The organism is Streptomyces sp. NPDC020731, from assembly GCF_044334705.1.
In the GTDB taxonomy this organism is placed as follows: Bacteria; Actinomycetota; Actinomycetes; order Streptomycetales; family Streptomycetaceae; genus Streptomyces.
In genome coordinates, this window is record NZ_JBIRTN010000001.1 from 390,294 (window position 1) to 592,483 (window position 202,190).

Consider the following 202,190-nt stretch of genomic DNA (forward strand, 5'->3'; position numbering starts at 1 on the left):
AGTCGGCCTTCGGCCGTGAGTGTGGCGGTGGAGGGGTTGTGGTCTTCGTTCACGGGTCCGGTGGGGGAGGCGAGTCGGTCTTCGGCTGTGAGTGCGATGGTGGAGGGGGTGTGGTCTTCGGTCGTGGGTGCGGTGGTGGCGAGTCGGCCGGTGGTCATGAGCGCGGCGGCGGAAGGGGTGCGGTCTTCGGCCATGGGCCCGGCGGGGAACGCGAGTCGGCCTTCGGTCATGGGTGCGGCGGCGGACGGCATCCGGCCTCCGGCCATGGGCCCCGCGGCGGTGGAGAGCCGGCCGTCAGGTACGAGGCCGGGCGTGGGCCCGGGTTCCGGTCCGGGCCCGGCGGACACCGGACGGCCCGGAGCCTCCGGAAGGCTCACCACCGGACGGACGTCCAACCCCTCCCGCCGCCGCTCCTGCCCGGGCGCCCTCAGCCCGGCGACACCGCACGGCACCGCCCCGGTGGTGTACGGCAGCCGCAGCACCCCGTCCGCGGTCCACAGCCCCGAGCCGGCCAGCCACCCCGCCGGCGCCGGAAAGTGGTGCACCTGCCGCTCCGCCGGCCGCCACATCCCGACCCAGCTGCCGAACGCGCCGTCGACGCGCAGCGCCACCGCGCAGGCCTCCGGCGTCAGCATCTGCCCCGGCTGGATCGCGAACGGCGTGACCGTGCAGTCCGCCAGCCGCAGGCACTCCGGGAAACGCACCGGCAGCGTGCTGCCCAGCACTCCCCAGCCCAGCCGGTCCCGCCCGGGTGACGGCGCGTCCGAGCGGATCAGCAGCAGCCCGCTGTCCGGGTCGGCGAGCAGCACCCGGTCGTCGCTCCCGTCGGCGATCTGCAGCAGCGGGGACATCTCGCCGCCGCGCTCCAGGTCCACCACGACCGCCTTGGTGCGCCCGCCGGTCTCCCGGTCCAGCGCCAGCATCCGCCCCTCGCGGTCCAGCCACACCCCGCCCGAGCAGCGCCCGGGAACCTCCGCGAGCTGCTCGGGCCCGAACGCGCCGCCCGCCACCAGCCACACCACCGTCGACCGCCGGCCCACGGCGAGGGCGTACGCCCGCTCCCCGCCCGGCGCGGGCGGCAGCAGCCGCAGCCGGATGCCCTCGTCCGGGCACTCGACCGTGCCCAGCGGCAGCTCACCGGTGCCGGGGCCGGTCGGGTACAGCAGGGAGAAGGCGTGCCGTCCGCCCGCCAGCCGGTGGATGAGGACCCGCCCGTCGCTCAGGGGCTGCACCTCGGTACCGGGTTCCTCGGGCTGGTTGCCGGGCAGCGGCACCGCGTAGGGCTCGGGACCGTCCAGGGTCCAGCGCTCCGGGAAGAAGGAGTCGCCGGCGAGGGCGAGGCGTGCGGCGTAGGAGCCGTCGGCGGTGATGGTGCAGCCCGCTCGCCCGGCTCCGTCCTTGTGTCCCGCCGCAGGTTCGATGGCACAGACCGTCATCGTTCGGTCACCTCCGGTGACGAAAGTAGGTCGCGCATGCACAGACGGCGAACCGGTGGGCCCGCACTTCACACGTAAGGGTGCTCCAGGAACGATTCGCCTGAGGAAGGGAAGGGGTGTGTGCTCCAGGACGCCGGTACTGCCGTACGAAACAGCCAGGTAGCCTTTCAGGTGTGCCCCGTCTGTCTGAAGTCATCGCCGCGCTGGAGAACCTGTGGCCCGCCGAGCGGGCCGAGTCCTGGGACGCGGTCGGCACGGTCGTGGGCGAGCCCGACCAGGAGGTCACGCGGGTCCTGTTCGCCGTCGACCCGGTCCGGGAGGTCGTCGACGAGGCGGTGAAGCTGGACGCCGACCTGCTGGTCACCCACCACCCGCTCTATCTGCGCGGCACGACCACGGTCGCGGCCTCCACCTTCAAGGGCCGCGTGGTGCACACGCTCATCAAGAACGACATCGCGCTGCACGTCGCCCACACCAACGCCGACACCGCCGACCCGGGAGTCTCGGACGCCCTCGCCGGCGCCCTGGACCTCAGGGTCGTACGACCCCTGGTGCCGGACCCGACCGACCCCGAGGGCCGCCGGGGACTCGGCCGCGTCTGCGAGCTGGACCACCCGCTGACCGTCCGCGACCTCGCCGCCCGCGCCGCCGAACGGCTCCCCGCCACCGCGCAGGGCATCCGTGTCGCCGGCGACCCCGACGCGCCGGTGCGCACGGTCGCCGTCAGCGGCGGCTCCGGCGACAGCCTCTTCGACCACGTCCGGGCCGCCGGCGTGGACGCCTTCCTCACCGCGGACCTGCGCCACCACCCGGCGTCCGAGTTCGTCGCGGACCGCGCCCACGGTCCCCTCGCGCTGCTCGACGCGGCGCACTGGGCCACGGAATGGCCCTGGTGCGAGCTGGCCGCAGCCCAGCTCGACGAGATCTCCGACCGTCACGGATGGGGCCTGCGGGTCCACGTCTCGAAGACGGTCACCGACCCCTGGACCGCCCACGCGGCGTCCACCACCACCGACACATCTGGAGCCCCCAACTGAACGCCGCGCCCGCCGACCAGATCCGACTCCTCGACGTCCAGGACCTCGACGTCCGCCTCCAGCAGCTCGCGCACAAGCGGAAGTCGCTGCCCGAGCACGCCGAGATCGAGTCGCTGAACCGGGACCTCACCCAGCTGCGCGACCTGCTCGTCGCCGCGCAGACCGAGGAGAGCGACTGCGCCCGCGAGCAGACCAAGGCCGAGCAGGACGTCGACCAGGTGCGCCAGCGTGCCACCCGTGACCAGAAGCGCCTCGACTCCGGTGCCGTCTCCTCGCCCAAGGACCTGGAGAACCTCCAGCGCGAGATCACCTCCCTCGCCAAGCGGCAGGGCGACCTCGAGGACGTCGTCCTGGAGGTCATGGAGCGCCGCGAGTCCGCGCAGGAGCGGGTCGCCGAGCTGACCGAGCGGGTCGGCTCCGTACAGGGGAAGATCGACGACGCCACCGCGCGCCGGGACGCGGCCGTCGAGGAGATCGACGGCGAGGCGGCCTCGGTGACGAAGGAGCGCGAGGTCGTCGCGGGTTCCGTGCCCGCCCCGCTGCTGAGCCTGTACGAGAAGCTGCGCGGGCAGCAGGGCGGCGTCGGCGCGGCGAAGCTGTACGCCCGTACCTGCCAGGGCTGCCGCCAGGAGCTCGCGATCACCGAGCTGAGCGAGATCCGGTCCGCGGCGCCCGACACGGTGGTGCGCTGCGAGAACTGCCGGCGCATCCTGGTGCGTACGTCGGAGTCGGGGCTGTAAGGGTTCTTGGCGATGCGGGAGTTCATCGTCGAGGCGGACGGCGGGTCGCGGGGCAACCCGGGGCCCGCGGGCTACGGGGCCGTGGTGGGTGACGCGGCGACGGGGGAGACCCTGGTGGAGGCGGCCGAGTACCTCGGCGTCGCCACGAACAACGTCGCCGAGTACCGGGGCCTGCTGGCCGGCCTGCGCGCCGCCCACGAGCTGGATCCTCAGGCACGGGTCCATGTCCGGATGGACTCCAAGCTCGTCATCGAGCAGATGACGGGCCGCTGGAAGATCAAGCACCCGGCGATGAAACCGCTCGCGGCTCAGGCGGCGCGGGTCTTCCCGCCGGAGCGGGTCACCTACGAGTGGATCCCCCGCGCCCAGAACAAACACGCCGACCGTCTGGCGAACGAGGCGATGGACGCGGGCAAACGGGGTGAGGCGTGGTCGGCGGCGACCTCCCGGGCCGCCCTGGACACCCCGCCGGCCCGTCCCACGGCACCCGACCCCGCGGGCCCGTCCGGCGATGCGACAGCGGGCGCGGCCCGTGTCCGGGCGGCGTCGGCCTCGGCGGCCGGGCGTTCTTCCACCGCCGAGACCGATACCGGGCACGCGCGGGCGGCAGGGGCGGACGCCGACCGTGCGAAGGCCGACGCGGATGTGCGGGCGGCAGGGGCGGACGCCGCGTCCGACGACGTCACCGGTTCTCCCCGCCCGGGCGCCGAGGACCCCACGACCGGTGACTCCACCGCTGCTCCCGGGACCGCCGATGCGCGGGCGGTCGGAACCGGTGTCGCGTCCGGGAACGCCACCGTTGCCGAGGCCGCCGACAGCGGCACCGGAGCCGACCGCACCGACGTCCGTGCCGCGCGGGCCGTCACCACGCCCGGTGCCGGGTGGGCGCCCGCCGATCTGGGACCGCCCGCGACCTTCGTGCTGCTGCGGCACGGTGAGACCCCGCTGACCCCGCAGAAGCGTTTCTCGGGCAGTGGCGGCAGTGACCCCTCCCTCTCCGCCGTCGGCCGGGAACAGGCCGAGAGGGCCGCCGGGTTCCTCGCCCGGCGCGGCACCGTCCAGGCGGTCGTCGCCTCACCCCTCGCCCGTACCCGCGAGACCGCCGGCATCGTCGCCGCCCGTCTCGGTCTCGACGTGAGCGTGGATGACGGGCTGCGCGAGACGGACTTCGGCGCCTGGGAGGGCCTCACCTTCGGCGAGGTCCGGGAACGCCACCCCGACGACCTGAACGCCTGGCTGTCCTCCCCGGACGCCGAACCCACCGGCGGCGGCGAGAGCTTCGCGGCCACCGCCATCCGGGTCGCCGCCACCCGCGACCGGCTGACCGCCGCGTACGCCGGCCGCACGGTCCTGCTCGTCACCCACGTGACACCGATCAAGACCCTCGTACGCCTCGCCCTGGGCGCCCCGCCCGAGGCCCTGTTCCGTATGGAGCTGTCGGCGGCCTCACTCTCCGCCGTGGCGTACTACGCCGACGGCAACGCGAGCGTCCGTCTGTTCAACGACACCTCGCACCTGCGCTGAGCCCCGCCGCCGCACGGGCCAGCGCCTCGACCCGGCCCCAGTCCCGGTCCGCCACCGCGTCCGCCGGGAGCATCCAGCTCCCGCCCACACACCCCACGTTGGGCAGCGCGAGATAGTCCGGAGCGGAATCGGGGCCGATGCCCCCGGTCGGGCAGAAGCGGGCCTGCGGAAGCGGGCCGGCGAGCGACTTCAGGTACGCCGTACCGCCCGCCGCCCGCGCCGGGAAGAACTTCATCTCCCGCACCCCGCGCTCAAGGAGTGCCACCACTTCGGAAGCAGTGGACACCCCCGGCAGGAACGGCACCCCGGACGCCCGCATGGCATCGAGGAGCACGTCCGTCCACCCCGGGCTGACCAGGAACCGCGCCCCGGCCGTCACCGCCGCGTCCACCTGTTCCGGCGTGATCACCGTCCCGGCGCCGACCACGGCCTCCGGGACCTCACCGGCGACCGCCCGGATCGCGTCGAGCGCGGCGGGCGTCCGCAGGGTCACCTCGATCGCGGGCAGGCCCCCGGCCACCAGCGCACGCGCCAGCGGTACGGAGTCGGCGACGTCCTCGATGACGACGACGGGCACGACGGGGGCGAGGTCCAGCACGGAGGAGGGCAGGGGAGAGCGCATGACGTCATCCTGCCCACACCGATGCGCACCGCGCAAAGGTCGTTGCGCATCATGCAATACGCGCTCAGTGCACCTCGTCCACCAGCACATCCAGCGCCCACGCCGACCCCGCCCTGGCCGGCGCCGCCGCCTCCACCTCGTGTCCGAGGTCCCGCAGCGCCTCCACCAGCCCGGCGGGGTCCTCCGGCACGGTCCCGGCCGTCAGCAGGCTCCGTACGATCCGCCCCTTGGTCGCCTTGTTGAAGTGGCTGACCACCTTCCGGGTCGGCGCGTGCAGCACGCGTACGGTCGCCGTCCGCCCGGCGACCTCGCCCTTCGGTTTCCAGGCCGCCGCGTACGCCGCCGACCGCAGGTCCAGCACCAGCCCGTCCCCGGCCGCCTCGGGCAGCACCTGGGCCATCGGCGCACGCCAGTGCCCGCTCAACGCGCCGAGGCCGGGCAGCTTCACGCCCATCGAGAGGCGGTAGGAGGGGATCCTGTCGGTGACCCGGACCGCGCCCCACAATCCGGAGAACACCAGCAGGGACGCCGCCGCCCGCCGCTTCGCCGCCGCGTCCAGGGACGCCAGGTCCAGGGCGTCGTACAGCACCCCGGTGTAGATCTCCCCGGCGGGCCACGCCCCGGCGGTCCACAGCTGCGCGTTCTTCGCGACCTCGCCCCGCAGCCCCTCGCTCAGCCCGAGCACCTCGCGCGCCTTGTCCTCGTCGCCGGCGCACAGGTCCACCAGCTCGGCGAGGGCGGCCTCCCGCGCGGCGGCCAGCCCCGGCAGCGACAGCGACTCGGGCTTCAGCGGGACACCGCGGCCGGAAGCGGCCTTGCCTTCGGACGGCGGCAGCAGGACAAGCACACGTACTCCTTCGATCGAGCTCGACGCCAGCGTACGGCGCGTGCCGGACGGCCCGGTCCGGCGCCGTGGAGGACGGCCGGGCCGAAGCCCCTCCCGGTGAAGCGCCCCGCCGGTTCCGGGGAGAGCGCGCCGTACGGCCGGGTCCGGAAGGACAGCGCGCGTCAGCCGTCCGGTCGGGCGCCGTCACCGGGGAGAGGGGTCGCGGCGAGCGCGCGTACGAGCCCGTCGGAGTCGTCCGCGTGGAAGCGGACCACGCGGACGTCGTGGCGGCGGCCGAGGAAGGTGACGTGGGTGACCGGCTCGGTGAGCTCGATTGTGACGGTCGTCTGCGACCCGACGGCGAGATCGAGCTCGCCGTCGGCCGGCTCGTGCGTCATCCGCAGCTCACGCCGGACCGAGGCGATCCGCTCGACCGGTATCCGCAGATCGACGTGGACGGCCCGGCGGACCCGCAGGACCCCGGCGTCCACCACGTGCGGGCGCACGACGGACGCGGCGTGCAGGGCGACGACGAAGACGACGGTGTACACGTCCAGGAAGAGCACCACCGCGTGCACCGTCGGCCAGTCGCCCAGCAGCACGGACAGCGCCACCGTCTCGACCACGCACACGAACGTGAACCCGTACATCAGGGCCGCCTGCCCGCGCGCGTACCCGAACGCCGTACCGCCGCCGACACCGTGTCTGCGCCGGGCCACCCACAGCCAGAGGCTCATCATCAGCCGCAGCTCGTGCCGGGCCAGCGCCCGGGCCACGCGAACGCCCCTCATGACCGTTCCTCCGTGACGATCCGCAGCATGCGGCGGATCACCTCCGCCTGGGCCGGTGCGAAGTCGGCGTAGAAGGCCCGCAGGAAGCCGTCGTCCGCACCGGCGCCGGTCCCCTCCGGGACCAGCTCGTCCGGTACGGACGCGGCGAGCACCCGGGCCGCCTCCTCCACCCGCGGATCGTCCGGATCGGCGTCGGCGAGCGCGTCGAGCATCTCGTACAGCGCATGCGCCCGCTCGGCCCCGCCCAGCGCGTCCACCACCCCGCCGATCAGCCCGATCAGCCGTTCCCGCTCCTCCGGCGACGCCGTGGTCTCGATGAGCGCGAGTATCTCGCGGTCCTTGACGGCCATGGGGGAGTCGGACAGACGGGCCGTGTCCCGGAACAGCGCGACCAGCTCGGGGGAGACCGGTCCCTCGGCCGTCAGCCCGTCCCCCGTCTCCAGCAGGCCCCGCAGCCGTGCCCGCCGCTCCCGGATCGCGGCCTCCTGCCGCGCCAGGTCCTCGTCCAGCTCCGTCAGCACCTCGACGAGATCCTTCCCCGCGTCGTCCGCGAGCACGTCCCGCACCTCGGCCAGCCCCAGCCCCAGCTCGGTCAGCCGCCTGATCCGCGCCAGCACGACGGCATGCCGCAGGCCGTAGTCCCGGTACCCGTTGCCCAGCCGCTCCGGCTCCGGCAACAGCCCCGACTGGTGGTAATGCCGCACCGCCCGCGTGGTGACCCCGACGGCGGCGGCGAGTTCTCCGATCCGCATGGCCCCAGTAGAAACGTTGCCGCTGCGGCAGGGTCAAGGCAGTGCTGTGTCGCCTGACGGCGGTCCTGATCCTGTGCCACGATCGAGGGAACGGTTCCCGATCTCACGGACAGGTGATCAGCCGATGTCCCAGTCTGGCGGGCGACAGAAGGAGGGGCGTGACATGACTGCCATGGCTTATGAGCCGCTCTCGCAGGCGGACGTCCTGCTGGAGGGCTTTCTCGCCCTGGAGACCCCGGAGGGTTTCCGGGCCGAGCTGATCGAGGGGGAGATCGTTGTGACGCCGCCGCCGGACGGGGATCATGAGGACTACATCAATCTGGTCATGAAGCAGGTGATCAGGCGGTCCCGTACCGACATGGACTTCTCCGGGAACAAAGGCCTCAAGCTGAAGAGCGGCGGAGCCTGCCCGAAGAACCACGCCATCCCGGACGGCACCTTCGCCCCCACGGCTCTGCGCCTCTATCGGGGAGCCGACTCCTGGATGCCCTGCGACGGCGTCGCCATGGTGGTGGAAGTGACATCCAGCAAGCCTCAGGCGGACCGAGAGGCCAAGCGCCGCTGCTACGCCCGCGGAGGCATCCCCCTCTACCTCCTCGTCGACCGCGAAGCCTCCGCGATCACGCTGTTCGGCGACCCGGAGAAGGACGAGTACCGCGAGCGGTGCACCCGCCCCTTCGGCAAACCGGTCACCCTCCCCGCCCCCTTCGGATTCGACCTGGACACCGCCGACTTCCTCTGATCCCCTGTGGGCGGGGGGTGCGCGGTGGCGGACGTACGGGAACAGGCCCGCTGGACCAGGGCGCGGCTCGGGCGGTGCGGCCCGCCGCTCGACCTGCTCACCGCCCGCTTCAGCCGGCACGAGTACGCCCCCCACGCCCACGAGGAGTTCACGGTCGGCGTCACCGTCGGCGGCCTGGAGGCCATCGCCTACCGGGGCGGACGCATCGTGTCGGGACCGGGCTCGATCGTCGTCCTCGAACCCGGCGAGATGCACACCGGCGGCCCCGCCGCCTCCGACGGCTACTCCTACCGCGCCCTCTACGCCGCCCCCGCCCTCCTCACCGACGGCACCCTCGGCGGCAGCGGCCTCCCGCACTTCCGCGAGCCCGTCCTGGACGACCCCGAGCTGGCCACCGCCCTGCGCCGCGCCCACACGGACGTGAGCTCCCGCCCGGACCCCCTGGAGGCGGAGTCCCGCATCCCCTGGCTGCTCACCGCCCTCGCCCGCCGCCACTCCACGGCCCGCGCGGACGACACGGCGGTCCCCGGCGCCGGCACCGTCGCCCTCGCCGTCCGCGACCGCCTCGCCGACGAACTCCTCGCCCCGCCCTCCCTCGCCGCCCTTGCCGCCGATTTCGGCCTCTCCCGCTACCAGCTCCTCCGCGCCTTCCGTACGGAGATGGGGATGCCCCCGTACGCCTGGCTCGCCCAGTACCGGGTGACCAGGGCCCGCGCCCTCCTGGACGCCGGAGCGCGCCCCGCCGAGGTGGCCGGCCTCGTCGGCTTCGCCGACCAGGCGCACCTGACCCGCTGGTTCCGCCGCGTCCTGGGGGTGACCCCGGCGGCGTACCGCAACAGCGTTCAAGACGGCGCCCGTTGACCCGGCCGACAATCACCGCATGACTGCACGCGGCTGGGCTCTGTTCTCCCTGATGGGAGTGGTCTGGGGCATTCCCTATCTGATGATCAAAGTGGCGGTGGACGAGATGTCCCCGTCGGCGGTGGTGTTCACGCGCTGCGCGATCGGTGCCGTCCTCCTGCTCCCCTTCGCCCTGCGCCAACCCGGCCTGGCCCGGAACGTACGGACCCATTGGAAGCCGATGCTGGCCTTCGCGGTCATCGAGATCGTCGGCCCCTGGTACACCCTGACCGACGCCGAACGCCACCTGTCCAGCTCCACGGCGGGCCTGCTGATAGCGGGCGTACCGATCGTCGGTGTCCTGCTGGCCCGCTTCTTCGGCGCGGCGGAGTCGCTGGGCGTCCGCCGGATCACGGGCCTGGCGCTCGGTCTCGGCGGCGTCGGCGTCCTCACCGTCCCCCACCTGACCGGTGGCGACGCCCTCTCCCTGGCGGAGGTCCTGGTGACGGTCGTCGGCTATGCCACGGCCCCCCTGATCGCCGACCGCCACCTCAAGGACGTCCCGACGCTGCACCTCATCACGCCCTGCCTGGCCCTGGCCGCCCTGGTCTACGCCCCCGCGGCCGTCGCGACCCGCCCGCCGGCCCTGCCCTCGGCCGAGAGCATCGCCGCCCTGTCCGCCCTCGGCGTCGTCTGCACGGCGATCGCCTTCGTCGCCTTCCTGGAGCTGATCAAGGAGGCCGGCCCCCTCCGCGCGTCCGTGATCACGTACGTCAATCCGGCGATCGCGGTGGCCGCCGGCGCGCTCTTCCTGGACGAGCCCCTGACCGCTCCCGTCCTGGCCGCCTTCGCCCTGATCCTCACCGGCTCGGTCCTGGCGACGGCCGCCGCGCCGAAGCCCCGCCCGCGCCCGGTACCATGGTCGGCACGGCAGACGAGCCGGGCGGGCGGCCGCGTGGAGTCCCTTACGGGGCTTCCCGAGGAACGTCCGGGCTCCACAGGGCAGGGTGATGGCTAACGGCCACCCGGGGTGACCCGCGGGACAGTGCCACAGAAAGCAGACCGCCGGGACTGCGCTCTTCTCGAAGAGGGCGGTTCCCGGTAAGGGTGAAACGGTGGTGTAAGAGACCACCAGTGCCCAGGGCGACCTGGGCAGCTAGGTAAACCCCACCCGGAGCAAGGTCAAGAGGAGCGCCGTGAAAAGCGCTCTGCGCGGACGTTCGAGGGCTGCCCGCCCGAGTCCGCGGGTAGACCGCACGAGGCCGGCGGCAACGCCGGCCCTAGATGGATGGCCGTCGCCCGGGGCTCCGCGAGGAACCCCGGGAACAGAACCCGGCGTACAGCCCGACTCGTCTGCCGCCACCTGCGGTTTTACCTGGGAAAGGGCCTCTGATCCGGAACGGAGGCCGCGCGTGGTCCTCTGGGCCGGGCGTTTGCGACAGCCGCCGGAGCGCGTGCCGAAGCCGCAGGATTCGGGGTGGCGGTTGAGACGGTGGGATCACGCGGCCTGGGCGTCGGCCGCCGTGTCGGTCCGCGCGGCCCGTTCGAGCGGGCGGTGGCAAGCCGGGGTGCGTCGCGCGAAGTTCGGTCTGTACGGTCACCGGTGTCGGTTGCAGATCTTGGATAGAGTGCTGAGCGCTCCGAACGCCGGAGCCGTACTGCGCCGCTGCAGGCGGAGCCGAGCCTTGTGACCACGCCCGACGGTGTGCCGCCGCATGCACCGGTCCCCCGCAAGCGCACCAGTTGCGGCCGTGGCCGCGATCCGAACGGGGTGGGGAATGTCCAGACACCGGTTGTCCAGAAGAGGCCGCTACATCGCGTGGTCGACGGCAGGCGTCGTTGTCGTCGCCGGTGCCGGGATCGCGGCGCAGACTTCGACGGCGGCATCAGCCTGGCCGGCGGAGAAGACGTACACGGGGCGGGCGTTCGACACCTGCACAGCGCCTTCCCTCGCGGCGATGAGGGCGTGGAAGACCGGCTTCTACGGTGCCGCCGCGGTCTACATCGGTGGCAAGAACCGCGGTTGCGCACAGCCCAACCTCACCGCGTCCTGGGTGAAGTCGGTCAACTCCTCCGGCTGGAAGCTCATCCCGCTGTATGTCGGTGCCCAGCCGCCCTGTCAGACGAGCAAGAACCCGGAGAAGTTCACGGCCGCCACGGCTGCCTCTCTGGGGGCGAGCAACGCCAAGGACGCCGTCGCCAAGGCCTCGGCGCTCGGTATGAAGGCCGGCAGCGCCATCTACCTCGACATGGAGCCGTACGACGTCGCGGACAAGGCGTGTAATGACGCGGTCCTGACCTACGTGCGCTCCTTCAGCAGGACCCTGCGCGCGAAGACCTACCGCGCCGGCTACTACGGCTTCAGCAGTTCCAGCGCCAAGGCCGTCGCAACAGCCACCGACAGGACCGACCTGCCGGGCAATCTCTGGTACGCGCTGTGGGACAAGAAGAACACCACCACCGCGGACTGGCCCTGGGACCCCAAGCTCTTCACCAATCACAGCCGCGGTCACCAGTACATGGTCAACAGCAAGGAGACACGCGGCGGTTACACCATCACCGTCGACCGCAATGCCTGGGACGCTCCCGTCGCCATCATCGGATAGGACGCGCTGCTCCTCCGACCGGCCCAGCGCCGTGGAGAGGCCGTCCTCATACGGCCGCCCTGCGGCAGGCTCGGGGCCGGAGCCGAGCTCGCGCCGCATCGTGCGTCTCTGCCGTTTCCTTGCCTCAGTGATCGTCGGTGTGACGCACTGGTTCTGTTGACGGAACTCACCGGCGAGCGTCGTGTCCATCGGCCGCACCGCGAGGCGGGACAGGCCGATGGACAGCATCGGCGGCGGAGGCCTTTTCCGGGCTTTCGGGAGCTCGCCGCGGCAGACGGCGGAAAGGCGCTGGACGATGGCATGGGGCGAGGAGCGGGCCATGCCCGGGACACGGCACAGCAGGCCACCGGGCAGACGGCCTTCTCCGCAGCGCTGAACCGGTAGGCCTCACTCACCGGTTGCTTGCGACGCGCAAGGAACCCCCGCCCGTGTGGGGACCACGCTCGCCCGGCTCGGGTGCACGCCCTCCCGCTCGATGCGTATACCGGATGATCGGCCTCGGCCGGTGTGAGAGCTCCGTGGACGGCTGCATCGCCCAGGTACCCTCCGGCGGCGAGATGACCGGGCGTTCTCCGGCCGACCGGGTGGAGCCGGGGTCCACGGCCGAGAGATCCGGGGGTGTCCGGGCCCGTTTGACCCGTCCGGTTCGCGGGCTTCGGGCGCGGCTCAGTGATCCGGATCGCGATTCCGGGCGGTCCGCCGAATGTTCTGTGGTGGAAGTCACCTGAATTAATGAATGTTTGGACTTGAAGTTGACCAATTTCTGCAACTTTAAAGCGATCTGACACCCAGTAAGTTTCGCATCAGTTGCAGTCACGATCACGTGGCGTCGATTCACGTATTCAGAGACCGAGGATTTAATGGGAAATCACATGTTCGGGCCACGAAGACCCGGACGTTGCGTCGCCGGCTGTGTGTCCCTGGCACTGTCCGTCACCCTCCTCAACGGGGCCGGCTCCGCATTCGCGGCCGAGACCAGGGCCCCCGAGTCCGCGCCGAAGGAGTACGCGACCCAGGCGGCGGACATCCCGTCGGCACGGGTCGCCGCGAGGCTTTCGGGCAAGCGGGTCGAGGCGCTGTCCGAGCGGACCGAGACCTCGACCACCTGGGTCAACAAGGACGGTTCGCTCACCAGCGAGATCACCGCCGGTCCGGTCCGATTCAAGGACGAGCAGAGTGGCGAATGGCGCCCCGTCGACCTGGATCTGATCACCGACGACTCGGGCGCGGTCGTGCCCAAGGCCCACCCACGCGGTCTGCGGATCTCCGGCAAGTCCGGCACCCGCGCGACCTCGCTCAGGGCGAGCCAGGGCGCCAAGGCTGTCGACCTGGTCACCCTCGGCGACGGCGACAACGGGATCACCCTGCAGTGGAAGGGCGGCCTGCCCAAGCCCAAACTTGACGGCACCCGGGCCGAATACACAGAGGCGGTGCCGGGAGCCGACGTCGTCGTCGAGGCGACCCGTATCGGCTTCGAGCAGTTCGTGGAGATCAAGAAGAAGCCGGCCGAGAGCGGCTTCTCCTACACACTTCCGCTCAAGGCCAAGGGCCTGAAGGCCGAACTGCAGCGCGACGGCAGCGTGCTGTTCACCGGCAAGAAGAACAAGAAGACCGCAGTGATGCCAGCCCCGGTGATGTGGGACTCCACCGTGGACCGCGTCTCCGGCGAGCACATCCGCCAGGTCGAGGTCGGTATGAAGGTGGTCCGCAAGGGCGGCTCGATCGACCTGGTCATCACCCCGGACGCGAAGTTCCTGGCCGACCCGGACACCAAGTACCCCGTGACGGTGGACCCGTCGACGTCCGCGCTGTCCAACGTGTTCGACACGTACGTACAGCAGGGCGAGACGGTGGACTGGTCCTCCGACGTCGAGCTGGACCTCGGCAACCCCGGCACCAAGAACGCGGACGGAACCTTCCGCACCGCGCGTTCCTTCGTCTCGTGGAACACCACGCCGATCTCGGACGCCCTGATCAACAGCGCGACCCTGTCATTGTGGAACTTCCATTCCGGCAACACCGACTGCAGCGCCTACCCGTGGGAGGTGTGGTCCGCCGGAGCCGCATCGACCTCCTCGCGCTGGACCTCGCAGCCGGCCTGGACGGCGAAGAAGACCACCTCCACCGAGACCAAGGGCAATCCGGCCTGCACCTCGGCCCCCGACGGCTGGGTGAACGCGAATGTCGCCACCCTGGTACAGGAGTGGGCCTCCGCCAAGACCACCCGCGGTCATATGGGCCTGCGCGCCACCGACGAGGCGGTCAGCGCGCCGTGGAAGCGGTTCAACTCCGGCAACGCCGCGTCGAACCCGCCAAAGCTCACGGTCAACTACAACTACCGTCCGCGTACCGGCACCGACCAGCAGGCCGGCCCGCCGTTCTTCAAGGACACCGGCGGCACCTGGTTCGTCAACACCACGACGCCGACCCTGCAGGACACCTTCGTCGACCCCAACAACGACAAGGTCGACGGAACCTTCCAGATCTTCGACAGCGCCACCAACACGCAGGTCGGGGACGTGCTGGTCTCGCCCTTCGTGGCCTCGGGGCAGCCGACCTCGGTGAAGGTGCCCTCAGGTCTGCTGAGCAACGGCAAGACCTACAAGTTCCGCACGTCGCCGTACGACGGACAGCACTACAACACCGGCTGGTCCGCCTACGCGTCCTTCACGGTCGACACCAGCGCCCCCTCCGCGCCGGGTTCGGTGACCTCCACCGACTACCCGACGAACGCCTGGGTCAAGGGCGTCGGCCAGAACGGCGACTTCACCGTCACCCCGCCGTCCGGTGACCAGAACGGCATCGAGTGGTCGCTGGACGGTGCGGTCTGGGAGAAGGTCCCGACCAGCGGTACCACCCCCGTGAAGATCACCATCGCGCCCGAGAAGGCCGGGACCAACGTCCTTCAGGTCCGGGCCACGGACAAGGCGGAAAACAAGTCCGACCCGGTCTCGTACACCTTCCATGTCGGCCCCGGCGGCGTGACGCTGCCCGACGACGGAACCCGCACCGCGGCCCGTGTGCCGCTGGCCGCGGAGGCCGAGTCCCCGAAGTTCGACGCCGTGACCTTCCAGTGGCGGCGCGGTGACGCCGACGACTGGACGGACATCCCGGTCGGCGACGTGACGTCCGGCGGCGACCCGGTGGCCTCCTGGCCGCTGGCGCTCTCCTCCGGCAAGACCCCGCAGCTCACCTGGAACGCCACCAGGACCGTCGACCCCGACGGCGTCGTTCAGCTCCGTGCGGAACTCACCGGTTCCGGAGGGGCGACCGGCGCGTCCGACCCGGTCGGCGTCGTGGTGGACCGCAACGCCGACGGCTCGGCCGGCGAGAGCATCGGTCCCGGTGAGGTCAACCTGATCACCGGCGACTACACGCTCTCCGGCGGTGACGCATCGTTCTTCGGCATGAGCCTGACCCGCAGCGCCTCCTCTCGTTCCCCCGAGGCCGGGGCCGCCAACGCACAAGCCCCGATCTTCGGCAAGGAGTGGCTGTACAGCGCCGCGGCCGACCAGGTCACGACCCCGTTCGCCTACCTGCACAAGACCTCGGCGACCTCGCTGAGTGTCGGCCTCGCCGGTGACGACACGCAGATCCACTTCACCGCCAACGCGGCCGGCACCGGCTGGATCGCCGAGCCGGGGTCCGAGGAGTACATCCTCGACGGAGACTTCGACAGCGACTTCACGCTGAAGAGCACCGAGGGCGGTACCAGCAGGTTCGTCCCTGTCGAGGCGGGCGGCGACACCTGGCGGGCGAGCACGTCCTGGATCGAGGGCGTGGACAACTCCACCACCACCACGGTCTCGGAGACGTTCACGGTCGGTGAGACCAGGACCGCCCGGCCCAAGAAGATCGTCGCCGCCACCTCGGCCGCGACCAACTCGGCCTGCGCCTCCGACTCGACAGTCAAGGGCTGCCGCGTTCTGGAGTTCGTCTACGCGACCTCCACCACCGCCACGCCCGCGGACTTCGGCGACGTGAAGGACCAGGTGTCGTCGGTCAAGCTGTGGGCGACCGCCCCCGGCGCCTCGGCGTCCACCGCGACCACGGTCGCGCGCTACGTCTACGACGCCGACGGCCGACTTCGCGAGACCTGGGACCCCCGGATCTCCCCGGCGCTGAAGACCGCGTACGGCTACGACTCGGCCGGGCGGGTGACCTCGCTCAAGCCCGCAGGTCAGCTTCCGTGGTCGTTCACCTACGGCCAGGTGGACTCCAGTCCGGCGTCCGGCTCCGGAATGCTGCTCAAGGTCTCCCGGGCCACGCTCGCTCCGGGCAGCGCGGACCAGACCAACGGCACCGCCGCCACCAGTGTGGTCTACGGAGTGCCGCTGACCGGCTCCGCGGCCCCGGAGAACCTGGGCGCCGCCGCCACCGCGTCGTGGGGTCAGTCGGACACGCCGACCGACGCCACGGCGGTCTTCCCCGCCGACCAGATGCCGGCATCGCACGACGGGTCCTCCCTGTCCGCGGGCGACTACGGGCGGGCCGACATCCACTATCTGAACGCCAGTGGCCGCGCGGTCAATGAGGCCGAACCGGGCCACCGCCTGTCGGCCACCGAGTACGACCGTTTCGGCAACGTGGTGCGCAGCCTGTCCGCGGCCAACCGCGAACTCGCACTCGGCACCACGGACGCGCTCAAGGACAAACTGACGGACCTGGGCATCAGGTCCCTGGCGTCCGCCGAGCGTGCCCAACTGCTGTCCTCGGCATCGGTGTACGACGCGGACGGTGTGCGGGAGACCGACACCTACGAGCCGCTGCACCGTGTCACCCTGTCGGCGAAGCTGACCAGCGGCTCCACCACGCTGGCGGCCGCCGGTACCCAGCTGATGGCACGTGCCCACACGGTCCGGGAGTTCGACTCGGGGCGTCCCAGCGACGGCACCGCCGTCGTCCGTGACCAGGTCACCAAGGTCACGGTGGGCGCGCAGCCGCGCTCCTGGCCCATGCTGACGGCGGACCCGCGGGTCACCGCGACCGCCTACGACTGGGTCAAGGGCCAGCCGAAGGCCACCACCGTCGACCCGGGCGGTCTGGCGATCACCACCACCACCGGATACGACGCCCAGGGCCGGGTGAACAGCAAGTCGCAGCCCGCGTCATCCGGTTCCGACGCCGGCACGACGATCACCACCTACTACACCGCGGACGGCACCGGCACCTGTGGTGGCAGGCCGGAGTGGGCGGACCAGGTCTGCCGTATCGCCCCGGCCGCAGACGTCACCGGCGGTGGATCCAACCCCGCGCAGCTACCGACGAAGGTCCTTGAGTACGGGCTGTTCGGCCAGGCCACCAAGATCATTGAGACCGCCACCGGGGTCACCCGCACCACCACGACCGGTTACGACCCGGCCGGCCGGGCAACGACCGTGAGCGTCTCCGGAGGAGTCGGCACCGCCGTGCCCTCCGGCACCACGGCATTCGACGACGCCACCGGCCTCCCGGTCAGCCACACCTCGCCGACCGGCGGCACCGTCACCAAGAGCTATGACCGGCTCGGGCGTCAGATGACGTACACCGACGCGGACGGGGGCATTACCACCACCAGGTACGACGCGCTCGACCGGCCGACGACCGTCACTGACAACGTGCCGTCGACCACCACCTACACCTACGACACAGCCGTCGACCCGCGCGGTCTGCTCACCTCGGTGACGGACTCCGTGGCCGGCACGTTCACCGCCCGGTACGACGAGGACGGCGAACTCGTCACCCAGGGGCTGCCCGGCGGTTACACCACGAAGGACACCGTCGACCCCGCGGGCACGACCACGAGCCGCACGGTCACCCGCGTCAGCGACGGCTCCGTGGTGATCGCCGACAGCATCACCGAGACGGTGCACGGCCAGCAGGCCACCCACGCCGGAACCCCGGGTGTCACCGCCTCCCAGGCGTACGCCTACGACACGGCCGGCCGGCTGACCCAGGTACAGGACACCGCCACCGACGCGATCTGCACCACCCGCGCATACACCTTCGACAAGAACTCCAACCGCAAGACGTTGGCCACGGCCACCGCGGCGGTGAACGCCGACTGCACCACCTCAGGCGCCACCACCACGTCGTACACCTACGACACCGGTGACCGGCAGATCGCCACCGGCTACGTCTACGACGCGTTCGGTCGCACTACCGCCAAGCCGGGCACCACGCTGGAGTACCACGTCAACGACCTGGTGCGGCGACAGACGGCGGGCACCAAACGGCAGACGTGGACGCTGGACTCCGTCCTGCGCTTCCGGTCCTGGACCACGGAGTCCAACAGCTCCGGAACCTGGACCCAGACCGGATCCCGGCTCAACCACTACGACTCCGACGGGGACAGCCCCCGCTGGATCGTGGAGAGCACGAGCAGTGGCGCGGTGACCCGCAATGTGCTCGGCCCGAACAGCAGGCTGGCGGCGACCACCACCAAGACCGGCGGTACCGTGCTTCAACTGGCCAACCTGCACGGTGACATCGCCCTGCAGCTGCCGATCGACACCGCGGTCGCCCCGACGGTCCTGGACACCGACGAGTTCGGCAACGCCCGGGCCGGCCAGCAGGCCACCCGGTACAACTGGCTCGGCGCGCACCAGCGCTCGTCGGAGACGGTCACCGGGCTGTCGCTCATGGGCGCCCGCCTGTACGACCCGACCACCGGCCGTTTCCTGTCCGCCGACCCCGTCCAGGGCGGCAGCGCCAACGCATACGATTACGCCAATGCCGATCCGGTCAACCAATTCGACCTGGACGGGCGTTCTTCGAAGAAGAAGCGTGTGGAGGCCAGGGCATGCTGGAGCCTGGGATACAGCGGGTGCGTCTTCGCGTCATACCTGTCGGGCATCCTGTTGTGGAACATCGGCACCAGCAAGTCACGCAACAACGCCGTCCGTCACTTCATCTGGCAGGCAGCACTGACCTTCTACTTCGGCGCGGCTGCCGCCAAGCGGCTCGGCGACGCCCATGAGTACGGAGACCGCAGTCGCGACTCCCGCAAGGACCAGTACAACAACCGGCAGGCGCGCGCCTTCGTCGGCAGCAGCTGGAACCGCAGGCAGATGGTCTACTACAACAACCGTGGCCGCCTGTTGCAGTACTTGTACAGCGTCGGGAACTGGCTCTACAACCGGGGATACCTGGCGAGGTGATGCCACAGTGGCCATGCGACCCTTGCGGTCCCTGACCCACTGACCTGGCCAACGGGTGCCGGAGCACGCCCCTTCGGGAGCGTGCTCCGGCACCCGCGCACTACCTCCGGCGTCCACCGCCCCCCCCAGCGCCGTCCGGCCCGAGATCGTCTCGATCTCCCTCGGGACCGGCTGCCCCACCCCCGCACCAGCCCTTCGAGCCCGCGCCCATGCCCTTCCGGGAGAGCCTCATGCCGCTGCCGCCGCGTTCGCCGATGCGCCCAGCCCGTTCGACCGTACTGCCCACCGCACTGCTGCTGGCCACCGCCCTCATGGCCGTCGGCCTGACCGGCTGTTCCTCTCTGTCCCCGTTCAACACCTGCGAGGGGACCAAGGCACGGGTGAAGGAACTGGGCGCGCAGCCCATACTGACTTCCGTCCCTCCCGGCGCGACCATCCCGAAGGACTTCGCCTCGGTGGAGGCGGAATGCCTCGACGACAGCGGTGACGCCTGGTTGTACGCCGAGCGCACCTACGCCTTCCCCGGCTCCCGGCAGGAGGTCGTCGACTTCTACCGCACCACCGCCAAGGCGGGTGGCTGGCACCTGCAGTCCGACCCCACGGACCCGGACGTCGCCGACACGGAAGCCGGACTGTGCTTCACCAAGGGCGGGGACGGCGATGCCCTGACGCTGACCGTGCAGTTCACGACCGCCCGCCAACTCAAGATCGAGTACGACTACGACGCCGGGCCGGAGTTCGACTCGGGCTCCGGATTCCACATCGAGGTCGGCTCCGAGACGGACGGGGCGAAGACCGGTTGCTGGAACTGAGGTTCTCCGGGAACCGGGATGCAGGAGCGGGTCGCGTTCCTGCGGGCCGGTCGGGCGCGGCTGAGCGGCGACACGAGCACGAGGGGCACCAAAGGGCGGTCGGATCTCGCCTGAAGAGTGCGAGGTGCCCATACAGGGCGTACGAGCCCGACCCGTCTGCCGCTCCTCGCGGGCCGCTGTCACGGAACCTCCACGATCAGCGGCATTCCCACACCCCGGCAACCCGGCCGTCACGAGGGCCGGAGCGTGAACCGGGTTCGGGGTGCGCATAGTTGGCTGAAATTCGACAGCTCGTGCGGATGAGGGAGTCGGTGCGCCCCAGGCGGCCGGGGTGGTGTGGCGGCGCGTCAGAGCGGTTCCTGCCCGCGTCTCCGGCCCGGTCCGCCCGGCGTCGTCCCGGATACCACAGCGGGACGCGCGAGCGATGGGTTCACGACGAACTCGGATTGCTGACGGACCGTGCAACAAGCGGAGCCTTCTCGCACGTCAGGGTGATTAGCATGAGCCGTACGCGGCCGGAAGATCACCCTCCTGTTGGCTGACCTCTTTCCCGGCCCGCGGCTGCCGTCGTGCCGCCGCCCCGATTCCCCTGCTCTCACGGACCGAGGGACCGCCCCATGCCAGTGCCTGCTTCGCCCAGCCAGCACCGACCGGTGGGGGCGCCGCGCACCTCGTTCGCCGCACGGACGGCCGTGCTGGTGACGAGCGCCGCCGCCGGCGGCGCGGCGGTCGCCCTGGCGCCGCCCGACGCCTCCACGTGGGCCCTGGCCGTGGTGGCGGCCGGCTGGGTGTGCGTGGCCGTCACCGTCCTCGTCGACCACCGGCTCGTCCACCGGGCCCGCCGCGCGGCCGCCGAGCGGGAGTCGGAGAACAGCCGTCTCAAGGCGGAAGCGGCACGGTTGTCGGCCGAGATCTCGCACCTGGCCGGTGTGACGCTGCCCGCCGTGGCCGGGCGGCTGCGGGAGGGCACGGGCGCGGCCGACGTGCTGGGCAGCGTGCCCCCGCCGTCCGACCCGCAACTGCAGCGGCTCGCGCACACCTTCGCCGCCACCGTCGAGGAGGACGTGCGGCGGGCGGCCGCCCTGGACGGCGAATACCGCACGCTGCGGAACGAACTGGAGCAGGCGGCGGCCGAGCACGAGCGCCTCGTGAAGGAGACGCTGCCCGCCGCGGTCGCCCGGCTGCGCGAGGGCCGGTCCGCCGACACCGTGCTCGCCGGGGCCGACCTGCCCCGGCTGCCCGCGTTGCGTGCCCCGGCCGAATCGTTCATCCGCGAGCTCGCCCACAGCGAGCGGCGCGCCGCCGCGGCACAGGCCGCCTCCGCCAAGGCGCTCAGCCGCGTCCAGGCCAAGGCCGTACGGATGCTCGCCGACCTGCGGGAGATGCAGGAGCGGCACGGCGAGGAGGTCTTCGGCGACCTGCTGAAGCTGGACCACAGCACCTCCCAGCTCGGCCTGATGACCGACCGGCTGGCGCTGCTCATGGGCGGCAGGTCCAGCCGCGCCTGGAACAAGCCGATCGTGATGGAGAGCATCCTGCGCGGTGCCGTCGGCCGCATCGCCGCCTACCAGCGGGTGCGCCTGCACTGCTCCACCCGCGCCGCGGTCTCCGGCTTCGCCGCCGAGGGTGTGATGCACCTGCTCGCCGAGCTGATGGACAACGCCGCGAACTTCTCCCCGCCCATCGACGAGGTGCACGTCTACGTCGAGGACCGCAGCGCCGGCATCGTCGTCACCATCGAGGACAGCGGCCTGAAGATGGCCGACGCGGCGATGCGCCGCGCCGAGGAGGCCGTGACCGGCCGCGTCACCGACCTCGCCTCGCTGCAGGGCACCCGGCTCGGCCTGGCCGTGGTGGGCCGGCTCGCGGCGAAGTACGGCATCAGCGTCAACTACCGCCCCTCCTCCCGCGGTGGCACCGGCGTCGTCGTCCTGCTGCCCCTGGACCTGCTGGCCCAGCAGCGCGACGCGGTCCCGCACGAGACGGCTCCCCGACCCGACGCGATGCCCGCCGCGCTCACGCCCGCCCCGTCGCCCGACGCCACCGTCCGCCCCGCGGCACTGCCCCCGGCCACCGGGCACACCGCACGGCCCGAACTGCCCGACGCCACCGTCCGCCCCGCGGCCGCGGCACTGCCCCCGGTCACCGGACACACCGCCGCACGGCCCGAACTGCCCGACCAGGGACGGCACCGGCGGCCCGACGGCACCACGCCGAACGGTCTGCCGGTCCGGCCCCCCGGCCGCACCATGGCCGAGGCGGAGCGCGAACGCGAGCAACGCCAGTCGGCGTCCGAGCAGGCCGGCGACACGGCGTCGATGCGGCGCCCGGCCCGCGACGCGGGCTCGCGGTTCGGCGCCTTCCACCGCGCCCGGCAGTCCGGGAACGGCACCGCCGGCCCGGACGCCCGGCCCGGCTCAAAGCCGCCTGCCGCTCCGTAGTCCCACCCCTTCCCGTACGGCACCCGGGGCGACGGCGCCCCTTCCCGCCCGAGCTCGTGAGATAGGAGGAACGGGCCGGTGACCGGTCAGCCGGACGCCACCGTCCCATCACCCACCATGCAGACCACCGACAACAGCCTCACCTGGCTCCTGCAGGGCCTCTTGGAACAGACCCCCGGCACACGTCACGCCCTGGTCCTGTCCCGGGACGGTCTGAAACTCTGCTGGAGCGAGCACCTGACGCTCGACCGGGCCGACCAGCTGTCGGCGATCTGCTCCGGCATCCAGGCCCTCGCCCAAGGTGCCTCCATGGAGTTCGGCGACGGCACCGGCGGCGTCCGGCAGTCGATGACCGAGTTCCACGGCGGCCTGCTGTTCATCGTGGAGGCCGGTGAGGGGGCGCACCTCGCCGTCGTCGCCAGGGAGGACGCCGATCCCGGAGTGATCGGCCACCAGATGACGGAGCTGGTCGAGCAGCTCGGCGAGCACCTGCGGGCCGAGCCGCGGGACCAGGCCAGGGGGAGCGGCACGTCGTGATGCGCAAACCCGTCGACACGGGTGATCCGGACCGGCTCTACACCGTCACCGGTGGACGGAGCCGCGCCGACGAGTCCTTCGACCTGGTCACCCTCATCGTCAGCGAGAGCGGGCCGGTGCCGGGGATGCAGTCGGAGCACGCCCGGATCCTGGAACTGTGCCGGCACCCCATCGCCGTCGTCGAGATCGCCGCGGAGCTCGGGCTGCCGGTCATGGTGGTGCGGATCCTGCTCGGCGACCTGCTGGACACGGGCCGCATCACCGCCCGCCATCCGCGCGCGGCGCCGTCCGTCGCCTCCCTGCCTGATTCCGCCCTACTCCAAGAGGTCCTCCATGGGCTCCGCAACCTCTGAGCTGCCCTCCCACCGCACACCGCTGAACGACACCGCGGAGACCGGTCTGAAGATCGTCGTCGTGGGCGGGTTCGGCGTCGGCAAGACGACCCTGGTCCGCTCCGTGAGCGAGATCCGGCCGCTCAACACCGAGGAGGTGATGACCCAGGCCGGCGTGGGCGTCGACGAGACCGGCGCGGTGACGTCGAAGACCACCACGACGGTCGCGTTCGACTTCGGGCGGATCAGCCTCAACGACCGCATGGTGCTGTACTTGTTCGGAGCTCCCGGCCAGGAGCGCTTCTGGTTCCTGTGGGACAGGCTGTTCTCGGGAACACTGGGAGCCGTGGTCCTCGTGGACACGCGCCGGATGGACGACTCCTGGTACGCGATCGACAGGCTGGAGCACCACCGCACACCCTTCGTGGTGGCCGTGAACCGGTTCGACGAGGACACCGACCGGTACTCCCTGGACGAGATCCGTCAGGCGCTCGCGCTGCCCGCCCACGTGCCGATGGTCGACTGCGACGCACGGGTCCGGCACTCCGGCAAGGACGTGCTGATCACCCTCGTGAACCACCTCCACGACATGGCCATCGCCGAGGAGACGACACTGTGACCGACCCAGGCGGCCCCTACGCGCACCCGGCGCCCCCGGGGTGTCCCGCCCACTCCGGCGCGGTGCGCCTGACGGGCCTCGAGTACCAGCAGACGCCGGCGCAGCTCTACCGCGCGCTGCGCCGGGAGCACGGTCCTGTCGCGCCCGTGGTGCTCGACGGCGACGTCCCGGCCTGGCTGGTGCTGGGCTACTCCGAGGTCACGTACGTGACCAGCCACGACGAGCTGTTCGCACGTGACTCGCGGCGCTGGAACCAGTGGGAGAACATCCCGCAGGACTGGCCGCTGCTGCCCTTCGTCGGGTACCAGCCGTCGGTGCTGTTCGCCGAGGGCGAGGAGCACCGGCGGCGGGCCGGGGTGATCACCGAGGCACTGGAGGGGATCGACCAGTTCGAGCTGTCCCGCGACTGCCTGCTGATCGCCGACGAACTCATCGCCCGGTTCGCCGGCAGCGGCCAGGCGGAGCTGATGGCCGACTACGCGCACGCCCTGCCGATGCGCACCGTGGTGCAGCTGTGCGGGATGCCGACCTCGGGTGAGGACACCCGCCGGCTCGTCGACGACCTGCGGATCTCCCTGGACGCGGGGGAGGGTGACGACCCGGTGGCGGCGTACGGGCGTGTCGGTGAGCGGCTGTGGCAGCTGGTGAAGGACAAGCGGGCCGCCCCCGGCCCGGACGTCACCTCGCGCATGCTGACGCACCCGGCGGGCCTGACGGACGAGGAGGTCGTCCAGGACCTGATCTCCGTGATCGCGGCGGCGCAGCAGCCGACGGCGAACTGGATCTGCAACACGCTGCGCCTGTTGCTGACGGACGAGCGGTTCGCCGTGAACGTGTCGGGCGGCCGGCTCAGCGTGGGCGAGGCGCTCAACGAGGTGCTGTGGCTGGACACGCCGACGCAGAACTTCATCGGGCGGTGGGCGGTGCGGGACGTCCAGCTGGGCGGCCGGCAGATCCGGGCCGGCGACTGCCTGGTACTGGGGCTGGCCGCGGCCAACACCGACCCGCAGATCTGGCCGGAGGGGCACGTGGGCGCGGAGAACGCCGCGCACCTGTCGTTCAGCAACGGCGAGCACCGCTGCCCCTACCCGGCTCCCCTGCTGGCGGACGTGATGGCGCGGACGGCGGTCGAGACGCTGCTGGAGCGGCTGCCCGACCTGGTGCTGGCGACGCACCCGGAGGAACTGACATGGCGGCCGTCGATCTGGATGCGGGGGCTGTCGGCACTCCCCGTGCGGTTCACGCCGGTGGTGCGGTAGCGCGGGTTCCCGGGCCCGTGGAAAGGGCCCGGAATCCGGCGCGGACCGGCGGGTGGGGCCGGCAGACGGAGCCGGCCGGTACGGGTCAGCCGCTCACGGGGTGAACCGCACCGGGAGGCTCTGCGGTCCGCGGGTGAAAACGCCCTGCTCGGCCGGTTCGAAGCCGTCGGCGAGGCGCACGTCCGGCATGGCGTCGAGGAGCTGGCCGACGCCGATCTCCACCTCGGCCTTGGCCAGCAGCGCGCCGACGCAGAAGTGCCGGCCGAGCGCGAAGGCGAGATGGTCGGCGGCGGCGGAGAAGGCGGTCGTGGTGGTGAGGTCGTCGCGGAAGATGTCGAAGCGGTCGGGATCGCGGTAGCGGCTCTCGTCGCGGTTGGCCGCACCTATCAGACAGGTGACGGTGGCGCCCGCGGGTACGGTGCCGCCGCTGAGCGTCACCTCCGTCGCCGACTGCCGCATGATCATGTGAACGGGCGGGGTGAACCGCAGGGTCTCGGCGAGGGCGCGCGGGATCAGCGAGCGGTCCGCGCGGACGGCGGCGAGCTGGTCGGGGTGGAGCAGCAGGTTCGCGAAGATGCCGGCGATGGCCTTGTCGGTGGTCTCGCCGCCCGCGGCGAGCAGCAGGCTGCAGAACGCCTTGATGTCCTCGTCGCTCATCCGCACCCCGTCGACCTCGGCGGCGCACAGCGCGGACAGCAGGTCGTCGCCCGGGTTCTCGCGGCGTTCCCGGATGATCGGCAGCATGTACTCGGCGAACTCCAGCCGGGTCCGCTCGCCCGCCGCCGTCACCTCGGGGTCGCCCGAGAGGTTCCCGAGGAAGGCGATGACGGCCGTGTACCAGCGGTGGAAGCGCGTGTGGTCGGCCTTGTCCAGGCCCAGCATGTCGGCGATGACGTTGACCGGGAAGCGGGTGGCGTAGTCGGTGACCAGGTCGGCGGAGCCGGTGTGCCGGAAGGCGTCGATCAGCTCGCGGGAGTTGCGCTCGATGACGGGCAGGAACTTCTGCTCCAGGTCGCTGCCGCGGAAGGCGGGGGCGACGAGGGCCCGGCGCACGGCGTGCTCCCGCCCGCTGAGCTGCAGGATCGTCTTGCCGTGCACGGGCTCGAGCTGCCAGGCGTAGTTGTCGGTGGTGAACTCGCCGGCCTTGTCCTTGAAGACGCGCTCGACGTCCTCGTAGCGCGAGACGATGTAGCTCTTCGTCGCCTCGTGCCAGATGAGGGGCGCGGTGTCCCGCATCACCCGGTAGGCGGGGTAGGGGTCCGCCGCGAACTCGGGCGAGAGGATGTCGGGCACCTGCTGGGCGGTGGACATGGAGCTCCCTGCGATCGTGACTTCGTGTACCGCACAAGGTTATTGATCAGCCATCAGTTGCGACAGGGCACCCGGTGGCCGACCGGTCCGGGAGGGGCATCGGCCGAAAACCGCCCCTCCCCGGTACCGGCCGTGAGGGGAGACGTCACCCCGGCCCGCCACCGCCGGGACCACACAGCCCGTCGGTCCGGCCCCTGGCGCCCGCCTGCTCGCCGTAGGGTCCGGTTCACGCCATCACGTGCCGCGCGGTGCGGAACCGGGCCGTCGTCCCGAGGCGGATCCCGCCGCCCTCCCCGGGGCCTTTGGGACCGGTCTCCGTCGAGCACGGAGTGATGTCCGGCAGGCGTCTTCGGCGGGCGGTCCCGGAACGTCGGTCAACCGTCGTGGGGGGTGGTTCCCGGTGTACGGCTCGACTCGTCCGCCGGCCCGCGTCGGGCGTCGGCGAGGCAGACGGTTTTGATTCGACTTGGTAGACACTTCCGAGCCGTCGACACTACGCTACGCTTCCGAACCATAACTGGCGGCAATCCCTTCGAGTCTGGATCTCAGGTTGGCGTGTTGGCGGACTTCTTCTTGCTCGTCGCCGAAAATCGATCACCGGATCGAGCAGAGGATTTCGAGTATGTCGCGACGACTGTCCGGAGTGTGCTCACCGTGTGATGACGGGCCGCTGCCTTCACCGTCCTCGTGGCTTACGCCGACGGGCCCCTGGCGACGTATTCCCATGGAGGCGGACGGTGCGGACGAAGGCGGCTGTTCTGACGGGACCCCGTCAGGATTGGGATGTTGTCGATCTGGAGCTGGACGGGCCCGGGGAAGGTGAGGTCCTCCTTCGGCTGGAGGCCGCCGGCCTGTGCCACTCCGACGAGCACCTCAAGTACAGCGAGGACGCACGCTTTCCCGTGGTGGGCGGCCACGAGGGCGCCGGGGTCGTCGAGAAGGCGGGACCGGGGGTGTCCCACGTGCGCCCGGGCGATCACGTGGTGTGTTCGTTCATCCCGGTCTGCGGTCACTGCCGGTGGTGTTCGACCGGGCGCACCTTTCTCTGTGACCAGTCCCCGGATCTGGTGGGGGCGATGCGGGACGGCTCCTTCCGGTTCCACGGTGACGGGCTCGACTTCGGTGCGATGGACAGCCTGGGAACGTTCTCCCGGCACGCGGTGGTCTCCGCCAACGGCTGTGTACCCGTCGACAAGGAGGTGCCGTTCGGCGTCGCGGCCCTGCTCGGCTGCTGTGTGCCGACGGGCTGGGGAGCGGCGGTCCGGGTCGCGGAGGTGCGTCCGGGCGATCTCGTCGTCGTCTTCGGATGCGGGGGAGTGGGCAGCAACGCCGTGCAGGGCGCCGTCGGCGCGGGGGCGGGTCAGGTGGTGGTGATCGACCCGGTGCGGGCCAAGCGGGACTTCGCGTCGCGCATGGGAGCGACCGCCGTCCACGCCGACGTGGAGTCGGCGGCGGACGACATCGCCACGAGCACCCGCGGAGTCGGAGCCGACGTCGCGATCGTCACGGCGGGCGTGGTCGACGCCCGGATCGTCAGTTCGGCGTTCGGCGTCACCCGGAAAGGGGGCACGATCGTCCTGATCGGCGCCCACGACCGGTCGGACGAACTGACGGTGAAACTGCCGGGAACCCTGCTCACGGTCGAAAGCAAACGAGTCGTCGGCTCGCTCTACGGTGGCTGCAATCCTCGAAGTGACATCCCCTTGCTGGTCCGTATGTACAAGGAAGGGAAAATCCTGCTGGATGAACTCATATCGGCCGAGTACCGGCTTGACGACATTCGTCAAGGATATGCCGACATGCATGCGGGGAAGAATATACGTGGTGTCATAGTGCACAGCGGTTAGCGCTGTCCGCCGGAAAGGTTCCGGCAGGGAATCGGATTTCCTCCCGGTCTGCCTTTCCGGCGATTTCTGCGTCAAATGATCGATTTCGGAGTGTGTTGTATGGCGTCGCGTGATCTGCTTCTCGTCTCCCTGGGGCTCGGTGCTGTGACCGAATTCGTCGGAGGTGACCCGGCGGGCAAGAGGCTGGCCTTCGTGCCCGACGCGGGTGTCCCGTACGAGGACCGCTCATTTGTCGACCGGGACCGGTCACTTCTGAGCGGAATGGGGTTCGACCTGCTGGAAGTGACCCTCGAGGGGAGGACGGCAGAGGAACTGCGCACCGAACTGGCGGACGTGGACGTGGTGTTCGTCGCCGGAGGGAATTCCTTCTACCTGCTGGAGAAGGCCCTGGCGAGCGGCTTCGGGGAGGTGCTCGGCGAGTTGCTCGACCACGGTGTCAAGTACATCGGGGCCAGCGCCGGCGCCATCATGGTCGGCCCCGACCTGCGGCCCGTGTCCACCCTCGACGACCCCGCGGAGGCACCGGGCCTCGAGAGCCTGCGCGGACTCGGTCTCGTCGACTTCGTGGTCCTGCCGCACTACGGGAACGAGAAGTACCTGCCGGAGTACGAGGCCATCATGCGCCGGTACGAGGGCGAGCTGACCCTCCTGCCGCTGCGGAACGACCAGGCGGTGTGGGTGCGGGGGGACAAGTACGAGGTCACCGGTTCCGCGGAATAACCCCTCTTCACGGCGGCGGGCCCCCGGCCGCGGTCGCGGATGGTGCGGTCGAAGGAGTGCGCAGGTGCCGGATGCCGGTGAGGCAGTGACAGTTCCCGTCCAGTCCGACATGCAGTCCCACCTCCCCCTGCGGCGCTACCGCAGTCTGGTGGGACGGGAGGACGTGGTCCGGCATGTGGTCGACCTCCTGGTCGAGGAGGCCCCCGCCGAGAACGTCCTGATCTACGGTCCGGCCGGCTCGGGCAAGACGTCCGTCGCCATCGAAGCCGTCCACCGCATCGCCGCCGCGGAGCCGCGGGACCGGTTCCTGCACTTCGACGCGCTGGTCTGGCTCTCGGCCCGGCCGGCGATCCTGACCGTGGACGGCGTGCTGCGCTCCCCGCTGGTCTGCGGGACGCTGAGCGACTTCATCACCAATATCTGCGCGGTCCTCGGGCGGACCGATGTGATGCGGGCGTTGCCCGACGAGCAGCCCGCGTTGCTGCGTGCCGCGCTGTCCCGAAAGCCGGTCCTGATCGTCGCCGACGACCTCGACGAGGTCGAGGACGAGCGGGTGCTCTCCTTCCTGGGCTCGCTTCCCGGTTTCTGCCGTGTGCTCGCGACCGCCAGGTCGCAGCTCGACTTCGGGAGGTCCGTCCGGCTCGGCCCGCTCTCGTTCCCGGAGGTCCAGGACCTGCTGCGGCAGATCCAGGAGAGGGAGGACGTCCGGCTGTCGCACGCCGAGGCGATACGGCTGCACACACTCTGCGGTGGCATACCCCTGGCGATCGTCTGGGCCGTGAACCTGGTGCGGCTGGGCTACGAGGTCTCGCACATACTCGACAACTTCGGCGAGACGACCGGCGATCTCCTCGAGTTCTGTTTCTTCAAGGCGTGGGATTCCGTTCAGGGCACCCCGGTCGGCGAACTCCTGGTCGCCATCGCCCTGTTCTCGGACGGAGCCTCGCACGAGCTCGCCCGCCGGACGTCCGGCCTGACCGAGCGGCAATGGGACTTCGAACGTGCTCTGGTGAGACTACGGCGACTCGGAGTGCTGGAGGCCACTACCGCACGACTGAACCTTCTCCCTATGACAAGGACGTACATCATGGGAAGCATCCTGCCCCAGCCGTCCGGCTCCGACGAGGACGATGTCCGAACCCGCTGGGTGGACGCGCTTGCCCATCACATCGCGCGAAGCCTCGCCCAGCCGCGATGGCAGGATTGTTTCGACCTGCTCGAGGCCGAACGCGCCAACATCGAGAGCCTGTTCGAGTGGGCACGGACGCGCCAGAACGAGACGGTGTACGCACGGGCCTCGGTGCTCTACTCGGACATCAGCTACTTCCTCTTCTGCCGCGGTTACTGGAGCCGGCTGGTGGACCACGGGAGTTGGGCGCTTCCCGCGCTCCGCGCGCAGGGCCTGGGCGAGGAGTACGTGACCGTACTGCTGACATGGGTATCCCGGGTCCACCTGCTGCGGGGGGACGAGGCGAAGCTGCGGGCCTGTTTCGACGAGGCGACGGACTTCCTCGCGGCGGCACCGCCGGACGCCCGGCCGCTTTATGAGGCCATCATCGACTACAACCGGGTGACCCACCTCGACCCGCGGGCCGTCGAGCACGACGGGGCCTCGAGTGTGCGGATGCTCCGCAGGATCGCCGGCGTCTTCAGTGAACTCGGCCGGGACGAGTGGTTCGCGCGCGTCGTCAACCGTCTTGGCAACATGCTCTCCGCATCCCAGGACCCCGACGCCGCCATCGAGGCGTTCGCCCAGGTCATCGAGGCCTCCCAGCCACATCTGGCCACGGCCTGGGGGAAGGACATGACCGGCATCGGCAAGGGGAACCTCGGGATTCTCGCCAATCGGCAGGGCCGGTACGAGGAGGCGATTCCCCTTCTGCGTGAATCGCGGGACCTCGTGGCCCAGGCCATGGACGGCGCCGTCGCACTCATGGAACTGGCGATCGCGCACTATCACCTCGGGCACCGTGCGCAGGCCCTCGACCTGGCCCTCCAGGCGCGCTCCGCGGCCGCGGCCCTCGACCTGGCCGTCAGTATCGCGGAGTCCGACACCTCCTGGGAGAAGGAGGTGCTCCCGCGGCTGCTCGCGGAACCGGCCACCGCACCCGTCGGCGGCAACGCGGTCGCCGTCGACCCGGAAACGGCCGAACAGATCGAGTCGCTGCTCCGGCAGGCCACCGAGGGCGGCGTGGCGGACCTGAGCGCTGCGGACCTCGAAGAGCGACTGGGAACCCAGCTGGGAGAACTCGTGCTGGAAACCGCCGCGACGGCGGCACCGCTCCCCCCGTGGGCCGGCGGTGACTACGGGCCGCTCAGCCTGGGCCGGCGCTTCATCGAGTACCACAGGGAATCCATCCGGTCCCAGCTGTGCCTGCCCGGCTGCCAAGGGCTCAAGCCGGAGTACGCCCAGTCGCTGTCGTTCCGCAACGGCGAGACGGGCGGTCTCCTGCCGCTCGTGGTGAGCCTCCTCGCCACCCTGAACTCGATCGAACCGGTCGTGGCGGTCCCGGTGGTGGCGGTGTTCGTCGCCCTGTGGCTGGCCCGCGTGGATCTCGACAGGTTCTGCCGGCAGTCGTGACGGAGCGGGGGGCCCTGGTGACCGCAGATGGCTGACTATCTCGTCGAACCCGCGCGCATCGCCGCACCGGCGGTGGCCGAGCTGGCACAACGGGCACGTCTGCTGCGCCTTGTCCCCGGCACCGCCGGCACCCTGGGGTTCGCCCGCTCGCAGGCCCGCGAGAAACTCGTCGAGTTCGGCCGGACGGCCTTCCGGGTGCTGTCGGAGAGCGCCGGGGGCGAACTGCCCGAGCGCGGTCGCTTCGCCGCCCCCCTGCTGCCGGCCGCACTGCTTCCCCAGGACCGGTTGTGGCTTCCCGCGGACGGCCCCGCGAGCCAGGTGCCGTGGGAAGCCGCTCGCGACGACGAGGGCAACTGGTTGGGCCAGGACCCCGCGGTGTCGCTCGTCCACCGCACCCGTTGGGGTGCGCACACGCACACTGAGCGCGTGGCGCCCGCCCGCCCGTCGGTGCTGGTCGCCACGGCGATGCCCCGAGGCCTGCCCAGCGCGAACGTCGAACTGCAGCGGCAGCGGCTCACGGCACTGGCCACCCGGTTCGAGTCCGCGGAGGGCATGTTCCACTGGTCGGAGAACCGGGATCTCGCCCTCATACGGCAGGAGATGGCGGAACGCCGCTGCGACGTCCTGCACGTGGTCGCACACGGCAGACCGGGCAAGATCCTCTGGGAGGACCGGCACCACGCTGTCCTCCCGTACGAGGCCGAGGAGTTCTGCGACCGGTTGGCCGGCCTGAGACCGAGCCTGGTGGTACTGAGCGTGTGCGACTCGGCCAGTCCGCCACCGCGCGGACGCTCACTGGCGGCGGTGATCACGGACCGGCTCGCCCACGCCGCCGTCGGCATGCGGGCGACCCTCGACGAATCGGCGGCGGCGCTGTTCGCGGGTGCCTTGTACGAGGGCCTGCTCGCGTCCCCCGGCACGAGCCTCGACCAGATGGTCCACCGCGGCCGCCAGGTCCTGTACCGGGCGTCGGCGGAGGGAAGGACCGACGCGATCCAATGGGTTCTGCCCACAGTGGTGTGCCGCGACGGGGCACTGAGGTTCGGCGCCGGCAGAACACGGCGGACGCAGCCGGCGCCTCCCCGCCCGGCAGTGCCCCGCGGCGCCGCCGAACTGCGCCTGCCGGACGGATCCCGGATACCGCTGGTCCTGCCCCGGACGATGATCGGCCGCAGCAACAGGGCGGACATCACGTTCCCGTCCCCCTCGCTCAGACCGTTCCACGCGGTGGTCAGGGCCACCCCGAGCGGATACGAACTATGGGATCTCAGCTTCGGCAGTTCATCGGTCAACGGGATCCGGGCCGACCGGATCGTCCTGTCGAACGACGACTCACTCGCCTTCGGCCCGTTGCTCTGCCGGTTCGTCATGAAGGAGAGCGATGACTGAACGCGGTGGCGGTCTCCTCCACGGGGACTGGTCCGGCACCTGGCCCGTCGCGCGGAGCGGCGAGGGCGTGTACCTGTACGACCGTGACGGACGGCGGTTCCTCGACGCGGTGGGGGGCGCGCACGTCGTCACGATCGGACACGGCGTGGGCGAGATCGCCGACGCCATGGCCGAGCAGGCACGAAAACTGGCTTACGCCAGTTCACGGACCTGGGTGAACGACCCGCAGGTGGAACTCGCGGAACTGATCAGGTCACGCACCCCTCCGGGTCTGGGGTGGGTCTACTTCACCAGCAGCGGCTCGGAAGCGGCGGAGATGGCGATGCAGCTGGCCCGCCAGTACCACCTGGAGCGGAACGAGCCGGAGCGCCACAAGGTCATCGGCCGGTGGCACAGCTACCACGGCGGCACCCTCGGGGCGGTCGGCATGGGCGGCCACGCCGTCCACCGGGAGCGCCTCGGTCCGTACCTGCCGCCCGTCCGGCATGTGGTGCCGCCGCAGTGCGCCCACTGCCCGCTCGGTCTGAGCCGCCCCTCGTGCGAAACCAGGTGCGCGACCGATCTGGCCGACACGATCGAGCAGGCGGGCCCGGAGACGGTGGCCGCGTTCATCGCCGAACCGATCGGTGGCACGACGAGCGGCGCCGTCGAACCGCCCCCCGGTTACTACGAGACGGTCCGGTCGATCTGCGACGCGTACGGAATCCTGTTCATCGCGGACGAGGTCGTCACCGGGTTCGGGCGAACGGGGAAGGACTTCGCGATCCAGCACTGGGACGCGACACCGGACCTGATCCTGTGCTCCAAGGGGCTGACGAGCGGATACGCCCCTCTGGGCGCCGTCGTGGTGCACGAGCGCGTCGCCGACGCCATCAGGACCGGCACCGGAAACGTTTCCCTGCGGATGACGTACTCCGGGCATCCGGTCAGCTGCGCGGCCGGCCTCGCGGTGCAGCGCCACATAGCGGACCACGGCCTCGTCGACCGGTGCGCGTCGATGGGCGAACGCCTCAAGGAGCGCCTGACCGCGATGGGTGAGACGTCCGCGTTCGTCTCCGAGGTCCGGGGCCGCGGACTCCTGCTGGCCGTGGAGCTGGCCGCCGAGCCGGGCAGGGGCGTGGCCTTCCCCAGGACCGAACGGGTCCAGGAACGTGTCGTCGCGGAGGCGTTCCGCCGCGGCATGCTGCTGATGGGCGGCAGCGGCACGGCCGATTCGCCGGACGGCGACCACCTGCTGGTCTCGCCGCCGTTCGTCCTCACCGAGGCGGAGGCCGATCTCCTGGTGGAACTGCTCCGGCAGAGCATCGCGGCGGTCCTGGCCGGGTGAGTCCGACGGCCGGGAACCGTCTTCCCGGAGCCGGGAGGACGGGCACGTGTCCAAGGGGAGGGTGGGGGATGAACTACACGGTGGCGGGCCTCGCGATCGGCCACGACTGCGGCTGTGCCCTGATGCGCGACGGCCGGCCGGTGGTCGCGATATCCGAGGAACGACTCGACCGGCACCGGCATTCCGGCCTGTGGGCCGCTTCGCTCACCTACTGTCTCCAATACGCGGGCATCGAACTCCGGGACGTCGACCTGTTCGTCTTCAGCAGCGGCGGCCCCGACCTCCCCGCGGGATTCGACGGGGGACTGGCGTCACTCGGGGTCGACAAGAGCCGCATCGTGACAGTGGACCACCATCTGTCCCACGCGTTCGGGGCCTTCTGCCTGTCCGGCTTCGAGGACGCCGCGGTGCTCGTTCTCGACGCGGTGGGAAACTCGGAGGACACGGAGAGCGCCTACACGGCCTCCCGGCACGGCGTGGACCGCATCTCCGGCCGCGACCCGGCGCGCCCGCGGTACAAAGGCGTCGGTTCGACCTACGAGGCGTTCACCAACTTCCTCGGCTTCAACGACGAGGAGTCCGGCAAGACGATGGCGCTGGCCGCCTACGGCGATCCCGAACGCTTCGACGTGCCGCTGTTCGACTTCACCGGCGGCAGGATCATGGGGCGGCTCGACCGGACCCACCACTGGGGGGTCATGGAGTTCGCCCGGAAGAGCGGACTCGCGTTCGGCGAACCGTTCGATGCCGGCCGGTCGCAGGACAGCCGTGACGTGGCGGCGTACGTGCAGCGGGAGACCGAGAGGGCGTTGCTCGAGCTGATCGGCGACCTGCTGGGGCGCACCGGGGCGAGTCGCCTCTGCCTCTCCGGCGGCGTGGCGCTCAACTGCGTCGCCAACGAGCGGGTCCGCCGTGCGTTCCCGCAGGTCGACCTGTTCGTGCCGCCTCCGGCCTCCGACACGGGGCAGCCGCTCGGCAACGCGCTCTACGGCCACTGGTACGGCTCGGGGGAGATGCCGGCCGTGCACCGGACGTCGGCCTCGTTCGGCCGGGAGTACGGTGAACGGAGCATCCGGCGCGCACTCGCCAAATTCCCGGACACGCTCACCTACGGCCGCCTCTACCGCCACCAGTTCGAGTACACGACGGAATCCGACCCGGCTCGCGCCGCGGCCCAACTCCTCGCGGACGGGGCGGTCATCGGCTGGTTCCAGGGCGGCAGCGAGATCGGGCCCCGTGCGCTGGGCCACCGCAGCATTCTGGCGGATCCGCGGGATGCCGGGATGCGCACCCATGTGAACTCCGCCATCAAGCACCGGGAGTGGTTCCGGCCGTTCGCGCCCAGCATCCTCGCGGAGGAGAGCCACCGCTACACAGGGGATGACGTCAGCCGTCCGTTCATGCTGGAGAGCCCGGTGATCCTGGAGTCCGCCCGGGCGGACATCGCGGGGGCGATCCACGTGGACGGCACCGCACGCGTGCAGTGCGTGATGCCCGAACAGCGGCGCTTCCACCGGCTCATCAGCGAATTCGCAGAGAGGACCGGGGTCCCCGCGCTGCTCAACACCTCGTTCAACGTGCGGGAACCCATCGTCGAGACCCCGGGGCAGGCCCTGGGGACCTTCCTGTCCAGTGAGCTGGACTACCTGGTGATGGAGAACTTCGTGGTGTCCAAGAAGGGTCGGCCGATGAGGGGTCGGGGCGGTGGCGATGGCGCTTGACAGGTCTCTGTCGTTGTGGCGGGGATTCCCGGACGAGTCCGCCGAGCGGGTGAGGGGTCAGGCCGTCCGCGTGCTGGCCGAGGCGGCGCGGGACGGCCGGAACACCGGACCGGACGGCGGTGTCTCCCTCCACGGGCTCCGGTCCGACACGCAGGGGCGCGGCACCTGGCTGTACCTCCCGCCCGGTCCTCGGCGCGCGCTCACCGACGCCGTCGCCCGGCTGCGCACGGGGCGGGGGTGTCCGTACGGGATCCTCGAGGACGCGGGGTACTCGTCATCGGTTCGGCCGGGGCCCGCGCGGACGGGGTCGTCCTGTCGGGCGGTTCGCACTGCGACGTCCTGCTCCGGACGCACGGGAAGAGCTCCGTGATCACCAAGGCCGTCTCCAAGAGCGGGACGTCGAGCGGCACCGACGGATTGCACCGCCATCGCAACGAGGCCGAGTGGCTCGCCCTGGTGGGGAGGGAGAGCGACCTGTTCCCGAGGGCACGTGTCGTGGAGGACAGCGCCGAGTCGTACGCGTTCGAGACGGATTTCTTTCCCGGGTACTCGGCTGCCGAACTGGTCTTCCAGCGAAGGATGTCCGGGGAACGGCTCGCGGGGATCCTGGTGCGGATCTACGAAGAACTCCGTTCCGGTTTCTACTGCCGGCCGCCGGTGCTGACCGGCCGGCCGGATCCGGACGCGGACTACGTGGCGAAGATCCGGCGGCGCTGCCGGCTGACACGTGCCGCGCTGAAGGAAGCCGGCTCGCCGCTCGGTGCCGTCCTCGGAGCCGGCCGGGTCCGGGTGAACGGCAGACCGTGTCCCTCGCTTCCCGACCTGCTGTCGAGGATCGAGACGGACCCCTTCTGGCAGCCGGTCGTCCGGCCCAGGGGGGTTCACGCCTGTCATGGGGACCTCATCCTCGAGGACATCCTCGTGGGCCGGGGGCCGGCGCACGAGGTCATGCTCATCGACCCGAACCCGTACAACCGGCACGGTCTCCTGGACCTGGCGAAGACGATGCTCTCGCTGTGGGTCGGATACGAGTTCGTCTACTTCGACTTCTTCGAGGTCACCGTCGGGACCGGGGAGTCCGAAGGCTGTGTCTCGGTCGACGTCGTAGTCGACGCGGACGAGTTCCGGAAGGAGTACGCCGAGGCCGCGGAGCGGTTCATGGACTACGCGAGAAGCGAACTGCCCGGAGTTCTGGGGCTGCCCCGGAAGGAGTTCGACAGGATGGTGCGCATGGCGGCGGCCCTGACCGCTCTCGCCCTGCCCGCGTTCCACCTCATACGGCACAACCGGCCGGACCGTGCGCTGGCGTTCGCGGCCCTGGGAATCCTGCACGCCTCGTACGCCCTGGCCGACGAGACGCCGCGGTGACCGCCCTCGACGGGTTCACCCCCGCGCGAGGAGGTCGGGCAGGAGACGCATGTCGTCGAACATCTCCGCTCCGGATCCGGCGAGCCAGGACGCGGGCGTGACGCCGCCCACGTATCCGAACACCGTCATCCCCGCGGATCGTGCCGCCCGCACCCCCGAGGGGCTGTCCTCCACGACGGCGCAGTCGGCGGGGGCGACCCCGAGGCGCCGGGCGGCGTGCAGGAACAGGTCGGGGGCCGGCTTCCCGCGCGAAACCTCCGTGGAGCTGAAGACGCGTCCCTCGAACAGGTGGTACAGGCCCGACATGCCGAGCGTCCGGCGCAGTCGTTCGTGGGTGCTGCTGGACGCCACGCACGTCGGCGTCCCGATCCGGTCCAGGGCTTGTTCGACGCCGTCCACCGCCGTCAGACTCGCCTCGAACGCCCGGTCGATCGCGGCGTGGTACTCGTCCTCCCAGCCGGCGGGCAGCGGCCGTCCGAGATGGCTCTCGATCTCGTGCACCATGTGCGCGTGCGAGCGGCCGAGGAAGCGCTCGAGGATGTCCGACTCGGTGAGATGCCAGCCCACTTCGGCCAGCATGGCCCGATCCACCTGGATCGAGATCCGCTCACTGTCGACCAGGACACCGTCGCAGTCGAAGATCACGAGCTTGAACCGGGTCATGTCCGTAACGGTACCCGTACGGCGGACGAACGCCGTCGGCGTGCGTCATCGGGTGGCATCCCCGGGGCCCGGGAGCTGGACACGACTCCCGGGCTCCGCCACGTCCAGGTGAGTGGTGTCGTTCCAGATGCCGGAACGGCGCTGGAAGTCCGGCTGGAGGTCGATCAGCCTGCGCTTCAGCCGCTGGAGGACGAGGTCGATCGTGGGGTTGCGGGGGGCGACGGCGACGCGTGACGGATCGCACGTGCGCCGGTGCGTCCGCCGTGTGCGTCGCGAACGCCTGGGGCGGGGCAGGTGTCGCGCCGTACGCTGCCTGCGGGGGACGGTACGTCGTCAGTGCCGGTGCGAGCCGTACGGGGGTGCGTTGTGCAATGGACGGACACGACGGAGGCGCTCGCCGCGGTGGTCGCGAGTACGGCCGCGGTCGTGGGTCTCGCCGCGGTGATCGTGCAACTGCGGCACCTCGCGGAGGGGATCAGGTCGTCGGCCCGTCGCGCGACCTACGACATCGGGGTCCAGATCAAACTGGTCCTCATCGAGCACCCGCACCTGCGGCCCTTCTTCTTCGACGACGTCCCGGTTCCGCCCGATCACCCGGACACCAACAGGATCGCCTCACTCGCCGAGCTCTACTGCATCTACTTCCAGGAGTTCGTGGAGCAGTCCCACAACCTGAGTCCGGGCAACCAGGCCGCGTGGGGGTCGCTGGTGCGGTCCATGTACCGATCGAGCCCTCCCATCCGCAGACAGTTGGACCTCCACTTGTCCTGGTATTCGGAGGAGGTCCAGGACATCGTCCGGACTCTCCGGAGTGAGTGAGTGAGCCGGGTCCGGGCTGAGCCGCCGGTGGCCACCGAGGAGCAGGCACGTACTCGATCTGGCGAACCGTGGTCGTCCACCGGTTCCTCCGCGCGGCGAGTCCTAGCGTTGACGCCGGGTGATGGGCCGACCGGGTGCGTTGTACGCGTTCCGGCGGCGTGTGTACGCGGGGCGGGCCGTGTCCTCCGGCGAGGCGGGGGAGTTGGGCGGACCGGTCGGTAGGTGGCGGAGGTGCGCGGGCGATGAGCGAGACGGTGCGGGAGCCGGGGGAGACGACGGCGGCCGGGCAGGAGGAGCCGGAGGCGGCTTCACCGGAGCCGGGGGCGGGGATCCTGCGGGTGTTCGGGCGGCAGATGAAGCTGTGCCGGATCCGGGCGGGGCTGGAGCGTCCGGAGGTCGGTACGCGGACGGGGTACTCGCCGTCCACCATCGCGGCCTACGAGCAGGGGCGGCGGATTCCTCCGCCGAGGTTCATCGACGTGGTGGACGAACTGCTCGACGCAGGCGGGTTGTTGAAGGAGATGAAGGAGGAGGTCGCGCGGGCGCAGTATCCGGCGTTCTTCCGGGATGCGGCTCGGTTGGAGGCGGAGGCGGTTGAGCTGTGGGTCTACGGGACCCACGCGGTGCCTGGACTGCTGCAGACCGAGGAATACATGCGGGCTGTGTTCGAGATGTGGCGCCCCTTGCTGGACGAGGAGACCGTCCAGCAACGCATTGCGGCGCGACTTGCTCGGCAGGAGGTCTTCGCTCGAAGGCCTGCTCCGCTGGTGAGCTTCGTCATCGACGAGGCGGTTCTGCGGCGACCGTTGGGAGGGCGCCCCGTCATGCGTGGGCAGTTGGAGCAACTTCTGCTCGTCGGTGCGTACCGCAGTGTGGAGATCCAGATCATGCCGCTTGACCGGGAGGACAACGCGGGCGTGGACGGGCCCTTCACCGTGTTGCACAGAGACGGTGCTGATCAAGTGGCCTATCTGGAGGCGCAGGGACGGAGCACAATCGTGTCGGAGCGAGCAGAGGTCCGCGGCATCGTGTCGCGTTATGGGATCATCCGAGCGCAAGCTCTCACTCCGCGTGAGTCCTTGGCCTTCATCGAGAAGTCGCTGGGAGAAGCATGAGCGTCGAAGAGACCGTCCAGCTCGACTGGTTCAAGAGCAGTTACAGCGGCGGAGCCGGTGGTGAGTGCGTAGAGGTGGCCACCTGCCCGCACACCGTGCACGTGCGGGACTCGAAGGACATCAACCGCCCCATGGTGGTGATCGGTTCGGAGGCGTGGGCCGCGTTCGTCGGGTTCACCGCCGACCGGATCGGCTGAGTCGCCGCTTTGCTGCTGTGCCCTGTGGCTCCGAGGGGAGACACAGGGCACAGGTGTGTCCGGGGTGGTGCGGTGGCCAGGCGTCCACGGTCACCGGCTCGGGCGACGTCCAACGGCCTGCGGTGATCTCGGCGTCCAGTCGCGCCTGGAAGTGCGCGTGCGCAGCCCGCATCTCGGCCTCCGCCCGGTTCCTCGCCTCGTCCTCGCGCTGCTTTTAGGTGTTCAGCAGCCCCGCCTTGAGGTCCTTGGGCAGCACCTCGGCGAGGTAGTGCGCCGAGAAGTAGTCTCCGCGGTTGACCAGGGAGTCGTACGTCATGTCCCGTCTCTTCTCAGGGCTTCTCAGGGCGGGGGGGCGTCCGGGACCGTCTTGGGGAAGAGCCGGGAGCGGCGGGAGTCCGACGGCCCGCACCGGACGAGCCCGTGGTCGTCCGGTGCGGTACCGGTCTGCTGGACGGTCACCCCGCTGCCTCCCCTGCCCGTCGTGCGTGCTGTCACCGCCGTTGTTCCGCCGACGCTGTTGTACCGCTCCACTGCGCCCTACGTGCGGCAAACCGCGTGAACCACCTTCACCGGGACAGATGTACAGGTCAAGCAGTGGCGGTGGTCGCGAGGCGGTGCCCCGGGGCACCGTGGTCCGCCGCCGGGGGCGTACCGGGACACACGCTCAGCCCCCGGACCGGGCCGCGACGGCCCGCGGGGCGCGGCGATAAAAGGGAGTGCGGGCGTTCGAGCAGGCGGGATATGTTCCTGCCTGTTCGAAGGGGGGCCCGACATGGCGAAGCTGAACCAGATCATCGCTGTCGAGAAGGGTGTCAAGAGCAAGTCGCTCCAGGACGTCAACGCCGCGCACACCAAGGTGCAGAAGCCGGCGCTGCTGGCCGGTATCTCGCGTACGTACCAGCCGAAGGACGAGGAGGGCGAGCAGTTGCCGCCCGAGTCGACGCGGGTGCAGGTGCAGGCCGAGGACGTGCTGCGGGAGATGTCCGCGTCGCTGACGCGGCTGTTCGACGTGACCGCGACGAAGGACTGGGCGAACTGCGCGGCCCGCGCGGACGTCACCGTCGACGGACGGACGATCGTCGCCGATGTTCCGGTCAGCTACCTGCTCTTCCTGGAGAAGCAGCTTGCCGACCTGCACACCTTCGTGAAGAAGCTGCCCACCCTCGACGCCGCCGAGTCCTGGTCCCACGACCCGTCCACGGACTGGTGGAAGACCGACCCGGTGCGGACCATCCGTACGAAGAAGGTTCCGCGCAACCACGTCAAGGCGGAGGCGACCGAGAAGCACCCGGCGCAGGTCGAGGTGTACTACGAGGACGTGCCCATCGGATACTGGACCACCGTGAAGTTCTCCGGCGCCCTTCCGGCGCGGCGGGTGAACGAGCTGGTGGAGCGGGTCGAGAAGCTTCAGCAGGCCGTGAAGTTCGCCCGTGAGGAGGCCAACGGCGCCGAGGTCACCGACCAGCGGGTCGGCGAAGCGGTGTTCGGCTACCTGTTCGGCTGACGCCGACCACGATCGCCCCCGCGTGCGAGCGCGGGGGTGCGCGACAGCGCGGGCCGGAATTGAGGTCCGGTCCGCGTGAGGAGCGCAAGCTGACACTGAAGTTCAGCCTGAAGAAGCGGTCTGCCGAACCGGCGGCCGCCGTCAATCTCAGACTCTCGCTCCAGTCTCAGCATCGCCGCCGATCGCCGGACCGACCGGGGACGGACGAACGCCGTCGGATGCGAGTTCGACTCTCGCCTGCGCCTCTTGCCTGGCGCGGTAGTTCAAAGGAAGAACACGACGGCATGATGACTGATCCGTCCTCTTAAACGCGCCGGCGTGCGCAATTGGGTGGCATCCCCAGGGGCCCGGGAGCTGGATACGACTCCCGGGCTCCGCCACGTCCGGCGACGACGGCGTATCCGGACGTGATCGCGGACGTCATCACTCGAGTTCTACGGGTGGACCGTTGAAGGACTCCCATCGACTGATCGAATACGCGTACGTCGGCCCACCGGAACCGAGAGAAGGACGGTTCGGTGCGACCGGGTTCCCCGTCGACGAGGTGCGCGATGAGGACGGGGTCCGGCGGTTCAGTGAATCGGCGCCCAGTGCTCCAGGGCATCGTCCAGGAGGGGATTTCCGGGGTCGTCCCAGATCAGGCAGCCCCATACGAGGCCGGGTACATCGGGGCCCGTCAGGTCCGCCGGGCCTTCGGTCACCGTCCGGTGGACGGTTTCGAGATAGGCGGCGATCGACGGATACGAGGGTTTCCCCGGCAACCGGTCCGGGAGCGACCAGCTTCCGACGCCGCCGGTGCCGACCCAGTGACCCGACTCGGGCCCGGCCTCGTCCCCCGTGAGCCACGGAACCACCTGGGCGCCACCCCAGTAGTCGCTCTCGCCGGTCCGGGGAAGCCGGGGCCACAGTGCCCGGGCCGGGGAGAGGATCACTCCGCCCGGCAGGAAGGCCCCGGAACCGATTTCTCCCTCCTCCTCGTTCTCCTCGATGTACTGATGCTCCACACCGCCGCACAGCCGCCACAGGGCGGCCAGCTCGACGGGTAGCCCGTACCCGAGACACCGCGTCAGCTCGGAGTCGGCGGCGGTGATCTCCGCCTCCGTCGCGGGCGGCAGGAGGGAGGCGTGGGAGACGGGGGCGTGCTCGGCGAGCCAGCCGGTCAGGGCCGTCCAGGCCGTTGTGAGCCGTTCGGTTTCACGCTGCGCTTGAACAGGCATCGGGCCACGGTACTCGTACGGCTGTGCCCTGTGGCTCCTCGCCGGACCCGGCCGGACCCGCGAGACACAGCCGGCGCCCGGCCACTCGCTGCGACCCGACGAAGGTCGTCACCCCTGGGCGGGCAGGTCCGGGACGGCCTCCGTCAGGCAGGCCGCCGGGTCGTTCTCCTCCGTCACACAGGCGATGAAGGGCTCGACCAGTTCGAGGAGCGCACTGCTGGGGACTTCCTCCAGGAAGTCGAGCCGGTCCAGCAGCAGGGGTGCCTGATCGAGCAGCCCGAGGAAGCACTCGCCGATGTCTTCGGGTGCCTGCGCTTCGGGGCAGAGCGTGCTGCCGAGCAGTTGTGGATCCTGTGTCAGGACACGGTCCAGGACTTCCTGGACGGCCTGCTCGTTGGCCTTCATCGCAGCAGGGTCCGGAATGGCCAACTCGGCGCCGGGGAAGATCCAGTGGCCGATGTCGCTGCCGTCGCGCCCGTGGTCCCGGGCGGTCTTCCCGATCGTCTTGGCGTTGGCCCCGAAGAGGACCCACCATTTCGTTCCGTCGCCGTAATGGTCGTCGGCGATCTCCCACAGGGTGTTTCCCCGCGCCACGGTGTGGGTCTCGTGACGCGCCTGATCCTTCGAGTGCCCGGCCGACGGCCGGTGCGGCCGGTCTCGGTCCTCCGTGGCCGCTGCCTGACCCGTGGCCAACAGCATCGAGCCGGCCGTCAAGCCGCTGATGACGGTCAGAGTCAGACCGCGGCGGCGTATGTGCCGCATATCTCGCCTCCCGAGGTGAACGCGTACTGTGACGAAGCCTCACGCTAAGTCGCGGGGGGTGGCGCGGCGCGACCACTGGGCCGATCAGCCGATGGACCGCACCGTCAGGATCTGCCGGGCCCGGCCCACCGGGCCGTCCACGTCGTGGAGGACCGTGCTGGTGAGGCCCTGGCCGGAGGGGGCGAAGGCTGTGACGCCGGCTGCGCCGGGGTTCCGGGTCCGGGGGTGAAGGCGCGGCGCACGGTTTCGGCGGGGGCGCGGCATCGGGTTTCGTGTTCGCTCTCGGGGTCCTCGGGGGTGGCGGTGTGCATCAGGCCGGCCGGTGACCAGGTCGGCGCCATCGCTGCCACGATCGAGAGGACGTCGGCCGGCTAAGCGCCGAGCGAGCGGCGCGTGACCCGTTCCAGGTGGCCGGTGAAGACCTCGCGGGCGTCGGGGGTGAGGGTGCGCAGGGCCACCAGCGCCGTGACGGCGACGTCGCACAGTTCCGACCGGACGTCGTCCCAGGTGTGCGTGGTGCCCTTGCGCGGGTTCTGGCCGGTGGCGCCGATCACCGCCTCGGCGACCTCACCCACCTCCTCGGACAGTTTGATGATCCGCAGCAGCAGGCCCTCCCGGCCGTCGGCCGGACGGTTCGCGTCCAGCCAGCCGCACAGGTCGTCGATGGAGTCCCACAGGTCGGCGGCCGGGGGAGGGGGCGGAGGCAGGTGGTCGCTCATGAACGCCGAGCCTGGCACACGGCACTGACAGGTACAGGTACAGGTACAGGCACAGGTACAGGTACAGGCACCGGCGCAGGCGCAGGCACCGGCGCAGGTTCCGAGTGGCGGCTTGCCTTCGCGCGCACTCCAACTCCTAGCGTTCCCGGGCATGGAGACCACACGGACACTGGGACGCAGCGGTATCGAGGTCAGCGCCGTCGGGTTCGGCTGCTGGGCGATCGGCGGTGAGTGGCAGGACCCGGGCGGGCAGCCCCTGGGGTGGGGCAAGGTCGACGACGAGGAGTCGACACGGGCGATCCGGCGCGCACTCGACCTGGGCGTCACCTTCTTCGACACGGCCGACGTCTACGGGACCGGACACAGCGAGTACGTCCTCGGGCGGGCCCTCGGACGACGCCGGGACGAGGTCGTCGTCGCCACCAAGTGGGGCAACGTCTTCGACCCGGAGTCCCGCACCCTCACCGGCGGCGACGACTCCCCGGAGCACCTCCGCCGTGCCCTGACCGCCTCGTTGCGCCGTCTCGGCACCGACCGCGTCGACCTGTACCAGCTCCATCTCGCCGACGCGGACCCCGACCGGGCGGCCCGACTGCGGGACGCCTGCGAGGAACTGGTGGTGCAGGGGCTGATCCGGGCCTACGCCTGGAGCACCGACGACCCGGCCCGCGCCGCCGTGTTCGCGAAGGGGCCGCACTGCACCGCCGTACAGCACGCGCTCAACGTACTCACGGACGCGCCCGAGATGCTGCGGCTGTGCGAGGAGGCGGAGCTCGCCTCCGTCAACCGCAGTCCGCTCGCCATGGGCCTGCTCACCGGCAAGCACGCCGGACGGCAACCGCTTCAGGAGGGGGACATCCGCAGCAGGCCGCCCGCCTGGCTGCGGGGTTTCGGTGCCGGGTCCGGCGCCGACCCGGAGTGGCTCGCGCGCGTCGACGCGCTGCGGGACGTACTCACCGGCGACGGCCGCACGCTCGCCCAGGGCGCCCTCGCCTGGCTGTGGGCCCGGAGCCCGCGCACCGTGCCGATCCCCGGTTTCCGGTCGGTCGCCCAGGCGGAGGAGAACGCGGGGGCGCTCGAGAAGGGGGCGCTGAACGGCGAGCAGATGGCCGAGGTCGAGCGAATCCTCGGCCGTTAGGGGGCGGTTGCCGGCCGGTTCACGCGACAGCCGTTCCACCCACCGGTGTGTACCCGCGGTCCCGCGCGGGGCCACCCCCAACCCGGTGGTGTGGAACGGCTGCCGCCTCCCCCCTGGACATGGCCTGCGGAAGCCCCTTGCTCCAAGTGTGAAGCTTTGGTGTAGAAGAGTTGAGCATAAGTCCGCCACCGGCCGCAATGGTGCGGACGTTGAAAATCCGTTTGTGCAGGGTCCGTTCACCGGAAGCCCCCGGCCCCGGCCCCGCCCCCGGCCCACGTACGGCATCGTCGTCGCCGGTACGGTCGCGAACCGCATGTTCGCCTCCAGCGGCAGCTCCGCCGTGTGCCGCGCCGTACGGGTCACGTCCGCGACGTCCATCACGGTTCCGGGCGGCTCCCCGTTCGCCCGGAGGGCGCCGGTCCGCGGGACGGGCCGGGGCCCGGGCGGTCCGCCCGGGCCCCGGCTGCCGGGCGGGTGTCGCTCAGCGGGTCTCGCCGGGGTAGCGGACGCCGACGCGGTCCCGGATCGTGTCGAGCGTCCGCATCACGGCGAGGGTGCCGTCGAGCGGGACCAGCGGCGACTCGGTCTCGCCCGCCCGCAGGGCCCGCATCACCTCGGCGGCCTCGTGCTTGAGGCTGTTGCGGGGGCCGTCGGCCGGGTCGGCCGTGAACTCCTCGGCGTCCCGGCCGTCCCGGTGCAGCACGAACTGCTCCGGGAAGAAGAAGCCGTGCGGAATGTCGATGCGGCCCCGCGAACCGGTGATCGAGGCGGAGGTCGCCGTACCGCCCACGATGGAGCAGTGCACCGAAGCGAGAGCGCCGCTCTCCCAGGAGAGCAGTGCCCCCGTCTGGAGATCGACGCCCTCCTCCGAGAGCATCGCTCGCGCCACGATGTCCGACGGCTCCCCGAGCAGCAGCTGCGTGAACGACACCGGGTACACCCCCAGGTCCAGCAGCGCGCCCCCGCCCAGCGCCGGGTCCCGCAGCCGGTGCGACGCCGGGAACGGCCCCGCGAGACCGAAGTCCGCCTGCACATGGCGCACCTCACCGATCGCACCGTCGTCGACCAGCGCCTTCAGTCGCCGCACCATCGGATGGCAGTACGTCCACATGGCCTCCATCAGGAAGCGCCCGTTGTCCCGCGCGAGCGCGATCAGCTCCTTCGCCTCCCGCGCGTTCAGCGTGAACGGCTTCTCGCACAGCACGTTCCGCCCGGACTCCAGCATCAGCCCGGCCGCCGCGCGGTGCGCCGAGTGCGGCGTGGCGACGTAGACGACGTCGACCTCCTCGTCGTGCGCCAGCGACGCCCAGTCGCCGTACGCCCGCGGTATCCCGAACCGCTCGGCGAACGCCTTCGCCGGCTCCGCCGACCGCGACGCCACCGCCACGACCTCCGCATCCGGCATGTCCACGAGATCCGCCGTGAACGTCGCGGACATTCCCCCGGTCGCCAGAATGCCCCAGCGCACCTTCTGCTCTGTCATGCGTCCCACCCTGCTCGTGTCGTTCGTCACATCGTGAATGGATATCGGTGGAAGCGCTCCCATGACATCGCCGTTGACGCCGAGCACTCCGTACGAGCTGAGAGCATAGGGAGCCGATGGCATGGAAAGGGAGGGGCCACATGCCCGAGGGTGGGGCGTCCATATCGAACTCGACAGCGGATCCGACGGAAAACAGGGCACCGGACACGGCGCGGCGGGCGGCCGTCCCGGACCTGACGGCGGCGGAGGCGGCGCTCCGCGCGACCACCGGCCGCCGTACCAGCCTGCTGGTCACGCTCATCCTCGGCGGCCTGACCGCCACGCCACCGCTGGCGATGGACATGTACCTCCCCTCCCTGCCGGCGGTCACCCAGTCCCTGCACGCGCCCGCCGCCACCGTCCAGCTCACGCTCACCGCCTGCCTGGCCGGCATGGCGTTCGGGCAGCTGGTGGTCGGTCCGATGAGCGACCGGTGGGGCCGCCGCCGGCCGCTGCTCGTCGGCCTCGCGGTCTACGTCGTCGCCACCGCGCTGTGCGCCTTCGCGCCGACCGTCGAACTCCTCGTCACCTTCCGGCTGGCGCAGGGCCTCGCGGGCGCGGCCGGGATCGTCATCGCGCGGGCGGTCGCCCGTGACCTGTACGACGGCCTGGCCATGGCCCGCTTCTTCTCGACCCTCATGCTGATCTCCGGGGTCGCGCCGATCGTGGCGCCGCTCATCGGCGGGCAGATCCTGCGGGTGACGGACTGGCGGGGCGTGTTCGCCGTCCTCACCGTCGTCGGGGTGCTGCTGACGGCCGTCGTCTGGGCGAAGCTGCCGGAGACACTGGCGCCCGCCGACCGGCACGACGGAGGCGTCGGCGAGGCGCTCGGCTCGATGCGCCGGCTGCTCACCGACCGCGCGTTCACCGGCTACACGCTCACCGGCGGCTTCGCCTTCGCGTCCCTCTTCGCCTACGTCGCCGCCTCCCCGTTCGTCATCCAGGAGATCTACGGCGCCTCCCCGCAGACGTTCAGCCTGCTGTTCGGGCTCAACTCGATCGGCCTGGTGATCATGGGGCAGATCAACGGCAAGGTGCTGGTCGGCCGGGTCCGCCTCGACAGGGTGCTCGGCATCGGACTGGCCGTGGTGGTCGTCGCGGCGGTCGTGCTGCTGCTGATGTCGCTGGGCACGTTCGGCGAGGTCGGGCTGGTGCCCGTGGCCGCCGCGCTGTTCGTGCTGATGTCCGCGATGGGCATCACCCTGCCGAACACGCAGACGCTCGCCCTGATGCGCACCAGGCACGCCGCCGGCTCCGCGTCGGCGCTGCTCGGCACGACGTCCTTCCTCATCGGCGCGATCGCCTCCCCGCTGGTCGGGATCGCCGGGGAGGACACCGCCGTCCCGATGGCCGTCGTCCAGCTGGTCGCCGCCCTGGTGGCACTGGGCTGCTTCCTGGGGATGTGCCGCCCGTGGGGCGGGCGGACGAGCGCGAAGGGCGGGGGCGTCTGAGCGCGCCGCGACTGCGCCACGGCACACCGGAACGGGCCGGACTCGACGCCGGGGAACTCCGGCACCTGGTCCGGGAGGTCCACGCCCGGACCGGCGGCGAGCGGCCCTGGGCGGCGGGCGCCGTCGTGGTCGTCGGGCGCGGCCCGGTGCTCGCCGTGCAGGAGGCGGCGGGCTGGGCCGTGCGCTACGCGGCGTACGACGAGGAGGGGGACACCCCGGTCGAACTGCCGTCGGCCGAACGCGTCCCGATGACCGTGGACACCCCCTTCGACCTGGCGTCCCTGACCAAACTGTTCACCTCGGTGGCCGTGGTGCAGCAGATCGAACGGCGCACGCTGGGCATCGACGCGCGCGTGGGCGCGTACCTGCCGGACTTCACGGCGGCCGTACGGCACGGCGTCACCGTGCGCCAGCTGCTCACCCACACCTCGGGTCTGCGCCCCGAACTCCCGCTGTACGACTGCGCCGACGACGCGGAACGCCTGGCGCTGCTGCGCGCGGAGCGACCCGTCGGCGTGCCTGGCACGTACTGCTACTCCGACCTGAACATGCTGCTGCTCCAGCACCTCCTGGAGCGCATCACCGGCCGCACGCTCGACGTCCTCGTGCGCGACGGCATCACCCGGCCGCTCGGCATGACCGCGACCGGCTTCGGACCGTGCCCGGGCGCGGCGGCGACGGAGGACCAGCGACGGCCGTGGGCCAAGGCGGACCGGGGGATGCTGCGGGGCGAGGTGCACGACGAGAACGCCTGGGCGCTGGGCGGGGTGGCCGGCCACGCGGGACTGTTCTCCACGGGGCGGGACCTGGCGGTCTTCTGCCGCACCCTGCTGGCCGGGGGGTCGTACGGTCCCGCCCGCATCCTCGGCCCCGGCTTCGTGGACCTGCTGTTCACCCCGCCGGGCCTGGGCTTCGCCCTGGACCAGCCGTGGTTCATGGGGGAACTGGCGGGCCGGGGCGCCGCGGGGCACACCGGATTCACGGGTACGTCCCTGGTCCTGGACCGTGCCACGGACACGTACGTGATCCTCCTGGCGAACACGGTCCACCCCCGGCGTCCGGTCCCGCCGGACAGCACACCGAGGGCGGGGGCGGCGACGCGGGTGGCGCGGGCGGTGCGGGGGATGTGAGGGGGCCTCTTCCGGGGCCGGGCACCCGAGGCGTGCGCTGTTCGAACGCCTCGGTGATCGCATGGGTGTGCGTCCTGCCGGACGGGTGGGCGCCGCCGTCGAGGAGGCACTCACCGCCCACGCCCGCCCCGTAGAATCGCCGGGTGAACGCCCCCGCCTCGCTGCCCACCGCCGAGACCCTCCGCTCCGCTCTCGCCGGGCTGCTCGACGGGATTCCGGCGCGGCAGGCCGCGCAGGCCGTCGAGCGGCTGATCGCCACCTACCGGGGCGCCACCCCGACCGAGGCGCCGATCCTGCGGGACCGGGCCGACGTGGCCGCGTACGCCGCCTACCGGATGCCCGCGACGTTCGAGGCGGTGCGCTCCGCCCTGGAGGCGTTCGCGGACGCCGTGCCCGGGTGGGCGCCCGGCGACCACGTGGACGTCGGCGGCGGCACCGGCGCGGCCGCCTGGGCGGTGAGCGCGACCTGGGACGGGCGGCGCCCCGTGACCGTCCTCGACTGGGCCGAGCCCGCCCTCGCCCTCGGCAGGGAACTCGCCGCCGCCAACCCCGCCCTGCGCGACGCCCGCTGGCACCGCTCCCGCATCGGAACGGCGCTCACCATCGAGAGCACCGATCTCGTCACCGTCTCCTACGTCCTCAACGAGCTCACCGCCCCCGACCGCGCCGCCCTCGTCGACGCCACCGCCCGGGCCGCGCGGGCCGTCGTGATCGTCGAACCCGGCACCCCCGACGGCTACGCCCGCGTCATCGAGGCCCGCGACCGCCTGATCTCCGCCGGCTTCCACGTCGCCGCGCCCTGCCCGCACAGCGCCGCCTGCCCCATCGCCCCCGGCACGGACTGGTGCCACTTCGCGGCACGGGTCAGCCGTTCCTCCCTGCACCGCCAGGTCAAGGGCGGCTCCCTCGCCTACGAGGACGAGAAGTTCAGCTACGTCGCCGCCACCCGCCTCCCGGTCGCCCCGGCCCCCGCCCGCGTCGTCCGCAAGCCGCAGATCCGCAAGGGCCAGGTCCTCCTCGACCTCTGCGAGACGGACCCCTCCCTGCGCCGCACCACCGTCACCAAGCGCCACGGCGACCTCTACCGGGCGGCCCGGGACACCGACTGGGGCGACCCCTGGCCGCCGCGCGTCGACGCCTGACCGGGCGACGTTCCCTTCCCGCCGTCCCCCTCCCGCCGCTTCTCCTGCAGCGTGCGCAGCAGCTCCCGCTTCTGCGCCCGGGGGTCGACACCGCCGCCGCCGATCCGGCCTCCGCGTCCGCCCCCGCGCAGGGCCTTGCGGCCCAGGTGCTGTCGGGTGCCGCCGACTCCCAGCATGTTTCCGGCTCCGCCTCGGGCCATGGTGATCTCCTCTCACAAGACTCCTCGATACGAGACGTATCGTCTCGCTGTTGACGCTCACCACTGTCCGGCGAGACGCACCGTCTTGTCAACTGGTAGGTTCGGTCCCATGGCCGCACACCACCAGTCCGCCCCCGACGCCACCCGCCGCAGCGAGCGCTCCCGGCGGGCCATCTACGACGCAGCCCTCGCCCTGGTCGTCGAGGTCGGCTATCCGAGGACCACCATCGAGGGCATCGCCTCCCGTGCCGGCGTCGGCAAGCAGACGATCTACCGATGGTGGTCGTCGAAGGCGGACGTACTCCTGGAGGCGTTCCTCGACATGGGCGAGCAGGCGGCAGCGGCCGCCGGCCAGGTCCCGTACGCCCTCCCGGACACCGGCGACCTCGCCGCCGACCTCAAGCACGTCCTGCGCGCCACGGTCGACGAACTGCACGACCCCGCCTTCGAGGCCCCCTCCCGCGCCCTGGCCGCCGAGGGCGTCGTCGACGAGGAACTCGGCCGCAGGTTCGTCGCCAAACTGCTGGAACCCCAGCTCCAGCTGTACGTGGACCGCCTGCGCGCCGCCCAGGAGGCCGGGGACGTCCGCCCCGACATCGACCCGCGCATCGCCCTGGAACTCTTCGTCTCCCCCCTCGCCCAGCGCTGGCTCCAGTACACGGGCCCGATCACCTACGACTACACCGACACCCTCGTCGACTACGCCCTCAACGGCCTCGCACCCCGTTGACCGGACCGGGCGGCCGGCCACCTCACCGCCCCAGCGCCGCGCTCACCCTCCCCGGCACCCGCGCCGGATGCCGGGCCAGGCGCCCCGGCGCGTCCGTGATGACGCCGTCGCAGCCCAGGGCCAGGGCGCGGTCGCGCTGGGCGGGGGTGACGACCGTGTGGGCCCACACGCGGGGGATGCCGGAGCGCACCGCGCGTCCCAGGTCGGCGTCCCGCGCCTTGATGTCGACGTCGAGCAGGTCGACGTAGGAGCGCCAGCGCTCGGGGCGGTCGGTGCGCAGCTGGCGGGCCGAGCGCCACAGCTGGGCCGGCAGGCCCAGCCGGTGGACACGGCGGGCGACCCCGGGGTCGTTGGTGTTCACGAACACCGAGCGGGTCAGGCCGCGGGCCCGGATCAGCGCCGCCAGCCGGTCGAGGCCGCGCGGATCCTTCACCTCCAGCATCAGCACGATCCGCCCGCCGAACCGGTCCAGCACCTCGGCGACCGTCGGCGGCCGTTCCGAGCGCCAGCTCCCCGGCAGCCGGTCGCGCGGACGCAGCCGTACGCCCCGCCACTCCCCGGCGTCGAGGCCGCGCACCTCGCCGCCCAGAAAGGTCGTACGGTTCAGGGTCGCGTCATGGAAGACCACCGGCGTGCCGTCCCGCAGCACCCGCGTGTCGAAGTCCAGCACCTGCGCCGTACCGCGCCGGTACGCCGCCATCAGCCCCGACATGCTGTTCTCCGGCACTTCGCGCGCCCCGCCCCGATGGGCGACGTACGGAACCCGGGGCAGCGAGTCCACCGTCAGCGGCCCGGCACCCCACTCCAGCGGGCGGTCGCCGCCGTGCCCCGTGAGCGTCAGCGAGACCACGGAAGCCACGGCCGCCAAACCCGTCAACGCGACACCTGTGACCATGGCGACCACGGTAGGTCCGCGGATCACCGCAGGCCGCCCCACGGCACCCGAACCGGTGCACGCGCCCTCACCGCGCGCGTCCCCTTCGTCACCTCTCGTCCCGTCGGGGCCACCTCGTCCCACCTGCGCCGATTGTGTGCTCCAGCCCCCCGACGCGCACGATCGTGGGACCATAGGGCATGCTGTGTGGCACGACGGCGAGGCGAGGGGATAGATGAGCGCGGAGTTCGGCGGCCGGACCGGCCGACAGGGCAGGCTCTCCCAGTGGCTGCGCGGACGCCGCCCGAAGCAGGCCGCCGACGAGGGCGGCCGTGAGACTCTGCTGCTCGCCGCCGCCGAAGCGGGACTGCCGCTCGCGCCCGCCGCCCACCCCGCCGCCGGATACGGCTGCTCCTGCGACCGCGTGGGCTGTCCCACCCCCGCCCGGCACCCGGTGTCGTTCGCCTGGCAGACGCAGTCCACCACCGACCGCGCCCAGATCGAGCGCTGGGCCCGCCACCAGCCGGAGGCCAACTTCATCACCGCCACCGGCATGGTGCACGACGTCCTCGACGTCCCCCTGGACGCCGGACGGGAGGCGCTCACCCGCCTCCTCGACGCCGGCATCGAGGTCGGCCCCGTCGCCGAGAGCGACGACGACCGCATGCTGTTCTTCACCCTCACCCGCGGCACCCCCGAGGACGAGGACGAGTGGTGGCCGTGCGAGCTGGACTGCCATCCGGAGACCATGGACGAGCACCCCGGCCTGCGCTGGCACTGCCGCGGTTCCTACGTCCTCGTACCGCCCGCCCGTCTCCCCGGTGACGACGGCCGGTCGGTGCACTGGGTACGCGGCCTCGAGCATCCGCTGCCGGACCCGCTGAGCCTGCTGGAGGTCCTCACCGACTCCTGCGCCCGCCACATCGGCGAACAGTCCGGCCAGCCGGGCACGGCCTGGCCCCTGCGCCACTGAGCCGGGCCGGGGACCTACTCGCCCTGCGCCGACGTCAGGCCCTGGATCCGCCCCAGGACCTCCACCTCACCGTCGGCCGGGTCCAGCGCCACCTCGTTGGAGACGAACTCCATCGTCAGCGACTGCCGTATCTCCCCGGTCGTCAGCGCCAGCACGTCCTTGTTCGGCGTCGGTACCGAGGCCCCGGCCGCGGCGGTCTGCTTCTCGAAGTGACGGGTGGTGAAGAACACCAGCGCCCCGCCGTCCTTCGTGCGCAGCGCCAGCGGCGCGTAGTCGCCGTTCGTCATCGGCTCGTCGATGTACTGCGTGGCCAGCCCCGGCCGCGACGACTTCTTCTCGCGCTGGGCCCGCCACCCGCTGGTGTGCGGGCCGTCCGAGAAGACGCCCCCGCCGCCCTTGAGGAACGACGCGTACTCCTTGCTCAGTTCGCCCGGCGGCACCGTCACATCGGACGAGTTCGCGGGCACGGCCTCGGCCCAGCCGTCCTTGCCGGTCCTGAACTCCGGTATGTCGTCCGGGGCGACGAGCGTCAGGTACGCCGCTTCCCAGCTCTCGTCCAGCCCGTCACGGGTGAACACCAGCAGCCAGCGCGACCCGCCGCCCTTGTTGCCGGCCGCGTCGGCGAGGAACCAGCGCGGCCAGCCGGCCTTCTCGGGGATGGTGAACTTCGCGTCCGTCAGCTTCAGCGGCGCGTGCCCGGCATTGCCCTCCGGGCTGTTGGCCCGCCCGGCCTTCAGCCGCGCCTCGTCGATGTCGGCGAGGGCACCGGTGGTGTGGTCGGCGTCCAGGGAACTGTCGTACGCCTTGTCGGCCTTGTTGTACGCGGCCGTGAACTCCTCCAGCGCCTTCGCGGCTTCGGCGCGGGTGGCGGCCGGGAGCACCTCGCGCTCACCGTGCACCACCACACAGCCGCTCGCCGTCACCGACAGGGCGACCACGAGCACGCACGTGTCAAGCCTGCGGCGCCCGCGGAGCCTTCGAAGGCCGAGATCCCTGCTCATCCGGTTCCTTCACCTTCCCCTTCCCGGAGGCGAACCCTACCGGGGCGAGGAACAGCGCGAGCGTCGGGACCAGGTACAGCAGCCACACCGTGACCTGGAGGACGGTCGGGTCGGGCTGGAAGTTGAACACGCCCTTCAGCAGCGTGCCGTACCAGCTGTCCGGCGGGACGGTGCCGCTGACGTCGAAGGCCAGGTCCGTCAGACCCGGCAGCCAGTCGGCCTCCTGCAGGTCGTGGAAGCCGTACGCCAGCACGCCCGCCGCCACGACGACCAGCAGGGCGCCGGTCCAGGTGAAGAACTTGGCGAGATCGATCCTCAGCGCGCCCCGGTAGAACAGCCAGCCGAGCAGTACCGCCGTCGCCAGCCCCAGCGCCACCCCGATCAGCGGGCGCGGGCTGCCGTCCCCGGCCGCGTGCACGGAAGCCCACACGAACAGGGCCGTCTCCAGCCCCTCGCGGCCCACCGCGAGGAACGCGGTGACGACCAGTGCGCCCGTGCCCATCGCCAGCGCGGCGTCCAGCCTGCCGTGCAGCTCCGCCTTCAGATGCCGGGCGGTGCGCCGCATCCAGAACACCATCCACGTCACCAGGCACACCGCGAGAACCGACAGCGAACCGCCGAGCGCCTCCTGCGCCTCGAACGTCAGCTCCTGCGAGCCGAATTCGAGCGCGCAGCCGAAACCGAGCGCGACGGTGATAGCGACCCCGATGCCGGCCCACACCGGCTTCAGCGCGTCCCGCCGCCCGGTCTTCACCAGATAGGCGATCAGGATGCAGACGACGAGGCTGGCCTCCAGTCCCTCGCGCAGACCGATCAGATAGTTGGAGAACACGGCTCACGCCTCCTCGGAGAACAGCGCCCGGCCCCACCAGTCGTCCAGGTCGCGGACGCCCGGCGGAACGGCGAAGAGCGCCGAACCCACGTGCTGGATGTACTCGTTGAGCGCGTCCTGGGCCAGGTTGCGCTGGACGCGGATGAACCCGGTGCGCGGATCGCGCTGGTAGGCGAGGAAGAACAGCCCCGCGTCCAGGCGCCCCAGACCGTCGGTGCCGTCGGTGAAGGAGTAGCCCCGGCGCAGGAGCGTCGCCCCCGCGTTGGCCTCGGGATGCGCCAGCCGCACATGGGCGTCGGGCTTCATCGCCTTCAGGAACGGCTCGTCCCGCTCCTTCGCCCTGCCGACCGGAGCTCCCTCGCCCTTGTCACGGCCGAAGATGTCCTCCTGCTCCTGCAGCGAGGTCCGGTCCCAGGTCTCGATGTGCATCCGGATCCGCCGGGCGACGAGATACGAACCACCCGCCATCCACTCGGGCCCGTCCTTCTCGCCGACCCAGACGAACTTCTCGAGGCGGTCCTGCTCGGTGCCCGAGATGTTGCGGGTGCCGTCCTTGAAGCCGAACAGGTTGCGCGGGGTCTGCGCGTCGGGCGTCGTGGACGACGTCTTGCCGAAGCCGAGCTGCGACCAGCGCACCACGACCCGGCCGAACCCGATGCGGGCGAGGTTGCGGATCGCGTGCACGGCGACCTGCGGATCGTCCGCGCACGCCTGTACGCACAGGTCCCCGCCGCTGCGGTGGCGGTCCAGGTTGTCCCCGGCGAACTTCGGCAGTTCGACCAGCGCCTCGGGACGCCGCCCGGCCAGGTCGAACTTCGCGAACAGGGACGGCCCGAAGCCGATCGTCAGCGTCAGCCGGGACGGCTTGAGGCCCAGCGCCTCACCGGTGTCGTCCGGCGGCGCCTCGGCGAGGCCGCCGTACGCGCCCTCACCGACCGCACGGCCGGCGGTCAGCCGGCGCGCGGCATCGGTCCACTCCTTCAGCAGTCCGACGAACTCGGCGCGGTCGTCGGTCGTCACGTCGAACGCGGCGAAGTGCAGCCGGTCCTGCACGGGAGTGGCGATGCCCGCCTGATGTGCCCCGTGGAACTCCACCGCGGCACCGGCGCCCACGCCCGGGTCGGGCTCGTCGCCGGTACGGGCCACCGCCACCGCCCCGCCGGCCGCGGCGGCACCGAGCGCGAGCCCGGCACCGCCCCAGCCGAGCAGCGAACGCCGCGACGGCGCCTGCGGGTTGCTGTCCGTGTCTGTCATCCCCCGGCCCTACTTCACGACGGCCGCGGCGAGCTGCGACAGCGGCTCGGCGAGCGCGTTGACCGCGTCCGACAGCTCCTTGCGGTCGGCCCTGCCGACCTTGTCGTACGGGGTGAAGTCGTACGACGCCGCGTCGGGCCGGTACTTGTCGAGCAGCGTGTCCAGCGCGGCGAACTGCTTGTCGAGGTCCTTCACCAGCGCCGGGTCGTTCTCCTGGGCGACCGCCTTGAGCAGCGCGTACGACGTCTCGGCGCCCTCGACGTTGGCCTTGAAGTCGACCAGGTCGGTGTGCGAGTAGCGCTCCTCCTCGCCGGTGACCTTGCCGGTGGCGACCTCGTCGAGGAGTTCCTTGGCGCCGTTGGCCATGGAGGTCGGGGTGATCTCGGCCGTGCCGACCCGCTTCTGCCAGTCCTTCAGGTCGGTGATCAGCCGGCCGGCGAGCTCCTTCTCCCGGTCGCCGATCTTCCCGTCCTGCCAGAGGGCCTTCTCCAGGCGGTGCCAGCCGGTCCAGTCGGTCGCCGGGTCCTGGCCGTCCTCCAGACCGTCCTCACGGACGTCGACCTTGGGGTCGATGTCACCGAAGGACTCGGCGACCGGCTCGGTGCGCTCCCAGCCGATGCGGGAGGGCGCGTACGCCTTCTTCGCGGCCTCGATGTCGCCGTCCTCGACGGCCCTCGCGAACTCCTCCGCCTTGGGCAGCGTCTCGTCGGCCTGCGCCTGCACGTACGCGCGGTAGGCGGCCACCGCCTTGTCCAGACGGGGGTCGCGCTCGACGGCCTTCCCGCCGGTGGCCTTGACGTCCTGGCGTATGCCCTTGCCGCGCATGCCCGGCTTGCAGGCGATCCGGTAGTCGCCCGGCTTCACCTCGGCGGTGACGCGCTGCTTGGTGCCGGGGCCGATGTTCTCCCGCTCGGTGACCACCCGGTCGTCGGGGAAGAGGAGGTAGACCTCGGTGACCTTGGAGCCCTTGTTCTCGATGGCGAGCTCGACGTGCCCGGCCGGGAACTCCTTCTTCGACACCTCGCACGCGTCGTCCGTGGCCGTCACGCCGACGACCTGGTCGCCGTCCGCGCCGCCGCCCTTCTCGGTGCAGCCGGTGACGGCGGCGAGGGCCGCCGCGGTGGCGACGGCGGTGACGAACGAGAGTCTGGCGGGTCGCATGAAGGCTCCCAGGGTGGCCGAAATGATGCGTGATCAGCCCCACATAAGGAAGGTGAGGCTGACCTAACGTACCTAAGGATTTCCCGAGTGGTACCTGCGTGTTCGGTGATCCGGCTCTCATGGACGGCGTAGGAACACGACCCGATCACGGTGGCTCAAAACACCTGCCATGGCCAGGTCAAGATCGGGTCAGGCCGGGTCAAGCGGAGGTCAATCCGTCCCGCGCGGGCTGACCGTCGCAGGGCCGGCGCCCTCCGGCGGCTGGAAGCGCCCGGCGACCACACCGCCTCACCGCTGACAGGCGCGGCGCCGCGGCCACGCCGCCTCCGCAGGCGTGATGTTCGGTTCGGCCAACCTGACTTCGGCCACTTCCCGGATGCGTCCCGGGAGATGGTGAGGGTCAGGCCGGTCCGGCCCTGACCGCAGAAACAGCTGCCGCGCCACTCACCGACAAGGGGCGACGGATCCTCTGTCGCCTGCTCGGTCGCGGTGTCCGGCCCCGGATCGGGCGAGTGGCTCGTTTCCTGTCCGGTCGGACGTGCCGATGTCGTACCGGGCCCGGCTCCGGAGGACGAGGACGTCGGAGTGTCCCCGGTATTGGACGCGATGACCACTGCCGTGACCGCTGCGACACCGGCGATGGCGACCCACAGCACAGGCTTGGCACTCGCGCCGCGGGGTGACGACGACCTCGCCGCCCGCGCGATGCTTGAATGCCCTCCGTGACTGACTACGACGTGCTGCGCGTCTTCTGTGGACCTCGCGGCGGGTACGGCAATGAACTCGGTGTCGTGCGCGAGGGTTCGGTGATGCCCGAGCGGGAGGACCGGCAGGCGTTCGCCGAGAAGCTCGGGTTCAGTGAGACCGTGTTCGTCGACGACCCCGAGCGCGGGGTGATCGACATCTACACCCCCACCCTGCGCCTGCCCTTCGCCGGCCACCCCTGTGTCGGTACGGGCTGGCTGCTCGACGTACCCGAGCTGGTCGTCCCCGCCGGGGTGGTGGGTGCCCGGCAGGACGGGGAGTTCTGCTGGATCGAGGCGCGGGCGGAGTGGGTGCCGCCGCGCACCCTGCGCCAGTACGCGAACGCCGCCGAGGTCGACGACCTGCCCGTGCCGCCGAAGGGGGAGTGGATCTACGCCTGGGCCTGGCTGGACGAGCCGGCGGGCCGCATCCGCGCCCGTGCCTTCCCCGGCCGCGACGACGGCATCGACGAGGACGAGGCGACGGGCGCCGCGGCCCTCCTCCTCACCGACCGGCTGGGCCGCGCCCTGAACATCACCCAGGGCACGGGCTCCCAGATCCTCACGGCCCCCCAGCCGGAAGGGTGGACGGAGATCGGCGGCCGCGTCTACCTGGAACGCTGACCGCTCCACTGCGCGACGAGGACGCCTCCTCTCTCGGGCATGAACAACCTCGGAGGGGGATCTGCCGAGAGTGCTCGGCGGATCTTCCCTTCAGTGGTTGACCTCGATTCGTCAGCGGGGTTCGGTCGTTGATCGGGGAGGTGACCGGCGCCCCGGAGCCCGCGGCGGTCTCTTCCGCCAAAAAATCACCGACGCAGACCGAATCCTGGCAACCGTTCTCTCGCAACGCGGCCTGTGCGACCAGCAGACCTGTTCGGCGTCAGCCGCGGCACCATCCGCAACACCATCGACGACGCCCGTCCACTCCTCGACCAGGACCAAAGCGTCGTGACACCTGCAGGACGGCGCTTCACCGCAGCCACCGAGGTACTCAAGTTCGTCACGGCAGAAGGTGAAACACCAGCTTGATTCTTTACAGCTTCACTACGTGCGCAACGTCTTCGCCGTGATCCCGAAAGGCTCGACAGAGAGGGACGTGGCCACGATCCGCACCGTTTTCGCCCAGCCCACCGCGGACGCGGTCCACGCCCGGCTCGACACCGTCGCCGACATGCTCGGCCGCCAGTTCCCCAAGGTCCAAGAGATGCTGCTGGAGGCCAAGGAGGACCTGACCGCGTTCATGGACGCCCTCTACCTCGATGCCCCGACCGTCCTACCCGCCACGTCGGACGACTGATCGCCTACACCACGACGAGGGACATGACCGACCAGCCGTCGTATCCTCACCCGGACCACGACCTGTCGGCCGTCGACCGGCACATCCTGCACCGTCCGGCCGTGATACCCGTGGACCCTCCCCGTCACCACCCCGCGCACCGGACGGGGAACGGGAACATCCCGGGGCCGAGCCGAAACCCGGACTGTCTCACCGCCGTCCGCCACATCCTCGATGACCAACGCCGACAACCCCGAAAGCACCGTTCCCACAAGCGTGTTCGCATCACGCACGCTCAATGATCACAGGCGAGCACTCACCGTCACAGTCCCGCACCGCCGCACTGTGTGGGGCCGGTCAGGCGGCCGGCACGGTGCCGGGCTGGTCATGCACGTTTGCTACCGCGTTGATCTGATCTGTGCCCGCCTGGGTGAGGAAGACCCACGTCCCGTAGACGCCCCACATGAGGCCGAGCAGCGAACTCGCGGCGTAGAAGCCCATTCCGTTGGTGGAGCCGACGGTGGCGAACAGTCCGGCGGCGGCGATACCTGCCGCGAACACGACGAGCGCGACGACGAGGACGGGCCGCGCATGCTGGGACGTGCCACGGCGGGCTGCGTGGTCGAGCACCGAGAGCAGACTTGCGCTTGCTGCTGCGGCGACCAACAGTTCGACCCCGAGCGCCCAGGTCGGCTGGGGCAGGGTGACCAGCGATGCGGTGACCGTGGTTGTCAGGAACAGGGAGACGGTTTGCGCGGCGCGGTTGCGGTATTCCTGGGAGGTGGCGACGACGTCGAAGCGGAAGGCGACAACGATGAAGGTGAGGCCGGTGAGGCCGGCGGCGCTTCCGCCGACGGTTGCAGCGAACGTGGTCCACATGGCGGTTGCTCCTGTGCGATCCGTGCTGGGGTGGAAGGTCGCGGTGCGATGAAGTGCGGTGGCGGCGGCCGTCGCGCCGCCGCCCACCGCGCGGAACTACCTCGTTTCGACCTGGGCCATCGGGTCTTCACCGTTCTCCAGGGCGTTCACCGCGTTCTTCCAGGACGGGTCGGCCGAGTAGAGCTGGCTGCGCAAGTAGGCCCACACGAGAGCCCGCAGAGTCGCCACGCGCTCGGGATTTTCGTCGTCCGTCTCTGCCGCGTCGTATCCGGATATGCCACCGAAGATGTGACCAGCGCCGTACATGGTCACCATGGTTTTGTTGCCGCCGGGGCTGGCCGAGTAAGCGTCAGCACGGTAGCTGAGCCGATTGGAGAAGTTGGGGTTGAGGTCCTGATCGCCCACGATGATCAGGCCGGTGCCTGTCATCTGCTCGAAGTCGGTGTAATACAGCACCGGGTAGTTCGTCTTGGCCCACTCGGCGAAGTGCTCGTCGTTGCCGATGCCTGGAGCTCCGATGAGCACTCCCGCCTTGACACGGGAGTCGGAGAGGTCCTTCGGCCGGTCGTCGTCCGGGTCCAGCATCTGGGCTCCGAGGAGGAGTGAGACGGTGTTGCCGCCCAGGGAGTGTCCTACGGCACCGACACGGTCCCTGTCGATCCGCCGTTCGGCAAGACCGGGGACGGCGGCCTCGATGTCGTCGAGGCGGTCGAGGATGTTGTGCATGTCGGTGGCGCGGTCACGCCAGAACAGGGGCGCGTCCTTGAGGTCGGTGTCGCGCAGACCGAGAGCCGTCGAGTCCAGGTGGGTCGGCTGGATGACCGCGAACCCGTGGGCGGCGAAGAAGTTCGCCAGCGGACCGTAGCCGTTGTAGGAGGACAGAAAGTTCGCCGGCCCGTGCCCGTGGGACAGGAGGATGAGCGGCAGGTCGGTGCCGGTCGCGGGGATCGACACCTTGACCTCCAGCGGCACGGGCCGGCCGGGAACGTCGAGGGTGACCGGGTGGTAGGTGAGGACGGGTTGCGACGCGTTGACCGGGATGTCGGCGGCGTCGCTGTACGGCTTGCTCATCGGAGCCCTTTCGAGATCGGTGTCGACATAGCGCCTGTCGGAACTGGCGGTAGGCATGGAAACGACGGTCGTGGCCGCGAGCCTGATGGGTCGGGGACGGCCGCCCGGCACCTGGGTCGGTGTGGACGGTGATCTCCGCAGTGGTGCACAGATCTCGGCGGGTGTTCGTCCCGCGGTCTGACGGCGGGGGGAGAGAGGGCGACTGGCCCAACCATCGACTGTCGTGCCTCCCTGGCCCGACGGATGCACTTGTCTTGCCGAGAACTGTAAGATCAATCGGACAAGCCGAACTAGGGCGAAAGTGACATGACTGAGTCCGCAATCGATGGGCATCGCAGAAGAGCACGGTTCGGAGTCGAGAGCCTGGTTCTGCGCGTTGCCGATGGTGACTTCCCGACCGTTGTGAACAGCGGGTACACTGTCAAGATCACGCATGGCGGCTCTGCGCCCCCTTTTCAGTACCTCGGGCGAACCCAGGGTCCCCCTGTTCCTGGCGCGGTGACGGTGATCGAGCCCCATGAGGTCGTGAGCTGCCTCGATCAGGACAAAGCCGCCGCTGACGGCCAGGCCCTAGTGCAACTGATGTTCATTGACGCCGATCTCATGTCAGCCGGCACAGGCCGGCCGCGCTTTCATGAGGTGACCTATTCGGACCGCAGCCTCTTCAACGGCATTGCTGCGCTGCACAGGGGTCTGGCGGACGGCGAGGACGAGTTGGATCTCGAGTCGTCGCTGATCCGCTTGCTGAACGTCCTGCTCACCAGGCATGCGGATGCTCCCGGCGCAGCGAGTCCAGCACTGCGTCCTCGAGCGCTTCGTCAGGTACGGGAGATGCTCCACAGCCAACTGGACTCCAACATCAAGCTCGACGACCTCGCGACAGTCGCCGGTTGCAGCAAACGCCATTTGATCAGGAGTTTCCGGCAGGCTTACGGGGTTCCACCGCACCATTACCGGACCCTGTTGCGCTTGGCCGGCGCCAAGTCCATGCTGGCAGCGGGACGATCCGTGGCAGAGACCGCCGCCGAGCTTGGTTACTGTGACCAGAGCCAGCTCAACCGGCACTTTCGGCGGGAGTTCGGCATGAGCGCAGGTGGCTATGCCAGGACCGTGCGGTAGGCCTGCGATGTCTTGGCTCTGAACCGCCCCGGACTCGGTGGTGTTCCTGGATGCGGTGACCCGGTTCGGTGACGGTCATCCGCCCCGGCGGCTGAGCCGGGCGCGGAAGGTGGCGGAGAGCGGCGAGCGCGGGACGTTCGTCACCCCCCTCGAAGTGCGGAAGTACCCGGAGGTCAAAGAGTCAGGACAGGTGAGTCGGGGGCGCGCCGGCCTTGAGCCATGACGGCAGCGCACGACTACGAGCACCTGCACCACCTGGTTGACCGGTTGAGCCCGACCCAGGTGCGGCGCTTGCGGCTGGTCATCACTGAGGACGAGGAACTCTCCCAGGTCGACCAGCAGGTCCCGGACGCGGCCGGAGAGGGCGATGACGGTGACCTCCTGCCCGCCGGCTTCCTCGTACTGTCCGGCAGCATCGAAGCACCAGCCGACTACGCCGAACGACACGACGACTACATCCGTGAGCGCGCGGAACGCGAGCGGAGCGCCGGCGAGTGATCACCACGGTCCTCGACACCGGCCCGCTGGTGGCGTTCTTCAACGCCAAGGACAAGCAGCACGAGAACTGCGTCGCCTTCTTCTCCCGGCTACGAGGCCGCAAGCTGCTCCCCGCCACAGTGCTGGCCGAGGTGAGCCGGCAGTTGGAACGCCGGCCGCGTATTGAAGCCGCCTTCGTCGAGCATGTTGCTCTGGGCTTCTTCGAACTCGTCAACCTCACCTCGGACGACCTGCTGCGAGTCAGCAAGCTGATCGCCAAATACGCCGACCTCCCCCTCGGCGCGGTCGACGCCTCCGTCATCGCCGTCGCGGAACGGTACGAGGTCGACCGGATCGCCACCCTCGACCACCGCCATTTCCGAGCCGTCAAACCACACCATGTGTCCGCCCTGGCCTTGCTGCCGTATCCGCCCTGGCCTTGCTGCCGTAGGGGTAGGACCACCGGCCCGTTCGTCAAGGGCAGCACTCTCCTCGTCCTCGCCCAGCGCCCGGAACACGTCCGTGTTCAGCGCGAACGCCCGCTTGCACTCCGCCACGACGCGCTGCTTCCCCAGGTCGTCCGCCGGGACCGCGTCCAGTCCGCCTCCGTGTGCTGCTCGTGGGAGGCGGTGCGTATGAGGGCCGAGAAGGAGTCCATGGGCCCAGATCTTTTACGGTTAGGTTTACCCAAGTCAATGGTTTGCCGACGGGCTGTCGGCAACTCCAAACCCTGCCACGGCATGAGAAAGCCCGCCCTCCGGAAGAGGGCGGGCCAAGGGGCGGGGGAGCGCTACGGGAGCGTCAGGATGTCCGCGCCCGTGTCCGTCACGACCAGCGTGTGCTCGAACTGGGCCGTACGCCTGCGGTCCTTCGTGACCACCGTCCAGCCGTCGTCCCACATGTCGTACTCGTGGGTCCCCAGCGTCAGCATCGGCTCGATGGTGAACGTCATCCCCGGCTGCATCACCGTCGTCGCGTGCGGACTGTCGTAGTGCGGGACGATCAGACCCGAGTGGAAGGACGAGTTGATGCCGTGGCCGGTGAAGTCACGGACCACGCCGTAGCCGAAGCGCTTCGCGTACGACTCGATCACCCGGCCGATGATGTTGATCTGCCGGCCCGGCCTGACCGCCTTGATCGCGCGGGCGAGGGACTCGCGGGTGCGTTCCACCAGCAGCCGGCTCTCCTCGTCCACGTCACCGACCAGGTACGTGGCGTTGTTGTCGCCGTGCACCCCGCCGATGTACGCCGTCACGTCCAGGTTGACGATGTCGCCGTCGCGCAGCACCGTCGTGTCCGGGATGCCGTGACAGATGACCTCGTTGATGGACGTGCACAGCGACTTGGGGAAGCCGCGGTAGCCGAGCGTCGACGGGTAGGCGCCGTGGTCGCACATGTACTCGTGCGCCACCCGGTCCAGTTCGTCCGTCGTGACACCGGGCGCGATCAGCTTCGCGGCCTCCTCCATCGCCCGCGCGGCGATCCGGCCGGCGGTCCGCATCGCCTCGACCGTCTCGGGCGTCTGCACCTCCGGACCGGTGTACGGGGTGGGGGCGGGCTTGCCGACGTACTCGGGACGACGGATGTTCCCGGGCACGGAACGGGTGGGGGACAGCTCCCCAGGGACGAGCAGCGACTGGCCAGACATGCCGGCGAGTCTAATTCAGCGGCGACGGGGGACCATCTTCCTGGTGGAATGACGAGACGGCGAGACGGTGAGAGGAGCCGGTCATGCCCCTGTTCAAGAAGCGGACGGTCGGAAAGCCGGGCGAGTGGTACTACTGCCTGCAGCACAAGAAGGTCGAGGAGGGCCCCGACTGCCCCGCCAAGGACCGCTTCGGCCCGTACGCGAGCCGCGCCGAGGCCGAGCACGCCATGGAGACGGCCCGTGAGCGCGACCTCCAGTGGGAGAACGACCCCAAGTGGCACGACGCCCCGGCGGGCGAGCGGGACGAGGGCTGACCGCGTCGGGGACGGTCCGCTACCAGCGCGTGGGCGGCGGAGCCGTCAGCAGGTCGGCCAGCCGCGACAGCCGGTCCCGGAAACGGCGGGGGCCCCGGCGGGCCGGCAGCGCGTTCTCGCCGGCCGCCGCGCTGACCAGGTGCTGCACGGTGTCCAGGTCCAGCTCGGAACCGTCGGGCACGGGCAGGACCTCGTGGGCCATCGCCGGGAGCTCCCCCTCACCGGGGCCGAGGGACAGCACCGTCGCCCCGGCCCGGCGGGCGTCGCACACCCGGTCGAGCAGCGGGGCGGCCGTCACCCCGGGTGCCACCACCAGCAGCGTCTCACCCCGCCGCGCCGCCTCCAGGCGCCCCAGGCCCACCGCCAGGTGCGCGGGGTCCGAGGGGCGCGCGTCGTGCCGTACGAGCGTGGGGGCCAGCTCGGGCGTGCCCGACCAGGCGGCCTCGTCCGCCAGATGCGCCGCCAGATGCCACGGCTCGTACTCCGGTGTGCCCACCAGCAGCAGTCCGCCCCCGTGCGAGACCACCGACCCGCGCAGCGTCCCCGCGAAGTGCCGGGTGGCCCCCAGCCATTCCGTCCCGGCGAGGACTTCCCGCAGCAGCGCGACCCGTACCGCATCCATACGGCCGCACCCTGCCCCAACCGCACGCCCGAGTCCCGGTGTTCGGCCCGGATTCGCCCGATCCAGGGACACGGCGGTCGCTCGGCGACAGGGCTCACGCCCGCCGGACGCGGTGCCGTCACGGACGTAAAGTCGGTCCATGACCTCCAGTGACAGTGACAGTGACAGCGCACAGAAGCCCGCGAAGGCCCCCGCCAAGGACCCCTGGGACCTGCCCGACGTCTCCGGGCTCGTCGTCGGCGTCCTCGGCGGCACCGGTCCCCAGGGCAAGGGCCTCGCGTACCGGCTCGCCAAGGCCGGCCAGAAGGTGATCATCGGCTCCCGTGCCGCCGAGCGGGCGCGGGCCGCCGCCGAGGAGCTCGGGTACGGCGTCGAGGGCGCCGACAACGCCGAGACCGCCCGGCGCAGCGACCTCGTGATCGTCGCCGTGCCCTGGGACGGCCACGGCAAGACCCTGGAGTCCCTGCGCGAGGAACTGGCCGGCAAGCTCGTCGTGGACTGCGTCAACCCGCTCGGCTTCGACAAGCAGGGCGCCTACGCGCTGAAGCCGGAAGAGGGCAGCGCCGCCCAGCAGGCCGCCGCACTGCTCCCGGACTCCCGGGTCACCGCCGCCTTCCACCACCTGTCGGCCGTACTGCTCCAGGACCCGGAGATCGACGAGATCGACACCGATGTGATGGTGCTCGGCGAGGTCCGCGCCGACGTGGAGATCGTGCAGGCGCTGGCCGGGCGCATCCCCGGTATGCGGGGTGTCTTCGCCGGGCGGCTGCGCAACGCCCACCAGGTGGAGTCCCTGGTCGCCAACCTGATCTCCGTCAACCGCCGCTACAAGGCACACGCCGGGCTCCGCGTCACGGACGTATGAGGCGATGGGGGACACTGGAGGCCGTAGCAGTGCCCCAGCAGTGTCCCCCGACAGGAGCCCCCAGCCATGCCCCGCCTCGCCCTCTACGTCCTCGCCGTCTGCCTCCTCGCCGTCGCCGCGGCCGTCGTCTCCTTCGTGCGGGGCAGCGTGCTCATCGGCGTCGTCTGGGTGCTGCTGGCGGGCCTGTCGTCCAACATGACCTGGTACTACGTGCGGCGCGGGCGGGCGGCGCGGGACGGCTCCGTCACGGGCTGACCGAGCAGTACCCGCTCGTCTCCCGCCAGAAGCGGAACAGGTCGTAGCCGCAGTACGTGTCGAACTCGTCGATCCCCAGCGTCCCCAGCAGCGAGTCGATCACGTCGAAGAACGCGCCGTTCACCGACGGCACCCACAGCAGCGCGAACACGAACAGCAGACCGAACGGGGCGAACGGCTCCACCTGCCGCCGGACGCCGTACGACAGCCAGGGCTCGATCACGCCGTAGCCGTCGAGACCCGGCACCGGCAGGAAGTTCAGGATCGCGGCCGTCACCTGGAGCAGCGCCAGGAACGCCAGCGCGAAGCGGAACTCGGCCGGTACGCCGTCCAGCGCGCCCAGCCAGAACGGCGCCGTGCACACGATCGCGAACAGCACGTTCGTCAGCGGGCCCGCCGCCGAGATCAGGCTGTGCCGCCACCGTCCCCGGATCCGCCCGCGCTCGATGAACACGGCGCCGCCCGGCAGACCGATCCCGCCCATGATCACGAAGACGACCGGGAGCACGATGCTCAGCAGCGCGTGCGTGTACTTCATCGGGTTCAGCGTGAGATAGCCCTTCGCGCCGACCGATATGTCACCGCTGTGCAGGGCGGTGCGCGCGTGCGCGTACTCGTGCAGGCACAGGGAGACGATCCAGGCGGCCGTCACGAACAGGAACACGGCGATCCCGGGCTGCTCCGCGAACCCGGTCCAGGTGGCCCATCCGGTGACCGCCGTCACGGCCAGGATGCCCAGGAAGACCGGACTGATCCTCCGGTCGCTGTGACGGGTGGCGGCGGTGGTCATGCGGCTCCTCGGACGGTCGGACACACGCGGCGACGCGCGGGGGACTGCCCGACGGTACCGGGCGCACCGGGAAAACGTCTCGCGTGCCCGCCCGGTTCCACGCAGGGTGGGGGACGACAACGCCCTCCTCCCGGACCCGGTGACCGCCCCGGCCGTCACCGGAGAGAATGGACCCCGTGCGCTATCGCATCCTCGGCACCACCCAGGCACTCCGTCCCGACGGCACCGTCGTCCCGGTCGGCGGGGCGCGGCTGCGTGCCCTGCTGACCGTGCTCGCCCTGCGGCCCGGGCGCACCGTGCCCGTGGGCCTGCTGGTCGACGAGGTCTGGGGGGACGGTGATCCGCCGGCCGACGCGACCGGGGCGCTCCAGGCGCTGGTGGGGCGGCTGCGCCGGACGCTCGGCGCGGACCGGATCGCCTCCGTCGACGGCGGCTACCGGCTGACCGCCGCGCCCGACGACATCGACCTGCACCGTTTCGAGCGGCTGGCCGGCGACGGCCTGCGCGCCCTCGCCGACGGCGACCCGGCGAAGGCGGCCGCCGTCCTCGACGACGCCCTCGCCCTGTGGCGCGGCCCCGCCCTCACCGGCCTGCCCGACCGCACCGCGGAGGCGGCCCGCCTGGCGACCCGGCACCTGGACGTGCTGCGCGCCCGGCACACCGCCGCCCTCGCCCTCGGCGACGCCGAGCAGTCCCTGCCCGAGCTGACCGCGCTGTGCGACGGCCACCCCCTCGACGAACCCCTCCAGGCGCTGCGGCTGCGCGCCCTGCGCGACACGGGCCGCACCGCCGAGGCCCTGGCCGCCTTCGAGGACGTACGACGCCTGCTCGCGGACCGCCTCGGCTCCGACCCCGGCGCCGAACTGCGGGCACTGCACGCCGAGTTGCTGGAACCCGGACCGGCGCCCGCAACCCGGGCCGGCGCTCCGCCCGGCAACCTGCGGGCCCGGCTGACCTCGTTCGTCGGCAGGGAGGCCGACATCGAGACCATCCGCGCCGACCTCACCGCCGCCCGGCTTGTGACCCTGCTCGGACCGGGCGGGGCGGGCAAGACCCGGCTGTCGCAGGAGGCCGCCGAGACCGTACGGCAGACCCTCCCCGACGGCGTGTGGCTCGCCGAACTCGCCCCGGTCGACGACCCCGACGCCGTACCCGAGGCCGTACTCACCGCCGTCGGCGCCCGCGAGACCGTGCTCTACGGCGCCGGCGCCGAGAGCATGCGGGCCGTCACCGACCGGCACGACGACCCCGTGGAACGCCTCGCCGAGCACTGCGGCCCACGCCGCATGCTGCTGATCCTGGACAACTGCGAGCACGTCGTCGAGGCCGCCGCCCACCTCGTCGAGACGCTGCTGGAACGCTGCCCCCGGCTCACCGTCCTCGCCACCAGCCGCGAACCGCTCGGTGTGCGCGGTGAGTTGCTGCGGCCGGTGGAACCGCTGCCCGAGCCGGTCGCCCTGCGCCTGCTCGCCGACCGGGGGGCCGCCGCCCGCCCCGGCTTCCGCACCGACGCCGACGACGACACCGCGGCGGCCTGCGCGGAGATCTGCCGCCGCCTCGACGGACTGCCCCTCGCCATCGAACTCGCCGCCGCCCGGCTGCGGATGCTCGCCCCGCGCCAGATCGCCGACCGGCTCGACGACCGCTTCCGGCTGCTCACCTCCGGCAGCCGCACCGTCCTCCCCAGACAGCAGACCCTGCGGGCCGTCGTCGACTGGTCCTGGGACCTGCTCGACGGCGACGAACGCGACGTACTGGGCCGGCTGTCGGTCTTCGCGGGCGGCTGCGACCTCGCCGCCGCCGAGGCCGTGTGCGGACCGGCCGCGCTCGACGCGCTCGGCTCCCTCGTCGACAAGTCCCTGGTGGTGGCCGCCCCTTCGGGCGACGGCGAGATGCGCTACCGGCTCCTGGAGACCGTCGCCGAGTACGCCGGCGAACGCCTCGACGCCTCCGGCCGGCGCCCGGAGGCGGAGCGGGCGCACCTGACGTACTTCCGTGAACTCGCCCGCACCACCGAGCCGATGCTGCGCGGCCCGTACCAGCAGGCCGCCATCGCACTGCTGGAGCGGGAGTACGAGAACGTGCGCACGGCCCTGCGTCACGCCCTCGCCCTGCGCGACGAGCAGGAGGCGCTCTGCATCACCCTGTCACTCACCTGGTACTGGCAGATGCGCGATCTGCGCATCGAGGCCCGCAACTGGTGCACCGAGGTCATGGCCCTCGCCCCCGACCCGTTCACCGAGCCGGTGCGGCCCGCCGCCCCGCTGTGGCAGCGCTGCACCGACGCCCCGCCGCCCATGACCGGTGAGGTCCTCGCCGAGGCCCGGCGCGGGGTGCACCTGACCCATCTGGCCCACATGGACACCGAACTGGACGACTGGCAGACCCCGCAGGCACAGCACAAGCTGCGCCTCGTCGGCGCGACGTACGAGCCGGGCATGCCGCAGGTCTGCCGGCCGCCCGGCCTGCTCTGGGTGTTCGCCGTGATGCTGACCGGTGACATGGAGCGGCTGCGCCACGTGGTCGACGCGGCGATCCGCACCTGCCGGGAGAACCCCGGGTTCGAATGGGAGCTGGCCTCCAACCTCCAGCTGCGCGCCAACTTCCTGGCCAACCGCAGTGACTGGGCCGGTGACGCCCGCCGTGCCGCCGACGAGGCCCTGGAGATCCACCGCCGGCTGGGCGACACCTGGGGCATCGCCGAGGCCCTCTCCGCGCGCGGCGAGGCCCGTGAGCGCGCCGGCGCGTACGAGGACGCCGCCGCCGACTTCGAGGCGGCGATCGAGTACGCCGACCGCCTGGGAGCCCGTGCCCATACGGCGGTGCTCACCGCCCGGCTGGGCAGCGCGCTGCTGGAGGGGGGCCACCCGGAGCGTGGTGAGCGACTGCTGCGCGAAGTCATCGACGACACGAGAGGCCGGCACACCGAGGCCCTGCCCGCCGCCCGGCTCTTCCTGACCGGCTGGCTCTGCACGACCGGGCGTACGGCGGAGGCGCGGGAGCATCTGCGGGCCCTGCGCGAGGAGTTCCGCATCGCGCACTACGTCGTCTTCGACGCGTTCATCCTCGGTGCCGAGGGCTGGCTGGAGGTGGCCGAGGGCAACGACGAGCGGGGCCTGGCCGTCATCCGCGAGGCGATCCGGCAGGCGGGCGATCCGCTGTCCGCCGCCATGGCACCCCATATGCGCGCCGCCTACCTCACCCTCGGCGCCGTCGCACTCACCGGACTCGACGGCGGACGGCGCGCCCGGGACGCGGCCCGCTGCATCGGCGCCGCCGACTCCTGGCTGCCGCCCGGACACCACGCCGGGCTCGTGGAACGTGAGGTGCGCGAACGGGCCGAGGCGCGCGCCCGGGCGGCACTCGGCAGCGCGGCGTACGACACCGCGTACGCCGAGGGCGACGGTCTCCCCCCGGAGGAGGCCGTCGCCCTGCTCGAACCGGCGTGATCAGCTCTTCGTGCGGAACTTGTGGATCGCGACCGGCGCCATCACCGCCGTGATCCCCACCGACCAGGCCAGTGTCATCCACAGGTCGTGGGCGACCGGGCCGCCCACCATCAGCCCGCGTGCGGCGTCCGCCAGCGCGGACAGCGGGTTGACCTGGGTGAAGGACTCCAGCCAGCCCGGCATCGACTGGGTCGGCGCGAAGATCGACGAGCCGAACTGCAGCGGCATCAGCACGAGGAAGCCCATCGCCTGCACCGACTGCGCGTTCTTCATCACCACACCCAGCGTGAGGAAGATCCACATCAGGGCCGAGCCGAACACCGCGGACAGTCCCACGGCGGCGAACAGCCCCGGCCAGTTGGTGATGTCGAAGCCGACCAGCACACCGACGACCATGAGGATGGCGGTGGCGATCAGCATCCGCATCATCTCGACCGAGATCTTGGCGAACAGCACCGAGCCACGCCCGATCGGCAGCGACCGGAAGCGGTCCATGACCCCGGTGTTGAAGTCCTGGTTGAACCCGGTGCCCACTCCCTGGGCCATGTTCATTCCCATCATGGCCATCAGTCCGGGCACGATGTACTGCACGTACGCCTCCTGCCCGCCGCCCAGCGACTGCCCGATCGAGCCGCCGAAGACGTACACGAACAGCAGGGTGAAGACGATCGGGAACAGCACGGCGTCGAACATCGACTCCGGGTCCTGCCGTATCCACAGCAGATTGCGGCGCACCAGCGCACCGGTGTGGCGCAGATGCCCGCGCAGCGGGATACGCGCGTCCGCGCGGAGGCCGGTGGCGGTGGCGGTGGTGGCGGTGGTGGCGCTCATACGGCGACGGCCTCCTCGTGGGTCTCGGCGGGCGCGGCGTCCTGCGGGGCACTGGCGCGGTGGCCGGTGAGGGACAGGAACACCTCGTCCAGGCTGGGCAGTTCGGTGGTGATGGAGCTGAGTGTGATGCCGCGCGCGGTGACCGCGCCGACCACGGCGGTCAACTGCTCGTCACTCAGCACCGGGACGAGCACGGCACCCCGCTCGGTGTCCACGGTGGTCGTGGCGAGCCCGGTGATGCCCAGCGTGTCGAGGGCGTCCGCCAGCGGGCGCAACTGCAGCGGATCGGCCGGGCGGACCCGCAGCGTACGGCCGCCGACCTTGGCCTTCAGTTCCTCGATGCCGCCGCTCGCGATGACCTTGCCCCGGTCCACGACGGTCAGCTCGCCGGCGAGCTGCTCGGCCTCCTCCATGTACTGGGTGGTCAGCAGCACCGTCACCCCGTCCCCGACGAGCCGCTTGACCTCGTCCCACACCTCGTTGCGGGTACGGGGGTCCAGTCCCGTGGTCGGCTCGTCCAGGTACAGCACGGCCGGCCGGCCGATCATCGAGGCGGCCAGGTCCAGGCGCCGCCGCATACCGCCGGAGTAGGTGGCCGCCGGCCGGCGGGCCGCGTCGGTGAGCGAGAACCGCTCCAGCAGCTCGTCGGCGCGGGACCGGGCCTCCTTGCGGGACAGGTCGAGCAGCCGTCCGATCAGGTACAGGTTCTCCCACCCCGGAAGCTTCTCGTCCACGGAGGCGTACTGCCCGGTCAGCCCGATCACCCGGCGCAGCTGCCTCGGCTGGCGGACCACGTCGTACCCGGCGACGGTGGCGTGCCCGGCGGTCGGCGTGAGAAGGGTGGACAGGATCCGTACGAGGGTGGTCTTCCCGGCCCCGTTCGGCCCGAGCACCCCCATCACGGTGCCCTCCCGCACATCCAGATCGACCCCGTCCAGCGCTTTGGTCTCCCCGTAGTGCTTGACCAGCCCCCGCACGGTGACGGCGCTCCCCGCGCCTCCCAGGTCATTGTCGTTTCGCTTCATGCCGAGAACTGTGCCGACCCCCACCGACAAACCCCCGACATCCCACCGACAGCCCGGCCGACGGCACCGACAACTCCCGCATGGCCGCCGCAACCATCGACTGAGGCACCACGACGGCGCGCACCGCATCCGCGAGAGCGGCGCCGTTTCAGGCCGCAAAAAGGTGCCGGCCCCGCCGACGGGGGGAGATCAGCGGGGCCGACAGGTGGTGCGGCAGTGGCTCAGTGGACGGAGTGCGCCTCCTCCGGGAACGTCCCGCCGACCACGTCCTCGGCGAACGCCTTGGCCGCCCCGCTCATGACCTCACGCAGATCGGCGTACTGCTTGACGAACTTGGGCACACGCCCGCCCGTCAGCCCCAGCATGTCGGTCCACACCAACACCTGCGCATCCGTGTCCGGACCGGCCCCGATCCCGACGGTGGGAATCTGCAGCACCCGCGTCACCTCACCCGCCAGCTCCGCCGGCACCAGCTCCAGCACCACCGCGAACGCCCCCGCGTCCTGCACGGCCTTGGCGTCCCGCAGCAGCTGCTGCGCCGCCTCCTCGCCACGCCCCTGCACCCGGTAGCCCATCGCGTTCACCGACTGCGGCGTCAGCCCGATGTGCGCCATGACCGGGATCCCGGACTCCACCAGCAGCTCGATCTGCCGGTGCGACCGCTCGCCGCCCTCCAGCTTCACCGCGCCGACACCCGCCTCCTTCACCAGCCGGGTCGCCGAGCGCAGCGCCTGCACCGGGCCCTCCTGGTAGGAACCGAAGGGCAGGTCGCCCACGATCAGGGCGCGCGAGGTACCGCGCACCACCGCGGCCGACAGCATGGTCATCTCGTCGAGGGTGACGGGCACGGTGGTCTCGTACCCGAGGTGGCAGTTGCCCGCGGAGTCGCCGACGAGCATCACCGGGATACCGGCCTCGTCGAACACGGACGCGGTCATCGCGTCGTACGCGGTGAGCATGGGCCACTTCTCGCCGCGCTCCTTGGCGGCGGCGATGTCGCGGACCGTGATACGGCGGGTTCCCTTGCCCCCGTACAGCGTCTTGCCGCCGCCGGAGGGACCGGACGCACCGGTCTGGGCAGCCGAAAGCTGCGTCATGGAAGTCTCCCAACACGTCATCTCGAGGCGCCCTGACGGCGTCCCCGGACCACGTCCATGGTGGCACTTCACCCGGAGGAGGGCCAGAGGCCCCCCTGTGAGTTCCGCCGTGCAATATCCCGGCAAGGTCTGGGCAAAACCCTTACGATACGAGACGGTCTCGTATCGTAATTAACTACTCTGGGCCGCATGACTTCTCCTGCCGCCCCTGCCCGCCGGGTCCCGGAAGCCGTGCACCGGCGCCGTTGGGCGATCCTCGGCGTGCTGATGCTGAGCCTGCTGATCGTCGTACTGGACAACTCGATCCTGAACGTCGCCATCAAGACGATCTCCACCCCCGCCCCCACCGGCCTGGGCGCCACACAGAGCGAGCTGGAGTGGGCGATCAACGCCTACACGCTCGTCTTCGCCGGGCTGCTCTTCAGCGCGGGGCTGCTGGGCGACCGGCTCGGCCGCAAGAAGGTGCTGATCGGCGGTCTCGTCGCGTTCGGCGCCGGCTCGGCGCTCGCCGCGTTCTCCGGCTCACCGGCCGAGCTGATCGGCTTCCGCGCGGTGATGGGTCTGGGCGCCGCGTTCGTCATGCCGGCCACCCTGGCCGTCCTGATGAACGTCTTCGAACGCGACGAGCAGGCCAAGGCCATCGGCATCTGGGCGGGCGGTGTGGGCCTCGCCATCGCCATCGGCCCGATCACCGGCGGAGTCCTCCTGGACCACTTCTGGTGGGGCTCGGTCTTCCTCATCAACGTGCCGATCGTCGTCCTCGCCGTCGTCCTGATGCTGTGGCTGGTCCCCGACTCCCGCGACCCGAACCCGGGCCGGATCGACCCCGTCGGTGTCGTCCTGTCCGTGGCCGGACTGGTCCTGCTGGTCTACGGCATCATCAAGGGCGGCCAACTCGCCGACTTCACCGACGTCACGGTGGTGTCGACCATCGGCGCCGGTCTCGCCGTGCTCGCCGCGTTCGTGGTGTTCGAGAAGCGCAGCGACCACCCGTCCATCGACGTCACCTACTTCAAGAACAAGGTGTTCTCCGCCTCGATCGTCGCGATCGCGCTGGTCTTCTTCGCACTGATGGGCGTGACGTTCTTCGCGGTGTTCTACACCCAGAGCGTGCGCGGCTACTCGCCGCTGGAGACCGGGCTGCTGCTGCTGCCGCTGGCCGCCACACAGATGATCTTCGCGCCCCGGGCCCGCCTCCTGGTGGACCGCTTCGGCAACAAGGCCACCACGACCGCCGGCCTGGTGGTGCTCGCGGGAACACTGGCCGCGTTCGCCATCCTGGACGAGGACACGCCGATCTGGATCCTGGAGGTCATCTTCTTCCTCATGGGCGCCGGCATGGCCCACGTCATGACACCGGTCAGCGTCGTCATCATGCAGGCCCTGCCCCGCGAGAAGGCCGGCTCCGCCTCCGCGCTCAGCAACACCTTCCGCCAGGTCGGCGGCGCCCTCGGCATCGCCGTCCTCGGCTCGGTGCTGTCCGCCGCCTACCGCAACGGCATCGAGGGCGAGCTCGGCCTGCTGCCGCCCGGCGCACGGCACGCCGCCGGCGAGTCCATCGAGGCCACCCTGGCCGTGGCGGACCGGCTGGGCGCGCGCGGCGAGCTCCTGATCGGCGCGGCCGACGACGCGTTCCTGCACGCCATGCACGTCACCGCGCTGTGGGGAGCGGGTGTCGCGGTGCTGGGCGCGATCGTCGTCGCCGTGTTCCTGCCCGGCCGTACGCCGACGTCCGAAGGGGGCGACGAGAAGCAGGAGTTGGTGTCCGCGGAGGACTGAAGACCCCTGGGCGGTGGACCGTTCCCACCGCCCACCGGGGAGAATCGTCCCAGCCCGCCTCCGACGTAAGGACCCGACGACGTGAGCCCGGTCGACACCGACCCCCGGCAGGACGGTCCCGCACGGGGCCGTCCCCGCAGCGAGGCGGTCGAACGCGCCATCATCGAAGGAGTGATGAAGCTCCTGGAGGACGGCGTGCCCCTCGCGGAGCTCTCCATCGAGCGCATCGCCCGCACCGCCGGCGTCGGCAAGGCCACCATCTACCGCCGCTGGAGCGGCAAGGAGCAACTCCTCGTCGACGTCCTGCGCGCCGCCGAGCCCCCGGACCCCGAACTCCCCGGCACCTCCATGCGCGACGACCTCGTCGTCCTGCTGGAGTCCCTGCGCCTGCGCGGCCTGGCCGGCCGGACCTCGGCGATCCTGCACAACGTGCGCGCCCAGATGAAGAGCAGCCCCAACCTCTGGGCCGCCTACCACGACACCGTCATCCTGCCGCGCCGCAGACTCGGCCTGGAGGTGCTGCGCCGGGGCCGGGACAACGGCGAACTGCGCGCCGACGTCGACATGGAGATCCTCAACGACATCGTCGTGGGCCCCATCCTCGTCCGCACCGTCCTGCGCCCCGACGCCGACCTCCCGGACGACCTCGCCGAACAGGTCGTCGACACCCTCCTCCAGGGCCTGCGCCCCGTCAGCGGCTAGCAGCGATGTGCGCGTTTCGTCACAGAGGGCGCTTTCCCCACCCCCGCCCGGAACTCCCCGAGCGCCCCCGGACGTCCTCGCCCCCGTACGGCCGTCGAGGGGCGGCAGGAACGGAACCGATCATCCCCTAGGGTCTTACGGACACAGGGGCGATGGTGTGCACGGCAGGTTGTGAGGCGACGGTATGGCGCAGCAGGCGTACATGACGGAGACGGACAACGGTGGTTCGGGGTCCGAGCCGCAGCCCACCCGGCTCCGGCGCCTGCGCGAGCGCCTCACCAGAGGCTGGCGCGGCGACCGCGGCATCTGGCGCCGCGGCCTCGTCCTGGCCGCCTGCTCGGTCCTGACGGCCCTGGTCATGCTGGCCCACGGCCACATCCCGAACGCGATCGGCAACCTGGGCAGTCTGGTGGACACCTTCCTCCCCTGGGTGGGCCTGCTGATCCCCGTGCTGCTCGTCCTCGGTCTCATCCGCAAGTCGGCGACGGCACTGATCGTGACGATCCTGCCGACGGCCGTCTGGCTGAACCTCTTCGGCGGCCTGCTCACCGACAAGACCGCCACGGGCGGCGACCTCATGGTGGCCACGCACAACGTCAACGCCGACAACCCGGACCCGTCCGCCACCGCCCGCGGTGTGGCCGCCTCGGGCGCGGACGTACTGGCCCTCGAGGAGCTGAAGGCGTCGGAGGTCCCGACGTACGAGCGGGCGCTGGAGTCGACGTACAAGTACCACGAGGTGGTCGGCACCGTCGGCCTGTGGAGCAAGTACCCCCTGAGCGACGCGAAGGCGGTCGACATCCGCCTCGGCTGGAAGCGCGCGATGCGCGCCACGGTGGCCGCCCCCGCTGGCCAGGTCGCCGTCTACGTCGCCCACCTCCCCTCGGTCCGCGTGAAACTGGAGGCCGGCTTCACGGCCCGCCAGCGCGACAAGAGCGCCGACGCCCTGGGCGAGGCCATCGCCGATGAACCGCTGCCGAACATCGTCCTGCTCGGCGACCTGAACGGCACGATGAACGACCGCGCCCTGAACGCCGTCACCTCCCAGATGCGCTCCACCCAGGGCGCCGCGGGCAGCGGCTTCGGCTTCAGCTGGCCGGCGTCGTTCCCGATGGCGCGGATCGACCAGATCCTGGTCAAGGGGGCCGAACCGGAGAGCTCCTGGACCCTCCCGGCCACGGCGAGCGACCACCTCCCCATCGCGGCCCGGGTGAAGGTCACCGCACAGGACGACTGAGAACCACAGGGTGACGCCGGGGCGGTGACCTTGTTGCCCGCAGGGGCGGAGGCACGCGGATCGCAGGAGGGCGGGAACGGAGGCCGTGGCAGCGGGTAGCCGCGTACGGCGGGAAGGGGACGGGGCGGGGGTGGCCGCCCGCAGTGGCCGGCGCGTCCGCGCCCCGCACCCCCTCCGGGAGACGTGATCCGCGCCGGTCCGAGGACGGGCACCCCCGACACGGCCCCGACCCACCCACCGACCATGGGCGCCACGCCCACCCCCTCGAAGGCGCACCGGCGCCGCAGGCACGAGACGCACCCCCCTGAAGCCGCACCGGCGCCGCACGTGTCGTCGGGTCAGGCCGTGGGAGGTGTGCCCTCGCGCCAACCGTTCGTGATCGGCAGCCGGCGGTCCTTGCCGAAGCCCTTCGGGGAGATCTTCGTACCCGGCGGATACTGCCGCCGCTTGTACTCCGCCCGGTCCACCATCCGCAGCGTCTTCGCCACCAGCTCCGCGTCGAACCCGGCCGCGACGATCTCGTCCGCCCCCCGGTCCCGGTCCACGTACAGCGCCAGGATCGCGTCCAGCACCGGATAGTCCGGCAGCGAGTCCGTGTCCACCTGCCCCGGCCGCAACTCGGCGCTCGGCGGCTTGGAGATCGAGTTCTCCGGAATCGGCGGCGTCTGCCCCCGCTCCACCGCCGCCCGGTTGCGCCACTGGGCCAACCGGAACACCGAGGTCTTGTACACGTCCTTGATCGGCCCGTACGCCCCCACGGAGTCCCCGTACAGCGTCGAGTACCCCACCGCCAGCTCCGACTTGTTCCCCGGCGCCAGCACGATGTGCCCCTCCTGATTGGAGATCGCCATCAGCAGCGTCCCCCGCAGCCGCGACTGCAGGTTCTCCTCCGCCAGCCCCGTCAGCCCCAGCGCCCCCATATACGCATCGAACATCGGCTCGATCGCCACCGTCCGGTAGTTCAGCCCCGTCCGCCGGGCCAGCTCCGCCGCGTCGTCCTTCGAGTGCTCGGACGAGTACTTCGACGGCATCGACACGCCGTAGACGTTCTCCGCCCCCACCGCGTCACAGGCGATCGCGGCGACCAACGCCGAGTCGATCCCCCCGGACAACCCGATCAGCACCGACCGGAACCCGTTCTTCGCGGCATACGCCCGCAACCCGACGACCAGCGCGGAGTACACCTCCTCGTCATCGTCGAGCCGCTCGGCGTACCCCCCGGACAACGAGGCCTCGTACGCGGGCACGGGCGCCTCCGACAGCACGACCCGGTCGATCCGCAGCCCGTCGTCGACGATCCCCGTCGGCGCGTCGGCCTCCGCGGCGGGCAGTTCGAGATCGACCACCACACACGCCTCGGCGAACTGCGGCGCACGCGCCACGACGCCACCGTCACGGTCCACCACGATCGAGTCCCCGTCGAAGACCAGCTCGTCCTGCCCGCCCATCATCGCGAGGTACGCGGTCGTACAGCCGGCCTCCTGCGCCCGCTTGCGCACCAGCTCCAGCCGGGTGTCGTCCTTGTCCCGCTCGTACGGCGAGGCGTTGACCGACAGGAGCAGCCCGGCCTTCGCCGAGCGCGCCGCCGGCACCCGCCCCCCGTCCTGCCACAGGTCCTCACAGATGGCGAGGGCGACATCGACACCGCGCACCCGCACCACCGGCATGGTGTCGCCGGGCACGAAGTACCGGAACTCGTCGAAGACGCCGTAGTTCGGCAGGTGGTGCTTGGCGAAGCTCAGCACCACCTCACCCCCGTACAGCACGGCGCCCGCGTTCTGCGGCGCACCGGCCGGCTGTCCGTACTTCGGCTGGGCGGCGGCGCTGCGGTCGAGGTACCCGACGATCACCGGAAGGTCCCCGAGCCCCTCCTCGGCGAGCCGTGAGGCGAGGGAGCGCAGGCCGGCGCGCGAAGCCTCCACGAAGGACGACCGGAGGGCGAGGTCCTCGACGGGATACCCGGTCAGCGCCATCTCGGGGAACGCCACGAGGTGCGCTCCCTGCTCGGCGGAGTGCCGGGTCCAGCGGACCATCGTTTCGGCGTTGCCGGCGAGGTCACCGACGCTCGAGTCGATCTGATTCAGGGCGAGACGTAGTTGAGGCACGGGCCCAGTGTAATCGTCAGAGCGACGCGATGTCCTGGAGCCCCGTCCGCTACGGCCGGGCCGCCGCCCCCCGCTCCTCCAGCATCCCCGCCATCAGCGCGATCTCCGACTCCTGCCCCTCCACCATCCCCCGCGCGAGCCGTTTCTCGACCCCCACCTCGCACGCGCGGACGCACGCCTGGGCCATGTGGACCCCGCCTTGGTGATGGTCCGTCATGAGCTGCAGATAGAAAACCTCCGCCCGCTCCCCGCTCAGCGTCCCCAGCCGCTTCATCTCGGCATTGGTCGCCATCCCCGGCATCAGCGCCCCGTCCTTGCCGGAGGCCGTGTCCCCCATGCCCATCCAGGTCATCGGCGGATCCGCGGACACCTTGGGCAGCTCCCACAGGTCGAGCCACCCCAGCAGCATGCCCCGCTGGTTGGCCTGCGTCTGGGCGATGTCGTAGGCGAGCCGCCGGACCTCCTCGTCGTCCGTGCGGTCCCGCACGACGTACGACATCTCGACGGCCTGCTGATGATGCACGGCCATGTCCCGGGCGAAGCCGGCGTCCGCGGAACCGGCCGAAGGGACCGCGTCCGACGACCCCTCGTCCCCGGCCACCGCGTAGGTGATCGCCCCGGCCGCGACCAGTGCCGTGGCCGCGGCCCCCGCGATCAGCCCCGCCTGCCTCACTCGGACAGCCCGTTGGTACAGGCGGCCCCCGGCTCGGGTGTCTGCTTCCCCTGGACGAACTTCTCGAAGAACGTGTCCAGGTTCGGGTCGTCCGCGCCGGTCACCGTGCGCTGGTGCCCCCAGGCGGACAGCATGATCGGGTCCTTCTGGCCGTCCACCGGACTCATCAGCGTGTACGGCGTCTTCTTCACCTTCGCCGCGAGCGCGTCGACGTCCGCCTTCTCGGCCGAGGCGTTGTACGTCACCCACACGGCACCGTGCTCCAGCGAGTGCACGGCGTTGGTGTTGTTGATCTCGTCGGTGTAGACGTCCCCGTTGCAGTTCATCCACACCGGGTTGTGGTCGCCGCCCACCGGGGGCGAGGCGGGATAGTCCACCGCCTTGGTCACGTGGTTGCGACCCAGTTCGCCCTCCCACTTGCGCACACCGTCGTCGCCCGCGACGAACTTGCCCGAGCTCTTCGAGTCGGCGGCCGTGCCGCCGTCGTCGTCCGACTGCGACTGGACGAGCACCACACTGCCGGCGACGAGCCCGGCGACGACCACCACACTGGCGGCGATGACGAGGATCCGGGTGCGGCGCTCGCGGGCCTTCTCGGCGCGCCGCATCTCCTCTATGCGCGCCGAACGTGACGCGCTGCTCTTCTTGGCGGAGCCCATGGAGGTGCCCTTCGGGGGGAGTGTGACGAACGGGTCAGCTGATCGTAATAGGGGAGAGGGGGTGAGCCGTAGGGTGCACGGGCAACGGGACCGGACAGGACCGCGCGGGAGCGCACCGCGGAAAACTTGAACCCGAGATGCGTATTACCTACGCTCTCTGCCATGCGGCTCCTCCGCTCCACAGACCTGGCCCTCCGCGTCCTCATGCGCCTCGCCGTGGCCGGTGACTCCAACCCGACGACGCGCGACGTCTCGGAAGCCATGGACGTGCCGTACACCCACGCCGCGAAGGTCGTCGCCGAGCTCCAGCACATGGGCCTGCTGACGGCCCGCCGCGGCCGGGGCGGCGGTCTGGGCCTCACGGAGGAGGGCCGTGCCGCCTCGGTGGGCGCGGTGGTCCGGGCCTTCGAGGGCGAGGGGGACGTCGTCGACTGCGAGGGCACCCCCACCTCGTCCCCCTGCCCGCTGAGCTCTGCCTGCCGACTGCGCGGCGCCCTGCGCGGGGCCCAGGAGGCGTTCTTCGCCTCGTTGGACCCGGTCACGGTGGCGGACATCGTCGCGGCCCCCACGGGCCCCCTCCTGCTGGGCATCTCCCCGAGGCCGTGAGCCGCCCGTTACGGATGTCGGTCCGAACGGGCAAGATGGGCCCTGGAGCGGTACACCTGTCATGTGCGAGGCGTTCAAGCCGCGGCAAGCCGGTCGATCAAGGTCGGCAACGCGTATGAAACGCTGGTGTGGTGGGATGCTCGCAATGCCCGACCGCCTCCCGGGGGCGTGGGAGCGGACAGGCGGCCTGACCGGCAAGGATGGGGAAGCGGAAGATGGACAAGCAGCAGGAGTTCGTGCTCCGGACGTTGGAGGAGCGCGACATCCGGTTCGTGCGCCTGTGGTTCACCGACGTGCTGGGCTTCCTCAAGTCCGTGGCCGTCGCCCCCGCCGAGCTCGAACAGGCGTTCGATGAGGGGATCGGCTTCGACGGCTCCGCCATCGAGGGCTTCGCCCGGGTGTACGAGTCCGACATGATCGCCAAGCCGGACCCGTCGACCTTCCAGATCCTCCCCTGGCGCGCCGAGGCCCCCGGTACGGCCCGCATGTTCTGCGACATCCTCATGCCGGACGGCTCCCCGTCCTTCGCGGACCCGCGCTACGTCCTCAAGCGCGCCCTGGCCCGCACCTCCGACCTGGGCTTCACCTTCTACACCCACCCGGAGATCGAGTTCTTCCTGCTGAAGGACAAGCCGCTGGACGGCAGCCGCCCGACCCCGGCCGACAACTCCGGCTACTTCGACCACACCCCGCAGAACGTCGGCATGGACTTCCGCCGCCAGGCGATCACCATGCTGGAGTCGATGGGCATCTCGGTGGAGTTCTCCCACCACGAGGGCGCCCCCGGCCAGCAGGAGATCGACCTCCGTTACGCGGACGCGCTCTCCACGGCGGACAACATCATGACGTTCCGCCTGGTCATGAAGCAGGTGGCGCTGGAGCAGGGCGTCCAGGCGACCTTCATGCCGAAACCCTTCTCCGAGCACCCCGGCTCCGGCATGCACACGCACCTCTCCCTCTTCGAGGGCGACCGCAACGCGTTCTACGAGTCCGGTGCCGAGTTCCAGCTCTCCAAGGTCGGCCGCTCCTTCATCGCGGGCCTGCTGCGGCACGCGGCGGAGGTCTCGGCGGTCACCAACCAGTGGGTCAACTCCTACAAGCGCATCTGGGGCGGCACGGAGCGCACGGCGGGCGCCGGCGGCGAGGCCCCGTCGTACATCTGCTGGGGCCACAACAACCGCTCGGCCCTGGTCCGCGTGCCCATGTACAAGCCCGGCAAGACCGGCTCGGCACGCGTGGAGGTCCGCTCCATCGACTCCGGCGCCAACCCGTACCTGACCTACGCCGTCCTGCTGGCCGCCGGACTGAAGGGCATCGAGGAGGGCTACGAGCTCCCGCCGGGCGCCGAGGACGACGTGTGGGCCCTCTCCGACGCGGAGCGCCGCGCGCTCGGCATCGAGCCCCTGCCGCAGAACCTGGGCGAGGCCCTTACCCTGATGGAACGCAGCGACCTGGTGGCCGAGACCCTCGGCGAGCACGTCTTCGACTTCTTCCTGCGCAACAAGAAGCAGGAGTGGGAGGAGTACCGCTCCGAGGTCACGGCCTTCGAGCTGCGCAAGAACCTGCCGGTGCTGTAGCCGCGGACCGGAGCGGGTGTCCGGCAGGGTGCCCGGCTGACGAGCGTATGGGGCCGATGGCCGATGGCTGTGGGTCCCGGCCCCATGAACGTTCACCGCCGCCTCCGGCCCCGCCCCTCCCCGGCGGAAGACGACGCGGCAATGGCGACGGTGCCGTCAGCCCATGCTCTTGGCGCCGTCCAAGGACTCACGGATGATGTCGGCGTGGCCGGCGTGCTGAGCGGTCTCGGCGATGATGTGCATCAGCACCCTGCGGACCGACCACTCCGTGCCGGACTCGAACCACGGGGCCTTCGGCAGCGGCCACCTGGCCTCCAGGTCGGGCAGGGCGACGACCAGGTCGTCGGTCCGGCGGGCCACATCGGCGTACTCGGCCAGCACGCCGGCCAGCGTCTCACCGGGCAGCATCCGGAACTCGTCGGCCCGCCGGGCCCAGTCGGCCTCGGTCATGGCGGTGAAGTCCCCCATCGTCGAGGGGCCGTTCAGGATGAAGTCCACCCAGTTCCGCTCGACCGAGGTGACGTGCTTGACCAGGCCGCCCAGGCAGAGCTCGCTGCTCGTGGTCCGCAGCCCGGCCTGTTCGTCGGTGAGGTCGCGGGTGGTGAAGCGCAGGAAGTGCCGGTGCTTGGCGAGCATCTCCAGCAGGTCGGCGCGCTCGCCGGTGACGGCCGGGGTTCCGCTCGGGTCGTCGGTGGTCAGCTCGTTCACGGTCATGGTCATCCGCCTTCCGTTGTTCTGCTCCGTCGGACAAGGACCACGTTAGAAGTCATCGAGGCCAGATCCTGTCCTAGATCGGGGAGCGACAGGGAGGAGGCCGCGGCGCCGCGGCAAGTGGAAGCTTCCCCTCCGTAACTGCGCGGAGTCTTGCCAGCCCCTCGAGCGTGGCCCTACTGTCACGGCAGACCAGAAGAAAGCGCTTTCTCATCGATGGGTCCGGCCCACCCCGCCCCCTCTCATCGATGTCACTGTCATGCCCATGACACGAACCTGACCGGCGCCGACACCGGCACCGACACCGGCACCGGCCCCCGACTCAGAGGACGAAAGGCGAGACGAGAATGAGACGATCAGTCGCCGTGCGGCTCTCCGCCGTACTGGCCACGGGAGCCCTCGCGGCAGCGACCGGCCTGACCCTGTCCACGTCCACGGCATCCGCCGCAACCGGCGGTGTCACCGGCTACGCGACCCAGAACGGCGGGACCACCGGCGGTGCGGGCGGCCAGACGGTCCGCGCCACCACCGGCACCGCGATCCACCAGGCCCTGTGCGGCCGGGCCAGCAGCTCCACCCCGATCACCATCCAGGTCGAGGGCACCATCAACCACGGCAACACGGCCAAGGTGTCCGGCAACAGCTGCAGCACCGCCGCCGGTGTCATCGAGCTCAAGCAGATCAGCAACGTCACGATCGTCGGTGTCGGCAACGGCGCCGTCTTCGACCAGCTGGGCATCCACATCCGGGACTCCAGCAACATCATCATCCAGAACGTGACGGTCAGGAACGTCAAGAAGTCCGGCTCGCCCACGTCGAACGGCGGAGACGCCATCGGCATGGAAAGCGATGTCCGCAACGTCTGGGTCGACCACACCACGCTGGAGGCGTCCGGCGGCGAGTCGGAGGGCTACGACGGCCTCTTCGACATGAAGGACAACACCCAGTACGTGACGCTGTCCTACAGCACCCTGCGCAACTCCGGCCGCGGCGGCCTCATCGGCTCCAGCGAGAGCGACACCTCGAACGGGTACGTCACGTTCCACCACAACCTGTACGAGAACATCGACTCCCGTACGCCCCTGCTGCGCGGCGGCATCTCGCACATCTACAACAACCACTACAAGAACCTGAACGAGTCCGGGATCAACTCCCGTGCCGGCGCCCGCGCCAAGGTGGACAACAACTACTTCGAGGACTCCAAGGACGTCCTCGGCACGTTCTACACCGACGCGGCCGGCTACTGGCAGGTCAGCGGCAACATCTTCGACAACGTGACCTGGTCCTCGCGCAGCGGCGACAACAACCCGGCCGGTCCGAACCCGACGTCGAACACCTCGGTCAGCATTCCGTACGCGTACACCCTCGACGCGGCCAACTGCGTGCCGAGCGTGGTGAGCCAGACGGCCGGCGCCAACAAGGGCCTGAAGGTCTCCGACGGCAGCTGCACCCCGCAGAACCCGGACCCGACCGACCCCGACCCCACGGACCCTGACCCCACCGACCCGGACCCGGACCCCACCGACCCTGACCCCACCGACCCGCCCACCGGCACCAACCTCAGCCTCGGCGCGGGCGCCGACGGGTCCTCCAAGGCCTCCGGGACGAGCTACGGCAACGTCATCGACGGCAGCACGAGCACGTACTGGGCGCCCTCCGGCTCGACCGGTTCCGTCTCGGTCAAGTGGGGCTCCGCCACCACCGTCTCCAAGATCAACATCAGGCAGGCGTCGGGCTCGGGCACCATCGGCTCCTACCGCGTCGTCAACCACGACACGGGAGCCGTCCTGGCCTCCGGCAGCGGAGCGGGCGTCATCAGCTTCTCCGCCACCTCCCTGAAGAAGATCACCTTCGAGATCACCGGCGCCTCGGGCACCCCGAGGATCGCCGAGTTCGAAACGTACGCGAGCTGACCCGCACCGGGGGCCGTCCTCGCGGCGGCCCCCGGCTTCAGCCGGCGCCAGGCGTCACCGGTGTGGTGGCGGCCGTGGCTCCGATCCTGATCCTCGCCTGACCGTTCACCGGGGCGAGAGGAAGCCCTGTCCCGGCCCGAGCGGGCCGGGACAGGGCTTCCTCCGTCCGCCGGTGCCCGGCCTCACGTGGGGCCGGAGCGCTTGCGGGTCTCGTCCTTGAGGATGCGGCCGGAGTCCTTGGCCTGGTCGGTGACCTGGCCGGCCCGGTCACGGGCCTCGTCCTGGGTGGTGCGGGCCGCCTGCTGCGCGGTGTCCTTCACCTCCGCGGCCGCGCTCTGCGCGGCCTCCTTCGCGTCCTCCTTCAGGTGCTGCGCGGACTCGGTGGCGGCCTGCTTCACCGGCTCCAGCGCCTCGGCGCCGCGTTCCATCAGCTCGGACGCCTTCTGCTGCTCCTTCTCGGAGGCGGGAATCATCGAGGCGGCCAGCAGGCCGACGCCGAAGGCGACCAGGCCGGCGGCGATCGGGTTGCCCTGTGTCTGGCGGCGGGCCATCTCGGGCGTCTGCTGGATGGCCTCTCCCGCCTGGCCGGCGGCCTCGCGTGCCGAGTCGGCCGCGCGTTCGGTGCCTTCCTGCACCGAGCCGGCCGCCGAACCCGCCGCCGACTGCACCGAGTCGGCCGCCGTCCGGGCGGTGTCGGCCACGCCGTGCGCCGTGTAGGACGCGGTGCCCATGACGCGGTCACGGACGCCCGACACCGTGCGGCGCATCCGCGCCTTGCGGCGGCGGGCCATACGGCGCGGGCTGGCCCGGTCGGCGAGCCGGTCCACGTCCGCGGACAGCTGGTTGCGGGTGGCCGCTATCTCGGCCCTCATTTGGTCGGGTGACGTGCCCATTCCGCGTCCTCCTTCAGCGTCTGGACGGTGTGCTCGGGCTTCGGCGAGACGGTGCGCATCTTCGCGCGGCCCTTCTGGTACAGCACGGCCGCGGCGACGGCCCACAGCGCGGCGATGATCAGCGCGGCCCAGCCCTCGTCCATCACACTGGCCAGACCGAACATGGCCGCCAGCGACAGGAACAGCAGGACCATGTAGCCGGCGAAGCCGGCACCGCCGAACATCCCGGCCGCCTTGCCCGCCTTGGTGCCCTCCTCCTTGATCTCCGCCTTGGCCAGGTCCACCTCCTGACGGAAGAGGACCTGGAGGTCGGAGGTCACCTGGGACAGCAGCTCACCCGCGGACCGCTCCCCTTCATAAGGCTCGGACGAGCGGGCCCGGGACAGCGGTGACATCGTGGCCATCTCACGCCTCCGGGAACGGGCGGCCCGGCGTGCCGGCCGGCGGCGCGCCGAGGGTCGGCGGAGTGGACGGTGCGGGCGGTGCGGTCCCCGGCGGGGGAGCGACCGGCAGGGCCTCGGAGACCGGGGCCGCGGTGACCCGCCGCTGCCCGTTCCCGTCGGCCTGAGAGGCCGTCTGCGCCACCTTCGCCAGACGCCCGACTGCCAGTCCGGCCAGCAGCGCGCCGCCCAGGAAGACGCCGGGGCGGCGCCGGGCGAAGCCCTGGAGGTCGGCGACGAGGCCTTCGACCCCCTGCCGCTCCAGATAGTCGGCCGCCCGCTGCCCCTTGTCGCCGGCCCGGACCGCCAGGCTGCGGGCGGGCGAGTCGCTCTCCGCGTGCGCGGCCAGGCCGGAGAAGTCGTTCGCCCACTGCCGCAGTGTGCCGGCCGCCCGCCTGGTCTGCCCGTCCGCCTCGTCCACCGCGCGGCTGCGCAGGTCCTCGATGACCGTGCCGGCCTGCTGCCGCGCCTCGTCCACGACGGTCCGGGCCTGCTCCGCCGCGGTCCCCGCGACCTGCCCGGCGGCCTGCTTGGCCTGGCCGGCCGTCGCGGAGGTCTCTGCCTTGGCCTTCTCTCCGGTGCTCCCGGATCCGGTTCGTACGGACTCACTCATCGGCGGCTTCCCCTCATCGGATGTGTGCGTACGGCCCGTGCCCGGTGACCCGGTGTGGGCCGGAGCTCGTACTCCTGGCTGCACACGTGGCCGTCCGTCTCAGCCCGAGTGGCCATTTGTCATGGTTTGACACGCCACGCCGACGACATGTGTCACGCGATCGGGAGGCAGTCCGCACTCCCTGCGGCACATGCCGGTTCCCGAGGTGCACCAGGTGGCCACCAGCCGTGCCGGGCGTGGGGCGGCTGACGGAATCCTTCGCTCCCTCACCGGGCGTGTCCGGCAGATGCGGCTGGTCCTCGCCCCGCCGGCACCGGAGATCATGGATGCCGCGCTGGCCGTCCGGGCCCGGTACGCGTCCCTGGACCTGGTGGACGCTGTCGATGTCGCTCTCGCCGCCGGACACGGCACGGACGCCATCCTCACCGGAGACCTCCGGGACTTCCGGGTGCTACGTCCGGTGGGTGGCGACTTCTCCTGCTTCCGCGTCCTTCCCGACGATCTCTGACCGACGACGGCGGACCTACCCCTCCGCGAGATCCCCCAGCACCTTGTGCAGCGGCTCCTCCGCCCGCCGCCGGTACTCCTGCACCGCCCAGCCGTTGCCGTCCGGGTCGGTGAAGTACATGAAGGTGGCGCCGTCGGACTCGGCGTACCGGACCGGTTCGGAGACGTCCAGGCCCCGCTCGACCAGTTCCGCGTGGGCCGCCTTGATGTCGGCGACGCAGAGCTGGAGCCCCTGGTAGGAGCCGGGGGCCGGGGTGGGGCCGGGGGTCGATTCCCAGAGGGAGTCGCTGAGGGCGATCGAGCAGCCGGAGCCGGGCGGGGTCAGCTGGACGATGCGCAGGCCCGGCATGACCTCCTGGTCGATGTCGACGTGGAAGCCCACCCTGTCCCGGTAGAAGTCCCTGGCGCGGTCGACGTCGCTCACGGGGAGGGGGATCACTTCGAGGGTCATGTCCATGGAACAGAGACTCCTTCGTCGACGGTCGGCCCGGTGTCAGGCGAACCGCCACCTGGTCTGGCTGAACGGCTCCCCCTTACCGAAGCCGAATACGGTCCGCGGCGCCACCGAAAACACGACAGCGTGTCCCGGACCGTGATGGAAATACCCGTCACGGACCTCGAAGTGCCAGAAATCGCCGTACTTCGCCTCCCACACCGCCGCCAGCACGCGCAGCCGCGCGTCGTCGGCGACCCGTACCGCCTCGCCCTCCACCACCACGTCGTAGCCCTCGTTCCAGGTGTTGGTGCCGGTCGTCAGCACGACGTGCGGGTTCTCCGCCAGGTTGCGGGCCTTGCGTTCGTCCGGACCGGTGCAGAAGTGCAGGGCGCCGGCCGACCAGACGGCCGGGAGCGGGGTGACGTGGGGGCGGCCGTCGGGGCGGACCGTGGAGATCCAGAACAGTTCCGCGCCGGCGAGCAGCCGCTCCGTCTCCGGCCAGGGCGGCGCGCCGGCCTCCGGGTCGCTGTAGCGCGGGTCGAGACGGGTCTCGGGGGTGTCGCTCATGGGACCTCCATCGCCGGTCGGCCGTACCTGCCGTCCTCCATCAGACCCCGCCCGCCGCCGGAACTCATCGCGGGCCGTCCCAGGGCCGTAGGCCCGTACTCCGGATAGGCTCATGGCCGTACGACCCTGATCCGAGGCATGTGCACCAGGCACAGGCGTGAGGCACGAGGGAGGCCGGGGATGACGTCGGCGCCGGGGCGCAGGAGCAGTACCTTCACGCGACTGCTGCGGCACGGCTTCACCGATCCGTCCGCCGCCGAGCGGCTGCTCGACAGCGCCGGACTCGTACTCGTGCGCGACGACCCCGTACTGCTGGACGCCCTCGGCGCCACCGCCGACCCCGATCTCGCGCTGCAGGGACTCGTACGGCTGCTGGAGGCGCAGGACGGGGCCACCGCCCGCCAGGAGCTGCTGGACACCCTGATAGCCGCCAAGCCGCTGCGGGACCGGCTGCTCGGGGTGCTCGGCGCGTCCGCCGCGCTCGCCGACCATCTGGCCCGGCACCCGAGCGACTGGCAGACCCTCGTCACCTACGAGCCGCGCGACCTGCACCCCGGCGTCGAGGAGTTCGAGCGGGGCCTCGCCGACGCCACCGACCCGGTCTCGCTCCGCGTCGCCTACCGGCGCTGTCTGCTGTCCATCGCAGCCCGTGACGTCTGCGGCACGATCGAGATCGCCCAGACCGCCGCCGAGCTCGCCGACCTCGCCACCGCCACCCTGCGCGCCGCCCTCGCCCTCGCCCACGCCGACGCGCCCGAGGACGCCGCGCTGTGCCGGGTCGCGGTGATAGCGATGGGCAAGTGCGGGGGACACGAGCTCAACTACGTCTCCGACGTCGACGTCATCTTCGTGGGCGAGGCGGCCGACGGGGCCGACGAGGACAAGGCGCTGCGCGCCGCCGGCCGACTCGCCTCGCACATGATGCGGATCTGCTCCGAGACCACCGTCGAGGGCTCCATCTGGCCCGTCGACGCCAACCTGCGCCCCGAGGGCCGCAACGGGCCACTCGTGCGCACCCTCGCCTCCCACCTCGCCTACTACCAGCGCTGGGCCAAGACCTGGGAGTTCCAGGCGCTGCTCAAGGCCCGCCCGGTCGCCGGCGACCTCGCGCTCGGCGAGGAGTACGTCGCCGCGCTCCAGCCGCTGGTGTGGGGGGCCGCCGAGCGGGAGAACTTCGTCGCCGACGTGCAGAAGATGCGCCGCCGGGTGGTGGAGAACATCCCCGCCGCCGAGATCGACCGGCAGCTGAAGCTGGGTCCGGGGGGCCTGCGGGACGTCGAGTTCGCGGTGCAGCTGCTCCAGCTGGTGCACGGCCGCTCCGACGCCTCGCTGCGCAGCGGCACCACCCTCGACGCGCTGAAGGCCCTGGCCGCCGGAGGCTATGTCGGCCGCGCGGACGCCGCCCAGCTCGACGACGCCTACCGCTTCCTGCGCTCCATGGAGCACCGCATCCAGCTCCACCGGCTGCGCCGCACCCATCTCGTCCCGCAGGACGAGGCCGACCTGCGCCGCCTGGGCCGCTCCCTCGACCTGCGCACCGACCCGGTCGCCACCCTGACCCGGGAGTGGAAGCGGCACGCCTCCGTCGTACGGCGGCTGCACGAGAAGCTGTTCTACCGGCCGCTGCTCGACGCCGTCGCCGCGCTCGCCCCCGGCGAGGCCCGGCTCAGCGCGGAGGCGGCGCGCGAGCGCATGGTCGCCCTCGGGTACGCCGACCCGGCCGCCGCGCTGCGGCACCTGGAGGCGCTGGCGTCCGGCGTCACCCGCAAGGCCGCGATCCAGCGCACCCTGCTGCCCGTGCTGCTCGGCTGGTTCGCGGACTCCGCCGACCCGGACGCCGGTCTGCTCACCTTCCGCAAGGTCTCCGACGCGCTCGGCAAGACGCCCTGGTACCTGCGGCTGCTGCGCGACGAGGGTGCCGCCGCCGAGAACCTGGCCCGCGTGCTGTCCGCCGGCCGGCTCGCCCCCGACCTGCTGATGCGCGCCCCCGAGGCGGTGGCGCTGCTCGGCGACGGCGGCGGGGGACTCGAGCCGCGCCCGCGCGCCCACCTGGAGCAGGAGATGCTCGCCGCCGTCCGCCGCGCCGACAACGCCGTCCAGGGCGTCACGGCCGCCCGCGGGGTGCGCCGCCGCGAGCTGTTCCGTACGTCCGCCGCCGACATCGTCGGCTCCTACGGCACCGAGTCGCAGCCCGCCGAGGCCGACCAGGGAGCCCTGGTGGACCTGGTGGGCGGCGCGGTGTCCGACCTGACGGCCGCCACCCTCGCCGGCACGCTCCGCGCGGTGGTCCGCGAGGGATGGGGGGACACGCTCCCCACCCGGTTCGCCATCATCGGCATGGGCCGCTTCGGCGGGCACGAGCTGGGCTACGGCTCCGACGCGGACGTCCTGTTCGTACACGAACCGCGCGACGGCGTGGACGAACGGGAGGCCGCCGAGGCGGCCAACAAGGTGGTCGCCGAGATGCGCCGCCTGCTGCAGGTACCCAGCGCCGACCCACCCCTGCTCATCGACGCCGACCTGCGCCCGGAGGGCAAGTCGGGCCCGATGGTGCGCACGCTCAAGTCGTACGAGGCGTACTACCGCCGCTGGTCACTGGTGTGGGAGCGGCACGCGCTGCTGCGCGCCGAGTACGTCGCCGGGGACGAGGACCTGGGGCGCCGCTTCACCGAGCTGATCGACCCGCTGCGCTACCCGGCCGCCGGGCTCGACGAGGAGGCCGTCCGCGAGATCCGGCGGCTGAAGGCCCGGATGGAGTCCGAGCGGCTGCCGCGCGGCGCCGACCCCAAGCTGCACACCAAGCTCGGGCCGGGCGGGCTGTCCGACGTGGAGTGGACCGTGCAGCTGCTCCAGCTGCGGCACGGCGCCGAGGAACCGGACCTGCGCACGACCCGCACGCGGCAGGCGCTGACCGCCGCCCACGCGGCCGGGCTGATCTCCGAGGAGGACGCCGGCACCCTCGACGAGGCCTGGGTGCTCGCCACCCGCGTGCGCAACGCGGTGATGCTGGTCAGGGGCCGCGCCGGGGACACCTTCCCCACCACGCCCCGCGAACTGGGCGCCGTCGGCCGTTACCTGGGCTACGGCCCCGGTCACGCCGGTGACATGCTCGACGCGTACCGGCGTACGGCACGACGGGCCCGGGGTGTGGTGGAGGAGCTGTTCTACGGAGGGGCGTGACGCCCCCTAGCCCTGTTTCGGCAGCGGGATCGGGCCGGTCTCCGGTTCTCTCCGCTCGGGCACCAGCCTGGGCAGGGCGTACGGCCGGCGTCCGTACCAGAGCAGTGCGATGCCGTAGCCGAAGGCCAGGCAGAGGACGCCGCCCACCGCGTCCAGCCAGAAGTGGTTGGCGGTGGCGACGATGACCACCAGCGTGGCCACCGGGTACACCAGGCCCAGTACCCGCACCCACGGGACGCCGGCCAGCGCGAAGACCGTCAGACCGGACCAGACCGACCAGCCGATGTGCATCGACGGCATCGCGGCGTACTGGTTCGACATGTTCTTCAGATCGCCGGAGGCCATCGACCCCCATGTCTGGTGGACCATGACGGTGTCGACGAAGTCCTGGCCGTTCATCAGCCGGGGCGGGGCGAGCGGATACAGGTAGTAGCCGACGAGGGCGATGCCCGTGGTGGTGAAGAGGACCAGACGGGCCGCCGCGTACCGGCCGGGATGACCACGGTAGAGCCACACCAGGACACCCAGCGTCACCACGAAGTGCAGGGTGGCGTAGTAATAGTTCATGCCGACGATGAGCCAAGTCACCGAGTTCACGGCGTGGTTGACGGACTCCTCGACGGCGAGGCCCAGTTGGTGCTCGAGCCGCCAGATCCAGTCGGCGTTGCGCAGCGCCTCGGACCGCTGTTCCGGCACGGCGTTGCGGACGAGTGAGTACGTCCAGTAACTCACCGCGATCAGCAGGATCTCGAACCACAGCCGGGGGCGGCGGGGGACGCGCAGACGGCGCAGGCGGCGTGGCCCCGTCCGCTCAGCGACGGGGTGTGCTGCGGCCTCTTCACGGCCTTCCAGCGTTGTCACCGTCGTGTCACCCATGGGCCAGAGTCTGCCAGAAAAGACCCTCCTGTCAGATCATCTCCCGGTCGGGTCCGACCCGCATGTTCCTCCTCCGGGGGAAGGCCCGCTCTTTCCTCCTGTGGCAGTGCGTCTGAGGCCCTGTTCTCCGTCCTAGGGACGATTCCGGTCCCCGGGGGCCGAAGCGGTCGAACCGCGCACCACCAGTTCCGGCATGAAGACGAACTCGCTGTGGGGTGCGGGCGTCCCGCCGATCTCCTCCAGGAGCGTGCGCACCGCGGCCTGGCCCATCGCCGGGACCGGCTTGCGGACCGTGGTGAGCGGCGGGTCGGTGAAGGCGATCAGCGGCGAGTCGTCGAAGCCGACCACCGAGATGTCCTTCGGCACGTCCAGACCGCGCTGCCGGGCCGCCCGTATCGCGCCCAGCGCCATCATGTCGCTCGCGCACACCACCGCCGTGCAGTCGCGGTCCATCAGCGCGGTGGCGGCGGCCTGGCCGCCCTCCAGGGTGTACAGCGAGTGCTGGACCAGCTCGGTCTCGACCGTCTCGGCGCTCAGACCCAGCTGCTCCTGCACGGTGCGCACGAAGCCCTCGATCTTGCGCTGCACCGGCACGAACCGCTTCGGCCCGAGCGCGAGCCCGATGCGGGTGTGGCCGAGGGAGGCGAGGTGGGTGACGGCGAGCGCCATCGCGGCCCGGTCGTCGGGGGAGATGAACGGCGCCTGCACCTTCGGCGAGAAACCGTCCACGAGCACGAACGGCACGCCCTGCGCCCGCAGCCGCTCGTAGCGCTGCGTGTCGGCGGTGGTGTCGGCGTGCAGTCCGGAGACGTAGATGATGCCGGCCACGCCGCGGTCCACGAGCATCTCCGTCAGCTCGTCCTCCGTCGACCCGCCCGGGGTCTGGGTGGCGAGCACCGGCGTGTAGCCCTGGCGGGTCAGCGCCTGCCCGATGACCTGGGCCAGCGCCGGGAAGATCGGGTTCTCCAGCTCCGGGGTGATCAGGCCGACCAGGCCCTCGCTGCGCTGCCGCAGCCGCACCGGCCGCTCGTAGCCGAGGACGTCGAGGGCGGCGAGCACGGACTGGCGGGTGGTGGCGGCGACGCCCGGCTTGCCGTTGAGGACGCGGCTGACGGTCGCCTCGCTCACCCCCGCCTGAGCAGCGATATCGGCAAGGCGTGTGGTCACAGGACTGGACTGTAGCTGCCGCTTCTCGCCTTGCACACCGATCGGACGCCTGGTGCGCGCCGTCGAACGGCCCGCTGCGGGCTGCTGGGTCATCGCGATCCCTCAAGTCGTGGTGGCGTCCGGTCCGCAAGGGATGATTCTCCCGGCGACAACGGATGGCAAGTGCTTGCAGAGTCTTGCACAACAGTGCGAACCCTTGCCGTACGGGCGGAAACCCGGGTTGCCGGGCGGTCGAGAACAGGTCACGGCGGAGTAACTCTCGGCGTCGCTTGCAAAACTTTTCTGCAAGGTCTTTCGAAACGGTTCCATCGCTGTTACGTTCACGTCGCCCGGCGGCGGCAACGGCGCGGTCGGCAGGTTCGCAGGACGGCAGACGGGGCCGCACCTGCACTCACGGGCTTAACCCTCAAGGAGAAACTCATGCGGCGTGGCATAGCGGCCACCGCGCTGGTGGCGTCCCTCGCCCTCGCGGCGACGGCCTGCGGCGGAGACAGCGACAGCGGCGACAAGGCCGACGGCCCGGTCACCATCACCTGGTGGGACACCTCCAACGCGACCAACGAGGCGCCGACGTACCAGGCCCTGGTCAAGGAGTTCGAGGCCGCCAACAAGGACATCAAGGTCAAGTACGTCAACGTCCCCTTCGACCAGGCGCAGAACAAGTTCGACACCGCCGCCGGCTCCAGCGGCGCCCCCGACGTGCTGCGCGCCGAGGTCGGCTGGACCCCCGCCTTCGCCAAGAAGAGTTTCCTCCTGCCGCTGGACGGCACCGAGGCCCTCGCCGAGCAGGACAAGTTCAAGTCCAACCTGATCGAGCAGGCCAAGTACGAGGGCAAGACCTACGGCGTCCCGCTGGTCACCGACACCCTCGCCTTCGTCTACAACAAGGAACTGTTCGAGAAGGCCGGCGTCGAGGCCCCCAAGACCTGGGACGACCTGAAGAAGGCCGCCGCCACCGTCAAGGACAGGACCGGCGTCGACGGCTACTGGGGCTCCACCGCCGGCTACTACGCCCAGCCGTTCCTCTACGGCGAGGGCACCGACACGGTCGACGCCGACGCCAAGAAGGTCACCGTCAAGTCGGCCGCGGCCGAGAAGGCGTACGGCACCTGGCTGGACCTCTTCGACGGCAAGGGCCTGCACAAGGCCGACGTCACCGCCGACGCCTACGCCCACATCCAGGACGCGTTCGTCAACGGCAAGGTCGCCTCGATCATCCAGGGCCCGTGGGAGATCACCAACTTCTACAAGGGCTCCGCCTTCAAGGACAAGAACAACCTCGGCATCGTCACCGTCCCGGCCGGCTCCGCCGGCGAGGCGGGCGCCCCGACCGGCGGCCACAACCTCTCGGTCTACGCCGGCTCCACCGAGGCCAAGCAGCAGGCCGCGCTGAAGTTCGTCAACTTCATGACCTCGGCCAAGGCGCAGGAGACCATCGCGCTGAAGAACTCCACGCTGCCCACGCGTGACGACGCCTACACCGACAAGGTCAAGGCCGACCCGGGCATCGCCGGCTACCAGACGGTCCTCGCCGCCGCCCAGCCGCGCCCGGCCCTGCCCGAGTACAGCTCGCTGTGGGGTCCGCTGGACGACGAACTGCCGCAGATCGCGAGCGGCAAGGAGTCCCTGGACAAGGGTCTGGGCGACGCGGAGACCGCGATCGCCAAGCTGGTGCCGGACTTCAGCAAGTAACGCCCGCGTGGCCGCCGGATCCGCTTCCAGGAGGGGAGGGTCCGGCGGCCGCCGGCCTGTGTGCCGTACTCCTTGATCATCCAGAAGGTGCCGAACCATGACAGTCGCCATCGACCGCGCGACCGGCAAGCGCCGCGGTGACCGCGCGCCCCGCCCCGGCCCGCTCCACCGCCTGAAGCGCGGATACCAGAAGCACTGGTACGCCTACGCCATGATCGCGCCGGTGGCCCTCGTGCTCGGTGTTATCGTGCTGTACCCCCTGGCGTACGGCTTCTATCTCACCCTCACCGACGCGGACAGCCTGAACTCGGCCCGCACCATCGGCGCCAACGAGATCGAGGCCACCTACAAGTTCATCGGCATCGACAACTACGCCGACATCCTGTGGGGCGAGACCGCCTACGACCGCTTCTGGTCGCACTTCATCTGGACGATCGTGTGGACGGCCGCCTGTGTCGCCCTGCACTACGGCATCGGCCTGGGCCTGGCCCTGCTGCTCAACCAGAAGCTGCGCGGCCGCACCCTCTACCGGCTGGTCCTCATCCTGCCGTGGGCCGTGCCGACCTTCGTCACCGTCTTCGGCTGGCGCTTCATGCTCGCCGACGCCGGCATCATCAACACCGCCCTGGACTCCGTCGGTCTGCCGTCGCCGGCGTGGCTGGAGGACTCCTTCTGGCAGCGCGCCGCCGCCATCATGGTCAACACCTGGTGCGGTGTGCCGTTCATGATGATCTCCCTGCTCGGCGGACTGCAGTCCATCGACGCCAGCCTGTACGAGGCGTCCGAGATGGACGGCGCGAACGCCTGGCAGCGGTTCCGTCACGTCACCCTGCCCGGGCTGCGCTCGGTCAGCTCCACCGTGGTCCTGCTCGGCGTCATCTGGACCTTCAACCAGTTCGCCGTCATCTTCCTGCTCTTCGGCAACACCGCCCCGGAGGCACAGATCCTCGTGACCTGGGCCTACCAGCTCGGCTTCGGACAGCAGCCACGCGAGTTCGCCGAGTCCGCGGCCTACGGCATGCTGCTGCTGGCCATCCTGGTCGTCTTCACCTCCTTCTACCGCCGCTGGCTGAACCGCAATGAGCAGCAGCTCGCGATCTGAGGCAGGAGTCCCCATGAGCACCACCACCGTCACCCCCACTGCTCCGGCGGACCGGCCCGCCCACGACTCGCTCCCGCCCCGCAAGGTGCGCCGGCGCGGCGAGGGCAGCCCCCTGGCCCGCCTCACCACGCACGGCGTGCTGACCGTGGCCAGCCTGATCGCGCTGTTCCCGGTCGCCTGGCTGGTCTTCCTGTCCCTCGGTCCCGACAAGGGCGACTATCTGCGCCCCGGCGGCATCTGGGGCAAGATGACGCTCGACAACTACTCGTTCGTCCTGCAGAACACGAACTTCTTCGACTGGCTGAAGAGCTCGCTGATCGTCTCGCTCGGCACCACGGTCATCGGCGTCCTGGTCGCCGCCACCACCGGCTACGCGGTCTCCCGCATGCGCTTCCCGGGTTACAGGAAGTTCATGTGGGTGCTGCTGCTCACCCAGATGTTCCCGGTCGCCGTCCTGATGGTCCCGATGTACCAGATCCTCTCGGATCTGCGGCTCGTCGACAGTTACCTCGGACTCATCCTCGTCTACTGCTCGACGGCGGTGCCGTACTGCGCCTGGCTGATGAAGGGCTACTTCGACACCATCCCGTTCGAGATCGACGAGGCGGGACGCGTCGACGGGCTGACCCCCATCGGCACGTTCGCGCGGCTGATCCTGCCGCTCGCCAAGCCAGGGCTGGCGGTCGCCGCGTTCTACAGCTTCATCACCGCGTTCGGCGAGGTCGCCTTCGCCACGACGTTCATGCTCGACGACGAGAAGTACACCCTCGCCGTCGGTCTGCAGAGCTTCGTCAGCGAGCACGACGCACAGCGCAACCTCATGGCCGCCACCGCGGTCCTGATCGCGATACCGGTCTCCGCGTTCTTCTACCTCGTGCAGAAGAACCTGGTCACCGGCCTCACCGCCGGCGGCACGAAGGGGTAATAGCCGCCAGGGGGGTGAACTGCCGTCGTTCGGCTGCCGCGCCGTCGTGGCCTGCCGCGCCCGCGCGGCGGAGCCGCACATCGACGCGGACCGCGCCCCTGTACGGCGTTGCCCTCCCCGGGCCCGAGACGGCCGCGGTGGCCATCCGACCCCGCTGTCACCGCGGCCGCCTCGTCTCCTCGCCGTCCCGCCTCCACTCGCTTCCATGCCCGAACTCGTATCAAGGACGACATGAGCCAGCAGCACTCCGCCGCCCCGGCCCCGACCTCCACGACCGACGCGGCCGTCGCCACCGTCGCCCGGCGCCGCGACTGGTGGCGGGACGCGGTGATCTACCAGGTGTACCCGCGCAGCTTCGCCGACAGCAACGGCGACGGCATGGGCGACCTGGAAGGCATCCGCTCCCGCCTGCCGTACCTGCGCGACCTCGGCGTGGACGCCGTGTGGCTCAGCCCCTTCTACGCCTCCCCACAGGCCGACGCCGGCTACGACGTCGCCGACTACCGTGCCGTCGATCCCATGTTCGGCACCCTGCTCGACGCGGACGCGCTGATCCGCGACGCCCGCGGCCTTGGCCTGCGGATCATCGTCGACCTGGTCCCGAACCACTCCTCCGACCAGCACGAATGGTTCAAGCGCGCCCTCGCCGAGGGCCCCGGCTCGCCCTCGCGCGACCGCTACCACTTCCGCCCCGGCAAGGGCGCGAACGGCGAGCTGCCGCCCAACGACTGGGAGTCGATCTTCGGCGGCCCGGCCTGGACCCGCGTCACCGAGCCCGACGGCACGCCCGGCGAGTGGTACCTGCACCTGTTCGCACCCGAGCAGCCCGACTTCAACTGGGAGCACCCGGCCGTCGGCGACGAGTTCCGCTCCATCCTCCGCTTCTGGCTCGACATGGGCGTGGACGGCTTCCGCATCGACGTCGCCCACGGCATGGTGAAGGCCGAGGGCCTGCCGGACCTGGGAAACCACGAGCAGCTGAAGCTGCTGGGCAACGATGTCATGCCGTTCTTCGACCAGGACGGCGTCCACGACATCTACCGCCAGTGGCGCCTCATCCTCGACGAGTACAGCGGCGAGCGCATCTTCGTGGCGGAAGCCTGGACCCCGACCGTCGAGCGCACCGCGAACTACGTCCGCCCCGACGAACTGCACCAGGCGTTCAACTTCCAGTACCTGGGCACCCACTGGGACGCCGAGGAACTGCGCACGGTCATCGACCGCACCCTGGACGCCATGCGTCCGGTCGGCGCCCCCGCCACCTGGGTGCTGTCCAACCACGACGTCACCCGGCACGCCACCCGCTTCGCCAACCCGGCCGGTCTCGGCACCCAGATCCGTCTGGCCGGCGACCGGGAGCTCGGTCTGCGCCGGGCGCGTGCGGCGACGCTGCTGATGCTGGCGCTGCCCGGTTCGGCGTACGTCTACCAGGGCGAGGAGCTCGGGCTGCCGGACGTCGTGGACCTGCCGGACGAGGTGCGCCAGGACCCGGCCTACTTCCGGGGCGCCGGACAGGACGGCTTCCGCGACGGCTGCCGGGTGCCGATCCCGTGGACCCGGGAGGGCTCCTCGTACGGCTTCGGCGACGGCGGCAGCTGGCTGCCGCAGCCGGCGGGCTGGGGCGAGCTGAGCATCGAGGCGCAGACCGGCGACCCCGACTCGACCCTGGAGCTGTACCGGTCCGCGCTCGCCGTGCGCCGGGACCAGGCCGACCTCGGCGCCGGCGACGCGGTGGAGTGGCTGAGGGCCCCCGAGGGCGTCCTCGCCTTCCGGCGCGGCGAGTTCGTGTGCGTCGCCAACACCACGGGGGAGTCGGTGACCACCCCGTCGTACGGTCGTGTCCTGCTCGCCAGCGGTGAGGTGGAGGAGACGGCCGGCGAGGCCAAGGTCCCGGCGGACACGACCGTGTGGTGGACCAGGGGCTGAGGTTCGGCTCGCAACTTTTTTCGTTCAAGTTGGTACGGCCCGCTGCCCTTTCGGGTGGCGGGCCTCTAACATCTGCGTTGCCGCAAGGTTGCCGAAGTTTTCTGCAAGAAGCTTCAAGCGGTCTCCCCACGCCCTTCGATGAAGAAGGAAACCCCACATGGCACGCAGAACCCTCTCCGGGGTGGTCGCCCTCGCCGCCGCCTCGGTTGTCATGGCTCCGACCGGTGCGGAGGCGTCCCCGCCCGGCGGCAAGGACGTCACCGCCGTCCTGTTCGAGTGGAACTTCGCCTCGGTCGCCCGTGAGTGCACCACCACCCTCGGTCCCGCCGGATACGGATACGTCCAGGTCTCCCCGCCCGCCGAACACATACAGGGCTCGCAGTGGTGGACGTCGTACCAGCCGGTGAGCTACAGGATCGCCGGGCGGCTCGGTGACCGCGCCGCGTTCAAGAACATGGTCGACACGTGTCACGCGGCCGGCGTCAAGGTCGTCGCCGACACGGTCATCAACCACATGTCCGCGGGCAACGGCACCGGCACCGGCGGATCGTCGTACACGAAGTACAACTACCCCGGTCTGTACTCCTCGTACGACTTCGACAACTGCACCTCGCAGATCAGCAACTACGGTGACCGCGGGAACGTCCAGAACTGCGAACTGGTCGGCCTCGCCGATCTGGACACGGGGGAGGAGTACGTCCGCAAGACCATCGCCGGGTACATGAACGACCTGCTGTCGCTGGGCGTGGACGGTTTCCGCATCGACGCCGCCAAGCACATGCCGGCCGCCGACCTCGCCAACATCAAGTCCCGGCTGAGCAACCCGGGCGTGTACTGGAAGCAGGAGGCCATCCACGGCGCCGGTGAGGCCGTCCAGCCCACCGAGTACACGGGCAACGGCGACGTCCAGGAGTTCCGGTACGCGTACGACCTCAAGCGGGTCTTCAACAACGAGAACCTCGCCTACCTGAAGAACTACGGCGAGGGCTGGGGCTACATGAACAGCTCCGTCTCCGGTGTCTTCGTCGACAACCACGACACCGAGCGCAACGGCAGCACGCTGTCCTACAAGGACGGCGCCAAGTACACCCTGGCCAACGTCTTCATGCTGGCCTGGCCCTACGGCGCCCCGGACATCAACTCCGGCTACGAGTTCTCCGACCACGACGCCGGACCGCCGAACGGGGGCCGGGTCGACGCCTGCTGGCAGAGCGGCTGGAAGTGCCAGCACAACTGGCCGGAGATCAGGTCCATGGTCGCCTTCCGCAACGCCACCCGTGGTCAGGCCGTCACCAACTGGTGGGACAACGGCGGAGACGCCATCGCCTTCGGCCGGGGCAGCAAGGGCTTCGTGGCCGTCAACCACGAATCGGGCTCCCTGACCCGCACCTACCAGACCTCCCTGGCCGCGGGGACGTACTGCAACGTCCAGAACAACACCACGGTCACCGTGAACGGCTCAGGACAGCTCACCGCCACCCTGGGCTCCGACACGGCCCTCGCGGTGTACGCCGGCAAGTCGTCCTGCTGAACGCGCGCGGGCCGCGTCGCCGTTCACGGGGCGGCGGCGCGGCCCGCGTCCGCATGCAAGTCCTTACCGTTACTTTCACAACCCTTGCTGTAAAGCTTTCAACGGGGATACGGTCACGCCGACGCTCCGGTGACGTGGCCGAAACAGGCCGTGCCGCGGCGTACGGGGTCGGACCCGAATCGAGCCGTAAGCGCAAGGAGTTATCGCCTTGATACCCAGATGGCCCGCGCCCCCCGGGCGCCGCACCGCGCGGGGCGGACGCGTCGCCGCCGTCACCGTGGCCGCGCTCGCCGCAGCGCTCGTGCAGCCGGTCGCCGCCCGCGCGGACACACCGCCGGCACCGCCCTCGGACGCGAAGCTCGCCAAGTCGCCCGCGCGGCACGATCTGACCCGCGAGCAGTTCTACTTCGTCCTGCCGGACCGTTTCGCCAACGGCGACACCAAGAACGACCGCGGCGGACTCACCGGTTCGCGCCTCAGCACCGGGTACGACCCCACCGACAAGGGGTTCTACCAGGGCGGCGACCTCAAGGGCCTGACGAAGAACCTCGACTACATCAAGGGGCTCGGCACCACCGCCATCTGGATGGCGCCCATCTTCAGGAACCAGCCCGTGCAGGGGACGGGGGAGAACGCCTCCGCCGGTTACCACGGTTACTGGATCACCGACTTCACCCAGGTCGACCCGCACTTCGGCACCAACGACGACCTCGAGAAGCTCATCGACAAGGCCCACGACAAGGGCATGAAGGTCTTCTTCGACGTCATCACCAACCACACCGCCGACGTCGTCGACTACGAGGAGAAGTCCTACGACTACCTCTCCAAGGGCGCCTTCCCGTACCTGACCAAGGACGGCGAGCCCTTCGACGACGCCGACTACGCCGACGGCTCGCGCAGGTTCCCGCGCGTCGACGACGGCTCCTTCCCGCGCACGCCGGTCGTGCCCGACGCGAAGGAGGACCTCAAGGTCCCGTCCTGGCTCAACGACCCGGACATGTACCACAACCGGGGCGACTCCACCTTCGCCGGCGAGTCCGCCGAGTACGGCGACTTCTCCGGGCTCGACGACCTGTGGACCGAGCGTCCCGAGGTCGTCGACGGCATGGCGAAGATCTACCAGCGGTGGGTCAGGGACTTCGACATCGACGGCTTCCGGATCGACACCGTGAAGCACGTCAACATGGAGTTCTGGACCCAGTGGGCCACGGCCCTGGACGCCTACGCGGCCAAGAAGGGCCGGGACGACTTCTTCATGTTCGGCGAGGTGTACTCCGCCGACACGGACATCACCGCCCCGTACGTCACCCGGGGCCGCCTCGACGCCACGCTCGACTTCCCGTTCCAGGAGGCGGCGCGGCAGTACGCCTCGCAGGGCGGCAGCGCGAAGAAGCTGGCCTCCGTCTTCGGCGACGACCACAAGTACGCCACCGACAAGGCCAACGCCTACGAGCAGGTGACCTTCCTCGGCAACCACGACATGGGCCGCTTCGGAACGTTCCTGACGCAGGACGACCCGGAGGCGACCGACGCCGAGCTGCTGAAGAAGGACATGCTCGCCAACGAGCTGATGTTCCTCAGCCGCGGCAACCCGGTCGTCTACTACGGCGACGAGCAGGGCTTCACCGGCGCCGGCGGCGACAAGGACGCCCGCCAGACCCTGTTCGCCTCCCGTGCGGCCGACTACCTCGACGACGACCTGATCGGCACCGACCGCACCCACGCCGAGGACACCTACGACACGCGAGCACCGCTCTACCGGCAGATCAGTGCTCTCGCGAAGCTGCGCAAGGCCCACCCGGCCCTCACCGACGGCATCCAGCAGGAGCGGTACGCGGCCGACGGCGCGGGCGTCTACGCCTTCTCCCGCACCGGCACGGGGAAGGACACCACCGAGTACGTCGTCGCCTTCAACAACTCCGGCGAGGCCGAGCAGGCCACCTTCGCGACCGGCTCCGCGCGGATGACGTTCAGGGGCCTCCACGGCACCGACGCCTCCGTCACCAGCGACGCCGACAAGAAGATCACCGTCACCGTGCCGGCGGGCTCGGCGATCGTCCTCAAGGCGTCCGGCCCGCTCGCCGAGCCGGCCGCGAAGCCCACGGTCACCCTCAAGGCGCCCGAGACCGGAGCCACCGGCACCGTCGAACTCACCGCGGACGTCGAGGGCGGACAGCTCAACCGGGTCGTCTTCGCCGCCCAGACCGGCAATGGGAAGTGGCGGACCCTCGGCTCCGCCGACCACGCCCCCCACAAGGTCACCCACACCATCGGCGAGGACGTCCCCGCCGGCACCGCCCTGCGCTACAAGGCCGTCGTGATCGACTCGGCCGGCCGCACCGCGAGCGCCCTGGCCGCCTCCACCACGGGCACCCCGCCCGTCGAGGAGCCGCCCACCGCCGCCTCCCGCGACTACGCGATCGTCCACTACAAGCGCACGGACGGCGACTACGACGACTGGGGCCTGTACGCCTGGGGCGACCTGGCGGACGGCGAGGCCACCGAGTGGCCGGACAGCCACCCCTTCACCGGCCGCGACGCCTACGGAGCCTTCGCGTACGTCAAGCTCAAGCCGGGCGCGTCCGACGTCGGCTTCCTCGTCATCGACAAGGACGGTGACAAGGACGTCTCCACCGACCGCACGATCGACCTCACCAGGACCGGTGAGATCTGGATCGAGCAGGGCAAGGAACCCGTCACCACCGAACGGCCCGACTACCCGGCCCAGGACACCACCAAGGCCGTGCTGCACTACCACCGCGCGGACGGGAAGTACGACGGCTGGGGCCTGCACACCTGGACCGGTGCGGCGAACCCCACCGACTGGTCGAACCCCCTGGAGCCGGTGAGGACTGATGCCTATGGCGCGGTCTTCGAGGTGCCGCTCGCCGAGGGTGCCACCAGCCTCAGCTACATCCTCCACAAGGGCGACGAGAAGGACCTCCCCACCGACCGGTCGCTCGACCTCAAGGCCAGCGGCCACGAGGTGTGGCTGGTGAACGGCCAGGAGAAGTACCTTCTGCCGCAGCCGGCCGGCTCGGCGGCGGCCCTCGACCCGGCCACCTCCAAGGCGGTCTGGATCGACCGGGACACCGTCGTCTGGGACGGCTCCGAGGCCGCCGCCTCCACCCAGCTGCTCGCCTCCCGCACCGGTTCCATCAAGGTGCAGGACGGCGCGCTCACCAGCGAGGACGCGCGCTGGCTGCGGCTGACGAGTGCGACGCTCACCGACGCCCAGAAGGCGAGGTTCCCGCACCTGAAGGACGGCACCGCCTGGTCCGTCGACCCGCGCGACCGGGACCGCGTGCGCGAGGCCCTGCGCGGCCAGGTCGTCGCCTCCCAGCACGCGGCCAACGGCGCCGTGCTCGCGGCGACCGGCGTGCAGATCGCGGGCGTACTCGACGACCTCTACGCGGACGGCGCCACGAAGGCGGAGCTCGGCCCGGTGTTCCGCCACGGCCGGCCCACCCTCTCCGTCTGGGCGCCGACCGCGCGGAACGTCTCCCTGGAGATCGGCGACCGCACCGTCCGGATGCGCCGCGACGACGCCACCGGCGTCTGGTCCGTCACCGGCCCGCGCTCCTGGAAGGGTGAGGAGTACCGGTACGCGGTCGAGGTGTGGGTGCCCGGCACCCGCGAGATCGTCACCAACAAGGTCACCGACCCCTACTCGGTCGCCCTGACCACCGACTCCGAGCGCAGCCTCGTCGTCGACCTGGCCGACCGGTCCCTGAAGCCGCGTGCGTGGTCGACGTACGACAAGCCGAAGGCCGTGCCGCTGAAGGACGCCCAGATCCAGGAACTGCACATCCGCGACTTCTCCGTGGCGGACCGCACGGCGAAGAACCCCGGCACCTACCTCGCCTTCACCGACAAGGACAGCGACGGCAGCAGGCACCTGCGTGAGCTGGCGGAGGCCGGCACCTCGTACGTGCACCTGCTGCCCGCGTTCGACATCGCCACCATCCCCGAGAAGAAGTCCGACCGGACGACCGTCGACTGCGACCTCGCCTCCTACCCGGCCGACTCCGACAAGCAGCAGGAGTGCGTGGCGAAGGCCGCCGCCAAGGACGCCTACAACTGGGGTTACGACCCGTACCACTACACGGTCCCCGAAGGCTCCTACGCCACCGACCCGGACGGCACCGAGCGCACCGTCGAGTTCCGCGAGATGGTCAAGGCGCTCAACGAGGACGGCCTGCGCGTCGTGATGGACGTGGTCTACAACCACACCGCCGCGAGCGGCCAGGCCGAGACCTCCGTCCTGGACCGGATCGTGCCCGGCTACTACCAGCGGCTCCTCGCCGACGGCTCGGTCGCCAACAGCACCTGCTGCGCCAACACGGCCACCGAGAACGCCATGATGGGCAAGCTGGTCGTCGACTCGATCGTCACCTGGGCCAAGGAGTACAAGGTCGACGGCTTCCGCTTCGACCTCATGGGCCACCACCCGAAGGCCAACATCCTCGCCGTCCGCGAGGCCCTCGACGCACTGACCCCGAAGAAGGACGGCGTCGACGGCAAGAAGATCATCCTGTACGGCGAGGGCTGGAACTTCGGCGAGATCGCCGACGACGCCCGCTTCGAACAGGCCACGCAGAAGAACATGGCCGGCACCGGCATCGCCACCTTCTCCGACCGGGCCCGTGACGCCGTGCGCGGCGGCGGCCCCTTCGACGAGGACCCCGGCGTGCAGGGCTTCGCCTCCGGTCTCTACACCGACCCCAACTCCTCGAAGGACAACGGCACCGAGGCCGAGCAGAAGGCCCGCCTCCTGCACTACCAGGACCTGATCAAGGTGGGCCTGAGCGGCAACCTCGCCGACTACACCTTCACCGACACCGGCGGCAAGGAGGTCAAGGGCTCCCAGGTCGACTACAACGGCGCCCCCGCCGGATACGCGGCCGCGCCCGGCGACGCCCTCGCCTACGCGGACGCGCACGACAACGAGTCGCTGTTCGACGCGCTCGCCTTCAAGCTGCCCAAGGACACGTCCGCCGACGACCGGGCCCGCATGCAGGTCCTCGCCATGGCGACCGCCACCCTCTCGCAGGGCCCGGCCCTCTCCCAGGCGGGCACCGACCTGCTGCGCTCCAAGTCCCTGGACCGCAACTCCTACGACAGCGGCGACTGGTTCAACGCCATCCACTGGGACTGCGCGGACGGCAACGGCTTCGGCCGCGGTCTGCCGCCGGCCGCCGACAACGAGGCCAAGTGGCCGTACGCCAAGCCCCTGCTCGGCGCGGTGAAGGTCGGCTGCCCGCAGATCGAGGGCACCACGGCCGCCTACCAGGACCTGCTGGAGATCCGTACGAGGGAGAAGGCCTTCTCCCTCGACACGGCCGCCCAGGTGCAGTCCCGGCTCTCCTTCCCGCTGTCGGGGGAGGACGAGACACCCGGCGTGATCACGATGACCCTCGGTGACCTGGCCGTGGTCTTCAACGCCACGCCCGAGCGGCAGGAGCAGCGCGTCGCCGCGCTCGCCGGGACGGGCTACCGGCTGCACCCGGTGCAGGCGGCGGGCGGGGACGCGGTCGTGAAGACCTCGGCGTACGCGAAGGGGTCCGGCACGTTCACCGTTCCGGCGCGCACGGTCGCGGTGTTCACCACCGCCGGCTGACCCCGTAAGGAGCTGCGGCTAGTGTGAGCCCTCCCGACCCGGATCAGGAGGGCTCATGCCGCAGATCACCGTCGACTACTCCGAGCGACTGGCGGACGGCTTCGACCGGCCCGCCTTCGCGCGGGACCTGCACACCGCCGTGGTGGAGATCGCGGCCGCCAGGCAGCCGGCGTGCAAGACCCGGTTCCGGCGGACCGAGGACGTCGTGGTCGGCCCCGACACCGACGGGCACGCCCTCGTGCACGTCCACATCGCCATGCTGCCCGGCCGCAGTGACGGGACCAAGGCCCGCCTCACCGAGACCGTCCTGGAACTGCTGCGCCAGTACGTGAAGCCGGCCGAGGGGCAGACGCTGCACGCCTCCGCCGAGGTCCGCGACCTGGACGCCTCGTACCGGAAGTTCGAGGGCGAGTAGGCCCGCACCGGCCGCAGCGGACGGGGTCACGCCAGGCCGGTGCGGCCCAGCCAGGCTGGCCGCACCGGGATTCCGTCCTCGTCCACCTCGTCCGGATCGAAGGCCGGCTCCGCCGGCTCGTCCGCAGGAGCGTCCGGGGCGGGCGGCGGGGCGGGTCCCCCGGCCTCCGGTTCCGGGGCGGGGGGTGCGTCGGAGTCGGCCAGCAGTTCTCCCACGGTGAACCGGCTGGCGAACGTCTGCCACGACCCCTCGACGACGAGCAGGAACCCGTCACCGGTCCGCAGCAGCCGACGGCGTCCGGGACTCGCCGGGTGCTCCGGTACGTAGCCGCGCGCCTGCCGCTCCAGCTCCGTGAGCGCCGCCTCCCGGGACCCGTCGATCTGCGCGAGCACCCGGGCCACCGTGTGCTTGCGCTGCCCGATCCCCTGGGTCGTCTCGACGACCAGAGCCCACGTCGTCCCCGTACTCACGGGCCCGCCAGCGTGATGAGCCGGGTGGCGAGGTCGGTGAACGGCCCGTCGCCCGGCTCGTTCTCGAGCAGGCCGCGCAGCAACGCGGCCAGTTCCTCGTCGCGGGCGGCGGCCACGGCGGCGAGCGCGGCGAAGTCCTGCACCAGCTGCGCCTCCAGCTCGGCGCGCGGGATGCGCCTGCCGTCCAGCCAGATCAGCGCCGTCGACTCGACGAGCGAGATCCAGGACCGTACGACCAGTTCCAGCCGCACCGGCGCCGGACCCACCACGCCCATGTGCGACAACATCTGGTCGTACGCGGCCTGCCGTACGGAGTCGATCAGCGCGTTGGTGGCGGAGGAGCCGACCGCCGGGCCGCCGCGCATCAGGGCGGCGAAACCGGGCCCGTGCTCGTCGACGAAGTCGAAGAAGCGGGCCATCACCCGCCGTAGCCGCGACCCCAGCGGACCCTCGTACGGCTCCACGAACCGGGACGCCAGATCCTCCGCCGCACGCCTCAACGCGGCCTCGTACAGGCTGAGTTTGCCGGGGAAGTAGTGGTAGACCAGCGGGCGGGAGATGCCCGCCCGTGACGCTATCTCGTCGATGGAGACCTCGTCGGGGGAGCGCCGGCTGAACAGCTCGAGGGCCACGCCGATCAACTGCTGCCGCCGCTCCTCGACTCCCATTCTGCGCCGTACCCCGGTAGTCATGCGAACACCTTACCGATCGATTCCGGCCTCGAACGGTCCGGACCGGACGGCTGTGTTCATCCGGCTACCGCAGTCCGCTGATCGACCGCCCGGTCCTCAGTGTGCCCTTGAGCTCCGCCCGGGCGCCTTTCTCCGCGCGGACGGTCAGCAGATTGCCCTGCGTCGAACCCTCGACGCCGCCCGTCGCCGTGACGGACGTCGTGTCCCGGCTGCCGGCGGCCAGCAGGTACCAGTCGCCCGTTCCGGACTTCCACAGCACCCCGGCGAGCACCCGCGGTTCGCGCTCCCCGCAGGCCGGCGCGGACTCGGCCTTCGCCGCCACCGCCCCGAACCGCGCGCCCGGCGTGTGGAACTGCGCCAGCACCCGCGCCCCGCCGCCCCGCCAGGTCTCCGCCCGCGTGCACACCCACGCCGCCGTGCTGCCCGCCCCGGGCAGCGGCTGCTCGGCGAACGCCCAGGCGTTCACGCTCCGTACGCCCGCCGAGCGCATCGCGCTCAGCGAGCAGGCGTACGGCGCCCAGGTGCGCAGCGCCTTCGCACCGGAGGCCTCACGTACCCCGCCGGGACGCCCGGCGGTCAGGTGGGCCGGGACCAGCTCGCCGAGGTCGGTCACCAGCCGGGTGCCGGTGCCGTCGGTCAGTTGCAGCACGTTCCAGGAGGCGCACGGCCCCGACTGAAGGGCGGTGCCGGCCAGCGGAGAGGTCACGCCGTCGGTGAAGGTGAGGGCCGTCGCCTCCGAGCCGGGCTCGCGCAGGTCCCGCTGGTCCGCCTCACGCACCCAGGGTGCCAGCAGGTAACGGACGTTGCCGTCGACGCGGCTCAGCACCACCGCGCCCGACCCGGCCCGGCCGGCGCCGTCGACGCGGGCGAAGTCGAGCGCGGCGCCCTGCGTGCCGTCCTTCGGCTCGGCGTACCTGGCGAGACGCAGACCGTCGTACAGGACCACCACGCGCGCGGTGTCGACCGTCCCCGCGTACAGCAGCCGGGGCGGTCCGGCGGGGCCGCCGGACGGGGTGCCCGGGGTCGCCGACACCCGGACGTTCTTCCCGGGCCGGGCCCAGACGGCGAGGGCGCGGCGCAGCAGGGCCTTGTCGTCGGTGCGGTCGCCGCGGGCCGGCCACACGGAGAAGTCGGTGCGCGCGGACGTCCGCCACGCGGTGGGGGAGACCCGGGTCAGCTTCCCCGGGTCCAGCGCCGCCCGCGCGGCCGGGTTCTGCGCGTACGGGGGCGCGGCGGCGCCGTCGGGGCCCCAGCCGTCGCCCGGCAGCCCGAGCAGCGTCCCGCAGACCGCCAGCGCGGCCCCGGCGACCAGCGCGGCCTTCAGCCGGCGGCGGCGGCGCAGCAGATCGGTCGGCCGGACCTGCAGCGCGCAGGGATCGAACTCGGGGGAGTCGAGCAGCCGGTACGGATCGGGGATCCGGTCGGCCTCCTCCAGCGCGGCGTCCACGTCGGCGACGCCCGCGGCCCTGAGCACCTCGCGCACGTCCCCGTCCGGGAGCCGCTCCAGGCCGCGCAGGGCGTGGGCGGCGCGGGCCGGACCGGACAGCGCGGACAGCCGCTGGTCCAGCGCGAGTTCGTCGACCCCGCCCGAGCGCGGGAACAGCTTCAGCCCCCACACCTGCGGCAGCGGCGGCGGCAGCCGCGCCCCGCGCTTCAGCGCCGTACGCAGTACCTGGAGGCGGATCAACGCGTACCCGGGGTCGCCGTCACGGCCGGCCTGCTGGGCGGGGATCAACGGCGCGGGGGTGCGGCCCCGGGGCAGTGCCCGCTGGACCAGGGAGTGCGCGGTGAGCACCCGCCTGCTCCGGCCCCTGCCGGACGGCAGCACCAGGTAGGCGAGCCGGACGAGCCGCGGGTAGTGCTCGACGAGCGCGGCCTCGGCCTGCTCGACGCCCACGACCGGACCGGCCGCGGAGGAGCCCGGGGAGGGCGGGACGACATCCTGTGACTGCACGTTCAGCAGAACGAGCGGACCGGCGGATGGTCACCTGACCCGCGTGGTCGTTGAGCGCAGGCGGCGTCCCGGCCGTATCGATGGTCGAGGGCCCCGGGACGGGGCTCCGTGCGGCGTGTCGCCGTCACGATGTCGCCGTCAAGGACCGGAGGAACACATGAGGGTGACCCGACCGATGCTCGCGCTGACCGGCGCGGTGGCGGCCCTGGCGCTGGCGGGCTGCGGAACCGGCGGCGACGGCGAGGACCAGGTGCCGCCCACCGCGACCGGCAGCCTGGAGCATCTGGCCGCCGAGGCGGAGTGCGAGCCGAACATGCAGACCGACGCCGACACCATCCGCCAGGCCCTGTGCAAGAAGGGCGGGGAGAAGTACGTCCTCGCCACCTTCGCCACCGACCGCGGTCAGCGCGAGTGGCTCAACACCGCCAAGGACTACGGCGGTTACTACCTCGTGGGCCGCAAGTGGGTGGCCGTCGGCGAGGAGAGGACCGTGACGGCCCTGCGGGGCACGCTCGGCGGAACCATGGAGGAAGGGTCCGAGCACATGAACCCCGGTGGCAGCCACAACCAGGGCGGCCACCACGGCTGACCCGCGGCTTCGGGCGGACGGAAGGGGCCGGCGGTGGGGTCTCCCACCGCCGGCCCCTTCCCGCTGCGGGACTACTGGCAGTCCTGGCCGCTGTTGATGCAGTCGACCATCTCGTTCATCAGGTCCTCGTCGAAGAAGTTGATGAAGTCGTTGTGGTCGGTGAGCGGCTTGTGCAGCTGCTCGGGGAAGGAGTCCAGCGCGAACGGGTTCACGACCTGCCCGTTGTCGATCTGCGGGGCCGGGATGTTGCCGTAGACCAGGCGGACCTGGAGCTGGGGGATGGCCTGGAAGCCGTTCGAGCAGGTGCCGTCCGCCTCGACGAAGTCCATGTGCGTGCGGTGGTTGGCACTGTCGGTGTTCTGGCCGTCCCAGCAGCTCTGGAAGTTGGTCGTCCTGACCACGCTGCTGCCCTCGGGGCAGATCGGGTACTTGTCCGTCACCTGCCGGTCCTCGAAGCCGGTGCAGCTCCAGGCGGTGTTGGCGTTGTTCGGCCCGTTGGTGAAGGACTTGGCGTCACCGGTGATGATGCGCAGGGCCCTCGGCATCGCGACGACCTCGCTCGTCCGGTTGCCGACGAACTTCAGCTGCGCCTCGGTGGGCGCGACGATCTTGCCGACGTTGCCGTCCTGACCGCCGCCCGGCTGGTCCTGGTCGATGTCCTGCGTACCGTCCTGGATCCGCAGGACCGGCCAGAAGTACGTCGACCTGTCGCCCTGGTTCTGGCAGGTCGTCTCGCCGTTGGCCAGGTCCTCGTCGCTCGCGAAGGCGGTGTTGGCCTGGTTGCCGACGTAGTCGTGCTGGTGCTGGGCACCGTTGCTGACGCCGGGAGCGGCGATCACGTTGTCCGAGTTGCGGAGCGCGTTCTCGTTGGTGCCGCACTCGGTGGTGAAGGTGCCCGTCGAACCGCCGTCGCCGTTCGCGGCCAGGCCGTTGGGCAGGTTGCGGGAGTTCGGCTGGACGTCCTCGATGTTGATGAAGTCGTCCGCCACGGGGCCGTTCTCGGCCTGACCGCCGTTGCCCTGGTCCTGGCCGTTGTCCTGGCCGCCGTCACCCTGGTCCTGGCCACCGTCGTTCTGGCCGCCGTCGCCCTGGTCCTGGCCGTTGCCGCCGTTGTTCCCCGGCTGTTCGACGGGAACGCCCTGACACCGGGCGAACCGGCCGAGGTCGCGCGGCGCCTCGCCGCCCGCCCGGTTGATGTTGATGCCGATACGGTCCAGGGTGGCCGTCCGCTTGGACTTCAGCGGTCCGAGGATGGCGTTGTCGACGTAACCTCCGTCGCCCGCCTGGGCCTGGCGCGTCTCCGCGAGACGCGTGTAGGCATCCGTGATCTGCCGGTCCAGCAGGGCCAGTTCCTTCGCCACGCCCCGGCGCGCCTTCCTCGGCACCTTCGTCAGTTTCTGGCCGACGTCGGGGCAGTTGATGGTGGCGACCTGCGTCCCCCTCGACTTCGTCCGGTTGTGGCCTCCGTCCTCGTGTGCCGAGGCGTAGAAGTTAGCCCAGACCAGCCCGCCCCCACCGAGCGCCAGGGTCGCCGCCCCGGCTATCACCTTGGTGGCCAGCGGCATACGGCGTTTTCTTGTGTTGCGAGTCATGGAACTCCTCTGACTTCCTTGCGGGGCATCGCATTGCGGGGCTTCGAGGCGCCCGACAGGAGTGAAGCGGCCCCCTTGAGTACGGGGACCGCCCCACGGGTGTTCACCCGTATCGGAAATCGATGAGAAGTCAGTACGGCCACACTGGTTTCAACAACCGCCGCAACACCGGGAGTTGTTGATCGCCCACCCGGGGTGAAGGGGTGCGTCCGGTTTCACCGGCCGTGGTCGAGATACGCGAGTACCGCCAGCACGCGCCGGTTGTCGTCGTCCGAGACCTCCAGTCCCAGTTTGGCGAAGATGTTCGCGGTGTGCTTCGCGATCGCCCGTTCCGTCACCACCAGTTTGGCCGCGATCGCCGCGTTGGTCCGCCCCTGCGCCATCAGCTCCAGCACCTCCAGCTCCCGGGGCGTCAGCCGCGCCAGCGGCCGGTCGTCGCCCGACTGCCGCGCCAGCAGCTGCTGGATCACCTGCGGATCCATCACCGTACCTCCCTGCGCCACCCGTCGTACGGCGTCCACGAACTGCTCCGCGTCGAACACCCGGTCCTTCAGCAGATAGCCCACCCCGCCGCTGCCGTCCGCCAGCAACTCCCGTGCGTACAGCTGCTCCACGTGCTGCGAGAGCACCAGCACCGGCAGCCCCGGCCGCCGGCGGCGGGCCTCCAGCGCGCACTGCAGTCCCTCGTCGGTGTGCGTCGGCGGCAGCCGTACGTCGACCACGGCGACGTCGGGCTCCAGCCCGGCCAGCGCCCGGGTCAGCTCGGGCCCGGACTCCACGGCCGCCGCGATCTCGAAGTCGTGCGCCTCGAGGAGCCGGACGAGTCCGTCGCGCAGCAGGAACAGGTCTTCGGCTAGGACAACGCGCAAGGCATCTCCATGGTGACCAGGGTGGGGCCGCCGACGGGGCTGCTGACGGCCAGGACGCCGTCGAATGTACCCAGTCGCCGCTCCACTCCGGTCAGTCCCGAACCGGCTCCGATCACCGCGCCGCCCTTGCCGTTGTCGGTGATGCCCACCCGCAGATGGCCGTCGGCGTGGTGCAGGTCGATCCAGATCCGGTCGGCGCCGGAGTGCTTGACCGTGTTGGTGAGCACCTCGCTCACCGCGAAGTACGCGGCCGACTCCACCGGGGCCTCGGCCCGCCCGGACAGCTCCACGGTCACCTCCGTGGCCACCGGCAGCCGCAGCGCCAGCGCCCGCACCGCGTCACCGAGCCCGCGCTCGGCCAGCACCGGCGGATGGATGCCGCGCACCAGCTCCCGCAGTTCGGTCAGCGCCTCGGCGGAGGACCGCCGGGCGTGCGCCAGCAGTTCACGCGCCTTCGCCGGGTCCTTCTCGATCAGCGCCTCGATCGTCCCCAGGTCCATGCCCATGGCGACCAGCCGCGCCTGCGCCCCGTCGTGCAGATCCCGCTCGATGCGCCGCAGTTCGGCGGCGGAGGTGTCCACGGCGTCCCGCCGGGTCTCCGACAGCACCCGCACCCGCTCGGTCAGCTCACTCCGGTTCGAGCCGAGGACGGCCCGGGTGAGCAGGAAGTGCCCGTGCAGCAGACGGGGGGTGAGGAAGTGCGCGAGGAACAGCAGGACGAGGGCGAGCGCACCGGCGCCCAGCGCCGATGTCTGGTCGGAGACCGGCACGAAGCCGTACCAGTACCCGTCGGGCAGGACCCGCCACAGGGCGATGGCGATGAGGATCCCCTCCAGCGGGTAGAGCAGCAGCGCGGCCGGCAGTACCGCGGTGGTGAAGCCTGCCGTCATGTCGGCCAGCAGCCACCGCAGATCCCGCCAGGTCGCCGGGTCGCCCAGCATCCCGAACGTCCGCCCCCACGGGTTGGCGTCCTTCGGTACCGGCCGGTACGACGGCGTGATCCGCACCCCGCCCCACTCGGCCGCCAGCGCCCGCCGCCAGTTCGCGTACGTCCGCACGGCGGTGAGCATGTACGGGGTGGTGACGATGCCGATCCCGATCGGGATCAGCGAGATGGACACCGCGGACAGCACGAAGCACAGCACCGAGGCGGGCAGCGACACCAGCGCCAGCCCCAGGGTCCGTGCCGCCCCCTTCGCCATGCCCTTCAAACGCTGCTCCCGCTGCCCGCCGCGGTTCTTCGTGTCGATGGTCATGGGGAAGATTCTGGTCGAGCGGGGCGCGCAGGTCACTGGGCCGATCCCCCCGGTCGCGGGGTGGTGCTACCTACACCCCCGGGGTGTTCGCGAGCACCTTCGCCTCCACCTCCGGATCGAGCCCCTTGCCGGTCCGGTCCGGGCGCTGGGGCGCGGTGCCGCCGATCTCCCCCAGCCAGGCCCAGGTGTCGGCCACCGTCTCGGCGACCGGACGGCAGCGCAGTCCCGTCGCGACCGCCCGGGAGACGTCCGCCGCGTGCAGCGCGTCGTGCAGGTCGCTGCCCGGCGGCACCCACACCGGCAGCTGCGTCCACGGCTCGATCCCCGCCTCGAGGATCACCTCCGGCGCGGTCCACCGCAGCTCGGCCGCGCCCCCGGTCACCCCGGCGCACGCCTCCAGCAGCTCGCCCATCGTGGTGTGCCCCTGCGGCGACATCAGGTTGTACGGCCCGCTCAGCCCCCGTTCCGCCGCCCCGAGGATCCACTCCGCGAGGTCGCGGACGTCGACGTACTGCAGCGGCAGGTCACGCGGCCCCGGCGCGAGGACCGGTCCGCCGCGCGCCATCCGGTTCAGCCACCAGGGCAGCCGGCCCACGTTCTCGTACGGCCCCAGGAGCAGCCCGGCCCGCACCAGCAGCGACCGGTCCGCGCCGAAGGCGTCCACGGCGGCCAGCTCACCGCCCCTCTTGTCCCGCGCGTAGTCCGTGGGACCGGCGTCGGCGGAGGCGCCCTCCACCACGGGCGCCTGCTCGGTGTACCCGGCGGGCGGGGCCCAGTCGTACACCGAGCAGCTCGACACGTACACGTACCGTCCGGCGCGGCCCCGCAGCAGCCGCGCCGCGTCCCGCACCGCGCGCGGGGCGGCCGACCAGGAGTCGACGACGACGTCCCACTCCCCGGGGCCCTCGTCGAGCGCGGCCAGACCGTCGGGCGCGGTGCGGTCGCCCAGCAGCGTCCGCGCGCCCTTCGGGGCCTCGTGCCGTCCCCGGTGGAAGACGGTCACCTCCCAGCCCCGCCCGAGGGCCGCCTCGACGACGGCCCGGCCCGCGAACTCCGTACCACCCAGCATCAGAAGTCTCATACCGGTGACTCTGCCCGGCCGGGCGGCCGGGGGGAACGGGAATCTGCTGTCGGCAGACCGGCCGTGGGCGGTTCAGCGCCCGGCCGGCGGAACGTACTTGTAGCCGACCCGGCGTACGGTGCGGATCGTGTCCCGGTGTCCGGCGCCCAGTTTGCGGCGCAGCCGGGCGATGTGGACGTCGACGGTGCGGCCGTCGCCGACATGGCCGTAACCCCACACCGTGCCGACCAGGTGGTCCCGGGTGTGCACCCGGCCCGGGTGCGCCACGAGATGGGCGAGCAGCTCGAACTCCAGGTAGGTGAGGTCGAGTTGACGTCCGTCGACGTGGGCGGTGCGCTGCACGGTGTCGACCCGGATCAGCGGGTCGTCGTCGCTCCCGGGGCCGGGGGAGCCGGCCGGGTCCGGTACCGCGGCCGGGAACGGCGGCTGCTGGTCGGCGGGGACCAGTACCAGGTAGCCGACCATCGGGGGACGGCCGGGCAGGACGGGCAGGGCGTGCTGCGGCGCGGGCAGCCAGGTGGCACCCGGCGGCAGCAGATCCGCGACGGTCACCACCTCGTCCCGGTCGACGGCGCGCAGCCGGGGGTGAGCGGGGAGGGCGGGGGAGACGGAGGACAGGGAACGGGTGGTCGCCATGAGTCGTCAGCTCTTTCGCGCGAAGGGGTTCGTCGAGGACGTACGCGGTTCGCGCCGGCCGAAGGCCGCCGGGGGTCCGGGACCTGCCGGATGCCCGGGCTTCAGAGGGCCGGCGCGTTCGTCGCGCGACAACACGCCCGGTCGAAGTCGTGGTGCTGACGGGAAGGCCAGAACGGCTCGAGGTCACCGCGACCCGTCGCGTCGTACTTCCGGAAACCGGCCATGCGTCCATTGAAGCAGACACCCGCGCCCGGCAGGAGCCCCCTCTCACCGCTCGGACAAGGCGAAGGGGCGTCCACCCCGACGGTGGACGCCCCTCGCGTCGTCTGCGGTACGGCCGGGGTACGGATCAGACCTGGCCGGCCTTCTCCAGCGCGGTGCAGCACGTGTCGACCAGCAGACGGGTCACCACGTACGGGTCGACGTTGGCGTTCGGACGGCGGTCCTCGATGTAGCCCTTGCCGTCCTTCTCGACCTGCCACGGGATGCGGACCGAGGCGCCGCGGTCCGAGACGCCGTAGGAGTACTCGTTCCACGGGGCGGTCTCGTGCAGACCGGTGAGACGGTCGTCGATGCCGGCACCGTAGTTCTTCACGTGGTCCAGCGGCTTGGAGCCCTCACCGAGCGACTCGCACGCGGTGATGATCGCGTCGTAACCCTCGCGCATCGCCTTGGTGGAGAAGTTGGTGTGCGCGCCCGCGCCGTTCCAGTCGCCCTTGACCGGCTTGGGGTCGAGGGTGGCGGAGACCTCGAAGTCCTCGGCCGTGCGGTAGAGCAGCCAGCGGGCCACCCACAGCTGGTCGGAGACCACCAGCGGGGCCAGCGGGCCGACCTGGAACTCCCACTGGCCGGGCATGACCTCGGCGTTGATGCCGGAGATGCCCAGGCCCGCCTTCAGGCAGTTCTCCAGGTGCGCCTCGACGACGTCCCGGCCGAAGATCTCGTCCGAGCCGACACCGCAGTAGTAGCCGCCCTGCGCGGCCGGGAAGCCGCCCTCGGGGAAGCCGAGCGGGCGGGCGCCCTTGAAGAAGGTGTACTCCTGCTCGATGCCGAAGATCGGCTCCTGCGCGGTGAACTTCCCGGCGACCTCGGCCAGCGCGGCACGGGTGTTGGTCTCGTGCGGCGTCATGTCCGTGTTCAGGACCTCGCACAGCACCAGGACGTCGTCGCCGCCGCGGAGGGGGTCCGGGCAGACGAAGACCGGCTTGAGGACGCAGTCGGAGGCGTGGCCCTTGGCCTGGTTGGTGGAGGAGCCGTCAAAGCCCCAGATCGGCAGCTCCGCGCCCTTGGCGTCGTCGTCCAGGATCTTCGTCTTGGAACGCAGCTTGGCGGTCGGCTCGGTGCCGTCGATCCAGATGTACTCGGCCTTGAAGCTCACGGTCCACATCCTTCGGGGTGGGGCTGGGCGCTTGCGCGGGTGCTGCGGCGCTGCGGCACTGGGGCGCCGCCGTCGATGCCACGCAGCCTGTCAACAGGCGATTTCCCGGCCATTGCCCGAATGTGAACCCCGTGTTACCTGACCCCGCTGTGTCCCACCTCACCGTGTGAGCACGCGGGAGGAGGGACGGCCCGGGTGGGAGGGGCGCGGGCGGGCCCGCCGCCCCGGTGGAGGGGAGCGGCGGGCCCCGGGAATCCGCGACGAACCCCGGTGTCAGCCCACCTTCTCGATCACCGCCCGGCGGATCAGGAACTTGCCGGCCTCGCGGACCTGCTCGAAGGCCGCGTTGTTGAGCAGTACGCAGCTGCCGGAGACGGAGGTGACCTCCACCGTCGTGGACTTGTTGTTGTCCAGGTTGGTGACCTTCAGCTTCGTACCGGCCGGGAACTGGTTGCTGGACGCGGCCGGGGCGCCGTCCTCGCCGGAGAGGGTGACGGTCGACCCGTTGCACACCTGCTCACCGGAGGCCTGCGCGCCCTCCTCCTCCGCGACCGGCTGCGAGGGAGCCGGCTGCGAGGGGGCGGGCTGCTCCGGCTGCGCGGCCTGGGAGTCCTGAGCCGACTCCCCCACCGTGCACCCGGACGCCTCCTGCTGGAGCCGGATCTGGTCGATGACCGCCTCGCGGTTGGCGATCCGCGCCTCGGACTGCGCGTCGGGGGCGGCCCGCTGGCCCTCGATGAACTTCTGGTTGTTGCCGAGCGCGGTGGCGAGACCCCGACAGACGGTCGAGTCCGCCGCCGACCTGGTGGTCGGCGGCGGCGCGGCGTTCGACGTGTTCGCCATGACGAAGGCCCCGCCTCCCGCCACCGTCGCGGCGCTCAGCAACAGCGCGAGCTTCTTCTTCGGGCCGAGACTTCTCCTGCGCGACATGCGCGCCTCCTGAAGAGGTAGGGGGAGCGTACGGCGCTATGTACGAGATACCGAACGGAGTTGCTCAGCGGTCGCGTCAACTCGGCGAAGTGGCCTGCGTCACACGGCTGTCAGCGGGAGAGGGCGTCCCGTACGGCCCCCTCCGTGCGGCCCACGACCGCCGTGCCGTCGTCCGCCGTGATGATCGGTCGCTGGATCAGCTTGGGATGCGAGGCGAGCGCCGCGATCCAGCGGTCCCGCGTACCGGCGTCCCGCGCCCACTCCTCGATCCCCAGCTCCGTCGCGACGGCCTCCCGGGTCCGGGTGATGTCCCACGGCTCCAGCCCGAGCCGCTCCAGCACCGCCCGGATCTCGTCCTCGCCCGGCACGTCCTCCAGATACCGCCGCACGGTGTACTCGGCCCCCTCGGCATCGAGCAGGCTGATGGCGCTACGGCACTTGGAACAGGCGGGATTGATCCAGATCTCCATGCCGCCCACGGTACGCCGCCACTCTGGTTGTTCGAATTCTTTGGCCCTCACGCGTGTCCCGCGGGACCGATGTGACGCAGCGGCAAAACCCGTGCTCACCAGCGGATTTATTGGCTCCTGCAGGTCTGCTGATTGTCAGTGTCGGGTAGTAAACTGTAAGCAGTGTTCGAGGGAGTCGCCGGGGTCGTCGTGGACCTCGGCGAGCCGCCCCGACCGCGACAGGAGGATGCCCGTGCCCGCTGCCGCACTGAAGCCGAAGCCCCTGCCCACCCAGTCCACCGCGAAGCGTCCCGTGCTGCTCGAACTGCCCTGTGCCCCGGTGGAGAAGCACGCCCTGCCGGCGGGCCGCCCGCGCGAGTGGTACGTCACCCACAACCGTCGGCTCAAGGCGATGCGCCTCGCCATCGCCCTGCTCGACTCCGGCGTCTACCTGCCCAACCAGGCCCGTAACGAGAGGATCCGCACCACGGCGGCACTGATCGGCGTCCACCCGCCGTCGGACACCACGTGCCACATGGTGCGCGCGTTCATGCGTTACAACCGTTGAGTTCCGGACCGGTGCCGGGCGGCCTCCACGCGTGAGGCGCCCGGCACCGCCGTGCCGCACGCCGGCCGCGCGCTGAGGCAAGATGGGCGGGTGAGGGCACCGTCCTCACCCCGAAATCCCTGCGGTCCGGCGGCACTTGTGCCGGCAGGCCACGCGTCGGCGCCCCTGCCGGAGGAGAAAGGTACGACGGTTGACTGAGGAGAGGGCGGTCCCGGTCCCGTCGTCCTGGATGACGCTGTCCGGCCGGTACGGACGCGCCGTCGCCCGGGCCTGCGACATCGGTATCGCGCTGGTGGTCCTGGTGGCCGCGGATTATTACGGCGGCGAGTACGACCTGCTCCTGGGCGGGTTGATGGCACTGAGCCTGCTGGCCCGCAGACGGTTCCCCGCCACGGTGATGGCGGTCGTCCTGGCGCTGGGCGTCGTCCAGTTCGTCCTGTACGACCTGCCCGACCTCCCGCTGGCGTCGGCGCCCGCCTCGTACGACGTGGCCGTGCTGTTCGCCATGATGTCGGTCGTCCACCATTCCCGGACCACCCGGATGCCGTATCTCGCGGGCGCCGCGGTGCTGCTGGCCGTGGCGGCCGGGACGGTGGGGATGCCGGCCCTCGGCATCGAGCCGTTCGTCGATCTCGAATCGCTCCTGGTCTTCTGGGGGCTGACGCTGATGGTCTGGCTGACGGCCTTCGCCCTGCACACGCGGCGCCTCTACGCCGAGAGCCAGGCGGCCCGCGCCTGGCACGTCGAGCGGGAACAGGAGCAGCGCGTCCGGCTGGCCGCGGCCCGGGAGCGGGCCGAGATCGCCCGTGAACTGCACGACGTGGTGGCGCACAGCCTGGCCGTGATGATCCTCCAGGCCGACGGCGCCGAGTCCGTGCTGCGGAAGTCGCCGGACATGGCTCAGTCCGCGCTGAAGACGATCGCCGCCACGGGCCGGGACGCGATCGACGACATGCACCGCATCGTCCGGGTGCTGCGCGAGGGAAACCCGGACCCCGCCGACAGCGATCCGCCACGGCGCCTGGTCACTCTTGACGAGATCGAGGTCGTCGCCGAACGTGCACGGACCGCCGGGCTGACCGTGGACGTGTCCGTTGAGGTCGGCGAAGGACGGCTGTCGCCGGCGGAGGAGATGACGGCCTTCCGTATCGTCCAGGAGTGCCTCACGAACGTGCTCCGCCACGCCGGAGCCGGGGCCGGGGTCGACATCCGGCTCAGTGAGGAGCCGGGCACACTGCTGATCAGTGTGGTCGACGACGGAGCGGGCACCCTCGCCGGCCGTGGCGTCGGCGGTCGCTCCGGAGGAAATGGACTCGTGGGGATGCGGGAACGGGCGGAGCTCGCCGGCGGCAGCTTCGAGGCCGGCCCCCGGCTCGGCAGCGGATGGCACGTACGTGCCTCGATTCCGACAAGGACGAAGTGATGACGCAGGCAGACAGGCCGATCCGGGTGGCCGTGGTGGACGACCAGCCGCTGATCCGGGCCGGTTTCTCCATGGTGCTGGCCGGTCAGGACGACATCGAGGTCGTCGGTGAGGCGGAGAACGGGGCGGACGCCCTCGACCTGCTGCGGAAGGTCGAGGCGGACGTCGTCATCATGGACATCCGCATGCCCGTCATGGACGGCATCCAGGCCACGGAGCAGCTCATGCGGCTGGACGATCCGCCCGGCGTGCTGGTGCTGACCACCTTCGACAACGACGAGGACGCGTTCGCGGCGCTGCGCGCCGGAGCCGGCGGCTTCCTGCTGAAGAACGCTCCCGCCACGGAGGTCGTGAACGCCATCCGGGTCCTGGCCGCGGGGGAGTCGGTGGTGGCGCCGCGTATTACCCGGCTGCTCCTCGACCGGGTCTCGGACCGGCTGGCACCGGCGAACGGACAGGCCGAACGGCTGGACGTCCTCACCGCGCGCGAGCGGGACGTGCTCGCCCTGGTCGCCCGGGGACTGTCCAACGCCGAGATCGCGGCGGAGCTGTACGTCGCGGGGGCCACGGTGAAGACGCACCTGGGCAACCTCATGGCGAAACTGCATCTGCGGGACCGTGCCCAGGCCGTCGCGTTCGCCTACGAGTCCGGACTGGTCCGTCCCTCCCCCTGAGGGTGCAGAGGCGCCGCCGGGTTCTGCCCCCGGGGGTGCAGGAACCACCCCGGCCGGCGTGCCAGATCCGCCGCGTCCGATCTCGGATTCGTGGCCGATGTCCGGCAGGCCGCCGGACTCCAGACTTCTCACTGTCGCCGAACGCGGCCGAGAAGACACTGGAGGATTCGATGAACACCACGCCCACCACGCAGAACCGCAGGCGGAACCGTCTCGTCATCGGTGCGGCCACGGCCGTGATCGTCGCGGCCCTGGCCGCCGGGGCGGGGTACTGGTGGCAGGACCGCAACGAGCTCAGCCAGGCGTCCGCCGAGGACTGCCGGCTGGCGCAGCGCATCGTCACCGAGGCCGAGGAGGTCTCCACCGGCCCCGTGCCGGACGCGGAGAAGTGGTGGAAGGAAACCGGTGACGAGCGTCGCGCGCAGATGAAGGACGGCTACCTCGGAGCCAAGATCTCCCGGTACGAGGGATGGGCGGTCGAGACCGCCAAGAAGTCCCCCGAAGCGCCGTCCGCGAAGGACGTGAAGAACCTCCAGGAGGACGCGCGGGGACACTGCTCGGACTCCGGCGTCACCCTGTCCATGCCGCCGCTCGGCTCCTGACCCGGATCGCGGGAACCGTCCCCATGGCTGTCCATACCGCCGTCCGCGGCCACACACCGGACGACGTCATCACCGCCACCGCCCTGGTGAAGACCTACCGTCAGGGCACCGCCGAGGTACGGGCCCTCGACGAGGTGTCCGTCGGCATCCGGCGCGCCCGGTTCACCGCCGTCGTCGGCCCCTCCGGGTCGGGGAAGTCGACCCTGATGCACTGCGCCGCCGGACTCGACACCGTCACCTCCGGCAGCATCGTCCTGGACGGAACGGAGATCACCGGACTGTCCGACCGGCAGCTGACCCGGGTGCGCCGGGAGCGGATCGGGTTCGTCTTCCAGTCGTTCAACCTGCTGCCGCAACTGACGGCCTACGAGAACATCGTGCTGCCCGTCACCATGTCCGGCGGGCGTCCCGACCGTGCCCTGGTGGACCACCTCTGCGAAGTCCTCGGCATCACCCACCGGGTGTCGCACCGCCCCGCCGAGCTGTCCGGCGGCCAGCAGCAGCGGGTCGCCGTGGCCCGGGCGCTGGTGGCCCGGCCGGCCGTGGTCTTCGCCGACGAACCCACCGGCAACCTCGACTCCCGGGCCGGCGCCGAAGTACTCACCATGCTGCGCCGGTCCGTCGACGACCTCGGCCAGTCGGTCGTGATGGTCACCCACGACCCCGCGGCCGCGCGGTACGCGGACCGGGTGCTGACCCTCGCGGACGGACGCGTCGTGCAGGACGAGCACGCCGCCCCCGCCGGGCGGACCGCCGCACTCGCCACCGACGTCATGGGGAGGCGGCGATGAGGAACCCGTGGCGTGCGACCGTCCTGGGCTCCCAGGTGGCGGAGCTCCTGCGGCGGCCCGGACGGTTCGCGGCGACCGGACTGTCGCTGCTGATCGCGGCATTCGTCGTCTTCGGGGCCGTCATGGCCCAGCAGATCATCACCGCGACCGTCGTCGAGAAGTTCCGCGGAACACCCGAAGCGGTGTCGCTGGTGGTCACGCCCGGCGACGACGGGGAGGACATCGGCGAGGCCCGCCTCCGCGAGATCCGCGAGACGCCCGGAGTCACCGAGGCCGTCGGCCGGATGGAGGGCGGCACACCGCTGGACGGCAGCGCCGTCGAACGCTACCTCGCTCTGTCCGCGGACCCGGGCACCGGCGCCCTGGCGGAAGTCCGGCTGCTCGACGGCGCGTATCCCTCCGGCCCGGGCCGGCTCGCCGTCAACACGCAGGCCGCGCGGGAATACGATCTCGCTCCGGGATCGTCGCTCACCCTGCTGCAGCCCGAAGCCGACGGCGACGGCACCCGACGGGTGACGGTCGAGGTCAGCGGCATCGTCCGCAGCACCGCCACGGACGACACGGAGCCCACCGGGTACGCCCCCGGCCCTCGACTCGGGGAGTTGCTCGGCGTGTCGGGCTATTCCCGCATCGACATCCGTACCGACACCGCGTCCTCCGCGTCCGGTTCCCTCTCCGCGGAGCCGGCGGAGCGGATCCGGCAGGCGGTGCCCGGAGCGCAGGTGCGGTCCGGGGACGAGGTGCGGGACCAGGAGGCCCGCGAGGCGGTCGCGGAGGCGAAGGACACCCTGGAACTGGTCACCGTCTTCCTCGCCGTCGCCGTCGGCGCGGCCGTTCTCGTCGCGACCTCCACCTTCCGCATCGTCTTCGCACGGCGCGTACGCCAGCTGGCGCTGCTGCGCGCCATCGGGGCGACCCCGCGACGGCTCGCCGCCGCGCTCGTCGTCGAAGGGGCGGTGGTCGGCCTGCTGGCCGGCACGACCGGTGTGCTGGCGGCCTGGGGCTGCGGGCAGCTCGTCCCCCCGGTCGCCGGGCGGTTCGGGCACGACCTGTCCGTCCCCTCCCAGGTTCCTCCGACGGAGGCCGTTCTCACCGTTCTCGGCACCGGCCTGCTGGCGGTCCTGGCGGTCCTGGCCCCGTCCCTGTCCGCCTCACGGGTCTCCCCGCTGCAAGCACTGCGGAGCGCGGCGTCCGGGGAGGGCGCGGCGAGCGGCATCGGCCGGACCCTGCTGGGCCTGCTGTGCGCGGCGGGCGCCGCGCTGCTCGCCTGGCGGCAGTACGGCGGACTGCCCCAGCCGGGCGACACGGAGTACGACCGGTTCGCGGCGCTGACCGTCGTGGTGCTCTCGGGCGGGCTGGCCTTCCTGGCCCTGATCGCCCTCGGTCCCCGTCTGGTCCGGCCGGTGCTGTCGGCCGTCGCCGTGCCACTGCGCCGCACCGGTGCGGCCGGCCGGCTCGCGGTCGCGGGCGTCGGGGGCGCGCCGGGCAGGGCGGCCTCGGTCTCGGTCGTCGTGGCCCTCGGCGTCTGCCTGGTCGGCTCGACCCTGACCTGCCTCGCCTCCCTGAACGCCTACGAGCGGTACCGGCAGGCGGTGGAGGCACCCGCCGACTTCTCCCTGTACGCGAGAGACAGCGAGTCGCTGGACCGGTCGCTGGCCGCCGACCTGACCTCTCACCCCGAACTGGCCGACGTGACCGCGTTCCGCACGGCGGAGGTCATCGAGGGCACCCGCAGCGCGACGGTCTCCGACCTCGACCTCGGCACCGTCCGCTCCGGCGTGGGCCTGACCGCCCGTACCGGCTCCCTCGACGACCTCGGCCCCGCCCACGTCGTCGTGGACGCCGACCACGCCCACCAGCTCGGCGTCCGGGCGGGCGACCGCGTGACGTTGAGGTTCGAGGGCCGCCCCGTCCACCTCACCGTGGCGGCGACGCTGCCCGGAGCCGGCCCCTACGGAGGGAACTTCTTCGTCCCCGCCGCGGATCTCACCCGTATGGGAGTGGGCGCGGCGCCCACCACGGTCACCGCCAACGCCTCGGAGGACGGCGCTCGGGGGCGGATACGCGCGCAGCGGGCCATCACCGGCACGCTGACCGGTCCGGAGCGCGGCGACGGCCGCGTCATCGCCGAGACCTCGGCCGGACAGGCCGGCGAGTCGGACGACCTGCGGACGATGGCCACGACAGTGATCATGGTCCTGGGACTGACCGTCCTCGTGGCGGTCGCCGGAGTCGCGACCACGGCGAGCCTCACCGTCGTCGAACGCAAGCGTGAGTTCGGGCTGCTGCGGGCCCTGGGACTCAGTGGAGCGGCCGTGCACCGCATGGTCACGGTGGAATGCGCGCTCTACGGCGTACTGGGGGGAGTGCTCGGTCTGGCGCTCGGCCTGCCGTACTCCTGGCTGGTGGTCCGCGTCGCCGAGACGAGCGCCCCGTTCAGCGTCCCCGCAGGGCAACTCGCGGGGGCCCTCACCGCCCTCGTCCTGGTGACCGCCGCCGCGGGAATGGTGCCCGCCCTCCGCGCCTCCCGGACCTCACCGACGGTCGCCGTCGCCCAGACCGAGTAGCCGGTGCACGGGCGGGCGGGTACGCGCACCAGAGGTCCGGTGGATACCGCGTCGGCGGGATCAGTACGGGCGGAAGTCGATGTAGCCGAGCAGCACGATCACCGCCACGACGCAGCCGAGCACCACGGCCGTCGAGACCCACGACGAGCGGCCGGACGATCCCCGGTACTCCGGTTCGCCGCGGAACGGGACGGGTCCGGGCGGGTTGTCCTTCCAGCGGGCGGCGAGCATCCGGGCCCGGGCCGACGGCTCCTTGTGCGCGGCACCGTCCGCCCACTTGATGTCGAACTCCCGCTCCGTGTCGTCCCGTTCGGACATCCCCGTGACTTTCTCTCGAACAACGGTGTCAGACCAAGGATCCCTCTCCGGGCGCGGAGAGGGAAGCTTTCCGGACACACGACGGCGCCCCCGCCCTGGAGGAACCAGAGGCGGGGGCGCCGTGGCCCGGTCACACGTCGAAGTAGAGCTCGAACTCGTGCGGGTGCGGGCGGAGCTGCAGCGGGGCGATCTCGTTGGTGCGCTTGAAGTCGATCCACGTCTCGATCAGGTCCGGCGTGAAGACGTCGCCCTGGAGGAGGAACTCGTGGTCGGCCTCGAGGCGGTCGAGGACGGCACCGAGGGAGGTCGGGACCTGGGCCACATTGGCGTGCTCCTCGGGAGCCAGCTCGTAGAGGTCCTTGTCGATCGGCTCGGCCGGCTCGATCTTGTTCTTGATGCCGTCCAGACCTGCCAGCAGCAGCGCCGAGAAGGCCAGGTAGGGGTTGCCGGAGGCGTCCGGGGCGCGGAACTCGACGCGCTTGGCCTTCGGGTTCGACCCGGTGATCGGGATGCGCATCGCGGCGGAGCGGTTGCGCTGCGAGTACACCAGGTTCACCGGCGCCTCGAAGCCCGGCACCAGACGGTGGTACGAGTTCACCGTCGGGTTGGTGAAGGCCAGCAGCGACGGCGCGTGCTTGAGGATGCCGCCGATGTAGTAGCGGGCCATGTCCGACAGGCCGGCGTAGCCCTGCTCGTCGTAGAAGAGCGGGTCGCCGCCCGCCCACAGCGACTGGTGGACGTGCATGCCGGAGCCGTTGTCACCGAAGATCGGCTTGGGCATGAAGGTCGCGGTCTTGCCGTTGCGCCAGGCGACGTTCTTCACGATGTACTTGAAGAGCTGCAGGTCGTCGGCGGCCGCGAGCAGCGTGTTGAACTTGTAGTTGATCTCGGCCTGGCCGGCGGTGCCCACCTCGTGGTGCTGGCGCTCGACCTGCAGCCCGGACTTGGCCAGCTCCAGGGAGATCTCGGCGCGCAGGTCGGCGAAGTGGTCGACCGGCGGGACCGGGAAGTAGCCGCCCTTGTAGCGGACCTTGTAACCGCGGTTGTCCTCCAGCGCACCGGTGTTCCAGGCGCCCGCCTCGGAGTCGATGTGGTAGAAGGACTCGTTCTCGGACGTCTTGAAGCGCACGCTGTCGAAGACGTAGAACTCGGCCTCGGGACCGAAGAACGCGGTGTCCGCGATACCGGTGGAGGCGAGGTAGGCCTCGGCCTTCTTGGCCACGTTGCGCGGGTCGCGGGAGTACTGCTCGCCCGTGATCGGGTCGTGGATGAAGAAGTTGACGTTCAGCGTCTTGTCGCGGCGGAACGGGTCGACACGGGCGGTGGACAGGTCCGCGCGCAGCGCCATGTCGGACTCGTGGATGGCCTGGAAGCCACGGATCGACGATCCGTCGAACGCCAGCTCCTCGTCCGGGTCGAACGCCTCGGCAGGGATCGTGAAGTGCTGCATCACACCCGGGAGGTCGCAGAACCGGACGTCGATGAACTTGACGTCCTCGTCCGCGAGGTACTTCTTGGCGTCGTCGGCGTTCTGGAACATCCAGCTCCTCCTACTCCCGACCGTCCCGCCGGGGTGGTAGATCGTTCGTGTGGCCGGTGCGGGTGGCACACGCTGCACTCGACCCTAGGGACGGGTCATTTCTCGGGCGTGACCCATTTGTTTCGCACAAGTTAACCGGCTCCTCTCCCACGGTAGTCCCGGCGCACCCCGCCGTCCTGTGGTCATATCCGGGCGCAGTACCGTGGACGGGTGGACAACAGGCAAGCAATCGGATCATGGCTCTCCGGGCCCCGCGCGGCCCTGGAGGACGCCGGTGCCGAGTTCGGCTACCGGGGGGAGCAGCTGGGGCTGCCGGAGGACGGACCGGGCTCGATCGCACGCCCCGGCCGCAGGCTCGGCGCCCTCGCCGTGGACTGGGGTCTGTGCGTCCTGATCGCATACGGCCTGATCACCGACGGCTACGACGGACAGGCGACCGGCAACTGGGCGCTGCTGGTGTTCCTCGTGCTGAGCGTCCTCACCGTCGGCACGGTCGGCTTCACGCCCGGCAAGCGTCTGTTCGGGCTGCGGGTGGTCGCCCTCGGGACCGGCCGGGTCCAGCCGCTGCGCGGCCTGGTGCGCTCCGCGCTGCTGTGCCTCGCCGTCCCCGCGCTCGTCTGGGACCGCGACGGCCGCGGCCTGCACGACCGGCTGGCCCGCACGGTCGAGGTGCGGATCTGACACCCACTCCCGACGGATACGACGGGATACCGCGACGGGGGCGCCGGAAGTGATTCCGGCGCCCCCGTCGTCGTAGAGGAAGTCGTGGAGGAAAGGGTGGGTCAGCGGCCCCTCGGCCCGCCGCCCTTCGGCAGTTTCATGCCCTTGGGCATCGGGCCCTTCGGCAGCGGCATGTTGCTCATCAGGTCACCCAGGGCGCGCAGCCGGTCGTTGGTCGCGGTGACCTGCGGGCCGGTGAGCACGCGGGGCAGCTTGAGCATGGTCGTACGGACCTTCTTCAGCTCGACCTGGCCCTCGCCGGTGCCCACGATCAGGTCGTGCACCGGGACGTCCGCGACGATGCGGTTCATCTTCTTCTTCTCGGCGGCCAGCAGGCTCTTCACCCGGTTCGGGTTGCCCTCGGCGACCAGCACGATGCCGGCCTTGCCGACCGCGCGGTGCACCACGTCCTGGCTGCGGTTCATCGCCACCGCGGGGGTCGTCGTCCAGCCCCGGCCGATGTTGTCGAGCACGGCCGCGGCGGCGCCCGGCTGTCCCTCCATCTGCCCGAAGGCGGCCCGCTCGGCCCTGCGTCCGAAGACGATCGCCGTCGCGAGGAAGGCGAACAGGAGGCCCAGGATGCCGAGATAGATGGGGTATCCGAGCAAGAAACCGATCGCGAGGAAGACACCGAAGGTGACGATTCCGACAGCCGCGAGTACAAGACCGATCTTTTTGTCGGCCCTGCGGGTCATCTTGTAGGTCAGGGCAATCTGTTTCAGTCGCCCGGGGTTCGCAGCGTCCGCTGCGGTTTCCTTCCTCGCCATGTCATGAAGTCTACGTGGCCCCGCCGGGGGCGGTGGGTCAGGGGCGGGTCGTCAGGGACGGAGCGCCCAGGGCCGGGGTGCCCGGGCTCTGGTCGAGGACGCGCTGTGCCTCGACCCGGTCCTTGGCGCGACGGCGGTCCTCCAGCACCGAGGTCCAGGCGTTGCGGCGGGCGGTGCGCTGGCCGCCGCTCATCAGCAGCGACTCGACGGCGCGCAGTGCGGTGGTGAAGGACGGGACGGCGGTGGCGCGGACGGGCGCGGCCTGCATGGTGGAGGTCTCCCTCGGTGCGGGCGGGTAGGGGTCTACGTGCTGTGATTCCAGGCTCACTGACTGGTGTTACCAGGGCGTGACCGGCCGGTCAAACAGGCATGAAGCCTCGGTGGCCGGGTCCGGAACGCCGACGCGGTCCCGACCTGTGCCCTCATCTGCGAGGACTGTCGGGACCGCGTCGTCTCGGCCATTACCGGCGGGTAGCGCCTTGTGTGTGAATTCACACCCTGTCGGTGGCGGAGCGCCGGACCGCTCCGGGAGTGCGTCAGACGGCCTGGGAGGCCGCGTACGCGCCCCCCCGCTGCGGAGCAGCTGACTGACGCAGCTCGACCGCCATCCGGTACAGGCGGCCGGCGCGGTACGAGGAGCGGACCAGCGGGCCGGACATCACACCGGAGAAGCCGATCTGCTCGGCCTCCTCCTTCAGTTCCACGAACTCGTGCGGCTTCACCCAGCGCTCGACGGGGTGGTGGCGCACGGAGGGCCGCAGGTACTGCGTGATGGTGACCAGCTCGCAGCCGGCGTCGTGCAGCTGCTTCAGCGCCTCGCTGACCTCCTCGCGGGTCTCGCCCATGCCGAGGATCAGGTTCGACTTGGTGACCAGACCGTAGTCACGGGCGTCGGTGATGACCTTCAGGGAGCGGTCGTAGCGGAAGCCGGGACGGATCCGCTTGAAGATCCGGGGCACCGTCTCGACGTTGTGCGCGAAGACCTCGGGGCGGGAGGAGAAGACCTCCGCCAGCTGCTCGGGGACGGCGTTGAAGTCGGGGGCGAGCAGCTCGACCTTGGTGCGGCCGTCCGCGCGGTCCGCCGTCTGCGCGTGGATCTGGCGCACGGTCTCGGCGTACAGCCAGGCGCCGCCGTCCTCCAGGTCGTCGCGGGCGACGCCGGTGATGGTGGCGTAGTTCAGGTCCATGGTGACCACGGACTCGCCCACGCGGCGCGGCTCGTCACGGTCGAGCGCCTCGGGCCTGCCGGTGTCGATCTGGCAGAAGTCGCAGCGCCGGGTGCACTGGTCGCCGCCGATGAGGAAGGTCGCCTCGCGGTCCTCCCAGCACTCGTAGATGTTCGGACAGCCGGCTTCCTGGCAGACCGTGTGCAGGCCTTCGCTCTTGACGAGGTTCTGCATCTTGGAGTACTCGGGGCCCATTTTCGCCCGGGTCTTGATCCACTCGGGCTTGCGCTCGATGGGGGTCTGGCTGTTGCGGACCTCCAGGCGCAGCATCTTGCGTCCGTCGGGTGCGACTGCGGACACGACCGGCTCCCTAGCGTTTGATTCTTCGGCGTCCTCAAGGGTACGCCCGTTGATTTGAAACCCGGCGTGGGTGTTGGACCGCTGGGCACTGCCGCCCCCGGCCCCCGCTCCGGCCCTGAACGGGCCTTGTCCTCAAACGCCGGTCAGGCTGTTCCGTGCCGGTGTCTTCTCGATCGCCCGGGGCTTCGGTTCCGCGTTCCCCAGGATCTCCCGGAGGTGGCGCTCCGCGACGGGGAGCACCTCGGCGATCGTGATGTCGCGGCCCAGCTCGTTCGCCAGGGAGGCGACGCCCGCGTCGCGGATGCCGCACGGGATGATCTTGTCGAACCACTTGTTGTCGGGGTTCACGTTCAGCGCGAAACCGTGCATCGTGACGCCCTTGGCCACACGGATGCCGATCGCGGCGATCTTGCGGTCCTCGCGGCGCTGGCCGGCGTTGGAGGGCGCGTACTCCGGGCCGTTGAGGCGGGGGTCGAACTCGTCGTCGGTGAGCCGGGGGTCGAAGTCCAGGGAGAGTCCGCCGAGCGCGGGGCGCTGCTCCACCGGGTCGCCCAGCACCCACACCCCGCTGCGGCCCTCGACCCGGGTGGTCTCCAGGCCGAACTCCGCGCAGGTGCGGATCAGGGCCTCCTCCAGGCGGCGGACGTGCGCGACCACGTCCACCGGGCGGGGCAGCTTCTGGATCGGGTAGCCCACCAGCTGGCCGGGGCCGTGCCAGGTGATCTTGCCGCCGCGGTCCACGTCGATGACCGGGGTGCCGTCGAGAGGGCGCTCGCTCGCCTCGGTGCGGCGGCCGGCCGTGTAGACCGGGGGGTGCTCCAGGAGGATCACGGTGTCGGGCACCTCGTCGGCGAACCGTGCCGCGTGCACCCGGCGCTGCTCGTCCCAGGCCAGCCGGTAGTCCACGGCCTCGGCCCCGAAGCCCATTCGCACGAACCGCAACTCGCTCACGGCAAGCGCCTCCCTAGAAGGTCGTCAGGCACGAAACGCGCCCACGCCACTGTACGACCGTTCGAGTGGGTGTCGGTGGGCGGCCGCCCGGGCGGCTCGGCCGGGGCCGGCCGAGGGGTCGGGCGGGTGCGGGCCGTCAGCTTTCGGGGCAATCCTCACACGATCGGATGAATGCCGGTCGAAGTCCGCGATCGGGTGTTTACTCTCCGCTACATTCGCGCCGTCCGTGTGGCCATAAGGGCTGCTCACAAGCAATCCGGGCACCTCGCTCAGCCGGAAGGCAGGAGACCGCACCGCAGATGACGGAACGACCCGCGCAGCGCACCCCCAACCGACAACTCGCCGCGCTCATCGCAGAAGCGGGGTTCTCCAACGCGGGACTCGCCCGTCGCGTGGACCAGCTCGGTCTCGAACACGGGCTCGACCTGAGATACGACAAGACGTCCGTCACCCGCTGGCTGCGCGGGCAGCAGCCCAGGGGCACCACACCGGCACTGATCGCCGAGGTCTTCACCCGGCGTCTGGGCCGCCGCCTGACCGCACAGGACCTCGGGCTGGACGCCTGTGCGCCGGTCTACGCGGGGCTGGAGTTCGCCGCCGCCCCCGAGGAGGCCGTCGACATCGTCAGCGGGCTGTGGCGCAAGGACTCCGGCAGCCACGCCGAGCTGCGGAAGATCGCCTTCACCTCGGCGGGGCTGGTCGTGCCGAGCCGGGACTGGCTGATCGGGCGGGCGGACGAGAAGGTGGCCCGGGCGGAGCCGCCGGTACGGGTTCCGGCGCAGGGCAGGCCGTCGGTCCGGCCGGCCGAACCGCTCGCGCGCCGGCGTTCCACGGCCGAACGCGGTCCGGGTCACCGGGTCACCGGAGGTGACATCGCGGCGCTGCGTTCGGTCGGTGAGCTGTTCCGCACGCTCGACGACGCGTACGGCGGCGGGCACGCCCGCCAGGCACTCGTGCGGTACCTGGAGCACGAGTGCGAGCCGATGCTGCGCGGCACGTACGGCGAGCAGACCGGCCGCCGGCTGTTCGCGGCCGCCGCGGATCTGACCCGGCTGGCCGGCTGGACGTCGTACGACATCGCCGCGCACGGGCTCGCGCAGCGGTACTTCGTGCAGGCGCTCCGGCTGGCGCAGGCGGCGGGGGACCGGCCCTACGGCGCGTACGTCCTGGTCACCATGAGCCGGCAGGCCGTCTACCTCGGGCACGGGCGGGAGGCCGTGCAGCTGGCACGGGTGGCCCAGCAGGGGGCGGGCGGGTCCGGTCCGCCGGTGGTGCAGGCGCTGCTGCACGCGGCCGAGGCACGGGGGCACGGGGTGCTGGGGGAGGTGCGTGCCTGCACGGCCGCGCTGGTGCGCGCGGAGCGGGCGCTGGAGGGGGCGCGGCCCGGTGACGAGGTTCCGTACTGGGCGCGCTTCTTCGACGAGGCGCAGCTCGCCGACGAGTTCGGGCACTGCCACCGGGACCTGCAGCAGTTCCGGGCCGCCGCACAGCACGCGGAGCGGTCGCTGCAGTTGCGGGCGCCGGGGTACGCCCGTAGCCGGCTCTTCTGCCGGATGGTGCTGGCGACCGCCCGGCTCGGTCTGGGGGAGCTGGACCAGGCGTGCCAGCTGGCCGCCGAGGCGGCCGGTCAGGCGGCGGAGATGCGGTCGGTGCGGGCCGTCGAGTACGTCCGTGACTTCGAACGGAAGCTGGAGCCGTACCGGGACGCGGCTCCCGTGCGCACGTACCGCGACAAGATCGCGGCGTACGGCTGACGACCCCGCCCCGGCCGCTCCCGTGGGCAGTGGTGCCCCGCCCCGGCCGCTCCCGCGGGCAGTCGTGCCGCTGGGGCGGCACGGGTGGGCGCGACGGCACCCCGCAAGCGCCGGGCCGCGCAACCCCATCCCCGGCCCCCACCAACGCGGGGCACCCGCAAGGCGCCGGACCGCGCGCCCGACCCCCGGCTCACGCCGCGCGAACGCTCGGCACCGGATCCGCCGTATGCATCGACCGGTCCGCCCCCAGGTCCGTCAGGATCGCCGCCGACGCCCGGTGCGCCGAGTGCAACGCCCCCTGCACCGTCCCGGTGTCCCGGTGGTCACCACAGACGTACAGGCCCGCCAGCAACCGCACGGGCCGCCGCAGATCGTGCGGCGGCCGCATCGCCGGCACCGCCTCCGCGGTGTGGTGCACACCCAGCGTCTCCCAGCGCGCCGTCGACACGCCGTACAGCCGGGCCAGGTGCATGCGTACGGCCGTGTCGATCCCCGGTGCGGGCGGCCCCAGGACCGTCGAGCTGACCAGCGTGCGCCCGGCCGGGGCCCGGGACGGGTCGACCCGGCTGACGACCGCCGTGTGCGCCACCGGCCCGCCCCGCTCGGCGTCGAGCAGCAGCGAGGCACCGGTCCCCGGGGCCTCGTCGGTGCTGTGGTGCACCACCGTCACGGGGTGGAAGTCCGGCACCCGCAGCCCGGGCAGCAGCTCGGCGGCGGCCCGCGCCCCGGTCGCGACCAGCACCGCGCCGCACCGGAACTCCCCGTGTTCCGCGGTGGTCACCGAGGTCGTCGACACGGAGGTGACCCGCACCCCCGTGTGCACCGTGCCCGGCGGCAGCGTCCGCGCCAGCTGCCGCGGCAGCGCCTCGGCACCGCCCTCCGGCACACACAGCCGTCCGCTCGCGAACGCCCGCAGCGCCAGATCCGCGCACCGGCTGGACGTGGTGAGATCCGGATCGCACAGCAGGGCGGCGAGCAGGGGGCGCAGAAAACCGTCGATGGTCCGGGCGGGCAGGCCCCGGGCCGGCAGCGCCTCGGCCGCCGTCGTCTCGGGCCGGGCCAGCAGCCGTTCCACCGGCGTGCTCGCGAGCCTGCTGAACGCGGCGCCCAGGCGGGCCTGGTCGACCGCCGTGCCCAGCGGGGCGCCGGTGCGGCTGCGGGGCACGGACACCTGCCGTCCGGGCACGGCCACCGGCCTTCTGGGTCCGCCTCCCGGCCGTGGGGCGCTCGCCAGGGCGCGCACGGCATGGAGCGCGCCCCTGGCGCTCCGTGCCCCCCTCGCGCCCGGCTGCACGCCCGCACGATGGTGCCGTCCGTCGCTGTGCAGCAGGACACCGGGTGCGAAGGGCCGCAGCACCAGCCCGTCGAGGCCCGCGGCCGGCCGCAGCTCGGGATACGCCGTGGACAGCAACCGTCCGATCCGGTCGAGCCGGAAGCCGTCGATCTTCTCGGTCGCCATCCGGCCGCCCACCTCATGGGCGGCCTCCAGGACCATGGTGGTGACTCCTGCGCTGGTCAGTCGTCGCGCCGCGGAGAGTCCGGCGACCCCGGCTCCCACGACGACGACGTCCGCCTGGTACGTGGGTTCGAGCACGTGCCCCTCCTCGAGGTTGCGCGGGCGCTGGAGACGTCATGCCCTCAACAGGCCCCAGGGATACCCGGGTTCTGGTCGAGGTTAGGTCCGTGGCCGAGCGCCTGGTCAGTCGCGCATGGACAGAGCACGGGCGCACGACGGTCGCATACGCACGCCGGATGGGCACGATGTGGTCGCAGAGGGCTCGGAGCCGGACCGGTTCCGGGCGGATCGTGGTCACGCGGGCGCGCTCACAGCGCCGCCCGGACCGCCCCCTCGATCCGGGGGAACGCGAACCGGAAGCCGGACTCCAGCAGCCGTGCCGGCAGCACCCGGGCGCTGCCGAGGACATCCCCGGCCAGCTCCCCGAGCACCGTCCGCAGCACCGGTGCCGGCACCGCGAACACCGCCGGCCGGTGCAGCACGCGCGCCATCGCCTCGGTGATCTCACGGTTGGTCACCGGATGCGGCGCGGTCAGGTTGAACGGCCCGGACAGCCCGTCGGCGTCCAGCAGATGGCGCAACGCGGCCACCTCGTCGTGCAGCGCGACGAACGACCAGTACTGGCGCCCGTCGCCCAGCCGTCCGCCCAGCCCGGCCCGGAACAGCGGGAAGAGCCGGCCCCACGCCCCGCCCCCGCGCGCCACCACAAGACCGGTGCGTGCGAACACCGTCCGCACGCCCGCCTCCCGCGCCGGCGTCGTGGCCGCCTCCCACTCGACGCACAGCTCCGGCAGGAAGCCCTCGCCCGGCGGCGCGCTCTCGTCCACCGTCCGGTCGCCGGTCTCGCCGTAGTAGCCGATCGCGCTGCCGTTGAGGAACACCCGGGGCCGTACGTCCTCGGGCAGCCCGGCGACGGCCTCGGCGAGCGCGGTCGTGCCCCCGACCCGGCCGGCCCTGATCCGTGCCTTGTAGGCCGCCGTCCAGCGCCGGTCGCCGACCCCGGCCCCGGCCAGATTCACCACCGCGTCGCACCCGGCGAGCCCGGCCGCGTCCACCGTCCCGCGCTCCGGGTCCCAGCGGACCTCGCCCGCCGCCCGCGGCGCCCTCCGCACCAGCCGGACCACCTCGTGCCCGTCCGCCGCCAGGGACCGCGCCAGCGCGCCACCGATGAGCCCGGACGCGCCGGCCACCGCGATTCGGGAACGTTCCATGGCGTCCATCCTGCCCCGCACGGCCCGAAACGCACGACCGGGGCGTCAGGACCCGGCCGTACAGTGGCCCCCATGCCCGAACTGTCCATACGCACCGCCCGTTCCGGCGACGAGGGAGAGCTGGCCCGCCTCGACCGCGCGACCTGGTCCACCCTGCACGCCGTCACCCCGCAGCCGTCGTACGACTCGTTCTTCAGCGAGCGCTCCGGCCCCCGCGAGCACCGCGTCGCCGAGTACGGGGGCCGGCTCGTCGGCTACGTGCGCCTCGGCTTCGCCACCGAGCTCCCCTCCAACGCGCACGTACGGCAGATCCGCGGCCTCGCCGTCGCCGAGGAGGCGCGCGGCCTGGGCGTGGGCCGGGCCCTGGTGCGGGCCGCCGTCGCGGAGGCACGGGAGCGCGGCGCCCGCCGGATCACCCTGCGCGTGCTCGGCCACAACACCGCCGCCCGGGCGCTGTACGAGTCCGAGGGCTTCGTCGTGGAGGGCGTGCAGCCGGGGGAGTTCTTCCTCGACGGCGAGTACGTCGACGACGTCATGATGGGCCGGCCGCTGGTCTGACAGGACCTACGAGGTGACCGGTTCCCCCGTGTCCACCGGCGCCGTCGCGTCCGCCGCGCGCCCGGCGTCGTCCGCCACCTCGTCCGCCGTCAGCACATAGCCGGTCTCGGCGTCCGTGGTGGAGCGCGCGAACACCACGCCGTACACCCGGCCGTCCGTGGTCAGCAGCGGGCCGCCGGAGTTGCCGGGGCGGACGGTCGAGCGGATCGAGTAGATCTCACGGGTGACCGCCGCGTCGTTGTAGATGTTCTGCCCCCGGGCCGGGAGCCGGCCGGCGACCGTCGCCGCCTGCAGGTCGAGGTCGCCGTCCTGCGGGTAGCCCGCGACGACCGCCGAATCGCCGCGCCCGGCGTCGTCGTCGAACCCCAGGACGGGCGCCCGCAGGTCCGGCACGTACAGCACGGCCACGTCCTTCTGCGGGTCGAAGAGCACCACCCGCGCCTCGTACGTCCGTCCCACCCCGCCCACGCGCACGGTCGGCTCGTCGATGCCGGCCACCACATGGGCGTTGGTCATCACGTGCTCCGTCGCGTACACGAAGCCGCTGCCCTCCCGGCCCTGGGTGCCCGCGACGCCCTCGACCTTCACCGTGCTGCGCTGCGCGGCCCGGGTGGCGGCCGCGGTGACGCTGTCGCCGGTGGGCGCGGCGACCTCGGCGGTCGACTCGTTCTCGAACGGGTTGAAGACCTGCGGGAAACCCGCCTCGGTCAGCGCCGACGTGGCCCGGGAGAACCAGCCCGGGGTGGTGTCCGGCATCGCGTCCTGCACCGTGCCCAGCAGCCGCGAGTCCCGGATCGCCGACGTCACCAGCGGGGAGGAGGACGCGCCCAGCACGCTCGCCACCACCCACGCCACGATCAGCACGGCCACCGAGTTGGCCACCGCCCCGCCGACCCCGTCCGCCACCCGCAGCGGGCCCCGGTCCAGCTCCCGCCGCAGCCTGAGCGCCAGCCGCCCGGCCAGCTCATGGCCCGCCACGGCCGGCAGCAGCACCGTGAACACGGCCGTCACCGTCGCCCGGGTCGTCCCCGGCGTCACCAGGTCCATCACCCACGGCAGGATCCACACTCCGACGACCGCGCCGCCCACGAAACCGGCCAGCGAGACACAGCCCGCCAGCAGCCCGCGCCGGTAACCGGACGCCGCGTAGGCCAGGACGACCAGCAACAGCAGGATGTCGAGCAGGTCCACGCACGCCGCCTTTCTCTCGGGACCACCGGCCCTTCAATACGCGGGGGAGGGGCCCGGTGATCAGCCACGCGCGCGACGGCCGCGGGAATGCGGCCACGCGCGCGTGTACCGGGGAAAACGTCGCGGACCGAGGCGATGGTTCCACCGGGTGGCGCAGCACGGATCGCAGGCCCGGGATGATCGGCTCACAGTGGGACCATGCGTGTCCCCAGGAGACCGCGCGGAGCGCGGAAGCGCCGCTCCCCCCGGATACCCGGCGGGCCCGGCTCCCCGAGCCTGCCACGGGCCGTCACGGTGCCGCTCGGCTGTCTGCCGGGCCTGGCCGCCGCCGTCGCCCTGGTGCTGTGCGCCTACGGCGTCGAGCACGCCGCCGAGGATTCCGCCGGCCGCAGCGCCGCGCGGGCCACGGCCGCCCATCAGGCGCCGCCGCCGATCGTCGTACCCCGCTCCGCCTGGCTGGGCGACGCCGCGCGGGAACAGCCGCCGCCGCGCTACGACGACGAGGTCGTCGCCGTCTTCATCCACCACACCGACTCGCCCAACGGCTACGACTGCGCGGACGCCCCCGGCATCATCCGGGGCCTGTACGACGGCCAGACCGGCGCCCGCGACTGGGACGACCTCGGCTACAACTTCGTCGTCGACCGCTGCGGCACCGTCTACGAGGGCCGCGCGGGCGGCACCGACCGCCCCGTCACCGGCGCCCACACCCAGGGCTTCAACCACCGCACCACCGGGATCGCCGCCCTCGGCACCTTCACCGAGGGCGCTCGGGTGCCGCCGGAGATGCTGCGCGCGATCGCCGCCGTGGCCGCCTGGAAGCTCGGCACGTCCGGCACCGACCCGCGCGCCGACGTCCGGCTGGTCTCCAGCAACGGCGGCAGCCGCTACGCGGCCGGCACCACCGCCACCCTGCCCGCGGTCGCCGGCCACAGCGACGGCTACATGACCGACTGCCCGGGCGCCGCGCTCAGGGCCCGCCTCCCGGAGATCAGGACCCTGGCGGCCGGCCTCCAGGGACGCGAGACCGAGGACACCCTGCCCGACGACACCCAGACCGCCGTACGGAACAACGACACACGGAACGAAGAGCAGGTCCCATGAACGACACACCCGACCGAAGTACCACCTGGGCGGACGCCCTGCGCCGCCCCTGGACGGCCCTGTGCGCCGCCGCCGCCGTCGTCCTGGGCCCGGCGGCCCACACCGCCTCCGCCCTCATGCAGGCCAACGCCGCGCCCCTGCGCCACGCCCCGAGCCCGCACCGACGTCTTTGAACCACCGGCTCGCCGCTCAGCCCCGGAACCGCTCCCACAGCCGCGGGTAGCGTTCGGCGAGCAGGGCCTCGTTCTCGAAGTCGAGCGGCGTGCCCTCCGGCTCCGCGGGGGCCGGGGGCAGCTCGAGGTCGGGCGCCACCGTGCCGGTGAGCTGCTCGTACGCCTCGTCCGCCGCGTAACCGAGGTCCTCGCCGTCGCCGTCGATCTCCTCGTCGAAGTCGTCGTCGAGCAGATCGGCCAGCGCGTCCGGATCGTGCAGCGCCCCCTCGAAGACCTCCCGGCCCTGGCCGATCAGCCAGCACCGGAAGTAGTCGAACGCGTCGTCGCTCGCCCCGTCCAGCAGCACCCAGGCGGCGCCCCACAGGTCCCAGTGGTAGGCGCGGTGGTAGCGGGACTCGAAGTGACGGGCGAAGTCCAGGACCGCCTCCGGGTCCAGCCGCAGCAGCCGCTCCACCAGCAGGTCGGCCTGCTCCTCCGGATCGCCCTCGGCGTCCTCGCGGGCGGTGTCGACCAGCTCCCAGAACTCCGTCTCGTCCATCACGAGGTCAAGCATCGGCCCTGCGGCCCACGGACGCACCCGCAGTGCGTGAAGGGGCGCGGGGAACTGCGCGAAGGGGATCTGGGGGCGGAGCCCCCAGGGACGGGACGGGAAGGGGCGGCGGGGGCGGAAAACCCAGGGCCCGCAAAGGGCGCCCCCTTTCACCGCCCGTACAGCCCCGCCAGCCGCGCAGCCTCCGCCGCGAACCGCTCCCGCAGGGACGGAGGCGCCAGCACCTCCACCTCCGCCCCCAGCGCAGTCAGCTGCGTATGGGCGACCTCCTCGGACTCCACCGGCAGGGCCACCGTCACCCACCCGCCCTCGTCCGGCTCGCCCGCCCGCGCCAGCGCCTCCCGCCCGGACAGCGGGTCCACGGCGTGCGGCAGCCGGCGCGCGCCCTCCGCCGACAGCCGCACCACGACCTCCGCGCGCAGGATGGACCGTGCGAACTGCTCCGCCCGCTCCTCCCAGAACGCGGGCAGATCGAAATCCTCCGCACGCTCGAAGCGCTCCTCGCCCGGCTCCACCGCCGTGAACCGGTCGATCCGGTACACCCGGAAGGACCCGCCCTGCGCCACCCGCGCGCACAGGTACCAGACGCCCGCCTTGAGCACGAGCCCGTACGGATCCAGCTCCCGCCCCACCTCGTTCTCGCCGCGCCGGTAGCGGGCGGTGACCCGCCGGTCGTCCCACACCGCGTCCGCGACCGCCGGCAGCAGCTCGGGCGTGACCGGCTCGCGGAACCAGTTCGGGGCGTCCAGATGGAACCGCTGCGCGGCCGTGCGGGAGGCGTCCCGGAGGGAGGGCAGCAGCGCCGCCGACACCTTCAGCCGGGCCGCCGAGGCCGCGTCCTCCAGCCCCATCTCGCGCAGCGCCCCCGGCACCCCGGACAGGAAGAGCGCCTCCGCCTCGCCGCGCGCCAGTCCGGTCAGCCGTGTCCGGTACCCGCCGACCAGCCGGTAGCCGCCGATCCGCCCCCGGTCCGCGTACACCGGCACCCCGGCCTCCGACAGCGCCTGCGCGTCCCGGGTGACCGTCCGCTCCGACACCTCCAGTTCCCGCGCCAGCTCGGCGGCGGTCATGGAAGGCCGGGACTGGAGCAGCAGCACCATCTTGATCAACCGGGCAGCACGCATGCGCCCCATCATGCAGGAGGCCCCCGCCCGGTGGGGCGGGGGCCTCCTGTCGTGCTCAAGCCCTACAGGCCGTACCTCTCGCGCGCTTCCTTCACGGCCGCGGCCTTGACCTCACCGCGCCGGGCGAGCTGGGCCAGGGCCGCGACGACGATGGACTCGGCGTCCACGCCGAAGTGGCGGCGGGCCGCGTCACGGGTGTCCGACAGACCGAAGCCGTCGGCGCCCAGCGACGAGTAGTCCTGCTCGACCCACTGCGCGATCTGGTCCGGGACCTGGCGCATGTAGTCGGACACCGCGAGCACGGGGCCCTCGGCGCCCTGCAGCGCCTGCCGGACGAACGGCATCCGCTCCTCGCCCCGCAGCAGCGCCTCGTCCGCCTCCATGGCGTCCCGGCGCAGCTCGGTCCACGAGGTGGCGGACCACACGTCGGCGGCCACGCCCCACTCCTCGGCGAGCAGCCGCTGCGCCTTCAGCGCCCAGTGGATCGCCGTACCGGAGCCGAGCAGCTGGATGCGCGGCGCGTTCGCGGCCGGGGAGAGGCCCGCGGACTCCGCCGTGTTGAAGCGGTACAGGCCCTTGACGATGCCCTCGTCGATGCCGGCGGCCGACGGCTTGGCGGGCTGCGGCAGCGGCTCGTTGTAGACCGTCAGGTAGTAGAAGACGTCCTGGTCCTCGTCGGGCAGGGCCTCGCCGAACATCCGGCGCAGACCCTCCTTGACGATGACACCGATCTCGTACGCGAACGCCGGGTCGTACGTCAGTGCCGCCGGGTTGGTCGCCGCGATGACCGGCGAGTGGCCGTCGGCGTGCTGCAGGCCCTCGCCCGTCAGCGTCGTGCGGCCCGCCGTGGCGCCGACCAGGAAGCCGCGGCCCATCTGGTCGCCGAGCTGCCACATCTGGTCGCCGGTGCGCTGCCAGCCGAACATCGAGTAGTAGATGTAGAACGGGATCATCGTCTCGCCATGCGTCGAGTACGACGTCGAGGCGGCGACGAACTCGGCCATGGCACCGGCCTCGGTGATGCCCTCGTTGAAGATCTGCCCGTTCTTGGCTTCCTTGTAGTACATCAGCTGGTCGCGGTCGACCGGCTCGTACGTCTGGCCCATCGGCGAGTAGATGCCGAGGGACGGGAAGAGGCTCTCCATGCCGAAGGTGCGCGCCTCGTCGGGGACGATCGGCACCCAGCGCTTTCCGGTCTCCTTGTCGCGGACCAGGTCCTTGACGAGGCGGACGAACGCCATGGTGGTGGCCACGTTCTGCGTGCCGGAGCCCTTGTCGAAGGCGGCGAACGCCTTGTCGGCGGGCTGGGGCAGCGGTGCGACCGGGTGCACGCGACGGGCCGGGGCCGGACCGCCGAGGGCGGCGCGGCGCTCCTGGAGGTAACGGACCTCGGGGGAGTCGGCGCCCGGGTGCACGTAGGGGACCTGGCCGTCGACGAACTGCGCGTCGGACACCGGCAGTTCCAGCCGGTCGCGCATCGCCTTGAACTCGTCCACCGTCAGCTTCTTCATCTGGTGGTTGGCGTTCTTCGAGGCGAAGCCCTCACCGAGGGTGTGGCCCTTGACCGTCTGCGCCAGGATCACGGTCGGCGCGCCCTTGTGGGCGAGCGCGGCCTTGTACGCGGCGTAGACCTTGCGGGACTCGTGGCCGCCGCGCGAGAGGTGGAAGCACTCGAGGATCTTGTCGTCGCTCAGCAGCTTCGCCATCTCGGCGAGCGCCGGGTCCTTGCCGAAGAAGTCCTGGCGGATGTAGGCGGCGTCGCGCGTCTGGTACGTCTGCACCTGCGCGTCCGGCACCTCACGGAGCCTGCGGACCAGCGCGCCGGTGGTGTCGAGCCGGAACAGCTCGTCCCAGGCCGTGCCCCACAGCGTCTTGATGACGTTCCAGCCGGCGCCGCGGAACTGGGCCTCCAGCTCCTGCACGATCTTGAAGTTGGCGCGGACCGGACCGTCGAGGCGCTGCAGGTTGCAGTTGATGACGAAGGTCAGGTTGTCCAGCTGCTCGCGGGAGGCGAGGGTGAGCGCGGTCGTCGACTCGGGCTCGTCCATCTCGCCGTCGCCGAGGAACGCCCATACGTGGGACTCGGAGACGTCCTTGATGCCGCGGCTGGTCAGATAGCGGTTGAACCGCGCCTGGTAGATCGCGGAGATCGGGCCGAGACCCATGGAGACGGTGGGGAACTCCCACAGCCAGGGCAGCCGGCGCGGGTGGGGGTACGACGGCAGGCCGTTGCCGCCCGCCTCACGGCGGAAGTTGTCGAGCTGCTCCTCGCCGATCCGGCCGTCGAGGAAGGCACGGGCGTAGATGCCGGGGGAGGCGTGGCCCTGGATGTAGAGCTGGTCGCCGGAGCCGTCCCCCTCCTTGCCGCGGAAGAAGTGGTTGAAGCCGGTCTCGTACAGCCAGGCCGCGGAGGCGAAGGTGGCGATGTGGCCGCCGACGCCGTACTTGCTGCCGCGGGTCACCATGGCCGCCGCGTTCCAGCGGTTCCACGCGGTGATCCGCTGCTCCAGCGCCTCGTCGCCGTCCACGGCGGGCTCGGCGGAGGTGGGGATGGTGTTGACGTAGTCCGTCTCGAGGAGCTTCGGCAGCGCGAGGCCGGCGCCCTCGGCACGCTCCAGCGTGCGGCGCATCAGGTACGCGGCACGGTGCGGCCCGGCCGCCTCGGTGACGGCGTCCAGGGAGGCCTGCCACTCGGCGGTCTCCTCGGGGTCGCGGTCCGGGAGCTGGTCGAGCTCGCTCGGCTGGATGGCGTTGGGGTCGGTCATGTCGCCGCCTTCCTCAGTCGAAGGGGGGTGCCCTTGTGTCTTTGGCAGGACAGGGCGGAGGGCTTGGGTGCAAGCCCGCTGGCGACTGTAACCCGCTGATCGATGATCGATCAAAGGGTTGAGGGGCAAAATCTCTCGATCCCGAGAAAGTCGGCACGGGGTGCCTCCGGCGGTGGCACGGGGTGACTGTCCCGTCGGGGGTTTGCGCAGGTGAGGGGGTGTGCGCGCAGAAGAGCTCGGGCGGCTCGGTGGTACAGCGGCCGCGGCCCGTCGCGGTGGCTGATCGCGCAGTTCCCCGCGCCCTGGAAGGGGCGCGGGGCGGTGTCGACGTGCGGCTCCGCCGCGCAGGCGCGAAGGGGGTCTGGGGGCGAAGCACCCGGGGACGGGACGGGAAGGGGCGGCGGGGGCGAGGAAACTCCCGGCACTACGCCCGAGGCGCACACCCCAGCACATGCGACTTGACCAGCTCCGCGATCCGAGGATCGCGCCGCCGGAACGCCGCCACCAGCTCCTCGTGCTCCTCCGCGTACGACTGCTGCACAGTCCCCAGCCACCGTATCGACAACGCCGTGAACACCTCGATCCCCAGCCCCTCCCACGTGTGCAGCAGCACCGAGTTGCCCGCGGCCCGCACCAACTCCCGGTGAAACCCCACGGTGTGCCGCACCTGCCCCGTCCCGTCCGCCAGCCGGTCCGCCTCGTACAGCGCGGCGACGTGCGGCTCCAGCGCCGAGCAGTCCTCCGCCAGCCGCCCGGCGGCCAGCTCCGCCGCGATCGCCTCAAGGCCCGCCCGCACCGGGTAGCTCTCCTCCAGGTCGGCGGCCGTGAGATTGCGCACCCGCACGCCCTTGTTGGGCGCCGACTCGATCAGCCGCAGCGACTCCAGCTCGCGCAGCGCCTCCCGTACGGGCGTCTGGCTGACCTCCAGCTCGGTGGCGATCCGCCGCTCCACGATCCGCTCGCCCGGCTGCCAGCGTCCGCTGATGATCCCTTCCAGGATGTGCTCGCGGATCTGTTCGCGCAGCGAGTGGACGACGGGCGCGGTCATGAGGGGCTCCTTAGCGGGGCCCACAGGCCCCCGGGGGGCTTTGACGCTTAGACAATACGGCCGCGGGCCCGTGCGGGAGGGGCGCACAGGGGTGCTTTCGCCCAGGTGAGACGAGACTTACACGTTCCATACGCCGGTGCCCCCGCCCGGGAAGCCTCGAAAGCTTCCCCGACGGGGGCACCGTACGACCGTGTCAGCGACCGCGGATCACGGGATCACAGACCGAGCTCGACCTCGAACTCGCCCGCCTCCAGGATCGCCTTGACCGCCGTCAGGTAACGGGCCGCGTCGGCACCGTCCACCAGGCGGTGGTCGTAGGAGAGGGTCAGGTAGGTCATGTCGCGGACGCCGATGACCGTACCCTCCTCGGTCTCGATGACGGCCGGACGCTTGACCGTGGCACCGATGCCGAGGATCGCGACCTGGCCCGGGGGCACGATGATCGTGTCGAACAGCGCGCCGCGCGAACCGGTGTTGGAGATGGTGAAGGTCGCGCCGGCCAGCTCGTCCGGGCTGATCCTGCTGGCCCGGACCTTGCCCGCCAGGTCGGCCGTGGCCTTGGCGATACCGGCGATGTTGAGGTCACCGGCGTGCTTGATGACCGGGGTCATCAGGCCCTTCTCGGAGTCCACCGCGATACCGATGTTCTCGGTGTCGAAGTAGGTGATGGTCCCCTCGGCCTCGTTGATCTTGGCGTTGACCGGCGCGTGGGCCTTCAGCGCCTGGGCCGCGGCCTTGACGAAGAACGGCATCGGGGAGAGCTTGACGCCCTCACGCGCCGCGAACGCGTCCTTGGCGCGGGCGCGCAGCTTCATCAGGCGGGTGACGTCGACCTCGACCACCGAGGACAGCTGGGCCTGCTCGTGCAGGGCCTTGACCATGTTGTCGCCGATGACCTTGCGGATCCGCGGCATCTTCACGGTCTGACCGCGCAGCGGGGAGGCCTCGAGGGCCGGGGCCTTCTTCGCGGCGGGCGCCGCTGCGGCGGCCGGGGCCGGGGCGGCGGCGGCCTTCGCGGCCTCGGCGGCGGCGATGACGTCCTGCTTGCGGATACGGCCGCCGACGCCGGTGCCCTTGACGGTGGACAGGTCGACGCCGTTCTCGGCGGCGAGCTTGCGCACCAGCGGGGTCACGTAGGCGCCCTCGTCCGTGGCCTGGGCGGCGGCAGGAGCGGCGGCCGGGGCCGCGGGCGCCTGCGGGGCCGGAGCCGGGGCGGCCTGCTGCGGGGCGGGAGCCGGGGCCGGGGCGGGAGCCGGGGCCGGGGCGGCCTGCTGCGGGGCCGGGGCCGGGGCCGGGGCGGGAGCCGGGGCCGGGGCGGCCTGCTGCGGGGCCGGGGCGGGCTGCGCCGGGGCCTCGGGGGCGGCCGGGGCGGGGGCGGCGGCCGGAGCGGCACCCGCCTCGCCGATGACGGCGAGCTTGGCGCCGACCTCGGCGGTCTCGTCCTCGCCGACCACGATCTCCAGCAGCGTGCCGGAGGCGGGGGCGGGGATCTCGGTGTCGACCTTGTCCGTCGACACCTCCAGCAGCGGCTCGTCGGCCTCGACGGTGTCACCGACCGACTTCAGCCAGCGGGTGACGGTGCCCTCGGTGACGGACTCGCCGAGCGCGGGCAGGACCACGTCCGTGCCCTGGGCGGAGCCGCCGCCGGCCGTGGCCTCGGCGGTGGGCGCCGGGGCCGGGGCGGCCTGCTCGGCGGAGGGCTGGGCCTGCGGCTCCGGGGCGGGAGCCGGCGGGGCGGCCTGCTCGGCGGCCGGGGCCGGGGCGGCCGCGGGGGCGCCGGAGCCGTCGTCGATCAGCGCCAGCTCGGCGCCGACCTCGACCGTCTCGTCCTCGGCGACCTTGATGGAGGACAGCACGCCGGAGGCGGGAGAGGGGATCTCGGTGTCGACCTTGTCGGTGGAGACCTCGAGCAGCGGCTCGTCGGCCTCGACGCGCTCGCCCTCGGCCTTCAGCCACCGGGTGACAGTGCCCTCGGTGACGCTCTCGCCGAGCGCCGGAAGGGTTACGGAAACCGCCATGGTTTCGGTTGCTCCTTTAAAAGTGCGGAAGTCTGTGTCGTCGCGCCCGATGAGCGAGAGCGTCAGTCGTGGGAGTGGAGGGGCTTTCCGGCCAGCGCCAGGTGAGCCTCGCCCATCGCCTCGTTCTGCGTCGGGTGGGCGTGGATGAGCTGGGCCACCTCGGCCGGCAGCGCTTCCCAGTTGTAGATCAGCTGGGCCTCGCCGACCTGCTCGCCCATGCGGTCGCCGACCATGTGGACGCCGACCACCGCACCGTCCTTGACCTGGACGAGCTTGATCTCGCCCGTGGTCTTAAGGATCTTGCTCTTGCCGTTGCCCGCCAGGTTGTACTTCAGGGCGACGACCTTGTCCGCACCGTAGATCTCCTTGGCCTTGGCCTCGGTGATGCCGACGGAGGCGACCTCCGGGTGGCAGTACGTCACCCGCGGGACACCGTCGTAGTCGATCGGGACGGTCTTGAGACCGGCCAGGCGCTCCGCCACCAGGATGCCCTCGGCGAAGCCGACGTGCGCGAGCTGGAGCGTCGGGACGAGGTCACCGACGGCGGAGATCGTCGGGACGTTGGTGCGCATGTACTCGTCGACCAGGACGTAGCCGCGGTCCATGGCGACCCCGGCCTCCTCGTAGCCCAGGCCCTGGGAGACCGGGCCGCGGCCGACGGCGACGAGCAGGACCTCGGCCTCGAACTCCTTGCCGTCCACCAGGGTGACCTTGACACCGTCCTGGGTGTACTCGGCCTTCTGGAAGAAGGTGCCCAGGTTGAACTTGATGCCGCGCTTGCGGAACGCGCGCTCGAGAAGCTTGGAGGAGTTCTCGTCCTCGACCGGGACGAGGTGCTTCAGACCCTCGATGACGGTGATGTCGGCACCGAAGGACTTCCACGCGGAGGCGAACTCGACACCGATGACGCCGCCGCCGAGGACGATCGCGGACTTCGGCACGCGGTCCAGGACGAGGGCGTGGTCGGAGGAGATGATGCGGTTGCCGTCGATCTCCAGGCCCGGCAGCGACTTCGGCACGGAGCCGGTCGCCAGCAGGACGTGGCGGCCCTGGACACGCTGGCCGTTGACGTCGACGGAGGTGGGGGAGGACAGCCGGCCCTCACCCTCGATGTAGGTGACCTTGCGGGAGGCGATCAGGCCCTGCAGGCCCTTGTACAGGCCCGCGATCACGTCGTCCTTGTACTTGTGGACGGCCGCCATGTCGATGCCCTCGAAGGTGGCCTTCACACCGAACTGCTCGCTCTCGCGGGCCTGGTCGGCGATCTCGCCCGCGTGCAGCAGGGCCTTCGTGGGGATGCAGCCGTTGTGCAGGCAGGTACCGCCGACCTTGCCCTTCTCGATCAGGGCGACGTCCAGGCCCAGCTGCGCCCCGCGCAGCGCCGCGGCGTAACCACCGCTGCCACCGCCGAGGATCACTAGGTCGAAAACGGTGCTGGCGTCGTTCGCCACGTCACGTCCTCCATGCATGTGCGCCACGCCGGTCTCCAGTGACCGGTCGGCGGCTGGTGTCCGGCCGCTCAATGTTCTCGGCCCTTGGGTGGGGCCCTGTCCTGCCGAGCCCCATCTTCGCACCTGTAGGACCCGAACGAGACGCCGGGCCGTGGTGTGAGACACCCCACGTCCCGGTCCAACGGCCGCCGGGACAGCCCTCCGGGACCGCGGCGCACTGTCTGATCTGCGGCTCCGCCGCGTGGGCACGACCGGTGCGCAGCACCTGCCGGGAGGGCCGGCGGCAGCCGACCCAGAAGGGGGCGCGGGGCTGTGCCTGGTCTGCGGCTCCGCCGCGCGGGCGCGACAAGCCACATCGGACCCGCAGTCGCACACTGCCCCGCACCCCCGAGCTGTCAGGCGCCCCGATAGGCGCCCCACCAGGCACCCCTAGCCGAGGTCCCCCGCGGCCGCCAGCTCGGCGAGCCGGACCAGCGTGCGAACAGCCGACCCCGTCCCGCCCTTCGGCGTGTACCCGAACGGCCCGCCCTCGTTGAACGCCGGCCCGGCGATGTCCAGGTGCGCCCAGGTGATCCCCTCACCCACGAACTCGCGCAGGAACAGCCCGGCGACCAGCCCGCCGCCCATCCGCTCACCCATGTTGGCGATGTCGGCGGTCGCCGAGTCCATCCCCTTGCGCAGGTGCTCCGGCAGCGGCATCGGCCACGCCGGCTCGCCGACCTCCGCCGCCGCCTCGTGCACCGCGGAGCGGAACGCGTCGTCGTTCGCCATGATCCCGAACGTACGGCTGCCCAGCGCCAGCATCATCGCGCCGGTCAGCGTCGCGACGTCCACGATCGCGTCCGGCTTCTCCTGGGAGGCCGCCCACAGCGCGTCGGCCAGGACCAGCCGGCCCTCGGCATCGGTGTTGAGCACCTCCACGGTCTTGCCGCTGTACATGCGCAGCACGTCACCCGGGCGCGTCGCCGAGCCGGACGGCATGTTCTCGGCCAGCGCCAGCCAGCCGGTCACGTTGACCTCCAGGCCGAGGCGCGCGGCGGCGACGACCGCGGCGAACACGGCGGCGGCACCGCTCATGTCGCACTTCATCGTCTCGTTGTGACCGGCCGGCTTCAGCGAGATGCCGCCCGAGTCGTAGGTGATGCCCTTGCCGACCAGCGCGAGGTGCTTCTTCGCCTTGGACGAGGTGTACGACAGCTTCACCAGCCGCGGGCCCGACGCCGAACCGGCACCGACGCCGAGGATGCCGCCGTAACCGCCCTTGGTCAGGGCCTTCTCGTCGAGCACCTGCACCTTGATGCCGTGCTCCTTGGCCGCGGTCTGGGCGACGGCCGCGAACGCCTCGGGGTCGAGGTCGTTCGGCGGGGTGTTGATGAGGTCGCGGGCGCGGTTGAGCTCCTCGGCGACGGCGGTGGCGCGCTCGACCGCGGCCTTGTACGCCTTGTCGCGGGGCTTGCCGCCGAGCAGCGCGGCCTCGGCGAGCGGCGCCTTGCCGTTCTTCTTGTCCTTGCCGTTGTCCTTGTAGGCGTCGAAGGAGTACGCGCCGAGCAGCACGCCCTCGGCGACCGCGCCGGCGTCGGCGGCGTCCGTCAGGGGCAGGGCGAACGCGGCCTTCTTGACGCCGGTGAGGGCGCGGGCGGCGACACCGGCCGCCTTGCGCAGCGCCTCGGTGTCGTAACCGGCGTCCTTCTCGGGCTGGGCGCCGAGGCCCACCGCCACCACGAGCGGCGCCTTGAAGCCGGCCGGCGCGGGGAGCTTCGTCACCTCGCCCTCGGCACCGGACGCGCCGAGGGTCTCCAGGACGCCGGCCAGCCTGCCGTCGTACGCCTGGTCCACGGCCTCGGCGCCCGGTGCGACGACGGGGCCCCCGGGCTTTGACGCGGAGCCCTTGGCGACACCGATCACGATCGCGTCGGCCCGCAGACCGGGGACCGCGGCGGTGCTGAGAGTGAGAGCAGTCACGGTGGTGAAATCTCGCTTCCGATGTGAAGTTGCTGTGGCCGAAGGGTGTGGGTCGACCGGGCCCGGCAGCCGACCCTAGTTGCGACATACGGGCGCGGTGCCGTCGGGGTCGTCCCCGGACGGCGAACACTCGGCACGAGACTACGCGCGTGTGAGCGTTCGCCCACTCCTGAGGGCGTTCACCTCCCCGTGACGCCGCGGCCGTGCTCCGGGCCCGCCGCCGCACCCGGAGGCGGCGACGATCATCCTTGAGGTTCCTGTGTGCCCCCGCGGTGCCGACCGCACCGCCGCCCGTTCTGGAGACCGCCCGGTGAGACGACCTTTCCTCCTTGTCCCGCTGCTCGCCCTGCTGCTGGCGGCCTGTACGACCGCGTCCGGACCCGACGCGGACGACGCCGACGGCGCGGCCGGCGCGAAGACGCCGGCCGGCGGGCATTGGCGGCCCCGGCCCGGCACCGACTGGCAGTGGCAGCTCAGCGGACGGCTCGACACCTCCGTCGACGTCCCGGTCTACGACATCGACGGCTTCGACCATTCGAAGGAGACGGTCACCAAGCTGCACCGCGACGGCCGGAAGGTCATCTGTTACCTCTCCACCGGCGCCTGGGAGGACTTCCGCCCGGACGCGGACGACTTCCCGAAGTCGGTGATCGGCCGCGGCAACGGCTGGGAGGGCGAGCGCTGGCTCGACATCCGCCGTACCGACGTACTGGAGCCGCTCATGGCGCGGCGCCTGGACATGTGCCGGGACAAGGGCTTCGACGCGGTGGAGCCGGACAACATGGACGGCTACCGCAACCGCACCGGGTTCCCGCTCACCGCCGGCGACCAGCTCCGCTACAACCGGCTCGTCGCCCGGCTCGCCCACGAGCGCGGTATGGCCGTCGGCCTGAAGAACGACCTGGACCAGATCCCCGAACTGGTCGACGACTTCGACTTCGCGGTCAACGAACAGTGCGCCCAGTACGGCGAGTGCGCGGAGCTGACACCGTTCGTCGAGGCGGACAAGGCCGTCTTCCACGTCGAGTACGAGCTGACCACCGACCGCTTCTGCGCCGACTCCCGGCGGCTGGGACTGAGTTCCCTGCTCAAGAAGTACGAACTGGACGCATGGCGTCGGGCCTGCTGAGGCCGAGCCCCGTCACCGACGTGCCCGCCACCCGGTCGGCGAGGGAGCGGCGGCCGGGGCCCAGCACGGGCAGCGCGTTGAACAGGAACAGGGCCACCGCGACCGCCCACACCAGCACGGACAGCGCGAACTGTCCCTCGATCAGCAGCACGCAGGCCACGGTGTACACGGCGACGTCCGCCGCCGTGGTCATCGCCGCCCGGCGGGCCGCCGCGCCGGGCCCGCGCGGTGTGATCCGCAGCCCGGTCACTCCCTTGCCGACGGTGCGCCCGATCAGGGCCAGGCACGCCCACTGGTAGAGGAACGTGGCGACGACCAGCAGCCCGAAGGCCTGTTCGACGTACGGCACGGACCTGTTCCACAGCGACAGGCCGAGGTGCCCGGAGGCGTCGACCACGTCACCGCGCGAGGTCAGCAGGTCGAAGCCGTCGCGGGTGGCGAGTTCGGGCACGTCGGTGACGAGGGTGGATATGCGGTTGAAGGTGAGCACCGCGAGTGCCGAGGCCGGCGCCACCACCAGCGCGAAGTCGACGAACCAGGCCACGGCACGACGAAATGCCGGCATCGACGTCCCCCCGTTGTTCTGTTGCTGCGGCGGCTCAGGCCAGCGGCGTGGGCCACGGGGCCACAGGGGGACGGGGAGATCGTTTCAGCCCGGTGACACGACGGCGGGCGCGGCGGCCGCCATTTCGCGACCGCACGGGGCGGGAAAGTCCGGCGTCACCCGAATGCCGAGTGGAAAACGCGCCACGGCGTCCGACTTCGGGCACGGCCGGGAACCGTCCCGTCATGCTGCCTTCGGAACTCTCCCGAGCCCATAGGAGGACTTGGACAGTGGCGGACAAGAGCACAGTGGGCTCATTCGACAAGGAGACCTACGAGGACGAGCTGCCGGTACGGCGCCAGAGCCGTGGCAACGTGGTCGTCAAGTGGCTGACGACCACGGACCACAAGACGATCGGCACGCTGTACCTGATGACGTCGTTCGGGTTCTTCGTGCTGGGTGGGATCCTGGCGCTGGTGATGCGTGCCGAGCTGGCCCGGCCGGGCCTGCAGATCGTGTCGAACGAGCAGTACAACCAGTCGTTCACGATGCACGGCGCGATCATGCTGCTGATGTTCGCGACGCCGCTGTTCGCCGGTTTCGCGAACTGGATCATGCCGCTGCAGATCGGCGCGCCCGACGTGGCATTCCCGCGGCTGAACATGTTCGCCTACTGGCTGTACCTGTTCGGCTCGCTGATCGCGGTCTCCGGCTTCGGCACCCCCAACGGGGCGGCCGACTTCGGCTGGTTCGCCTACACCCCGCTGTCGACCTCGAACTATTCGTCGAACATCGGCGACGACCTGTGGATCATGGGTCTGGCGTTCTCCGGCTTCGGCACCATCCTCGGCGCGGTCAACTTCATCACCACGATCATCTGCATGCGCGCGCCCGGCATGACCATGTTCCGCATGCCGATCTTCACCTGGAACGTGCTGCTGACGGCGCTGCTGGTCCTGCTCGCCTTCCCCGTCCTGGCGGCGGCGCTGTTCGCCCTGGAGGCGGACCGCAAGTTCGGTGCGCACATCTTCGACGCGGCCAACGGCGGGCCGCTGCTGTGGCAGCACCTGTTCTGGTTCTTCGGCCATCCCGAGGTGTACATCATCGCGCTGCCGTTCTTCGGCATCATCACCGAGATCATCCCGGTCTTCTCCCGCAAGCCGATCTTCGGTTACCTGGGTCTGGTCGGCGCGACCATCGCGATCGCCGGCCTCTCGGTGACGGTGTGGGCGCACCACATGTTCGCCACCGGCGCGGTGCTGCTGCCGTTCTTCTCCTTCATGACCTTCCTGATCGCCATTCCCACCGGCGTGAAGTTCTTCAACTGGACCGGCACCATGTGGAAGGGCAGTCTGTCCTTCGAGACACCGATGCTGTGGGCGCTGGGCTTCCTGATCACCTTCCTCTTCGGTGGTCTGACCGGTGTCATCCTGGCCTCGCCGCCGCTGGACTTCCACGTCACGGACTCGTACTTCGTCGTCGCGCACTTCCACTACGTGGTGTTCGGCACCGTGGTGTTCGCGATGTTCGCCGGCTTCCACTTCTGGTGGCCGAAGTTCACCGGCAAGATGCTCGACGAACGCCTCGGCAAGATCACCTTCTGGACGCTGTTCCTCGGCTTCCACGGCACCTTCCTCATCCAGCACTGGCTGGGTGCCGAGGGCATGCCGCGCCGGTACGCGGACTACCTCGCGGCCGACGGCTTCACCGCGCTGAACACGGTCTCGACGATCGCCTCGTTCCTGCTCGGCATGTCGATGCTGCCGTTCTTCTACAACATCTGGAAGACGGCCAAGTACGGCGAGCCGGTCGGCGTCGACGACCCGTGGGGCTACGGCCGCTCGTTGGAGTGGGCGACCTCCTGCCCGCCCCCGCGGCACAACTTCCTCACCCTGCCCAAGATCCGCAGTGAGTCCCCGGCGTTCGACCTGCACCACCCGGACGTCGCCGCACTGGACGACCTCGAGAACCATCCCGGGGCCTCCGCGACCGTGGCCCCCGGTGACAAGCAGCGATGAGATCACGGCCCGGAACGTGGAGGAGCGTGTGAACCCCCGTCAGGAGGACAGCGCCCTCGGTCTGAACCGGCTCGAGGGCCACCTCCTGTGGGCCGCCGAGGTCGAGGAGGCCCGGCGGCAGGCCGACCGGTTCGCCGGGGAGCTGCCGTGGCTGACGACCGCACAGCGCGAAGAGGTGGAACGCGTGTACCGGGCCGACCGGATCGCCGCCTCCCGGGCCATGCTGGTGAGGATCTGCGACCGGGCGGCCGAGCTGCGCACCGAGTACGAGGCCCGCTACCGGCGGCTGAGGGCGCGCTGTGTCGCCCTGTCGGTCGTGGCGGTGGCGCTGGCGAGCGGCGTGGGAACGGCGATCGCCGCGATCCTCGTCCGGGAGTGACCACCCGGTTCTGAGGTGACCTCAGCCCAGTGAGGACACGACGAGCGCGGTCGTCGCCGCCGTCTCCGCGAGCCCGCCGAACACATCGCCCGTGACCCCGCCGAAACGGCGGACACAGTGCCGCAGCAGCAGTTCGGCCACGGCGACGGCCAGCACCACCGCGAGCACGGCACGCAGGACGTCGTACGCCCCCAGGAACGCGGCCCCGGCCGCCGCGAGTCCGGTGACCGCGAGCGCTGCGCCCACCGCGCCGGCCACCGGCACCACCCCCGCGACCGCCGCGCCCAGCCCCTCCGGCCGGGCGGGCGGCACGCCGGTGCGGGCGGCCAGGGTGAGCGCCAGCCGCGCCACGACCGCCGACACGACGGCGGCGGACGCACCCCGCGCCCCGTCCTGGCCGTACGCCTGCGCCAGCGCGGCCACCTGGGCCAGCAGGACCAGGACGAGCGTGAGCACACCGAACGGGCCGATGTCCGACTGCTTCATGATCCGCAGCGCGTCCTCGGCGGGCTTGGCGCTGCCGAGCCCGTCCGCGGTGTCGGCGAGCCCGTCGAGGTGCAGGCCACGGGTCAGTGCGGCCGGTACGGCGACGGTGGCGACGGCGGCGAGCAGCGCGCCCGCGCCGAAGAACAGCAGGAGGAGCCCCACGGCGGCGGACAGGGCGCCGACCGCCAGTCCGGCCGCCGGGGCGCACAGCATGCCCGCGCGCGCGGCCGGCCGGTCCCAGCGGGTGACCCGGACCGGGAGCGCGGTGAGGGTGCCGAAGGCGAAGCGGAGGCCGTCGGCGGGGGAGGCGAGGGCCTCGGAGGACTCGGGGGAGGGTGCGGGCACCGGCGCAGATTACCCGGCGGTCACCGGGGCGTCTGCGGCCGTCGTGGATAAAGTGCCCATATGGGACATTGGTTGGATCGGAACATCATCGAGCCGGGCAAGCTCCCGCTGCTCCTCGCGCTCGCCGCCTTCGTCCTCACCTTCGTGATCACCCGGACCGTCACCCGTCTGATCCGGGCAGGGAAGGGGCCCTTCGGCAATGTCACGGCGGGCGAACTGCACATCCACCACGTCGTGCCCGGTGTCGTCCTCACGGTCGTCGGCGGCTTCGGCTCGGTGGCGAGCGGCGGGGAGGGGCTGGGCCCGGCCTTCGCCGCGGTGCTCTTCGGTATCGGCGCGGGGCTGGTCCTGGACGAGTTCGCGCTCATCCTGCACCTCGACGACGTGTACTGGACCGAGGCCGGCCGCAAGAGCGTCGAGGCGGTCGTGCTCACCGCCGCGCTGGTCGGCCTGCTGCTGGCGGGGTTCGCGCCGTTCGGCGTCAACGACCTCTCCCAGGAGGAGCTCCAGAACCGCGCGGGTGCCGCCGCGAGCGTGGGTGCGAACTTCCTGTTCGCGCTGATCGCCCTGAGCAAGGGCAAGGCGCGGATCGCCGTCTTCGGTGTGATCATTCCGGCCGTCGCCGTGATCGGCTCGCTGCGGCTGGCCCGGCCGGGGTCGCTGTGGGCCCGGCGCTTCTACCGTCGCCGTCCCCGTGCCCGGGCCCGCGCGGTCCTGCGCGCCTACCACCACGACCGCCGCTGGTCGGGTCCCCGCCGGGCTGTCGAGAACTGGCTCGGCGGCACACCGGACCCGGGCTGACCCGAAGCCCTCCCGCCCCGATCCACGCGGTTCCCCGCACCCCTCAGGGGCGCGGGGAACCGCGCGAAGGGGGTCCGGGGACGGGACGGGAAGAGGCGGCGGGGGCGGGGAAGGAACCCTCTCCCCCCGCCGCCGGGGCTCACGCCTCTTCCGGTTCCTCCTCCGCTTCTGCTTCCGCTTCCGCTTCCGCGTGGAGGCTCATCGGGCCGTAGATCTCCGTGGTGTCCTCCCGCAGCCGTACCTGGTCGGCGCCACCCTCCGCGAGAGCCTTCCAGTGCTCACCGATCCAGGACTCGGCGTCCCCCTGTGTGGGGAACTCCTCCGGCGGCACCGCGGGCTCGACCTGCGTCCCGTCGGCCTTCTCGAACCGCCACGTCCATGCCGCCATGTACGCCTCCCAAGAGTGTGATCCCACTGGACCCAAAGCCTAGTCGGACGGGCAGTCACCGTGGGGACAGGTGAAAATCGGGGCGTGGAACTGACTCTGCTCGGCACCGGCGCCCCGGCGGGACTGCCCCGCCCCGACTGTCCCTGCGCCGCGTGCGCGTCCGCGCTCGGTGCGGACGCGCGGGCGGCCACCTCGCTGCTCGTGGACGGGGCGCTGCTGCTCGACCTCACGCCGGGCACCGTGTTCGCGGCCGCCCGCGCGGGCCGTTCGCTGGGCGACGTACGCCAGGTGCTGCTGTCGCACCCGCACGACGGCCCCGCGGTCGAGGTGCCGGCCGGGCTGCCGCAGCCGGGACGGGTGCCGGACGGGCGGGAGCTGACGCTGCTGACGGGGCACCGGGTGCGGGCGGTGGCACTGGACGCGCCCGGCACCGGGTACGCGGTGACCGGCCCGGACGGGCAGCGGCTGCTGTACCTGCCGCCGGGCGGGGCGCCCGCGGGCATGGAGGAGCCCGCCGAGTCGTACGCCATGGTGTTGCTGGACGTCGTGGGACGGCCGGACGCGTTGGCGAGACTGCGGGAGGTGGGGGCGGTGGGCCCGGCCACGGACGTCGTCGCCGTCCATCTGGACCATGACGTGCCGCCGGGCGCGGAGTCGCGGCGCCGGCTCGCGGCGGCCGGGGCGCGCGCCGTGCCGGACGGGACCACGCTGGAGGTGGGCGCCTACCAGGACGTGCCCGACGTACCGCGGCGGACGCTGGTGCTGGGCGGGGCGCGCTCGGGCAAGTCGGTGGAGGCCGAGCGGCGGCTGGAGTCGTTCCCGGAGGTGCTGTACGTGGCGACCGGCGGGACGCGGAGCGGGGACACCGAGTGGGTGGCGCGGGTGTCGGCGCACCAGGAGCGGCGGCCGGGGTCGTGGCGGACCGTCGAGACGTGCGATCTGGTGCCGCTGCTGAAGGACGACGGGCCGCCGCTGCTGATCGACTGCCTGTCGCTGTGGCTGACGGACGCGATGGACGCCGTGGGGGCGTGGGACGACGCGGAGTGGGCGGACGGAGGGGAACGGGCACTGCGGGACCGGATGCGGGAGCTGACGGACGCGGTGCGCGGGACGCGGCGGACGGTGGTCGCCGTGTCCAACGAGGTCGGCTCGGGCATCGTGCCGGCGACCGCGTCCGGCCGCCGGTACCGGGACGAACTCGGACGGCTGAACGCGGCGTTCGCGCGGGAGTGCGAGCAGGTGCTGCTGGTGGTGGCGGGGCAGGCGGTCGTCCTGCGGGGGTGACCGGGTCAGGGCCGGCGTTCCGGCTTGTGCGCGATGATCCGGTAGGCGTTGGCGAACGGGGTGCGGCGCACCACGGGCGCGAGGGCCAGGTCCGTCACCGCCGCCGCGACCACCAGCGGGGTGCCCGCGCGGAGCAGCACCGTGCGCAGCCGCTGCTGGAACGGGGCCGGCGGGACGGCGCGCCAGGGGGCGTCAGGGGCGGGCAGCGCGTGCGAGAGGGCGAGGGCGGTCAGTCCTGCCAGGTCGTGCGGTACGTGCGCGGCGCGGTGCCCGGCGGTGACGAGGGCACAGCCGCGCTCCTCGAGCTCCGTGCGGAGGTTGTACGGGGGCAGCAGGTGCAGCCGCCGGGGCTGGTCGTAGGGCAGCCACCAGCGGCCGAACAGGGCGGCGTACGCGCAGCGCGGGTCCAGGGTCTCGATGAGCAGATGCCCGCCGGGGCGCAGGGCGTCGAGGGCCGCGTGGAGTTCCGCGCGGGGGTCGGTGGTGTGTTCCAGGTGGTGCAGCAGGCTGACCACGTCGTAGCGGCCGGCCAGCCGGGCCAGGACCCGTGGGTCGGTCAGCGGCCCGATGTGGGCCTCCTCGACGCGGCCGAGCGCGCGGGCCTTCTCGACGCGCGCGGTGAGGTCGGTGCCGTCGAAGGCGGTGTACGGGAAGAACTCCCGCGCGGTCAGCGGGAAGCCGGCGAGTCCGGTGCCGACGTCCAGCCAGCTCTCCGGCTCGCCGAAGGGGAGCATCGCGCGGGCCGCGCCCCGGCGGCGGTGCCGGACGGAGTGCAGGGCGAGGACGCGTTCGGTGGCGGGGTCGCGGGGGGCGCCGCGCACGGCCCGCCGGTAGAAGGCGAGGCCCTCGGCGGTGAGGCGGGGGTTCTGGAAGGTGTGGCCGCAGTCCCGGCACTCGTCGACGGTGAACAGACCCGGCCGGTGCCGGCGCAGATCGCCCGTTCTCAGCCGGTTGCGCAGCCGCGCGGAACCGCACCAGGGGCAGTCCTCGCGGCGCGGCTCGTGCACCCGGGCGGAGCCGTGGGGGGCGGGGATCGCGCCGGCTGGCTCGGTTGCGGACATGGGCGGCTCCCGGCGTGAGGGCGTACGGCACCCGGTGGCGCGACGTACGGGACGGGTGGGACGGACGGACGGATGTCCGGCAATCCATGGCAAAACGTTACGGACGGGAGGACGTCACGGGGTGGACCGGCGCCGGGGCGGCGTGGTGGGAACGAGACCCCGCACGCGAGGCCGGCCGGTGCGCCGCCGTGTTCGACCGGGGCCGGTACTGTTCGGCGAATGAGCTCGCTTAATCTCGACGACTTCACCGATCTGATCGAGCGTCCGGACGGCGGGGTGCGCCGTGACGCGGAGGCGCGCCGGGAGCGCCAGATCGTGCCGCCCGGATCGCTGGGCCGCCTGGACGACCTGGGTGAGTGGCTGGCGGCGGCGCAGTCCGCGGTGCCGGTGCGGCCGATCGAGCGGCCGCGGGTCGTGCTGTTCGCCGGCGATCACGGGATCGCCGGGCTGGGTGTCTCCGCGCGGGCCGCGGGCAGCGCCGTGGAGCTGGTGCGGGACGTCCTGGAGGGCGGCCGTCCGGTGTCCGTGCTCGCCCGGCGGCAGGGGGTGCCGGTGCGCGTGGTCGACATGTCCCTGGACTGCGATCCGGAAACGCTGCCCGAGGACGTCGTGCGGTACCGGGTGCGGCGGGGCAGCGGGCGCATCGACATCGAGGACGCGCTGACCCCGGAGGAGGCGGAGGCGGCGTTTCGCGCGGGGATGGCCGTGGCCGACGAGGAGGCCGACTCCGGTACGGACCTGGTGGTGCTCGGTGATGTGAGCGTGGGCGGGACCACGGCGGCGGGCGTGCTGGTGGCCGCGCTGTGCGGGACGGACGCGTCGGTGGTGACCGGGCGCGGGGGGCGGGCGATCGACGACCTGGCGTGGATGCGCAAGTGCGCGGCGATCCGTGACGCGTTGCGGCGGGCGCGGCCGGTACTGGGTGATCAGCTGCGGTTGCTGGGGACGGTCGGCGGTGCGGATCTCACCGCGATGACGGGGTTCCTGCTGCAGGCGGCGGTGCGGAAGGTGCCGGTCGTGCTGGACGGGGTGGTGACGGCGGCGTGCGCGCTGGTGGCACAGCGGGTGGCGTTCCGGGCGCCGGACTGGTGGCTCGCGGCGCACGACAGCGGGGAGCCGGGGCAGGCGAAGGCGCTGGACCGGATGGCGCTGGATCCTGTGCTGTCGCACGGTGTCACGGTCGGGGAGGGCGCGGGCGGTCTGCTGGCGCTGCCTCTGGTCCAGGCGGCGGCGGCCCTGGCGGCGGAGCTGCCGGAAGTTCCGGCGAAGCCTGAGTGAGGCGGGCGCCCGCCCGTGGTTCTTCCCGCCCTCGCCGCCCCTTCCCGTCCCCGGGAGGGCTTCGCCCCCGGATCCCCTTTCGCGCGGTTCCCCGTGCCCCTTCAAGGGGCACGGGGAACCGCGCGGGCGACCACCCGCCCGCACGTCCGGGGTCGAAGGGGCAGCGCCCCTTGAGGACGGGACGGGAAGGGCCGCCGGAGGGTCTCAGCCCCGGACCCCGCACAGGTGCAGCAGCGCCGCCACCCCCCGGTAGGGGTCCGTGCGGCCGGCCCGGTCCTCGACCGCCAGCAGCGTGTCCAGGTCGGCCGGCGGACACGCGTCGTCCGCCACGGTGTCCGTGAAGACCCGCACCCCGTACCAGGTGTGCAGCGGCGCCCCGATCCCCGCGAGCGTCGACGTCAGCCTCTTCAGCCCGTACGCCGTCGTGCAGAAGCCCGCCAGCGCCCCGGCCCAGTCGCCGGACAGACCGGACCGCATCGCCGGCGCGTCCCCGTTGCGCACCAGCAGGGACAGCAGGCCCCCGGGGGCGAGCATCCGCGCCATCCCCGCCAGCAGCGCGTCCGGCTCCTCGACGTCCATGAGCACGCCGTGACACAGCACGACGTCGAAGCTGCCCGGCAGGAAATGCACACCGGTGTCCCCGGCGTGGCCCTCGATGACCCGCATCCGCTCCCGGATGCCCTCCGGTTCCCCGGCGAACGTCTCCCGCGCGGCGGCGATCATCGTCGCGTCCTGCTCGACGCCGGTCACCTGGTGACCGGCCCGGGCCAGCCGCAGCGTCTGCGTCCCTCGGCCCATGCCCACGTCGAGCACCCGCAGGCGCCGCCCGACCGGGAATCGCCCGACCACCTGCTCCTCCAGCTGGCGGGCCACCAGCTCCTCCCGGACGGCATCGCGCAGACCGCCGAGCCCGATCGGCAGGCCCGGGGCCGCGCCATCCGTGAACGGCGTGGTGCTCAGGGCCGCTCTCCGCGCTTGACCTGGGGCTTGGGCAGCCGCAGTCGGCGCATCTGGAGCGAGCGCATCAGCGCGTAGGCCACCGCGCCGCGCCGGTTGTCGTCGGGGAAGCGCTCCGCCAGCCGCTTCTTCAGCCGGAACCCGGTCACGACCGAGTCGAGCACGATCATCACGATCACCACGAGCCACAGCAGCAACGCGACGTTCTGCAGCTGCGCCACCTGGACCATGCTCAGCACCAGGATGATCACGGCCATCGGCAGGAAGTACTCGGCGATGTTGAACCGCGAGTCCACGAAGTCGCGCGCGAACCGGCGCACCGGCCCCTTGTCGCGGGCGGGCAGGTAGCGCTCGTCGCCGCTGGCCAGCGCCTGGCGCTGACGCTCCATCGCGGCACGGCGCTCCTCGCGCTGCCGCTTGGCGGCGTCCTTGCGCGACATCGACGTATTGGCGACGCTGCGGCGCTGCGACTGGGCCGCGCTCCGCTTGGGTGTGGGGCGGCCCTTCGGGGCCTCCGGGTGACGGGTCTGCTTGGAGTCGGTCACCGTCGCCTTGTCGGCGACCGATGCCTTCTCTTCCTTGGCGCGGCTACGGAACACAAAACCCAAGGGTACGGGGTGCCCGGGGTTGGACCCCAGCCCCCTGGGGAACGATCCGGCAACACCGGACGTCTCCAAAAGGACAGAGGGGGACGTTGTGCGGATCTCAGGGTGGTTCGGCCGGCCGGCCCCGGGGACCACCTACTCCCTACGCCGGATCGGGAGGGTGCCCAGTCGTCCTTGGGGATGAGCGCATCCGTCCCCGAACAGTGCGGTAATGGATGTGGGGCCCGTACTGTGGGTTCTGTCGCAGGTGCTGGAGCTGGAGTCGGTCAGAAGGGGGCGCGCGAAGCCCATGAGCGGTGTCATGAAGCGTATGGGGATGATCTTCCGCGCGAAGGCGAACAAGGCCCTGGACAGGGCCGAGGACCCGCGCGAGACCCTCGATTACTCGTACCAGAAGCAGCTGGAGCTGCTTCAGAAGGTCCGCCGCGGCGTCGCCGACGTGGCCACCTCGCGCAAGCGTCTGGAACTCCAGCTCAACCAGCTGCAGTCCCAGTCGGGCAAGTTGGAGGACCAGGGCCGCAAGGCGCTCGCGCTCGGCCGCGAGGACCTGGCCCGCGAGGCGCTCTCCCGTCGTGCCGCGCTCCAGCAGCAGGTGACGGACCTGGAGACGCAGCACGCCACGCTCCAGGGCGAGGAGGAGAAGCTCACCCTCGCGGCCCAGCGCCTCCAGGCCAAGGTGGACGCCTTCCGCACCAAGAAGGAGACCATCAAGGCCACCTACACCGCCGCCCAGGCGCAGACCCGGATCGGCGAGGCATTCTCCGGCATCTCCGAGGAGATGGGCGACGTCGGGATGGCGATCCAGCGGGCCGAGGACAAGACCGCCCAGCTCCAGGCGCGGGCCGGCGCGATCGACGAACTGCTCGCCTCCGGCGCCCTGGACGACCAGTCCGGCATGCACAAGGACGACATCCAGGCCGAGCTGGACCGGCTCTCCGGTGGTACGGATGTAGAGCTGGAACTGCAGCGCATGAAGGCCGAGCTGGCCGGCGGCGGCAGCGGTGACCGTCAGGCCATCGAGGGCGGCGACGGGTCGCAGCAGCCCCGGCAGCAGCCGCAGGACACCCCGCGCTTCGACAAGCAGTAGCCCACGCCGAGGAGGGCGACATGATCGTACGGATCATGGGGGAGGGGCAGGTGACGCTGGCCGGGAGCCGGCTCGCCGAGCTGGACGAGCTGGACGAGGAACTGCTCGCCGAGATGGAGAACGGAGACGGGCCGGGCTTCCGCGCGACCTTGAAGGCGCTGCTGGCCAAGGTCCGCGAACTCGGCGAGCCCCTGCCGGACGACTCCCTGGAGCCCTCCGACCTGATCCTCCCGTCCCCCGACGCGACGCTCGAGGAGGTCCAGGACCTCCTGGGCGACGACGGCCTGATCCCGGGCACCTGAGCTCCCGGCCCGTCCGGCGACCGAGGACAAGGCCCGTTCAGGACCGAAGGGGGTCCGGGGCACGGTCCCCGGAAGGAAACCCCGGCTACCGTAAACGGTCGTGAGCACCCTGACGCGCGCCCGGTGCCGAGCGCGGGCACACCCCTTCGCGCTGGACGCGGCCCTCGCGGCAGGCGTCCTCATATGCATGGTGGCCGGCTCCTTCGTCGAACCCCACGGCCCCGAGGGCGTCAAGTGGGGCCTGCGCACCCCCGACCCGCTCAGCCTCGTCCTCATGACCCTCGGCGCCGCGGCGCTGGTCTTCCGCCGCCGCGCCCCCCGTACGGTGCTCGCCCTCGCCTCGGGCGTCTCCGTCGCGGAGTCCGTCACCGGCGACCCCCGCGCCCCCGTCGCCATGTGCGCCGTGATCGCGCTCTACACCGTCGCCTCCACCACCGACCGCCACACCACCTGGCGCGTCGGCCTGCTCACCATGACCGTCCTCACCGGCGCCGCGATGGCCGTCGGCCCCCTGCCCTGGTACGCCCAGGAGAACCTGGCGATCTTCGCCTGGACCGGCATCGGCGCCACCGCCGGGGACGCCGTCCGCAGCCGTCGCGCCTTCGTCCGGGCCATCCGGGAACGCGCCGAACGGGCCGAGCGCACCCGTGAGGAGGAGGCCCGCCGCCGCGTCGCCGAGGAACGCCTGCGCATCGCCCGTGACCTGCACGACGTGGTCGCCCACCACATCGCCCTGGTCAACGTCCAGGCCGGAGTCGCCGCCCACGTCATGGACAAGCGGCCCGACCAGGCCAAGGAGGCCCTCGCCCATGTCCGCGAGGCCAGCCGCTCCGCGCTCGGCGAGCTGCGGGCCACCGTCGGCCTGCTGCGCCAGTCCGGCGACCCGGAGGCCCCCACCGAACCCGCGCCCGGCCTCGACCGCCTCGACGAACTCACCGGCACCTTCCGCAGCGCCGGACTGCGCGTCGAGGTCGCCCGCACCGACGAGGGCACCGAGCTCCCCGCCGCCGTCGGCCTGGCCGCGTACCGGATCATCCAGGAGGCCCTGACCAACGTGCAGAAGCACGCCGGCACCGACGCGCGGGCCGAGGTCAGCGTCGTACGCGTCGGACCCCACATCGAGATCACCGTCCTCGACGACGGCACCGGCGAGGGCCGGGACCACACCCCCGGCGGCGGGCACGGACTGCTCGGCATGCGCGAACGCGTCACCGCGCTGCGCGGCACCCTCACCACCGGCCCCCGCTACGGCGGCGGTTTCCGCGTCCATGCGATCCTGCCCGTCAAGACCCGTACGTCCGCCGCTCAGGACAGCGGCGGCCCGTGACCATCGCCCCGCTGGAGCCCGTATGACGATCCGCGTCCTGCTCGCCGACGACCAGGCACTGCTGCGCAGCGCCTTCCGGGTGCTCGTCGACTCCGAGCCGGACATGGAGGTGGTGGGCGAGGCGTCCGACGGCGCGGAGGCGGTCCGGCTGGCCCGGGAGCAGCGTGCCGACGTCGTCCTCATGGACATCCGGATGCCCGGCACCGACGGACTCGCCGCCACCCGCATGATCAGCGCGGACCCGGGGCTCGCGGGGGTCCGGGTGGTGATACTGACGACCTTCGAGGTCGACGACTACGTGGTGCAGTCGCTGCGGGCCGGGGCCTCCGGCTTCCTCGGCAAGGGCTCCGAGCCCGACGAGATGCTGAACGCCATCCGGATCGCCGCCGGGGGGGAGGCCCTGCTGTCCCCGGTGGCCACCAAGGGTCTGATCGCCCGCTTCCTCGCCCAGGAGGGCCCGTCCGAGGCCGACCACGACCCGTCCCGCGCCGAGCGGCTGGACTCGCTCACCGTGCGCGAGCGCGAGGTGCTGGTCCAGGTGGCCGGCGGCCACTCCAACGACGAGATCGCCGAACGCCTGGAGGTCAGCCCTCTCACGGTGAAGACCCATGTCAACCGGGCCATGGCCAAGCTGGGCGCCCGCGACCGGGCCCAGCTGGTGGTCACCGCCTACGAGTCGGGGCTGGTCCGTCCGAGGGTGGAGTGAGCTCCGCGGGGCGTACTGCGACGGGAGTACGCGCCGTACGAGGGATGGGACCTCGGGCCTACGGATCGGCCCCCGCCGATGGCTCAGGGTGTAGAGCGGGCGCTCACGTGCGCGCCCGCTTGCCGGACTTCTGCCGCTCCACGGAAAAGAGACCCTGACCATGTCCTGGCTGTCCAGATTCAGCCTCGCGCAACGGGCGCTGATCGGACTGATGTCGATCATCGCGCTCGTCTTCGGGGCGATCGCGATACCCCAGCTCAAGCAGCAGCTGCTGCCGACCATCGAACTGCCCATGGTGTCCGTGATCGCGCCGTACCAGGGCGCGTCCCCCGACGTGGTGGAGAAGCAGGTCGTCGAACCCATCGAGGACAGCCTGGAGGCCGTCGACGCCATCTCCGGCGTCACCTCGACGGCGAGCGAGGGCAACGCCGTGATCATGGCGTCCTTCGACTACGGCAACAACACCCAGCAGCTCGTCGCCGACGTCCAGCAGGCCGTCAACCGGGCCGGCGCCCGCCTCCCGGACGACGTCGACCCGCAGGTCGTCGCCGGTTCCACGGACGACATCCCGACCGTGGTGCTCGCCGTCACCTCCGGCAAGGACCAGCAGGCGCTCGCCGACCAGCTCGACCGGACCGTGGTGCCCGCGCTGGAGGACATCGACGGCGTCGGCCAGGTCACCGTGGACGGCGTACGCGACCTCCAGGTCACCGTGACCCCCGACTCCGCGAAGCTGACGAAGGCCGGTCTCACCGCCCAGTCGCTCTCCGGGGCCCTCCAGGCCGGCGGGGCGACCGTCCCGGCCGGCTCCTTCGACGAGGACGGCGCCAACCGCACCGTCCAGGTCGGCAGCGGTTTCACCTCGCTGCGGCAGATCGAGGACCTGATGGTCACCGGCGGGACCGGCGAGGGGAAGCCGGTCCGCCTCGGGGACGTCGCCACGGTGAAGGAGGAGGAGGCCAGGGCCGACTCGCTCACCCGCACCAACGGCAGGCCCAGCCTCGCCGTGATGGCGACCATGGACCACGACGGCAGCGCGGTCGCCATCTCGGAGGCCGTCGAGGAGAAGCTCCCGGAGCTGCGCGAGGACCTCGGTGACGGCGCCACCCTCACCGTCGTCAGCGACCAGGGCCCGGCGGTCTCCAAGGCCATCGACGGCCTGACCACCGAGGGCGCGCTCGGCCTGCTCTTCGCCGTCCTGGTGATCCTGGTCTTCCTGGCGTCGGTCCGCTCGACCCTCGTCACGGCGGTCTCCATCCCGCTGTCGGTGGTCCTCGCCCTGATCGTGCTGTGGACCCGCGACCTGTCGCTGAACATGCTGACGCTGGGCGCGCTGACCATCGCCATCGGCCGGGTCGTGGACGACTCGATCGTGGTCCTGGAGAACATCAAGCGGCACCTCGGCTACGGCGAGGAGCGCCAGTCGGCGATCATGAACGCGGTGCGCGAGGTGGCGGGCGCGGTGACGTCCTCGACGCTCACCACGGTCGCCGTGTTCCTGCCGATCGGTCTGGTCGGCGGCATGGTGGGCGAGCTGTTCGGCTCCTTCAGCCTCACCGTCACGGCGGCGCTGCTGGCGTCCCTGCTGGTGTCGCTGACGGTCGTGCCCGTCCTGTCGTACTGGTTCCTGCGGCCCCCGAAGGGCACCCCGGAGGACACCGAGGAGGCGCGCCGGATCGCCGAGGAGAAGGAGGCGAAGAGCCGCCTCCAGCGCCTCTACGTCCCCGTGCTGCGCTTCGCCACCCGGCGCCGGCTGACCAGCGTGGCCATCGCGGTCGTCGTCCTGGTCGCCACCTTCGCCATGGCGCCGCTGCTGAAGACCAACTTCTTCGACCAGGGCGAGCAGCAGGTCCTCACCGTCCGGCAGGAGCTGGAGCCCGGCACCAGCCTGGCCGCGACCGACGCCCAGGCGGCGAAGGTCGAGAAGCTCCTCGGCGACACCGAGGGCGTCAAGGACCACCAGGTGACCATCGGCTCGTCCGGCTTCATGGCGGCCTTCGGCGGCGGTACGGACACCAACCAGGCGACGTACCAGGTGATGCTGGAGGACGACGCGTCCTCCGAGGACGTGCGGGACAGCATCGAGAAGGGCCTCGGAAAGCTCGACGGCATCGGCACCACCACCATCGCGGCCGGTGACGGCTTCGGCAGCCAGGACCTGAGCGTGGTCGTCAAGGCGGCCGACGCGCAGGCGCTGCGCAAGGCGGCGGACCAGGTCCGCGACGCGGTGGCCTCCCTGGACGACGTCACGGACGTCACCAGCGACCTGGCGCAGAGCGTGCCACGCATCTCGGTGAAGGCCGACGACAAGGCCGCAGGCGCCGGTTTCGACGAGCAGACCCTCGGTGCGGCCGTCGCCCAGGCGGTCAAGGGCACCCCGGCCGCCAAGGCGGTCCTCGACGACACCGAGCGCGACGTCGTCATCCGCCCGGCGAAGCCGGCCACCACCGTGGACCAGCTGGAGAACCTGCGCCTGGGCGCGGTGAAGCTGAGTGACATCGCCACGGTGGAGCTGGTGGACGGTCCCGTCTCCATGACCCGGATCGACGGTCAGCGCGCGGCCACCATCACCGCGAAGCCGACCGGCGACAACACGGGCGCGGTGAGCGCGGACCTCCAGAAGAAGATCGACGAGCTGACGCTCCCGGCGGGCGCGACGGCGGAGATCGGCGGCGTGTCCCAGGACCAGGACGACGCGTTCGTCAACCTGGGCCTGGCGATGCTGGCCGCGATCGCGATCGTCTTCCTGCTGCTGGTCGGCACCTTCCGGTCGCTCGCCCAGCCGCTGATCCTGCTGGTGTCCATCCCGTTCGCGGCGACCGGCGCCATCGGACTGCTGCTGGTCACCGGCACCCCGATGGGTGTCCCGGCGATGATCGGCATGCTGATGCTGATCGGCATCGTGGTCACCAACGCCATCGTGCTGATCGACCTGATCAACCAGTACCGCAAGCAGGGCTACGGCGTCGTCGAGGCCGTGCTGGAGGGCGGCCGCCACCGTCTGCGGCCGATCCTGATGACGGCGCTGGCGACCGTCTTCGCCCTGCTCCCGATGGCGCTGGGCGTCACCGGCGAGGGCGGCTTCATCGCCCAGCCGCTGGCCGTGGTGGTGATCGGCGGTCTGATCACGTCGACCCTGCTCACCCTCCTCCTGGTCCCGACGCTCTACGCGATGCTGGAGCTCCGCAAGGAGCGGCGCGCGAAGAAGCGGGCGGCGAAGAAGGAAGCGGCGGCGCAGGCGGACGCCTCGAAGGAGGCGGCTCCGGCGCAGGTCTGACGCACGGGGACGACAAAGGCCCCCGCCCGGCACCGCGAAGGTGATCGGGCGGGGGCCTCCGTCGTGCCACGTCCCGCACAGGGGGCCCGTTTACGGAAGCGCGAGCATCCGCTCCAGCGCCAGCTTCGCGAACGCCTCCGTCTCCTTGTCCACCTCGATGCGGTTGACCAGGTTGCCCTCGGCGAGGGATTCGAGCGCCCACACCAGGTGGGGGAGGTCGATGCGGTTCATGGTGGAGCAGAAGCAGACCGTCTTGTCGAGGAAGACGATCTCCTTGCCCTCGGACGCGAAACGGTTCGCCAGCCGGCGCACCAGGTTCAGCTCCGTGCCGATGGCCCACTTGGAGCCGGCCGGGGCCGCCTCCAGCGTCTTGATGATGTACTCGGTCGAGCCGACGTAGTCCGCGGCGGCCACGACCTCGTGCCTGCACTCGGGGTGGACCAGGACGTTCACACCGGGGATGCGCTCACGCACGTCGTCGACCGAGTCCAGGCTGAACCGGCCGTGCACCGAGCAGTGCCCGCGCCACAGGATCATCTTCGCGGCGCGCAGCTCGTCCGCCGTCAGCCCGCCGTTCGGCTTGTGCGGGTTGTAGAGGACGCAGTCCTCCAGGGACATCCCCATGTCCCGCACCGCCGTGTTGCGGCCCAGGTGCTGGTCGGGGAGGAAGAGGACCTTCTCGCCCTGCTCGAAGGCCCAGTCCAGGGCCCGCTCGGCGTTGGAGGACGTGCAGATCGTGCCGCCGTGCTTGCCCGTGAAGGCCTTGATGTCGGCGGAGGAGTTCATGTACGAGACGGGGACGACCTGCTCGGCTATTCCGGCCTCGGTCAGCACGTCCCAGCACTCGGCGACCTGCTCGGCGGTGGCCATGTCGGCCATGGAGCAGCCGGCCGCGAGGTCGGGCAGGACCACCTTCTGGTCGTCGCCGGTGAGGATGTCCGCGGACTCGGCCATGAAGTGCACACCGCAGAAGACGATGTACTCGGCCTGCGGGCGCGCGGCGGCGTCGCGGGCCAGCTTGAAGGAGTCGCCCGTGACGTCGGCGAACTGGATGACCTCGTCGCGCTGGTAGTGGTGGCCGAGCACGAAGACCTTGTCCCCGAGCTTCTCCTTGGCGGCGCGGGCGCGCTCCACCAGGTCCGGGTCGGACGGCGAGGGGAGGTCACCGGGACACTCCACACCGCGCTCGCTCCTCGGGTCGGCCTCACGGCCGAGCAACAGCAGGGCGAGGGGCGACGGCTGTACGTCGAGTTCCTGGGTCTGGGCGGTGGTCACGACACGCACCCTTTCTGTTCTGGCGACTTCTCGTCGAAATGACGCTATCTATCATAACCGGTTCACGTCACTTTGACGACGGCCATAGCGTCCATGTGACGTGAATCCCGGCGGGCGCCGGTCCGTTCCCGGAAGGTCCCACAAGAGCCGGTTTCCGCTCCGCACGGCGTGTGCGAGCATGAGGAGGGAGCCGAGGGAACAAGCGCCCGGCCCGGAATGAATCCGCGGTCTTGCCGGTTGTAACGGTCGGCAAGCAGTCTCCGTACAACCCGGGAGAGATGTAGATGTCCGTATCGGACGAGACCAGCACCGTCACCGACGGCATCCTCGTGACCGACGCCGCCGCGGCCAAGGTCAGGGCCCTGCTCGACCAGGAAGGCCGTGACGACCTCGCGCTGCGCGTCGCCGTCCAGCCCGGCGGCTGCTCCGGTCTGCGCTATCAGCTCTTCTTCGACGAGCGTTCCCTCGACGGTGACGTGGAGAAGGACTTCGACGGTGTGAAGGTCGTCACCGACCGCATGAGCGCCCCGTACCTGGGCGGCGCCACCATCGACTTCGTCGACACCATCGAGAAGCAGGGCTTCACGATCGACAACCCCAACGCCACCGGCTCCTGCGCCTGCGGCGACTCCTTCAGCTGAGCCGGGTTCCGCCCCGGGCGGCACATGACGAAGGCGGCGGCCCCCTCGGAAGGGGCCGCCGCCTTCGGGCTTCTCCCCCGGACTACCGGGTGGGCGGGGCCGGCAGCCGGGCACCGTCCTTCTGCAGCGGAACCGGCTCGCCGTCCGTGCCCACCACCTCGCGGTCACCGAGCGGCGCGTCCAGCCGCACCGTCTGCTGGTACTGCTTGGCGATCAGGATGCACACCTTGTCCGGCCAGGGCGTCTCGGTCACCCGCACCGTCACCCGGTCGCCGTTCTCGCTCGCCGCCGCCCGGTAGTCGGCGCACACGCCGCCCGTGAAGGTCACGGTCAGCTCGTCGCCCTCGGCGGTGTAGCCCGCGACCTCGACATCGCGGGGGGACGGTGCCGCGGTCGGCTCGTCACCGGGCTTCGTGGGCCGCGGGCTCGCCTCCCCCGACCCCGTCCGCGGAGCGAGGAACTCCGGGTCGACCGCCGGATACGTCACCGTGAAGGTGTCCTTCGCGCCCTGGGGCCGTACCTCGAACAGCCAGGACGGCACGAGGGCCGGCCGCCCGTCCACGGAGTGCGAGGCCAGCCCGAACACCGCGTCGCCGACCATGACGGTCTCGCCGGCCGGCTTCGTCGCCGGAGCGCACGACTCCCGCTGCCCGTCCTCCAGCGGTACGGGACCGGCGCAGCCGCCGATCTCCGCGCGCTGCCCGGACCCCGGCGCCGCGTTCATCAGCTTCAGCGCGTCACCGGCGCTCACCACGGGATAGGTGTCCCCCTTCACGGGCTCCGCGAGCCGGCCGTTGCCGCCGACCACCTCGCCCTTGGCGCCGACGACCACACCGGTCGTCCAGCCGTATGTCGGCAGCCCACCGACCTCGGGGTCGGCGTTCACCACGCGCCTGCCGCCCATGACCTGGCCCGCGTCGAGCTTCGCGTCGTCCTGACCCACCGCCTTCAGCACGGGCGCGGCGGCCTTCCTCGCGACGGACTCGCTCACGAGCGGACCGCCCGTGGACGGACCCGTGGACGGAGCCGAGCACGTCGCGCCCTTGCAGTTGTCGGTGCCCGGGTTGTTCCGGCTGAACGTCCAGGTGCCGGGGGCCTCCCGGTCCACCCGCAGCGTGGGCCCGGAACCGTCCTTGCCGCCGATCCGCCAGGACCCGCCCTCCGCGACCGGCTCGCCCTCCAGCCCCAGCGCCTTCGCCAGCGTGACCACCCGGTCCTCGGTGACCTGCCCCCGGACGCGGTACACCGGCGCCGAGCCGGGACCGTCCGGGAGCGAGCCGTCGGCGCGGTAGACGGCGCCGTAGGGGTTGGGCTCGCCGGGGGCGATCCCGTTCGTGGTGTCCTCGGAGTGACCGTCCAGGGCGAGCGGCGGGGGAGAGGCGTCACCGTTCGCCCCCGGCGTCGTACCGCCACCGGAACCACCGAAGGCGCCGGCGGCGAGCCAGGCCCCGCCGCCCCCGACCAGCAGCACGGCGGCGGCGACGGAGGCGATCAGCACGGGCGAACGCCGCCGCCCCGCCGACTCGTCGGCGTGTCCCTCCCGGGAGGGCGGGCCGCCGACACGGTGCTCCCCGACGACGGTCCCGCCCGCGCCGGACCCCGGTTCGTCCTCCGGGGCCCCGCCCGGCGCCTCCCCGGCCTCGTGGCCGGTCCCGCTCCCCCCGGCGCGGGCACCGGCGGGAGCGGCGTCCGCCTTCCCGGCGTCCGCCCCGGGCTTCGAGGCCCCGGTTCCGGTGGTGGTCTTCCCGGGACCGGCACCGGGTGCACCGGCGGCCGGCCGTGCCGTACCCGGCTCGGGGGCGGCGGGCTCCCGTTCCTGCTGCTCCGGGGCACCCGTCTCCCCGTCGTGGCCCGAAGCGCCCCCGGTGCCGCGCGTGCCGCCGGCATCGGGGCGCGCCTCGTCGTCGTTGTCGGGTCGCTCGGTGTTCACCGCATCGCTCCTTCGGCTGCGCAGCTGTCCCGGAAGGACCCTTCCCGGTCGCACCGGGACTGCTCGTGGGTCGTATCCCGCATCCCCTTTACGGGGGACAGCGATGGGACGCAGCGGGGGAGCGCGCGGTTCCCCTGGAGCGCCGGACCGGCCGGCGCCGGCTCAGTCGCCGTACTCCGACATCGCGTCCAGCAGCCGCGCCGACCCGGGCGGCACGGTCACGCCGTGGATCGAGGACGGGGAGACCGGCCGGGCGGCCACCCGGTCGGGGACCGTCCAGTGGGGGACCATCCGGGCGCAGTCGCCGCGCAGCGACGCCAGGCCGCCTTCGAGGTCTGCCGGGGCGGGGGCGTGGACCCTGAGGTTCGTCATGTCGGCACCGTATGCACGTCGAAGCTCACGAAGAAAGATCTACTATCGGGTAGTTTTGGCTGCTTCTGCGGACTCTTCCCAACCGGTAGCGTGAAGTGTCAACCCGCCTCCCTCAGGAGAGTCCACGCCGTGCGCATCGCAGTCACCGGCTCCATCGCCACCGACCACCTCATGACCTTCCCCGGGCGCTTCGCCGACCAGTTCGTCGCGGACCAGCTGCACACGGTCTCGCTGTCCTTCCTGGTCGACAACCTCGACGTGCGCAGGGGCGGCGTGGGCGCGAACATCGCCTTCGGGATGGGCCAGCTCGGCACCCGCCCGATCCTCGTCGGAGCCGCCGGCTTCGACTTCGACGAGTACCGGGCCTGGCTGGACCGGCACGGCGTCGACACCGAGTCCGTCCGTATCTCCGACACCCTGCACACCGCCCGCTTCGTGTGCACCACGGACGCCGACCACAACCAGATCGGCTCCTTCTACACGGGCGCGATGAGCGAGGCCCGGCTGATCGAGCTGAAGACCGTCGCCGACCGCGTGGGCGGCCTCGACCTGGTGCTCATCGGCGCCGACGACCCGGAGGGCATGCTCCGGCACACCGAGGAGTGCCGCTCCCGGGGCATCCCGTTCGCCGCCGACTTCTCCCAGCAGATCGCCCGGATGAACGGCGAGGAGATCCGGATACTGCTGGACGGGGCGACCTACCTCTTCTCCAACGAGTACGAGAAGGGGCTCATCGAGACGAAGACCGGCTGGAGCGACGCGGAAATCCTCGGCCGGGTCGGTCACCGTGTCACCACCCTCGGTGCGCGAGGTGTCCGCATCGAGCGGGCCGGCGGGGAGACGATCGAGGTCGGGTGCGCGGACGAGGAGCGCAAGGCCGATCCGACGGGCGTCGGCGATGCCTTCCGCGCGGGGTTCCTGTCGGGGCTGGCGTGGGGGGTTCCGCTGGAGCGGGCGGCGCAGGTCGGCTGCATGCTGGCGACCCTGGTCATCGAGACGGTCGGCACGCAGGAGTACCAGTTGCGGCGGGGGCACTTCATGGAGCGCTTCACCAAGGCGTACGGGGACGAGGCCGCGGAGGAGGTCCGGGGGCATCTGAGCTGAGGCCCCCGTGGGGCTGGTCGCGCGTACGCGCGACCAGCCCCACGCACCTGAAGAGGGCATTCAGCCGACCCGGCGGACCACGTAAGCCGTTCCTCGGTCCGCCGGTTCCTCGCCCACGTACTCCTGGCCGCGCATCTCGCACCACGCCGGGATGTCCAGGCGGGCCGCCTCGTCGTCGGCGAGGACGCGGACCGTGCCGCCCACCGGGACGTCCCCGATCACCTTGGCCAGTTCGATGACCGGGATCGGGCACCGTCGGCCCAGGGCGTCCACCACCAGGGCCTCGTCCTTCTCCTCCGTCGGGACGGGGCCGGCGGACACCGGCGCGCCGAGCTTCTCCCGCACCCCCGACACCACCTCCGGCAGGACGGACAGGAAGCGCTCGACGTCCTCCTCCCGTGTCCCCGACGGCAGCGAGAGGCGGATGTTGCCCCCGCTGAGCACACCCATCGCTTTCAGTACATGGCTCGGCGTCAGCGTGCTGCTCGTGCAGGACGACCCGGACGACACGGAGAAGCCGGCCCGGTCCAGCTCGTGCAGCAGGGTCTCCCCGTCGACATAGAGACAGGAGAAGGTGACGATCCCGGGCAGCCGCCGCTCCGGGTCCCCGACCACCTCCACGTCGGGCACCAGCCGCGGCACCCGCGCCCGGATCCGCTCCGTCAGTTCCCGCAGCCGTACCGCCTCCTCGGCGGCCTCCGCCCGCACCGCCCGCAGCGAAGCCGCCGCCGCCACGATCGCCGGCAGGTTCTCGAACCCGGCAGCCCGCCCCGACTCCCGTTCGTCCCGCGGCTCCTGGGGCGCGAACCGCACCCCTTTCCGTACGACGAGCAGCCCGGCCCCCGACGGGCCGCCCCACTTGTGGGCGCTCGCCGAGAGCAGCGACCAGTCGCCCTCCACCGGCCCCCACCCCAGCGACTGGGCCGCGTCCACCAGCAGCGGCACCCCCGCCGCCCGGCACACCTCGGCGACCTCGGCCACCGGCTGCACGGTTCCCACCTCGTGGTTGGCCGACTGCAGACAGGCCAGCGCGGTGTCCGGCCGCAGCGCGTCCGCGTACGCCCGCACGCTCACCGCACCCGCACGGTCCACCGCGACCTCGGTGACCGACCCTCCGCCGGCCTGGTGAACTTCCGCCGCATGGAGTACAGAAGAGTGTTCGACCGCTGACGCGATCAGGTGACGCCCGGCGCGCCGCCGCCCGGCCAGCGCCCCCGCGATCCCCGAGTGCACCGCCCGGGTACCCGACGAGGTGAACACCAACTCGTCCGCCCTGCACCCCACCGCCTCCGCGGCCGCCTCCCGGGCCGCGTCCAGCAACAGACGTGCCCGCCTTCCCTCCCGGTACAACCGCGCGGGATCCGCCCACCCCTCATCGAGGGAGGCCATCAGGGCCTGCCGGGCAACGGGATGAAGAGGAGCACCAGAAGCGGCATCAAAGTAGGACACGCCCCCACGCTAAGCGCCCTGAAGGGGCGCGGGGAACTGCGCGACCGGCCACGACGGAGCGGCAGCCGCGAAACGACCCGCGTCCCCGGTCGATGAGGCGCCTGGTGTAACCCGCGGCGCGTATGGCACCCCTCCTCGCGAAGCCCCGAAACGCGTCGGCTAGGGTTTGGTCCGCATAAACATCCAAACCCCTGCCCGACGCAGGGCGGCGACCGACCAGCGAGAAGGCAGGCCGCAGCCAATCCGCGCGGGCGAGACTCTCGGGAAGGCGCTACGTGAGTCCCAACGGCTCCGACCTCCCCCACTGCCTGAAGGGCGTGGGCGGTACCCCCAAGCCGCGGCGCCCCAAGCGGCGGAAGCTGCTGCAGGCACTGACCGCGGGCCTGGTCCTGGCGACCGCCACCGGTTGCACATGGGAGGACTTCCCCCGCCTCGGTATGCCCACCCCCACCACGGAAGAGGCTCCGCGGATCCTCTCCCTGTGGCAGGGGTCCTGGGCTGCCGCGCTCGCCGTCGGCGTGCTGGTGTGGGGCCTGATCCTGTGGAGTGCTTTCTTCCACCGGCGCAGCCGCACCAAGGTCGAAGTACCTCCGCAGACCCGGTACAACATGCCCATCGAGGCGCTGTACACCGTGGTCCCCCTCATCATCGTCTCGGTGTTCTTCTACTTCACCGCCCGTGACGAGTCCGAGCTGATGAAGCTCGAGAAGAACCCCGACGTCACGGTCAACGTAGTCGGTTTCCAGTGGAGCTGGTGCTTCAACTACGTCGAGAACGTCGACGGTTCCACGGGCGACGCCAAGACGTCCAAGGAACTCGAGTCGGTTCCGGAACGCTACAAGAGCGCCTTCCCGGCCGATGCCGGCGGTGTCTACGACTGCGGTGTCCCCGGTACGCGGAACCCGCAGACCAACAACCCGGGCCCCACCCTGTGGCTGCCCGAGGGCAAGCGGGTCCGCTTCGTGCTGACCTCGCGTGATGTCATCCACTCCTTCTGGGTGGTGCCGTTCCTGATGAAGCAGGACGTCATCCCGGGCCATCCCAACGCCTTCGAGGTGACCCCCAACCGCGAGGGCACCTTCCTGGGCAAGTGCGCCGAGCTGTGCGGCGTCGACCACTCCCGGATGCTGTTCAACGTGAAGGTCGTCTCCCCCGAGCGTTACGAGCAGCACCTGAAGGACCTTGTGAAGAAGGGGCAGACCGGTTACGTGCCCGCTGGCATCTCCCAGACGGAGCACGAGAAGAACCGGGAGGCGAACATCCTGTGAGCATCCTCAACGAACCCCAGGGTGCCGCGACAGCTGAGGACTCGTACGAGAACGAGCTGCCGGTACGGCGCAAGAGTCCCGGCAATGTCGTGGTGAAGTGGCTGACGACCACGGACCACAAGACGATCGGCACGCTGTATCTGGTGACGTCGTTCGTGTTCTTCTGCATCGGTGGCGTGATGGCGCTGGTGATGCGTGCCGAGCTGGCACGGCCGGGCCTGCAGATCGTCTCGAACGAGCAGTTCAACCAGGCGTTCACGATGCACGGCACGATCATGCTGCTGATGTTCGCGACGCCGCTGTTCGCCGGTTTCGCGAACTGGATCATGCCGCTGCAGATCGGCGCGCCGGACGTGGCGTTCCCGCGGCTGAACATGTTCGCCTACTGGCTGTACCTGTTCGGCTCGCTGATCGCGGTCGCCGGTTTCCTCACCCCGGACGGGGCGGCCGACTTCGGCTGGTTCGCCTACTCCCCGCTCTCGGACGCGGTCCGCTCGCCGGGCATCGGCGCCGACATGTGGATCATGGGTCTGGCGTTCTCCGGCTTCGGCACCATCCTGGGCTCGGTCAACTTCATCACCACGATCATCTGCATGCGCGCGCCCGGCATGACGATGTTCCGCATGCCGATCTTCACCTGGAACGTGCTGCTGACCGGTGTGCTGGTCCTGCTCGCCTTCCCCGTGCTGGCGGCGGCGCTGTTCGCGCTGGAGGCGGACCGCAAGTTCGGTGCGCACGTGTTCGACTCGGCCAACGGCGGGGCGCTGCTGTGGCAGCACCTGTTCTGGTTCTTCGGCCATCCCGAGGTGTACATCATCGCGCTGCCGTTCTTCGGCATCGTCAGTGAGATCATCCCGGTCTTCTCCCGCAAGCCGATGTTCGGCTACATGGGCCTGATCGGCGCGACGATCGCCATCGCGGGTCTGTCGGTGACGGTGTGGGCCCACCACATGTACGTGACCGGCGGGGTGCTGCTGCCGTTCTTCTCGTTCATGACGTTCCTGATCGCGGTGCCGACCGGGGTGAAGTTCTTCAACTGGCTGGGCACCATGTGGAAGGGCAGTCTGTCCTTCGAGACGCCGATGCTGTGGACGCTGGGCTTCCTGATCACCTTCACCTTCGGTGGTCTGACCGGTGTCATCCTGGCCTCGCCGCCGCTGGACTTCCACGTCTCGGACAGCTACTTCGTGGTGGCGCACTTCCACTACGTGGTGTTCGGCACCGTGGTGTTCGCGATGTTCGCCGGCTTCCACTTCTGGTGGCCGAAGTTCACCGGCAAGATGCTCGACGAGCGCCTCGGCAAGATCACCTTCTGGACGCTGTTCCTCGGCTTCCACGGCACCTTCCTCGTCCAGCACTGGCTGGGTGTCGAGGGCATGCCGCGCCGGTACGCGGACTACCTCGCGGCCGACGGCTTCACCGCGCTGAACACGGTCTCGACGATCGCCTCGTTCCTGCTGGGCCTGTCGGTCCTGCCGTTCTTCTACAACATCTGGAAGACGGCCAGGTACGGCAAGCCGGTCGGCGTCGACGACCCGTGGGGCTACGGCCGCTCGCTGGAGTGGGCGACCTCCTGCCCGCCCCCGCGGCACAACTTCCTCACCCTGCCCAAGATCCGCAGTGAATCCCCGGCGTTCGACCTGCACCACCCGGAGATCGCCGCGCTCGACGAGCTCGAGAACGCCGGTCACGGTGAGAAGGCCCTCTCCGGCGGCAAGGAGGCCGGCAAGTGAAGATCCAGGGCAAGATGTTCATGTGGCTGGGCATCTTCTTCCTCGCCATCGCGGCCGTCTACGGCGTGTGGGCGGAGGAGCCGGTCGGTACCACGGCCCTCTTCCTGGCCTTCGGCCTGAGCATCATGATCGGCTTCTACCTGGGCTTCACGGCCCGGCGGGTCGACGTGGGCGCGCAGGACAACAAGGAGGCGGACGTCGCCGACGACGCCGGCGAGGTCGGGTTCTTCAGCCCGCACAGCTGGCAGCCGCTCGCCCTGGCCGTGGGCGGTGCCCTGGCCTTCATGGGCGTCGCGATCGGCTGGTGGCTGATGTACTTCTCGGCGCCGCTGCTCCTGATCGGCCTCTGGGGCTGGGTCTTCGAGTACTACCGCGGTGAGAACCGCACCCAGTAATCGAACGCGTCGGCTCTTCGGGGCCCGGACACTCCACCAGGAGCGTCCGGGCCCCTCGCCTTTGCCTCACCCGTTCGGGCCGTCCAGTGAGCCGAGGGCGGTGCGGGTTCCTAGCGTGAGGCCATGAGACGCACAGAATCCCCTCGTGGCGCGGGCGCCGGGCGGAGCCGCGTCGCAGGCTGCACGCTGCTGGTGATCGCCCTCGGCGCGGGCGTCACGGGCTGTTCCTCCGGCGGTGATCCGCTGTCCGCCGAGCCCTACGACGCGGCGGACCAGATCTCCTTCGGCGGATCCGTCGAGGCGGGCAGGAAGGCCGACCCCGACAAGCCCCTGGAGGTCGTCGCCGAGGACTCCGACGGGCGCATCACGGACGTCACCGCCGTGGACGCCTCGGGGCGCCACGTGGCGGGCGAACTGGCCGCCGACGGCAGCCGCTGGCACAGCACCTCCCCGCTGGCCGCCCATGCCCGGTACACGGTCCGGGTGAGCACCGAGGACGAGGACGGGGCGCCCGGCCGCAAGGTCCTCACCTTCACCACCGGCAAGCCCACCACCACCAAGCGCCTGGCCGTCACCTTCGGCCCCGAGGCGGGCACGTACGGCGTCGGCCAGCCCCTCACCGCCGAGCTGAGCGCACCCGTCGAGGACCGGGCCCAGCGAGCCGTCGTGGAGCGCGCCCTGAAGGTCGAGTCCACCCCCGCCGTGTCCGGCGCCTGGCACTGGGTGGACGACAAGGAGCTGCACTACCGCCCCCAGGACTACTGGCCCGCCCACGCCACCGTCAGCGTGCGCAGCACCCTGGACGGCATCAAGGTCAACGACCGGCTGCGGGGCGGCAGGGCCAAGCCCCTGACGATCCGCACCGGCGACCGGGTGATAGCCGTCACCGACGCCGCCACGCACCGACTGACGGTCCACAGGAACGACGAGGAGATCAAGCAGATCCCCGTCACCACCGGCAAGCCCGGCTTCGAGACCCGCAACGGCGTCAAGGTCGTGCTCGCCAAGGAACGCCTCGTACGTATGCGCAGTACCACCGTCGGCATCGCCGAGGGTTCGACGGAGTCGTACGACCTGGACGTCCACTTCGCCACCCGGGTGACCTGGAGCGGCGAGTACGTGCACGCCGCCCCCTGGTCCGTCGGCTCCCAGGGCTACGACAACGTCAGCCACGGCTGCGTCGGCATGAGCACCGACGACGCGGAGTGGTTCTTCGACACCGTCCGCGAGGGCGACATCGTCAAGGTCGAGAACTCGACCGGCGACACCATGGAGCCCTTCGGCAACGGCTACGGCGACTGGAACCTCGACTGGCGGAAATGGCGAGCGGGCAGCGCCCTGACCCCCGGCACCACCCAGGACCCGGCCGAGCAGGCCCGCCTGAGACCACAGAGCGCATGAACGCCCCCGGGAGCAGCTCCCCCGGGGGGCGCGGGGCTGTGCCGGTATGCGGCTCTGCCGCGTGGGCGCGGACAACCTCCGCCGGCCCGCGGCCGCCGGACCACGGACAGGTCCGGCCCCTACGCGCCCTGCAAGGACTTCTGCCGCAGCAGCGACGCCAGCGCCGAGGCGAACTCGACCGGCTCCACCGGCAAGGTCACCGCAGACTCGGCGCGACTCCACGTCGCCAGCCACGCGTCCTGCGGCCGCCCGATCAGCAACAGCACCGGCGGACAGTCGAACACCTCGTCCTTGATCTGCCGGCACATCCCCATGCCCCCCATCGGCACGGCCTCACCGTCCAGCACGCACACATCGATGCCGCCGCGGTCGAGTTCCGCCAGCACGGCCGCCGGGGTCGCGCACTCCACGAACTCCACGACGGGCACGTCCGGCGCCGGCCGCCGCCCGGTGGCGAGCCGCACCTGCTCCCGGGTGTTGGCGTCGTCGCTGTAGACCAGCACCGTGGCGGTCGCCTGCATTGTTCCTCCACGCGTAAGAGAGAGGGCACGGCTCTGTCGGGAACTTCGGGTACCGATGGCGCGGATGCTACCCCCTCCGACCGCTTGTCAACACTGCTTCGGACACACCTTCGAGACGGCTCCGCCACGGGCTCCGGGTGGGCCATCCGGGCAGTCCAGGAGGGCCGAACACACCGAACGGCACCCCCGGGAGTGAGGGCGGGATAAGCGACCGACATAATGTCGGCGTGGCGACAGCAACGACAGTAGATACCGGGCACGCGCACCCGTCGGTCAACCGACCGAACCTCACCAGCGTCGGAACCATCATCTGGCTGAGTTCCGAGCTGATGTTCTTCGCGGCCCTCTTCGCGATGTACTTCACCCTGCGATCGGTGACCGGACCCGACTTCTGGTCGGAGAAGGCCGACGCCCTGAACTTCCCGTTCTCGGCGGCGAACACCACGATCCTGGTGCTCTCCTCCCTCACCTGCCAGCTCGGCGTGTTCGCCGCCGAGCGCGGTGACGTGAAGAAGCTCCGGATGTGGTTCATCGTCACCTTCGTCATGGGCTCGGTCTTCATCGGCGGTCAGGTCCTCGAGTACACCGAGCTGGTCAAGCACGAGGGCCTGTCCCTCTCCTCCGACCCGTACGGTTCGGTGTTCTACCTGACCACCGGCTTCCACGGCCTGCACGTGACGGGCGGTCTGATCGCCTTCCTGCTGGTCCTGGGCCGGACCTACGCGGCCCGGAGGTTCACTCACGAACAGGCGACCGCGGCCATCGTCGTGTCCTACTACTGGCACTTCGTCGATGTCGTCTGGATCGGCCTCTTCGCCACGATCTACATGATCAAGTAGCCGGGCCCGCATCCGCGCGCGCTCCTCGAGAGCGCACCAACCAGAAGCATCGACGCAGAAGATCCTGACACCGGGGTAATCCGTGAAAAAGCTCTCCGCACGACGACGCCATCCGCTGGCGGCGCTCGTCGTCCTACTCCTCGCGCTGGCATGCACCGGGGGGCTGTACGCCGTGTTCGCACCCGCGGACAAGGCGCAGGCAGACGAAACCGCCCAGTCCCTCACCATCGAGGAGGGCAAGAAGCTCTACTCGGTCGGCTGCGCCAGCTGCCACGGCACCGGCGGTCAGGGCACCTCCGACGGCCCGAGCCTGGTGGGCGTGGGCGCCGCGGCCGTCGACTTCCAGGTGAGCACCGGCCGTATGCCGGCCGCCACCTCGCAGGCCGCACAGATCCCGGACAAGCCTGCCGTCTACACGCAGGCCGAGATCGACCAGCTGGCGGCGTACGTCGCCTCCCTGGGCGCCGGCCCGGCCGTCCCCACGGAGGCGCAGTACGGCCCCGAGGGCGCCGACATCGCCAAGGGTGGCGAACTGTTCCGCAACAACTGCGCGCAGTGCCACAACTTCACCGGCAAGGGCGGTGCGCTCACGCACGGCAAGTACGCCCCGAGCCTGGAGGACGTCTCCCCCAAGCACATCTACGAGGCCATGCTCACCGGCCCGCAGAACATGCCCTCCTTCCCCGACAGCACGCTGACGGAGCAGAACAAGAAGGACGTCATCGCGTACCTGGGCGAGGTCAACACCGACAAGACCGAGAGCCCGGGCGGCATGCAGCTGGGCGGGCTGGGCCCGGTCAGCGAGGGCCTGTTCGGCTGGATCTTCGGTCTCGGCGGACTCATCGCCGTCGCTGTGTGGGTCGCCGCTCGGACCGCAAAGGCCAAGAAGTCATGAGTAGCCAAGACATTCCCGAAGAGAACCTGCCCGCAGCGCAGGACACCACCCACGGCGCGGTGAGGCTCGCGGACGAGAAGAACCCGTTCGCCGACCCGGGCCTGCCGCCCCACGAGCACCGGATCCAGGACGTCGACGAGCGGGCCGCCAAGCGGTCCGAGCGCACGGTCGCCCTGCTGTTCACGCTGTCGATGCTGGCCACCGTCGGCTTCATCGCCTCGTTCGTGGCGATTCCGGTCGAGAAGATCGTCTACATCTTCCCGCTGGGTCACATCAGCGCTCTGAACTTCGCGCTCGGCGCGACGCTCGGCATCGCGCTGTTCGCCATCGGCGCGGGCGCGGTCCACTGGGCCCGCACCCTGATGTCCGATGAGGAGATGACCGACGAGCGGCACCCGATCGAGGCCTCGCCGGAGGTCAAGGCGAAGGTCATGGACGACTTCCGCCAGGGCGCCAAGGAGTCGGCGCTCGGCCGGCGCAAGCTGATCCGCAACACGATGTTCGGTGCCCTCGCCCTGTTCCCGCTCTCCGGCGTGGTGCTGCTGCGCGACCTCGGGCCGCTGCCCGGGACCAAGCTGCGCCACACCCTGTGGGGCAAGGGCAAGCTGCTCGTCAACATGAACACGAACGAGCCGCTGCGGCCGTCCGACCTCATCGTGGGCTCGCTGACCTTCGCCAAGCCCGAGGGCCTGGAGGAGCACGACCACGGCTTCCAGAACGAGATCGCCAAGGCCGCCCTGATGCTGGTCCGCATCCAGCCGGACGACATCAAGGACAAGCAGTCGCTCGAGTGGTCGCACGAGGGCATCCTCGCGTACTCGAAGATCTGCACCCACGTCGGTTGCCCGATCTCCCTGTACGAGCAGCAGACGCACCACGCGCTGTGCCCCTGTCACCAGTCCACCTTCGACCTTTCCGACGGTGCCAAGGTCATCTTCGGTCCCGCCGGTCACCCGCTGCCGCAGCTGCGTATCGGCGTGAACGACGAGGGCTACCTCGAAGCGCTCGGCGACTTCGAAGAGCCCGTCGGTCCTGCCTTCTGGGAGCGCGGATGAGTACTACGACGACCCCCGAGTCCCGCTCGCGCGGGAAGGCACCGGCCGGCGAACGTGTCGCCGACTGGGCCGACGGCCGACTGGGGATCTACTCCCTGGCCAAGGCCAACATGCGGAAGATCTTCCCGGACCACTGGTCCTTCATGCTGGGCGAGATCTGCCTCTACAGCTTCCTCATCATCATCCTCACGGGCGTGTACCTGACGCTGTTCTTCCACCCGTCGATGAACGAGGTGGAGTACCACGGCTCCTACGTCCCGCTGCAGGGCCAGCTGATGAGCGAGGCCTACAAGTCGACGCTGGACATCAGCTTCGACGTCCGTGGCGGCCTGCTGATCCGGCAGATCCACCACTGGGCCGCGGTCATCTTCCTGGCCGGCATGTTCGTGCACATGATGCGCGTCTTCTTCACCGGTGCGTTCCGCAAGCCGCGTGAGATCAACTGGCTGTTCGGCTTCCTGCTGTTCGTCCTCGGCATGTTCACCGGTTTCACCGGTTACTCGCTGCCGGACGACCTGCTCTCCGGAACCGGTGTCCGCTTCACCCAGGGCGCGATCCTGTCCGTGCCGATCGTCGGCACGTACATCTCGATGTTCCTGTTCGGCGGAGAGTTCCCGGGCACCGACTTCGTCGCGCGGTTCTACTCGATCCACATCCTGCTGCTGCCGGGCATCATGCTCGGCCTGGTGGTCGCCCACCTGATCCTGGTCTTCTACCACAAGCACACTCAGTTCGCGGGTGCCGGACGGACCAACAAGAACGTCGTGGGCATGCCGCTGCTGCCGGTCTACATGGCCAAGGCCGGAGGCTTCTTCTTCCTGGTCTTCGGCTTCACCGCCCTGATCGCCGGCATCGCGTCCATCAACCCGATCTGGAGCATCGGCCCCTACCGGCCGGACATGGTCTCCACGGGCGCCCAGCCCGACTGGTACATGGGCTTCGCCGAGGGCCTGGTCCGCGCAATGCCCGGCTGGGAGATCAACTTCTGGGGCCACACCCTGGTCCTGGGCGTCTTCGTCCCGCTGACGCTGTTCGGCATCTTCCTCGCGGTCTTCGCGCTCTACCCGTTCATCGAGTCCTGGATCACCGGGGACAAGCGCGAGCACCACATCCTGGACCGGCCGCGCAACGCCCCGACCCGTACGGCCTTCGGTGTCGCCTGGGTCACGGCGTACATGATCATGCTGATCGGTGGTGGCAACGACATCTTCGCCACCCACTTCCACCTCTCGATCAACGCGGTCACCTGGTTCGTCCGCATCGGCTTCTTCGTGGGACCGGTCATCGCGTTCGTCGTCACCAAGCGGATCTGCCTCGGCCTGCAGCGCCGGGACAAGGACAAGGTGCTGCACGGCCGCGAGTCGGGCATCATCAAGCGCCTGCCGCACGGTGAGTTCATCGAGGTGCACGAGCCGCTCAGCCAGGAGCAGCTGTACACCCTCACCGCGCACGAGCAGTACAAGCCGGCCGAGATCGGCCCGGAGGTCGACGAGAACGGCGTCCGACGCAAGGTGAAGGGCTCCGAGAAGCTGCGCGCCAAGCTCAGCAAGGGCTACTACGGCGAGGAGTCCCAGATTCCGAAGCCGACCATCGAGGAGTACAAGGAGATCACGAGCGGCCACGGCCACCACTGATCACCTTCAGCGCCTCACCCCGGTCGCCACACGACGGCGAAGGGCCCCCGTCCGTTCTGCGGACGGGGGCCCTTCGCCGTCCCCGGACCTGGATAGGGTGGAGCCCGGGACCCTTCTGGTTCCCGTGATCCTTCTACGACCATCAGGAGCGGCCATGAGCGCTGTGACCCCCGCTGGAGGCGACACCGCGGCGGGCCGCTCCTGGCCCGCCCTGCTGAACGGACTGCTGGACGGCCGGGACCTGTCCGCCGACGACACCGCCTGGGCGATGGACCTGATCATGAGCGGTGAGGCGACCGACGCGCAGATCGCCGGGTTCGCGGTGTCCCTGCGGGCCAAGGGCGAGACCGTCGAGGAGATCGCCGGCTGCGTACGGGCGCTGTACGCCCACGCCCATGTGATCGAGGTGCCGGGCGCGACCGTCGACATCGTCGGCACCGGCGGCGACGGCGCCAAGACGGTGAACATCTCCACGATGTCCTCGATCGTCGTGGCCGGAACCGGCGCGAAGGTCGTCAAGCACGGCAACCGGGCGGCCTCCTCCGCGTCCGGCGCCTCCGACGTCCTGGAGAAGCTCGGCGTCAATCTGGAGCTGACTCCGCGACGGGTCGCCGAGGTCGCCGAGGAGGCCGGGATCACCTTCTGCTTCGCGGTGAAGTTCCACCCGGCGCTGCGCCATGTGGCCGCCGCGCGGGGCCAGCTGGGCATCCGCACGGTGTTCAACTTCCTCGGCCCGCTGGCCAACCCGGCGCAGGTCAAGGCGCAGGCCGTCGGGGTCGCCGACCCGCGGATGGCGCCCATCATGGCCGGGGTGTTCGCCGGGCGCGGTCACTCCTCGCTGGTGTTCCGCGGCGACGACGGACTCGACGAGCTGACGACCACCGCCACCTCCCGGGTGTGGGTGGTCCGAGGCGGCAAGGTCGTCGAGGAGGCCTTCGATCCGCGTGACGTCGGCATCGGGCTGGTGCCCGTGGAGGCGCTGCGCGGCGCCGACGCCTCCTACAACGCCGAGGTCGCCCGCCGGCTCCTCGACGGCGAACCGGGCCCCGTACGGGACGCGGTGCTGCTGAACTCGGCGGCGGCGCTGGTGGCCCTGGAGCCGGGCGGCGAGACCCTGACGGAGCAGATCCGCGCCGGGATGGCGAAGGCGGCCGAGGCGATCGACTCGGGGGCCGCCAAGCGGGTCCTGGAGCGCTGGGTGGCCGTCAGCAACGCGTAGCCGCCGGACGGCGGGACGTCCCGCGATCCGGACACGGGTTGCGGGACGTCGATCGTTTCACGTATTTTCCTGTCCAGGTCATGAGTGACAGCCATCAGGCCCCGGCCGGCTGTCCGGCAACCCTCCGTCCGTGGCGGGGTGCCCCGGGTGAAGACCAGGCCGTGGGCAGCAAGGCTCACGGCAAGCGCGGACCCCTCGACGCTTTTGATTTATTGATGAGGGCAGGGGTCCTGGTCGTCGAGGAGTCTTCCGTGAGCAAGCGAATGCGCTAGGGCCGGCCGCCCGTCTCCCGTCGTCCGCCCGAAGCGCGGGCCGCGCGGTGTCCGGTGCGTGCAGCTGCAAGGCGGAGGAGGGAGCCGACGCGGAGCGTCGGGGACCGACGACAACGCCGCAGACGCGCGTGCCAGGCGGTGCACGGCAGACGAGAGACGGACAGCCGGCCCAAGGGCTGCCGAGCCCCGCCTCCGCACACCCCTTTCTCTTCACCTCCGCGCTGGAGCCGTCTGCGCTCGCGCGGGGATTCCGCCTGTCTCACCGGGAGTTCCGCCATGTCCGTCCCCACTGCTGCCGCCGACCGGTCCGTCTGTGCCCCGCTGCCCGTTCTGGGCCGGGACGTCACCGTTCCCCTCGTCACCGGTGGCGAGGTCACCTACGCCGCCCTCGACTACGCCGCCAGCGCCCCCGCCCTCCAGCGGGTGTGGGACGACGTGGCCGCGTACGCGCCGTACTATGGCAGCGTCCACCGGGGCGCCGGATACCTCTCCCAGCTCTCCACCGACCTGTTCGAGAACGCCCGCCGGACCGTCGCGGAGTTCCTCGACTGCCGTGCCGGGGACCAGGTGGTGTTCACCCGGTCCACCACCGACTCCCTCAACCTGCTCGCCGCCGCGCTCCCCGTCGGCTGCGAGGTCTTCGTCTTCGAGACCGAGCACCACGCCTCCCTGCTGCCCTGGCGCGGTGCGCGGGTCACCTACCTGGACGCCCCGCGCAGCCCCCGGCAGGCCGTCGAGACCCTGGAGCGCGCCCTCGCCGACCGCGACCCCTACGGTCCCGCCCTGGTCTGCGTCACCGGCGCCTCCAACGTCACCGGCGAGCTGTGGCCCGTACGGGAACTGGCCGCCGCCGCGCACGCGCACGGTGCCCGGATCGTGCTGGACGCAGCCCAGTTGGCCCCGCACCACCCGGTGAGCCTCCGCGACCTGGACGTCGACTGGGTCGCCTTCTCCGGGCACAAGCTGTACGCCCCCTTCGGTTCCGGTGTGCTGGCCGGCCGCGCCGACTGGCTCCGGGTGGCCGAGCCCTACCTCGCGGGCGGCGGCGCCAGCCGCAAGGTCACCCGGCGCGGGGACGGGGGAGTGGACGTGGAGTGGCACGACAGCGCCGCCCGTCACGAGGCCGGCTCGCCCAACGTCATCGGCGCCCACGCCGTCGCGTCCGCCTGCAAGGAGCTCACCGAGGCCGGGTTCGAGACGCTGGCCGCGCGTGAGGAGCAGCTGATCCGCGCGGTGCGCGAAGGGCTCGCGGACGTGCCCGAGGTGCGGTTCCTGTCCCTGTTCGGGGACGACGCCCCGCGCGTCGGCGTGCTCTCCTTCGTCGTCGAGGGCTGGAACAGCTCCCACTTCGCCGCCGCGCTCTCCGCCGAGTACGGCATCGGCGTACGGGACGGGCTGTTCTGCGCGCACCCGCTGGTGCGCACGCTGCTCGGCGGCGACACGCAGGCTCAGGGCGAGTGCGGAGCCCCCGAGGCGGCGCCCGGGGAGAAGTCCCTCAACGCCATCCGCGTCAGCTTCGGTGCGGGCACGCCGGACGAGCACGTCGAGCGGTTCGTCCGCGCGGTACGGGAGCTCGTACGGGACGGGGCCCGCTGGAACTACCGCACGGTGGACGGCCGCTGCGTCCCGGACACCTCCGCCCGGACGTGACGGTTCTCGCCTCCGGGGGCGGAGCCCCGGGTCGGGACGGGAAGGGGCGGCGGGGGCGAGAACCGGTTGTGGGCGGGCACGGGCAGGCGGGTGCCCAGGACGATCATCCGCAGTGCGCGCTCCGTGGCGTCGGTCGGAAGCTCCGCGCCGCGGACCAGGGCCTCCGCCAGGGCCATCGGGGCGACCTCGTCGCTCGGCGTCGGCTCGGGCCGCACGGACGGGGCCGTGGACGTCGGAGTGGGCGAGCCGCTGTCCAGTTCGACCTGTGGCGGCACCCTGGGCGGTCCGGGGCTGTCGGCGAGCGCGAAACCGGTCGCGGCGACGCCCGGCGGGATCAGCACGACGGCGGCCGGGGCCGCCGTCCGGCGAGTGAAGACCATGCACCCGATCCCGCGTCCCGCACCGGACCGCGCGGATGAGCCCCGGATGAAGAACTCCTCATGCGCCCCGCGCCGTTCCCGGCGTCAGCTGTCCAGGCCGATGGCGAACGCCGCCTCCAGGTCGTGCTGCGAGTACGTACGGAACGCCACGTGCGTGTCGGTGCCCTCCACGCCCGGGATCTTGCTGATCCGGCCGGGGATGACCTCCGCCAGGTCCTCGTGCTCGCGGACCCGCACCATGGCGATCAGGTCGTAGGTGCCGGTGACGGAGAAGACCTCGCTGACGCTGTCCAGCGCGGCGATCCGCTCCGCGATCTCGGGGATCCGGTCCACGCTGGTCTTGATGAGGACGATCGCGGTGATCACGGCTGGTTCTCTCCCTCGGGGGCCGGAGCAGGGGTGGCCTTCACTGTAGTCGCCCTGCCGAAACACCCCCACGCGTAGCCGAAGCCCAGCCCGAACCCGATCAGGTGCGCCAGATACGCCACCCCCGGCCCCTCGCCCGCCCGCCCCGCCGCCGCCCACTGCAGCCCCGCCCAGAACGGCAGCACCACCCATGCCGGCAGGCGTACCGGCAGGAAGAACAGGAACGGCAGGAGACTGGTCACCCGGGCCCGGGGGAACAGGAAGAGGAACGCACCGAGCACCGCCGAGATCGCTCCGGAGGCGCCGACCAGGGACCGCTCGGAGCCCGCGTCGGCGGCGGCGTACCCCAGCAGCGCGAGGTAGCCGCAGCCGGCGTAGCACAGGGTGAACCGCACCCGGCCCATCCGTGCCTCGGTCATCGCCCCGAAGACGTGGAGGAACAGCATGTTGCCGAGCAGATGCACCCAGCTGCCGTGCACGAACAGCGCCGTGGCGGGGGTGAGGACGGCCCCGGGGGATCCTTCGAACAGGTCTGCGGGAATGACGCCCCAGCGCCGGAAATAGGCCCTTTGCGCATCCAGCAGCTCCTCCCCGGAGCCGTGGGCCGGATGGAGGCCGGAGGCCGGCCCGATCAGGAAGACCAGGCAGCACAGCACGATGAGGGTGTGGGTCACCGGCGCGGAGGTGCCCCGGAGCGCCCCGGCGGCCGACGTGCTCCACTTGCGGATCATGAACACAGAGCATGACGTAACCGGACGCAACCGCACAGACCGCCTCGCCGCCGTGGACGGGCGGGCGGCGGGGACCCGCCAGGCCGTAGGGTTACGAGCCACACGCACCGGGGAGCCGGTGCGTCACGGACACTGGAAGGAAGGCGAACAGCCACGATGACGGTTCCTCTGCCGACCGCCTCGACGCGGTGGCGCTGCACCCTCTGCGGCAACCTCACACGCTTCGACGTGACCCGCTCGTCGAAGGTCGTCGAGTACGTCCACCTCGACCTGGCCGGAGAGGCCAAGGTCGAGGAGCGCGAGGTGCTCGGTGAGACCATCGAGTCGGTGCGGTGCCGCTGGTGCAACGCCGTGGATCAGGTGGAACTCGTGGACAGGCCGGGCGCCGGCTCCTGAGCGAAGGGGGTCCCTCCCGCTCGAGCGAAGTCGAGAGTGGGGGAGGGTCCCGCTGACGGCGACCCCGCGCATGGGGCCGCACACAGACAATGGGGTGTGACGGATGGTGGAGACCACGGGCGGGGGGCCGCAGGACGGCGCCGCCGAGGTGCTCGATCGTCCGCTGCCCGACGGAGTGCGCCGCCGGGTCGTCCGACTCGTCGCCGACGGCTTCGGCGGGCTCACGGTCACGGAGCTGCCCGCCCAGCTGCGGCAGTACGCGCGCTTCGCCCCGAACCGCCGCGCCAAGTTCGCCGGCAACGCCATGGCCGCGGCGCTGGAGACCGACCCGCTGTTCCGGCAGCGCATCGGGGAGAAGCTCAGAGAGGCCCAGCCGGAACTGACCGGCGCCCTCGACTCCGGGGCCCCGCCCCCGGCCGCGGACCCGCTCGACGTGGCGGCCGCGGCCTATGTGCTCCGCCCGCCCGGCTGGGTCAAGCTGGTGACCGCCGCGGGCGAGGAGGCCCAGCGCGCCGACGCCGAGCGCGCCGGTGCCGAGACCCGGGCCGAGCTGGAGCGGCTGGGCGCCGAACTCGACCGGGCCCGTGAGCAGACCAGGTCCGAGACCGAGCGGCTGCGCGCCGAGCTGGAGTCGGCGAAGAAGGAAGCCGAGTCGCTGCACCGCAAGCTGCGCTCCGCCCTCAGCGACGTCAAGCGCGGCGAGGCCGCCGTGCGCAAGCTGCGGGGCGAGATGGAGACCGTGCGCGCCGAGGGCCACGCCCAGGTGTCGGCCGCCGAGAGCGAGAGCCGGCGCCTCAAGGCCCGGCTGGGGGAGACCGAGGCCGCGCTGGAGGCCGCCCGCCGGGCCGCCCGCGAGGGCCGCAGCGTGGAGGACATGCGGGTCCGGCTGCTGCTGGACACCGTGCTGGACGCCGCCCAGGGGCTCCGCCGGGAGCTGGCGCTGCCTCCCGTGTCCGTCCGGCCCGCCGAGACCGTGGACGCCGTCGAGCCCGGCCGCATGACCCCGAAGGACATCGCCGCCCGCGCGCTGTCCGAGCACGACCCGGCCATCCTCGACCAGCTGCTGGCACTGCCGCAGGCGCATCTGGTCGTCGACGGCTACAACGTCACCAAGACCGGCTATCCCCAGATGCCCCTGGAGAAGCAGCGTCTGCGCCTGCTGGGCCAGCTCGCCCAGCTCGCCGCCCAGACCGGCGCCGAGGTGACCTGTGTCTTCGACGGCGCCGAACTGGCCGCGCCGGTGCTGCTCGCGCCGCCGCGCGGGGTGCGGGTGCTGTTCTCCAAGCCGGGCGTCACCGCCGACGAGCTGATCCGCCAGCTGGTGCGCGCCGAGCCGCCGGGGAGGCCCGTCATCGTCGCCTCCACCGACCGCGAGGTCGCCGACGGGGTGGCCCGCGCGGGCGCACGCCCCGTCGCGTCGGCGGTGCTCCTCAAGAGGCTTTCCTAGTATCTGATTCACATCCGTCCCTCGTACAACGTACGGGATCTTTGCCCGAATTGACGGAACCGTCACGCAACGTAGCGTCAGGGCAGCATCACTGCAGGTGAGTTGGGGTCGAATAAACCCGGTGTAACGGAGATTTTGTGTCCAGGGATTTGAACTGATCACAAGAGAATCACTAGGGTCTCCCTTCGAACCCTCGCTCGCGCGATCACTCTCGAGAAGGAGCTCGTCTCCGTGGCGTCCCACCGTCGTCCCAAGCAGCCGAGCCGCGCACGTGTGACTGTGCTCACCACCGCTGCCGCAGCTGCCGTCGTCATGAGCTCGCAGGCCGCCAACGCCGCGCCGAGCGAGAAGCCGAGCAAGGACGAGGTCAAGACCAAGGTCGACAAGCTCTACGAGCAGGCGGAACAGGCCACCGAGAAGTACAACGGGGCCAAGGAGAAGCAGGAGAAGCTCCAGAAGGAGATCTCCACGATCCAGGACAACGTCGCCAAGGGCCAGCAGGAGCTCAACGAGCTGCGCGACGGCCTCGGTTCGATGGCCAGCGCCCAGTACCGCAACGGCGGCATCGACCCCTCCGTCCAGCTCTTCCTCTCCGCCGACCCGGACGACTACCTCGACAAGGCGTCCACCCTCGACCAGTTGAGCACCCAGCAGGTCGACGCACTGAAGGAGATCCAGGAGAAGCAGCGCGAGCTCGCCCAGCAGCGCTCCGAGGCGTCCGAGAAGCTCAAGGACCTCTCCGCCACCCGCACCGAACTGGGCAAGAAGAAGAAGGAAGTCCAGAGCAAGCTCTCCTCCGCGCAGAAGCTGCTCAACACCCTCACCGCCGCGGAGAAGCAGCAGCTCGCCAAGGACGAGAGCCGCGCCACCCGCGCCAGCGAGCGTGAGGCGCTCGACGTCAACGTCCCGGCCGGCTCCGGCCGCGCCGCCGCCGCCTTCGCCGCCGCCCAGAGCAAGCTCGGCACCCCCTACGTCTACGGCGCCACCGGCCCGTCCTCCTTCGACTGCTCCGGCCTGACCTCCTGGGCGTACGCGCAGGCCGGCGTCGGCATCTCGCGCACCTCCGAGGCCCAGACCGGCGACGGCACCAGGATCTACTCGGTGAGCCAGCTCAAGGTCGGCGACCTCGTCTTCTTCTTCAACGACCTGCACCACGTGGGTCTCTACGCGGGCAACGGCCAGATCATCCACGCCCCCCGCACCGGCACCGTCGTGCGCTACGAGTCGATGAACACCATCGGCGGCCCGTTCATGTTCGGCGTCCGCGTCTAGGAGATGTCGTCTGGATCTTGCCGAGCCGGGCGGGGTCCGGCACGCACCTCTGCGGCGTCGTCGTCGGTCCTCGACGCTCCGCGTCGATTCCCTCCTCCGCCTCGCGGCCGCACGCACCGGACCCCGTCCGGCTCGGCTGTGAGGCGCCGTCGCCTGAAGCCGGCCTGATCCAAACGACACCCCCTGGCTGCCGCCGTTCGGGGGATTCGTACCCGACCCGATCTTCCCCGCGCCCCGCCTCTGACGCAGGTCACAGGCGGGGCGTCACTGTGCGCGGTCGCCTCGGCCATGGGTTCGTCCGCCGTCGTGACGGCTACTGTCTGCCGCGTTTCCCTGTCCGCCAGTGGAAGGAGCGCGGCTTCCCGTGGGGTCCCACCGCCGTACCGCACCGTCGTCCGGAGCCGACCGGGGCGCCGCCGTCGCCCTCGGTCTGCTGTCCGCGGCGGCCACCGCCCTCACCGTCGTGCCGGCCGCGGCCACGCCGTACGACGTCACCCGGGCCGAGGTGGACCGCCTGTACCGGGAGGCCGAGAAGGCGACCGAGGCGTACAACGAGGCCGACGAGCGCGCCGACGGGCTGCGCCGGCGGATCGCCACCGCCCAGGACGGGATCGCCCGGCAGCAGGCACGCGTCAACACGATGCGGGAGTCGCTGGGGTCGCTCGCCGGTGCCCAGTACCGCTCCGGCGGCCTCGACCCCGCCCTCGTCCTGCTGCTCTCCGACGACCCGGAGGACTATCTCGAGAAGGCCTCCGTACTGGACCGGATCACCGTCCACCAGGCCGGTGAGCTGAGGAGACTCCGGGGCGCCCTGCGCTCCCTCGCCCAGGACCGCGCGGAGGCGGTCGGAGAGCTCGGCGCGCTGGAGAAGAGCCGCAAGGCCGTCACCGCGCACAAGCGGACCGTCGAACGCAAGCTCGCCGAGGCCCGTCGGCTGCTCGACTCCCTCCCGGCCGGCGAACGCGCCGCCTGGGGCCGCGCCACCCGCTCCGCACGCACGGACCTGCTCGGTCCGGGCCCGGCACCCGCCTCGGGCCGCGCGGCGGCCGCCGTCGCGGCGGCCCGCTCCGCCCTCGGCAAGCCCTACGTCTGGGGCGCCGGCGGCCCGTCCTCCTTCGACTGCTCCGGACTGACCCAGTGGTCGTACGCGCAGGCCGGGGTCGCGCTGCCGCGCACCTCGCAGGCCCAGCGGTACGCCGGCCGGCAGGTCCCCCTGTCCGAGGCGCGCCCCGGTGACCTGGTCGTCTACCGCTCCGACGCCTCCCACGTCGGGATGTACATGGGCAACGGCCAGGTGATCCACGCGCCTCACCCCGGCGCCCCGGTGCGCTACGACCCGGTCGGGATGATGCCGGTCTCGTCGGTCACCAGGGTCTGACCGCACCGGTCCGGCACCCGTACCCTCGGGAAGGTGGCTGGTCGAAGGCGGGTGTCGGGTGCGTCGGTGATGGCGCTGTGTCTGCTGCTCGTCTCCCTGGTGGGGTGCGGCGGGGGACCGGCCGTGGACGCCGTGCGCGCGGAGGTGCAGTCCCTCCTCGACCGCCGCGCGGAGGCCGTCCTCGACCTCGACGCCGCCGCGTACGCCCGCACCGGGACCCGGGCCGGGTTCGACAACCTGCGCGCGGTGCCGCTCGCCGACTGGTCCTACCGCGTCACCGCCCTCGACCGCACCGGTGACACCGCCACCGCCTCCGCCGACCTGAGCTACCGCGTCGAGGGTCACGACCGGTCCCCGATCACCACCGCCCGCTCCCTGAGCCTGAGCCGGGACCGCGACGGCCGCTGGTCCGTCGACTCCGACCGGCCCGCGAAGAAGTCCGGCCAGCAGTTGTGGGACCAGGGCCCCGCACGTGCCGTCCGGGGCGGGCGGAGCCTGGTCCTCGGCGTCGGGCAGCCCGACGAGAAGCTGCGGGACTACGCCGAACTGGCCGACCGCGCGGTGCCCGCGGTGTCCGACGCGTGGGGCCCGGAATGGAGCCGGCGCGTGGTCGTCCTGGTTCCGAAGACCCTGGAGGGCATGGCGGGCCTGCTGGGTTCACCCGCCTCCTCCTACCGGGGGATCGCGGCGGTCACCACCGGCACCACCGGCGCGGACGGGCGGGCGCCGGCGGACCGGGTCATCGTCAACCCGGACGCCTTCGGAATGCTCGGCGACTCGGGCCGGCAGGTCGTCCTCACCCACGAGACCACCCACGTCGCCACCCGCGCCCACACCTCCGCCGCGACCCCGCTGTGGCTGTCCGAGGGGTTCGCCGACTGGGTCGGCTACCGCGGCGGCGACCGCGCCCCCGCCGAGGCCGCACCGGAGCTCGCCTACGCGGTGGGCCGGGGCGAGGTGCCCGCCGGGCTGCCGGACGACGAGGACTTCGGCTTCTCCGGTGACGCGGACCGCCTCGCCCGTGCCTACGAGAGCGGCTGGCTGGCCTGCCGCCTCATCGCCGACCACTGGGGCGAGGAACGCCTCGGCGAGTTCTACCGCGCCGTGGGCGCACACGAGCACCGCGACGGCGCGGTGGAGGACGCGATGCGACGAGTCCTCGACACCACCCGCGAGGACTTCACGGCGCAGTGGCAGGAGTACGTGAGGAACGTACTGGGCTGAGCGCCTTCGGAACCGCGGGCAGTCGTGCCTCCGTCGTGCCTCAAGGGTTTGGGAGGGCGGGCCGGGGGTCCCCCCTCCGGGGGAGGCACCCCGTAAGCGCCGGGCCGCGCGCCCCACCCCCGGCCGGCGGCACGCGGCTGTCCGCGACTCGGCACCGTCCGAGGTCAGGACGAGACCGGCGTCCCGGCGGCACGGGCCGGCCCGGGAACCGCGGGAACCGGACGCCGACGGGGAACCGTCGCGCACCACAACACCCGCGCCGCCACAACCGTCGCCCCCACCAGAAGCCCGTTCCGCAGCACCAACAGCGCGATGCCCGGCACATCACTGGCCACCACATGCCCGAACCACACGGGGAACTCCAGCACCGTCACCAACGAAGCAACCAGCACCAGACCGACCGGCACCCCCATCCGGCTCCCACGGAAGCACAGGCACACCGCCCCGAGCCCGATCAGCCACACCATGTACTGCGGACTGATCACCCGACTCGTCGTGGTGAACATCAGCACCGCCACGAACGCCGCGTCGGCCACGGTCCGCGCCTCGAAACGGACGGCCATCATCCGCCACAGCACCAGCCAGGCCAGCGCGGCCCCGGTCAGGATCAGCGCACCCGTGCTCACCCAGCTCACATACGGGCCGAGGAACTCGACCGAGCCGTAGTTGAGCAGCACCTCGCCCTCCCACCCATGGTGCCGGGCCACATGGAAGACGAGCGCCCCCAGCGACTCGACCTCCGTCCCCCGGTCCCGCTGGAAGGTGAGGAACGCGAACGCCCCCGGCATCAGTACGGCGAACAGACCGGCCACCCCGGTACCGGTCACCGCCGCCGACACCCACGCACCGCGCCGCCGCACCGCGAGCAGCAGCAGCGCCGGCCACACCTTCACCAGTGCCCCGAGACCGGCGAGCGCCCCCGCCAGCCGGGGGTACCGGGTGGCCGCCAGCAACGCGGCCACGGCGACCGCGGTCACCATCACGTCGTAGCGCGCGTACACCGTCGGCCCCAGCAGCGGCACGCCCACCACCCAGACCAGGGCACCGCGCGGCGACCGGCCGGAACGGCGGCCGGCGTACCGCAGCAGGCACAGGGTGGCCAGGTCGGCGAGGCAGGCCAGGACGAAGAACGCGGTGGCGTACTCCAGGAACGGCAGCAGCCCGGGGGAGAGGATCGCCAGGGCCGCGGCGGGCGGATACTGCCAGGTCACGTCGTCCAGTGGGAACGTCCCGGTGCGCAGGACGTCGTACCAGCCCCGGTAGATCACCGACACGTCGCTGGTGACGTCCGGCCCGGGGAGGACGATCACCTTCAGGACGCACAGCAGCAGCGCGGCCCGCGTCAGTCCCCACAGAAGCAGCAGCCGGGCGAACGAGCCCCGTGCGGCCGTCGTCCTCATGTGCTCCCTGCCCGTCCGGTGTGCGGTCGTGAGGGGCCATGATGTCCCGGACACCTGTGTACGTGCCACAGAGCGCCGCCGTGGCGAACGGCGCACCCCCGTTCGGTAGGGTCTGCGGCGATGCACAAGACCCTGATCGTGACCAACGACTTCCCGCCCCGCCCCGGCGGCATCCAGGCGTTCCTGCACAACATGGCGCTGCGGCTCGACCCGGAGCGGCTCGTCGTCTACGCCTCCACCTGGAAGCGCTCCCGGGAGGGCGCCGAGGCGACCGCGGCCTTCGACGCCGAGCAGCCCTTCACCGTCGTGCGCGACCGTACGACCATGCTGTTGCCGACCCCGGCGGTCACCCGGCGGGCCGTCGGGCTGCTGCGCGAGCACGGGTGCGCCTCGGTGTGGTTCGGGGCGGCGGCACCGCTCGGCCTGATGGCACCGGCGCTGCGCCGGGCGGGCGCCGAGCGGATCGTGGCCACCACCCACGGCCACGAGGCCGGCTGGGCCCAGCTGCCCGCCGCGCGGCAACTCCTGCGCCGCATCGGGGACTCCACGGACACGATCACCTACCTCGGCGAGTACACGCGCTCCCGGATCGCCGGCGCGCTGACCCCCGAGGCGGCCTCCCGGATGGTGCAGCTGCCGCCCGGGGTCGACGAGAAGACCTTCCACCCCGGTTCGGGCGGCGACGAGGTGCGGGCGCGGCTGGGGCTGACCGACCGGCCGGTGATCGTGTGCGTCTCCCGGCTGGTGCCGCGCAAGGGGCAGGACACGCTGATCCGGGCGATGCCCGCGATCCTGGCCGCCGAACCGGACGCCGTCCTGCTGATCGTCGGCGGCGGGCCGTACGAGAAGGACCTGCGCCGGCTCGCCCGGGACACCGGCGTCGCCGCCTCGGTCCGCTTCACCGGCTCCGTCCCCTGGTCCGAGCTGCCCGCCCACTACGGCGCCGGCGACGTCTTCGCCATGCCGTGCCGCACCCGGCGCGGTGGCCTGGACGTCGAGGGCCTCGGCATCGTCTACCTGGAAGCCTCCGCGACCGGCCTCCCCGTCGTCGCCGGCGACTCCGGAGGCGCCCCCGACGCGGTCCTCGACGGCGAAACCGGCTGGGTCGTCCCCGGCGATTCGGCCGACCGGACCGCAGAGCGCGTCATCACCCTCCTGGGCGACGAGGAACTCCGCCGCAGGATGGGCGAGCGCGGCAGGGAATGGGTCGAACAGAAGTGGCGCTGGGACCTGTTGGCCGAGCACCTGAAGAAGCTGCTCTGAGAACGCCGTCGGGGGCGGCTTCCCAGGGGCGCGGGGAACCGCGCGACCAGCCGCATACGACGGAAAGCCGCCGGCGAAGCGTCCCCGGCACCCTCATGGGCACCGAAGTCCTACTTCGCGTAGATCGCCTCGATCTCATGGGCGTAGTCCTTGGCCACGACATTCCGCTTCAGCTTCAACGACGGAGTCAGATGTCCCGACTCCTCGGTGAACTGCGCGGGCAGGACACGGAACTTCCGCACCGACTCCGCCTTCGACACCGCCGAGTTGCCGTCGTCGATGGCCGTCTGGATCGCCGCGAGCAGATCGGGATCCTCGCTCAGCGACCCCGCGGTCGACCCCGCCGGCTTGCCGTGCTCGGCGCACCACCGGCCCAGGAACTCCTCGTCGAGGGTGACCAGCGCACCCACGAACGGCCGCCCGTCGCCCACGACCATGCACTCCGCGACCAGCGCGTGCGCCCGGATCCGGTCCTCGATGACCGCCGGGGCGACGTTCTTGCCGCCCGCCGTCACCAGTATTTCCTTCTTGCGGCCGGTGATCCGCAGATAACCGTCCTCGTCCAGCGTGCCGATGTCCCCCGTGTGGAACCAGCCGTCGGCCAGTGCCTCGGCGGTCGCGCCCGGGTTGTTCCAGTACTCCTTGAACAGGTGCTCGCCGTGCAGCAGCACCTCGCCGTCGTCCGCTATCCGGATCACCGAACCGGGCAGCGGCTGGCCGACCGTGCCGATCTTCTGCCGGTCCCACGGGTTGAACGCGGTGGCCGCGCACGACTCGGTGAGGCCGTAACCCTCCAGCACGCTGAAACCGATACCGCGGAAGAAGTGGCCCAGGCGCTCGCCCAGCGGGGCGCCGCCCGAGATGGCGTACTCGCCGCGCCCGCCCAGCACCGTGCGCAGCTTGCCGTAGACCAGCTTGTCGAACACCCTGTGCCTGATCTTCAGGCCGAGCGACGGCCCGGACGGCGTGTCCAGCGCCTGGCTGTAGGCGATCGCCGTGTCCGCCGCCTTGTCGAAGATCTTGCCCTTGCCGTCGGTCTGCGCCTTGGCCCGCGCCGAGTTGTAGACCTTCTCGAAGACCCGCGGCACGCCCAGGATCAGCGTCGGCCGGAACGCGGCCAGCTCGTCGGTGAGGTTCTTGATGTCGGGCACGCAGCCCAGCTTGATCGGCGCCATCATGGGCGCGATCTGCACCAGCCGCCCGAAGACATGCGCGAGCGGCAGGAACAGCAGCACCGAGCACTCGCCCGTGCGGAACAGCGGACGCAGCCGCTCCACGATGTTGCCGCACTCGGCGAAGAAGCTGCGGTGGGTCAGCACACAGCCCTTGGGGCGGCCGGTGGTGCCGGAGGTGTAGACGATGGTCGCCGGGTCGTCCGCCTTCGCGGACGAGCCGCGCTCCTCGACCGTCTCGTCGGTGACGTCCTGGCCGAGCCGGCCCAGCTCCTCGATGCCGCCGGACTCGATCTGCCACAGGTTCTCCAGCGCGGGCAGCCGGTCGCGTACCGACTCCACCGTCGCCGCGTGGGCGTCGAGCTCCACGAAGCAGGCGGTGGCGCCGGAGTCGCCGAGGATCCACGCCACCTGCTCCGGCGAGCTGGTCTCGTACACCGGCACGGTCACCGCGCCGGCGCTCCAGATCGCGAAGTCCAGCAGCGTCCACTCGTAACGGGTGCGGGACATCAGGCCGACCCGGTCACCGGGCCCCACACCGGCGGCGATCATGCCCTTGGCGGCCGCCCGCACCTCCGCCAGGAAGGTGGTGGCCGTCACGTCCTGCCAGGTCCCGCCCACCTTGCGGGCGATGACGGCGACGTCGGGGTGCTGCGCGGCGTTTCTGCGGACGATGTCGGTCAGGTTTCCGTCCGCGGGGACCTCGTACAAAGCCGGAAGGCTGAACTCGCGCAAGACTGCTGCTCCTCTTAGGGCGCCGGCGCCACGACGGTGTGCGATGCGACGGCGAGGTCCAAGGCTCGGGCGGGTGCTCGCGAATTCACATGTTGAAATCCCGAGCACGACTGGACTGCCCGGACGTTACCCGCCGGTATGGCGTCTACGACAGGGGGTCCCGGCGAGATGTTCGCTGCGTCACACAGGTTGGTTTTTCATTGCGCACAGTAGTGCACCCCCTCGCCGGCGAGCCAGTAACCGCAGGTAGGTCCGCCATTGTCCACGCGGGCCGCACACGCTTACCCTTGATCGCCATGGCATCCACACCAGGCGGAAACCCGCGCACACGCGTCCATGTGGTCAGTGACGTGCACGGCAACATCCGTGACCTGGCCCGGGCCGGCGAGGGTGCCGACGCCCTGGTCTGCCTGGGTGACCTGGTGCTCTTCCTCGACTACGCCGACCACTCGCGCGGCATCTTCCCCGACCTGTTCGGCACCCGGAACGCCGACCTCATCGTGGAGCTGCGCACCGCCCGCCGCTTCGAGGAGGCGCGCGAGTTCCAGCGCCGGCTGTGGGCCGGCATCGGCACGGACAAGGCCGCCGCGATCGAGAAGGCGGTGCGCAGGCAGTACGCCGAGCTGTTCGCCGCGTTCCCCACGCCGACGTACGCGACGTACGGCAACGTCGACATGCCGCCCCTGTGGCAGGAGTACGCGGGTCCCGGCACGACCGTGCTGGACGGGCAGCGGGTGGAGATCGGCGGCTGGACCTTCGGCTTCGTCGGCGGCGGCCTGCGCACGCCGATGCGCACGCCGTACGAGATCGGCGACGAGGAGTACGCGGCGAAGATCGAGGCCGTGGGCGAGGTCGACGTGCTGTGCACGCACATCCCGCCGGAGGTGCCCGAACTGGTCTACGACACCGTCGCGCGCCGCTTCGAACGCGGCAGCCGGGCCCTGCTGGACGCCATCCGCCGCACCCGGCCCCGCTACTCCCTGTTCGGACACGTCCACCAGCCGCTGGTGCGGCGGATGCGGATCGGCGCCACCGAGTGCGTGAACGTGGGGCACTTCGCGAGCAGCGGGCGGCCCTGGCGGCTGGAATGGTGACGATGTCCCAGGTCGGGTGAGTTGCGCGGGCCGGGCGCGCGGTAGCCTTCCGCTGCACGCTCGTGCGCTGTGTGCCCGGCACACGGCGACGACTACCGGCCCGCATCTGGAGGAGCCACGGCGATGGCGGAACACACCAGCTCGAGCATCACGATCGGGGCGGCGGCGGCCGATGTCATGGGGGTGATCGCCGACTTCGCCCGCTATCCGGACTGGACCGGTGAGGTGAAGGAGGCCGAGGTCCTCGCGACCGACGCCGAGGGCCGCGCCGAGCAGGTGCGTCTCGTCATGGACGCCGGCGCGATCAAGGACGACCAGGTCCTGGCGTACACCTGGACCGGCGGACACGAGGTCTCCTGGACCCTGGTGAAGTCCCAGATGCTCCGCTCCCTCGACGGCTCCTACATCCTCACCCCGGCCTCCCCGGGCACGACGGAGGTCACCTACCGCCTGACCGTCGACGTCAAGATCCCCATGCTCGGCATGATCAAGCGCAAGGCCGAGAAGGTCATCATCGACCGCGCCCTGGCGGGCCTGAAGAAGCGAGTGGAGTCCGGCCCGAAGTAACACAGCCGCCACAGCCGCGGGCAGTCGTGCCTCCCCCCAGTGCCTCAAAGGCCTGGGAGGTACCCCCAGGGCGGCACGGGTGGGCGGTGGGGGCACCTCCCGCTCGAGCGCGGCCGAGAGTGGGGGAGGCACCCCGCAAGCGCGGGCAGGCAAAACCCACCCCCGCCCAGCGTCCGTTACCGTTCACCCCCATGCGCACCCTCCTGATCACGGGCCCCGGCGGGGGGGGGGGGGCCCCCCCCCCCCCCCCCCCCCCCCCCCCCCCCCCCCCCCCCGGGCCCCCCCCCCGGGGGGGGGGGGGCCCCCGGGACGGCACCCCGGGGGGCCCGCG

At 71.3% G+C, this 202,190-nt stretch carries 174 protein-coding genes, 1 other RNA gene, 8 pseudogenes and 1 riboswitch; of the genes and pseudogenes, 99 read left to right on the forward strand and 84 right to left on the reverse strand.

Annotated features, from left to right (window positions below):
• A partial coding sequence (locus ACH4VX_RS01790; protein WP_398365066.1) for a hypothetical protein occupies positions 1–1,436 on the reverse strand: 1,436 nt, incomplete at its 3' end.
• A gap of 173 nt (positions 1,437–1,609) precedes the next feature.
• Between ACH4VX_RS01790 and ACH4VX_RS01795 the strand changes: the two genes are divergently transcribed.
• From ACH4VX_RS01795 to ACH4VX_RS01805, 3 genes are read left to right on the forward strand one after another with little or no spacing between them, the layout of a single operon-like run.
• On the forward strand, positions 1,610–2,473 hold the full coding sequence (locus ACH4VX_RS01795) for a Nif3-like dinuclear metal center hexameric protein (RefSeq protein WP_398365068.1): 864 nt from the start codon (positions 1,610–1,612) through the stop codon (positions 2,471–2,473).
• Positions 2,470–3,213, forward strand: a complete 744-nt coding sequence (locus tag ACH4VX_RS01800) for a zinc ribbon domain-containing protein (protein ID WP_398365394.1) — start codon at positions 2,470–2,472, stop codon at positions 3,211–3,213. The genes ACH4VX_RS01795 and ACH4VX_RS01800 overlap by 4 nt, the downstream gene beginning before the upstream one ends.
• Positions 3,214–3,225: 12 nt before the next feature.
• Entirely contained in the window at positions 3,226–4,737 is a 1,512-nt protein-coding gene (locus tag ACH4VX_RS01805; RefSeq protein WP_398365070.1) for a bifunctional RNase H/acid phosphatase, read from the forward strand.
• Here the strand turns inward: ACH4VX_RS01805 and eda are convergent.
• The 4 genes from eda to ACH4VX_RS01825 all read right to left on the reverse strand — a co-directional run bounded on the left by eda (position 4,712) and on the right by ACH4VX_RS01825 (position 7,728).
• On the reverse strand, positions 4,712–5,359 hold the full coding sequence (gene eda / locus ACH4VX_RS01810) for a bifunctional 4-hydroxy-2-oxoglutarate aldolase/2-dehydro-3-deoxy-phosphogluconate aldolase (RefSeq protein ID WP_398365072.1): 648 nt from the start codon (positions 5,357–5,359) through the stop codon (positions 4,712–4,714). The two genes, ACH4VX_RS01805 and eda, sit on opposite strands and share 26 nt — an antisense overlap.
• Before the next feature lie 64 nt (positions 5,360–5,423).
• Positions 5,424–6,206 carry a peroxide stress protein YaaA gene (gene yaaA / locus ACH4VX_RS01815; protein WP_398365074.1) on the reverse strand — a complete coding sequence of 261 codons (783 nt, stop codon included), beginning with the start codon at positions 6,204–6,206 and terminating at the stop codon, positions 5,424–5,426.
• Positions 6,207–6,367: 161 nt separating this feature from the next.
• On the reverse strand, positions 6,368–6,976 hold the full coding sequence (locus ACH4VX_RS01820; RefSeq protein ID WP_398365076.1) for a hypothetical protein: 609 nt from the start codon (positions 6,974–6,976) through the stop codon (positions 6,368–6,370).
• The gene (locus ACH4VX_RS01825) at positions 6,973–7,728 is read right to left on the reverse strand and encodes a MerR family transcriptional regulator (protein WP_398365078.1); all 756 of its coding nucleotides are present in this window, start codon (positions 7,726–7,728) and stop codon (positions 6,973–6,975) included. The genes ACH4VX_RS01820 and ACH4VX_RS01825 overlap by 4 nt, the downstream gene beginning before the upstream one ends.
• 172 nt (positions 7,729–7,900) lie before the next feature.
• Between ACH4VX_RS01825 and ACH4VX_RS01830 the strand changes: the two genes are divergently transcribed.
• From ACH4VX_RS01830 to ACH4VX_RS01885, 12 genes and pseudogenes are all read left to right on the forward strand, one after another.
• The gene (locus tag ACH4VX_RS01830) at positions 7,901–8,470 is read left to right on the forward strand and encodes a Uma2 family endonuclease (RefSeq protein ID WP_398365395.1); all 570 of its coding nucleotides are present in this window, start codon (positions 7,901–7,903) and stop codon (positions 8,468–8,470) included.
• Positions 8,471–8,494: 24 nt separating this feature from the next.
• Complete coding sequence (locus ACH4VX_RS01835; protein WP_398365080.1) at positions 8,495–9,331, forward strand: AraC family transcriptional regulator; 837 nt, start codon at positions 8,495–8,497, stop codon at positions 9,329–9,331.
• A gap of 19 nt (positions 9,332–9,350) precedes the next feature.
• Positions 9,351–10,130: pseudogene (locus tag ACH4VX_RS01840) on the forward strand (DMT family transporter); the annotation flags it as partial.
• A 115-nt stretch (positions 10,131–10,245) separates the two neighbouring features.
• An RNA gene (gene rnpB, locus ACH4VX_RS01845) (RNase P RNA component class A) lies at positions 10,246–10,666 on the forward strand.
• A gap of 422 nt (positions 10,667–11,088) precedes the next feature.
• Positions 11,089–11,916 carry a glycoside hydrolase domain-containing protein gene (locus ACH4VX_RS01850; RefSeq protein WP_398365082.1) on the forward strand — a complete coding sequence of 276 codons (828 nt, stop codon included), beginning with the start codon at positions 11,089–11,091 and terminating at the stop codon, positions 11,914–11,916.
• Between the two features lie 872 nt (positions 11,917–12,788).
• Positions 12,789–19,055 (forward strand): RHS repeat-associated core domain-containing protein, encoded by a 6,267-nt coding sequence (locus ACH4VX_RS01855; protein ID WP_398365084.1) that lies wholly within the window; start codon positions 12,789–12,791, stop codon positions 19,053–19,055.
• Positions 19,056–19,285: 230 nt separating this feature from the next.
• A complete protein-coding gene (locus tag ACH4VX_RS01860; RefSeq protein ID WP_398365086.1) occupies positions 19,286–19,867 on the forward strand; it encodes a hypothetical protein in 582 nt (193 codons plus the stop codon).
• Between the two features lie 617 nt (positions 19,868–20,484).
• On the forward strand, positions 20,485–22,308 hold the full coding sequence (locus ACH4VX_RS01865) for an ATP-binding protein (RefSeq protein WP_398365088.1): 1,824 nt from the start codon (positions 20,485–20,487) through the stop codon (positions 22,306–22,308).
• A 117-nt stretch (positions 22,309–22,425) separates the two neighbouring features.
• Positions 22,426–22,845 (forward strand): roadblock/LC7 domain-containing protein, encoded by a 420-nt coding sequence (locus ACH4VX_RS01870; RefSeq protein ID WP_398365092.1) that lies wholly within the window; start codon positions 22,426–22,428, stop codon positions 22,843–22,845.
• Complete coding sequence (locus tag ACH4VX_RS01875) at positions 22,842–23,198, forward strand: DUF742 domain-containing protein (RefSeq protein ID WP_398365094.1); 357 nt, start codon at positions 22,842–22,844, stop codon at positions 23,196–23,198. The genes ACH4VX_RS01870 and ACH4VX_RS01875 overlap by 4 nt, the downstream gene beginning before the upstream one ends.
• Positions 23,179–23,796: a GTP-binding protein gene (locus ACH4VX_RS01880; RefSeq protein WP_398365096.1), complete on the forward strand. Its 618-nt coding sequence runs from the start codon at positions 23,179–23,181 to the stop codon at positions 23,794–23,796. The genes ACH4VX_RS01875 and ACH4VX_RS01880 overlap by 20 nt, the downstream gene beginning before the upstream one ends.
• On the forward strand, positions 23,793–25,055 hold the full coding sequence (locus tag ACH4VX_RS01885) for a cytochrome P450 (RefSeq protein ID WP_398365098.1): 1,263 nt from the start codon (positions 23,793–23,795) through the stop codon (positions 25,053–25,055). Before ACH4VX_RS01880 ends, ACH4VX_RS01885 begins: the two co-directional genes overlap by 4 nt.
• A gap of 93 nt (positions 25,056–25,148) precedes the next feature.
• Here ACH4VX_RS01885 and ACH4VX_RS01890 read toward each other — a convergent pair whose 3' ends face one another.
• Positions 25,149–26,366 carry a cytochrome P450 gene (locus ACH4VX_RS01890; RefSeq protein ID WP_398365100.1) on the reverse strand — a complete coding sequence of 406 codons (1,218 nt, stop codon included), beginning with the start codon at positions 26,364–26,366 and terminating at the stop codon, positions 25,149–25,151.
• A 659-nt stretch (positions 26,367–27,025) separates the two neighbouring features.
• Between ACH4VX_RS01890 and ACH4VX_RS01895 the strand changes: the two genes are divergently transcribed.
• The 7 genes from ACH4VX_RS01895 to ACH4VX_RS01925 all read left to right on the forward strand — a co-directional run bounded on the left by ACH4VX_RS01895 (position 27,026) and on the right by ACH4VX_RS01925 (position 37,319).
• On the forward strand, positions 27,026–28,213 hold the full coding sequence (locus tag ACH4VX_RS01895) for an NDMA-dependent alcohol dehydrogenase (RefSeq protein WP_398365397.1): 1,188 nt from the start codon (positions 27,026–27,028) through the stop codon (positions 28,211–28,213).
• Positions 28,214–28,312: 99 nt separating this feature from the next.
• Positions 28,313–28,933, forward strand: a complete 621-nt coding sequence (locus ACH4VX_RS01900; RefSeq protein ID WP_398365102.1) for a Type 1 glutamine amidotransferase-like domain-containing protein — start codon at positions 28,313–28,315, stop codon at positions 28,931–28,933.
• 85 nt (positions 28,934–29,018) lie between these two features.
• The gene (locus ACH4VX_RS01905; protein WP_398365104.1) at positions 29,019–31,514 is read left to right on the forward strand and encodes a tetratricopeptide repeat protein; all 2,496 of its coding nucleotides are present in this window, start codon (positions 29,019–29,021) and stop codon (positions 31,512–31,514) included.
• 27 nt (positions 31,515–31,541) lie between these two features.
• A complete protein-coding gene (locus ACH4VX_RS01910) occupies positions 31,542–32,903 on the forward strand; it encodes a CHAT domain-containing protein (protein ID WP_398365106.1) in 1,362 nt (453 codons plus the stop codon).
• Positions 32,896–34,230 carry an aspartate aminotransferase family protein gene (locus ACH4VX_RS01915; RefSeq protein ID WP_398365108.1) on the forward strand — a complete coding sequence of 445 codons (1,335 nt, stop codon included), beginning with the start codon at positions 32,896–32,898 and terminating at the stop codon, positions 34,228–34,230. The genes ACH4VX_RS01910 and ACH4VX_RS01915 overlap by 8 nt, the downstream gene beginning before the upstream one ends.
• A gap of 68 nt (positions 34,231–34,298) precedes the next feature.
• Positions 34,299–35,951, forward strand: coding sequence for a carbamoyltransferase (locus ACH4VX_RS01920; RefSeq protein WP_398365110.1), 1,653 nt, complete (start codon positions 34,299–34,301; stop codon positions 35,949–35,951).
• A 366-nt stretch (positions 35,952–36,317) separates the two neighbouring features.
• Positions 36,318–37,319 carry a hypothetical protein gene (locus ACH4VX_RS01925; protein ID WP_398365111.1) on the forward strand — a complete coding sequence of 334 codons (1,002 nt, stop codon included), beginning with the start codon at positions 36,318–36,320 and terminating at the stop codon, positions 37,317–37,319.
• 15 nt (positions 37,320–37,334) lie between these two features.
• Here ACH4VX_RS01925 and ACH4VX_RS01930 read toward each other — a convergent pair whose 3' ends face one another.
• Positions 37,335–37,982: an HAD family hydrolase gene (locus tag ACH4VX_RS01930; protein ID WP_398365113.1), complete on the reverse strand. Its 648-nt coding sequence runs from the start codon at positions 37,980–37,982 to the stop codon at positions 37,335–37,337.
• 366 nt (positions 37,983–38,348) lie between these two features.
• On the opposite strand from ACH4VX_RS01930, the gene ACH4VX_RS01935 reads away from it, so the two are divergent.
• The 3 genes from ACH4VX_RS01935 to ACH4VX_RS01945 all read left to right on the forward strand — a co-directional run bounded on the left by ACH4VX_RS01935 (position 38,349) and on the right by ACH4VX_RS01945 (position 40,113).
• Positions 38,349–38,801 (forward strand): hypothetical protein, encoded by a 453-nt coding sequence (locus ACH4VX_RS01935; protein WP_398365115.1) that lies wholly within the window; start codon positions 38,349–38,351, stop codon positions 38,799–38,801.
• Positions 38,802–39,043: 242 nt separating this feature from the next.
• Entirely contained in the window at positions 39,044–39,916 is an 873-nt protein-coding gene (locus tag ACH4VX_RS01940) for a helix-turn-helix domain-containing protein (RefSeq protein ID WP_398365117.1), read from the forward strand.
• Entirely contained in the window at positions 39,913–40,113 is a 201-nt protein-coding gene (locus ACH4VX_RS01945) for a DUF397 domain-containing protein (protein WP_398365119.1), read from the forward strand. Before ACH4VX_RS01940 ends, ACH4VX_RS01945 begins: the two co-directional genes overlap by 4 nt.
• A 339-nt stretch (positions 40,114–40,452) precedes the next feature.
• Here ACH4VX_RS01945 and ACH4VX_RS01950 read toward each other — a convergent pair whose 3' ends face one another.
• Positions 40,453–40,608 (reverse strand): hypothetical protein, encoded by a 156-nt coding sequence (locus ACH4VX_RS01950; protein ID WP_398365121.1) that lies wholly within the window; start codon positions 40,606–40,608, stop codon positions 40,453–40,455.
• Between the two features lie 277 nt (positions 40,609–40,885).
• Here ACH4VX_RS01950 and ACH4VX_RS01955 point away from each other — a divergent pair, with 277 nt between their 5' ends.
• A complete protein-coding gene (locus ACH4VX_RS01955) occupies positions 40,886–41,617 on the forward strand; it encodes a hypothetical protein (protein ID WP_398365123.1) in 732 nt (243 codons plus the stop codon).
• 572 nt (positions 41,618–42,189) lie between these two features.
• Here the strand turns inward: ACH4VX_RS01955 and ACH4VX_RS01960 are convergent.
• From ACH4VX_RS01960 to ACH4VX_RS01975, 4 genes and pseudogenes are all read right to left on the reverse strand, one after another.
• Complete coding sequence (locus ACH4VX_RS01960) at positions 42,190–42,834, reverse strand: hypothetical protein (protein ID WP_398365125.1); 645 nt, start codon at positions 42,832–42,834, stop codon at positions 42,190–42,192.
• A 108-nt stretch (positions 42,835–42,942) separates the two neighbouring features.
• Complete coding sequence (locus ACH4VX_RS01965; protein WP_398365126.1) at positions 42,943–43,428, reverse strand: LysM peptidoglycan-binding domain-containing protein; 486 nt, start codon at positions 43,426–43,428, stop codon at positions 42,943–42,945.
• Positions 43,429–43,680: 252 nt separating this feature from the next.
• Positions 43,681–43,782, reverse strand: a pseudogene (locus ACH4VX_RS01970) (thioesterase family protein); the annotation flags it as partial.
• 185 nt (positions 43,783–43,967) lie between these two features.
• A complete protein-coding gene (locus ACH4VX_RS01975; RefSeq protein WP_398365127.1) occupies positions 43,968–44,315 on the reverse strand; it encodes a MazG-like family protein in 348 nt (115 codons plus the stop codon).
• Positions 44,316–44,466: 151 nt separating this feature from the next.
• Between ACH4VX_RS01975 and ACH4VX_RS01980 the strand changes: the two genes are divergently transcribed.
• The gene (locus ACH4VX_RS01980; RefSeq protein WP_398365129.1) at positions 44,467–45,453 is read left to right on the forward strand and encodes an aldo/keto reductase; all 987 of its coding nucleotides are present in this window, start codon (positions 44,467–44,469) and stop codon (positions 45,451–45,453) included.
• A 264-nt stretch (positions 45,454–45,717) separates the two neighbouring features.
• On the opposite strand, the pseudogene ACH4VX_RS01985 reads toward ACH4VX_RS01980, so the two are convergent.
• Both ACH4VX_RS01985 and ACH4VX_RS01990 read right to left on the reverse strand, forming a co-directional pair.
• Positions 45,718–45,876 (reverse strand): annotated as a pseudogene (locus tag ACH4VX_RS01985) (3-oxoacyl-ACP reductase); the annotation flags it as partial.
• A 58-nt stretch (positions 45,877–45,934) separates the two neighbouring features.
• Positions 45,935–46,936, reverse strand: coding sequence for a Gfo/Idh/MocA family protein (locus ACH4VX_RS01990; RefSeq protein WP_398365130.1), 1,002 nt, complete (start codon positions 46,934–46,936; stop codon positions 45,935–45,937).
• A 140-nt stretch (positions 46,937–47,076) separates the two neighbouring features.
• Between ACH4VX_RS01990 and ACH4VX_RS01995 the strand changes: the two genes are divergently transcribed.
• The 3 genes from ACH4VX_RS01995 to ACH4VX_RS02005 all read left to right on the forward strand — a co-directional run bounded on the left by ACH4VX_RS01995 (position 47,077) and on the right by ACH4VX_RS02005 (position 50,698).
• Positions 47,077–48,426: a multidrug effflux MFS transporter gene (locus tag ACH4VX_RS01995; protein ID WP_398365132.1), complete on the forward strand. Its 1,350-nt coding sequence runs from the start codon at positions 47,077–47,079 to the stop codon at positions 48,424–48,426.
• On the forward strand, positions 48,378–49,556 hold the full coding sequence (locus ACH4VX_RS02000; protein WP_398365134.1) for a serine hydrolase domain-containing protein: 1,179 nt from the start codon (positions 48,378–48,380) through the stop codon (positions 49,554–49,556). The genes ACH4VX_RS01995 and ACH4VX_RS02000 overlap by 49 nt, the downstream gene beginning before the upstream one ends.
• Before the next feature lie 143 nt (positions 49,557–49,699).
• The gene (locus ACH4VX_RS02005) at positions 49,700–50,698 is read left to right on the forward strand and encodes a small ribosomal subunit Rsm22 family protein (RefSeq protein ID WP_398365136.1); all 999 of its coding nucleotides are present in this window, start codon (positions 49,700–49,702) and stop codon (positions 50,696–50,698) included.
• Here the strand turns inward: ACH4VX_RS02005 and ACH4VX_RS02010 are convergent.
• Positions 50,638–50,898, reverse strand: a complete 261-nt coding sequence (locus ACH4VX_RS02010; protein WP_398365138.1) for a DUF6243 family protein — start codon at positions 50,896–50,898, stop codon at positions 50,638–50,640. The two genes, ACH4VX_RS02005 and ACH4VX_RS02010, sit on opposite strands and share 61 nt — an antisense overlap.
• Before the next feature lie 109 nt (positions 50,899–51,007).
• Between ACH4VX_RS02010 and ACH4VX_RS02015 the strand changes: the two genes are divergently transcribed.
• Positions 51,008–51,628: a TetR/AcrR family transcriptional regulator gene (locus ACH4VX_RS02015; RefSeq protein WP_398365140.1), complete on the forward strand. Its 621-nt coding sequence runs from the start codon at positions 51,008–51,010 to the stop codon at positions 51,626–51,628.
• A 22-nt stretch (positions 51,629–51,650) separates the two neighbouring features.
• Here ACH4VX_RS02015 and ACH4VX_RS02020 read toward each other — a convergent pair whose 3' ends face one another.
• On the reverse strand, positions 51,651–52,523 hold the full coding sequence (locus ACH4VX_RS02020; RefSeq protein ID WP_398365142.1) for a glycerophosphodiester phosphodiesterase: 873 nt from the start codon (positions 52,521–52,523) through the stop codon (positions 51,651–51,653).
• Between the two features lie 214 nt (positions 52,524–52,737).
• Here ACH4VX_RS02020 and ACH4VX_RS02025 point away from each other — a divergent pair, with 214 nt between their 5' ends.
• Positions 52,738–53,475: a bifunctional DNA primase/polymerase gene (locus tag ACH4VX_RS02025; RefSeq protein WP_398365144.1), complete on the forward strand. Its 738-nt coding sequence runs from the start codon at positions 52,738–52,740 to the stop codon at positions 53,473–53,475.
• A gap of 14 nt (positions 53,476–53,489) precedes the next feature.
• On the opposite strand, the gene ACH4VX_RS02030 is transcribed toward ACH4VX_RS02025, so the two are convergent.
• Genes ACH4VX_RS02030 through efeO form a run of 4 tightly spaced genes read right to left on the reverse strand, consistent with a single transcriptional unit; the run spans position 53,490 to position 57,723 of the window.
• Positions 53,490–54,476 (reverse strand): hypothetical protein, encoded by a 987-nt coding sequence (locus ACH4VX_RS02030; protein WP_398365146.1) that lies wholly within the window; start codon positions 54,474–54,476, stop codon positions 53,490–53,492.
• Positions 54,427–55,308 carry an iron uptake transporter permease EfeU gene (gene efeU, locus ACH4VX_RS02035; RefSeq protein ID WP_398365148.1) on the reverse strand — a complete coding sequence of 294 codons (882 nt, stop codon included), beginning with the start codon at positions 55,306–55,308 and terminating at the stop codon, positions 54,427–54,429. Before efeU ends, ACH4VX_RS02030 begins: the two co-directional genes overlap by 50 nt.
• Positions 55,309–55,311: 3 nt before the next feature.
• A complete protein-coding gene (gene efeB / locus ACH4VX_RS02040) occupies positions 55,312–56,562 on the reverse strand; it encodes an iron uptake transporter deferrochelatase/peroxidase subunit (protein WP_398365149.1) in 1,251 nt (416 codons plus the stop codon).
• Positions 56,563–56,571: 9 nt separating this feature from the next.
• Positions 56,572–57,723, reverse strand: coding sequence for an iron uptake system protein EfeO (gene efeO / locus ACH4VX_RS02045; RefSeq protein ID WP_398365151.1), 1,152 nt, complete (start codon positions 57,721–57,723; stop codon positions 56,572–56,574).
• A gap of 722 nt (positions 57,724–58,445) precedes the next feature.
• On the opposite strand from efeO, the gene ACH4VX_RS02050 reads away from it, so the two are divergent.
• Together ACH4VX_RS02050 and ACH4VX_RS02055 are read left to right on the forward strand one after the other, a co-directional pair.
• Positions 58,446–59,090, forward strand: a complete 645-nt coding sequence (locus ACH4VX_RS02050; RefSeq protein WP_398365153.1) for a PhzF family phenazine biosynthesis protein — start codon at positions 58,446–58,448, stop codon at positions 59,088–59,090.
• Between the two features lie 415 nt (positions 59,091–59,505).
• Positions 59,506–59,766, forward strand: a pseudogene (locus ACH4VX_RS02055) (transposase); the annotation flags it as partial.
• A gap of 29 nt (positions 59,767–59,795) precedes the next feature.
• Here ACH4VX_RS02055 and ACH4VX_RS02060 read toward each other — a convergent pair.
• The 3 genes and pseudogenes from ACH4VX_RS02060 to ACH4VX_RS02070 all read right to left on the reverse strand — a co-directional run.
• Positions 59,796–60,008: pseudogene (locus tag ACH4VX_RS02060) on the reverse strand (transposase family protein); the annotation flags it as partial.
• Between the two features lie 94 nt (positions 60,009–60,102).
• On the reverse strand, positions 60,103–60,624 hold the full coding sequence (locus ACH4VX_RS02065; RefSeq protein ID WP_398365155.1) for a hypothetical protein: 522 nt from the start codon (positions 60,622–60,624) through the stop codon (positions 60,103–60,105).
• A 96-nt stretch (positions 60,625–60,720) separates the two neighbouring features.
• Positions 60,721–61,695: an alpha/beta hydrolase family protein gene (locus tag ACH4VX_RS02070; protein WP_398365399.1), complete on the reverse strand. Its 975-nt coding sequence runs from the start codon at positions 61,693–61,695 to the stop codon at positions 60,721–60,723.
• Between the two features lie 498 nt (positions 61,696–62,193).
• Here ACH4VX_RS02070 and ACH4VX_RS02075 point away from each other — a divergent pair, with 498 nt between their 5' ends.
• The 3 genes and pseudogenes from ACH4VX_RS02075 to ACH4VX_RS02085 all read left to right on the forward strand — a co-directional run.
• The gene (locus tag ACH4VX_RS02075) at positions 62,194–62,814 is read left to right on the forward strand and encodes a helix-turn-helix domain-containing protein (protein ID WP_398365157.1); all 621 of its coding nucleotides are present in this window, start codon (positions 62,194–62,196) and stop codon (positions 62,812–62,814) included.
• Between the two features lie 219 nt (positions 62,815–63,033).
• Positions 63,034–63,312 carry a hypothetical protein gene (locus ACH4VX_RS02080; protein ID WP_398365159.1) on the forward strand — a complete coding sequence of 93 codons (279 nt, stop codon included), beginning with the start codon at positions 63,034–63,036 and terminating at the stop codon, positions 63,310–63,312.
• Between the two features lie 29 nt (positions 63,313–63,341).
• A pseudogene (locus tag ACH4VX_RS02085) lies at positions 63,342–63,620 on the forward strand (PIN domain-containing protein); the annotation flags it as partial.
• Positions 63,621–63,785: 165 nt separating this feature from the next.
• Here ACH4VX_RS02085 and ACH4VX_RS02090 read toward each other — a convergent pair.
• Together ACH4VX_RS02090 and map are read right to left on the reverse strand one after the other, a co-directional pair.
• Positions 63,786–63,890: pseudogene (locus ACH4VX_RS02090) on the reverse strand (biliverdin-producing heme oxygenase); the annotation flags it as partial.
• A 191-nt stretch (positions 63,891–64,081) separates the two neighbouring features.
• Entirely contained in the window at positions 64,082–64,939 is an 858-nt protein-coding gene (gene map, locus ACH4VX_RS02095) for a type I methionyl aminopeptidase (RefSeq protein ID WP_398365161.1), read from the reverse strand.
• Positions 64,940–65,022: 83 nt separating this feature from the next.
• Here map and ACH4VX_RS02100 point away from each other — a divergent pair, with 83 nt between their 5' ends.
• Positions 65,023–65,253, forward strand: coding sequence for a hypothetical protein (locus ACH4VX_RS02100; protein WP_398365163.1), 231 nt, complete (start codon positions 65,023–65,025; stop codon positions 65,251–65,253).
• Positions 65,254–65,272: 19 nt separating this feature from the next.
• Here the strand turns inward: ACH4VX_RS02100 and ACH4VX_RS02105 are convergent, their stop codons facing one another.
• Positions 65,273–65,875, reverse strand: a complete 603-nt coding sequence (locus tag ACH4VX_RS02105) for a hypothetical protein (RefSeq protein ID WP_398365165.1) — start codon at positions 65,873–65,875, stop codon at positions 65,273–65,275.
• A 139-nt stretch (positions 65,876–66,014) separates the two neighbouring features.
• On the opposite strand from ACH4VX_RS02105, the gene npdG reads away from it, so the two are divergent.
• Complete coding sequence (gene npdG, locus ACH4VX_RS02110) at positions 66,015–66,740, forward strand: NADPH-dependent F420 reductase (protein WP_398365167.1); 726 nt, start codon at positions 66,015–66,017, stop codon at positions 66,738–66,740.
• Between the two features lie 66 nt (positions 66,741–66,806).
• Positions 66,807–66,995 carry a hypothetical protein gene (locus tag ACH4VX_RS02115; RefSeq protein ID WP_398365169.1) on the forward strand — a complete coding sequence of 63 codons (189 nt, stop codon included), beginning with the start codon at positions 66,807–66,809 and terminating at the stop codon, positions 66,993–66,995.
• On the opposite strand, the gene ACH4VX_RS02120 is transcribed toward ACH4VX_RS02115, so the two are convergent.
• Complete coding sequence (locus tag ACH4VX_RS02120; protein WP_398365171.1) at positions 66,985–67,785, reverse strand: site-2 protease family protein; 801 nt, start codon at positions 67,783–67,785, stop codon at positions 66,985–66,987. The genes ACH4VX_RS02115 and ACH4VX_RS02120 overlap by 11 nt on opposite strands.
• Before the next feature lie 167 nt (positions 67,786–67,952).
• Here ACH4VX_RS02120 and ACH4VX_RS02125 point away from each other — a divergent pair, with 167 nt between their 5' ends.
• Positions 67,953–71,234, forward strand: coding sequence for a BTAD domain-containing putative transcriptional regulator (locus ACH4VX_RS02125; protein ID WP_398365173.1), 3,282 nt, complete (start codon positions 67,953–67,955; stop codon positions 71,232–71,234).
• On the opposite strand, the gene ACH4VX_RS02130 is transcribed toward ACH4VX_RS02125, so the two are convergent.
• The 3 genes from ACH4VX_RS02130 to panB form a co-directional block, all read right to left on the reverse strand.
• Positions 71,235–72,065 carry an ABC transporter permease gene (locus ACH4VX_RS02130; RefSeq protein WP_398365175.1) on the reverse strand — a complete coding sequence of 277 codons (831 nt, stop codon included), beginning with the start codon at positions 72,063–72,065 and terminating at the stop codon, positions 71,235–71,237.
• Entirely contained in the window at positions 72,062–73,090 is a 1,029-nt protein-coding gene (locus ACH4VX_RS02135; protein WP_398365177.1) for an ATP-binding cassette domain-containing protein, read from the reverse strand. Before ACH4VX_RS02135 ends, ACH4VX_RS02130 begins: the two co-directional genes overlap by 4 nt.
• 221 nt (positions 73,091–73,311) lie before the next feature.
• Positions 73,312–74,187, reverse strand: coding sequence for a 3-methyl-2-oxobutanoate hydroxymethyltransferase (panB, locus tag ACH4VX_RS02140; protein ID WP_398365179.1), 876 nt, complete (start codon positions 74,185–74,187; stop codon positions 73,312–73,314).
• Positions 74,188–74,376: 189 nt separating this feature from the next.
• Between panB and ACH4VX_RS02145 the strand changes: the two genes are divergently transcribed.
• The 3 genes from ACH4VX_RS02145 to ACH4VX_RS02155 all read left to right on the forward strand — a co-directional run bounded on the left by ACH4VX_RS02145 (position 74,377) and on the right by ACH4VX_RS02155 (position 77,905).
• Positions 74,377–75,966 carry an MFS transporter gene (locus ACH4VX_RS02145; protein WP_398365181.1) on the forward strand — a complete coding sequence of 530 codons (1,590 nt, stop codon included), beginning with the start codon at positions 74,377–74,379 and terminating at the stop codon, positions 75,964–75,966.
• An 81-nt stretch (positions 75,967–76,047) separates the two neighbouring features.
• Complete coding sequence (locus tag ACH4VX_RS02150; RefSeq protein WP_398365183.1) at positions 76,048–76,668, forward strand: TetR/AcrR family transcriptional regulator; 621 nt, start codon at positions 76,048–76,050, stop codon at positions 76,666–76,668.
• 184 nt (positions 76,669–76,852) lie between these two features.
• Positions 76,853–77,905: an endonuclease/exonuclease/phosphatase family protein gene (locus ACH4VX_RS02155; RefSeq protein WP_398365185.1), complete on the forward strand. Its 1,053-nt coding sequence runs from the start codon at positions 76,853–76,855 to the stop codon at positions 77,903–77,905.
• A 338-nt stretch (positions 77,906–78,243) separates the two neighbouring features.
• Here the strand turns inward: ACH4VX_RS02155 and ACH4VX_RS02160 are convergent, their stop codons facing one another.
• Genes ACH4VX_RS02160 through ACH4VX_RS02170 form a run of 3 tightly spaced genes read right to left on the reverse strand, consistent with a single transcriptional unit; the run spans position 78,244 to position 81,342 of the window.
• A complete protein-coding gene (locus ACH4VX_RS02160) occupies positions 78,244–80,010 on the reverse strand; it encodes an NAD+ synthase (RefSeq protein WP_398365187.1) in 1,767 nt (588 codons plus the stop codon).
• Positions 80,011–80,059: 49 nt separating this feature from the next.
• Positions 80,060–80,683 (reverse strand): DUF305 domain-containing protein, encoded by a 624-nt coding sequence (locus ACH4VX_RS02165; RefSeq protein ID WP_398365188.1) that lies wholly within the window; start codon positions 80,681–80,683, stop codon positions 80,060–80,062.
• A complete protein-coding gene (locus tag ACH4VX_RS02170) occupies positions 80,680–81,342 on the reverse strand; it encodes a DUF3105 domain-containing protein (RefSeq protein WP_398365190.1) in 663 nt (220 codons plus the stop codon). The genes ACH4VX_RS02165 and ACH4VX_RS02170 overlap by 4 nt, the downstream gene beginning before the upstream one ends.
• 162 nt (positions 81,343–81,504) lie before the next feature.
• On the opposite strand from ACH4VX_RS02170, the gene ACH4VX_RS02175 reads away from it, so the two are divergent.
• Both ACH4VX_RS02175 and glnA (ACH4VX_RS02180) read left to right on the forward strand, forming a co-directional pair.
• On the forward strand, positions 81,505–81,948 hold the full coding sequence (locus tag ACH4VX_RS02175) for an RrF2 family transcriptional regulator (RefSeq protein ID WP_398365192.1): 444 nt from the start codon (positions 81,505–81,507) through the stop codon (positions 81,946–81,948).
• Between the two features lie 215 nt (positions 81,949–82,163).
• Entirely contained in the window at positions 82,164–83,525 is a 1,362-nt protein-coding gene (gene glnA / locus ACH4VX_RS02180; protein ID WP_398365194.1) for a type I glutamate--ammonia ligase, read from the forward strand.
• A gap of 156 nt (positions 83,526–83,681) precedes the next feature.
• On the opposite strand, the gene ACH4VX_RS02185 is transcribed toward glnA (ACH4VX_RS02180), so the two are convergent.
• The gene (locus ACH4VX_RS02185) at positions 83,682–84,239 is read right to left on the reverse strand and encodes a DinB family protein (protein ID WP_398365401.1); all 558 of its coding nucleotides are present in this window, start codon (positions 84,237–84,239) and stop codon (positions 83,682–83,684) included.
• Between the two features lie 344 nt (positions 84,240–84,583).
• Between ACH4VX_RS02185 and ACH4VX_RS02190 the strand changes: the two genes are divergently transcribed.
• Complete coding sequence (locus ACH4VX_RS02190; protein ID WP_398365196.1) at positions 84,584–86,149, forward strand: polysaccharide lyase family 1 protein; 1,566 nt, start codon at positions 84,584–84,586, stop codon at positions 86,147–86,149.
• 182 nt (positions 86,150–86,331) lie between these two features.
• Here the strand turns inward: ACH4VX_RS02190 and ACH4VX_RS02195 are convergent, their stop codons facing one another.
• The 3 genes from ACH4VX_RS02195 to ACH4VX_RS02205 are packed head-to-tail and all read right to left on the reverse strand — an operon-like array spanning position 86,332 to position 88,095.
• A complete protein-coding gene (locus ACH4VX_RS02195; protein ID WP_398365198.1) occupies positions 86,332–87,042 on the reverse strand; it encodes a DUF3618 domain-containing protein in 711 nt (236 codons plus the stop codon).
• Positions 87,018–87,446, reverse strand: a complete 429-nt coding sequence (locus tag ACH4VX_RS02200) for a phage holin family protein (protein WP_398365200.1) — start codon at positions 87,444–87,446, stop codon at positions 87,018–87,020. The genes ACH4VX_RS02195 and ACH4VX_RS02200 overlap by 25 nt, the downstream gene beginning before the upstream one ends.
• 1 nt (position 87,447) lies before the next feature.
• Positions 87,448–88,095, reverse strand: a complete 648-nt coding sequence (locus ACH4VX_RS02205) for a hypothetical protein (protein WP_398365202.1) — start codon at positions 88,093–88,095, stop codon at positions 87,448–87,450.
• Between the two features lie 190 nt (positions 88,096–88,285).
• Here ACH4VX_RS02205 and ACH4VX_RS02210 point away from each other — a divergent pair, with 190 nt between their 5' ends.
• Positions 88,286–88,603: a VapC toxin family PIN domain ribonuclease gene (locus ACH4VX_RS02210; RefSeq protein ID WP_398365204.1), complete on the forward strand. Its 318-nt coding sequence runs from the start codon at positions 88,286–88,288 to the stop codon at positions 88,601–88,603.
• A gap of 15 nt (positions 88,604–88,618) precedes the next feature.
• Here ACH4VX_RS02210 and ACH4VX_RS02215 read toward each other — a convergent pair whose 3' ends face one another.
• Positions 88,619–89,059, reverse strand: a complete 441-nt coding sequence (locus ACH4VX_RS02215; RefSeq protein WP_398365206.1) for a VOC family protein — start codon at positions 89,057–89,059, stop codon at positions 88,619–88,621.
• 36 nt (positions 89,060–89,095) lie between these two features.
• The gene (locus tag ACH4VX_RS02220; RefSeq protein WP_398365208.1) at positions 89,096–89,605 is read right to left on the reverse strand and encodes a pyridoxamine 5'-phosphate oxidase family protein; all 510 of its coding nucleotides are present in this window, start codon (positions 89,603–89,605) and stop codon (positions 89,096–89,098) included.
• 180 nt (positions 89,606–89,785) lie between these two features.
• Between ACH4VX_RS02220 and ACH4VX_RS02225 the strand changes: the two genes are divergently transcribed.
• Positions 89,786–92,785, forward strand: a complete 3,000-nt coding sequence (locus ACH4VX_RS02225) for a bifunctional [glutamine synthetase] adenylyltransferase/[glutamine synthetase]-adenylyl-L-tyrosine phosphorylase (RefSeq protein ID WP_398365210.1) — start codon at positions 89,786–89,788, stop codon at positions 92,783–92,785.
• A 6-nt stretch (positions 92,786–92,791) separates the two neighbouring features.
• Here ACH4VX_RS02225 and ACH4VX_RS02230 read toward each other — a convergent pair whose 3' ends face one another.
• A complete protein-coding gene (locus ACH4VX_RS02230) occupies positions 92,792–93,661 on the reverse strand; it encodes a phosphatase PAP2 family protein (RefSeq protein WP_398365212.1) in 870 nt (289 codons plus the stop codon).
• Between the two features lie 132 nt (positions 93,662–93,793).
• A complete protein-coding gene (locus ACH4VX_RS02235) occupies positions 93,794–94,828 on the reverse strand; it encodes a LacI family DNA-binding transcriptional regulator (RefSeq protein ID WP_073935656.1) in 1,035 nt (344 codons plus the stop codon).
• 420 nt (positions 94,829–95,248) lie between these two features.
• On the opposite strand from ACH4VX_RS02235, the gene ACH4VX_RS02240 reads away from it, so the two are divergent.
• From ACH4VX_RS02240 to ACH4VX_RS02270, 7 genes are all read left to right on the forward strand, one after another.
• Positions 95,249–96,520, forward strand: coding sequence for an extracellular solute-binding protein (locus tag ACH4VX_RS02240; RefSeq protein WP_398365214.1), 1,272 nt, complete (start codon positions 95,249–95,251; stop codon positions 96,518–96,520).
• Positions 96,521–96,617: 97 nt separating this feature from the next.
• Positions 96,618–97,622, forward strand: coding sequence for a carbohydrate ABC transporter permease (locus ACH4VX_RS02245; RefSeq protein ID WP_398365216.1), 1,005 nt, complete (start codon positions 96,618–96,620; stop codon positions 97,620–97,622).
• Positions 97,623–97,635: 13 nt separating this feature from the next.
• A complete protein-coding gene (locus ACH4VX_RS02250; RefSeq protein ID WP_398365218.1) occupies positions 97,636–98,547 on the forward strand; it encodes a sugar ABC transporter permease in 912 nt (303 codons plus the stop codon).
• Between the two features lie 231 nt (positions 98,548–98,778).
• A complete protein-coding gene (locus ACH4VX_RS02255; protein ID WP_398365220.1) occupies positions 98,779–100,473 on the forward strand; it encodes a glycoside hydrolase family 13 protein in 1,695 nt (564 codons plus the stop codon).
• 157 nt (positions 100,474–100,630) lie between these two features.
• The gene (locus ACH4VX_RS02260; protein WP_398365222.1) at positions 100,631–102,004 is read left to right on the forward strand and encodes an alpha-amylase family protein; all 1,374 of its coding nucleotides are present in this window, start codon (positions 100,631–100,633) and stop codon (positions 102,002–102,004) included.
• 208 nt (positions 102,005–102,212) lie between these two features.
• Complete coding sequence (gene pulA / locus ACH4VX_RS02265; protein WP_398365224.1) at positions 102,213–107,624, forward strand: pullulanase-type alpha-1,6-glucosidase; 5,412 nt, start codon at positions 102,213–102,215, stop codon at positions 107,622–107,624.
• Between the two features lie 55 nt (positions 107,625–107,679).
• Positions 107,680–108,039 (forward strand): 5-carboxymethyl-2-hydroxymuconate Delta-isomerase, encoded by a 360-nt coding sequence (locus ACH4VX_RS02270; protein ID WP_398365226.1) that lies wholly within the window; start codon positions 107,680–107,682, stop codon positions 108,037–108,039.
• A 26-nt stretch (positions 108,040–108,065) separates the two neighbouring features.
• Here ACH4VX_RS02270 and ACH4VX_RS02275 read toward each other — a convergent pair whose 3' ends face one another.
• The 3 genes from ACH4VX_RS02275 to ACH4VX_RS02285 all read right to left on the reverse strand — a co-directional run bounded on the left by ACH4VX_RS02275 (position 108,066) and on the right by ACH4VX_RS02285 (position 111,155).
• Complete coding sequence (locus tag ACH4VX_RS02275; protein ID WP_398365228.1) at positions 108,066–108,509, reverse strand: hypothetical protein; 444 nt, start codon at positions 108,507–108,509, stop codon at positions 108,066–108,068.
• The gene (locus ACH4VX_RS02280) at positions 108,506–109,201 is read right to left on the reverse strand and encodes a TetR/AcrR family transcriptional regulator (RefSeq protein WP_398365230.1); all 696 of its coding nucleotides are present in this window, start codon (positions 109,199–109,201) and stop codon (positions 108,506–108,508) included. Before ACH4VX_RS02280 ends, ACH4VX_RS02275 begins: the two co-directional genes overlap by 4 nt.
• Positions 109,202–109,265: 64 nt before the next feature.
• A complete protein-coding gene (locus ACH4VX_RS02285; protein ID WP_398365232.1) occupies positions 109,266–111,155 on the reverse strand; it encodes a hypothetical protein in 1,890 nt (629 codons plus the stop codon).
• Positions 111,156–111,312: 157 nt separating this feature from the next.
• On the opposite strand from ACH4VX_RS02285, the gene ACH4VX_RS02290 reads away from it, so the two are divergent.
• On the forward strand, positions 111,313–111,744 hold the full coding sequence (locus ACH4VX_RS02290) for a hypothetical protein (RefSeq protein ID WP_398365234.1): 432 nt from the start codon (positions 111,313–111,315) through the stop codon (positions 111,742–111,744).
• Positions 111,745–111,815: 71 nt separating this feature from the next.
• Here the strand turns inward: ACH4VX_RS02290 and ACH4VX_RS02295 are convergent, their stop codons facing one another.
• The 8 genes from ACH4VX_RS02295 to ACH4VX_RS02330 form a co-directional block, all read right to left on the reverse strand.
• A complete protein-coding gene (locus tag ACH4VX_RS02295; RefSeq protein ID WP_398365236.1) occupies positions 111,816–113,336 on the reverse strand; it encodes a DUF1996 domain-containing protein in 1,521 nt (506 codons plus the stop codon).
• Between the two features lie 215 nt (positions 113,337–113,551).
• On the reverse strand, positions 113,552–114,205 hold the full coding sequence (locus ACH4VX_RS02300) for a LuxR C-terminal-related transcriptional regulator (protein ID WP_398365238.1): 654 nt from the start codon (positions 114,203–114,205) through the stop codon (positions 113,552–113,554).
• Positions 114,190–115,461, reverse strand: coding sequence for a sensor histidine kinase (locus ACH4VX_RS02305; protein ID WP_398365240.1), 1,272 nt, complete (start codon positions 115,459–115,461; stop codon positions 114,190–114,192). The genes ACH4VX_RS02300 and ACH4VX_RS02305 overlap by 16 nt, the downstream gene beginning before the upstream one ends.
• Before the next feature lie 70 nt (positions 115,462–115,531).
• Positions 115,532–116,542 carry an SDR family oxidoreductase gene (locus ACH4VX_RS02310; protein ID WP_398365241.1) on the reverse strand — a complete coding sequence of 337 codons (1,011 nt, stop codon included), beginning with the start codon at positions 116,540–116,542 and terminating at the stop codon, positions 115,532–115,534.
• 72 nt (positions 116,543–116,614) lie between these two features.
• The gene (locus ACH4VX_RS02315) at positions 116,615–117,178 is read right to left on the reverse strand and encodes a winged helix-turn-helix domain-containing protein (RefSeq protein WP_398365243.1); all 564 of its coding nucleotides are present in this window, start codon (positions 117,176–117,178) and stop codon (positions 116,615–116,617) included.
• Positions 117,179–117,527: 349 nt separating this feature from the next.
• On the reverse strand, positions 117,528–118,556 hold the full coding sequence (gene glnII / locus ACH4VX_RS02320) for a glutamine synthetase (protein ID WP_398365245.1): 1,029 nt from the start codon (positions 118,554–118,556) through the stop codon (positions 117,528–117,530).
• Positions 118,557–118,829: 273 nt separating this feature from the next.
• The gene (locus ACH4VX_RS02325) at positions 118,830–119,486 is read right to left on the reverse strand and encodes a hypothetical protein (RefSeq protein WP_398365247.1); all 657 of its coding nucleotides are present in this window, start codon (positions 119,484–119,486) and stop codon (positions 118,830–118,832) included.
• 110 nt (positions 119,487–119,596) lie between these two features.
• A complete protein-coding gene (locus tag ACH4VX_RS02330; RefSeq protein WP_398365248.1) occupies positions 119,597–119,956 on the reverse strand; it encodes an ArsC/Spx/MgsR family protein in 360 nt (119 codons plus the stop codon).
• Between the two features lie 232 nt (positions 119,957–120,188).
• Here ACH4VX_RS02330 and ACH4VX_RS02335 point away from each other — a divergent pair, with 232 nt between their 5' ends.
• The 6 genes from ACH4VX_RS02335 (at position 120,189) to ACH4VX_RS02360 (ending at position 126,560) form a co-directional block, all read left to right on the forward strand.
• Entirely contained in the window at positions 120,189–120,503 is a 315-nt protein-coding gene (locus ACH4VX_RS02335) for a hypothetical protein (RefSeq protein WP_398365250.1), read from the forward strand.
• A gap of 190 nt (positions 120,504–120,693) precedes the next feature.
• Positions 120,694–121,926, forward strand: coding sequence for a sensor histidine kinase (locus ACH4VX_RS02340; RefSeq protein ID WP_398365251.1), 1,233 nt, complete (start codon positions 120,694–120,696; stop codon positions 121,924–121,926).
• Entirely contained in the window at positions 121,926–122,600 is a 675-nt protein-coding gene (locus ACH4VX_RS02345) for a response regulator (protein ID WP_398365253.1), read from the forward strand. Before ACH4VX_RS02340 ends, ACH4VX_RS02345 begins: the two co-directional genes overlap by 1 nt.
• 170 nt (positions 122,601–122,770) lie before the next feature.
• Positions 122,771–123,202 (forward strand): hypothetical protein, encoded by a 432-nt coding sequence (locus tag ACH4VX_RS02350; RefSeq protein WP_398365255.1) that lies wholly within the window; start codon positions 122,771–122,773, stop codon positions 123,200–123,202.
• 23 nt (positions 123,203–123,225) lie between these two features.
• A complete protein-coding gene (locus tag ACH4VX_RS02355; RefSeq protein WP_398365257.1) occupies positions 123,226–123,993 on the forward strand; it encodes an ABC transporter ATP-binding protein in 768 nt (255 codons plus the stop codon).
• Positions 123,990–126,560 (forward strand): FtsX-like permease family protein, encoded by a 2,571-nt coding sequence (locus ACH4VX_RS02360; RefSeq protein WP_398365258.1) that lies wholly within the window; start codon positions 123,990–123,992, stop codon positions 126,558–126,560. Before ACH4VX_RS02355 ends, ACH4VX_RS02360 begins: the two co-directional genes overlap by 4 nt.
• Before the next feature lie 60 nt (positions 126,561–126,620).
• Here the strand turns inward: ACH4VX_RS02360 and ACH4VX_RS02365 are convergent, their stop codons facing one another.
• Complete coding sequence (locus ACH4VX_RS02365) at positions 126,621–126,878, reverse strand: hypothetical protein (protein ID WP_398365260.1); 258 nt, start codon at positions 126,876–126,878, stop codon at positions 126,621–126,623.
• Between the two features lie 130 nt (positions 126,879–127,008).
• On the reverse strand, positions 127,009–128,418 hold the full coding sequence (glnA, locus tag ACH4VX_RS02370) for a type I glutamate--ammonia ligase (protein ID WP_398365262.1): 1,410 nt from the start codon (positions 128,416–128,418) through the stop codon (positions 127,009–127,011).
• A gap of 210 nt (positions 128,419–128,628) precedes the next feature.
• On the opposite strand from glnA (ACH4VX_RS02370), the gene ACH4VX_RS02375 reads away from it, so the two are divergent.
• Positions 128,629–129,099 carry an RDD family protein gene (locus tag ACH4VX_RS02375; RefSeq protein WP_398365263.1) on the forward strand — a complete coding sequence of 157 codons (471 nt, stop codon included), beginning with the start codon at positions 128,629–128,631 and terminating at the stop codon, positions 129,097–129,099.
• 101 nt (positions 129,100–129,200) lie between these two features.
• Here ACH4VX_RS02375 and ACH4VX_RS02380 read toward each other — a convergent pair whose 3' ends face one another.
• The 4 genes from ACH4VX_RS02380 to lipB all read right to left on the reverse strand — a co-directional run bounded on the left by ACH4VX_RS02380 (position 129,201) and on the right by lipB (position 132,382).
• Positions 129,201–129,905, reverse strand: coding sequence for a DUF4191 domain-containing protein (locus tag ACH4VX_RS02380; protein ID WP_398365265.1), 705 nt, complete (start codon positions 129,903–129,905; stop codon positions 129,201–129,203).
• 37 nt (positions 129,906–129,942) lie between these two features.
• Positions 129,943–130,173, reverse strand: coding sequence for a hypothetical protein (locus tag ACH4VX_RS02385; RefSeq protein ID WP_398365267.1), 231 nt, complete (start codon positions 130,171–130,173; stop codon positions 129,943–129,945).
• Between the two features lie 268 nt (positions 130,174–130,441).
• Entirely contained in the window at positions 130,442–131,431 is a 990-nt protein-coding gene (gene lipA, locus ACH4VX_RS02390; protein ID WP_398365269.1) for a lipoyl synthase, read from the reverse strand.
• A gap of 132 nt (positions 131,432–131,563) precedes the next feature.
• A complete protein-coding gene (gene lipB / locus ACH4VX_RS02395) occupies positions 131,564–132,382 on the reverse strand; it encodes a lipoyl(octanoyl) transferase LipB (protein ID WP_398365271.1) in 819 nt (272 codons plus the stop codon).
• Between the two features lie 299 nt (positions 132,383–132,681).
• On the opposite strand from lipB, the gene ACH4VX_RS02400 reads away from it, so the two are divergent.
• Positions 132,682–134,136, forward strand: a complete 1,455-nt coding sequence (locus ACH4VX_RS02400) for a regulator (protein ID WP_398365273.1) — start codon at positions 132,682–132,684, stop codon at positions 134,134–134,136.
• A 190-nt stretch (positions 134,137–134,326) separates the two neighbouring features.
• Here ACH4VX_RS02400 and ACH4VX_RS02405 read toward each other — a convergent pair whose 3' ends face one another.
• Together ACH4VX_RS02405 and ACH4VX_RS02410 are read right to left on the reverse strand one after the other, a co-directional pair.
• Positions 134,327–135,730, reverse strand: a complete 1,404-nt coding sequence (locus tag ACH4VX_RS02405) for an NAD(P)/FAD-dependent oxidoreductase (protein ID WP_398365275.1) — start codon at positions 135,728–135,730, stop codon at positions 134,327–134,329.
• A 230-nt stretch (positions 135,731–135,960) separates the two neighbouring features.
• Positions 135,961–136,863, reverse strand: a complete 903-nt coding sequence (locus ACH4VX_RS02410; RefSeq protein WP_398365277.1) for a TIGR01777 family oxidoreductase — start codon at positions 136,861–136,863, stop codon at positions 135,961–135,963.
• A gap of 72 nt (positions 136,864–136,935) precedes the next feature.
• Here ACH4VX_RS02410 and ACH4VX_RS02415 point away from each other — a divergent pair, with 72 nt between their 5' ends.
• A complete protein-coding gene (locus tag ACH4VX_RS02415; protein WP_398365279.1) occupies positions 136,936–137,421 on the forward strand; it encodes a GNAT family N-acetyltransferase in 486 nt (161 codons plus the stop codon).
• Positions 137,422–137,427: 6 nt separating this feature from the next.
• On the opposite strand, the gene ACH4VX_RS02420 is transcribed toward ACH4VX_RS02415, so the two are convergent.
• Entirely contained in the window at positions 137,428–138,612 is a 1,185-nt protein-coding gene (locus ACH4VX_RS02420; protein ID WP_398365280.1) for a MarP family serine protease, read from the reverse strand.
• 198 nt (positions 138,613–138,810) lie between these two features.
• Between ACH4VX_RS02420 and ACH4VX_RS02425 the strand changes: the two genes are divergently transcribed.
• Together ACH4VX_RS02425 and ACH4VX_RS02430 are read left to right on the forward strand one after the other, a co-directional pair.
• Positions 138,811–139,716, forward strand: a complete 906-nt coding sequence (locus ACH4VX_RS02425; RefSeq protein WP_398365282.1) for a peptidoglycan recognition protein — start codon at positions 138,811–138,813, stop codon at positions 139,714–139,716.
• Positions 139,713–139,889, forward strand: a complete 177-nt coding sequence (locus ACH4VX_RS02430; RefSeq protein ID WP_398365284.1) for a hypothetical protein — start codon at positions 139,713–139,715, stop codon at positions 139,887–139,889. Before ACH4VX_RS02425 ends, ACH4VX_RS02430 begins: the two co-directional genes overlap by 4 nt.
• Before the next feature lie 16 nt (positions 139,890–139,905).
• On the opposite strand, the gene ACH4VX_RS02435 is transcribed toward ACH4VX_RS02430, so the two are convergent.
• From ACH4VX_RS02435 to ACH4VX_RS02465, 7 genes are all read right to left on the reverse strand, one after another.
• A complete protein-coding gene (locus tag ACH4VX_RS02435) occupies positions 139,906–140,427 on the reverse strand; it encodes a DUF4240 domain-containing protein (RefSeq protein WP_398365403.1) in 522 nt (173 codons plus the stop codon).
• A gap of 161 nt (positions 140,428–140,588) precedes the next feature.
• Positions 140,589–141,563: a helix-turn-helix transcriptional regulator gene (locus ACH4VX_RS02440; protein ID WP_398365286.1), complete on the reverse strand. Its 975-nt coding sequence runs from the start codon at positions 141,561–141,563 to the stop codon at positions 140,589–140,591.
• 62 nt (positions 141,564–141,625) lie between these two features.
• Positions 141,626–144,328, reverse strand: a complete 2,703-nt coding sequence (gene aceE / locus ACH4VX_RS02445; protein WP_398365287.1) for a pyruvate dehydrogenase (acetyl-transferring), homodimeric type — start codon at positions 144,326–144,328, stop codon at positions 141,626–141,628.
• A 424-nt stretch (positions 144,329–144,752) separates the two neighbouring features.
• On the reverse strand, positions 144,753–145,376 hold the full coding sequence (locus tag ACH4VX_RS02450) for a GntR family transcriptional regulator (protein WP_398365289.1): 624 nt from the start codon (positions 145,374–145,376) through the stop codon (positions 144,753–144,755).
• Positions 145,377–145,591: 215 nt separating this feature from the next.
• Complete coding sequence (sucB, locus tag ACH4VX_RS02455; RefSeq protein WP_398365291.1) at positions 145,592–147,394, reverse strand: 2-oxoglutarate dehydrogenase, E2 component, dihydrolipoamide succinyltransferase; 1,803 nt, start codon at positions 147,392–147,394, stop codon at positions 145,592–145,594.
• A gap of 62 nt (positions 147,395–147,456) precedes the next feature.
• Positions 147,457–148,845, reverse strand: a complete 1,389-nt coding sequence (lpdA, locus tag ACH4VX_RS02460) for a dihydrolipoyl dehydrogenase (protein WP_398365293.1) — start codon at positions 148,843–148,845, stop codon at positions 147,457–147,459.
• A 429-nt stretch (positions 148,846–149,274) separates the two neighbouring features.
• Positions 149,275–150,807, reverse strand: coding sequence for a leucyl aminopeptidase (locus tag ACH4VX_RS02465; RefSeq protein ID WP_398365295.1), 1,533 nt, complete (start codon positions 150,805–150,807; stop codon positions 149,275–149,277).
• Between the two features lie 310 nt (positions 150,808–151,117).
• Between ACH4VX_RS02465 and ACH4VX_RS02470 the strand changes: the two genes are divergently transcribed.
• Complete coding sequence (locus ACH4VX_RS02470; protein ID WP_398365297.1) at positions 151,118–151,936, forward strand: endo alpha-1,4 polygalactosaminidase; 819 nt, start codon at positions 151,118–151,120, stop codon at positions 151,934–151,936.
• Here ACH4VX_RS02470 and ACH4VX_RS02475 read toward each other — a convergent pair.
• Complete coding sequence (locus ACH4VX_RS02475) at positions 151,896–152,501, reverse strand: RDD family protein (protein ID WP_398365299.1); 606 nt, start codon at positions 152,499–152,501, stop codon at positions 151,896–151,898. The genes ACH4VX_RS02470 and ACH4VX_RS02475 overlap by 41 nt on opposite strands.
• Positions 152,502–152,725: 224 nt before the next feature.
• Between ACH4VX_RS02475 and ctaD (ACH4VX_RS02480) the strand changes: the two genes are divergently transcribed.
• Both ctaD (ACH4VX_RS02480) and ACH4VX_RS02485 read left to right on the forward strand, forming a co-directional pair.
• Entirely contained in the window at positions 152,726–154,498 is a 1,773-nt protein-coding gene (gene ctaD, locus ACH4VX_RS02480) for a cytochrome c oxidase subunit I (RefSeq protein ID WP_398365300.1), read from the forward strand.
• Positions 154,499–154,526: 28 nt separating this feature from the next.
• Complete coding sequence (locus ACH4VX_RS02485; protein WP_398365405.1) at positions 154,527–154,877, forward strand: hypothetical protein; 351 nt, start codon at positions 154,527–154,529, stop codon at positions 154,875–154,877.
• A gap of 21 nt (positions 154,878–154,898) precedes the next feature.
• Here ACH4VX_RS02485 and ACH4VX_RS02490 read toward each other — a convergent pair whose 3' ends face one another.
• Positions 154,899–155,708 (reverse strand): adenosylcobinamide-GDP ribazoletransferase, encoded by an 810-nt coding sequence (locus ACH4VX_RS02490; protein WP_398365302.1) that lies wholly within the window; start codon positions 155,706–155,708, stop codon positions 154,899–154,901.
• A gap of 60 nt (positions 155,709–155,768) precedes the next feature.
• Here ACH4VX_RS02490 and ACH4VX_RS02495 point away from each other — a divergent pair, with 60 nt between their 5' ends.
• A complete protein-coding gene (locus ACH4VX_RS02495; RefSeq protein ID WP_398365304.1) occupies positions 155,769–156,509 on the forward strand; it encodes a hypothetical protein in 741 nt (246 codons plus the stop codon).
• A gap of 139 nt (positions 156,510–156,648) precedes the next feature.
• Here ACH4VX_RS02495 and ACH4VX_RS02500 read toward each other — a convergent pair whose 3' ends face one another.
• Positions 156,649–156,897: a hypothetical protein gene (locus ACH4VX_RS02500; protein WP_398365305.1), complete on the reverse strand. Its 249-nt coding sequence runs from the start codon at positions 156,895–156,897 to the stop codon at positions 156,649–156,651.
• A gap of 84 nt (positions 156,898–156,981) precedes the next feature.
• Between ACH4VX_RS02500 and ACH4VX_RS02505 the strand changes: the two genes are divergently transcribed.
• Positions 156,982–158,181 carry a bifunctional adenosylcobinamide kinase/adenosylcobinamide-phosphate guanylyltransferase gene (locus ACH4VX_RS02505; protein WP_398365307.1) on the forward strand — a complete coding sequence of 400 codons (1,200 nt, stop codon included), beginning with the start codon at positions 156,982–156,984 and terminating at the stop codon, positions 158,179–158,181.
• Positions 158,182–158,186: 5 nt separating this feature from the next.
• Here ACH4VX_RS02505 and ACH4VX_RS02510 read toward each other — a convergent pair whose 3' ends face one another.
• The gene (locus ACH4VX_RS02510) at positions 158,187–159,242 is read right to left on the reverse strand and encodes a class I SAM-dependent methyltransferase (RefSeq protein WP_398365309.1); all 1,056 of its coding nucleotides are present in this window, start codon (positions 159,240–159,242) and stop codon (positions 158,187–158,189) included.
• Positions 159,243–159,461: 219 nt separating this feature from the next.
• Here ACH4VX_RS02510 and cobT point away from each other — a divergent pair, with 219 nt between their 5' ends.
• On the forward strand, positions 159,462–160,520 hold the full coding sequence (gene cobT / locus ACH4VX_RS02515; protein WP_398365311.1) for a nicotinate-nucleotide--dimethylbenzimidazole phosphoribosyltransferase: 1,059 nt from the start codon (positions 159,462–159,464) through the stop codon (positions 160,518–160,520).
• Positions 160,521–160,724: 204 nt separating this feature from the next.
• Here the strand turns inward: cobT and ACH4VX_RS02520 are convergent, their stop codons facing one another.
• Positions 160,725–161,393, reverse strand: coding sequence for a class I SAM-dependent methyltransferase (locus tag ACH4VX_RS02520; protein WP_398365313.1), 669 nt, complete (start codon positions 161,391–161,393; stop codon positions 160,725–160,727).
• A gap of 83 nt (positions 161,394–161,476) precedes the next feature.
• On the reverse strand, positions 161,477–162,154 hold the full coding sequence (locus tag ACH4VX_RS02525; RefSeq protein ID WP_398365315.1) for a DUF3043 domain-containing protein: 678 nt from the start codon (positions 162,152–162,154) through the stop codon (positions 161,477–161,479).
• Between the two features lie 229 nt (positions 162,155–162,383).
• On the opposite strand from ACH4VX_RS02525, the gene ACH4VX_RS02530 reads away from it, so the two are divergent.
• The 5 genes from ACH4VX_RS02530 to ACH4VX_RS02550 all read left to right on the forward strand — a co-directional run bounded on the left by ACH4VX_RS02530 (position 162,384) and on the right by ACH4VX_RS02550 (position 168,781).
• Positions 162,384–163,169: a PspA/IM30 family protein gene (locus ACH4VX_RS02530; RefSeq protein ID WP_398365317.1), complete on the forward strand. Its 786-nt coding sequence runs from the start codon at positions 162,384–162,386 to the stop codon at positions 163,167–163,169.
• Positions 163,170–163,189: 20 nt separating this feature from the next.
• Positions 163,190–163,471 (forward strand): hypothetical protein, encoded by a 282-nt coding sequence (locus ACH4VX_RS02535; RefSeq protein WP_398365319.1) that lies wholly within the window; start codon positions 163,190–163,192, stop codon positions 163,469–163,471.
• A 100-nt stretch (positions 163,472–163,571) separates the two neighbouring features.
• Positions 163,572–164,798 carry a sensor histidine kinase gene (locus tag ACH4VX_RS02540; protein WP_398365321.1) on the forward strand — a complete coding sequence of 409 codons (1,227 nt, stop codon included), beginning with the start codon at positions 163,572–163,574 and terminating at the stop codon, positions 164,796–164,798.
• 22 nt (positions 164,799–164,820) lie between these two features.
• The gene (locus ACH4VX_RS02545) at positions 164,821–165,504 is read left to right on the forward strand and encodes a response regulator (RefSeq protein ID WP_398365323.1); all 684 of its coding nucleotides are present in this window, start codon (positions 164,821–164,823) and stop codon (positions 165,502–165,504) included.
• A gap of 160 nt (positions 165,505–165,664) precedes the next feature.
• A complete protein-coding gene (locus ACH4VX_RS02550; RefSeq protein ID WP_398365325.1) occupies positions 165,665–168,781 on the forward strand; it encodes an efflux RND transporter permease subunit in 3,117 nt (1,038 codons plus the stop codon).
• A gap of 90 nt (positions 168,782–168,871) precedes the next feature.
• Here the strand turns inward: ACH4VX_RS02550 and nadA are convergent, their stop codons facing one another.
• On the reverse strand, positions 168,872–170,056 hold the full coding sequence (gene nadA / locus ACH4VX_RS02555; RefSeq protein WP_398365327.1) for a quinolinate synthase NadA: 1,185 nt from the start codon (positions 170,054–170,056) through the stop codon (positions 168,872–168,874).
• Between the two features lie 284 nt (positions 170,057–170,340).
• Between nadA and ACH4VX_RS02560 the strand changes: the two genes are divergently transcribed.
• Positions 170,341–170,697 carry a HesB/IscA family protein gene (locus ACH4VX_RS02560; protein ID WP_398365328.1) on the forward strand — a complete coding sequence of 119 codons (357 nt, stop codon included), beginning with the start codon at positions 170,341–170,343 and terminating at the stop codon, positions 170,695–170,697.
• Between the two features lie 82 nt (positions 170,698–170,779).
• Here the strand turns inward: ACH4VX_RS02560 and ACH4VX_RS02565 are convergent, their stop codons facing one another.
• Both ACH4VX_RS02565 and ACH4VX_RS02570 read right to left on the reverse strand, forming a co-directional pair.
• Positions 170,780–172,627: a hypothetical protein gene (locus tag ACH4VX_RS02565; RefSeq protein ID WP_398365330.1), complete on the reverse strand. Its 1,848-nt coding sequence runs from the start codon at positions 172,625–172,627 to the stop codon at positions 170,780–170,782.
• 162 nt (positions 172,628–172,789) lie between these two features.
• Positions 172,790–172,999 carry a hypothetical protein gene (locus ACH4VX_RS02570; RefSeq protein ID WP_398365331.1) on the reverse strand — a complete coding sequence of 70 codons (210 nt, stop codon included), beginning with the start codon at positions 172,997–172,999 and terminating at the stop codon, positions 172,790–172,792.
• 129 nt (positions 173,000–173,128) lie between these two features.
• Here ACH4VX_RS02570 and ACH4VX_RS02575 point away from each other — a divergent pair, with 129 nt between their 5' ends.
• A complete protein-coding gene (locus ACH4VX_RS02575) occupies positions 173,129–174,103 on the forward strand; it encodes a carbohydrate kinase family protein (protein ID WP_398365333.1) in 975 nt (324 codons plus the stop codon).
• Positions 174,104–174,163: 60 nt separating this feature from the next.
• On the opposite strand, the gene ACH4VX_RS02580 is transcribed toward ACH4VX_RS02575, so the two are convergent.
• Entirely contained in the window at positions 174,164–175,552 is a 1,389-nt protein-coding gene (locus ACH4VX_RS02580) for a cysteine desulfurase/sulfurtransferase TusA family protein (RefSeq protein ID WP_398365335.1), read from the reverse strand.
• A 275-nt stretch (positions 175,553–175,827) separates the two neighbouring features.
• On the opposite strand from ACH4VX_RS02580, the gene coxB reads away from it, so the two are divergent.
• The 4 genes from coxB (at position 175,828) to ACH4VX_RS02600 (ending at position 180,349) form a co-directional block, all read left to right on the forward strand.
• Positions 175,828–176,820: a cytochrome c oxidase subunit II gene (gene coxB / locus ACH4VX_RS02585; protein WP_398365337.1), complete on the forward strand. Its 993-nt coding sequence runs from the start codon at positions 175,828–175,830 to the stop codon at positions 176,818–176,820.
• Positions 176,817–178,553 (forward strand): cytochrome c oxidase subunit I, encoded by a 1,737-nt coding sequence (ctaD, locus tag ACH4VX_RS02590; RefSeq protein WP_398365339.1) that lies wholly within the window; start codon positions 176,817–176,819, stop codon positions 178,551–178,553. Before coxB ends, ctaD (ACH4VX_RS02590) begins: the two co-directional genes overlap by 4 nt.
• Entirely contained in the window at positions 178,550–178,948 is a 399-nt protein-coding gene (locus ACH4VX_RS02595; protein ID WP_398365341.1) for a cytochrome c oxidase subunit 4, read from the forward strand. The genes ctaD (ACH4VX_RS02590) and ACH4VX_RS02595 overlap by 4 nt, the downstream gene beginning before the upstream one ends.
• A gap of 123 nt (positions 178,949–179,071) precedes the next feature.
• Entirely contained in the window at positions 179,072–180,349 is a 1,278-nt protein-coding gene (locus ACH4VX_RS02600; RefSeq protein WP_398365343.1) for an Ig-like domain-containing protein, read from the forward strand.
• Between the two features lie 119 nt (positions 180,350–180,468).
• Here ACH4VX_RS02600 and ACH4VX_RS02605 read toward each other — a convergent pair whose 3' ends face one another.
• On the reverse strand, positions 180,469–180,870 hold the full coding sequence (locus tag ACH4VX_RS02605) for a hypothetical protein (protein ID WP_398365345.1): 402 nt from the start codon (positions 180,868–180,870) through the stop codon (positions 180,469–180,471).
• A 227-nt stretch (positions 180,871–181,097) separates the two neighbouring features.
• Here ACH4VX_RS02605 and ACH4VX_RS02610 point away from each other — a divergent pair, with 227 nt between their 5' ends.
• The 6 genes from ACH4VX_RS02610 (at position 181,098) to ACH4VX_RS02635 (ending at position 188,434) form a co-directional block, all read left to right on the forward strand.
• Entirely contained in the window at positions 181,098–181,709 is a 612-nt protein-coding gene (locus tag ACH4VX_RS02610) for a heme-copper oxidase subunit III (protein WP_398365347.1), read from the forward strand.
• 82 nt (positions 181,710–181,791) lie between these two features.
• Positions 181,792–182,604 carry a c-type cytochrome gene (locus ACH4VX_RS02615; protein WP_398365349.1) on the forward strand — a complete coding sequence of 271 codons (813 nt, stop codon included), beginning with the start codon at positions 181,792–181,794 and terminating at the stop codon, positions 182,602–182,604.
• Positions 182,601–183,659 carry a Rieske 2Fe-2S domain-containing protein gene (locus ACH4VX_RS02620; protein ID WP_398365350.1) on the forward strand — a complete coding sequence of 353 codons (1,059 nt, stop codon included), beginning with the start codon at positions 182,601–182,603 and terminating at the stop codon, positions 183,657–183,659. The genes ACH4VX_RS02615 and ACH4VX_RS02620 overlap by 4 nt, the downstream gene beginning before the upstream one ends.
• On the forward strand, positions 183,656–185,293 hold the full coding sequence (locus tag ACH4VX_RS02625) for a cytochrome bc complex cytochrome b subunit (RefSeq protein WP_398365352.1): 1,638 nt from the start codon (positions 183,656–183,658) through the stop codon (positions 185,291–185,293). The genes ACH4VX_RS02620 and ACH4VX_RS02625 overlap by 4 nt, the downstream gene beginning before the upstream one ends.
• 154 nt (positions 185,294–185,447) lie before the next feature.
• Complete coding sequence (trpD, locus tag ACH4VX_RS02630; RefSeq protein WP_398365354.1) at positions 185,448–186,512, forward strand: anthranilate phosphoribosyltransferase; 1,065 nt, start codon at positions 185,448–185,450, stop codon at positions 186,510–186,512.
• Between the two features lie 76 nt (positions 186,513–186,588).
• Positions 186,589–186,705: riboswitch (SAM riboswitch) on the forward strand.
• Between the two features lie 355 nt (positions 186,706–187,060).
• Positions 187,061–188,434, forward strand: coding sequence for an aminotransferase class V-fold PLP-dependent enzyme (locus ACH4VX_RS02635; RefSeq protein ID WP_398365356.1), 1,374 nt, complete (start codon positions 187,061–187,063; stop codon positions 188,432–188,434).
• Here the strand turns inward: ACH4VX_RS02635 and ACH4VX_RS02640 are convergent.
• The 3 genes and pseudogenes from ACH4VX_RS02640 to ACH4VX_RS02650 all read right to left on the reverse strand — a co-directional run.
• Positions 188,383–188,616 (reverse strand): annotated as a pseudogene (locus tag ACH4VX_RS02640) (glycerate kinase); the annotation flags it as partial. The gene ACH4VX_RS02635 and the pseudogene ACH4VX_RS02640 overlap by 52 nt on opposite strands.
• Positions 188,617–188,898: 282 nt before the next feature.
• Entirely contained in the window at positions 188,899–189,180 is a 282-nt protein-coding gene (locus ACH4VX_RS02645) for an Lrp/AsnC family transcriptional regulator (protein WP_030820493.1), read from the reverse strand.
• Complete coding sequence (locus tag ACH4VX_RS02650; RefSeq protein WP_398365358.1) at positions 189,177–189,911, reverse strand: rhomboid family intramembrane serine protease; 735 nt, start codon at positions 189,909–189,911, stop codon at positions 189,177–189,179. Before ACH4VX_RS02650 ends, ACH4VX_RS02645 begins: the two co-directional genes overlap by 4 nt.
• A gap of 156 nt (positions 189,912–190,067) precedes the next feature.
• Here ACH4VX_RS02650 and ACH4VX_RS02655 point away from each other — a divergent pair, with 156 nt between their 5' ends.
• From ACH4VX_RS02655 to ACH4VX_RS02675, 5 genes are all read left to right on the forward strand, one after another.
• Positions 190,068–190,307, forward strand: a complete 240-nt coding sequence (locus ACH4VX_RS02655; protein ID WP_398365360.1) for a hypothetical protein — start codon at positions 190,068–190,070, stop codon at positions 190,305–190,307.
• Between the two features lie 103 nt (positions 190,308–190,410).
• Complete coding sequence (locus tag ACH4VX_RS02660) at positions 190,411–191,754, forward strand: NYN domain-containing protein (protein WP_398365362.1); 1,344 nt, start codon at positions 190,411–190,413, stop codon at positions 191,752–191,754.
• Positions 191,755–191,985: 231 nt separating this feature from the next.
• Positions 191,986–193,026, forward strand: a complete 1,041-nt coding sequence (locus tag ACH4VX_RS02665; protein WP_398365364.1) for an NlpC/P60 family protein — start codon at positions 191,986–191,988, stop codon at positions 193,024–193,026.
• A gap of 364 nt (positions 193,027–193,390) precedes the next feature.
• On the forward strand, positions 193,391–194,404 hold the full coding sequence (locus ACH4VX_RS02670) for an NlpC/P60 family protein (RefSeq protein ID WP_398365366.1): 1,014 nt from the start codon (positions 193,391–193,393) through the stop codon (positions 194,402–194,404).
• A 33-nt stretch (positions 194,405–194,437) separates the two neighbouring features.
• Positions 194,438–195,628, forward strand: a complete 1,191-nt coding sequence (locus ACH4VX_RS02675; RefSeq protein WP_398365367.1) for a hypothetical protein — start codon at positions 194,438–194,440, stop codon at positions 195,626–195,628.
• A gap of 164 nt (positions 195,629–195,792) precedes the next feature.
• Here ACH4VX_RS02675 and ACH4VX_RS02680 read toward each other — a convergent pair whose 3' ends face one another.
• Positions 195,793–197,028 (reverse strand): glycosyltransferase 87 family protein, encoded by a 1,236-nt coding sequence (locus ACH4VX_RS02680; protein WP_398365369.1) that lies wholly within the window; start codon positions 197,026–197,028, stop codon positions 195,793–195,795.
• A 120-nt stretch (positions 197,029–197,148) separates the two neighbouring features.
• Here ACH4VX_RS02680 and ACH4VX_RS02685 point away from each other — a divergent pair, with 120 nt between their 5' ends.
• A complete protein-coding gene (locus tag ACH4VX_RS02685) occupies positions 197,149–198,291 on the forward strand; it encodes a glycosyltransferase family 4 protein (RefSeq protein ID WP_398365370.1) in 1,143 nt (380 codons plus the stop codon).
• 110 nt (positions 198,292–198,401) lie between these two features.
• Here the strand turns inward: ACH4VX_RS02685 and ACH4VX_RS02690 are convergent, their stop codons facing one another.
• Positions 198,402–200,198 (reverse strand): AMP-dependent synthetase/ligase, encoded by a 1,797-nt coding sequence (locus tag ACH4VX_RS02690; protein WP_398365371.1) that lies wholly within the window; start codon positions 200,196–200,198, stop codon positions 198,402–198,404.
• A gap of 296 nt (positions 200,199–200,494) precedes the next feature.
• Between ACH4VX_RS02690 and ACH4VX_RS02695 the strand changes: the two genes are divergently transcribed.
• Together ACH4VX_RS02695 and ACH4VX_RS02700 are read left to right on the forward strand one after the other, a co-directional pair.
• Positions 200,495–201,292 (forward strand): metallophosphoesterase, encoded by a 798-nt coding sequence (locus ACH4VX_RS02695; RefSeq protein WP_398365372.1) that lies wholly within the window; start codon positions 200,495–200,497, stop codon positions 201,290–201,292.
• A gap of 123 nt (positions 201,293–201,415) precedes the next feature.
• Positions 201,416–201,859, forward strand: a complete 444-nt coding sequence (locus ACH4VX_RS02700) for an SRPBCC family protein (RefSeq protein WP_398365374.1) — start codon at positions 201,416–201,418, stop codon at positions 201,857–201,859.
• Positions 201,860–202,190 lie beyond the last annotated feature (331 nt).

Coding starts and splice junctions, on each gene's coding strand:
- ACH4VX_RS01805 (WP_398365070.1), top strand. CDS start 3,226: ATGCGGGAGTTCATCGTCGAGGCGGACGGCGGGTCGCGGGGCAACCCG.
- eda (WP_398365072.1), bottom strand. CDS start 5,359: ATGCGCTCTCCCCTGCCCTCCTCCGTGCTGGACCTCGCCCCCGTCGTG.
- ACH4VX_RS01820 (WP_398365076.1), bottom strand. CDS start 6,976: ATGAGGGGCGTTCGCGTGGCCCGGGCGCTGGCCCGGCACGAGCTGCGG.
- ACH4VX_RS01825 (WP_398365078.1), bottom strand. CDS start 7,728: ATGCGGATCGGAGAACTCGCCGCCGCCGTCGGGGTCACCACGCGGGCG.
- ACH4VX_RS01830 (WP_398365395.1), top strand. CDS start 7,901: ATGGCTTATGAGCCGCTCTCGCAGGCGGACGTCCTGCTGGAGGGCTTT.
- ACH4VX_RS01850 (WP_398365082.1), top strand. CDS start 11,089: ATGTCCAGACACCGGTTGTCCAGAAGAGGCCGCTACATCGCGTGGTCG.
- ACH4VX_RS01855 (WP_398365084.1), top strand. CDS start 12,789: ATGTTCGGGCCACGAAGACCCGGACGTTGCGTCGCCGGCTGTGTGTCC.
- ACH4VX_RS01860 (WP_398365086.1), top strand. CDS start 19,286: ATGCCGCTGCCGCCGCGTTCGCCGATGCGCCCAGCCCGTTCGACCGTA.
- ACH4VX_RS01865 (WP_398365088.1), top strand. CDS start 20,485: ATGCCAGTGCCTGCTTCGCCCAGCCAGCACCGACCGGTGGGGGCGCCG.
- ACH4VX_RS01870 (WP_398365092.1), top strand. CDS start 22,426: ATGCAGACCACCGACAACAGCCTCACCTGGCTCCTGCAGGGCCTCTTG.
- ACH4VX_RS01880 (WP_398365096.1), top strand. CDS start 23,179: ATGGGCTCCGCAACCTCTGAGCTGCCCTCCCACCGCACACCGCTGAAC.
- ACH4VX_RS01890 (WP_398365100.1), bottom strand. CDS start 26,366: ATGTCCACCGCCCAGCAGGTGCCCGACATCCTCTCGCCCGAGTTCGCG.
- ACH4VX_RS01895 (WP_398365397.1), top strand. CDS start 27,026: ATGACGGGCCGCTGCCTTCACCGTCCTCGTGGCTTACGCCGACGGGCC.
- ACH4VX_RS01900 (WP_398365102.1), top strand. CDS start 28,313: ATGGCGTCGCGTGATCTGCTTCTCGTCTCCCTGGGGCTCGGTGCTGTG.
- ACH4VX_RS01910 (WP_398365106.1), top strand. CDS start 31,542: ATGGCTGACTATCTCGTCGAACCCGCGCGCATCGCCGCACCGGCGGTG.
- ACH4VX_RS01915 (WP_398365108.1), top strand. CDS start 32,896: ATGACTGAACGCGGTGGCGGTCTCCTCCACGGGGACTGGTCCGGCACC.
- ACH4VX_RS01920 (WP_398365110.1), top strand. CDS start 34,299: ATGAACTACACGGTGGCGGGCCTCGCGATCGGCCACGACTGCGGCTGT.
- ACH4VX_RS01930 (WP_398365113.1), bottom strand. CDS start 37,982: ATGACCCGGTTCAAGCTCGTGATCTTCGACTGCGACGGTGTCCTGGTC.
- ACH4VX_RS01940 (WP_398365117.1), top strand. CDS start 39,044: ATGAGCGAGACGGTGCGGGAGCCGGGGGAGACGACGGCGGCCGGGCAG.
- ACH4VX_RS01945 (WP_398365119.1), top strand. CDS start 39,913: ATGAGCGTCGAAGAGACCGTCCAGCTCGACTGGTTCAAGAGCAGTTAC.
- ACH4VX_RS01955 (WP_398365123.1), top strand. CDS start 40,886: ATGGCGAAGCTGAACCAGATCATCGCTGTCGAGAAGGGTGTCAAGAGC.
- ACH4VX_RS01960 (WP_398365125.1), bottom strand. CDS start 42,834: ATGCCTGTTCAAGCGCAGCGTGAAACCGAACGGCTCACAACGGCCTGG.
- ACH4VX_RS01975 (WP_398365127.1), bottom strand. CDS start 44,315: ATGAGCGACCACCTGCCTCCGCCCCCTCCCCCGGCCGCCGACCTGTGG.
- ACH4VX_RS01980 (WP_398365129.1), top strand. CDS start 44,467: ATGGAGACCACACGGACACTGGGACGCAGCGGTATCGAGGTCAGCGCC.
- ACH4VX_RS01990 (WP_398365130.1), bottom strand. CDS start 46,936: ATGACAGAGCAGAAGGTGCGCTGGGGCATTCTGGCGACCGGGGGAATG.
- ACH4VX_RS01995 (WP_398365132.1), top strand. CDS start 47,077: ATGCCCGAGGGTGGGGCGTCCATATCGAACTCGACAGCGGATCCGACG.
- ACH4VX_RS02010 (WP_398365138.1), bottom strand. CDS start 50,898: ATGGCCCGAGGCGGAGCCGGAAACATGCTGGGAGTCGGCGGCACCCGA.
- ACH4VX_RS02015 (WP_398365140.1), top strand. CDS start 51,008: ATGGCCGCACACCACCAGTCCGCCCCCGACGCCACCCGCCGCAGCGAG.
- ACH4VX_RS02020 (WP_398365142.1), bottom strand. CDS start 52,523: ATGGTCACAGGTGTCGCGTTGACGGGTTTGGCGGCCGTGGCTTCCGTG.
- ACH4VX_RS02025 (WP_398365144.1), top strand. CDS start 52,738: ATGAGCGCGGAGTTCGGCGGCCGGACCGGCCGACAGGGCAGGCTCTCC.
- ACH4VX_RS02030 (WP_398365146.1), bottom strand. CDS start 54,476: ATGAGCAGGGATCTCGGCCTTCGAAGGCTCCGCGGGCGCCGCAGGCTT.
- efeB (WP_398365149.1), bottom strand. CDS start 56,562: ATGACAGACACGGACAGCAACCCGCAGGCGCCGTCGCGGCGTTCGCTG.
- efeO (WP_398365151.1), bottom strand. CDS start 57,723: ATGCGACCCGCCAGACTCTCGTTCGTCACCGCCGTCGCCACCGCGGCG.
- ACH4VX_RS02065 (WP_398365155.1), bottom strand. CDS start 60,624: ATGTGGACCACGTTCGCTGCAACCGTCGGCGGAAGCGCCGCCGGCCTC.
- ACH4VX_RS02070 (WP_398365399.1), bottom strand. CDS start 61,695: ATGAGCAAGCCGTACAGCGACGCCGCCGACATCCCGGTCAACGCGTCG.
- ACH4VX_RS02080 (WP_398365159.1), top strand. CDS start 63,034: ATGACGGCAGCGCACGACTACGAGCACCTGCACCACCTGGTTGACCGG.
- map (WP_398365161.1), bottom strand. CDS start 64,939: ATGTCTGGCCAGTCGCTGCTCGTCCCTGGGGAGCTGTCCCCCACCCGT.
- ACH4VX_RS02100 (WP_398365163.1), top strand. CDS start 65,023: ATGCCCCTGTTCAAGAAGCGGACGGTCGGAAAGCCGGGCGAGTGGTAC.
- ACH4VX_RS02105 (WP_398365165.1), bottom strand. CDS start 65,875: ATGGATGCGGTACGGGTCGCGCTGCTGCGGGAAGTCCTCGCCGGGACG.
- npdG (WP_398365167.1), top strand. CDS start 66,015: ATGACCTCCAGTGACAGTGACAGTGACAGCGCACAGAAGCCCGCGAAG.
- ACH4VX_RS02115 (WP_398365169.1), top strand. CDS start 66,807: ATGCCCCGCCTCGCCCTCTACGTCCTCGCCGTCTGCCTCCTCGCCGTC.
- ACH4VX_RS02120 (WP_398365171.1), bottom strand. CDS start 67,785: ATGACCACCGCCGCCACCCGTCACAGCGACCGGAGGATCAGTCCGGTC.
- ACH4VX_RS02125 (WP_398365173.1), top strand. CDS start 67,953: ATGGACCCCGTGCGCTATCGCATCCTCGGCACCACCCAGGCACTCCGT.
- ACH4VX_RS02130 (WP_398365175.1), bottom strand. CDS start 72,065: ATGAGCGCCACCACCGCCACCACCGCCACCGCCACCGGCCTCCGCGCG.
- ACH4VX_RS02135 (WP_398365177.1), bottom strand. CDS start 73,090: ATGAAGCGAAACGACAATGACCTGGGAGGCGCGGGGAGCGCCGTCACC.
- panB (WP_398365179.1), bottom strand. CDS start 74,187: ATGACGCAGCTTTCGGCTGCCCAGACCGGTGCGTCCGGTCCCTCCGGC.
- ACH4VX_RS02145 (WP_398365181.1), top strand. CDS start 74,377: ATGACTTCTCCTGCCGCCCCTGCCCGCCGGGTCCCGGAAGCCGTGCAC.
- ACH4VX_RS02155 (WP_398365185.1), top strand. CDS start 76,853: ATGGCGCAGCAGGCGTACATGACGGAGACGGACAACGGTGGTTCGGGG.
- ACH4VX_RS02170 (WP_398365190.1), bottom strand. CDS start 81,342: ATGGGCTCCGCCAAGAAGAGCAGCGCGTCACGTTCGGCGCGCATAGAG.
- ACH4VX_RS02175 (WP_398365192.1), top strand. CDS start 81,505: ATGCGGCTCCTCCGCTCCACAGACCTGGCCCTCCGCGTCCTCATGCGC.
- glnA (WP_398365194.1), top strand. CDS start 82,164: ATGGACAAGCAGCAGGAGTTCGTGCTCCGGACGTTGGAGGAGCGCGAC.
- ACH4VX_RS02185 (WP_398365401.1), bottom strand. CDS start 84,239: ATGACCGTGAACGAGCTGACCACCGACGACCCGAGCGGAACCCCGGCC.
- ACH4VX_RS02190 (WP_398365196.1), top strand. CDS start 84,584: ATGAGACGATCAGTCGCCGTGCGGCTCTCCGCCGTACTGGCCACGGGA.
- ACH4VX_RS02195 (WP_398365198.1), bottom strand. CDS start 87,042: ATGGGCACGTCACCCGACCAAATGAGGGCCGAGATAGCGGCCACCCGC.
- ACH4VX_RS02200 (WP_398365200.1), bottom strand. CDS start 87,446: ATGGCCACGATGTCACCGCTGTCCCGGGCCCGCTCGTCCGAGCCTTAT.
- ACH4VX_RS02205 (WP_398365202.1), bottom strand. CDS start 88,095: ATGAGTGAGTCCGTACGAACCGGATCCGGGAGCACCGGAGAGAAGGCC.
- ACH4VX_RS02210 (WP_398365204.1), top strand. CDS start 88,286: ATGCCGGTTCCCGAGGTGCACCAGGTGGCCACCAGCCGTGCCGGGCGT.
- ACH4VX_RS02215 (WP_398365206.1), bottom strand. CDS start 89,059: ATGGACATGACCCTCGAAGTGATCCCCCTCCCCGTGAGCGACGTCGAC.
- ACH4VX_RS02220 (WP_398365208.1), bottom strand. CDS start 89,605: ATGAGCGACACCCCCGAGACCCGTCTCGACCCGCGCTACAGCGACCCG.
- ACH4VX_RS02225 (WP_398365210.1), top strand. CDS start 89,786: ATGACGTCGGCGCCGGGGCGCAGGAGCAGTACCTTCACGCGACTGCTG.
- ACH4VX_RS02230 (WP_398365212.1), bottom strand. CDS start 93,661: ATGGGTGACACGACGGTGACAACGCTGGAAGGCCGTGAAGAGGCCGCA.
- ACH4VX_RS02240 (WP_398365214.1), top strand. CDS start 95,249: ATGCGGCGTGGCATAGCGGCCACCGCGCTGGTGGCGTCCCTCGCCCTC.
- ACH4VX_RS02245 (WP_398365216.1), top strand. CDS start 96,618: ATGACAGTCGCCATCGACCGCGCGACCGGCAAGCGCCGCGGTGACCGC.
- ACH4VX_RS02250 (WP_398365218.1), top strand. CDS start 97,636: ATGAGCACCACCACCGTCACCCCCACTGCTCCGGCGGACCGGCCCGCC.
- ACH4VX_RS02255 (WP_398365220.1), top strand. CDS start 98,779: ATGAGCCAGCAGCACTCCGCCGCCCCGGCCCCGACCTCCACGACCGAC.
- ACH4VX_RS02260 (WP_398365222.1), top strand. CDS start 100,631: ATGGCACGCAGAACCCTCTCCGGGGTGGTCGCCCTCGCCGCCGCCTCG.
- ACH4VX_RS02270 (WP_398365226.1), top strand. CDS start 107,680: ATGCCGCAGATCACCGTCGACTACTCCGAGCGACTGGCGGACGGCTTC.
- ACH4VX_RS02280 (WP_398365230.1), bottom strand. CDS start 109,201: ATGACTACCGGGGTACGGCGCAGAATGGGAGTCGAGGAGCGGCGGCAG.
- ACH4VX_RS02290 (WP_398365234.1), top strand. CDS start 111,313: ATGAGGGTGACCCGACCGATGCTCGCGCTGACCGGCGCGGTGGCGGCC.
- ACH4VX_RS02295 (WP_398365236.1), bottom strand. CDS start 113,336: ATGACTCGCAACACAAGAAAACGCCGTATGCCGCTGGCCACCAAGGTG.
- ACH4VX_RS02305 (WP_398365240.1), bottom strand. CDS start 115,461: ATGACCATCGACACGAAGAACCGCGGCGGGCAGCGGGAGCAGCGTTTG.
- ACH4VX_RS02310 (WP_398365241.1), bottom strand. CDS start 116,542: ATGAGACTTCTGATGCTGGGTGGTACGGAGTTCGCGGGCCGGGCCGTC.
- ACH4VX_RS02315 (WP_398365243.1), bottom strand. CDS start 117,178: ATGGCGACCACCCGTTCCCTGTCCTCCGTCTCCCCCGCCCTCCCCGCT.
- ACH4VX_RS02325 (WP_398365247.1), bottom strand. CDS start 119,486: ATGTCGCGCAGGAGAAGTCTCGGCCCGAAGAAGAAGCTCGCGCTGTTG.
- ACH4VX_RS02330 (WP_398365248.1), bottom strand. CDS start 119,956: ATGGAGATCTGGATCAATCCCGCCTGTTCCAAGTGCCGTAGCGCCATC.
- ACH4VX_RS02345 (WP_398365253.1), top strand. CDS start 121,926: ATGACGCAGGCAGACAGGCCGATCCGGGTGGCCGTGGTGGACGACCAG.
- ACH4VX_RS02350 (WP_398365255.1), top strand. CDS start 122,771: ATGAACACCACGCCCACCACGCAGAACCGCAGGCGGAACCGTCTCGTC.
- ACH4VX_RS02355 (WP_398365257.1), top strand. CDS start 123,226: ATGGCTGTCCATACCGCCGTCCGCGGCCACACACCGGACGACGTCATC.
- ACH4VX_RS02360 (WP_398365258.1), top strand. CDS start 123,990: ATGAGGAACCCGTGGCGTGCGACCGTCCTGGGCTCCCAGGTGGCGGAG.
- ACH4VX_RS02365 (WP_398365260.1), bottom strand. CDS start 126,878: ATGTCCGAACGGGACGACACGGAGCGGGAGTTCGACATCAAGTGGGCG.
- glnA (WP_398365262.1), bottom strand. CDS start 128,418: ATGTTCCAGAACGCCGACGACGCCAAGAAGTACCTCGCGGACGAGGAC.
- ACH4VX_RS02380 (WP_398365265.1), bottom strand. CDS start 129,905: ATGGCGAGGAAGGAAACCGCAGCGGACGCTGCGAACCCCGGGCGACTG.
- ACH4VX_RS02385 (WP_398365267.1), bottom strand. CDS start 130,173: ATGCAGGCCGCGCCCGTCCGCGCCACCGCCGTCCCGTCCTTCACCACC.
- ACH4VX_RS02400 (WP_398365273.1), top strand. CDS start 132,682: ATGACGGAACGACCCGCGCAGCGCACCCCCAACCGACAACTCGCCGCG.
- ACH4VX_RS02410 (WP_398365277.1), bottom strand. CDS start 136,863: ATGGAACGTTCCCGAATCGCGGTGGCCGGCGCGTCCGGGCTCATCGGT.
- ACH4VX_RS02415 (WP_398365279.1), top strand. CDS start 136,936: ATGCCCGAACTGTCCATACGCACCGCCCGTTCCGGCGACGAGGGAGAG.
- ACH4VX_RS02425 (WP_398365282.1), top strand. CDS start 138,811: ATGCGTGTCCCCAGGAGACCGCGCGGAGCGCGGAAGCGCCGCTCCCCC.
- ACH4VX_RS02430 (WP_398365284.1), top strand. CDS start 139,713: ATGAACGACACACCCGACCGAAGTACCACCTGGGCGGACGCCCTGCGC.
- ACH4VX_RS02435 (WP_398365403.1), bottom strand. CDS start 140,427: ATGGACGAGACGGAGTTCTGGGAGCTGGTCGACACCGCCCGCGAGGAC.
- ACH4VX_RS02440 (WP_398365286.1), bottom strand. CDS start 141,563: ATGCGTGCTGCCCGGTTGATCAAGATGGTGCTGCTGCTCCAGTCCCGG.
- aceE (WP_398365287.1), bottom strand. CDS start 144,328: ATGACCGACCCCAACGCCATCCAGCCGAGCGAGCTCGACCAGCTCCCG.
- ACH4VX_RS02450 (WP_398365289.1), bottom strand. CDS start 145,376: ATGACCGCGCCCGTCGTCCACTCGCTGCGCGAACAGATCCGCGAGCAC.
- sucB (WP_398365291.1), bottom strand. CDS start 147,394: ATGGCGGTTTCCGTAACCCTTCCGGCGCTCGGCGAGAGCGTCACCGAG.
- ACH4VX_RS02475 (WP_398365299.1), bottom strand. CDS start 152,501: ATGCCGGCATTTCGTCGTGCCGTGGCCTGGTTCGTCGACTTCGCGCTG.
- ctaD (WP_398365300.1), top strand. CDS start 152,726: ATGCTGCCTTCGGAACTCTCCCGAGCCCATAGGAGGACTTGGACAGTG.
- ACH4VX_RS02495 (WP_398365304.1), top strand. CDS start 155,769: ATGGGACATTGGTTGGATCGGAACATCATCGAGCCGGGCAAGCTCCCG.
- ACH4VX_RS02500 (WP_398365305.1), bottom strand. CDS start 156,897: ATGGCGGCATGGACGTGGCGGTTCGAGAAGGCCGACGGGACGCAGGTC.
- ACH4VX_RS02510 (WP_398365309.1), bottom strand. CDS start 159,242: ATGTCCGCAACCGAGCCAGCCGGCGCGATCCCCGCCCCCCACGGCTCC.
- cobT (WP_398365311.1), top strand. CDS start 159,462: ATGAGCTCGCTTAATCTCGACGACTTCACCGATCTGATCGAGCGTCCG.
- ACH4VX_RS02530 (WP_398365317.1), top strand. CDS start 162,384: ATGAAGCGTATGGGGATGATCTTCCGCGCGAAGGCGAACAAGGCCCTG.
- ACH4VX_RS02535 (WP_398365319.1), top strand. CDS start 163,190: ATGATCGTACGGATCATGGGGGAGGGGCAGGTGACGCTGGCCGGGAGC.
- ACH4VX_RS02545 (WP_398365323.1), top strand. CDS start 164,821: ATGACGATCCGCGTCCTGCTCGCCGACGACCAGGCACTGCTGCGCAGC.
- ACH4VX_RS02550 (WP_398365325.1), top strand. CDS start 165,665: ATGTCCTGGCTGTCCAGATTCAGCCTCGCGCAACGGGCGCTGATCGGA.
- ACH4VX_RS02560 (WP_398365328.1), top strand. CDS start 170,341: ATGTCCGTATCGGACGAGACCAGCACCGTCACCGACGGCATCCTCGTG.
- ACH4VX_RS02570 (WP_398365331.1), bottom strand. CDS start 172,999: ATGACGAACCTCAGGGTCCACGCCCCCGCCCCGGCAGACCTCGAAGGC.
- ACH4VX_RS02600 (WP_398365343.1), top strand. CDS start 179,072: ATGAGACGCACAGAATCCCCTCGTGGCGCGGGCGCCGGGCGGAGCCGC.
- ACH4VX_RS02605 (WP_398365345.1), bottom strand. CDS start 180,870: ATGCAGGCGACCGCCACGGTGCTGGTCTACAGCGACGACGCCAACACC.
- ACH4VX_RS02620 (WP_398365350.1), top strand. CDS start 182,601: ATGAGTAGCCAAGACATTCCCGAAGAGAACCTGCCCGCAGCGCAGGAC.
- ACH4VX_RS02625 (WP_398365352.1), top strand. CDS start 183,656: ATGAGTACTACGACGACCCCCGAGTCCCGCTCGCGCGGGAAGGCACCG.
- trpD (WP_398365354.1), top strand. CDS start 185,448: ATGAGCGCTGTGACCCCCGCTGGAGGCGACACCGCGGCGGGCCGCTCC.
- ACH4VX_RS02635 (WP_398365356.1), top strand. CDS start 187,061: ATGTCCGTCCCCACTGCTGCCGCCGACCGGTCCGTCTGTGCCCCGCTG.
- ACH4VX_RS02650 (WP_398365358.1), bottom strand. CDS start 189,911: ATGATCCGCAAGTGGAGCACGTCGGCCGCCGGGGCGCTCCGGGGCACC.
- ACH4VX_RS02655 (WP_398365360.1), top strand. CDS start 190,068: ATGACGGTTCCTCTGCCGACCGCCTCGACGCGGTGGCGCTGCACCCTC.
- ACH4VX_RS02660 (WP_398365362.1), top strand. CDS start 190,411: ATGGTGGAGACCACGGGCGGGGGGCCGCAGGACGGCGCCGCCGAGGTG.
- ACH4VX_RS02680 (WP_398365369.1), bottom strand. CDS start 197,028: ATGAGGACGACGGCCGCACGGGGCTCGTTCGCCCGGCTGCTGCTTCTG.
- ACH4VX_RS02685 (WP_398365370.1), top strand. CDS start 197,149: ATGCACAAGACCCTGATCGTGACCAACGACTTCCCGCCCCGCCCCGGC.
- ACH4VX_RS02695 (WP_398365372.1), top strand. CDS start 200,495: ATGGCATCCACACCAGGCGGAAACCCGCGCACACGCGTCCATGTGGTC.
- ACH4VX_RS02700 (WP_398365374.1), top strand. CDS start 201,416: ATGGCGGAACACACCAGCTCGAGCATCACGATCGGGGCGGCGGCGGCC.